Raw genomic sequence first — 228950 nt, 5'->3', positions numbered from 1 at the left:
GTCGCGAGCATCACCGAGGTCATGCCGCCGCCGGCGGACAGGCCGGTGATGAAGATGCGCCTGGGATCGATGCGATGCGTCTCCGCCATGTGCGCGATCATCTCGCGGATCGAGCGCGCCTCACCGCTGTCACGCGCGGTGTCTTCGGGATTGAACCAGTTGAAGCAGGTGTTGCCGTTGTTGATGCGCTGCTGCTCGGGCATCACCAGCGCGAAACCGTAATGCCGCGCGAGCGTCGACCAGCCTGCGCCGAGATCGTAGCCAGCTGCCGTTTGCCCGCAGCCGTGCAGCACGACGACGAGCGCGCGCGGCTTCTGGAGTTGCTCGGGCACGAACGAGAACATGCGCAGAGCGCCGGGATTGTCGCCGAAATCAGTGACTTCCTGCAACGGGCTCAACGCATCCGCGCCCCGGCCGAAGTCAGGCAGGCGCAGACCATCCACTTTTGGCAGATGTCTTAGGAGATCGAGATTGCGGGCGAGCGACACGGCAAATTCCTGGTGGGCAGCTTTCAACGTTTACCCTGACCAGATAGTTGCTGCAGTGCAAAATGAAAAGACCGTGTGCTGTCGATCAGGCCTGAATCATGCAAAAACCCGCGGGAATCCGCACGTATTAACCGCACTGCCTCAACTTCGTGCAGGTGCGCGGCGCATCCACGCCAGAAATGCGGCGCAGATCATGATTAATGTCACAAACGATGCGAGCGAGACGAGGAATCCTGCGCGCGCTGATTGCAATGATTCGATTGCGAAGAACACCGCACCGATTGCGGCCACTCCGGCCGCATTTCCGATCTGCGCCGTCGTGCCGTACATGCCCGAGGCCGAGCCTGCCGCGACGGGTTTGACGGTCGAGAGCACCGCACCTGACAGCGGCGCCATCACGAGACCCTGGCCGTAACCGAAGATGATCATGGTGAATGCGAGCGTGATCGGTGTCGGCGCTTCGACATAGGCCGCAACAAGCGCGAGCGCTCCAAGTCCCGCGATCTGCAACGCGCAGCCCTCGATCAACACTTTTGTGCCGCGATGGCGCGCCCGCGCGCCGCTGTGGCGCGACGCCACCACGAAGGCCAGCGCGAGCGGAATGAAGGTCATGCCCGCGGCGAGCGGCGGAATCTTCAGACCGCGCTGCATGAACAGCGTCATCACCAGATAGAATGAGAGATTGGCGACGAAGAAAAAGAACGCCGCGCCCAAGCCGCGCAGGAACGCCGCATCCGCCAGCAGAGTCAGGTCGATCAGCGGCATGCCGCCGGCGCGCGCGACCGCATGTTCAAGCTTCAGGAATGAAGCGAGGATCACGCCGCCGGTCGCCATCACGGCCCAGAGCCACGGCGCCCAGCCGACATCGTGCCCGAACAGCAGCGGGCCGATCAGGCACAGCAGGCCTGCGAACAGCACCATGCTGCCCTTGATGTCGAGCTTCGTGCCGCCCCGGCGCGGCACCGACGGCATGATGCGCCAGGCGGCAGCCGCGATGACGATTCCGCAGGGCACGTTGACGAAGAACACCGAGCGCCAGCCGGCGCCGGCGAGATCAAGTGTGACCAGGAGACCGCCGAGCAGGAAGCCTGCCGCGCCCGCCAGCCCAAGCACGATGCCGTAGATGGCGAAGGCACGACTACGCGACTCATCCGCGAAGAGCAGATGCAGCGTCGCCAGCACCTGCGGCACCATCAGCGCGGCGGTCGCGCCCTGCGCCAGCCGTGCGATGATCAGCTCCGCACCCGACTGTGCGAGGCCGCACCACAGCGACGTCACGGTGAAGCCGAGCACGCCGGCCAGGAACACGTTCTTCGTGCCGTGGATATCGCCGAGCCGGCCACCGGTGACGACCAGCGTGGCATAGGCGATCAGATAGATCGCGATGACGGATTCGATCTGGGCCGGCGTCGCGTGCAGGTCCACCGCAATGGTGGGAATGGCGACGTTGACGATGAAGGCATCGACGCCGAACATGAACTGTGCGGCGACGACGATGGCGAGCACCCACCAGCGCCGCGTCGAATCGATAGGCTTTGTGACGGTTTGATGCATCGGCGCACGAACCCCAGGGCATTTATTTACGCGCGATGCTGGCAGATCGGCGTTATCCGCGCGATTACCTCCGAGGTAGGACTTGCTGCATTGGCCCGATTGCTGCATGTCGGTTCCCGCTGGTTTTGCAGGGGTTTGGAAGCACATCCGATGTACGACTACGACATGGTGGTGATCGGCTCGGGCCCGTCGGGTCGGCGGGCCGCGGTGCAATGTGCCAAGCTCGGCAAGGCCGTGCTGGTGGTCGAGAAAGGCCGGCGGGTCGGCGGCGTCTCCGTCCATACCGGCACGATCCCCTCGAAGACGCTACGCGAGACCGTGCTCAACCTCTCCGGTTGGCGCGAGCGCGGCTTCTACGGCCGCTCCTACCGGGTCAAGCAGGACATCGCGGCCAGCGATCTGATGATCCGGCTCCAGAAGACGCTCGATCACGAGGTCGAGGTTTTGGAGCATCAGTTCAGCCGCAATCAGGTGCGGACCGCCAATGGCGAGGCGCGCCTGGTCTCGCCGCACGAGGTTGAGATCACGAGCCCGATCGGCGAGGTGAAGGTGGTGTCGGCCGCCTTCATCCTGATCGCCTGCGGCACGCGGCCATTCCGGCCCGACTACGTGCCGTTCGACGGCACCACCGTGCTCGACAGCGACGAAATCATCGATCTGCCAAAACTGCCGCGGAGCCTGGCTGTCATCGGCGCCGGTGTGATCGGCGTTGAATATGCCACCATCTTCAGTGCGCTCGACGTGCCCGTGACCCTGATCGAGCCGCGGCCGACCTTTCTCGACTTCATCGACAAGGAATTGATCGACGAGTTCATGCACGAATTGCGTGATCGCAACGTCGCGCTGCGGCTCGGTGCCAAGGTCAACTCGATCGAGAAGACTGCGCAAGGCAGCATCGTCACGCACTTGTCCGACGGGCGGCACGTCACCACGGAAATGCTGCTGTTCGCGGCGGGCCGCGTCGGCGCCACCGATCGACTCAACTTGGAGGCCGCCGGCATCGTGGTCGATCATCGCGGCCGCATCTCGGTCGATCCCGTGACGTTGCAGACCAGCGTGCCGCACATCTATGCCGCCGGCGACGTGATCGGCTTTCCGAGCCTCGCCTCCACCTCGATGGAGCAGGGCCGCGTCGCCGCCTGTCACGCGCTCGGCATGGAGCCCTTGGCGCCGCCGGAATTCTTTCCCTACGGCATCTATTCGGTGCCGGAAATCTCGACCGCCGGCCTCACCGAAGAAGAGGTGCGCACGCGCGGCATCCCCTACGAGGTCGGCATCGCGCGCTTCCGCGAGACCTCGCGCGGCCACATCATGGGGCTGAACAGCGGCATGATGAAGATGATCTTCTCGACCAAGACCCGCCGCCTGCTTGGCGTGCATATTTTGGGCGAAGGCGCGACCGAACTGATCCATATCGGCCAGGCCGTGCTCAACCTCAAAGGCACCATCGACTATTTCATCCAGAACACGTTCAACTATCCGACGCTGGCCGAGGCGTACAAGATCGCCGGGCTGGATGCATGGAACAGGATGACGCGGTAGTTCTTACCTCGCCCCGCCCGCACCTCTCGTCATGACCGGGCTTGTCCCGGGCATCCACGCTCTTCGTACCGCGACAAAAGTACGTGGATGGCCGGGACAAGCCCGGGCATGACGGGTGTGGAAGCGTCTGCACGCAAGTCCGGCAGAGGGAGAAGAAAGACGCATGCCTGCATTCCGTCGCGCGGGACATCGCGCGATTGCGTTCGTGGCATCCGGCACGTAGCCTTGCGCTACCAACAAACAGAAAATAACAGCCGGAGAGAACGCCATGGCGCGCCTGAAGTTCGGGGCCTTTCTTGCCCCGCATCACCCGATCGGGGAGCATCCGATGCTCCAGTTCCGGCGCGATCTCGATCTGGTCGAGCAGCTCGACGCGCTCGGCTATGACGAGTTCTGGTGCGGCGAGCATCATTCCTCCGGCTGGGAGATGATTGCTTCGCCCGAGATGTTTCTGGCTGCGGCCGGTGAGCGCACCAAGCGGATCAGGCTCGGCACCGGCGTGGTGTCGCTGCCCTATCACCATCCCTTCAACGTCGCCCAACGCATGGTGCAGCTCGACCACATGACCGGCGGCCGCGCCATCTTCGGCTCCGGCCCCGGCGCGCTGGCGTCCGACGCGCATACGCTCGGCATCGATCCGATGACGCAGCGCGACCGCCAGGACGAGGCAATCGCCGTGATCCGCCGCCTGTTCAACGGCGAGCGCGTCACCGCGAAGACCGACTGGTTCACCATGAACGACGCCGCGCTGCAGATCCTGCCGTTGCAAGAGGAGATGCCGTTCGTGGTGGCCTCGCAGATCTCGCCTTCGGGCATGACGCTCGCCGGCAAATACGGCATCGGCATCATCTCGCTGGGCTCGATGACGACGCAGGGCCTGATGTCGCTGCAGCAGCAATGGCAGTTCGCCGAGGACGCCGCCAAGAAGCACGGCACCACAGTCAACCGCGCCGACTGGCGCGTGCTGCTCACCTTCCACATCGCCGAGAGCCGCGAGCAGGCGCGCCGCGAGGCCGGCGCCGGGCTGATGCGCTGGCACAACGAGTATAATGTCGGCACGCTGCAACGGCCGGGACTCACCGCATTCTCCTCAGCCGATGAAGCCGTGGACAAGACCGCCTTCGTCGAGGGCGCGGCCTCCACCATCGGCACGCCCGACGATCTCGTCAAAACCATCAAGAACGTGATGCAGGTGTCCGGCGGCATCGGCGCCGTCATCGGCTTCGTGCACGACTGGGCCAATCCGGAAGCGACGCGCCGGAGCTGGGACATGGTCGCCCGCTACGTGGTGCCGGAGATCAACGGCTACATCGATGGTTTGCGCAGGTCGCAAAAATTCGTGATCGAGAACCGCGAGATTTTTGAGCGTGCGGGGCAGGCCGTGATGGCCAAGATCATGCAGAACGAGAAGGCCGCCGAGGCGCTGAAGGTGACCGGCCCCGGCCGCGTCGCGATTCCCGCCGTCAATGCGCCGGATCTGCAGAAGGAAGCGGCGAAGCGATAGACGCGGCTACGCCTGTAGCCACGATCATGAGCAAGTGATAGCGGCCTGTGCTATGTTGATCCCGTCAGCATGGCGCAGGCCGCAATAATGCCGCGGTCAAGCGATGTCTGTTCGGTCAGCCAACCGGAGCAATCGTCATGTCGATGCAGAATGTGGCCGCCCCTGCGCTTCCGTTCACTGCTCCCAAACGCAATGAGCTGACGCACATCCCCGGCGACGAGGGCTGGCCGGTCATCGGCAAGACCTTTCAGGTGCTGGCCGACCCCAAGGGGCATATCGAGGCGAACGGCGCCAAATACGGTCCGGTCTACCGCACCCATATTTTCGGCGAGACCAATGTCGTGCTGCTCGGGCCCGAGGCCAACGAGCTCGTGCTGTTCGATCAGCAAAAACTGTTCTCATCGACACATGGCTGGAACAAGGTGCTCGGCCTGCTGTTTCCACGCGGGCTGATGCTGCTCGATTTCGACGAGCACCGACTGCACCGCAAGGCGTTGTCGGTTGCGTTCAAGTCCGGACCGATGAAGTCTTATCTGAGCGATCTCGACCGCGGCATCGCCGCGCGGGTCGCGCAGTGGAAGGCAAAGCCCGGCGAGATGCAGCTTTATCCGGCGATGAAGCAGCTCACGCTCGATCTTGCTGCGGCCTCGTTCCTCGGCGCCGACATCGGGCCGGAGGTCGACGACATCAACCGCGCCTTCGTCGACATGGTTGCGGCTGCGGTCGCCCCGATCCGCCGCCCCCTGCCCGGCACCCAGATGGCGCGTGGGGTCAACGGCCGCAAGCGCATCGTCGCCTATTTCCGCGAGCAGATTCCGCTCCGGCGCGGCAATCACGGCGGCGACGATCTGTTCTCGCATCTCTGCCGCGCCACCCATGAGGATGGTGCGCTGCTGTCCGAGCAGGACATCATCGACCACATGAGCTTCCTGATGATGGCGGCGCACGACACGCTGACCTCGTCGCTGACCTCCTTCATCGGCGAGCTCGCCGCCAATCCGGACTGGCAGGACAGGCTGCGCGCGGAGGTACTTGCGCTCGGGCTTGCGCCGGGGGCGCCAAGCAGTTTTGACGATCTCGAAAAGATGCCGCTGTCGGAGATGGCGTTCAAGGAGGCGTTGCGGATCAAGCCGCCGGTACCCTCGATGCCGCGCCGCGCGATGCGCGATTTCACCTTCAAGGGCTTTACGATTCCCGCCGGCACCGCGGTCGGCATCAATCCGCTCTACACCCACCACATGAAGGACATCTGGCCCGAGCCTGATCGGTTCGATCCCTTGCGCTTCACCGAGGAAGCCCAGCGCAACCGGCATCGCTTCGCTTGGGTGCCGTTCGGCGGCGGCGCGCATATGTGCCTTGGCCTGCACTTCGCCTACATGCAGGCAAAGTGTTTTGCGCGGCACTTCTTGCAGAACCTCGAGGTATCGCTGGAGCCGGGCTACAAGCCGGAGTGGCAGATGTGGCCGATCCCGAAGCCGCGGGACGGGTTGAAGGTGCGGGTGAAGGCGGTTTAGCCACCGCTCCCGTGTCCCGGACGCGCTGCAACGCGTAGCGTTGCTGCGCAGAGCCGGGACCCAGAATCTTGAAGCACGTTCAGCTCGGAGAGATGGGCCCCGGCTCTGCGGAGCGGCACTTCGCGCCGCACCGCGTCCGGGGCACGAGCCTTCCCGCGATCGCAGGTCTCGTAGGGTGGGCACGGCGCGCGAAGGGCGCGCCTTTGCCCACCCTACGGCACCTCGCCTCGCCGCTACGCCCCCTGCTCGAACGCATTGCGCAAGGCCGCCAACCCCTGCTGCTGCTGACTCCAGTTGCGGCCGCCGGTGATGGCGCCGTCGATGACGAGGTCGTGGCCGTTGATGAAGCTCGACTCGTCGCTCGCCAGGAACACCGCGGCATGCGCAATGTCGTCGGGGATGCCGGCGCGCGGGATCGGTTGCGCGGTCTTGTAGACATCCCGCATCACCGCCGGCGTCTTCTCGGCGGCTTCCGTCGACAGCCCCAATGCCTTGCCGAAAATGCCGGTCGCAATTGCGCCGGGTGAGATCGAGTTGACGCGCACGTTGGATTCGCCAAGCTCCATCGCCACGCATTTGGTGAGATGGATCACCGCCGCCTTGGCCGCGCCGTAGACCACGGACGACGAGAAGCCGGCGAGACGGCCGGCGATGCTGCCGTTATTGATGATGCTGCCGGCCCCCTGCTTCTTCATATGGGGTGCGGCATGCTTCATGCCGAGCATGACGCTGCGCACCAGGGTCGCCATCGCCGCGTCGAAGCGCTCGACCTCGAGGGCTTCGATGCCGCCGGTCTGCGCCGGGCCGCCGGCATTGTTGAACAGGCAGTCGATGCGGCCGAATTTTTCCACCGCGAGCGCGATCAGCGCCTGCATCTGCACTTCGACCGTCACATCGGTCTGGCGGAAGACGCAAGTCGCCCCGAGCCGCGATGCCAGCGCCTCGCCTTCCGGTATGCGCCGCCCTGCGATCACAATTTTGGCACCTTCGGCAACGAAGACTTCCGCTGTCCGCAATCCGATGCCGCTCGTCGCACCCGTGATCACCGCCACCTTGCCGTCCAGCCTGCCCATGGAATGTCCCTGTTTTTGAATGATTTGATGCCAAATGGCGGACACCGATCGATAACGGTGCCGCGGCGATCGACGCCGCAGCAGCCACTATTCCTGCCAGCCCCCGCCAAGGCAAGCTTTGCTTGCGCTGCTGACATGCGTAACATTCACCGCGAAGGCACATCGCGACCGGGCCGCGCATGGAGAAGCTGATCGACGACTTCCGCAAGGGCTGGCAGGGCGTGGCACCACCGTCGCTCGGCCTGAGCATTGCCTTTGCGGTCGCCTGCGTGCTGGTTGCGACGCTGGCGCGCTGGGGGCTCGCGCATGTGCGGCCGGACGTCTACTTCACCCCCTATTTTCCGGCCGTGTTCTTTGCCGCCGCTTTCGGAGGCTTCCGGATCGGCATCGTCACCGCGATCGCCGGCGGCGTGCTCGGCGTCGTCCTGAATTTCAGCGATGCTCTTGCCGACAACGCACGCTTTGCCCTGCTGGCGCTGTACTGGGCGGTCTGCGCGCTCACCATCTGGGGCGTCGAGCATTATCGCACACTGCTGGTCGAGCAGCGTCGGATCTCCAAACGCCTGATCGAGGAAGAAGACTATCGCAAGCTGCTGGTCGACGAGCTCCAGCACCGGCTGAAGAACAAGTTGTCGACGGTGCACGCCGTGATTCATCAGGTGCTGCACGACCAGCCGCAGATCTGGGCCCGGATCGATCCGCGGCTGCGCTCGCTTGCCACGACCGACGATCTGATCTCGCGGATCGACAAGGCCGGCTGCGACATTCGCGACCTCCTGATCTCGGAGCTCGGGCCTTACGGCCATGTCCGCTTCACCCTCAACGGTGACCGGCTGTTCCTGCCGCCGAAGCTCGCGGTGACGCTGTCACTGATGTTTCACGAACTCGCCACCAACGCCGGCAAATATGGTGCGTTCTCCGCGCCGCGCGGATTGTTGCAGGTGTCATGGACCGTCAGCGGCGACCGCCTGACCGTCACCTGGGACGAGACCGAGGGCCCGAGCATCGGCAAGGTGTCGGCGCCCGGCTTCGGCACCAAGCTGCTGAAGTCAGCGCTCTCCGCCTTCGACGGCAAGACCGAGGTCTCGTATCTGGCGACCGGCCTGCATTGCATCATGCAATGCCGTATCCCGAAAAGTGGTTAGACCACGGGAGGTGTGCTCCCTCCCCCGCTTGCGGGGGAGGGTTGGGGAGAGGGTACCTCCGCAATCGAGAAGGCCCAAGGGGAGAGAGCCCTCGCCCCAGCCCTCTCCCGCAAGCGGGAGAGGGAGCGCACCGGCATCGCGGCCAATCGATTCAACCCAAGGCGCTAGACTCGAAACAAGCGAAAGCGATCCCCGCGCCCCGCTCGCGCTTTCGCAGGTGTCGTTGACGCTCTGTTAATGACGATCGTCTGCGCGCGTCGCATCGCCGCAAGACACCCCCGTATTTCTCCGTACCCCTTAACCAAACCTAAGAGGGAACCGCGCGAGATTGCGTCCATTGCAAAGGCGCGCTGAAACAACAAGATTCATGACTTCTATGAACGACAACAGATATTCCGGCGCGAGCGAAGCCGAACTCGGATTTCTCAAGGAAATCGTTAGAATGCTGCCTGCCGGCCTGACCGTGCAGGACGCCCAAGGCGAGCTTCTGCTGGTTAACGATGTCGCGGCGTCCCAGCTCGGCATGGACGGCAGCCGTCCCTCGCCCGATCTCGCGCCGCGCCGCGAAGCCTGCCAGCAGGCATTGCGGTCCGGTCAGCCGGTCACCTCCGAGGAAGCCCTCCACGACGGCACGGCGCGGCAGGTGCTGCTGACGACCCATCGCCCTATCAGCCTCGCCGGACGCGAGCTGCTGATCTCGGCCTCCTCCGACATCACCGAGCAGAAGAATTTCGAGGACCAGCTGTTTCGCTCGGCATATTTCGACGAGTTGACCGGGTTGCCCTCGCGGCGCGTGATCGAGCACCGTGCCAACACCCTGCTCGGGCGTGATCGCGCCGGCGATCGTTTCGCGCTCGCCTTTCTCGACGTCGACAATTTCAAGCACATCAACGACTATTACGGCCACGCCGTCGGCGACGCGCTGCTGGTCGAACTGTCGAAGCGACTCGGGCGCGATTTGCGCGACTCCGACATGCTGTCGCGCATCTCCGGCGACGAATTCCTGCTGTTGCTGTCTCCGATCCAGAGCCAGGAGGAAGTCGCCGAATTCATCCAATCGACGCTGGAGCGGCTGACCGCGCCGTTCTTCATCGACAATTCGGAGCTGTTCGCCTCCACCTCCGTGGGCATCAGCCTCTATCCCGATCACGGACGCAGCTTCGAGACGTTGCGTCAGAACGCCGACATCGCGATGTATCGCATCAAGAACGACGGCAAAGGCATGGCGGCGTTCTTCGATTCCAGCATGGAGCGCGAGGCGCTGGCGCGGACCAAGATCGAGCAGTCGCTGCGGCTCGCCATTCTCGAGAAGCGCTTCTGCTGCGCCTTCCAGTCCAAGGTCGACATCCGCACCCAGGCCGTGAAGGGCATCGAGGCCCTGGTCCGCTTGCGCGACGACGAAGGCGTGATCCAGGCGCCGGGCTCGTTCATCAAGCTCGCCGGCGAGCTCGGACTGATCGACGAATTGACCCATCTCGTGCTCGCCGAGATCGTCAAGTCGATCGACCTGATCAACGAGACCTTTGGCGCGGAAGCGACCATCAGCATCAATGTCGCCGCCAAGCAGGCCGGCAAGCCCGAGTTCATGCGCAGCTTCGCGCAGGCGCTGGATGACACCGGCTTTCCGCAGCGCTTCATGATCGAGGTGACGGAAGACGCCGTCGTCGCCAAGAGCCATTTTCAGTCGGAAATCCTGCCGATGTTCCGCAAGCTCGGCGTCGGCATCTCGATCGACGATTTCGGCACCGGCTATTCCTCGCTGTCGGCGCTCGCCGACATCACCGCCGACGAGATCAAGATCGACCGCTCCTTCATCACCGACATCCATAAGCGCCCGCGCAGCCAGGGCATTTTGCGCGCGATCGAATCCTTGAGCGAAGCGCTCGGCATGACCGTGATCGCGGAAGGCATCGAATCCTACGAAGAGCTCGCCTATCTCCAGGCCGCGACCAAGATCCGCTACGCACAGGGCTATTATTTCGCCCGGCCGATCTTCCTGGAGGAGCTGAAGCTCGCAACCCCCGCCTCCAGCGAGTCCCGCGGCAGCGTCGCGAGCCGCCCGATGCAGCAGAACCGCCAGGGTTATTCGCGGGCGAGCGGGTATCGGCGGTAGCCGCTCCGCCTTCCACGTCAGCGCGCCGGCAGGTCCGGCGCTGCCGATTTCTTCGGCAGGGGCAAGCCGCCACGCACGCGTCAACACAGCGTCACACGCGCTCCCGCGCAAGGCCGCCGTAAGGTGTAATTGCAATGTTCGCACCATTATGCAAATCGCTATTGAAGAGAAACGTTGAATCAGGAGGGACCATCGTGCGTCGACCATTCATCATAACAACAACCATTCTCGCCCTCGCCGCGGTCACTTCCGCGCGCGCCGACGATCTCAAGGTCGCGCTGATCTACGGCAAGACCGGCCCGCTCGAGGCTTACGCCAAGCAGACCGAGACCGGCCTGCAAATGGGCTTCGAATACGCCACCAAGGGCACCATGACGCTCGACGGCCGCAAGATCGTCGTCATTACCAAGGACGACCAGGGCAAGCCCGACCTGTCCAAGGCCGCACTCGCGGAAGCCTATCAGGACGACAAGGCGGACATCGCGATCGGCACGACGTCGTCGGCCGCAGCGCTCGCCATTCTCCCCGTCGCCGAGGAGAACAAGAAGATTTTGATCGTCGAGCCCGCGGTCGCGGACCAGATTACCGGCGAGAAGTGGAATCGCTACATCTTCCGCACCGGGCGCAATTCGTCGCAGGACGCGATCTCGAACGCGGTCGCGATCGGCAAGCAGGGCGTCACCGTTGCGACGCTGGCGCAGGACTACGCTTTCGGCCGTGACGGCGTCGCCGCCTTCAAGGAAGCGCTGGCCAAGACCGGCGCGACGCTTGCCGCGGAAGAATACGCCCCGACCTCGACCACCGACTTCACCGCGGTCGGCCAGCGCCTGTTCGATGCGCTGAAGGACAAGCCGGGCCGCAAGATCATCTGGGTGATCTGGGCCGGCGCCGGCAATCCGCTGGCGAAACTCCAGGACATGGACCCGAAGCGCTACGGCATCGAGCTCTCCACCGGCGGCAACATCTTGCCGGCGCTCGCCGCCTATAAGGGCCTGCCGGGCATGGAAGGCGCGACCTATTACTACTACGACATCCCGAAGAACCCGGTGAATGACTGGTTCGTCGCCGAGCACCAGAAGCGCTTCAAGGCGCCGCCGGACTTCTTCACCGCGGGCGGCTTTGCGGCTGCGATGTCCGTCGTCGCCGCCGTCACCAAGGCGAAGTCGACCGACACCGAGAAGCTGATCACGGCGATGGAAGGCCTGGAGTTCGACACGCCGAAGGGAAAGATGGTGTTCCGGAAAGAGGACCATCAGGCGCTGCAGAGCATGTATCACTTCAAGGTCAAGGTCGATCCGAACGTCGCCTGGGCCGTGCTCGAGCCGGTGCGCGAGCTGAAGATCGAGGACATGGACGTTCCGGTCAAGAACAAGCGCTGATATCAAATCTCCTCTCCCCGCATTGGCGGGGAGAGGATCCCCCATCTTCCAGAGTTGTCCTGATGGCCCTGACGTTAGAAACCCGCGACCTCACCATCCGTTTCGGCGGGCATGTCGCGGTCAACAACGTCACCTGCAGCTTTCGCCCGGGCGAGCTCACCGCCATCGTCGGGCCGAACGGTGCCGGCAAGACCACCTATTTCAACTTGATCTCGGGCCAGCTGCGCGCCTCCGCTGGCCACATCCTGTTCGACGGCACCGATATCACCCAGCATTCCGCGCCGCTGCGGACCCGTGCGGGTCTCGGGCGCGCGTTCCAGCTCACAAACCTTTTCCCGAACCTCACCGTCGAAGAGAATGTCCGCCTCGCGGTGCAGGCGGCGAGCGGCACGCATTACGACATGCTGCGGCCCTGGATGGTCCGCCGCAATTTGATCGCGCGTGCAGATGCCATCCTCGACCAGGTCGCGCTCGGCAATCGCCGCGGCGTCGCCGCGACCGCGCTGTCGCATGGCGACCAGCGCAAGCTCGAGGTCGCCCTGATGATCGCACTGGAGCCAAAAGTCTTCATGTTCGACGAGCCGACCGCGGGCATGAGCATCGACGAGGTGCCTGTTGTCCTGAACCTGATCGCGCAACTCAAGCAGGACAAGAGCAAGATCATCCTGCTGGTCGAGCATAAGATGGACGTGGTCCGCTCGCTCGCCGACCGCATCATCGTGCTGCATAACGGACAGCTGGTTGCGGACGGTCCGCCGGCCGAAGTGATCGCCTCGCCGATCGTGCAGGAAGCCTATCTCGGCGTCGCACCCAAGAAAGCTGCAGAGGGCGCCGCATGACCGATCTCCTCAAGCTCTCCGGCGTGCACACCCATATCGGCCGCTACCACATCTTGCAGGGCATCGACCTCGCGGTCCCACTAGGACAGGTCACGATGCTGCTCGGCCGCAACGGCGCCGGCAAGACCACGACGCTGCGCACCATCATGGGCCTGTGGCAGGCTTCTTCCGGTGAAATCAGCCTCGCCGGCGAGCGCATCGAGAGCCGCGCCACGCCCGACATCGCGCGGCTCGGCGTCGGCTATGTGCCCGAGAGCATGGCCGTGTTTTCCGATCTCACGGTGAAAGAGAATCTCGTCCTCGCTGCCCGCGACGCGCCGATGGACGACAAGCAACTGGAATGGATTTTTGGCTTCTTCCCGGCGCTGCGCCGGTTCTGGCTGTCGCGCGCGGGAAGCCTCTCGGGCGGGCAGAAGCAAATGTTGTCGATCGCACGCGCCATCATCGAGCCGCGCAAGCTGCTGCTGATCGACGAGCCGACCAAGGGATTGGCGCCTGCGATCATCGTGGCGCTGATCGAGTGCCTGAAGGAGATCAAGCGCAAGGGCGCCACGATCCTGCTGGTCGAACAGAATTTCTTTGCCGCCCGCGAGCTCGGCGACAACGTGCTGGTCATGGACAACGGCACCATCGTCCACCGCGGCGAGATGGCGGCGCTCGCTGCCGACGTGCCGCTGCAGGAGCGGCTGCTCGGCCTGAGCCTGGAGGCGCATCAGTGACTGACATTGCCGCAACCGATCCGCTGCCGAAGCCGAAGCGCGATCTCGCGCCGATCCTGCTGCCGATCGCGCTCGCGCTCGTCACGATCCCCTTGATCGGCTCGCCCAGCACCTGGCTGACGCTGACCGCCGCGAGCCTCGCCATGGGCATGATGATTTTCATCATGGCCTCCGGCCTGACGCTGGTGTTCGGCCTGATGGACGTGCTCAATTTCGGCCACGGCGCCTTCATCGCGGTCGGCGCCTATGTCGCGACGCTGGTACTCGCGCCGTTCGCGGCGTCCGTTCAGGCCGACTCGCTCTGGGTGAACCTTGCGGTGCTGGCGCCGGCCGCGCTGCTGTCGATGGCCGTGTCGGGCGCGCTCGGCCTGGTCGTCGAGCGCGTGCTGATCCTTCCAGTCTACGGCCAACATCTGAAGCAGATCCTGATGACGACCGGCGGCCTGATCGTCGCCGAGCAGACGATGTACGCGCTGTGGGGGCCGCAGATCATCCCGATGCCGCTGCCGACATCGCTGCGCGGCTCGTTTATCTTCGGCGACGTCGCAATTGCAAAGTACCGCGTGCTGGCGATGCTGATCGGGCTGGCCGTCTTCATCGCGATCCAGCTCGTGCTCAACCGCACCAAGCTCGGCCTCTTGATCCGCGCCGGCGTCGAGAACCGGGAGATGGTCGAGGCGCTCGGCTATCGCATCCGCCGCCTGTTCCTCGGCGTGTTCATGACGGGATCGGCGCTCGCCGGCCTCGGCGGCGTGATGTGGGCGCTCTATCGCGAGCAGGTCCATGCCTCCATGAGCGACGAGCTCACCGTGTTGATCTTCGTCGTCGTCATCATCGGCGGGCTCGGCTCGATCGGCGGCTGCTTCATCGGCGCGATTTTGGTGGCGATGGTCGCCAATTACGGCGGCTTCCTGGTGCCGAAGCTCGCCCTCGTCTCCAACATCCTGCTGATGGTCGCCATTCTGATGTGGCGGCCGCGCGGCCTTTATGCGGTGACCAGCCGATGATGATTTTGTCAGGCGATCCGCCGCGCAGCCGCGTCCTTACTCTCCTCCTTGTCGTCATCATCCTCGCGCTGGCGGCGACGCCGTTCCTGTTCCCGGGCGCCAAGGCGCTGAACGTCGCGGCCAAGATCTGCGTCTTCGCCGCGTTGGTCGCCTCCTACGACCTGCTGCTCGGCTATACCGGCTCGGTGTCGTTCGCCCACACCATGTTCTACGGCATCGGCAGCTACGCCATCGCGATCGCGCTGTACGGGATGGGCCCGAACTGGGGCGCGGTGGCAACCGGCATCGTCGTCGGCCTGCCGCTCGCGGCGCTGCTCGCGCTTGCGATCGGCCTGTTCTCGCTGCGGGTCGCCGCGATCTTCTTTGCCATGATCACGCTCGCGGTCGCCTCTGCCTTCCAGGTGCTGGCCTCGCAGCTGTCGTGGCTGACTGGCGGCGAAGACGGGCGCAGCTTCCAGCTGCCCGAGCTGCTTCGCCCCGGCACCGTGCTGATCTCCAAAAACCTGTTCGGCTTCGAGATCAACGGCCGCATCCTCACCTTCTATCTGGTGTTCGCCGTCTCGGCCCTGATGATCCTCGCGCTGCTGCGCGTCGTGAACTCGCCGTTCGGGCGCGTGCTCCAGGCGATCCGCGAGAACCGCTTTCGCGCCGAGGCGCTCGGCTTCCGCACCGTGTTCCACCTGACTTACGCCAATTGCCTCGCGGCCCTCGTCGCCGCCAGCGCCGGCATCTTGAACGCGCTGTGGCTGCGCTATGCCGGACCCGACACCTCGCTCAGCTTCTCGATCATGCTGGACATCCTGCTGATGGTGGTGATCGGCGGCATGGGCACGATCTATGGTGCGATCATCGGCGCCACCATCTTCATCCTCGCCCAGAACTATCTGCAGTCGCTGATGGGCGTCGCCTCGAAGGCGGCGTCGGAAGCCGGCCTGCCGCTGCTGCCGGGACTGCTGCACCCCGACCGCTGGCTGCTGTGGCTCGGGCTGCTGTTCATCGCCAGCGTCTATTTCTTCCCCACCGGCGTGGTCGGACGTCTCCGCAATAGCGGCGGCGACAAGAGCACGGGCGCCTCGCATTAAGCCGCGATTAATGATGCAGCGCAGCGATTGTCGCGGGAACCCCGCAACCGCGAGGTGTTTCCCGCCCTGCTGCATGCCGGCCTGACCACGCAACCGGATTAATGCTTAGGTAACTGGCTTTCCTAAGCTTTACGCCATTTGTGCGGTGTATTCCTGTCCCTCCAGGGAGGGGGAATGCGCCAGGCCTTTACAGGGATCGCAGCCGGAATGTCCCTAGCCGCGAGACGCGGCTGGGAGGCAGCGATGCGGCGCGGCCCCGTGCTGTGGCTGACCCTGAGCGGCATGCTGCTGGTCGCGGGGATCTTCACCGTCACCGCCATGGCCATCGGCGAGTTTCGCGAGCGGACCCTCGCCAATCGCGAGCGCGAGCTCGAAAACACCGTGCAGCTGATCGCGCGGCACTTTGATCAGCAATTCCAGGATTCCGACGTCGTCGCCGCCGACCTGATCGGGCAGATGAAGCTGCCGGAGATCACCTCAGCCGCGATGTTCCGCGAGCGCATGTCAGGACCGGCGGCCAATGAGATGCTGCGGGGCAAGATCAGCGCCGTATCCTATCTCGGCGACATCGTGATCTACGATGCCGACGGCGAGATCATCAACTGGTCGCGATCCCAACCGCTGCCCAAGATCAACATCTCCACGCGCGCCTACTTTCAGGCGTTCAAATCGAATCCGATGGCCGAGTCGGTCGCACTGGAATCCGTCCGCAGCTTCCTCATCGGCAAATGGACCACGGTCGTCGCGCGCCGGCTGAACGGCACCGACGGCACCTTCTTCGGGGCGATGGTCCGCCGGATCGATCCGGACAGCTACCAGAATTATTTCGCGTCCGTGGCGCTCGCCGAGGGCACGGCGATCTCGCTGTTCGACCGCGACGGCAAGATGCTGGCGCGCTACCCGCATGTCGAAGCCATGATCGGGACGAGCTACAAGAACGCACCGCTGATGCAGAAGGTGCTGACCCACGGCGGCCAGCAAACGCTTCGCGTCACAAGCCCCTTCGACGGCGAAGAGCGGCTGGGCTCGGCGGCGTCGCTGAACCATTTTCCGCTGGTCATCGTCGCCACCAACACCATGAGCGCTGCGCTTGCGGATTGGCGGCAGCAGACCGGCTTCATGGTCACGACTGCCATGCTTTCAGCCGCCGTGATCGCGCTGATCCTCTATCTGATCATTCGCCAGATCGACCGGCAGAATCGCGAGGCCCAGCAGCGGATCGAGTCGGAACGGCAGCGGCTCGACACCGCCTTGAACAACATGTCGCAGGGGCTGATCCTGTACGACGCGAGCGGCACCATCGTCACTTGCAACCGCCGCTACGCCGACATGTTCGGCCTCTCCCACGACGTCATCAAGCCCGGCTGCCACATTCTCGAGGCCATGAGCCATCGCAAGGAGCGCGACGCGTTCAGCGGCGACGTCGAGGCGTTTTGCGCCGATGTGATGCGGGTGGTCGCCGAAGGCACGGTCTCCACCAGGATCCACGAGCTGCCCAACGGCCGCGCCTTCCAGGTCATCAACACTCCGCTCGCGCAGGGCGGCTGGGTCGCCACGATCGAGGAGATCACCGAGCGGCGCAATCTCGAGCAGGAGCGCGACCGCAACTACATGTTCCTGCGCGAGATCATCGATCACATTCCCTCCCAGATCACGGTGAAGGACGCGCAGACGCGGCAGTATCTGCTGATCAACCGGACCGCCGAGGAGCAATTCGGCCAGTCGAGCGAAGTCATCATCGGCAAAACGCCCTTCGATATGTATCCGGATGCCATCGCCCGGATCGTCACCGACGACGACGGCAAGGCGCTGGAGGCGCCCGGGGGATTGTTCAAGGACGAGCACGCCTGGCAGAGCCAGACCAAGGGCGAGCGCTACATCACTTCGACCCGGATCGGCATTCGCGACAAGTCCGGCGAGCCGCGCTACCTCATCAGCGTCATCGAGGACGTCACCGAGCGGCGGCGCGCCCACGAGAAGATCGCGCATATGGCGCATTACGATGCGTTGACCGACCTGCCGAACCGCACGCTGTTCCGCGAGCAGATCGAACGCGAGCTGGAAAAGGTCGCAGGCGGCCAGCAGTTCGCACTGCTCTATATCGACGTCGACGAATTCAAAGGCATCAACGATTCGCTCGGCCATCATGTCGGCGACGAGCTGCTGAAGGCGATCGCGACCCGCCTGCGCGGCTGCCTCAAGCGAGGCGACCTGATCGCACGGCTCGGCGGCGACGAATTCGCTGTGATCCAGACCGCAATCAAGTCCTCCGCCGACGTGCTGTCATTCGTGACACGGATCTACGAGGCGATCCGCCAGCCCTATCATTGCCTCGGCCATCAGCTCTCCACCGACGCCAGCATCGGCATCGCGCTGGCACCACAGGACGGCACCGATCTCGACCAGCTCATCAAGAACGCCGACCTCGCGATGTACGGCGCCAAGGCTTCGGGACGCCGCACCCATCGCTTCTTCGAGCCGGCGATGGACGCAAGCGCCAGGGCGCGCCTGACCCTGGAGCAGGATCTGCGCCAGGCCCTGGTGAATGGCGGCTTCGAGATCCACTACCAGCCGCTCGTCGATTTGCGCACCAACGAGGTCTCGGGCTGCGAGGCGCTGCTGCGCTGGCGCCACCCTGAGCGCGGCATGATCTCGCCGGCGGAATTCATCCCGATCGCCGAGGATACCGGCCTGATCACCGAGCTTGGCGACTGGGTGCTGCGCACGGCCTGCAACGAGGCCGCGACCTGGCCAGTGCATGTGCGCGTTGCGGTCAACGTCTCCCCGGTGCAGCTCAAATGCGACACGCTGGCGCTGCGGATCGCCGGCGCGCTCGCCGCCTCCGGGCTCGCCCCCTCCCGGCTCGAGCTCGAGATCACCGAGGCCGTGCTGATCCGCGACGACGAGGCGGCGCTCTCGATCCTGCACCAGCTCCGCTCGATCGGCGTGCGCATCGCGCTCGACGATTTCGGCACCGGCTATTCGTCGCTGAGCTATCTGAAACGCTTCCCGTTCGACAAGATCAAGATCGACCGCTGCTTCGTCGCCGACATCGCGGAGACCAGCGGCGCGCCCGTCATCGTGCAGGCCGTGGTGAATATCGCTGCCGCGAGCCACATGACCACGGTCGCCGAGGGCGTCGAGACCGAGGCCCAGCGCGAGATGCTGCGCGCGCTCGGCTGCACCGAGATGCAGGGCTATCTGTTCAGCAAGCCGAAGCCGGCGGCCGAAGTCCGCAAGCTGTTCAGCCCGGGAGACGCCGCGCCCGTCGCGGCGGTAGCCTGAGATGGCCAAGCCAACGAGGCCTTCAGCCAAATCCGTGGACGTCGCGGATTCCTATGCGGTGCGGCTGATGCAGCATCTGGTGGTGCCGACCTTCGTGATCGACCCGAAACGCCGCGTCGTGATCTGGAACAGGGCCTGCGAGCGGCTGACCGGCGTCGCCGCCTCCGAGGTGATCGGCACCACGAAACACTGGCAGGCCTTCTACGAGACCAGGCGCCCCTGTCTTGCCGACCTCGTCGCACTCGACCGGCCCGAGCAGCTGCCGGAATATTATTCGGAGTACGCCGCGCGCGGCCATAACGGGCTCGGCTTCTCCGCGGAGAACTGGTGCGTGATGCCGAAACTCGGCAGCCAGCTTTATCTCGCCATCGACGCCGGCCCGATCCATGACGAGGCCGGCAATTTGATCGCCGTGGTGGAGACGCTGCGCGACCTCACCGACCAGAAGCGCGCCGAGACCGCGCTGAAGGAGCTCGCCACCAAGGACGGACTGACCGGCCTGTCGAACCGCCGCGCCTTCGACCAGATGCTGATGACGGAATGGGCCCGTGCCCAGCGGACGCGGAAACCGATGGCGCTGCTGTTCGTCGACGTCGATCATTTCAAGCTGTTCAACGACCGCCACGGCCACCAGAGCGGCGACGAGTGCCTGCGCGCCGTCGCCGCTGTGGTCAGCCGCCATGCGGTGCGTCCGCTCGACCTCGCCAGCCGCTATGGCGGCGAGGAGTTCGCGCTGATCCTGCCGGACATGGATAGTGACAGTGCCTGCGCCATCGCCGACGAAATCCGCAGCGCCGTCATGGCGTTGCGGATCGCCCATGGCGCCAGCGGGGCCGGCGACCACGTCACCCTCAGCGTCGGCGTCGCCAGCCACATCCCAACAGAGGCCGATGGCAGTCCCGACCGCCTGCTGGGCGCCGCCGACGAGGCGCTCTATGCGGCCAAACGGCTCGGCCGCAACCGCGTCATCTGCGCCGAGCGCCTGCTCGCCGAATTCGCCGGTCTCGGCCGGGAGGCGGTTCCTGGCCGTATTGCCCGCAAATCAGCCTGACCGGAGACGGCGGAAGCGGTTGCCCGCCCCTCACCAATCGGCTAAATGAACCTCGACTGCACCCGTAGCTCAGCTGGATAGAGCGTTGCCCTCCGAAGGCAAAGGTCACACGTTCGAATCGTGTCGGGTGCGCCAGTAAAATCAATTAGTTATCTGAATTTCAAGGTTAGGCGCTGTCGGCCGGGTAAGCACAGGGTAAGCAGCGCATTCCGTTCGCGCCTCCGAGCATTCGAGAACCGAAGGCGCAGCGGCTTGGGAGCGACTTCATATCCCGCCAAGCGCGTAAATGGTGGGAAGAGCGCGTGATCAGCAAGAAAGCAGCGGCCGAACTGATTGCGGAGCTGAACGAGACCGACGAGACAGAAAGCCTCGAGGCAAAAAGTATTGCCGAAGCTTCCGTCGGCAAATCTCTCTTCGAAACAATTTGCTCTATGTCCAATGAGCCCGGCCTTGAAGGCGGGACCATTTTGCTCGGCGTCGAAAAGGAGGAGCTCTCCCTCTTCCCGATGTTCTCGGCCGTAGGGGTGAGGGACACCGACAAGGTCTGCTCTGATATTGCGTCGACGTGCGCGACCATATTCAACACCACTGTTCGAACAGACCTTCACGTAGAGCGGATCGGCAAGACTAACGTCATTCGGATCGACGTTCCGGAGCTGCCCGCCCATCAAAAACCGCTGTATCTCGTTTCGAGAGGCCTACCCAAGGGCGCCTATCGCCGTATCGGACCGACCGACCAGAGATGCTCCGAAGAAGACATGCTCTCGTTCTTTAGGGGCAAGGAAAATGCATCCTATGACCGAACTGTCATCGCCCACGCAACGTTCGACGATATCGACCCGCAAGCGATCGAGGCTTACCGGAAATCAAGACGTGAGGCCAATGAGACGGCCGACGAATTAGGCTGGAGTGATGAGGATCTGGTCCACGCGCTGGGCGGCCTACACCGGCTGGATGGAGAACTCAGAGTCACCGTTGCGGGCCTTGTTACATTTGGAAAGCCCGCGGCGCTTCGGCGTCTCTATCCATCTCACCGCGTGGATTATATCCGAGTACCTGGCAATACCTGGGTCAAGAACGTTAGTGCTCAGTTTGATGCTGTAGAGATGCGTGGCCCGCTGGTTACGCTCGCCAGCCGTGTCATCGCTACAATTCTCGACGACCTGCCCCGCGCATTCAGATTTGACGACCAAGCAAATGGTCAGCGCAGCGAGCTGCCACTGCTTCCAGTACGCGCCATACGGGAAGCCGTTGTAAATTGCCTCATCCACCGGAATTACCAATCAGCTCAACCGGTTCAGATCGTACGCTATGGAAATCGTATCGAGTTCAAAAATCCGGGTCACTCACTGAAGTCAGTCGAGCGCTTTGATGACCCCGCATCCATTATGCGAAACCCCCACATCGCCGAGGTAATGCACGAAACGCGGTTTGCTGAAACCAAGGGTAGTGGCATCCGTCGCATGCGGCAACTGATGGAGGAGTCTGGTCTCTCCTCCCCGACCTTCGAGTCTGACCGGGATGCAGATAGCTTCTCGGCAGTATTCCTATTTCACCATTTCCTCAGCCCAACAGACTGGGAGTGGCTTTCAACATTTCGAGAATTTGACCTAACGGACGATCAGAGGCGCGCGCTGATTTATGTCCGGGAGGTTGGCGCAATCGCGAACCAAACTTACCGAGAAATCAACCGCACTGACACTTTGGCAGCAAGCAAGAGCCTGAGGAAACTTCGCACGGCGAACCTGTTGGCGGACCGCGGCAGTGGATCTGGAAGATACTACGTTGCCGGATCCGAATTGATCAGCCGTTTGGCCCCGAACTCCCTAGCTAAGGACGAGGACTCCCTAGGTATCGAAGCGAACTCCCTAGGTTCCCGCGATCAAATCAAGATTGAGGATCTGCCCGAGAGCCTCAAAGTGCGGGTGAAGCTCATTGCATTGGGCAGAAGGGATGCACCCGAGCACATGGCCGCGACAATTGTGGAGTTGTGCAGGTGGAAACCGTTGTCTGCCTCCCAAATGGCGGGATTGCTCGATCGAAATCCAAGCTATCTTGCAACCAAGTATCTTTCCGGTTTGATCAACACCGGAAGCCTGGAATACCTTTATCCCGATCAGCCCAACCACCCCAATCAAAAATACCTTCTCAAGGAGTGACACTTAGGCGGGTGCCGACCGAAGGTTTAGAGGGACGCCCGATGGCAGCATCAACCCCTAGCGGCTTCACTATTAGCCGATTCGGCCTGATCATGCGCTGTGTCCCCACGCATCATCCAGATTCCGCTATCGGGCGGGCGACCGTAAGGCGCAGGCCAAGGGCATTCCGTCAAGCGCACGGGTTGCACGCGAGCTACTACGCCCAGTCCGTGCTAATCCGTTGTGCCGCCGAGGAGAAGCTCCGCGAGGCCGACCGGGGTGTCAGACGTGCGAAACAGTACGCGCGCGAGTTTTCACGAGACTGCGGTCTCCTACGAGCATGAGAGATGCAGTAATCTGCCCGAGCCTCCAGGCGGCGCCCGCTCGGGGGTATCCTCCTAAGCAGACTTCTTGGGATGCCGGCGCCTCGTCGCCTGAGGTTGATCGAGCAGAGATTCATCCAAAGACGGCTCTTCCTGTTTGGACTTCTTGCGCCCACTAATGGGATACTTGAATTGCGGAGAACGCCGCAGTTCGTCCCCGCCGACATCTCGGCTCTTTGCTTTGGATCCTCCATAAGTTTCTCGTGCCAGATTAAGACGAAGCAGATTCGATAGGGCTTCATCCTGTGTAATCGCTGCTTGCCAGCCATACGCAGCTGCGACCACGGCGTCGAGCTTTTCATGAGCGTCTACGAGCCATTGGGGTCTGCTGTTGTATAGAGATGTCAGCGTCCTGGTACGAAGTACGGCAGTCGCGGCCGCGTTCTTAGGAAGAATCTGATCCGGGTAACCTGCGACAACCTCTGGCTTGATCGCGACCTGATCAGCAGGGTTCAGCCAGGCCTCACGTAGATCGTCAAGTCGCCTCGCGGCCTCGGCAATGGCCTTGGCATGCTGATTGCCGGAATAGCGCGCGGCCTGGATGTTTGGTGCAAGGTCTGGCGGGAAAGGAAATGTTTCAAATGTCGTTGTCGGCGTGTATCGCGGGTCGTTGCCAACTCCGAGCCATGTCCCAAGCTGTAGAGACCACGCCTCGTGGAAACGCGAGTGAAGCACCCCGAACGTCGTATAGTCATCTCGAGCTATTGCGATCAGTTGGTGATCGGGACACACGCGGCTGTCCGCCCAAATGAATAGCCTGTGCTTCGCCACCGTTGGCGTAACGATATATCGCTTTGACTTTGCAAGAGCGGTCCACATGGCCGGCCGGGGCTCAACGTGGCGCCACCAACGTTCCCGATAAGTGGCACGCCGGTTCTTTGCTCGTTCGGGAAGGACTTGCTCCCTGATATACTGGAACGGAGCCTCGTATAACGAGGCCTCCTCTTCCGACATCCCCCAACCGAAATCAACGATCCACATGTCACGCGAGCGTCGGGTCATGTCCATTCCGTTACGCCACGGCCGCAGCACGTCAGAGTTCGGCTTGCCATTGGGGTTTTGAGGAAGACAAAGCCATTTGCGCGCAAGCTCTCCGGGGACGTCGAACGCGCCTCCTTTGGTGTCACCCATGAAAGCGACGCTTAAATTTTCGACCAGACGGCGCGCCTTAGTGAGATCGACCGCGCTACTAAGATCAGCATTGATCGTCGCGACAGGACGATTGTCGAGTTTCAGGGCGTCTTGGCCCTTTCCAAAGCAGACCAGGGATACGCGAACCGCGGCACCGTCGACGACCCAAGACTCGTCACTCCAAGCCTCAAAAATGCGGCTATCGACCGCGATATGTTCCAAAATTCTTCGGTTGGCCCCGCCACGAATTGAATTTGTTGCAACCAAGCCGACGCGGGACGCCTGATTGGCGTGCACTGCTTTGCGAGCTTTTTCGAACCAATAACAGACGAGATCAGCCTCGCGAGAAACACGACCATCGTAGACACGGAACAGACGCTCAACCGCCGCGTCCCCGAGCGCTTGGCGCATAAGGCGGACGCCGAGAAATGGAGGGTTTCCCACGATGAACTCTGCTTCGGGCCAATCCGCCTCAATACAGTGCTCGGTCGGTCGATCTTTGGTGCCTTCTTTGCCTGCTCGGCTGAACAGAGTTGGCCCGGCAGCGATGAGGGCGTCTCGGCATTCTATAGCATCGAGCTTTCGTAGGATTGGTTTGGGCTTCGCATGGATTCCATTGCGGAGGCGCCATTGAATATCGCCAATCCAAATAGTGGTTCGCGCCAGCTCTGCCGCTAACGGATTAACCTCGATGCCACGCAAGATTTCTGGCCCAACAGCCGGCAATCGGGGCTCCAGCCCAAGCATCTCACACTCGAGATTGGCCTTGTTTTCGAGATCCTTCACGCCTTGGAGTGCCAGGTAAAGAAAATTTCCAGACCCACAGGCCGGGTCCAATATACGCAGGTTGCGAAGACGCTCCAGGTATCGAGAGCGAGCCTCTTCGGCAGCCTCATACTTGGTCATCCGCCTTCTAGGCCTGTTGCGCATCGGCGGCTTCCGTTGGCCGCTGAGAAAAGCAGCTATTTCAAGCTTGGCCTGATCCCATTCGGCACGAAGGGGACGCAGGATGACCGGCTCGATGATTTTGCTTATTTTATCCGGATCGGTGTAGTGGGCCCCGATCTGAGCCCTCTTATCTGGATCGAGAAAACGCTCGAACAGGGTGCCGAAAATGGTCGGGTCAATCAGGCTCCAGTCCAAGCTACCGGCAGCCACCAGAAGACCTATGTCATTAGACTGAAGCGGTAGAGCCTTCCTTCCATCAAATAGCCCGCCATTGAACCAAGCGATATCGCTTAGATCAAATTCCCCACCTTTCTCCATCGCCTCGAAGAGCTTGTTTAAATAGCTGATGGCTTTGTCGGGATTCTGGGCGGAACGTTTGAGAATCCTGTCAAACAGTGCCTCGGGAAGAAGCTTCACGCTCTGAGCGAAAAAGCAGAAAACTAACTGATTGACGAAATGCCCCACTTCTTCGGGAGTACCTCGACTTCGCAGCCGATGCGCAATAGTAGAAAATTTATCTGCAGCTTCCGCCGTAACCGCTGCACGTGTTTTTGTTGGTCTCAGTTTTTCTGGGTTGAAGAAGACATTTCTCAAAATCTCGCGCTTTGCCGGCTCGACCAAATCATCGAGAGTGACCTCATACGTAACAGGGACCGTGTTGGTCCATGCAGTATGAATCCGGAAACGATCGACGTCGCACACAACCTGCAAAGGAGGGCTTTCCAGAGCCGGAGCGTACCGCATGAGCTGCAGCAGAGCAGATTCTAGGTTGCCATTTTTGCGCTTATACTCCCAGGCAAAATGATCCCGCTTCCAGACGTCGGCGAAACCACGACCTCCACCAACTTTCGTCGCCCCCTTTTCGAAGGCGAAGCGTTCGCCGGTTGGATCGTCTTCGCTAGGGGTTGGGTGGCTAAACAGGCCGCACAAATCAATGAAGTGTTCTTGGGCGCTCTGACGCTCGGTTAGCGATACGCGCTTCCATTTCTTGATAAAGCTCGTCGGCGTCATCTGTGGGAGACCATCAGCGCGTATGCTCATGGTTCGAACCCCGATCGATACGCGACAAGACGGCGGCTGTTCGCCGGCACTCCCTTGGACACGACGCAACCCCCTGGCGCTTCTTGCGCTCTGGGGTTGCATCCTAGCGAATCAGTTCCCGATAGCGAGCCGAAGCAAGCAGAGCGGCAGTTCGGAAGACCCAGAATCTTACTAAATGGTTAACGAGCGGAGCAGCGCCCTGCCGGCCTGGTCAGGGGAATGAGAGGGGGATTGGCTTGCCAATGCAAAGATGAAATCAGTCGCTACCTGCGATGCCCCGGCCGAGGCCGATATACAAATCTCTCGCGCCGCTCTTACCTCATCGCCGGCATCGAACCGATCAAGACAGTCGATGCCGCCGCACTTCGCCGGGACGCAAATTCAGAGCTACAGCATCTGCGGCGTCGAGTTCGCGCTGTATCAAGCTGGCGGTCCACCCTTCCGGTATGACATCGAGCACGCGGTCAACCGCTTCATCACGCCCGGTGGCTGCGAGCCAGATCTGCCGCTCGCCGCTTTCTGTTATCACCCGCACCAAATGAACCCGCTGCATCTTTGTACAAGCGGATATCGAGGCTTAAGTTTCAAGCCAGCGCCGGCGGGTTTCCGCTGCTCGAGGTGCGGTGCGAGCACTGCAAACATACCGAGATGATCGACCTTGCGCTGGTGGTGCAGCCGCGCGATCGGCAGGTCGCCCTGCGCAACTTCCTCCATTGCGGCCTGTGCCAGCGCTCCCTCGAAGAAGCGGAGCCCGTATCTGATGGGGTTGCGTCCGATTGGCAGCCCGCAAGCCAGTGTCGCCCTCCCCCGGCGAAACAAGAAGGCCTCCTGACGGTGTGCAACGATCGGCGACTCAATATTGGAGCAAAAGAAACCCAAGGACCAGGGCGACAATCACGGTCGCCGCGAGAATTGCCATCCATCCTTTGGCGTCGAAATCGAAGCCGGGACCTTTGAAGCGCAGTTGATGATTGGACATGATGTATCTCCCTAGGGAAAGGGATAAATTCCGCGCTAAAGGCAAAATAGCTACTATGTTCAATGACTTAGGGGATAAACAGACACGTAGATCGCGTGCGCTCCGCAGATAGACGCCGATTCTCTGCTCAACGATCGAGGCAGAGTGCTTCAACCGAAGGCTCGCTAAGGTCTGAACCGCAAGGGTGGACACACGCAGACGCACCGATCCGCGGAAGCAGAACCTCTATCCAAAAAGCTGCCATTTGCTCGAAGACCCTTCGCCCGGGACTCGATGGCGCACAGATGAAAGTCCCGCCAGCTCTAGCCGGCGGGCCCTCACCGCGACGATTCTAGTTTAAGTCCAAAGGCCCTCCGAAACGATCTCGACACGCGACAATGTGCCGTCCAGATAGGCAGGGGCGTCGAGAGGCAGCGGCGCGCGAATGTCGCCGTATGCCTTCATTGGATTTTCCTTGTTGAAGGCGGCAACCAAGCGTTTCGCGCACGCAGGAACCCCGTCTCGATCGACACGGCGCTCTGCCAGTTCGAGGAAGAGATCCCCGACAATTTCGTCGCGAGCGCTCCGTTGAAGATACCGCGGTGTTAGGCTGTAGAGCCATTCGTAATCACCCTCTTGCGGGACGTAAAGCGGGACGTCGCTCCGAACAAAGTCGACTGGGGTGGCGAGCATGAGGCCTGGCAAGCGAGCAATGGTGTTTCCGCTCGTGAAGCTTCGGATCGTCGCTGGATTCCGCAAGGCACGCATGAAGCGCTCGTTGATGTCAGGTCGAGTCCGACGCACCGTCCTCCATTGCGCGTACGTAATCGTCGGTCTTTTGCCGTCTCTTGGTGTCGTCAGATCGCCGACGCTCATCCCTGTCAGCAACCCACGCTCCACGTTGTCCAGCATCTGAGGCGTGACAGGTGCGCCTGCGAATGTGCGATTGCACGCGAGACAGAATCGAGAACCATTCGATGGCTTGATACCAGTATTCTCGATGGTAAGCTCATGACCGTATTTACAGTGGCTGATCCGTCGCTTTCGAGACCCGACGACGACGGCAATCTTGGCATTGCGTTCGATGATGGGCCTGAGCCTCGACTCCAAATCCGGATTGTTCTTCAAGGCAAGCCTGAAGCGGATCGCATCCCATGCACCGAGGAGCCTTCTCAGCGAAGCTCCCTTAATGAGCCAAGATTCGACTAGCGCAATGTCGTCGGCGGAGAGGACTCGCGACCCGCCTGACAGGGTCAACCGCTCAACATTCGCAGGCGGCGCAATGACGTCTGCTTCCTCAGCAAAATAGCGGCCAACCCCCTGCCACCTCCGAGCACAAGCTTCGCACCATCGGTGGTCGTACCTACGCTCCGCCTGCATACGAGCAATAACCTCGGGCGACAGCGGATGCCCTTGATTGCAAGCCGCGCGATCTGTGGTGCGTCTGACGATCCCATCCTGGATTCGGGACTTGCTGTTCGCTTTCGCAAGCGCGAGTGCGTTCGCGCCCCATTCCGGATTTAACTCGCAGTGCTTGCGGAACGCATCCACCGAGCAAATCGACGATTCGCCGGTGCCGCCCGTGAGCATCCGAAGCGAATTGCCGGCTTCTAGCTTCGCCATAAACGTGTCCGCTTCGGTCGGGTTCATGGTGAACACTTCACCGTTCACAACCGCCGAAAAGCAGGCGTGACAGAATCTGCGAAGGCGAGAGCGTCCCCCATAACCGAAGCTCGACAGCGGTAGGTTCTGTTCACATCGACGACATTGCTTCATCATGACCGTCTCCATTGCTGATCGTGCGCGGAATGCGCGGCGCGGAGCCGAATCCTGAATCGCGGCGGCGCGTAGACGCGCTTAGCCATCAGGATTTCTCATTCAGCGCGGACAGCATTTGAGTCGGCATGCCCTCATCGTCATCGGGGAAGCGATTTCGAGCGGCCGGCGTCACGTCTTCACGATGGCCGAGGTCGTACAAGTGCTCCCAGACCGCAAGCCACCAATCCTTGAGCGGGTGAACGTCTGTCGGTAACTGAACAGGCGCTCTCATCTGGATTGCGTGAAACTTCCGCCATGTCTCCACGGCGCAAATTCCTGGCTTTGGGCTTTCGTTGACGCCCATTCGGTGCACGCCGCCGTCCGGAAGCCAATGGAACATGGCGAGCGGTTGCCATCCGATAGCCTGCATGGCGACGAGATATTCGGCCGGGCTCTTGAAGTAGCCGGGAGATTCCTGCGGCTCGTTCGGTGGGGTGACGATTGCTGTTGCAGTCGCTGCCGCTGTGGACGCCCCGGCGATGCCGAGATAGGCGAGGAAGCCACGGCGAGATTGATTTGCCATGCCGACTACTCCACTCGCTTCATGCTGTGCTGGAATAGGCGCGGGCACTGCTCCATGCGACCTTCCTCATCGGCAATACCGCTGTCGCTGGTGTCGCCCTCGTCCTCGCACTGCTCCTCAAGTTCGAAACCCGCACCTTGGCACGGTCTCAACTGGCTACCGGACTGGTCGCGGCTCGCGAAGTGCAGCGAACCGTGCGTTGCGTGAGGGTGGTTCTCGAGGAAGCCCAGCGACGGCTCGGCGTCGGCATCGTCTTGTTCAGCGTCAATGTCGGGCACCGTCCACATACCGCCCTGACGATAGCTATTGAGCTGGTTGACCATGCGATCGAAGCTGCCGAGGCTTGGCTCCGCCTCTCCTATGTCCTCGCGCTCGTCTTCATCCTCCAGCTCGGTCATGACGTACTGGTCGCTTCGATCCAGGAACTGGATAAGGCGGTCAATTTCTCGACGGGCTTCGCTCCGCATTTGCCGCAAACTCTCAATGGAGTTCGCGCGGGCGGATTGCTGTGCGGCAAGCCCGGATGTGTGTTGTTGGGGCGCCATAGCTTAAAGCCCCCCATTCTTGGCGGGCACGCAGGACGCGCGTCCCCGTTGCCTCGCGATGGATACCGCGTTGCTCATGTCGTTTTCTCAATGTGAGTGTGGATCTAGGATTTTCGCTTGTGGCCCAGCGGTATGGTTCCGCCCTCGCTCGACCGGTCGCGTTATGAAGGCAAGCCGATTACTTCACCTCCTTTCGAGCTTGCCAGCCAAATAGCTGGGGCCAAAGGGGGTCGAAGTGCTCGCACAGTGCCTCAAAGGCCGCGCGTGCCGCGCTCTCGACCAGATCGATTTGCAGCCGCGGCCACACCGCTGTGGCTTGAACCTGGGGCGTCCAATGGCTGGAGGAGAAGCCCTCGCGGACGCCTTCAATGGTCTCGTGAAAGTAGCCCTCGCACTGGCCGACCGTACCGAACCTGAGTGCGAGCACGCCAATAGCGCGCTGCTCCTCATGTGAGAGCCGGTCCCAAGCTTTGGCGGCATCAAACGCCGCAAGCTCGTGAAATGTCGGCAGGCGATCCGAGAGGGGAATTTCCGCTGGCCCCGCGACTTCAACCGGAGGCGCGGCCCCGCGACGGACGCCGATGATTGTGCGCGCGTTCCAGATCGCCGATCGCTTGCGGTCGCCCTTCTCTAAGAGAACGTCAACCATGCCGCGCGGCGTCTTGGCGCCAACGCTGACACTGAGGACGATTTCGCCCGAGCCGGTCACGTCTCCGCGTAGAAGGTGGCGGGCGGGGACCTTGACGAACGTGCTTTGGTTGGATGGTGCCAGCATACGCGCGCTCCTATGCCCAACGTTGCGGGGGAAGTTCGAAAGCCGGCGCCATGCCGGTGCGGGCAACGCGGGCCTCAGCGAAGCCGCTGCGCATCTGGAGGCCGAGGTAATAGCTGTAGGGTCTGTCGACGTGATGGGCGCGGCCACGGCAGGTCAGCTCGTCAGAGTAATCGGCCTTCGCCCTGGCGTGGGCCTCTGTCATGAGCTTGGAACGGAGCGAGTTGGCCGCCAAGCGCAGCTTGACGTTGACGGCAGCCTCACAGCGGACCAAGGCTGGGTTGAACTGCCCGACCTGCTGATTGGTGAGGAAGGGTGCGGACATAGCTCCGCCGTTCACCGGGAGGGTGCTCTTGCTCATCTGTGTTGCCTTCAGGAGTCAGTCTTGATACAAAAGGATCATACACAATGATCTAAAAGGATCAAGAGCCTTTGGTAGATTTTTCGCAATTGAGAGCAGCGCGTGCGCTGACCGGCCTTTCACAGCCCGAGGTCGCTGAAGCTGCTGGCGTATCTGTACCGACGTTGAAACGTGCTGAGGCGGGAGGCCCAATCAAGGTCGCAGAAGAGACTATCGATGCAATCGCCAAAGCGCTTGAACGAGCAGGCGTCGAGTTCATCCCAGAGAATGGCGGCGGCGCCGGTGTGAGGATGAAGAAGCGGAAGCGCTGATTTCTTATTCAGAAATACCCCACCCCTTTTGGGGCCCCAGCCTTCCTACTTCCAAGCGACAAAAGGTCATTTACCGGGGCTGGTAAATCCGACGAACTTACACACCCCATAAAAGAGGCAATTATTTTGCCCCAAAATTCACGATTCCCCTATCTTTGAAGGGTAGAAAATCATCTTGAAAATCGAAATAAATCGAATTTTCGGGCTCGCCTTGGCAATTTCCGTTCTGCCCGCTCTCACAGCCCAAGCGGACGACATAGTCGGGCAGGCCAGCGTTATCGACGGCGATACGATCGAGATCCACGGTCAGCGCATCAGGCTCTGGGGGATCGACGCACCGGAGAGCACTCAGCTCTGCCGAAACGACGACAGCAACCTCTATCAGTGCGGACGCACTTCTGCGACGGCGCTCGCCGGTCTGCTATGGGCCATCAAGCGGCCCGTGAGTTGCTCTCCGGTTGACCGAGACCGGTACGGGCGCACGGTAGCAACGTGCTCACTTGGAACGCCAGGCCCCGATATCGGACACTGGCTTGTCGCGAACGGCCATGCGCTCGACTGGCCGAAGTACTCCAGGGGCAAGTACGAGGACGCCCAGCGCGGAGCAGAGAAGGCCGAGCGCGGAATATGGGCGGGCAGTTTTGTCGAGCCTTGGCAGTACCGGGCTTGCGTGAAGGCCGGCGGCAGCCCGGCCAAGTGTTCCGACGATAGCAAGGTCCGTCCATGAGACGATTGGCAACTCGCCAACCAACAACTAAAAGTCGTGATCTCCCTCCTGATGACCAGTAGGTAATGACCTTCACTTCTTGGCAATTTGGGGCGTTCGTTGGCGCGGTCTTTACCGTGTACTATGTGCCTTTCGTCAGGAGATTCCAGGTCTACGTGCTGATTACAGCGAGCCTGTTTTTCTATGGCTATGGACAGCCCGAACTCCTGGGACTGCTGGTAATCGCGGTCATCGGAACATGGATCTTCCTGGTCCTCTCATTTCGATGCCGGATTTGGCGATGGGCGGGGATCATCTTCAACCTCCTTTTGCTCGGATTTTTCAAATATAAATTCCTGTTCTTCATCCCTCCGGCCACATCCGGAGGTGTCCTTTGCGATTTCCTCCTGAATCTTCCGCTGCCGGTCGGCATATCGTTCTTCGCCTTCCACAACATCAGCCTGCTCGTCGACCTCCCAAAGCAAGGTCGAGAGGCGTCTGTTTGGGAGGTGTTGCTCTACGTGATCTTCTTTCCACAGCTAGTTTCAGGACCGATTACTCAGGCTCGAAACTTTTTCCCGCAGATTAAGCCTAAGGAAATGACTGCCGTCCCGTTCGTCGAGGCCACGCAATGGCTCGTACTCGGATATTTTTTCAAGCTGTTCGTTGCGAACAACCTCAACGAAATGACGGCCTACATGGCTTATCCCTACTTCGAGACGTTGCGGACGTCCGACAAATGGCTGCTGGTTTTCCTGTATAGCTTCCAAATCTACGCCGATTTTTTCGGCTACTCTTCGATAGCCGTCGGACTCGCTCTGCTATTCGGATACAGGCTCCCGGAGAACTTCGATCGCCCATATCTTTCTCGCTCTATCGCGGAGTTTTGGCGCCGATGGCACATCTCACTATCGAGCTGGCTGAGAACCTATCTGTACATTCCTCTCGGCGGCAGCCGGGGCGGATCCATTCGAACCTACATCAATCTCATCATTGTCATGGGACTTGGTGGGCTATGGCACGGAGCGGGCCTAAGCTATTTAACGTGGGGCCTGATGCACGGCATTCTGCTGGCCTTCGAGCGCCCCTTCCTGGGCAAGCTGGACACTTATGGGATGCTCGCCGGCTTCAGAACTGTGGTCGTTTTTGTCGTAGTGAGCCTACTTTGGATATTCTTCAAGCTTCCGGATTTTGCTCACGCAGCATCATACTTCGCGGGCCTCTTCTCAGAGGCTTCGATCCAGAATCCTCACAAAATCTATCGGTCGCTCGCCTTGGCGTACTCACTTCCTGTCATTTTGCAGCATCTTATGGTGCCACGGCCGTATGGCTCTCGCTGGAGAAGAGCGGTCGAACCATTCGCCTATGGCGCGCTTGTTGCGCTCATGTTCGCGGAAGCCGGTCCGGATTCAGCTTTCATCTATTTTCAGTTCTGAGGTTCAGATGTCCTGGCTGATCAAGTTCGCAATCGCTGCAGGCCTCGGCATCTTTGCGTTCAAAGCAATTGGGGGGACGACCGCTCAGTCGATCGTGACATCGACAGATACAATGAACCTCCTGACTGCGACCAACTACGTGCGCAGCAATTCGCATGGCGTCGTTATAGTGGGAAGCTCATTGTCGGCCAGGCTCTCGGAAGGCTATTTCAATTCACCGCAAGTGGAAAATCTATCGATTGCTGGTGGCGCTTCTGGAACCGGCCTTGAGATCATTCGTCGGACTGATCCGCTGCCAAAGCTTGTCGTTATCGAGTCCAACATTCTATCGCGAAGAACCGATCCGGGCCTCGTCGAGAGGTCGCTGCACCCGCGGTCAATTTTCGAGCCTGTGAAGTGGCTTGCTGGTTCGTATGAACGCTACCTTCATCCCCCTAAATCGAAGCAAGAGGGAGGAAAGGAGGTGGAGGCGATGCTGGCGAGGCCGGCTACCGACGTCGAGGACGGCGAGGCTGTCCGTGAAGCGGTTAAACAGGCAGCTGACGTGCCTGCGGAGGAGTTCATGAAGGGCACCCTCGATGAAATCAATCGCTCAAAAGCGGACCTGGAAGCGCGCGGGGTCAGGGTTCTATTGCTTCACGTTCCATGCTCAGATGATATTGAGAACGCTCCGTTCGCAACCGCTTCGAATGCATTGGCCAGAGAAGCTTTCCCTAAGCCAAGCGCGTGGCTTAAGCTAGAGCTGGATCGTTCTCAATTGCGATGGACCGATGGGGTGCACCTGGACGAGCGGTCCGCCGCATTGGTAGCGCGGGCGATAGACACCGTTACTCTCAATGAACCAAAATTGACTGAATAACGAATGCTATTGCGCATCCCTCGAAACCGCGTCCCTCATCTGGCGCACAAGAGCCGTAACCCGTCGCCTTTCGGCAATGTATCGAGCCGAGTAGCGCCCGTGTCTGAAGGCATTCTGGTTGCCCTTCGGAGCACCCGGCGACGGCCCTCCGTGCATCCAACAACGCCCGTTAGGCATTGCCGGCGACTGGCAGGGCTTCCCGTTTCTGCTCTTCGTCTTCGCACCGCACCGGGAAGCGTTCTGCATATCCAATAGCATGAGGTTGAGCCTCCAAATTCTTCGTAGACCCCCCTGGGGTGGTCACCTGCCCGACGATTGCCTGGCCGCCGGGATATACGTGTACGTGCTCGACAACGACCTTTTGCTGACCCTTACCTCGGTACTTTGAAAGAGCTGCGGCTTGCTCGGCATTGGCTCGCGTCAGCTTCGCCGCCAGCGTTAGGTTCATCTGCTTGCCCTCCACGCTTTGCTCGGGGAGCATTGCGCGGCGGTAACACTCCATGGCAGCGGCGTGAGAGGCGAACAGATGGGCAGCCATCATGCCCTCGATGGTGTCCTTCGGGTTCACTCCAGCCATGAAAGCAAGAATGGCCGCCCTCTTGTCGTCCAGATCCTCGCCCGGCTGCGTGTTGCGACCATACCAGGCGGTGCTGATTACCTGATTGCAGAGCATCAGATTCCATTGATCGGACTTTGACCCGCCAAGGTGCTTCAGCTCGGGCACGCTGTTGTCGAGTTCATCCGGCGGAGGGCAATACGCGACGTTACCCTTACTCTGCAGTGGCGACATCGCTGCGGGCTGCGCAGCAGGAGCGGCGTTCTTTTTGACCTTGTGTGTTGCCATATCAACCTCGTAAGCTGTCTAGGCGCCCGGCGAGTACCTCCACGCGAGGCAGCGCTCCGTCATCAGATTATCCTCAGAAGATAGTTCAGAACCAGAGCCGGGGGCACCGTGGCGTGTGCTGATCCGCTCGTATTGTTCGATGTAACGCCGATAGAGTTGCTGCCTGTGGAGACGACCGTTCCCGTGCCACCGGTTAACAATTGAAGCAAAACACCCCCTGTGTTCGGGGATGAGGTCAACGTGCCTTGGACGTTATTCGAATTGATTGATGTAACCGAAATCGAGTTGGTCCCGCTTGAAGCGATGCCTGTCGGGAGTTCTCCAAGAGTCAGCGTATGGTTTTGAGCGCCGCCAATTGCGCCAAGTGCAGCCGCCGAAGTCCCGAAATAGGTTGAGGTCAGACGAGACGCAGCACTGCCGCCCATATCATCCTTGCCGGCAATGAACCGCCCGCGAAGGTCGGGAACATTGAACGTTGTCGAGCCATCGCCGCTGCCGTAAGTCGTACCCACAAGGCTGAAATAGGTTGAATACGTGGTGCGCGAGATTGCCTGCCCATATGGCAGGATGAAGTTGGAGCTAGGGGGCGTCGGCGCCGTGTACGGAACCAAGCCACCCACAGGAACAACGAATGGAAGCTGGTAGAAGTTCTTGAGGCGCCATTGATCTGGGACAATGTAATAGGTCGCTGTGTAAACGCCGCCAGCAATCAGTGTGCCCGCCGGGGGCGCAGCGGCTGTCGCGTCAATGACGATGGCAGATGCACCTAACCCATCAACATTGAGCGTTGGGTTCCCCCCGTTCGTGGCATGGGCGAGGAACGATATTTCCTGCGCATTCATGAGCGCCTTGCTGGCGAACGCACTATTTGAAGTTATCGTGTACGCCGTCGAGGTGCCAGCAGTGGATAGATTCCCGCCGGTGTCATCCCGCCATTTCGCGAGGCTCGCCATCATGGCGCGGGCGGAATCGTTGACACTGGAGGGCGCCTGCCCCTCTGCCCAATTGATCGAGCTATCGGCGCTGGCATTTAGGGCCGCTATTTGAGACCATGAGGCAAACCCCGTCGGCATCAGGCATACTCCATGGTCTTCGGCACCACCGGATAGACGCGCACCACGCGCTCACCATCGAGACGAAGCGGGAGCGGCTTCAGGCGCCAATGCAGCACAGGGTCAAAGGGCTGGCTGTCCTCGTTCTCGATCGGAAACCACTCGCCCCGGTCGTCAGGCGTCGGGCGAAAAGTCGTCACCGGGTCGTCGCCGCGGGGAAGCATGACGGAGCCATTCGCCACCAGGGCGTACTGCTGCTCGGCCGCGGGAGAGGCGCCGTCTGTCTGAAGGCGGTCGATCAGCGTCTGTCTGATGTAGTCCGATTTTGACTGGCAACGTCGCCTAGCCGCCCTCTCGATCGCTTCTGAAAGGTTCGTAGGGGCACGAAATTGTACCAGTTGCTCGAATGCGGCGGGCTCGTCCATCGCTCGTCCTCATGCAGATTGCATGAGACCGTATGTACGAGGACAGCCCGGTTTCGGCTATGTCAACGCTGCTACTGTTGCGGTCTTTGCGGCTTCTGCGCTATCCCTGTGCGTACTGGCCGCTAAACCCCAGACGTCGATAGACTACGCAGACGACGTGCTAGAGCGCTTCGACTTCGTCGTCGCCAGCATCCACGACCGTTTCAAACTGGACCGCCAGGCGCAGACTCAGCGCCTGCTTCGGCCATCTCCGATCCTCACACGGAGACTTGCTAAACGGCGAACGTCGACTGACGGCATTCAGCGGGCCTCCCGCTCCGCACTTTGCGGCCCCGCCGGAGCAAGGCGACCGCCCGGACTATCAGTTGGCCGGTGATCGAGAGAGCTCTCGAGCCTCTGGGCTGTGCGAAAGTCCTCCAGGTGCTGAATGTTGGGGCGGTAGGCAGCCTCCTTCTTAAGGAGATTGTAGATCCGACCGGCCACCAGCTGCAGATGCTTCATCCTGCCCTGCGGCATAGATCTCGCTTTGCAGAGAGCTCGGACGGCGTAGGCCCGAAAGTAATCAAATGCGTCTGACATGCTAGCTAAACGCCCGCTGTGGGCCGGAGTTCGATGTGGGATTGGCTTTCGGCCCGCCGACCAGCCATTCTGAGCCCCTCCCGGCTGATGTCGGCGAAATTCATCCACTGGTTCTGTCGGAACTTGGGTGCGCCGTTCGTCTTGAATCCGTGCACAATCCTCTGGAGTTCCGCGTTCATGGCCCCCCGCGCCAATTGGAAAGGTTTTCTGCGTCTTTCCCTAGTCACCTGTCCCGTGGCGCTCTATCCGGCAACGTCCGAGAGCGAGAAGATTTCGTTCAACCAGCTGAACCGTCAGACCGGTCATCGCATCAAGTACTTGAAGGTCGATGCAGATACCGGCGACGAGGTGCCGAACGAGGACATCGTCAAAGGCTACGAGCTTGAGAAGGGCCAGTACATCGAGGTCTCGAAGGAGGAGCTCGAGGAAATCGCGCTGGAATCCACGCGGACCATCGAGATCGACGAGTTCGTCGACAGGTCCGACATCGATCCACGCTACCTGATCCGCCCCTATTACTTGCGTCCGGACGGGAAGGTCGGCCACGACGCCTTCGCGGTGATCCGCGAGACCATCCGCGAGCTGGACAAGGTGGCGATCGGCCGCGTGGTGCTGACCAACCGCGAGCACATCATCGCGCTGGAGCCGCTGGACAAGGGTCTGATGGGCACCCTGCTGCGTTATCCCTATGAAGTGCGCGATGCTCAGGAGTATTTCGACGAGATCGAGAACGTCAAAGTCACAAAGGACATGCTGGATCTGGCGCGGCACATCGTCGACCAGAAATCCGGCTCGTTCGAGCCCGACAAGTTTGAGGACCAGTACGAAACCGCCCTGGTCGATCTCATCAATCAGAAGCGCGCCGGCAAGCCGATTACGCCGAAGGAGCGCCCGCGCGGCGAGAACGTCGTCGACCTGATGGACGCGTTGCGCAAGAGTGTCGGCGGCGCAGCGGCCGAGACAAAGGCTCCTAAGAAGGGGGCCAAGAAGCCGCGCAAGGCGGGGGCCGGCCAGAAGGAGATGCTGATGCCAATCGCCGGTAAGAAACCGGCGAAGGAGGCCGCTGCGAAGAAGCCGACCGCTGGAGCGCGGCGGAAGTCTGCATGAACTATTCGGTGACGCCCGACGGACGCTACTTAGCCGCGCGCAAACGGACGTGCTCCACGTAGGTTCATCAATCTCCGTCTCGGCACTCCGGACACGTGTCTCCGATCGAATCTAGGACGTCGCGCACCTCCACAGCCGCTTCGTCAGCAGAGACGCCGGCGGGCGGATCCTCACGGGCCAGGTCGATCGCGCGCTCACGGGCGTGAGGGTCGGCCCGCTCCTTGGCCCAGCCGTGCTCCTCACATTCCTGAATGGCACCAGCCTCCTGCAGCACATCGATTGCCCAGCCACGCAACGTGCGGATAGTTGGTCGTCGTTCCTTCGTTATCAGCATTGAGGCTGCTCCTGCCGGGACGAATCCCTCCGCCCTCCTGCTCGTTCCGCGCGGTTAGCATGGGTCAGGGATTCTCAAACGGCAGAGCTGGGGTTTGTCCCCGTGTTCCGCGGCCCGTGGAGAATGTTAGGTCGCCGGCGGAGGGTCTTCCTTCACGCCGCGGGCGACGATGCGCAGCCTCCCGTCCGGCAGCGGGCGCTGCAGCTTCAGGGCCTCCCCGGCCGGCGCGGTCAGCCAGGTCTCGACTTCGTTAGGTGTCGTCAGAATCACCGGCATCGCCTTCGGATGGATGGCGCCGACCTCGGCGTTGGGTTCCGTCGTTAGGAAGGCGTATAGGTCGTTCGTGGTTTCGCCCTCCTTGACCTTCCTCACCGACGTCCAGTTGGTCCAGATGCCGGCGAAGCAGAGGAGCGGGCGGGTCTCATCGATCGCGAACCAGATGTCACCACCCTCTGCCTTGTTGAACTCGCTGAAGCTATTGAACGGGACCACGCAGCGGTGCTCCGCGCCTAGCCACCTGATCCAGTGCTTGGACTTCAAGTTTCGGATGTTGGTTGTCCCGGAATCTGGTTCCAAGCGGAGCAGTTCTTTGAAGTCGACGAGCTTGCCCTTCGCTTGCAGCTTCTCCGCGCGCTTCTTCGTCGCATCCATGTGCGCCTTCGACGACGAGGGCATACCCCAGCGTGCGGTCGCGAGCTCTCGGCCGCCGGCACCGGTTCGCACGATCGGCGCCTTGTAGTCCGGAAACACGCTTGGCATCGGCGCCAGATTGCCGACGTAGCGATTGACGACGCGGAACAGCTCACTGATCGCCGCCTGGTTGGTGGTGATGCTATAGAGATTGCACATCTCAGGAGGCTTTCTTGGGACGCCGGGACGGCGCTTCTGGCTGTGGGGCGCCGGTCGGATGCAAGCCGATCAGGTCGGGTCGACGCTTTTTGCGGAGGGTTCGCTGGCACGGGCCGCAGTAGAGGTAGTCGCGCATTAGCGAAACCTGCCGGTCGCGCGGCTGTACGACCAGCGCAAGATCGATGATTTCGGTGTGCTTGCAATGCTCGCAGCGGACCTCAAGGAGCGGAAAGCCGCCGGCAATCGCGGCCGCGATCGTAGATGAAGCATGGTCGAGCTCACCGATAAACAGCGCGGTGTTCCAGGCCGCACAATCGAGCGCGTAAGCCTTGGCGCGGGCAGCATCCGCCACGGCATGGGCCTGGGCCGATTGTTCGACGAGGTTTGCGAAGGTCACCTCCGCCTTGTGAATCTCGCGGGCGAAGTGTTTGCGATCACCGCCCGACATCGGCGGCGGCTTAATGATGCGGGCGGCGGACATGGTTGGCAAGATACGAGCGTGGTGACCCGAGGACCAGCCGCAGGCAGTTGGGGGCCTACGACCCAAACACGCAACAGGTAGGTCAACGCCGACTAAGAATATTTCGATTTACCGAAATTTCGCTTGCCCCGTCGGGCAAAACAGTGGTTCATAGGATGCTGGCTCTACTCAAGTTGCAAGGACCAGCCCCATGCCTGATCAAATCGAAGCCGCGTCTGAACTGTCGAAAATCGCCAAGCTCAATGGTGATTTTCGCAGGAACTACGGCTTACTCCTTGGAGCCTTTCTGTATCTGCGTTCGATCAGCGCTGTGCGCGGCCGGGTTTGGCTGTGGTCTGCCTTGGCCTCAATCGTTGGTTCGCTCGCATTGAGTTGGATCGGAAAGCACGCTTCATCTTGGTTTTCAGGGTGGCTGGAGTAGGCCGCCGGGGACAACTGTAGGGGCGCTCCATGGGAACTGCACTCACTGTCCAGAATGTAAGATTGCCACGACGTCGGGAGATCGAACTCCGGGCCGCGCAGTACATCCGGATGTCGACGGATCGCCAGCAGTATTCGGTTCCGAACCAGATGGCTGCCATCGCCGTCTACGCGGCCGAGCACCACCTCACCATCGTGCGCACTTACCTCGACGAGGGTATCAGCGGGTTGAGGATCAAGAACCGGGCGGGGCTGATCGGCCTGCTTAACGACATTCAATCCGGATCTGCTGACTTCGCGAACGTCCTGGTGCGGGATGTCAGCCGCTGGGGCCGATTTCAGGATAGCGACGAAGCCGCATACTACGAGTTCATCTGTAAGCTCGCGGGTGTGAAGGTGCTCTATTGCTCTGAGGTCTTCGAGAACGACGGAAGTCCGATGTCCGGGCTCTGGAAGAACATGAAGCGGGTGATGGCGGCAGAGGACAGTCGGAATCAGTCGGCGAAGGTCTTCGCAGGGCAGAGCCGAATTGCCGGACTGGGCTATTGGGTGGGAGGTCAGCCTGGCTACGCGCTGCGCCGTGAGCTGTTTGACGCGATGGGCAACTCAAGGGGCTTGCTTCAGCCGGGCCAATGGAAGGCGTTGCAGAATGAAAGGGTGGCATTGCGCCCCGGTCCGCCAGACGAAATCGCGATCGTGCAATGGATCTTCGCAACATTCGTCGGAGGCGAAGAGGAGACCGCCATAGCACGGGAGCTGAACGCGATAGGCGTTGCCAATCATCGTGGTGTTCCATGGAATCTCCAGATGATCGGGCGCATCCTTCGGAACGAAAACTACATCGGCAACGTGGTTTACTGTCGGACATCGAATTACCTACGGGGACGCCGTGTCATCAACGGCAAGCACAAGTGGGTCCGGAGAGAAGGCGCGCTCGAGCAAATTGTGCCTGCGAAGGTCTTCGATGCCGCCCAGCAAATTATCGAGCGGCGACTACGACAGCGGCTGTCATCTGACGAAATGCTCAAGAAGCTCCGCGTTCTGCAACTCCGTCTGGGTACTCTGTCTGCCAATGCGATCAATCGGGCAAAGGGATTGCCTAGCGCGGACAATTATAGTCGGCGGTTCGGCAGCCTTCGCAAGGCTTATGCGCTGATCGGCTACGTTCCTGACGCTGACTATCGCTACCTTGAGACGCGTGGCGAACGGATGGACCTCGTCAAACGTATCGCTGTCGAGATCGGGACCGGCTTGCCGAGTGCAGACCCCAATCTCATTGTCGAGCGGGCCGGCGGATGCTTGGCTATAAAGGACGGGTCCTTCATATCGTTGCGCGTGGTCCGCAGCTGGCAGCACTCGCAAAAGCACTGTCTGGTCTGGTCGCTGCGGCGTGGCTCGAAGGCTCGTCCGGGCCTCGCTGTCGTGGCTAGACTGGATGAGCAGAACCGAGCGCCGATAGACTTCATCCTGGCTCCGATCAGCGCCGTTCCGGAACGACCGGTGATTATGACCGAGGCTGTCGTGAACAAGCGCTATCCAAGTAGGTTCAAGGATACTGCGGGGTTGATCCGAGCCTTGAAGCGGAGGCTACGCGCGGCTATGGCCTAGCAAGCTAAGAAGCCGTGCGGCTTATGGCCAACGATCTATTTGGCTTTGTTGCTGTGATTGACCGCGAAGACCTGAAAGAATTGGCCGGCCGTTGTCTGTGTGAATAGAATTTCCAGCGCGGTAATCTCCGCATAGCCCAGGCTATCACTGCCCACGTTAATCAGGTCGACGACGGTCAAACCATTGCCAGTGTCAAAGTTTGAAGCAGGTGCGCCGGGAATCCGGATCAGGCCCAGCATGCTAGGGCCCCTAGTGCGGATGGCAACTTTGATCTGCGCCGTGTTTCGCCGGGGAAGGTCCGGAGAGCGGAAATTGATCCTCTGCCACTGATCAAGGCCCGCCGAGGCGGGGCCCAGGTCCATCGAGTCGGCCATAGGGTCAATTGTTGCAGTGGCCGGCGTGAGGACCACAAACAGAGCAATGAGAACGAGTCGCGATGTCCGACGCATAGCAGCGATCCTCAGCCTGTCACCGAGTAGGGCGGCTGCAGCGCCTTCGCTCGATCCCACGGCACGGCCGGCCTCTACTGCTGCTTCATTCCGAGTTGCTCGGCGCAAACGCTACCAAGCTGAACGCCGGTAGGAATGGGCCCGTAGTAGAGGCTACTGTCCTTGTCTTCAGTATCGAGACTTTTGATCATTCCGTTCGACGATGCAACGACGTTGACCTTGCAAGCGTACCCCTTCGAGCTTCCCGATGCGCTCGATGGGCCGTCACGCGAGACGGAAATTGAACTCCCACTGGCTAGTTGCCAGCTATAAGCCGTTTCGCCGCTGTTCATCTTGAAACTACTTGCAGGCGGCCCCCACCGCATGACTAGGGCGTCAACATTTTTCCCGACGTAGTCTTGCCCTAACTTGGCGCGAACATCTGCGCCAGTCGCGTAACATCCTCCCAGCGCCAAACAGAGCACTGCAATTCCCAGCCAACGCATTTCTCACCCCCAGAGCGCTATATCCAAACGCAACTGGCGCGCGAGATCAAGAGAAAGTGCCAGGATTTCAGAATGGCTGCACCATCCGCTTCCGTAAGTCGATTTGCTGCTATGCCGCGACTGCTTCATCATTTCCGAGGACCAGATCTTCCAGGCCTTCGACAACATCCTCCGATCAGACATCAGGTATCTCCTGACTACTACGTTCCCGGACGGCAAAACCGGGCGATCAAAACCGGAGACTTCTTTCCGATCAACTTGGCCGCGCCTCCTTACAACTTCCCGCCACCGATCGACAGCTTGGACTTTGGGAAATCGATACCCTGCGGTGCCGGCGAAACGGTGTTGAGACTCGGGAGGCGGCGAGGGGCGTTGGCGCCAGCGGGACGGATCAGAGCGAGAACTTGGCCGTCGCGAGAGCCCCGACGGATGCTCTTCTTTCCTGGCTGTGCGGCCGCGCGGCCCTCGCGTCCAACGTTACTGCATCGCAAAATAGAAAGCGGTTGAGCTCGACAACCCTAGCGCGTAGCTTGACGTCGGGGGTTCGAACCAATGAATGTTGAGGACGCACATTTCCTGCTTCGGTGTCTGCGCTATCGCCTTCACACCGAAAAGCTGCCCTTGAAGACGCTGATGCTCCTTAATCTGGAGGGGGCGACCGTGGTCGACATCGGCGCGAACAAGGGCATCTATTCATTTTGGCTGGCGCGCGCCGTCGGTTCGTCCGGCCGGGTTCTGGCGTTCGAGCCTCAGCCGGAGATGACGCGCTACATCCAGCAGCGAAGGAAGAGCTTCGGCTTAGACAACGTGGAGACATTCCAGACCGCGCTTTCGGATCACAAGGGCGCCGCTCAGCTCACTCGACAACGTATTGGCGACGGAAGCGCCTCGTTGTGTCTTGATCGCGGCGCTGCGGGCGACGAGCTGATCTCGGTGCCGTTGGCAACGCTCGACGACTTCAAGATTCAAAATCTCAAATTTCTCAAATGCGACGTCGAAGGGCATGAGCTTAGTGCTCTGTCGGGTGCACGACGTCTGATCGAGACCTATTGGCCGGTGATACAGTTCGAAAGCCTTGCAGCCAACGCGCCTTGCATCTTCAAATTCCTTGAGGAGCTCGGCTATCGAGGCACGATGTATCTGGACGACCGGTATCTGCCTTGCCAGGCGGGCTGGCAGATCCCCCACCGGAAATTCGGTTTCGGCGGGCATCGCGACTTCCTGTTCTTCCCCGAGGCCGCGGTCGGATCAACCATTCCGTTCGATGTTTGCAAGCGGATCGAGGCTTCGATGGCTCGCCATTCGAAGATGATTGCGCAACGAGCGGACAATGGTTCGCTTTTTCCTGCTGGCGGCTCTTAATCTGACCCCGTTGATGCCAGCCCGCTTATGCCTACTCCGCTTCGGAGTGCAGAAGTCTTCGGTCTAGGCAGACCGAAACGTTCAAAGTACTGAGCAACTTCCGAGGCGGAATGGTTGCCGGAATGGTATGCGGCGAGAGCCGCCATATCACCATCCAGAAACATAGCCAGAGCGACTTGGCTGACGACCCAGACGCCTCCACCGACACGCCGCCCTAGACCATGCTGCGGGCACCAATTCCGGATCGTGGTTTCTGACTTGCCGGCCCTCTTGGCCGCAGTGGCCAGGCTGATGCCTTCTCGGGGATCGTACGGCGTGAGCACCCTCCATGTAGTCTCCTCAGCGGATTGCATGCTGACCTCCGCAAACGAGAACCGCACCCGCGGTAGGCTTCCGCCTAAAAGTGAGCGTCGATCCCGACCTCCGACGGAATGCCGCCGTCTGATCGGTCAGGGCGAACACGGTCCCGCCTCCCAGCAACATCGCCAGGCCCATGACATCGTATCGGCATCCTGGTGCGACGGCGTGAACGCCGAACAAATCGAGAGCGGTCCAGCCGAGATCGCAAGCGGCACGATCCCAGTTCGACAGGAAGGCATTGGCGTCCTCAATCATCTGAGACCATCGCTCTGCGCCCGCCCAATCGGGGACCTGCATCCGCTTCAGCTGCCGCAGAATTGCATGCCATCCGGCCGGGTCGTCCTCGAAGAATTGGGTCGTTCGCCCCTCTTCGAAATTAGTGGTGGCAGTGGGGACACTGGGGACAACTCGCGTAACCGATTCAATTTGCTGCGGTTTTCTGTCCCCACTCGCCGCCGGGGGCTGTCCCCACTCAAAAACGAGTGGGGACACGGTCCTATCTTGAGTGGGGACAGAAAAGCCCTTGTGTCGCAGGGACTTCTCGGAAGTGTCCCCACTGCCACCACTGTCCCCACTTGTTTTCATGAAGGCCACGATGTCCCGGGAGAAGGCTTGCAAGTCATGCTTCATTTGCATCCTCCAGGAAGGTCGATCGGATGTGGTAGAGGCGCATCTTTCCGTACTCGGGCACGCGAACTGACTTCGCCATGTGAGAGCCTTCGCCCTCGACGTAGCCCTTCTGCCTCAGCGTCGCTGCGACACGGCGCGGGTCGAGCCCGGCGCAGATTTCCTTCCAGGCCGTGGTGGTGACATAGAAGTCCCAGCCATCGCCCATCTGCTCCCTGAAGCCGGCGACGTCGCGAGCCTGCATCCCTTTGGGCGAGTTCTCCTCCCACGCGGGGATGAAGCGTGACATGCCGTCCTTCAGGAGGAAGGTTCTCACCTGCTCCATTCCGGCGGCCGTCTCGGCTGCTTCATGCCCACCGCGCGCTGCGAGCCACTGCTCGAAGCACAGGGCTGCAGCCTTCACGGCGTCCCCCCGCGACCAGGGCAGGATGCCGTACAGGGTCGCGATCTCTCCGCCGGCGGCGATGAGGCCGAACCGCTGGGCCACGCGACCAACCTGCCCGTCCGCTCCTGCCGGCACGTAGGTTTCACAGAAGCTCTTCACGACGTCCTTGACGATCTTCCGGATCTCATCGATCTCGGGGACGATCGCGGATAGGTATTCTCTGGCGGCGACACCATAATGCTGCTGGGTTGCAGTCTTGAAATGGACTGCGAGAGCCTCAGCTGAGGCGAACCCATGCAGCTTTTCGAACATCCCCATCCCGGCGCCGGCATCAGCCGACACGTCCACGATCCTGATCTGCTGACCGGCTGCCAGGCGCTTGCCGCGGCCGTCTTCGGCGACCTTGTCGGACAGCCCGATTTCACCCGAAGACAGGAAGAGGACGCGCCACTTCGCTGCCCGGCGAGCCGTGCCGTCGCGCATGCTCCGCGACTTGCCCGAGCCGTTGGCGAGCATGTATGCGGCCTCTCCCGCGTCCTTGGCGGCGAGCTGGGAGAGTTCGTCCAGACACAGCAACGTGTCGCAATGCGCCAGTGAGACGCCTTCGAGACCGTTTGCCGTGGACCGCCACGAACGCACGTAGCCATTGGTATCGCCGCCACCCCAGACGCTGCCGGCGACATGCAGGGCCGTGCTCTTGCCGGTGGACGAAGCTCCCTTGAAGTGAACTCCTCCGCCCTCGGCAGCACAGGGGCCAACCAGCGGACCCGCGAAGGCCGCGGACAGCGCCAGCACCAGCCGGCTATTGCCGACGGCGTACCGAGCTACATTCTGTTGCCAGCTTCCAAGGCTACCTGACTGACGAAAGGGATGCTCGTGAGCGGACGCACTCTGCAGCAGCAAGAGATCTCGATCGTCAACGGCGAAGCACTCGTCCGGCATAACGAATGAGTTGCCGTGCCAACCGACGCGCTGGGTCGCACTGGCGCGCTTCGGCGACCTCACCTGAAGCAGGAACGAGTTGAAGAGGTTCCGAGCGGTGTTGCTGGGCGAGATGAAGAACCCGCCGTCCATCAGGATCCGGCGAGCCTCTGAGCCGTCCCCGGCCAAGGTCGCCCGCGGCAGGGCGAACTGGTGGTCGCGGCCATCATGGTCCTTCCAGTGCAGCAAAACGCCCCAGCTTGCCCCTTCGGCGTCGCGGGTCTCCGCCACGATATCAAAGTGGCCGGCGACCAAGATCGCGGGCTTGTCGAGATCGTCCGGATTGCTCCACATCAGGCCGCGATCAGAGAAGCTGTAGCCTACAGGCAGAGCCGACTTCCTCTCGGCCCGCGCGTTGATACGCTCCTCGTCCTGGCTCGGCTCTTCCGTGGAGGGTTTGCACTCCTCGATCGTCCGCGCCTTTTCCTCGAGATCCTGGAGTGAGTGCCCGGCTTCGAACCAGTCGGACACGTCCTGCTTCTTCTCAAGTTCTGCGAACCGTACTACCCGTACGCTCTCAGCGACGCCGAATGCGAGCGCCGCCTTTGCATCGGCGTGGTCCGATCCCTCCTCATCGTTGTCTGCCAGGATGACGAGATGCTTTCTCGCGAAGTGCTGCTCGCAGCCCGCTGGCAATCCGTCGCCGACGCCGCCGAACGTGAGGGCGCAGCCGCCGCGCTTGCCGACCGAATCGACGTCCTTCTCGCCCTCGGGCCAGAAGACCGTGCTCGAGCCGTCGAGATCACCCGCCACATAGGGGACGGACTTATAGCCATCGGGCTTGCGATACTGCCAACCCGTGCGGCCATCTACGTCCGCAACGCGATATGCGTTGAAGGCCCGCTGCTCGCCGTTCGTCATGATCTTGATACGAACAGGCACGCCGCCGCACTTATAGACGTGGCGCCGCTTCTCGTTGTCGCGCTGGCGCGGGCCCTCGTCCCCGGCCGCCATGAATCGGGGCTTGCCATCCTCGTCAGGCTTCGTCCGTGGCGGGAAGACAGGCACGTTCCTAGCTTCCGCTGGTGTGGCCGCAACATTTGCTGTCACCCTCGGCTGGTGATCGCGTACGTTTCCGGTCAGGTTGGTGCCAGCAGATTGGACGTTCAACATCGATGCGAGGTCTCGCGCCGCATCCAGCTTCGATTTGCCGTCGAGGTACGCCTTGAGATCGATGACGTCGCCGCCCTTGTCGCCGGTGGCGAAATCACACCAGACACCGTTCCTCAGGTTCACTTTGAAGCTGCCCGGCTTCGCATCGTTGCGCGTGGGGTTCCGCGCAACCCACTCGCCGGACTCGCGGCGTCCACCTGGTAGCAACTGCGGGATGACGACGTCCAATGCATTGAGCGCCGCCGAGCTGACGGCCTTGAAGTCGATGCGCTGGGCGCCATTGAAGCTTTCCATGATCTTTCCCATCAACGGGCTCCTCCCGCTGAAATCTTCGCCGCTCGCCAGCACTGGGCCGACATGCCGGACGTATTCTTGCCTCGCGTGCCGTCTGGCTCGATCTCTCCCTGCAAGTGCAGTTCGGAGATCCGCGGCCTGACAGTCAGGAAGTTGATGTTGAGGCGGTCGGCGATTTGGTCCGGCGTGAAACTCGCCGGATGGTGCGATCGGAGAAACTGAAGCACTCGCTCGCGAACGGTGGAGGCCCGTTGCGCCACCTTGAGTGCGGCTTCGCTGCCGGGACCGATGGCTTTGAAGCCGGGGCTATCGGGATAGCTCATTGACGCACCTCGCTTCCGAGGCCTGCCAGGTTGGCGATCAGATCAGCGAAGGCCGGATGAACGCGATAGCGGCGGGCGACGAACAGGCCGGCGCGGCTGTTCGGCTGCAGGAGGGTGACGCGCCACGAGAAGAGTGGCAGGTCAGAAACGGATTGTGATGTTCGGATTCGTTTGGTATTCGTCTTCACGTTATAAATCCTTGGAAGCCCGGTACGCATGATCTGATCCGCCAAGATGTGGATCGTGCAGCCGGGTTTTCATTTGAGAGGGGTTGGGTCAGGCGACGCGACGAACTTCGGAGGTCGATCTGACCAAGGGTCCGATCTTCCTCTGTGCCCAGGCGTCGAGGCCGGAGATGGGGTAAAGTGGAAAACGCCCCGCGAGCCGAAAGGGCGGGCCTTCCGAACTGATGCAGGCGAGCTTCGCCAACGTTTTGGGGGAGCAGGGGACGTTGTACGTGTCTGTCACGTACTTCGCGGCCTCCTTCCTACGAAGGTGCCGCTCATTCATGTTTGCGTCGTCAGTATCCATTGTCGTCTCGCATAATCACGGATCAATCTCCGTGGGTGCGAGGTAAATGGAGCGCCGAGAAATCCGCGGTAAAGATGCGCGGCTGTAATCGCTGCGGATTTGGACCGCGGATTAGCCCGCGTATATGGCTGCGCGTTAGCCGGACTTTTTCTCACCTCGCCCGCGGGTGGGGAATCCCTTGCGGAGTTGGCGCACCTTGTCTCGGCCGACCCCCAGCTGCTTCATGTGAGCAATATCTTCGTCCTCGGTCGGGATATAGCCTTCGGGCTGCTGCTCCCTCCAGCGCCGGAACGCGGGCTCGATCTTTGCCTCGGCGAGACGGCGGGGAGCCTTTGCTGACTCCTCCACAGGCAGAGCGGCGGCCAATGTCGTTGCGGCAGGTTTGACAGCTTGCTCGCCCTCGGCAAGGCCACCAGGAGCGCAGCTCATCAGGCTTTCGCGGGTGACGAAAATCCATTGGAAGGGGTCGCTACCGATTCCCAAGTTGTATGGATCATCAGGCCTCAACTGGCAGAGATCGAATCGATCGCGAATGCGCTCCGAGTTCCACCAGCCTCGCGGAACGGGTGTCGGATCGCCGCCGGCTTTCTCACGGATGGCGGTAATAAGAAAGCCGGCTTCTGCAAGATGCTTTATCCGATCTTGCACTTCAAGGAGGCGACGAAGTTCAGGCGTTCTCTCGTCCTTGAGCTTTTTAACGATCATCACGGCATCCATCCACTCTTTGCCGGAAAACTCGAAAGAGTGCTGATACGGTTTGCGCGGCTGTCGGTTATGTTCCGGATGGTGCTTGACTAGCAGATCATGGACGAGGCGAGCCCGCCAGCCAGACCTCTCCGGGAAAACCGAGAGGTTCGGCACGGGGTCGCGACAGGGCTCATCACCCGTCCAGTCGACTCCAAACATCGACTTGCCCATCGCGTGGACCGCTCGGCCAAGGAATACGTACGAGGCGTTATCGTCTGGCCAACCAAGTGACTTCTTCCAGAACTCAGCGCGCAGGCTAAGTTGTTTATGTATTATCTCGACGCTCATTGCACTTCCGCTTGTGCTCCGCATTTTGACGACGCGGCAGGCTGGTGCGGACCAGCTTTTCGGGAGCTACCCTAGCCGCGCCGATTAATCAGGCCTTCCGAAACTGGACGACCTTGCTCTGTTTCCTTCCATGCATGGCATCATCGATGTGCCGGGCGATGCGGTCGGCAGCTGCCAGCAGCGCCGAATCAATCTTGTGAATGTAGCCCATGGTCACATTCCCCTTCTTGGAATGGCCAATGAGGGCCTTGATCGTTGGTATGGTGTAGCCGAGATCCTCAGCTGTGGAGCTGAAGGAATGCCGGAGGCCGTGGTTGGTAATGCCAGGCACTTCCTTCGCTGACACTTTCTGAAGCCATCGAGTCAGGCCGGTGTGATGCTTGGCTTCGGTCGTGATAGCGGGGAATACGTATTTTGACTTTGATTTGGCCATTGCGGCCTTCAGGACGGCAATGACAGTCGGCCCAACAGGGCGGATACTCTTGCCTGTCTTGCTGTCACCGAGACGGAGGGCCATCCCGACCGGATCCACCTCGGTCTTTAAGAGGCTTTCCAGCTCATCCAGGCGGCAGCCCGTCATTGCCGACGTGCGGCTTGCGAGAACACGCTGCCAATGTTCGCCGTTTGCCTCGGCCGTCCCGAGGCACCTTCCGAGACGACGATAGCCGGCGTCATCCAAGCGCCATTCCCGGGTCTGATCCTTCGGCCGCCTGATCCCCTTTATAGGGTTGTCGGGCCGATAGCCCTCATCGACTGCGTAGCTGAATATGCCGCCTAGCAGGCCCATCGTCCGGGCGGCGGTTCCCTTGCCACCTGTTACAATCGCTCGCCCTCGGGTTTTGGTCTTGACGTCGACCGCGGACTTTCCGGCGATGATGTCCCGCTGAAGGCCCTTGGCATCGGTGGGGGTGAAGCCCTTTACGGTCTTCTTTCCGACGAGCTTGATTATGTGGCGTTCGATGCGTCCCTTGTCGCTATACAGGGTGGTCTCGCTCTTCGTCTCGCCGCGGCGGGTGAGGATCAGGCCGCGTTTGGCCTTATCCAGGTATTCTCTGCAAAGCTCCTCCATCGTCATGGCGCCGCGGGCGAGCTTCTTGCTCTCAACGGGATCTGAGCCCCTGACGACGTCTACAAGGGCCAGCTTGGCGTCTCTGCGGGCTTCTTCTGGGGTCAGGACACCATAACGGCCCAAGGTGAGCCGCCGGCTACGCCCATTGGCATTCCGGTACTGGACAACAAAGGACTTTGCGCCGCTTTTCTTGACGCGCAGGCCGAACCCACGAAGTTCGTCATCCCAGAGGAAGACATCCTTCCCGGTGGTTTCCGCAGCATCAACGATGCGTTTAGTCAGCTTGGGCAACTTTCCCTCGGGTAAGCACCAGGTAAGCAGGCGCCAGAAAACGGGGGAAATTCGAAGCAACGACCGTAGCCCCCAAATCAGGCCGATTTCAGCCTATATCTGAGGGCGATCAATTCCAAGGGATTTCAGGTAAGCAGGGGCAATCTGCCCACCTTTGCCCTCCGAAGGCAAAGGTCACACGTTCGAATCGTGTCGGGTGCGCCACTCCATGGCACCGCCTTCCCAACCACCCCGATTGTGACTTGAGAGCAGCGTGCGCCATCCAAGCGCGCGCTCACGTCAACATCGAAATAATCGACTGGATCTGGTCGGAGGCGGACTGCACCAGTCCGTCGTATGACGTCTGGCCGTGTGCGGCCGCGTTGAGGATGCATTCGGCCACGGCTGCTTTCAGACCGAACACCGATTGATGGGCCGGTACGCTCGCCATCACGGTCTCGAGTGCCTGGCGCATGGTCTGAATGAGCTCGGAGCTGTATTGCATGGTCTGTCCTCTGCACGCTGATGTAGGATCGCATGCCTAGGCTTGCCACTCACAAGCCTGAGATTGCTTTTTGAACCGGTCGAGACTGAATTTCTCAATTCAAACGCCAGATTGCCGCATTGGGCACGCCGGCAAACGCGACCCAGGCTGCGTAAGGTGCGAACAGTGCCGCGGCGAGCCTTGTCTCGTGATGTCTCGAGAGCGATTTAGGTCACGGTCGCGCCGATCAGCCAGCCGATGCCGACCACGCCGACGACGAAGACCGACAATCGAAACATCCATGACCTCGCGCTTCCACCTCGCGCTTCTCTTGGCGCAATAGTATCATCTTTCCATGCGCGAATCCGACACGGCGACTGGCGACGCCCCGCCCGTCCGCAAGATCATCCATATCGACATGGATGCCTTCTATGCGTCGGTGGAACAGCGCGACAATCCGGAGCTGCGCGGACAACCGGTCGCCGTCGGAGGCTCAGCGGAACGCGGCGTCGTCGCCGCCGCCAGCTACGAGGCCCGCAAGTTCGGTGTTCGCTCGGCGATGCCGTCGGTGACGGCGAAGCGGCAATGTCCCGACCTGATCTTCGTCAAGCCGCGCTTCGAGGTCTACAAGGCGATCTCCAGACAGATCCGCGACATCTTTGCCCAGCATACGCCTGTTATCGAGCCGCTGTCGCTCGACGAGGCCTATCTCGATGTGACGGAGAATCTACAAGGCATCCCGCTGGCACGCGACGTCGCGCTGCGGATCCGCGAGACAATCAAAGCCGAGACCGGCCTCAACGCTTCCGCAGGCATCTCCTACAACAAGTTTCTGGCAAAACTCGCCTCCGATCATCGCAAGCCGAACGGCCAGTTCGTGATCTCGCCGGAGATGGGACCTGCGTTCGTCGAAACCCTGCCCGTCGGAAAATTCCATGGGATAGGCCCGGCGACGAGTGCGAAGATGAACGCGCTCGGCCTGTTCACCGGCCTCGACATCCGCAACCAGACGCTGGAGTTCATGAACGCGAATTTCGGCAAGTCCGGCGCGTACTATTATTGGATCTCACGCGGTGTCGACGAGCGGCCGGTCCGGGCCAACCGGATCCGCAAGTCGATCGGCGCGGAGACCACGTTCTCGACCGACCTCGACGAATTCGACACGCTGGTCGCCGAGCTCAAGCCGCTCGTCGACAAGGTCTGGCGTCATTGCGAGACGACCGGCAACCGCGGCCGCACCGTCACCCTGAAGATCAAATTCGCCGACTTCGAGATCATCACGCGCAGCAGGTCCGTCCCGGCGGCGGTTGCAGGCCGGGACGAGTTGGAGCGGCTGGCCTGCGGCCTGCTCGAAGTCGAGACGCCGCCGCCCAAGCCCGTCAGGCTGCTGGGGGTCTCGCTGTCTTCCCTTCAGGACGGGGATGATACGGAGCCGCAGCTGACTTTCGGCATCTGAACCGGACTGGCAATGACAGTGGCAGGATTTTTCGAACCCGCCACCGATGCAAGTCGATCCCTGCACGATCACTTTTGTCCACCACTGACGACCAACACCGGCACGCTTCCGTCCGCCAGGACCTCCGATGTTTGGCTCCCCAAAAAAAACTTCCTGAAGCCGCGACGCCCATGAGAGGCCATGACGATCAAGCCGCAGCCTCTGGACTTTGCCGTTTCGATAATCGCCGTGGCCGGGTGCGCATTCGGAACATGCAAGAGTTCCGCAGATACACCGATCTGCTCCGCCGTTGCGCGAGCTTCATTGAGCACTTTGCCCGCGCGTTCCTTGCAGGCTGCGTCGAATCTATCAATCTCCTGCTGCGAGGGAATCCATCCTGAGTCGTGTCCGCCGCCATAGTCGATCGGCAGCGCTTCCGTTACGGTGATGACTGTCACCTTGGCGTTCAGGGCCTTTGCCAAAGCAATCCCGTGCTCAACGCCCTTTCTCGCGACATCCGATCCATCCGTGCTCAAGAGAATATTGGCGTACATTTGGGGCCTCCCCTGACTTGGCTACGTTGCTTCGGTTCTGACAATCTATCTAGAATTTGAGAGCTATCGGCTCGACGGCGTTTGGTCGTTCGCTTCAAACCACGACTCGACACTTGGCACGAGACGCGATTTGTTAGGCGACCTGCAAGCAGGAGAGAATGATGATGCTCGCGAAGCCCATCGGCACCGTCGCAGCTCTTATGATCACCTATGCGATGATGTGCACTGGAAGCGCACATGCGGAAATACTGATCACGACGGCCACCATATCGCAGGGCGAGTTGGTCATCGTCGGACGCGTCAGGCGGCCCCGCGAGCCCGGCGTGGAGATCAAGATCAGCCCGAGTAAGACCGTCAAGGTCGAGAGCACTTCGACTGGAGGGTTTCGGTGGATCGGACCGGAATTTCCCTCCACCTGCATCGTGAAGATCACGTCCGGACCTGATACGAGAGATGTGGTCATACAAAATTGCGGCCTCCCCGGTCCTCCTGGACCGGCGGGTCCTCCAGGACCGCCCGGACCGGCGGGCCCGATCGGACCGAAGGGAAGTTAGAGGGCAACTACCGCCCCGGAACCTATGGCTATCGACGATCGAAGCCGGTTCGATGCGGATGCCCGGTTCTGCGCGGACACAGCGTATCCAATTCCAAAACCCGACAGCAGCCATCGCGGCCGGTCCAGCGCATCCTTCATCTCCCAGGCCCTAAGAGACCAGCTTGGTGCGAAGCCGCCCGTACTCGGCATCGGTTATGGATCCCGATTTTTTCAGCTGATCGAGCTTGGTGATTTCGTCTGCGACACTAAAGCCGACTATGTGTCGCAATTCGTCGCGCGCCCGTTGCGCCTGCTCGGCGTTACGTTCGGCCATGCCTCTCCCCTGGGTGATCAGGTAGGCGAAGATGCCCAGGTAGGAGGTCAGGACCAGTGCGAGCACCCATAGCGCCTTGCCCCATCCGGAGATGTCGTGGCGCCTGAACAGGTCGCCATAGATGACGATCAGCAGCCAGAACCAGACAACGAATGCGAATATCGCAATCATGTCCATCAGGAAATTTCGATAGGTGAATCCTTCTTGGGCGAAGAACATTGCGATCCCCTCGTTGAATGACTGCTCTCGATCCCGTGGTTGCACTTAACGGCAGTACCGATGCGACACGCGGTGCGACCTTCCGCTGCTCGAGCGGTACCAGCAGCCGCCGTTCCGCCAATAATATCTGTGCCAATGCTGGTGTCGCCGGTGGGCGCCGGCGATCGCTCCGGCCGTAGCTCCTATGGCGGCGCCGCGACGACCGCCGATGGCACCACCGATGACCGCACCCCGAAGCGCACTCTGAGCGTACGATTCGCTCGAAGGAAACATTCCCGCGAACGAGAGCAGAATGACGAACAGCGCAAGCTTTCGCATCCGCGGATGCCTTTCTCGGTTGGTCGCTTCCGCCGTGCGGTAGCGCCGAATGGCTTATCTTCGAGCGGTGATTAGCGCCGCCGCGAAGCGGCATAGCGCGGATTGAGGCCGCAAGCGGCGGACGTGCCCGAAGCAGCGGCCAGGCATTGTTGACGGGTGGCGAACTGGCAATTGCCCGGAAAGCCCCAGCTGCGACCTTGCAGGCAGTATCGATCCGTCTGGGCCGACTGGGCCTGCCCAGAGAATACGACGGATAAAAATGTGGCAAGCAACGCCAGCATCGGAACGGCACGATGCATATCGACCTCCACGGATGGATGGAGGCGAATTATACCGGCGACGCGAGGCGGTACCGCCAGTAAAAGCCCTTGAAAGACGCTAGGGCGTTTATTGATGCGACCTGGAACGAAAGTGCTCAGGCTTTAGCGAAAATCTCAAGCTCGGGGCTACCTGAAGTCAATCGTATCAATTGACGGCGCGTTCACACACCTCACTGCCTTCACGGCGGGGTTTCCCCCCGCCGATCTGATCTTCCTTCACGACCAGCAATGGTCAATGCCTCACATGCTCGAACACCACGATCACGCCGGTCGGCTCCGGCTCGTGCGCCATCAGGCGCGTCAGATCCGCATCGCTCCAGTCGGCAAGGCTGACGACTTCGCCGGTCTGGCGTTCGGCGGCGAGAGACGGCGTGGGTTCGAGCACCTTCAGGCCCGTCTCGTCGACGAAGAAGGTGTGCTCGCCGAACATGCTGTTGAGCTGCGGCATGGCGGGATGTTCGTCGGGCAGCACCTGGGCGCCGAGCTGGTTGACGGTCTGCTTCACTTGTTCCGAAGTGAGCTTCATGGGCTGCTCCGTTTCTGTCGTGTTGGATTTCATTGAGTTGAACCAGAGCGGGCGTTCCCTGCGCCGCTGTGTATCGCCTGGCTCAGACTCCCGAACGGGTGCTGCGCACAAATGTTCCGGAAAAATGTATTTCGTGATCGCGAGTTTCATCCGCCGCGTTCGCGGCACGAGATCGCCACACGATGCACACGATCCGCCGCTGCTAGTCGGCGGCTTCGACGATCCGGATGTCACGATCCGCGCCATCGCCGAGCAAGTCGTGAGCGGCCTTGTAGGCGGGGCTTTCATACGCCGCCAAAGCGCTCACGACGCTGTCGAACTCGATGAGGACGACGCGTTCCATCTGGCCATGTTCGAAGGCAGCAGCCGGCATCCCGCGCGCAAGCACGCGGCCGCCGGCGGCTTCGATCGCCGGACGTGACAGTTTTGCGTAAGCCGCCATGGCGTCGGGATTCTTGATCGCGCGGTAGGTCGCAACCCAATAGGCTTTGGCCATTTTGTATCTCCTGGTTTTTCTTGACCTAGTGCTCGCTGCGGTTCTCGCCGACCGAGAGCGCGCAGATGCGTGACAGATATGTGTAGGACAGGCCGGTCTCCTCGGCCCAGGCGTTGAACTGCGCCTGCACTTTTGCGAGATCGCCCTTGGACTTGACCTCGTCGGCGATATCGAGGCCGGCGTCGCGCAGGCAAATCGCCACGTCCCTGGAGGTCACAAAACCATCCCAGCCGACGAAGCGCAGCAGCATCTGGCCGCTGTTGCCCCCGAGCCGGCTGCCGCGCTTGGTGAGGAGGTCGAGCAGACCGATCTCGTTAGACGGCGGCCACTTCGCCAGAAACTTGCCGAAGCTGCCGTGTTCTTTGGCGATCTCCTGCACGAAGATGGCATTGTCGCGCACCGACATGATCTTGGCGCCGTTGCGCACGATGCGCGCATCGCGCAACAGGCTCTCCCAATACTCTTCTGGCTGGAAGGTGAGTTCGGCCGGCTTGAAACGCAGGAAGGCCTCTTCAAAGCCGTCCCATTTCGAATCGATCACGCTCCAGGCAAAGCCCGCGCAAAACACCCGCTTCGTCATCTCGGCGAGGATGCGGTCGTCGCCGAGTTTTGCGAGACCCTTCAGGTCGGGCTTGTCAGGCATCAGCTTGTCGAGCGCCTTGGGGCCGCCCTTGCGCTTCTCGGCGCGGGCACGAATCGTCTTGAAGGAGGTCATGCGGTCACCGCGTTGAGACGGCCACGACATCAGAATTCGACGATCCGGTCCAGCCCTGCGATATCCGCCCCCGCATCTCATTGCATTGACGAGTGAAAGCGGCCATGCTGGTCTGCTTCTTGCTTCATAAGCTTTTGGAATTTCCCCGACATTTTCGAACGCAAACGGATTTTCAATGCGCTGCCTGGTCGTGGCCGACCTGCATTACTCGCTGCCGCAGCTCGACTGGCTTGTCAGCGCGGCGCCGCAGTTCGACCTCGTGATCTTCGCCGGCGATGCGCTCGACATCGGCTCGATGGTGGATTTTCGCGCGCAGATCGTGGTGGTGAAGAAATATCTTGCGCTGCTCACGGCGCAGACCCGCGTGATCCTCTGCTCCGGCAATCACGACCTCGACGAGCGCAATGCGGAGGGCGAAAAAATCTCGCGCTGGATCGCGGAGGCGCGGGAGCTTGGCATCGCCTGCGACGGGGACAATCTCACGCTCGGCGACACGCTGTTCACGGTGTGCCCGTGGTGGGATGGTCCGCTGGCCAAGCAGCGCATCGTCGAGCAGCTGCGCGACGCCGCGGTCAATCGTCCACAGCGCTGGATCTGGGCGCATCACGCGCCGCCGGCGAATTCGCCGACGAGCTGGGGCGGCAAGCGCTTCTTCGGCGATGTCGAGCTGGTGCAGTGGATCATGCAGTATCAGCCGGCGATGGTGATCTCGGGCCATGTGCACCAGTCACCCTTCATCACCGACGGTTCGTGGTTCGACCGGCTGGGCGAGAGCTGGGTCTTCAACGCCGGCCTGCAACCGGGACGGCCGCCGACGCACATCGTGCTCGATCTCGATGCCAACAAGGCGTTCTGGCTCGCGGCTGGCGAGGCACAGTGGATCGACCTCGACGCGCCACTGAGGCGGCCGGCGTCGTATATCGAAGAGCCGCCGGACTGGCTCACATCCTTGGGTCGGATTGCCGATCCGAGCCTGGCGAGACCTCGAGCGGCGGCAGGTTGATCATGCTCTGGAGCACCTCGCCGACCATGGCCAGATGCGTGCCGTGGCCGGCATATTGCCGCTTGAGATCGGCCAGATAGGTGTTGGCGACGTTGAGCCGCTGCGCCAGCGTGCGCGCCAGCAGCAGCGCGACCTCCGGCCGCTGGATGAGGAACGACGCCGCGTCCTCGAACTCATAGATGACCGAATTCTCGCTGGCCCGTACCGTTGCGGTATGCGGCAGACCGAGCAGCACGGACATCTCGCCGAACACGGCGCCGGGCTCGGCGATCGTCGCGACCACCATGTCGCTCTTGAGCACTTCGAGCTTGCCTTCCACGAGCACGTAGAGGTGGCCGCTGCTGGTGCCGCCCTCGCTGACGACGACCGTGCCGGCCGCAACCTGCCGCTCCGTGCCGCCGGTGCAATGATCCAGAACTGCGCGCATCGCCAAAAGCTCCCATCGCTGGGGACATCCAGGCGATACTAGAGCACGATCCGTGCCATGCGGCAACGCGCGGAGGGCTACCGAGACAGGCGCTTTGCGAAATTAACGGACTGCCAGTCTCCCAGGCCGGTATCCTCGAAACCGGCCTTCTTCGCAAGGCCGCGCATTTCAGCGTTCACCCGCGTGGTCTCGGCCGCAATCATCTCGTGGCCGAGATTGCTCGCGTGCCTCTCCATCGACGTCATCATCCGGAGGCCCACGCCTTTGCGCTGGAAGACATCGGCAACGGAGATGGCGAAATCACCATGCCGCGCGGCCGGATCATAGGCGTAGCGCGTCTCACCGATGATCGTGCGCTGCCCCTCCTGCCTGAGCTCGGCGAGCAGGGTGAAATGATCGGGATGACCGGCCTTTGCTACGCATTCGGCCGCGACCGCCGCGAGGTCGGCGCGCGCGCCCATGAAACGCTTGTTGCGCGTCGTCGCGGAAAGGCCGGTGAAATAGATCGAGAGGCATTCCACATCGGATGCATCGGCCACCCTGATGCAGACAATGCCTTTCGTCCCGTTCGGCTCGACAAGGGCATCCAGAGATAGCGGTGACATGCGCAGGGCTCGCGGCAGGTGGCGTGGACCGCACACCTAACCGGGGCCGCACGCCGGCGGCTTGGACATCGCTGCCAATCATGCGGCTGGAAACGAACAGCGCGTTTTCCTGCGCGTTGCGTCACACACGGGAGAGTGAGGGTACTTCCTCGGGCATGATGGCCTGAAGACCGCCGAAGCGGCGCTCGCGGCCATGGAAGGAGGCGAGAGCCGCAGCGAGATCGCTCGCCTCGAATTCCGGCCACATCCGCTCGGTGAAGTGCAACTCGGCATAGGCGCCTTCCCAGAGCAGGAAGTCCGACAGCCGCTTCTCGCCGGAGGTGCGGATGATGAGATCGACGTCGCGCAAGCCCGCCTCGCCGGTGACGAGCTGCGAGAAGGCTTCGCGGGTGAGGCTCGTCAGCGCCGCCGCCTTCGCCGCGGCGTTGAGGATGGCATCGCGCGCGGAATAGTCGACGGCGATACGTAGGTGAAGCGTGCTGCCCGGTGCGGTCGCCTGTTCGGCACGCGTGATCGCGCTCGCGATGCCATCGGGCAGCCGATCGCGGCGGCCGATCACGGTGAGGCGCACGCCGTTCTTGACCAGGCTCTGCACTTCGTTGGCGAGATAGAAGCGCAAGAGCGTCATCAGCGCAGCGACCTCGGCCTTGGGGCGGCGCCAATTGTCGGTGGAGAACGCATAGAGCGTCAGCGTGCCGATGCCCTGCTTGGGCGCAGCCTCGACGATGCGGCGGATCGTCTCGACGCCGGCCTCGTGGCCGCGCAGGCGCGACAGACCGCGCCGTGTCGCCCATCTGCCGTTGCCGTCCATGATGATGCCGACATGAAGCTTCTCGTTCTGGGACGTGACGTTACTTTGCATTGCAAAGTCTCCGGTCAAAAAAGGGGAAGATCAGGTCGAGATGATGCCGAGGCGTCCGAGCGATGGCGCCTCGCGGCCGGCGGCTTTGGCAGCGTCGCGCACCAGACGCTCGAGCACGGCGAGATAGTCGAGGAAGCGGCGGCGGCCGGCCTTGGTCAAACGGCAGGTGGTGTGCGGGCGATTGCCCTCATAGCCCTTGGTCACCTCGACGAGCCCGGCTTCCTGGAGCACGGCGAGATGTCGGCTGAGATTGCCGTCGGTGAGGCCGCAGAGCTGCTTGAGATCGGCGAACGCAAGACCCTTGGGATGCGCCATCAGCGAAGTCAGAAGCCCGAGCCTCGCCTTCTCGTGGATGACGCGGTCGAGCCCTTCATATGAGAACGGCGCGCTGTCAGTCTTCGACATCATTGTCTCCGGACGCGAAATACAGGATGCCCGCCATCACCGACTGCCCGATCACGAAAGGCAGTCCCATGGTCCATGGCGATAGCGTGTGGGTTTGGCTCGCGAGCACCACGACCGCGAAGCCGGAAACGAAATACCAGGCGCCCGCGAGCGCGACCGTGCGCGGCAGCGAACGGACGGAGGCGAAGATGCCGAGCGACACCAGGATCTGCCACAGGCCCGGCAGCAGCCACAGCGCCTCGCTCGCGAACTTCCACAGCACCACGGCAAGCAGCACACCAGCAACGCCGGCGGGCAGGAACTGCTCGACCGCCTGGTGGATCATGGCATCGGCCAGACCCGAATGATGACGGCGCGAGCGCGCGCGCATCTCGATGCCGATGATCAGGCCGGAAAGCGCGGCAGCGATGAGCCAGCCGAAGAAGAAGCCGAGCGGCGCGCTTGTGGGATCGCCGAGCAGCCAGAATTGCAGGACCGCAGTGAGAAGCGCGACGGCGCCGGTCGCAGCCATCGCCGCCGGGCCGTAGCCGCGGAACGCCGTGCCGGCCGCAATCTGGCTGCGGATCGCCACGATGTCGGCCAGTGCCTTGTCGAGATCGCGCATCGGCAACGCCAAAACCCCGCTCCGCCCAGTTGTCCGGGATTGTCCATCCGCTACTTTGTATTGCAAAGTATATAGCATCGCAAAGTAAAGGCAAGGCCGATTGTCGCTGCTGCAAGGTCGCTCCGCAGGAACAACTGCCGGTTGCGCCGCGCCTTCTCCCGCGGATAAGATGGACGCAGATACGTTCGGGGGGAAGTATGTGGTTTAAGTCATTTGTCGTTGCGTCTCTGTTGCAGGTCGGTATCGCCGGAATCGCGCATGCGAAGGGGCCGTTCGGCTCCATCAACGTCGGCAACTGGATCGGCGGTGCCTTCAGCAATGACGAGACGGGCGCCTTCTCGCATTGCGCGGCAACCGCACCCTACGCCAATGGCGTCATTCTGGTCATTGGCCAGAACACGGCCGGCTCATGGATCCTGAGCTTTGCGAGCCCCAGCTACCAGTTCAAGCAGGGCGAGAACGCCGCGATCGACGTCATCTTCGACGGGCGGGAGCAGGCGAGATTGTTCGCCACGGCCAACCAGCCGAACATGCTCACATCCGTCATGCCGGCAAATGTCGTGCGCACGTTTCAGAAGGCAAGCCTCATGGTCGCGACGAGCGGCCGCACCGTCCTGAACTTCGACCTGACCTCGACCGGGCCCGTGATCGCGGCATTGGCCAATTGCGTGACCAAAGTGAAGGCCGACGGCCTGAGCAAGGCCGGCGACTTCACCAAGATCGCTGCCAAGCCGCAAGCGGCGCCGGACAAACAGGCGCCACCGGCCCGCGGCAAAGCGACCCTGACCAAGAGCGGCACAGGCTTTGTGGTCAGCGGCAACGGACACATCGTCACCAACAACCATGTGATCGATGGCTGCGTCGGCGACATCAAGGGCAATCTCACCGGCGAGGCCGCGATGGTGCTGCGTGTCGTATCGAGCGATGCCAACAACGATCTCGCTCTGTTGCAGGCACCGTCGACCACGACATTCAAGGACTTTGCACGGATCCGCGACCGCGCGATCCGCTCTGGCGATTCCGTCATCGCCATCGGTTTTCCTTTCCATGGCTTGCTCACGTCGGATTTCACCGTGACGACCGGTATCGCGAGTTCGCTCAGCGGCATGCGCAACGACACGCGTTTCCTGCAAATCAGCGCGCCGGTGCAGCCCGGCAATAGCGGCGGCCCGCTGTTCGACACCACCGGGCAGATCGTGGGCGTGGTAACCGCGAAGATCCCCGCACTGCGCATCGCCGCTGCGACCGGCGACATCCCTGAAAACATCAACTTCGCGATCAAGACCGGCGCGCTGCGCGACTTCCTCGACAATTCCGTGGTGCCTTACCAGACCGCGGAGCCGAAGGCCGAGCTCAAGACCACCGACATCGCCGGCAACGCGCGGCCCTACACGATGCTGATCTCGTGCAACGCGACGGAGCAGGCCGACGCGAAGAGGTAGCTGTTGCGACCGCGAATCCGGCGGGACGGGCAGAATTGCGCCTTGTCCGCCGCCATCCTCCTCGATCATTTCGAACGTCGTCGTCTATGTCATCCGGTGACCCGGCTCAACGAGGGGGAAGTTGCAGATCCGCATCGACCTGCTGCCCGACGAGATAGACATCAGGATCTCCCCAGATATTCAACGTCGGCGTCTGTTTCCCCGCGGTCGCATTCTCGACCCTGGTCCAGGTATATTCGTAGAGGTCTTTAAGCGATATTTTGCCATTTGCCTTGATGTCGGCGCCGCCCTGCATTCCCTGCAGAAAATAGAAAGTGAACACACCATGCTGCAGGGCTGGCAGCTCAGTCGATAGCTGATCCGGCTCTCCCGCCGTGAGCACCACAACAGTCTTTCCATCCAGCGCGGGGAAAATGGCGGGAGGCGGAATGCTCTTCTTTGTGATGAGGCCGCGAGAACCACCAAGAGGACCAACGAGCTTTTGCGCAATGAGACCGGATACGCAAGTGTCGAGAATTAGGACGACGGTTCTCGATTTCAGCAACGAGAGCCACTCACCAATTTCTCCCATGCTGATGCACGTTGCTACCACCTTCTCGGAATTCGATTCCACCGGACAGATGTATCCCGCCTTTTGCCCTGAGTGAGTCGGCACCGAGACACCGTGACCAGCAAAGTAGAACACAAAAACATCTTCCTCTCTCAGCCGATTCCGAAGTGTCTCGGCGAAGACATCCGATATCTTCGCTTTCGTCGCGGCTTCGTCCAGAAGCGAGATCGTCTCAAGGCCGCTTGATTTCAGTGCAAACTCCATCGCCTCAGCGTCACTGCGGGCAAACGCCAAGCGAGCATTATTCTGATAGGCATTGATGCCTACGATGAGGCCTTTGCCTCGCACGCCAGATCGCACCAGAGTCTGGGGTGCCAGATTGGCCGTGACGTTTTTGTTCTTCAAAGCCGAGAGCTGCGATTGAACGTCAAGAATGGCTTGGCTCTGAGCCTCCATCTGCTTTCGCAGCCCTGCCAGTTCGTTCTGTAGCCAGAGGTCCTGCGTGTTTCGATAGCTAGGGAGGCTCGATTTTATGACGTCGACGAACTCCGCTGGACGACGTAGGTCGATGAAATTCCGAATGGCTTGCCAGTCTGACTCTCCCTGCTTGATGAACTTGGGAAGTAACTTGTCCGATTGGTCCAGCACGCCCTCAATAATGACGGCCGCCTTGGTCGCCTCGAAAATCGAGGCGGCATCCTCGTCGGGAAATTTCTTCGTCGAACTACGTACTGAGACGGTGCGCGTGTTCGGCGCCTCGGATCTCAGCGAAGATTCTAGGATCGCAGCAAACAGGCGCGTGGCCGTGCCGTCCTTATCGTTATCGAATTGGACGACGTAGACGCCGAACTCCTTGTCGGTGAACCGAACACCAAGCGAGCGCTCATCGACGATCTTGTAGGCAAACCACGATACTTCGGCAATCAACACGACACCAAGAACGATCCAGAAGGATCGCTCTCTAATCGAATGACCCGAGCTAGGCAGTGATTTCAGCTGGCTGACCAGCCAACCCCAGCTCAAGACAATGATTAGACCCACGATCAACGGCAGCGGTATCGAGTCGAGGGTCTTCAGTAAAATCGATTGGATCATGACACGCCCCGGTCTCATCAACCGCCAAGGCAGGTCCAACAAACGTCTAAATTGACGGTCGCAACTTCAGCAACTTAGCGGAAAACATCGCCCGCGATAAGCTATTTTTCCGTGTTACCGCTGCCGAGACGGACCGAACCGCCGCTGTCGCAGTGATTTCACCCGTGGCAGCACGCCCCCTTCGCCGCCTCCGGCTCGTACTGGTCGCGCAGGCGGACCCAGTCCATCGGATAGGGCAGGCCCTGCTCGTGACGGCCGAGCGGCGTGAGGTCGAGATACTGATAGGCCGCGTTCATCATGTCGAGACCGCGGGCGAAGCAGGAATAGGTGTGAAAAATCTCGCCCGCCTCGTTGCGGAAGAACACGCTGATGCCGGGCAGCTCCGGGCCGTAGAACGGCGTCGTGCCGAAATTGTACTTTGGCACACCCTTGTCGATCTCTTCGCGGGTGAACGAGACTTCGTAGTCGTGGTTGAAGTCGTTGCCGCCCGAGGAGACCCAGTCGAAGCTCCAGCCCATCCGCGTCTTGAAGGCCTCGAGCTTTGCGACTGGCGCCAGCGAGATCGCAACCATCGCAGTATCGCGCGCGGCGAGGTGCGGCGCCATGCGATCAAGACCGTCGGCCCAGAACGAGCAGCTCTTGCAGGCGGCCTCCCAGTCGGGTGCGAACATCACGTGCTGAACCACGAGCTGCGGTCGGCCCTTGAAGAGATCACCAAGCGTCACCTTCCCGTTTGATCCCTCGAACATATAGGCCTTCTTAACCTTGACCCAGGGCAACGCGCGACGCTCCTCGGCAAGGCGCTCGCGGGCCTGCGAAAACTCCTTCTCATGCGCCAGATGGACTTTGCGGGCCGCGATCCATTGCTCGCGCGAAACGATTTGATGTTGCTGCATGGTGTCCTCCATGAGGTCAGGCAACGAAGGCATCGAGCTTGTCGAAGAACGAACCCCAGCCGCGCTGGTGGTTGTCGCGCGCGGTCTCGTCGAAGAACTGGGCGTGATGGAACACCATCAGCGTGCCGTCGCTGTCCGGCTTCAGCGAGATTGTCACCAGCGATTCGCGCTCCGGCGTCGAGTGCCAGGCCCAGGTGAACACCAGGCGCTCGTTCGGCACGACCTCGCGATAGGTGCCGGCGGCCTCGAAATATTCACCGTCATCGCGGGTGAAGCTGATGCGATAGCGGCCGCCGGCGCGGACGTCGAGCTCGGCATTCAGCGTCGCCGGCGTCATGTTCGGCGGCCCGAACCATTGCATCAGTTGCGCGGCTTGCGTCCAGGCGGCGTAGACATTTTCCGGCCGCGCGCGGAGCCGGCGCGTGAGCGTGAGGCTTGGTGGTTCGGCTGTGCGGGGATCGGTGTTGACGGCTGCGTTGGCCATGTCTCTTCCTCCACGAAGGTGGCAAGGCGGTCGAATTTCTCGGACCAGAACTGCGCATAGCGATTGAGCCAGCTCATCGCCTGCTCCATCGGCTGTGCCGTGAGCCGGCAGGAGACCGTGCGCCCGGTCTTCTCCCGCACGATCAGGCCTGCATCCGTGAGCACATCGAGATGCTTCATGATCGCCGGCAGCGAGACCGGAAACGGCGACGCCAGCTCGCTCACCGACAGGCTGTCCTGCTCGCCGAGACGGGCGAGAAGTGCACGCCGCGTCGGATCGGAGAGCGCCGCAAAGGTTCGGTCGAGGGCCGCGTCCTGATACTTAACCATATGGTTTAGTATAGACACGAACGACGAAGCGTCAAGCAGGAACCCGCGTTCCCGGGCCTGCACGACGATTTTGATCGGGACTAGGCCCGACCGTCAGAGCGGCAATGGCGCGGCTAGTACGGCGCGACGGGCCGCGTGCGCCGGCGTGGTTGCGGCTGAGGCTGCGGCGCCTGCCCGTAGGCGACGCGCGGATTGGGTCCGCAGTAGAGCAGCCGGCCGGAGACGCTCGCCTGGCATTGCTCATAGGTGCTGTAGGCGCATTCGCCGGGATAGTCATATTCGCCGCCCTGCGCGCACCAGGGATAGTCGCGGGCCGCGGCGGGCGTGACGGTGGCGATACCGGCAAGGACCGTCGCGCCGAGCGTCAGCAGCGCCAATTGCGTCTTGCGCATGATCCCAACTCCTCTCTTGGTGGCGCGAGATACGGCGCCATCTATCATCAGGTTTCGCCCCGCCGTTTTATTCCAGACCGACGGGACAGACCACGCAAGAAAAAAGCCCTGCCTGATGGCAGGGCTCCATTTCTCGCCATCACAAGATCGCTACTCGACCTTCAGGCCGGCGAACTCGACGACCTTCTTCCACTTCGCGGTCTCGGCTTCGATCTCCGCGCCGAACGCCTCCGGCGTCTGCACCCGCGGGTCGCCGCCGAGCTCGACCAGGCGCTTGGTCATGTCGGGCTCCTTCATGAGCGCGTTGATCTCACTGTTGAGCTTGGCGATGATCTCCTTCGGCGTGTTCTTCGGCGCACCCATGCCGAACAGCGCGCTCGCTTCGTAGTCCTTCACGGTCTCCCCGATCGCGGGCACGTCGGGCAGTTGCACCGAACGCTCCGCCGTGGTGACACCGATCGCGCGCAGCGAGCCCGAACGGATGTGCTGGATGATCGAGGGCATGTTGTCGAAGATCACCTGCACCTGGCCGCCGATCATGTCGGTGATCGCGAGCGCCGCGCCGCGATAGGGCACGTGCTGCATCTTGCAGCCGGTCATCGCCATGAACATCTCGCCGGACAGATGCACCGAGGTGCCGTTGCCCGACGAGGCCATGTTGACCTTGCCGGGATTGGCCTTCACGTATTCGATGAACTCGGCGACGGTCTTGGCCGGCACGTCCTTGTTGACGGTCAACACGTTCGGCACGCGCTGGAACGAGGCGACCGGCGCGATGTCGCGCACGAAGTTGAACTTCAGGTTGGTGTAGAGCGAGGCGTTGATGAAGTTGGCCGGATTGACCAACTGCAGCGTGTAGCCGTCGGGCTCGGCGTTGATGACCGATTCGGTGCCGATATTGTTGCCGGCGCCGGGCTTGTTCTCGATGATGAATTGCTGTCCGAATTTTTCCGACAGCCGCTGGCCGATCAGCCGCGCCAGGATGTCGGTGGCCCCGCCCGGCGGATAGCCGACCACCCATTTCACGGGCCGGGACGGATAGTCGGCGGCAAGGGCCTTCGACAGCGGGCTGGCTGCAAGAGGCGTGGCGGCAAGCAGGCCCAGCGCGGTACGGCGAGTGATCATCTCAAGGCTTCTCCCAATTGTTGTTCTTCAAAGAGCGTTGTTCTTGAAGGGCCGGATATCTTCAAAGTGGCGTCATTGCGGTTGTAACAAAGCTTGCCGCAGGCGGATAGTGTGCGGCGCACATCACGACGAAAGGATAAGGCATGCCGGTCAAGGTCGAAGCTCTCGATCATCTCGTGATCAACGTCGCCGACGTCGCTGTGACCACCGAGTGGTACCGCAAGATTCTCGGCATGGAAGTCAAGGTGTTCGACCCCGGCGGCGGCAAAGCGCCGCGGACTTCTCTTCAATTCGGTAACCAGAAGATCAACGTCCGGCCGCGCGATGCCGACAAGGTCGAGTGGTTCACCGCCGATCACCAGACCGCCGGCAGCGAGGATCTGTGCTTCCTGACCTCCGCCGCGCCCGACGAGGTGGTGGCGCATTTGAAGGCACATGGTGTCGCGATCGAGGAAGGCCCGGTTCCCAAGCAGGGCGCCCGTGGCACGCTGCGCTCGGTCTATTGCCGGGATCCGGACGGGAGCCTGATCGAGATTTCGTCGTACGCGGACGGCGGGCGGTAGGGCCACGCGGCCCACCCCAAACACCGTCATTGCGACCGTAGCGAAGCAATCCAGACGGCCGCCGCGGTGACAGTCTGGATTGCTTCGTCGCAATGACGGCGGAGAGACCGCGCCCCCGATTTGCGCCCCGCGCCGTCCGATGGCAGGAAGACGCAATCATTAAAAAGCAGCCGCCATCAAGATGCAGGCTGCACGGGAGGAGCCATGCCACTTCAACAGACTACAGCCGGAATCGTGGGTCCGTTCGACGGGCTCGACGTGCCCTGGCTCCTGAGGATGCGGGCCGAGGTGCGCAGCTCACATCCGTTCCTGATCTGGGCGCCGTTCGACGCGCCGGCGCGGCGCTGGAGCTATGGCGAATTTCACGAGCGGGTCGGCGCGCTCGCGGCGGGGCTGGTTAAGCGCGGCGTCAAGCCCGGCGAATATGTGCTCATCCATCTCGACAATTGCATCGAGGCGCTTCTGGCCTGGTTTGCCTGCGTCGAGCTGGGGGCCATCGCGGTCACCACCAACACCCGTTCGGCGCCGGCGGAGATCGCGTATTTTGCCGATCATTGCGGCGCCGTCGCTGCGATCACACAGCCGGCCTATGCGGAGATCGTCGCGCAGAACTGCCGCAACATTCGCTGGATGGCGGCGACGTCGCATGATGCCGGTGCGGCGCCCGCGCAGGCAGTCTCACGCGGCGACAGCTTTGAGGCGCTGTTCGCCAACAGTGCTGATCGTCCCAAGCGCGCGGCCGATCCGCTGGCGCCATGCAGCGTGCAGTATACGTCGGGCACGACGTCGCGGCCGAAGGCTGTGTTGTGGACCCACGCCAACGCATTGTGGGGCGCCAAGATCAACGCCGCGCATGAGAACCTGCATGCCAGCGACGTGCACCAAGCCTATCTGCCGCTGTTCCACACCAATGCGCTGGCCTATTCCATGCTGGCGACGCTGTGGGTCGGCGCGACGTGCGTGATCCAGCCGCGTTTCTCGGCAAGCAGGTTCTGGGGCGTCGCGCGCGAGCACGGCTCGACCTGGACCTCGACCATTCCGTTCTGCATGAAGGCGCTGCTCGAGCAGGAGATCCCCGGGGATCACAAATTCCGCCTGTGGGGTACCGCCATCAACGAGCCGCCGGCCTTCGCCGCCCTCGGCGTCAAGATGATCGGCTGGTGGGGCATGACCGAGACCATCACCCACGGCATCATCGGCGAGGTCGATCAGCCCAATATCCCGATGTCGATCGGCCGCGCCGCGCCGGAATATCAGATCCGCATCACCGACGATGATGGGCGGCCGACCGAAATCGGCGACACCGGCAATCTCGCGATCAAGGGCATCCCCGGCCTGTCGCTGTTCGCCGAATATCTGCACAACGAGACGGCGACGCGCGAAAGCTTTGACGCGCACGGCTTCTTTCTCACCGGCGACCGCGTCGAGCGCCTGACAAACGGCTTCATCAAGTTCGGCGATCGCGCCAAGGACATGCTGAAGGTCGGCGGCGAGAACGTCGCGGCGTCCGAGATCGAGCAGGTGATCGCGCTCGTCCCCGGTGTGCGCGAAGCGGCGGTGGTCGCCAAGAAGCATCCGATGCTGGACGAGGTGCCGGTCGTCTTCATCATCCCGCATGGCGGCGTCGCGGGCGCCGCGCCGGATCTGCAGGACAGCGTGATGGCCGCCTGCCGCAAGGGCCTCGCCGACTTCAAGGTGCCGCGCGAGATCCGGCTCGTCGACGACATGCCGCGCTCGACGCTGGAGAAGGTGGCGAAGGCTGAACTGCGGAAGTTGGTGGGGTAGCGGCGCCGGATCAGAATGATCCCAGCGCCACCGGGCGGAACGCCTGCAACAGCTGCTGATCGAGTTTGCTGCCCATCCCTTCCATCATCGTGAAGGCGCGCGCGTGGGTGAAGGGCATCCGGTAGGCGCGCTTCTCAACCAGAGCGGCGTAGATGTCGACGATGGTCGTAACCCGCACGATGTCGCTGATCTGGTTCGACGACAGGCCGTTGGGATAGCCGCTGCCGTCGAGGAATTCGTGATGATGCAGGACGACGTCGAGCATCTCCGGCGGGAAGCCGCCCTGGGCTGCGAGCGCATCATAACCGCGGCGCGGATGCTGGCGGACTTCGGCCATCTCCTCGTCGGTGAGCTTGCCGGGCTTGTCGAGCAGCACGGAGGGAACGAAGGCCTTGCCGACGTCGTGCAGCAGCGCAGCGCGAGTCAGGCGGCGCTGGTCGTCCTCGCGCATGCCCAGGTGCTGCGCGAAGGAGACGGCAAAGCCGGTGACGAACAGGCAGTGACGATAGCTGCCGACATGGTGGCAGCCGACCGTCGTCAGCCATTCGCGCAGCGAGGAGTGCTTGATCGCCTTCAAGATCTTGCTCTCGGCGGCGATGACGTCGTCGAAGGTCAAGGGCACGCCGAGCGGCAGCTTCTCGAACATCTTCTTCAGCACCGCATGCGCCGCCTCGACGCCGCGGTTGAGCGTCTTGCCGCGATCGGTCGCGTCATAGGTCGCGGTATCCGGGAAGGCAGCGCGGATGCGCTGCAGGATGTCCTCGGGCTGGAGCGGCCGCGAGATCGTGTCGGTGGCGCCCAGCGCCCAAGCCTGCATGGTGCCGTGGTGAAGCGCATCGGCCAGCACGAACAGCCGCGGCATCGTGCGATAGGCATCGCCGCGCAGCTTGTTGCGCACCCGCTGCACGCTCTCGGGCGAGCGCAGATTGATGTCGACGACGAGACCGGAGAGATCGCGCGAGGGCTGCTCGGGAATCTCCTGCGTCGTCACCGTCGCGACGTCGCCGACCGCCTTCAAGATGCTGGCGAGCTCGGTGCTCTCGTCGCTCCGGTCGGAGGCGAGCAGAAGCCGGCGTTTTGCGGCGGATTTGGCTGGCGCGTTCATGGCTTCCCCAAAAGCACGGGACGGGATTTGGCGTCAGCCTAAGCCGGATCAGGTTCTCCGGCCCTTAAGAGGCGTGCTCAATGGAAGCTTTGGGAAATGCATGCAATTTTACGGAATTCGGGTTCCGTGGGGGGGGAACCGCCAAACGTTGAAAACAACCCCATGCACAGTAGAGAGGGCATTGATAACAAAGGGAATTTTAGAGCCCCACCCACCCCTGTCGTCGCCCGGCTTGACCGGGCGACCCAGTACTCAGAGACGGCGCGGCTGGCGCCGAGCGGGCGCGGCGTACTGGATGCCCCGCTTTCGCGGGGCATGACACCGAATATGGAGATACGGATCGCTCCCAAAACAAATCCGCCGGAAGTTTCCCTCCGGCGGATTGTCTCAAACAGGCTTCAAAAGCCCTACGCCTTCATGCTCGCCTTCACGGCCTCTGCCGTGATCGGCAGCGCCCTCACACGCGCGCCACTGGCGTTGAAGATGGCGTTGCCGATGGCGGGGGCGATCACCGTCACCGCGGGCTCGCCGACGCCGGTGGCCTTTTCGCCATTGGCGATCACGGCGATTGCGACCTCGGGCACCTGGCTCATGCGCAAGGGCGTGTAGCTGTCGAAATTGGTCTGCTCGATGCCACCGTCCTTCAACGTCGCCTTTTCGTACATCGCCAGCGACAAGCCCCACAGCGCCGCGCCCTCGACCTGGGCGCGGATGTTGTCGGGATGCACCTGCGTGCCGACATCAGTTGCGACCGTGAGCTTCTTTACGGTCACCTCGCCCGAGGGCGCGACGGCAACGTGCGCGACGCACGCGGTCCAGCTTGCGGTCGCACGTTCCTGCGACGAGACGCAGGCGACGCCCATGCCCTCGCCTTTCGGCAGCTTCTTGGTGCCGTAGCCGGCAAGGCCCATCGCGGCGAGCAGCGTGTTGCGCAGCCGCTGCGCGCCGCCGTCGTTCTTGCCGGCGCCATCGAGCAGCGAGATGCGGTATTGCGCCGGATCCTTGCCGGTCGCAGCCGCGATCTCGTCGATCATGCTCTCGACCGCCCAGAACGTCCAACCCGGCGCCACTGAACGAAGCTGACCCGACGGGGTGGCGTTGTGCGCCATCTCGTTCTTGATCGCCCGCACATAATGGTTGGGCACGGTGTAGAAGAAGTCCGCCCCGTTCACCGTGAACGAATCCAGCGGACCCTTCTTGTCGACCGAGGGCGTGAGGAAGTCAGGAATTCCCCAGCGCTGGGTCGGCCAGGCCGAGACCACGTCGTGACTGAGCGCTGTGAGCTTGCCGTCGCCATCCACGCCGGCTTTCACTTTCTGGTAGGTGAGCGGACGCGAGAAATCCATCGTCATGTCGTTCTCGCGCGTATAGATCACCTTCACCGGCTTGCCGATCGCCTTCGCCGCCTGCACGGCGGGGATCATCATGTCGGCATCGAGCCTGCGGCCAAAGCCGCCGCCGAGCCACATCTGGTGCATCACCACGAATTTCGGATCGATCCCGGCAGCACCGGCCGCAATCGCGCCGGAGCGCGTCGCAAACTGGTTGCCGGAATAGATGTGCAGGATGTCGCCCTTGAACTCCGCAGTGGCGTTCATCGGCTCCATCGGCGCGTGGATGTTGATGCTGGTGGTGTACTCCGCCTCCAGCACCTTCGCCGCCGTGCCGAGGGCTGCCGCGGGATCGCCGTCCTTGACGAAGAACTGGCCGGAATCCTCGAGCTTCTGAAGCCGCCTGGCTTCGTCGAGCAGCGACTCGCTCGAGACCTTCGCGTTCGGACCGCCGTCATAGGCGATCTTCAATGCCGCTGCCGCCTTCTTGGCGTTCGCGTAGGTGCTGGCGACCGCGACGACCCAGCCGGACGTCGTCTGGGTCTTGTCGTCGAGGGTGACGGCCTTGATGAAGCCCGGCACCTTCTTCGCAGCGGAGTCGTCGACCGATTTCACCGTGGCGCCGAAGCGCACCGGCGGCGTCACCACCGCGCCATAGGCCATGCCGGGCAGCATCACGTCGATGCCGTATTTGGCTGTGCCGTTGGTCTTGGACGGAATGTCGAGCTGCGGCACTGACACACCGATCAGGGTGTATTGATCCGGCGTCTTCAGCTTGATTGCCTTGAGCTCATCAGGCGTGAAGGTTTTGGTTGCCTTGCCGCTCTTGACCACGTCGGCGAACGACATCTGCTTCTTCGACTTCGGATGCGAGATCATGGAATCGCGCACCACGAGTTCGCCGGCTGGAACGCCCATCGCGGCGGCCGCGCCTTCCGTCAACGCCATGCGACCCGCAGCACCCGCGCGGCTCATGGCATCAAAATTCATCATGGTCGACCAGCTTCCGCCGGTGATCTGCGCACCCAGCACGGGGTCGTTGAATTTTGGATCATTGGAGGCGAGCGCAACACGCATGTCGCTCCACTTTGCGCCCAGCTCCTCGGCCACGATCTGCGCCATGGTGGAGGCGATGTGCTGGCCCATGTCGGCCTTGCCGCAAGTCACGGTGACCAGACCATCGGGCGCGATCGCGTACCAGACGCTCGGCTCGAAATTCGAGGGCGCGGCGAGCGCCTCACCGATGCCGGGGACGCCGGCATAGCCGAGCACGAGGCCGGTCGCGGCAGTGCCGACGAGGAAGGAGCGGCGGCTGAGATCTGATGTCTCGGGGGTAATGGCCTTCACGTGCCGGTTCATGTGGGCCTCCGTTCGCTGGAGGTGGCGGACGCGGTGCGCATCTCGGTGGCGGCACGCATGATCGCCTTCTGGATCCGCGAATAGGTCATGCAGCGGCAGAGATTGCCGTCCATATGCGCCACGACCTCGTCCTTGGTCGGGTTGGGATTCTTCACGAGCAGCGAGGCCGCCTGCATGATCTGCCCGGACTGGCAGTAGCCGCATTGCGGAACCTGCTCGGCGATCCACGCCTTCTGCAAGGGATGATCACCCTTGGGGGCGAGGCCTTCGATGGTGGTGATCTTCTTGCCGGCGACGTCGCCGACCATGGTCTGGCACGAGCGCACGGCTTCGCCGTTGACGTGCACGGTGCAGGCACCGCACAGGCCGGCGCCGCAGCCGAATTTTGTGCCGGTCATCTGCAATTGTTCGCGGATAGCCCAAAGGAGCGGCGTGTCGTTTGCCGCATCCACGGGCATGCTCCGCCCGTTGATGGTGAGCGTTGGCATAGGCGTCTTCCCCTGCCGGTGCATGAAACCGCTTACGGCGGCAACACTTGAATGGCGGACGCCCACCGGGCCGGCGCCCACCTTGCTCGCGAGAATGATCGTGTTCGCAAGCCATGGCAAATGCAATTTGGAATCGATCGAAACTATCGCGGCGGCTCAGTGTTGTGCGTTGCGACAACAGCGTTGATGCAGCGACTGAACGCAACAGACAGTGCGCCAAGCATGCATGCCATCGCGTTCGCGGCGGTTTCCTTCGAGTAACCCTGCGGGCTAGGATGGCTGTGGGAACAAGAACAACAGGGGTGGGAGACATGCCGAAGATCGATCGGGACGGCGTCGGGATCTACTACGAAGTTCACGGCAACGGTCCGGCGCTGCTGCTCACCCACGGCTACTCCTCGACGTCGGCGATGTGGCACGGCCAGGTCGATGCGCTCGCGAAGGACCACACGCTGATCCTGTGGGACATGCGCGGCCATGGTCAGTCCGATTACCCCGATGATCCCAAGGCCTATAGCGAAGCGCTGACGGTCGGCGACATCGCGGCGATCCTCGATGCGATCGGCACTGAGAGCGCGATCATCGGGGGGCTCTCGCTCGGCGGCTACATGTCGCTCGCGTTCTATCGCACCTATCCGCACCGCGCCCGCGCGTTGCTGATCATCGACACCGGCCCCGGTTTCAAGAAGGACGACGCGCGCGAGGCCTGGAACGCCCGGGCGCTCGGCACTGCCGATAAGCTGAATCAAGAAGGGCTGGCGATGCTGACGTCGGCGACGCGCGAGCGCGCCACGGCCAGCCATCGCAACGCCAAGGGGCTGGCGCTTGCGGCGCGCGGCATGCTGACCCAGCGCGATGCGCGCGTGATCGAGCTGCTGCCCGACATCAAGGTGCCCTGCCTCATCGTGGTCGGCGCCGACGACACGCCGTTCCTGGCGGCGTCCGACTACATGGCGGCAAAGATCCCCGGCGCACAAAAGGTCGTGATCCCCGCCGCCGGACACGCCGTCAACATCGATCAGCCCAAGGCTTTTGTTGACGCGGTCGAGCCTTTCCTGAAGAACTTGCCGGGATAAGACGGCCAAGCAGGAACACAGGCAATGAAGCGGGCGATGTTGGCTGCGGGCGCAGTGTTGCTCTCGATGTCTGCGCAAGCAGAACCGTTCGGCGGCACGCGGCAGCCTTTCGTCACGACCTTATCGAACAACACGCCGCTCGCCTTCGGCATGGATGCCGAACAGACCGCGCGCGCGCTGGGGCAGAAGCTGCAATATGTGCGGGGGCGCCCCGGCAACGAGATCTATCTCGCCTTGCGTAACCTCGGCGGCAGCGGGTTGATCCCCTACCGCCACCGCCTGTTCCTGCAATTCCGTCACGGCCGGCTGGCGGGATGGAAGGAAGACTACGGCGAGAACTGGATGTGGGAGTGACGGTCGACCCTCATCCCGAGGAGAAAGATTAAAATTCGTAGTCAAAAAGAAGGACAACCCGCGTGGGACAAGACATCAAACTGACGGCTTCCGACAATTTCCAGCTCGGCGCCTATCGCGCTGATCCCGCGGGCAGCCCGAAGGGCGCAGTGGTGGTGATCCAAGAGATCTTTGGGGTCAATCATCACATCCGTTCGGTCTGCGACCGCCTCGCGGGGGAAGGCTATGTCGCGATCGCGCCGTCGATCTTCGACCGGACGTCGCCGAACTTTCAGTCGGGCTACACACCCGACGACATCGCCGAAGCGCGAAAATTCGTCGCGAGCCCGGACTGGGAGGCGATGCTGCGCGACACGCAAGCGGCGATCGATGCGGTCAAGAGCATCGGCCCGGTCGGCATCATCGGCTTCTGTCTCGGCGGCAGCATCGCGTATGTCGCGGCGACGCGGCTGTCGGGTCTCAAGGCCGCGATCGGCTATTACGGCGGCGCCGTCGTGCGCTTTGCGGACGAGACACCGAAGGTGCCGACGCAACTGCATTTCGGCGAGAAGGATACCGGCATTCCCCTCACCGACGTCGAGACCGTCAAGGCGAAGCGGCCGGACGTCCAGGTCTTCATCTATCCGGGCGCGCAGCACGGTTTTCATTGCGACGAGCGGCCGAGCTACGACAAGGCGAGCTCCGACATCGCCTGGCCGCGCAGCCTGGCGTTTTTCGCGACGCATTTGAAGTAGGCGCGAGAGCAGAAATCGGGTGGCCGCATCCTGCCACCCGGCGATAGAGCTGGCTGAACTTGCCAACTCACGCCGGGAGATCGTCATGCAGCAGGCCAATACGAACATCGTCATCCGCAATCCGTTCGGCACCATGGACGTTCCCGGGCCTGATGACGCTGAGGTCATGGACTATGCCGCAGCCGCCGCGCTCGCCGGCGATGCGGCTGACGTCAATGCGGCGGCGTGGGCCTCCATTCCTGCCTCCTCGGATCCACTCGAAGGCGTCTGGGCGAGCCGCTGGAATGGCGGTGCCGATCCGACGATCGCCGGCGATACGGCGGAGGCATGGAAAGTGGGGTGCGCGGAGGTGCGGGTCGCAGGCGCGCGCATCTATCTGCGTTTCGACTGGGACCATGGCCGCCGCCACGGGCTGATCGATGCAGCGCGCGAGGGCGCACGCCTGGTCGGGAAGTATATCAACCTGACCAACCCGGCGATCATGCGGCCATGGGTCGGGCTCGTGGTCGATGCCAGCAGGATCGACGGATGTTTTCCGAACGGGCGGCTCGACTTCAGGCGGTGAGCTAGAACCAGCGTTCGCCGACGAACACGGTGTCGCCCGGCGCTAGCGGCGTGCCGAGCGGGACGATGGCGCGCATGGCGCCGCCGGCTTCGGTGTGCGTGACGGTGACGACGTCGCGCTTGGCACGGGGCGAGAAGCCGCCGGCAATCGCAACGGCGCTCTCGACCGTCATGTTCGGCACATAAGGATATTGGCCGGGCGCGGAGACTTCGCCGAGAATGAAGAACGGGCGATAGGAATCGATCTCGACCGCAACCGAGGGCTCGCGGATATAGCCGTTGCGCAGGCGCGCGGCGATTTCGCCGGCAAGGCCCGCCGTGGTGCGGCCGCGCGCGGGCACCGCGCCGATCAGCGGCATGGTGATGGAGCCGCCGGCGTCGATGGCGTAGCTGTTGGTGAGACCCTCCTGGCCGTAGACCACGACGCGCAGCTTGTCGCCGGCGTCGAGATGGTAGGAGGCGTCATAGCGCACCGGCCCCGCCATCGGCGCGGCATAGCCGACCGGCATGGGCGCGGGCGAGGAGGCAAAGGAATTGCTGAGCGCGGCGATGGCGCCACCGCCGCTGTTGGCAACGACGACCGGTTGCGGCGCGCCATAGGGCTGGCCATAGGCCATGGAGTCGAGATCGGGACGCGGCTGCACATACGCGACGGGGCCGGCGGTCTGCATGCAGCCGCCAAGGCTCAGCGCGGCGGACGCTGCCAGGGCCACTGCCGAGATCGACCATCGAAACGCGCGTGCAACCGGCACCGGACCTATCCCTCGAAACGAGACAGCTCCAGTGATGCACCGGTTATGGTTAATAAAGCGTTGAGGGGGACGCGGCGAGCGCAATAGCAAGCGTGCCCGCGCGGGCATCGCCACACCGTCATGCCCGGGCTTATCCCGGGCATCCACATTCTTGATGCCGCACGAAGATCGTGGATGGCCGGGACGTAGGCGAGCGAAGCGACGCCGTCCTACAGACGGCTACGCCCGGCCATGACGACGAGTTCGTCGTTAGATCAAGCGCTCACACCGACGCCGATCGGGCAGGACACGCCGGTGCCGCCGAGGCCGCAATAGCCGGCGGGGTTCTTCGCCAGATATTGCTGATGGTAGTCCTCGGCGAAATAGAATTCGCCGGCGGGCGCGATCTCGGTGGTGATGGCACCGAGGCCTTTTGCAGCAAGCGCCTTCTGATAGAGCGCCCTGGACGCGTCGGCGGCTTTCTTCTGCGCATCTGAATAGGTGTAGATCGCGCTTCGGTACTGCGTGCCGACGTCGTTGCCCTGACGCATGCCCTGCGTCGGGTTGTGGCTCTCCCAGAACGTCTTCAGGAGCTTCTCGTAAGAGATCTTCTTCGGGTCGAACACGACCAGCACCACTTCGGTGTGGCCGGTGCGACCCGAGCAGGTCTCTTCATAGGTCGGGTTCGGCGTGTGGCCGCCGGCATAGCCGACGGCTGTGGCATAGATGCCGTCGCCGAGCTCCCAGAATTTTCGCTCGGCGCCCCAGAAACAGCCCAAGCCGAACACGGCCTGCTCGAGGCCTGCCGGATAAGGCGGCTGCAATTTTGCGCCGTTGACGAAATGAGTGCTCGCGGTCGGGATGGCTTGCGCACGGCCGGGCAGCGCTTCAGCTGCGCTCGGCAATGCGGTGGTCTTGCGCATGAACAGCATGACGGATCTCCGGGACGAGCTGTCCGTCGCTCGAGCCAAAGCGCTCGGGCGGCGTGCTCGCGATCAGTGGGGAATATAGGCATATACGCAGGAAGCAGCAGCCCCGTTACACGGCCGCTGCTGCTGTGCCTAGTCCCGGTGGGAATTGAAGATCAATCCCGGCGGGAATTGAAGATCAATCCCGGGAATAGCCGATCAGCGGCTTGCGCGGCCGGAACAGGATCATCAGCAGGATGCCCAAAATGCCGAGGACGGCGAAAACCGGCTGGTCCAGCACGAGGCGGATCACCGAGGTCCAGAGCCAGGGCGCCTTGGCCTCGACCCAGGTCCGGAACGCCGTCTGGCTGGTCTGATTGATGTCGTTCCAGAACTGGCCGAACCGGGTGAACTTCAGGGTCTGGTCGGCCACCCAGCGGGCGCCGTCATAGACCATGAAGATGAACCCGCCGGCCAGCAGCAACAGCCCAATCAGTCGGAAAAAGCCGCGGATCATGCCTCACCTTATATGGATCATCCGATCGGACGACCATCGGAACACCGCCAGCCAATAGCCGGGAGGCGGCAGAAATTCAACCTCTTCAGGGCGTTACGGCACCTCTTGAAGCGTCCGAGGGCCTGTTTTCCAGCCCCGGAAAGCGTTGACGGTGCCGCAGACCCTCTCTATAAGGGCGCCAACTGGCGGTGGGCGCAATCCTGCCGCCGCTGTTCTTTGAGCGGTTGCAGGCTCCTTGGGCTTATTGGCTCGTCGATGCCTCGCGTTCCGGGAACAGCCTAGCAACCGAACACCCTAAATCCGAGCGTCGATTCAGCGGTCCAGCAGCCGGCGCTACCCGACCAAGACGCGACCGGTACCGCAAAGGATATTGAGACCATGGCCAATACCACCTCCGCCAAGAAAGCGACGCGCAAGATCGCCCGCCGCACTGCCGTCAACAAGTCGCGCCGCACCCAGATGCGCGGTGCCGTCCGCACCGTCGAGGAAGCCATCGCGACCGGCGACCGCGCCGCCGCGCTGAAGGCGATGGCATCTGCCGAGCCCGCTTTGATGCAGGCCGCGCAGCGCAACATCGTTCACAAGAACAACGCCAGCCGCAAAGTCTCGCGCCTCACCGCGCAGATCGCCAAGCTCGCCAAGTAAGCTCTCCGAGTAAGCTCGCGAAGCAAGTGCGCCGAGTCATCCGATCGGTTGATCCGATCGACGTCGCGCTCGTCAATCAGCCCGGCCCGCGCCGGGCTTTTTGCTGCCCGTCATAATCACGCAAGCATCACGCGTCGGCCAATCTTCGATTGGAAGATTTGCGTCGCCCGCACCATGATGCGTTCCGTAGTTCTCCTTGCGGATGATCTTGCAACAGCGGACACATTCACCGCGCTGCGAAAAACCCCTGCGGCACGGGCTCAAGTTGAATTTGTGCGCCTGCGAGTTTTACACACCGTAGTTCCCCGGAACACGTCTCGCGGTGGAGCTACCCTGTGAAACGGGACTCAAAAAACGATGTCTCGCTAACAACTTATCGACATAGCGTCGACAAGCATTTGGAAAAATCGCTCGCGCGTCGTGTGCGTGACGCTTTTGTAAAAAATTTTTGGCGGCGGCGGAGAATTGTCACATGACACGCCGCGTTTTCGAATCTGCGCACGAATCCAAACTCTTGCTCGCAAGCCTGTGCACAACTCCCGCGCGGCGTTAACGCTGGTCAAGTTTTTAGTCGCCTCAAGTGTGAATCAATTTCGTTGCGAGTCTTTCGGCATAGTGTATTCCTTAAGTCGTCAGCGGCGCCCACGATCTTGAGACCAGCGCGGTATCGGAAACGGGGTGAGCGTGCAAATCGGCGGCGGTGTGCACGTAGGCGACGCCTTACCAAGCGATTGGCGGTTCGAAACCCATAGCAATATGGGGACGGTAGCTCTTTGTCTGAATGTCTCCAAGCGGGATTTCCAGGTCTCGCTCGCGCCAACCAAGCGCATACGAGAGACATCTTGAGCTACTCCGACACGCAGGATGGCGAAGCCGAGCGGACGACTAGTACAGACGGGCAGACATCCGCGGCTGAAGCGTTTCAGAGGCGGTTGTTTTTCACGCAGGACCTTGTCGTGAGCGATCACGGCAGGACGGGGAGGGTATCATGTCCTACGGATTCAACGCGGTATTGATTCAAGTTCCATCGCTCAACGATGCCGTTTCCGATCCGTCCTGCGTTCAGCCTCCCATCTGTGAGGGCGCGTCGAGTACGCGCTGACCTCGCGAACTCTCCATCCCAGACATCGCTGATCTGACCAGCGGCGCATCCGCCGAACGGTCGAGCCATGTCTGAAGATGGACTCGCTTGAGGTCGCGCCATCCGGGGATTCCGGCAGGAACCCTGCATGGCGTTAACAACGCAACCTTACCTCTCAAGAAAAGTTTTCAAATGATGACGACATCGGAACAGGATCGCTGGTCACGCGTGAAGAGCCGGCTGCGCTCGAACGTTGGCGAAGACGTCTATACGAGCTGGTTTGCGCGCATGGATCTGGAAGGCGTGCAGGAGGAGAGCGTGCGGCTCTCGGTACCGACGCGCTTCCTGAAGAGCTGGATCCAGGCCCATTATGCCGAGCGCGTGCTGTCGTGCTGGCAGGCCGAGATGCCCGAAGTGCATCGTATCGATCTCACTGTTCGCTCCGCGGTGCGCCCCGTGGTGCAGCCGAAGGAAGCACCGGCACCGGTCGAGGCGCGTCGTGCGCCCGCACCCGAGTTGCGCTCGACGGCGACCGCGCCGGTCTCGGCCAATCACGATGCGCTCGGCGGCTCGCCGCTCGATCCGCGCCTGACCTTTGCAAGCTTCGTTGTCGGCCGCTCCAACACGCTGGCGCATGCCGCCGCGCGTCAGGTCGCCGAAGGGCGCCGCGGCGACCCCGTGATGTTCAACCCGCTCTACATTCATGCCGGCGTTGGCCTCGGCAAGACGCATCTCTTGCAGGCGGTGACCTGGGCCGGCAATTCCGGCAACGAACGCAAGGTGCTGTATCTCACGGCCGAAAAATTCATGTACGGCTTCGTCGCCGCGCTGAAAACGCAGACGGCCCTCGCCTTCAAGGAAGCGCTGCGCGGCATCGACGTGCTCGTCATCGACGATCTCCAGTTCCTGCAGGGCAAGTCGACGCAGGCCGAGTTCTGTCACACGCTGAACGCGCTGATCGATGCCGGCCGCCAGGTCGTGATCGCGGCCGACCGTCCGCCGTCCGATCTCGAAAGCCTCGATGATCGCGTCCGCTCGCGTCTGGCCGGCGGCCTCGTGGTCGAGATGGGCTCGCTCGGCGAAGAGCTGCGCCACGGCATTCTCAAGTCGCGCGTTGCGGCCGCCCGCGCCCATCATGCGACGTTCGAGGTGCCCGAGGAGGTGCTGACCTATCTGGCCCGCGCCATTACCCATAACGGCCGGGATCTCGAAGGCGCGATCAATCGTCTGCTCGCGCACTCGAAACTCAACAACCGGCCGGTGACGCTGGAAATGGCCGAGCACGAGGTGCGCGACCTGATCCGGCCGCAGGAGCCGAAGCGGATCAAGATCGAGGACATCCAGCGCGTGGTGGCACGGCAGTATAATGTCAGCCGCTCCGACCTGCTGTCCTCGCGCCGCACCGCCAACGTGGTCCGTCCGCGCCAGGTGGCGATGTACCTCGCCAAGACGCTGACCCTGCGCTCGCTGCCGGAAATCGGCCGCCGCTTCGGTGGCCGCGACCACACCACGGTGCTGCATGCCGTGCGCAAGATCGAGGCACTGGTGTCCAAGGACACGGCCTTGTCCGAGGAAGTGGAGTCGCTGAAGCGCCAGCTTCAGGAATAAACGCCTAAGCTGCTCCCGCCATTCTCCCGCCGCCCCGGCCACACCCGGGCGGCGGCTTTCGTTTGTCCGGGCGACGGCCTGCGTTTTGGGCTGTAAATCGTGGGGAACTGCCGCCAATCCCTTGAATCCGGGGGCCATCCGAGCCACCTTGCACGACCCTGACGGCTTTGGTCATATCGGCTGGATGATCCGGCTTTTCGGGGTCTTCGGTGCCGTGGCGCGCTTTTCGGCCGTCCGGCTTTTCCAACGTTATGTTTCCTTGGGATCGGGCGAGTAGTGCAATGAAGGTTACGGTCGAACGCGCGCAACTCCTGAAGTCGCTGGGCCATGTCCACCGCGTGGTCGAACGCCGCAACACGATTCCAATCCTCGGCAACGTGCTGGTCCGCGCCGAGAATGCGAAATTGTCGCTGAAGGCGACCGACCTCGACCTCGAGGTGACGGAAACGCTCCCGGCCGAAACCGCAACCGCGGGTTCCACCACCGTTCCCGCGCACATGTTCTACGACATCGTGCGCAAGCTGCCTGACGGCTCGCAGATCGTGCTGGAAGCCGACGGCGACCGCGCCGTGCTGGCGATCCGCGCCGGCCGCTCGCGCTTCACGCTGCAGACCCTGCCGGAGAACGACTTTCCGGATCTGGCCGCCGGCGACATGTCGCACTCGTTCAATCTCGCCGCCAAGGACGTCAAGCGGCTGATCGACCGCACCCAGTTCGCGATCTCGACCGAGGAGACGCGCTATTACCTCAACGGCATCTATCTGCACGCTGCCGGCACCGCCCAGGCCGCTACCTTACGCGGCGTCGCCACCGACGGCCATCGCCTCGCCCAGCTCGACCTGGTCCAGCCCAAGGGCGCCAACGGCATGCCCGGTGTGATCGTGCCGCGGAAAACGGTCGGCGAGGTGCAGCGCCTGATCGAGGACACTGAGGCCGAGATGACGATCGAGCTGTCGCAGGCCAAGATCCGCTTCACCATCGGCAATGTGGTGCTGACCTCCAAACTGATCGACGGCACCTTCCCCGACTACGGCCGCGTCATCCCGCAAGGCAACGACAAGGAGCTCGTCGTCGACAAGAAGGATTTTGAGAACGCGGTCGACCGCGTCTCGACGATTTCGAGCGAGCGCGGCCGCGCGGTGAAGCTCTCGCTGTCACCGGGCAAGCTGGTGCTGTCGGTGACCAATCCGGATTCAGGTAGCGCGACCGAAGAGCTTGAGGTCGAATACGCCTCCGACGCCCTCGATATCGGCTTCAACTCCCGCTATCTGCTCGACATCGCCGCCCAGATCGAAGGCGACGTCGCAACCCTGAGGCTCGCCGATCCGGGCTCGCCGACCCTGGTGCAGGACAAGGACGACAAGAGCGCGCTGTACGTGCTGATGCCGATGCGGGTGTGAGGGCTACCGGCCTCTCCACGTATTGACTACATGCGTCATGGCCGGGCGTAGCCGTCTGTAGGACGGCGTCGCTTCGCTCGCCTATGTCCCGGCCATCCACGTCTTCGGAGCCAAGAACGTGGATGCCCGGCACAAGGCCGGGCATGACGAAAACGGATTTCTATGACCCCCTCCCGCATTCATCGCCTGACGCTGACGCATTTCCGGAATTATCGGGCGGCGGGGCTCGAGACGGCGGCTGACATGGTGGCGCTGGTCGGGCCGAACGGGGCGGGCAAGACCAATTGCATCGAGGCGATCTCGTTCCTGTCGCCGGGGCGCGGCTTGCGGCGCGCCACGCTGGAAGACGTCGCCGACAACCAGGGCGACGGCTCCTGGGCGGTCTCGGCGCAGGTCGAGGGCGCATTGGGTTTGGCCACGCTCGGCACCGGGATCGATCCGCCACGCGCAGACGCCGCCGTGAGCCGGCGCTGCCGCATCGACCGCGAGCCGGTGACTTCGGCGACAGCCTTCGGCGATCACATCCGCATGGTGTGGCTGACGCCGGCGATGGACGGGCTGTTCATGGGCGGGGCGTCGGAGCGGCGGCGCTTCTTCGACCGCCTGGTGCTCGCCATCGACAGCGAGCATTCCAGCCGCATCTCCGCGCTCGACCGTTCGCTGCGCTCCCGCAACCGCCTGCTCGAGACGCGCAATTACGACGACCATTGGTGTGACGCGATCGAACGCGAGACCGCCGAGCTTGCGGTCGCGGTCGCGGCGACGCGCGGCCAGACCGCGGCGCGGCTGACCGGCATGTTGAACGCACGCGCGCAACAATCCGCCTTTCCGTCGGCGCAGATCGCGCTCGACGGCTGGATGGAGAACGCGCTGCTCAACGAGACCGCAACGTCGGTCGAGGACCGCTACCGCCAGATCCTGCGCGACAACCGTCCGCGCGATGCCATTGCCGGCCGCACCACCGACGGCCCGCATCTCACCGATCTCCAGGTCATCTATGCGCCGAAAAGCATGCCCGCGCGCGACGCGTCCACGGGCGAGCAGAAAGCGCTCCTGATCGGCCTCGTGCTGGCACATGCGAGCCTGGTCGCCGAGATGACCGGCATCGTGCCGCTGCTGCTGCTCGACGAGGTCGTCGCCCATCTCGATCCGAACCGCCGTGCGGCGCTGTTCGAGGAGCTGCGCAAGCTCGGCGCGCAAGTGTGGCTGACCGGCGCGGACCCGGCGGCCTTCGCCGAGATTGGCGCCGGCGGCGAGGTCTTTGACGTCGAGAGCGGGCAAGTGTCGGCCCGGCGCTAGACTTCGCATTGAACCCGGCCGTTTTCCGCCGCGACTAGTTGCCAGAGGCCGCGCCGACGGTGTCGTAGCCGTTACCGATCGCGCGATGACAACGATGCGCGACATTCCTGGAGAGTGAGATGCGGACGGCTAGGCCCGGGGCGCAAGCCTCGGCACGATGGTGGGCGTTTGCGTGCGGCCTCGTCTTTCTCGCAAGCTGCATGCTGGCGGCGAGCGCCAGTGCCTGGGTGCCGCATCTCTCAGTGCTGTTTTCGGCCGAGCTCACGCCCGACCCCGATTCCAAGCTGCCCGCGCCGACCCGTTACAGCTACCGGGGAATCCACACCACCGTCGTGCTCGGCGTTGAAACGCCGCTCCGCACCAGGTTAGAGGCCAACGTGCCCGCCGAAATCAGCGACGTCCTCGCATTCTACCGTACCGAGCTTGGAAAGCTCGGCTGGCAGGAACAGCACGACGGCGCAACGGTCTCCGCCGATTACGTCCAGCTTGCCTTCGTCTCCCCGCTCGGACCCGGCATGCTCGCGCTCGACCGCAAGGCGACCGGCACCGCAGTCAACCTTGTGCAGAAGAACGCATCTGTCGCGACCAACGCGAACGTCATGCCCGAGCCCGGCCAGGCGAAGCTGGTGTTCTCCAATATCAGCGAGACCGACGCCACGCTTGCGATCAACGACCGAACCATCAAGCGCGCCGGCGGCACCCGCGCGGTGTCACTGGATCTTAAGCCCGGCCAATATTCCTACGAGCTGAGCGTGCCGGGCCGTCCGGCCACCACGAATATCCTTAACCTCGCGGCCGGCGATACCTGGGAGCTCACGGTCGGGCGCGACGGCGAGGCATGGTCGCCGCTCCTGCTGTACTGAGCCCCGTTGCCCCCGCAAAATCCCCCGCCTTTCAAGACCCCAAACAGCCCTCGAATCGGGCTTTTCGCGAGCCTCCGAATCAGCCTCCAAAAGCCTTGAAAACTCGCTAAAAAATCCTATCTGATCAAAGGGTTGCCGGAAGATACTTTGCGCTAGGCGCAAGCCCTCTTTCGTGGCACAAATAGGCTCGCAATCAGCGCCTTTTGCGCGGCTGATTCGGGCGACATCTCGAAGGCCTCTCATGACAGAACCTGCTCGGCAGCCCGCTGCCGAAAACGAGCCCTCCAACCCGAGCGAATACGGCGCGGAATCGATCCGCGTGCTCAAGGGTCTCGATGCCGTTCGCAAGCGTCCGGGCATGTATATCGGCGACACCGATGACGGCTCGGGCCTGCATCACATGGTGTACGAAGTCGTCGACAACGCGATCGACGAGGCGCTGGCGGGCCATGCCTCGCGCGTCGACGTGATCCTCAATGCCGACAATTCCGTCACGGTGCGCGACGACGGTCGCGGCATTCCCGTCGACATCCACAAGGGCGAAGGCATCTCGGCGGCGGAGGTCATCATGACCCAGCTCCACGCCGGCGGAAAATTCGACCAGAATTCCTACAAGGTCTCCGGCGGTCTGCACGGCGTCGGCGTCTCCGTCGTCAACGCGCTGTCGAGCAAGCTCGGCTTGCGCATCTGGCGCGACAACAAGGAGCATTACATCGAGTTCGCCCATGGCGATGCGGTCGCACCGCTGGCGGTGGTCGGCGACGCGCCGGGCAAGCGCGGCACCGAGGTGACGTTCCAGGCCTCGACCGAGACCTTCAAGAACATCGAATATGATTTCGCGACGCTCGAGCACCGGCTGCGCGAGCTCGCCTTCCTCAATTCCGGCGTCAACATCGCGCTGTCCGACATGCGTCACGCGGTCGAGAAGCGCGAGGAGATGCACTATTCCGGCGGCGTCGAGGAATTCGTCAAATATCTCGACCGCAACAAGAAGGCGATCGTGCCGGCACCGATCATGGTGCGCGCGGAAGCCAACGGCATCGGCGTCGAGGCAGCATTGTGGTGGAACGACAGCTACCACGAGAACGTGCTGTGCTTCACCAACAACATCCCGCAACGTGACGGCGGCACGCATTTGGCCGGTTTCCGCGGCGCGCTGACGCGCCAGGTCAACGGCTATGCCGAAGCCAACGCGAAGAAGGAAAAGATCGCGCTGACCGGCGACGACTGCCGCGAAGGCCTCACCGCCGTGTTGTCGGTGAAAGTGCCCGATCCGAAGTTCTCGTCGCAGACCAAGGACAAGCTGGTGTCCTCGGAGGTGCGTCCCGTGGTCGAGAACGTCCTCAACGAGGCACTCCAGGCCTGGTTCGAGGAGCATCCCGGCGAAGCCAAGATGATCGTCGGCAAGGTGATCCAGGCGGCAGCTGCCCGCGAAGCCGCGCGAAAGGCGCGCGAGCTGACCCGCAAGAGCCCGCTCTCGGTCTCCTCGCTGCCCGGCAAGCTCGCCGATTGCCAGGAAAAGGATCCGGAAAAATCCGAACTGTTCATCGTCGAGGGCGACTCGGCAGGCGGCAGCGCCAAGCAGGGCCGCAACCGCGAATTCCAGGCCGTCTTGCCGCTGCGCGGCAAGATCTTGAACGTCGAACGCGTGCGTCCCGACAAGATGCTGGGTAGCGAGCAGATCGGCACGCTGATCACCGCGCTCGGCACCAGCATCGGCGACGAATTCTCGATCGAGAAGCTGCGTTACCACAAGATCATCGTGATGACGGACGCCGACGTCGACGGCGCCCATATCCGCACGCTGCTGCTCACCTTCTTCTACCGGCAAATGCCTGCCATCATCGACGGCGGCTATCTCTACATCGCCCAGCCGCCGCTGTATAAGGTCAACCGCGGCAAGGCCGAGCAGTATCTCAAGGACGAGCGGGCGCTGGAAGATTATCTGATCGACACCGGCCTCGACGACTGCGTTTACATTCCCGGCACCGGCGGCGATCGTAGCGGCCGCGACCTGCGTTCGCTGGTCGACGACGCCCGCGCCGTCCGCGGCATCCTGCGCAGCCTGCACACCCGCTACAATCGCAAGGTGATCGAGCAGGCCGCCATCACCGGCGTGCTCAACAAGGCGATCTACGGCGATCCGGAGAAGGCCGCCGCGGCCGCGCAATACATCGCCGCACGACTCGACACGCTCGCCGACGAGGTCGAACGCGGCTGGATCGGTCAATACGTGGAGGGCCAGGGCTTCCAATTCGAGCGCACGGTGCGCGGCGTCAAGGAAGCCGCAATCATCGACGACGCCTTCCTGGGCTCGGTCGAGGCCCGCAAGCTCGACGAATACACCGTGAAGCTCCAGGACGTTTATGCCCGCCCGGGCAAGTTGCGGCGCAAGGACGTCGAGCACATGGTTTACGGTCCGGTCGACCTGTTCGAAGCGGTCACCGACGCCGGCCGCAAGGGCGTCACGCTACAGCGCTACAAAGGGCTGGGCGAGATGAACCCGGAGCAGCTCTGGGAAACGACGCTGGATATCAATGCGCGCTCGCTCTTGCAGGTGAAGGTCAAGGAGGTCGACGAGGCCGACGACATCTTCACCAAGCTGATGGGCGACGTGGTCGAGCCGCGCCGCGATTTCATCCAGGAACATTCGCTCAGCGCGACGATCGATATCTGAGATCGATTGGTCTTGAACGGTCGTCATGCCCGGGCTTGTCCCGGGCATCCACGTTCTTCGTGCGACGCGGCAAGACGTGGATGGCCGGGGCAAGCCCGGCAATACGCTGCGGAAACACCACGGCTGAACCTCACCACCCGCCATCGCGACGAAGTGGCATGAACCCGCAAGGCCAATTCCGGCCGGGAAACGTCACGCCATGACCGCCTCTGCAACGACCCGTTCCGCCGTGCCGTCCCGCCGGCTCGGCATCATCGGCAGCATTGTCGGTGTGCTGGCGCTGATGGCGGCTGTGCTGCCGCATTGGGTGGTGCCGATGGTGTTCCCGCCGCCGCCGGCTGATCAGGTCATCGTCGACACCGGACATCGCATCAAGGACCGCGTGATCGCACGCGTGAAGGGCGTGGAGTATCAGGCTCCGAGGATTGAGAAATCGGCCGGACGAAGCTGGAGCGAAACCGCCTCCGTCACTGCGATCTCGCTCGGCCTGCTCGCCATCCTGCTTTCGGTCCTCTCGCTGATCTTCCGCGAGGAACGGCTTCTTGCCGGCGTCGCCGCTATCCTCGGCACCGGCGCCATCGCGATCGAAATCTCCTTCGTCATGATCGGCGCCCTGATCCTGATCGCGATCCTTTATGTCGTGGGGAATATCATCGGGCTGTTCTGATGCCCCGCCGAAGGCGGTCGACGCGGCCGAACTGCGCCCAACACAATTGCTACCGCGCTCAATTCTCTGTAGTTTCCGCCTCCGAAACAGGCCCGGTCCACCCAACAGCACAGCGAGAATCCACTTGGCGCCCATCCAGTACATCGTCGAGGGCGGTCACCGGCTCTCGGGCTCGATCGAGCCGTCCGGCAACAAGAATTCGGCGCTGCCGATCATCGCGGCCGCCCTGCTCACCGAGCATCCGGTGACGCTGGAAAACGTGCCTCGGATCCGCGACACCGAGACGCTGGTCGAGCTGATCCGCTCGGTCGGCGCGTCTGCGGAATGGACCGCCCGCAACACGCTTCATATCCACGCCAAGAGCATCCGCGCCGCCGACCTCGACCCCGAGCTGTGCGTGCGCATCCGCGCCTCGATCCTGCTCGCGGGGCCCCTGCTCGCGCGCTGCGGCGAAGTGATGCTGCCGCCGCCGGGCGGCGACGTCATCGGCCGCCGCCGGCTCGACACCCATGTGCTGGCGCTGGAACAGCTTGGCGCCAAAGTTATCGCGACCGACCGGCTGGAATTTCGCGCGGCCAGGCTCGCCGGTGCCGACGTGTTTTTGGACGAGCCGAGCGTCACCGCAACCGAGAACGCGCTGGTCGCGGCGGTCGCCGCCGACGGCGTCACTTACTTGCGCAACGCGGCCTCCGAGCCGCATGTGCAGGACCTCGCCAACTTTCTCGTGGCGCTCGGCGCGAAGATCGAGGGCATCGGCACCAACACCATGATCATTCATGGGCCGGCGACGCTCGGTGGCACGACCTACCGGATCCAGCCCGACCATATCGAGGTCGGCTCGCTGATCGGTCTGGCCGCAGTGACGCGCTCGCAGCTTCGCATCACGCGCGCCGGCGTCGAGCATCTGCGCTCGATCCGCATGGGGTTTGAGCGGCTCGGCATCGTCTGCCGCGTCGAGGGCGACGACCTCATCGTGCCCTCCAATCAAACATTGAAGATCCAGGACGATTTCGGCGGCCACGTGCCGAAGCTGGAAGACCAGCCTTGGCCAGCCTTCCCGGCCGATCTGATGTCGATCGCGATCGTCACCGCCACGCAATGCGAGGGCGTGATCCTGATGTTCGAGAAGATGTTCGAATCCAGGATGTTCTTCGTCGACAAGCTGATCGCGATGGGCGCGCGCATCGTTTTGTGCGACCCGCATCGCGCCATCATCGCAGGTCCCAGCCGGCTGCGCGGCGCATCGATGATCTCGCCCGACATCCGCGCCGGCATGGCGATGCTGCTTGCGGCGGTCTGCGCCGAGGGCACCTCCACCATCAACAACGCCGACCAGATCGAGCGCGGCTACGAACGCATCGACGAACGGCTGAACGCGCTCGGCGCGAAGATCAAGCGCGTGCCGGAACGGAAGGGCTGATCTTCTCTTCCCTTTCAGAAACGGTCTCGTGCCCCGGACGCAGCGCAGCACGCAAGTGATGCGCTGCTGAGCCGGGGCCCATACGTGCGGAACCGAGCTCGCGATTTCTGGGTCCCGGCTCGCGCTTCGCGCGTCCGGGACACGCAAGCCCGGTTGTGCTAATCAGCCGGCCATGCTCGACACCGTGCAACATCATTCGCAGCCGCAAGCCGGCATGCCGCAAAACCATCTCGCCGAGGAGTTCGTCGAGACCTTGCGGCTGGCCGTGCCGATGATGCTGACGCAGCTCGGGCAGATCGCAATGATCACGACCGACCTCGCACTGATCGGGCGGCTCGGCGAGGATGCGGTCGCAGCGGCAGCGCTGGCGCATACGGTCTATTTCGTCAGCTTCACTTTCGGGCTGGGATTGATGGCTGCGGTGTCGCCGCTGGCCGCGCAGGCCTTCGGCGCCGGCGATGTCAGGCGCATCCGCCATTCCCTGCGCGTCGGCCTGTGGGTCGCGCTGCTGATCTCGCTGCCGATGATGGCTTCGCCGCTCTATGGCGAGCACATCCTGATCGCACTCGGCCAGGCACCGCAATCGGCCGCACTCGCCCAGCGCTATCTCTACGGGTTGGCCTGGGGCATCGCGCCGGCACTCGGCTTCATCGCGCTGCGCAGCATGATGAGCGCGGTGAACCGGCCGCAGGCGCCGCTGTGGATCACGCTTGCCGCGATCCCGGTCAATGCGGTGTTGGTCTACGCCCTCATCCACGGCCTGTTCGGCTTGCCGGAGCTCGGCCTGTTCGGCGCGGGGCTTGCAACCACGCTGGTCAATCTCGGCACCTTCCTCGCCGCGCTCGCCATCGCCGCATGGCGAAAGCCGTTCGCGGACTATCACCCGCTGGCTCATCTGTGGCGGATCGACTGGCCCTTGATGCGCGAGCTTCTCGCGATCGGTGCACCGATCTCGTTTTCCCTGCTGCTGGAATATGGTCTGTTCTCGTCCGCCGCGCTGCTGATGGGGCTGATCTCGACCGCTGCGATCGCCGCGCATCAGATCGCGCTCCAGATCACCGCCGTGCTGTTCATGGTGCCGCTCGGCATCGGCATGGCCGCCACCGTGCGGGTCGGCCACGCCTTCGGCCGCAACGACCCCGCCGCGGTGAAGCGCGCAGGGCTGGCCGCGGCGGTGCTTGGGGTCGTCCTGGTCTCGGCGCTGACGGTCGCCATCATCCTCAGTCGCTACCAGCTGGGACGGTTGTTCTTCGGCTCTGGCGAGGCCAGCTCGGCAACCATCGAGCTGACGGCGACATTGCTGGTGGTGGGCGCGACCTTCTTCATCGCCGACGGCCTCCAGACCATCATGGGCGGCGCGCTGCGCGGCATCAATGACACCAGGATGACACTGGTGTTCGCGGCAATCGGCTATTGGTGCGTCGCATTTCCCGTCGGCTGGGTGCTGGCGTTCAACGCGCACCTTGGCGCGGTCGGCGTCTGGATCGGATTCTCGGTCGGGACGTTCGTCTATGCCGGGTTGTTGATCTTGCGCTTCCGGATGCTGACGCGCAGACTGGCGGAATGACAGGACCCGTTCGCGAAGTCACCCCCGATGTCGATACCGGTACGGTGCTATCGGGCGCGCAGTTCATCGACGCGTTTCGTGTGGAGGTCGGCACGACGCAATTGAGCGCCCGAGAGGCCTGCACCCGAATGGTGCTGCACGGGCCGCGCTGGATCGATGCGCTGACGCGCTTGCGCAACATTCTGGTGAAACCCTTCGGACTGAAGACATCGGGCGAAGGTGCTCCGGCTCCGCACGGGATGATCGGCCTGTTTCCAGTGCTGAGCGAAACACCGGAGCGGCTGATCGCAGGCTTTGACGATTACCATCTCGATTTCCGCGTCGTGGTTGACGTCGCCGGCGATGCGGCCGACCGGCGGGTCACATTGACCACGTTGGTGCGGACCAATAACCTGCTCGGGCGCGCCTATCTCACGCTGATCGTGCCGTTCCACAAGCTCGTGGCCCGCAGCATGATGGGAGACATCGTGGAGCCGGCGCGGTGACGCTGTCCGTCGACCTGTTCTTTTCCTTCCGCAGCCCGTTCAGCTATCTGGCGCTGCCGAAGACGCTCAAGCTCGTCGAAGAATATGATCTCGCGGTGAATTTGCGGCCGGTCTATCCGCTCGCGGTCCGCGTGCCCGGCTTCTTCAAGAAGGCCAGCCCGAACTTCATTCGCTATGTGGTGCTCGACAGCACGCGCGTGGCGCAGCACGCGGGCATTCCGTTCCGCTTTCCACGGCCCGATCCGATCGTCCAGGACAAGACGACGTTCGATGTCGCGGCCGAGCAGCCCTACATCCACCGCCTGACCCGGCTGGGGGCGATGGCACAGCTCGAGGGACGCGCACTCGCATTCACCGACGCGATCGCGCGCGTGCTGTGGGACGGATCGGTGGCGGGATGGAACGAGGGTGATCATCTCGCGCGCGCCGCCGAGAAAGCCGGCTTCGATCTTGCCGCGATGGATGCCGCGATCAGCGCCGATCCGGATCGCTACGAGCAGGTGATCGCGGAGAACGAAAAGGACCACGCCGCATCAGGCCATTGGGGCGTGCCGACCTTCGTGTTCGAGAACGAGCCGTTCTTCGGCCAGGACCGCATCGATTTGCTGGTCTGGCGCATGCAGGCGAAGGGGCTCGCGCGGCGCTAGCTCACTCGGCGACCTTCACCGACCCATCCGCCGCCGCTTCCGACCATTCGCCGACGACCCGATCGAGATCGCAGAGATTCTGGTGCATCTGCTCCAGCGAAAAGCCGAGCGCGAAGAAACGTTCCGCAGTATCGCCGGGATGGCCGCGGAGCAGGCCGTCATGGCGGACGGCGGCGACCGCCTCGGCATAATGCTGGAGCGCGACGTGGACGGGATGGATCGGCGGCGCGCCGGCGCCTTCGCGCATGGCTTCGGCCGCGGACTTCAAGAAGCGCACGATCGCGGCGCTGACCTCTGCGAGGGGTGCCGCAAGCCTGACCTGCACCTCGACCGGCAACGGCACCACGGTGGCGCGGCCGATCATCACGACGTCGTGGCGCAGCCGCAAAATCGTTCGCAGCAACGGGCCCGTATCCGGCCCGCTCGACAATCGCGCAGAGCGCTCGCGCTCGGCTTCGGCGCCGATCGTATTCATGCCGACCATCGCGGTGCCGATGCCGTCCTGAATCCGATGCAACGCATCGTTGTCGCGGCCGCGCGTGAGGCCCGCGAGCAGCTCGGTGAAGGCCTCCGCGATCAGCTCGAGCAGCCTGGCCGCGCTGGCGCGGATCTGCCGCACCGCGCGCGACGGCAGCACCAGGAACGAGACCAGCAGTCCCGTCACCGCGCCGACCGAGACCTCGCTGACCCGATCGATCGCCGAGGCCATGGGATCGGCATGATGCATGGTCGGAAGCACCAGCACGATCACCGCCGTCACCGTTGCAGAACTTAAGTTCGGATAGATCGCCGCAACAAAGGCAAGCGGGGCCACGGCCAGCACCAGCAGAGCCAGCAGGCCCAGCTCGCCGGAATAGGGGATCAGGATTGCGATCGCGCCGCCATAGATCGCGCCGCCGATCGTGCCGAGCATGTAGTCGCGCGTCGCCTTCAGCGAGCGCCCAACGCTCATCTGGGTCACGATGATGGAGGTCAGCACGGCCCAGAGCGGCAACAGCAGGTGGAGCGCGGTAGCAAGCGCATAGGCACCGGTGGCCGCCACCGTGACCCGGACCGCCAGCCCCAATTGCGTCCTGCGCGACCAGACCCGGTCGAATAGCTCGCTTGCGCGTATCATCGTCAAAAGCCCCGGTCCCATCCTCGTCAACCAGCCAAAAGCATGGCTGATGCCCGCGGCCCCAAGGCCGCTTGAAAGGCCAAATCAGCCCGCCTAACTTGCCCGCCAAAACGAGGAAACACGATGGCCCACGAAACCGCAACGCTCGCCGCCTATGTCTTTAATCTGAAGTTCGAAGATATTCCGGCCGAGGTGCTGGATCGCGCCAAGGTGCTGACGCTGGATTTCCTCGGCAGCGCCATCCGGGCGAGGCGTGAGGCGGAATCCACGCCGTCGATCCTGAAGATGCTGGAGGCACTGGCGCTCGACACCAGGGGCGAATCCACCGTGTTCGGCGACAGCAAGACCTGGACGCCGGCGGTTGCGGCCCTGCTCAACGGCGCGCTCGGCCATTCCCTCGATTTCGACGATACTCATGCGGATTCCTCGCTGCATCCGAGCGCGCCGGTGGTTCCGGCCGCGTTTGCCGTCGGCGAGATGGTCGGCGCGTCCGGCCGCGACGTGCTGACCGCGATCGTGGCGGGCTATGAGGTCTGCTGCCGGCTCGGCAATGCGCTCGACCCGACCTCGCATTACGCGCGCGGTTTTCATCCGACCGCAACCGCAGGCACCTATGGCGCGGCGGCTACAGCCGGCAAACTGTTCGGTCTCACGGAGCAGCAGATCATCTCAGCTTTCGGCGTCTCCGGCAGCCAGGCCGCGGGCTCGCTCCAATTCCTGATCAACGGCGCCTGGAACAAGCGCTACCAGGTCGGCGCCGCCGCGATGAACGGCGTGATTGCTGCAACATTGGCACGTAACGATTTCGTGGGATCGTCGGAATCGATCGAGGGCAAGCACGGCCTGCTCGCCGGCTACACTGATGACGCGCATCCGGACAAGGCGGTGGTCGGGCTCGGCAAGACCTACGAGACCATGAAGATCGGCGTCAAACCCTATCCGAGCTGCCGCTACACCCATGCCGCGATCGACGCGCTGATCGCGATGCGGCGCGAGCACAATCTGACGCCCGGCCAGGTCAAGCGCGTCGAGATCGGCCTGCATCGCAACGGCATCACCCTGACCGGCGATGCCGCGACCAAGCGGCATCCGACCTCGATCGTCGGCGGCCAGTTCTCGATGTTCTTCACCGGCGCGCTGGCGCTCGACCAGGGCTCTTTCGGCTGGGACGACTACGGCCGCCTGGGCGATGCCGCCATCGACGCGCTAGCCGACAAGTTCGACGTGGTGCAGGACGACCGCCTCGAAGTCGGCCGCACCCATCCGTTCGGCGCCCGTGTCAGCATCACCACGGACGATGGCGTGCACGAGCGGCTCTATGCCGATCCGTCGGGCGAGCCGACGTCCTTCCCGGACGCGCAGGCGATGCAGCAGAAGTTTTTGACGCTGGCGCGCCCGGTGCTGAATGCGCGCGCGGAGAAATTTGCGGATGCGATCATGACGCTGGAGCGATTTGACCGCGTGGCGAAGGCCACGGAATTGGGGCGGCATTAGGAGCCTAATTCACCCCTGCCAGCTTCCCCTTCTCGCGCGTTGTCGCAACCACATCGCGGACGAGATCGAACACGCCATCCGCTTCCGGCGGGAAGTTCGGCGAGCGGCCGAGGCGCACGATCACCAGTTGCTCCGAGGGGATCACGATCGTGTACTGCCCGATCGTGCCCTTGGCGAAGAAGGCATCGCGCGGCCAGCCATGCTCCGCGCGAAATTTTGCACCAAAGCTGTTTCCCTGGTTGGTCCAGAAGCCGGCGCCGATGCCGACCCAGGCATTTGGCGTGGCCGTGGCGGAGTAGTTCACCCAGCCCTCCGGCAAAATGCGCCTGCCGCCGGCGACGCCGTCATTGAGATAGAGCTGGCCGAAGCGCGCCCAGTCGCGCGCGGACGCCAGCATTTCGCTGGAACCCTCGATGGTGCCGGCGCCGTCGAGCTGGAGCGTGACATGGTGCATGCCGAGCGGCGCGAACAATTCGCGGCGCGCGAAGGCAAGCGCATCCGCGGGCTTGCCGCCGGCGGCGTTGCGGATCAGATGCGCGAGAATGAGGAAGTTGCCGTCGTGATAATTCCACGCCATGCCCGGCGCGGTCGCAAGCGGCGCGCGCTCGGCAAAGCTCGCCATATCGCCCTCTGCAAATTTCATGGCGTTGATCGGCTCGAGTGCGGAGCCGAGCGAGGCCTGCAATGAACTGCCGAGCGCGATGCCCGCGGTATGACGCAGCAACTGATCGACGGTGATGGCATTGCGCGGATCCTCAGGGTTTTGCCAGGCGGCGACCGGCGCGGGCCCGTCGAGCTTGAGCTTGGCCTGACGCACGAGGATGCCCGACAGCGCCGAGATCACCGACTTCGTCATGGAGAAGCCGAGCAGCGGCGTCTCCGGGCCGATGCCGTCGGCGTAGCGCTCGGCAATGATGCGGCCGGCCTTCATGACGACGATCGCGCGCGTGCGGCGGTAGGGCGGCTGCGCGGGCTCGGTGAAGGCGCGGTCGAGGGCGGCCGACAGCTCTGCGCTCTGCGGCGGTACGACCGCCGGGCCGGCAATCTCGGGCAGGAGCGCCGGCTGCCTGTCGTCCGGTGGCAGCGCGACATCGACGAGCGGCGCGCCGTGCTCGAGCGTGCAGCCGAGCCCCTCGCGATAGACGGCATGGCTGCGGCCGATGCCGAACAGCGTCACCGTGACGTCCTTGCGCGCGCGATCGACCTGATAGTCCATGGCCCAGGTCAACAAGCCCACGCCCGGCATCGCATCGGTGGTCTCGTCGAGGTCGCGCCTGGGATCGAGGCCGGAGACGAACGTCTCCGAGCACAGGATGTCGGCGATGAAGCCGGTGGCGACCTTGGGCACGTCACGGGCCCGCGCCGCGCCGAGCGCGAGGCCGGCACAGGCAATGGCGGTGGTAGCGAGGATGATCTTGCGGCGGCGGGTCACGGGCTTTCTCCGGCTTCGGGGCCAATGCCGGAGAGCAAGCCGGATGCGGGCGGGACGCGCTCGCCGGATTTGAAAATCGGCCTCGTCGAAACTGGCCGGGGCTAATCGATTTTGGAATTCCCCTGTGATTTCAACGGGCTAAAAACCTAGGCCGTCGCGGCCTTGAGCCGCCGGTATTCCGTCGGGGTCACGCCCGTGACCGCCTTGAAAGCGCGGTTGAACGGGCCGAGCGACTGGAAGCCGGCATCCATCGCGATGGTGATGACGGGGACCTCGGCCTGGGCGGGATCGGCAAGCGCAACCTTGGCTTCCTCGATCCGGTGGTTGTTCAGGAACACATTGAAGTTGCGGTAGCCGAGCCGCTGGTTGATCAGCCGGCGCAGCCGGTATTCGGGGATTTTCAACCGGCCCGCCAGCACACCGATGGTGATATTCTCCTGGCGATAGACCCGCTCGTCCGCCATCAAGCGCATCAGGGCATCGATCAGCTTCTGGTCGGCTGCGTCCTCGGCCGCAGGTTGACTGAAAACGATCGCCGGCGCGGCTTCAGCGGCAGGAAACAGATCGGCGCCATCGACGCGCATCATCGCCCACGCGATGGCCGCGACGATGCAGGCGAGCACGCCGGCATTGATCGTGTCGGCGACATCGCCGACATGCTGGCCTGCAACTGCAATCTGAAGCAACGCATTCACCCCGCCATAGAGCGCGCCGGCACAGACAATGAAGACCCGAATGCGGCGGCGGCGCTCGACCAGGTCGGCCGGCCATGAGGCAATCGTTGGCCCAATCGCAAGCGCGATGAAACCGAGCACGATCAAATTGACCACCGTCACGGAAAACCGCACGTGACCGCTAGGCGCAATCCAGACGCAGCCTGCGAAGCTGAACGCCGTCACCAGCGCCCATATCCATCCGTGCCACCAGCTTAAGCGAAACTCATCGTCGAACAGCGCGCGCGTGAACAGCCAGAACACCACGATGTTGCCGGTCGACAGCGCAACCAGAGGCGCATGCGATGCCGGGATCCGCGACGTGACACCAATCGAATAGCTCGCCGCATGCGCGGCCAGGCCCAGTGCGAGAGCAGCACCCAGCCGCCCCGCCAGCACGTTGCGAAAATCGGCGACCAATGACGCTGCCAGCACCAGCAGCAGCGCGACGCTGGCGGCGCGAAAGGCAAGCTCGGTTGCGGCAAGTGTCATCGGGTGATGCGATCGGGCGCGGTTGAAGTCGGCCGACCATCGTCCGTCACGCCGTTTTTTTCAAGGACCATCCTTCATCACAGCTGTCATCGCCCGGCTTGACCGGGCGATCCAGTACTCCGAGACGGTTGTAAATGAATCGATGGGCCGCGGCGTACTGGGATTCCCCGCCTTCGCGGGGAATGACAGCGGAGGGTGCAGCGCTGTTGCGACCTGCGACAGCGGGCTTTGTTGCGACGACGACGCGAAATCCTGCTACGATCAAGCTCGAGAAAGCGAAAAGGAGTTCACCATGAGCTGGCAACCCTCGAACGATCCCGTGCTCGGCGATCCCATGTCCTGCGATGCGCTCGATCTCGTCATCGTGCCGCGCACGCGCGACCTTGGTGACGGATTTGCGGTGCGGCGCGCGCTGCCGCATGGCAAGCGGCAGATGGTCGGGCCCTTCATCTTCTTCGATCATTTCGGACCGGTGCAGTTCGTCTCGGGCAAGGGCATGGACGTGCGGCCGCATCCGCATATCGGGCTTGCCACCGTCACCTATCTGTTCGACGGCGCGATCATGCATCGCGACAGCGAGGGCAACGTTCAGGAGATCCAGCCCGGCGCAATGAATCTGATGACGGCCGGGCGCGGCATCGCGCATTCCGAGCGTACGCCGGATGTGCAGCGTGCCTCGGGCCAGAAAATGCTGGGGCTACAAAGCTGGATCGCGTTGCCGGCCGGATCGGAAGAGATCGCGCCGTCGTTCCAGCATTACGGGGCCGGTGATCTGCCGGCGATTTCCGAGCGCGACTTCACCGCGAAGGTGATTGCGGGCTCGGCGTTCGGCATCACCTCGCCTGTGTCGATGGTGTCGCCCTGGTTCTATACCGAGGTCACGGCCGTAGCGGGTGCGAGCGTACCCCTCGACCCCGACCACGAGGAGCGCGCGATCTATGTCGTCGACGGCGAGGTCGAGATCGCCAACGAGCGCTATGAGGGGCCGCGGCTGCTGATCTTCCGGCCCGGCGACCGCATCACCGTCAAGGCGCTCAAGGCCACGCGGATGATGTTTCTCGGCGGCGATGCATTGGAAGGCCCGCGCCACATCTGGTGGAATTTCGTCTCCTCCAGCAAGGAGCGGATCGAGCAGGCCAAGCAGGACTGGAAAACCGGCCGCTTCGCCGCGGTTCCGCAGGAACATGAGTTCATTCCGCTGCCGGAATAGGCTAATCCGGTGTCCGGCCGTGCCATCGGGCACGGCCGGATTCTTTGCGCGAAAGTTATGCGATGACCACCATGCTCTCCAGCGACCTGCCCCTTCCCAAGATCGGCCGCGGCAAGGTGCGCGATATCTACGCGGTCGATGACGACCGCCTGCTGCTGCTCACCACCGACCGCATCAGCGCCTTCGACGTCGTGATGGGCGAGACCATCCCGATGAAGGGCGCGGTGCTGACGCAGATCAGCGCGTTCTGGTTCAACGAGCTCGAAGGCGTGGTGCCGCATCACATGATCAGCGCCGACACCGACGAGATCATCGCGGCCGTGCCGGCCCTGAAGCCGCATCGCGCCGAGATTCTCGGCCGCGCCATGCTGTGCCGCCGCACCACCGTGTTTCCGATCGAATGCGTGATCCGCGGCTATCTCTCGGGCTCGGCCTGGAAGGAATATGCCGCCAGCGGGACGCTTGCGGGCGAGAAGCTGAAGGCCGGCCTGGTCGAGAGCGAGAAGCTGGAGCCCTCGATCTTCAGCCCGGCGACCAAGGCCGAGACCGGCCATGACGAGAACATCACGATTGCGCGGATGCGCGAGGTCGTCGGCGACGAGACAGCCTACACGCTCGAGAGCATGACGCGCGCGATCTATACGCTCGGCGAGGAACTCGCGCGCGAGCAGGGCATCATTATCGCCGATACAAAATTCGAGTTCGGCCGCGACAGAGACGGCCGCATCATCCTGATCGACGAAGTGATGACGCCGGATTCGTCACGCTTCTGGGCCGTCGATGCCTACAAGCCCGGCCAGCCGCAGGCGAGCTTTGATAAGCAGCCGCTCCGCGACTATCTCGACGTCGAGCGGCGCGCCGGCCGCTGGAACGGCGACGCCCCGCCGCCGCCGCTGCCGGCGAGCGTGGTGGATGCGACCAGCAAGCGGTATCTGGAAGCCTATCGGCGGGTGACGGGGAAAGAACTGAGGATTTAGGCGCGGCTGGCTGCGCAAACTCAGTCATTGCGAGCGTAGCGAAGCAATCCAGACTGTCTCCGCGGAGGGACTCTGGATTGCTTCGCTGCGCTCGCAATGACACGCGGATAGAGGCCGGCTGCCAGGGCCAGCTGCGTTCGCGTCGAGGATTTCGGCTTTTCATCTCAACCGTATGGTTGACCGTTCACACACCGCATCGCCCCGAACTGTCGGATACTTCATACTTGCAAGAATCCTGTTGCGCTAAGCCTGCGGTCGGCTACGTCTCTGAAAGGAATTTTCATGAGCGAGTGTCACGGCGTGACAGATCCAGCAATTGGCTTCGATCCGGTCACGGGGATCAATCCGTCCGTCAAGCGTGCGCTGAATGATATATTGGGTGGAACCGCCGCCAGCGTCCTGACTGTCACCTTCGGGCTGTCCTATTCGCTGCTGATATTCGCCGGTCCGCTGTCGCCCTATCTGTCCTACGGGATCACGGCGACTTTCGTCAGCTCCGCCGTGCTGGCGGCCGTCATCGCGCTCGGCAGCTCGCTGCCCTTCGCGATTGCCGCGCCCGACAGTTCGACCGCCGCGGTGACCGGAATCCTGGCGGCCTCGCTGGTCGAGCGTGTCGTGGCGGCCGATCCGTCGGCCTCGCTGCTCTCGCCCATCCTGATCACGCTGGGCCTCTCGACGGTGTTGACCGGTGTCGCGCTGTGCGGCCTGGGGTTGACGCGGATGGGCCGTGCCATCCGCTACGTACCCTACCCCGTAGTCGGCGGCTTCCTCGGCGCCACCGGGCTTTTGATCGTCATGGGCGCGATCCGGGTGATCACCGATCATCCAGTGCAGTTGGCGACGCTGACGCACCTCGCCAACGGCACCGCGCTGTCGGAACTGGGCGCCGCCTGCGCCATGGCGCTGGTGCTGTATTTGACCTGGCATCGTTCGCGCAGCCCGTTCGGACTGCCGATCATCCTGATCGGCGGGATGCTGACGGCGCATTTTGCGTTCTGGGCCACGGGCGTCTCGCTCGACGAGGCGCGCGCGCTGGGCTGGACCTTCCAGCCGCCCCCGCCCGCGACTTTCATGCTGCCCTGGCATGCCGACGGTCTCATCCACTATCCCTGGCTTGCCGTGCCGGACCTGCTTGGCAACCTCGTTGCCGTGGTCTTCGTCACCGCGTCGAGCACGCTGTTCAACACCACGGGCATCGAGGTGGCCGTGCATCGCGAAGCAAATCTGGAGCGCGAGCTGAACGTCACCGGCACCGCCAACATCGTGACAGGCGCGCTCGGTGGCTACGCCGGCTGCATCTCGACCAGCCGCTCCGTCCTCAATTTCAGCAGCGGCGGGCGTGGACGCCTGTCGGGCCTCACGGTGGCAGCACTGTCGCTCTTGATGCTCGCAATTGCGCCCGAGCTGCTCGGCCTCATCCCGAAATTCGTGCTCGGCGGCCTTCTGCTGTATCTCGGCGCCGACCAGCTGCACAAATGGATCATCGAGTCGCGCAAGCGGTTGTCGAAACTCGAATATCTCTCCCTGATCGCAATCATCGCGATCATCGTGGTCTGGGGCTTCGTTCCGGGCATCCTGATCGGCGTGATCATCGGTTGCGCGACGTTTGCGTTCAGCGCCGCACGGGTCGAGTCGATCAAGTACAGTTTCGACGGCTCGGAATATCGCTCCTCGCTCGACCGTTCGCGCGACGACCAGGACGTGCTGCTGGCCCATGGCGGCAAGATCCAGGGCCTCAACCTGCAAAGCTATCTGTTCTTCGGCTCCGCCAACCGGCTCTATCAGCACGTCAAGCAGCTGCTCCAGGAGCGCCCGGAGTGCCGCTATCTGCTGTTCGACTTCAAGCTCGTCACCGGCGTCGATTCCTCGGCCGCGTATAGTTTCGCCCAGATCAAGCGTAGCGCGCATGACCTCGGCGTCGAGCTGATCCTGGTGCATCTGTCGGCCGCAGCCGAGAAGGTGCTGCGCTCCAGCGACTTCGTCGGCGAGGGCGTCACCATCATCCCCGAGCTCGATCGCGCGCTGGAATGGTGCGAGAATGAGCTCATCTCGCAGCATCAGGAGCTGGCCCAGGAAGAAGCCAGCCTGCGCGACTGGTTCACAGGGATCCTCGGCAGCGAGGACGACGCCGACGCGCTGATCCAGCGCTGCCAGCGCATCGAGGTGGGGGCCGACGAGGTCATCGTTCGCGCCGGCGATCCCGCCGATTCCATGCTTTTCATTCTCGACGGCCGCGTCGGCATCATGATCCCCGCCGACGACGACCACACCACACGCGTGCGCAGCCTGGGGCGCTACACCACGATCGGCGAGATGGGCCTGGTGTCGAACACGCCGCGCAGCGCGACGATCCAGGCCGAAGTCGACAGCGTGCTCTACGTGCTGAACACGCACCAGTTCGACGCGATCAAGCAAGAGGATCCCGCGCTCAGCCACAAGCTGCTGACGTATTTCGTGTCGGTCATGGCCGAGCGACTGACGTTTGCGAACCGGACGATTGCGGTGCTGCGGCGATAGACCACGAAATGTCCGATATCTGCTCACCCGTCCACGAGCCGTCTCTGTGAATTGTGGATTTCGAGACGATGAATGCGAGAGGGCCCTTATGGCGTTGCGCCGGGCGATCGTCGTGCGCGAGACCGTTGAGGCTCCGTAGCCGCTGGTGCCACTGGCCATGCCAACATCGCAAGTTCGACAAGTCGGCGAAGCTCTCCGGACGTAGCGTCAGCCTGCGGCAAGTTCATCGTGGCCTGCAATACGCCGAGGAAGTGCCATGACAAACCGTCGATGTCGGACGCCGGTGCCAATTCTCCGCTTGCAATCGCCTCGCGCAGGATTCCGCTAAGGATGGCGCGCTGGCCCGCGAGTCCCTCCCGCGCAACCGTTTGGCTCCCCACCGGCAGATCGGCCATCTCAGTGCAGGATCGAGCAAGCATGCAGCCGGCGGGACGCGCCGTCTTGACGTCTCTGGGCAGAAATTCGTGAAGCAGAGCTTCGAGTTGCTCGCGCTTCGTGCCGGCTTGAACCGCGCTCATCCGCTTCAAGACGCGCTGCGCATAAGTCGAAAGAACCTCCTGGAACAAGCCGTCCTTGTCCCGAAACCGCTTGTACACGCTGGAGCGTGACAGACCCATCGCCGTCGTCAGTTGATCGATCGACGATGCTGCGTAGCCATGGCGCCAGAAGACCTCCATCGCGGAGCTGATCACGGCACTGTCATCAAATTGGGGCTTTCCGCTCATCGCATTCTCGCTTGACATCATGGAACGATCGTTCCAAACATCTTGGACTGATCGTTCCAACATACACAGGGTTCCTCGATGTTCAAGCCCTCCCGGCCCAACGACAGCCGCCCCCGGATCGCCGTCGCCGGCGCCACGGGTCGCGTGGGATCAGCCCTCATCGCAAGTTTGGTCTCCGAGACTCTCGATTTGGTGGCGCTCACCCGGAATCCGGACGCCCAACCCGTGCCCGCCGGTGTTTCTCTCGCGGTCCTAGACTTCGATGTGCCGTCTAGTCTGGAGGACGCCCTGCGCGGCGCCGATCGGCTTTTCCTCTCCCATGGCACGTCATCTCGGCAGGTCGCCAACGAGATTGCACTGATCGACGCAGCCGTCGCCGCAGGCGTCGGTCAAATCGTGAAGTTGTCCGCGATGGGTCCGCCCTCACGGTTGCATCCGATGGACTGGCACATGCAAATCGAGGCGCATCTCGCGACCCTCGACATCGGCTACACGGTTTTGCGACCATCGGCCTTCGTCGATATCCTGGCGCGGGCCGGCGCTCAGGTTGCCGGTGACTCATGGGGAGGCGCAGCCGGCAATGGCATGGTCAACCTGATCGACACCCGCGATGTCGCCGATGCCGCGCGCGTCGCTCTTCTGGACGACGCGCACCCGACGGCTCAGCGCGCCTATCATTTGACCGGGCCACGGGCGGTCAGCATGCCCGAGGTCGCCGAAGAAATCTCGAGATTACTTGGTCGGACCGTCACATATCAGCAGCGCAGCCCCAAGGAGCAGCGCGAGAAGCTGCTCGGCTCGGGACTGAATGAATTTGTTGCCGACCTACTGCTCGGATTGGATCAGCTCTTTTACCACTCGGCGCTCGCTGAAACGACGTCAACGGTCAAGGAATTGACAGGCCACGCCCCGCGATCTGTCGTGGACTGGCTGAGTGAAAATATTCCGAAGTTTCGGAAGTAGACCAAAGTTCGGAGGGCGCCAGTTTGGGGCGAGAGCCCCAAACTAGACTAGCCTACACCCCCGCCATCATCACGTATTTGATCTCGACATATTCTTCCATGCCGTGGCGCGAGCCTTCGCGGCCCAAGCCGCTTTCCTTGACGCCGCCGAAGGGCGCGACTTCCGTCGTGATCAGGCCGGTGTTGACGCCGACCATGCCTGATTCCAGCGCCTCGGCGACGCGCCAGACGCGGCCGAGATCGCGGGAGTAGAAGTACGACGCCAGGCCAAACGGCGAGGCGTTGCACATCGCGATCACATCGGCCTCGTCCTTGAAGCGGATCACTGGCGCGAGCGGGCCGAAGGTTTCTTCCTGCGCCACCAGCGAATCCGGCTTGACGTCGGCAAGCACGGTCGGCTCGAAGAACGAGCGGCCGAGCTCGCTGCGCTTGCCGCCGGTGACGACCTTGGCGCCGCGCTTCACGGCATCCGCGATGTGGCGCTCGACCTTGTCGACGGCCTTCAAATTGATCAGCGGCCCCTGCGTGATGCCGCTCTCGGTGCCGTCGCCGACCTTCATCGCCGAAACCTTCGCCGACAGCTTCTTCACGAACTCGTCGTAGATCTTGTCCTGGGCGTAGAGGCGGTTGGCGCAGACGCAGGTCTGGCCCATGTTGCGATACTTCGAGACGATCGCGCCTTCGACCGCTGCGTCGATGTCGGCATCGTCGAACACCACGAACGGCGCATTGCCGCCGAGCTCGAGGCCAAGCCGTTTCACGCCCACCGAGGCCTGCTGATAGAGGATCTTGCCGACCGCGGTCGAGCCGGTGAAGCCGACGAAGCGCACCGCCGGATGCTCGCACAGCACCTTGCCGATCGGCGGCGCGTCACCGGTGATGATGTTGAGCACGCCCTTGGGGATGCCGGCCTTCTCGGCGAGCACGGCCAGCGCGAGCGCCGACAGCGGCGTCTCGTTGGCGGGCTTCAGCACCACGGTGCAGCCCGCGGCCAGCGCCGGCGAGACCTTTCGGGTGATCATGGAGTTCGGGAAATTCCACGGCGTGATGGCACCGCAGACGCCGATCGGCTGCTTGATCGCGAGCAGGCGCGCATCGGGGCGCTGGGTCGGAATGGTCTCGCCATAGACGCGCCGGGCTTCTTCCGCGAAAAACTCGATATAGGCGGCGCCGATGTCGACCTCGCCGAGCGCCTCGGAGAGCGGCTTGCCCTGCTCGGAGGTGAGGATCAGCGCGAGGTCCTCGCGGTTGGCGATGATCAGCTCGAACCATTTGCGGAGGATGTTGGAGCGCTGCTTGGCAGTGTGCTTGGCCCAGGCCGGGAACGCGCGCTCAGCGGCTTCGACCGCCTTGGTCGTCTCGTCCGCACCGAGCTGCGGGACTTTTGCGATCTCGACGCCGGTCGCGGGATTGTTGACGGCGAACACCGGCGTGCCGACCCAGGCGCCGTCGATGTAGCAGGCCTCCTTGAGCAGCGAAGGGTCCTTCAACCGGTCGCGCAAGGTGGCGGAGGTGCGCTGGGCGCGTGCGGCGGCGGTCGGGGTCATGGCGTTACTCCCTGGGGGACGAAGCGGATCGGCCCGGAATATAGGGACAGACGGTGCGCAATGCACCGTCCCGCAACGCACATCTGCTGGGGGCTAAACTCGGAGCGGAAGGCTTACGCCGCGCCGCTCAGATAAGTCTCGCGCCGGCCGATCATCCGCTCGGCAGCCGCCTTGGCGTCGGCCTTCGAGGAGGTCGCGCAGGTCCGGTATTCGAGATCAGGAGCGTCGGAGGCGTCGCGACGGCCGAACCAGGATTTTGAGCCGACCGGCAGCAGCGCCAGCGCCTGCGCCAGATTGTCGACCGCACCGAAGGAATAGAGCGCGCCGGTGCCGGCGATGCGGACCTCGTAAATGCCGGGCGAGATCGGCGCTTCGAGATTTTCGCCCCGTCCGGGACGGGGATAGCGCTTCCATTCGCTCCAGGTCGAAATCATCTGAGGTCCCCCTCGCGGCCGATGGGAGGCCGCCAAATTTGCTTCAAGTCTTAACGTCAGCCGCCCATTAGGCCGAAGGCCAAACGCCGCAACGCACAAAATGTTTCAAGTGCTTTCAAACGCTCGAAACATATCGCTTCGGCCCATCCGAGGTCACGGCGAACTGCGGCCATCCACCGCAGATTGTGATGGAGTGTTGCAGATCAGTCGTCCCGCGCGGGGCGGAGACCGTCAAGTCACGACATCGCGACCGAAGCGTGCATATGACCACGCTTGCCGCGCGGCGGATGCGGGAGGACAATCGATCGCTTCCAACAATAATCAAACCGGAGGAAACGCGCATGCAAAGCCAGGCCCAGATCGACGAGATCCTGCGCAAGACAAGCGAGGCCAAGGAGATTCCCGGCGTGGTCGCGATCGCTGCGAGCGGTAACGACGTGCTGTATCAGGGCGCGTTCGGCAAGCGCGATCTGTCGAAGCCCGACGCGATGACTGCCGACAGCGTGTTCTGGATCGCCTCGATGACGAAGGCGGTGACGTCAGCGGGCGCGATGCAGCTGGTCGAACAGGGCAAGCTCTCGCTGGACGCGCCGATCGGATCGCTGCTCCCCGATCTCGCCAAGCCGCAAGTGCTCGAAGGCTTCGATGCCAAGGGCGAGCCAATGCTGCGGCCGGCGAAGGGACCGATCACGCTGCGCCAGCTCATGACCCACACCGCCGGCTTCTGCTACGACATGTGGAACGGCGAATTCGCGCGCTACATGGAGAAGACCGGCACGCCCGGAATCATCACCTGCCAGAACGCCGCGCTGAAGGCGCCTGTTATGACCGATCCCGGCACGCGCTGGGAATACGGCACCAATATCGATTTCGTCGGCAAGGCCGTGGAAGCCGCCAGCGGCAAGCGGCTCGACGCTTATCTGCGCGACAATCTTTTCACTCCACTCGGAATGACTGACACCGGCTTCAAGATCACCGACGACATGCGCAAGCGGCTGGTCGGCATGCATGCGCGCGGCGAGGATGGCCAGCTTGCCGCGATCCCGTTCGAGCTCGAGCAGAACCCGGAATTCTGCATGGGTGGCGGCGGCCTGTATTCGACCGCGGCCGACTACATCAAGTTCACCCGGATGATTTTGAACAAGGGCCGCGGCAACGGCAACCAGGTGCTGAAGGCCGAGACGGTCGCCATGATGGGACAAAACCAGATGGGCGATCTCAACATGACCAAGCTGGCGACGGCGGCGCCGATGTACACCAACGACGTCGATCTCTATCCGGACCAGGTGAAGAAGTGGGGCCTGAGCTTCATGATCAACACCGCCAAGACGGCGGAAGGCCGCAGCGCGGGCAGCCTCGCCTGGGCCGGCCTCGCCAACACCTATTACTGGATCGACCCGGCGCGCGACGTCACCGGCGTGATCCTGATGCAGCTGCTGCCGTTCGCGGACGGCAAGTGCCTGGAGGCTTTTGCCGGGTTCGAGCGCGGGGTCTATGCCGGGCTCGATGCGGGGAGCGGGCAGAAGGCGGCGTGAGGGGCGCGCTGCTCTCACCACACGTCATGGCCGGGCTTGTCCCGGCCATCCACGCCTCACCTCGCGGCACGAAGAACGTGGATGCCCGGGACAAGCCCGGGCATGACGACTGAGTGTTTGGCGCGCAGCTGCCTCCCCATCGTCATTGCGAGCGTAGCGAAGCAATCCAGAATCCCTTTGCGGATTGCTTCGTCGCAAGGGCTCCTCGCAATGAGGGGGAGAGAGCGGGGCCTAAACGGTCAGCCCGCGCTGCTGGGCCAGCTCTTTCAGCGATACTTGCGGGCGCGCGCCGATGTGCTGGATCACTTCGGCCGCCGCGAGTGCGCCGAGCTCGCCGCATTGCTTATGCGCGAGGTTACGCGAAAGGCCGTACAAGAAGCCTGCCGCGAAGAGATCGCCGGCGCCGGTGGTGTCCACCAGCTTCGCGATTGGCGAGGCTGGCGCGGCGACGGCGTCGGTCGGCGTCACCACGACGCAGCCCTTCTCGCTACGGGTGACGACGCCGAGATTGACGTCGTTGCGCAGCTGCTTCAGCGCGGTATCGAAGTCCGAGGTCATGTAGAGCGAGTGCAGCTCGGACTCGTTGGCGAACACGATGTCGACGGTGCCGTTGCGCATCAGCCCCAGAAATTCGTCGCGATAGCGGTCGACGCAGAAGGAATCCGACAGCGTCAGCGCCACCTTGCGCTTGGCATCATGCGCGATCTCGGCCGCCTTGATGAAGGCGTCCTTGGCGTTCTTGGGATCCCAGAGATAACCCTCGAGATAGACGATGCCGGCGCTGGCGATCTCGGCCGGGTCGATGTCGGCGGGCGACAGATCCTGCGCGGCGCCGAGATAGGTGTTCATGGTGCGCTCGCCGTCACCGGTGACCAGGATGTAAGAGCAGCCGGTGGCCGCACCATCCTTCGCAGGCGGTGTGTTGAAGGCGACGCCGGCTGAGCGGATGTCGTGGACATAGAGTTTGCCGATCTGGTCGTCCTTGACCTTGCCGACATAGGCCGCGCGAGCGCCCAGGCTGCCGATGCCGACGATTGTGTTGGCGGCAGATCCCCCCGAGACTTCCGTCGCCGGACCCATGTCCTTGTAGATGGCGGCGGCCCGCGCCTCGTCGATCAGGGACATGCTGCCCTTGGTCATGCCGTGCTTGGCCAGAAAAGCCTCGTCGGTCCGGACCAGCACGTCGAACAGCGCGTTGCCGATGCCGAGAACGTCATATTTCACGTCAGCCATTCACCTTGATCCTGTTTGCCGGATTGCGATTACCGGAGAAATCCGCTTCCTGTCGGCCTGAAATCTGGCTCGCGGCCTATCACGACCGGGCCTTTGCGGGCAAGCAACGGTATTATTACAGGCAATGATCCGCTCCTTCCTGACCGTCTCGACGGGAACACTGGCCTCGCGCCTTTTGGGCTTTGCCCGCGATTCCCTGATCGCGGCGCTGCTCGGCACCGGCGCCGTGGCGGACGCGTTCCTGGCGGCATTCCAGCTCGTCAATGTGGTGCGGCGGCTGCTCAGCGAGGGGGCCCTGAATGCGGCGCTGATCCCGGCCTGGCTGCGTGTCCGGGACCGCGACGGCGACGCGGTGGCTGCGGCATTCGCGGGACGCGTGCTCGGTACGGTCAGCGTGGCTCTGATCGCGATCTCGATCGTCATTGCGCTCGCGATGCCACTGATCATCACGGTGATCGCACCCGGATTCCTCGGCAGCGCGACGCTCGATCTCACAGTCGCGAACGCGCGGTTGATGCTGCCCTATCTCGCCTTCGCCGGGCCCGTCACCGTGCTGATGGGACTGCTCAATGCGCAGGGGCGATTTGCACTCACGGCATTCTCGCCGCTGCTGTTCAACATTGCCCTGATCGCAGCGATTACGTCGCTGCTGTTGTGGCACGCTGACGCAACTTTCGCTGCGTGGATGCTGGCCGCGACCGTCGGTGTGGCCGGGCTGCTGCAATTGCTGATGCTGCTGTCGCAGCGAAGTGCGCGCCTCGCGACACCGCTGCGTGTGAGCTTCGACAAGGAGATACGCGGCTTCTTCGCCAAGGCCATCCCCGGCATGATCGCAAGCTCGGGCTCGCAATGGCTGATGGTGGCCGGCGCGATCATTGCCTCCGCTACGCCCTCCGCCGTGTCCTGGCTCTATTTCGCCAACCGCCTGATCGAATTGCCGCTCGGCATTGTCGGCGTCGCCATGGGCACCGTGCTGGTGCCGGAGCTGACACGCGCAGTGAGTAGCGGCGACCGCGACGCCGTGGCGCGTGCGGAATCGCGCGCGCTGGAACTTGCGACCGGGCTCGCGCTGCCCGCCACGCTCGGCCTGGTCGTGCTGGCCGAGCCGATCGTGCGGCTGCTGTTCGAGCATGGTGCGTTCGGCGCCGATGACAGCGCGGCCACCGCGCATGCGCTGATGTGGCTGGCGCTGGGCCTGCCGGCGCATGTGCTGATCAAGGCGTTGTCGCCAGCCTACTTCGCCCGCAGCGACACGATGACGCCGCTGCTCGCCACGGCCAAAGGCTTTGTGGTCGCGATCGCGCTTGCCGTCGTACTCGGCCATTTCTTTGGCGCGAGCGGGATCGCCGCCAGCATCGCCGCCGGCGCCTGGAGCAGTGCGCTCTCGCTGCTCCGGAAAGGCACCAGCGAGTTCGGCTTCTCGGTCGACGTCGGCGCCCGCAAGCGACTACCGCGGATCGTGCTGGCCGCCGCCGCCATGGGTGCCCTGCTCTGGCTGACCACGGGTCTTTTGCCTGTCGAGGCGCACGGACTCATCCGCTTCATCGTGCTGGGCCTGCAGATCGGGGCCGGGATCGCCGTCTATGGCCTGCTGCTGCAAATCCTCGGCGCGGCGTCCTGGCGCGAGGCGGCTAACGCCTTGAAGCGGCCCGCCTGACCCGCCTCGCCGCATGGGGTTATCGAATTACCCTTGACGGGGCAGCGCCGCTGTTGGAAACGACGCCCCGTATCTTGCGGGAAAGCTGCCATGCCATTCGTTGAACGGGTTTTTTCGGGCGTCCAGCCGACGGGCAATCTGCACCTCGGCAATTACCTCGGCGCGATCGTCAACTTCGTGAAGATGCAGGACACCCACAATTGCATCTATTGCGTCGTCGACATGCATGCGATCACGCAAGGCGTGGACGTCTGGGGCGGCCCCGCCGAGCTCGCGCGCAACACCCGCGAGGTGACCGCGGCGTTCATCGCCAGCGGCATCGATCCGAAGAAGCACATCGTGTTCAACCAGAGCCAGGTCTCCGGCCACGCCGAGCTCGCCTGGATCTTCAATTGCGTCGCGCGCATGGGCTGGCTCGGCCGCATGACCCAGTTCAAGGAGAAGGCCGGCAAGGACCGCGAGAACGCCTCGGTCGGTCTGTTCGACTATCCCGTGCTGATGGCTGCCGACATCCTGCTGTACCGCGCCACCCACGTTCCGGTCGGTGAGGACCAGAAGCAGCATCTCGAGCTCTCGCGCGACATCGCGCAGAAGTTCAACAACGATTTTGGCGACTCGATCCGCGCGCAAGGCGCCAATGACGGCCTGTTCTTCCCGCTGCCGGAACCCCTGATCACGGGCCCGGCGACGCGCGTGATGAGCTTGCGCGACGGCACCAAGAAGATGTCGAAGTCGGACGCGTCCGACAATTCGCGCATCAATCTGACCGACGACGCCGACACCATCGCGCAGAAGGTCCGCAAGGCGAAGACCGATCCGGAGCCGCTGCCGTCGGAGGAGAAGGGCCTGGAAGCGCGCCCCGAGGCCGACAATCTCGTCGGCATCTTCGCAGCCCTCTCCGGCCGCACCAAGGCCGACGTGCTGCGCGAATTCGGTGGCGGCCAGTTCTCCAGCTTCAAGAATGCGCTGGTGGATCTGTGCGTCACAAAACTCGCGCCGATCGCCGGCGAGATGAAGCGCCTCGTCGCCGACCCCGGCCATATCGACGCGATCCTGAACGACGGCGCCGACCGCGCCCGCGCCATCGCCGAAGAGACCATGAACCTCTCGAAGGACATCGTCGGCTTCATCCGCCGGCGCTGATTCTTGCGTTAGCGAAACCGGCCTGCGCCACGGCGCCGGCCGCTTCTCCTCTCCCCAAGCGAGAGGGAGTGTGGCAGCATGCCGTCCGTGCACATTCCGGGACATGCATGACCAGCAAGCGACTTTGCTTCGAGCCGGGTCACAAGCCCAAATGCCTCGTCATCGTCGACGACACCGCCGAATGGGATCGCGCGGTCTATTACGCCAGCCGCTGGGCGATCCGCGCCGGCGGCGGCGTGGTGATGCTGCGCATCATCGAGCCCGAGCAACAGAGCCAGGAATGGCTGGGGGTGGCCGACATCATGCGCGCCGAAGCGCAGGAGGCGGCGGAAGCAGCCCTCGACCGTGCCGCCGGCCGCGCCAACGGCATCGCCGCGATCACGCCGGAACGGGTGATCCGTGAGGGTGCTGCGATGGAACAGCTGCTCGCGGTCATCGACGAGGACGCTGATATCGCCATGCTGGTGCTCGCCGCCAATCCCGGCGCCGAGGGGCCGGGGCCGCTGGTCAACCTGCTCGCGCAAGCGCTGGGCACGTTCCCGGTGCCGGTGACGATCATCTCGGGGGCTCTGAGCGACGAAAGCGTGGATTCGCTGTCGTAGCGCCCGCTCTAACCCGCTGATATAACAACGAAACGCTCCTCCCGCCCCTTGACCGTGCGTTCGCCGTCGCCATCTGCTAGGGAATAGAGCACGCGCCGGCCTTGAACCGGCGACGTCTGGAGAAAACCATGTTCATTCAAACCGAAGCCACCCCCAATCCCGCCACGCTGAAGTTCATTCCCGGCCGCGTCGTGGTCGATAGCCCGGTGGAATTTGCCAGCCGCGAATCCGCAGGCCGTTCGCCGCTCGCCGAAAAGCTGTTCGACGTGCCCGGCATCACCGGCGTGTTCTACGGATCGGATTTCATCACCGTGACCAAGGCGGACGGTGAATGGCAGCAGCTCAAGCCCGCGATCCTCGGCGCCATCATGGAGCACTACATGTCCGGCGCGCCGCTGCTCGCCGATGGCGTGGCCACCAGCGATGCCGATCTCGACGACGAGGACGAGTTCTTCGACGAGTCCGATGCCGAGACCGTCGACATGATCAAGGATCTGATCGAGACCCGCGTGCGGCCCGCTGTCGCCAATGACGGCGGCGACATCACCTTCCGCGGCTTCAAGGACGGGATCGTCTATCTCAACATGAAGGGCGCCTGCTCCGGCTGCCCGTCATCGACCGCGACGCTCCAGCACGGCATTCAGAATTTGCTGAAGCATTTCGTGCCGGACGTGGTCGAAGTCCGGCCGATGTGATCGGTCAGCGAATGGCGAGTAGCGAATGGCGAACGGCATTCCGATCGGCTAGAGTGTTCGCTATTCGCCACTCGCCATTCGCTTTTCCATGCTGATCCTTGCCATCGATACTGCGCTCGACGCCTGCTCCGCGGCCGTGCTCGACACCGAAACGGCCGAGCTCCTTGCGCAGGAGCAGGTCCTGATGAAGCGCGGCCACGCCGAATCGCTGATGCCGATGATTGCGCGCGTGATGCAATCCGCCGATCTCGCCTTCACCTCGCTGGACCGCATCGCCGTCACCGTCGGCCCCGGAAGTTTCACAGGCCTGCGAGTCGGCATCTCGGCAGCACGCGGCCTTGCGCTAGCGGCGAAGCGGCCCGCGGTCGGCCTGACGACGCTATCGGCCTATGCCGCCACCGTGGTCGGTCAGAGTGGCACAGTGCCGGTGATCTCCGCGATCGATGCGCGGCACGATCACGTCTATTTCCAGATCGTCGCCGGCGACGGCAGCCAGCTGGTGCGGCCCGGCGTCGCCCTCATCGACGAGGTGATCGCGGCATCGCAATTCGGCGCGCCGCATCTGGTCGGCAACGCCGCAAAAATCCTTGCCGATCGCTGGCCGAAGGATGGGCCGCAGCCGGTTGCGGTCGAGGACCAACCCGCGCCCGACATCAGCTGGGTCGCCTGGCTCGGCGCCGCGGCCAATCCCGAGACCACGCCGGCACGGCCATTCTATCTGAAGGCGCCCGACGCAAAGCCGGCGCGACTTCCGCCGCTCGCGCAAGCCGCAAGCTCATGATGAGATGGTTTTCGGAATGGTGGCGCGGCGGCACCGCCACCGTCGAGCCCGCCTCCGCGCGCGACGCCGCGCGGCTCGCACAGCTTCACGGCGCCTCCTTCGCGCATGGCTGGGGCGAAGGCGAGTTCGAGAGCATGACGAGCGAACGCAACACGCTGGTACAGCGGTTGCGCCTCGGCCGCAAAACGATCGGTTTTGCGGTGTCGCGGATCGGCGCGGACGAAGCCGAAATCCTCTCGATCGCGGTCGACCGGGCCCATCGCGGCCGCGGCCTGTCCCGCACGCTGCTGATGACCCATCTCGGCCATCTCGCAGGGCGCGGTGTGCGCACAATATTTCTCGAAGTCGAGGAAAATAACCAGCCGGCGCGGCGGCTCTACGACCGGGCCGGATTCATGGTGGTCGGGCGCCGCGAACGCTACTATAAGCAGCCGAACGGGGAACAATTGAACGCCCTTCTGATGCGACGTGACTTGTCGTAACATTGATGGCAGAAAGCGCCCCCTCAGGCAGACACCACATGACTGGACTTAAACCCTCCCCCGCATCCAAGGCGTCCGGCATCGAAAGCCGCTGTGCTGCCACCGGCATGCGCATGACCGAGCAGCGCCGTGTCATCGCCCGTGTGCTCGCGGAGGCGGTCGACCATCCCGATGTCGAGGAATTGTACCGGCGCTGCGTCGCCGTCGACGACAAGATCTCGATCTCGACCGTGTATCGCACCGTCAAACTGTTCGAGGATGCCGGCATCATCGAGCGCCATGATTTCCGCGAGGGCCGCGCGCGCTATGAGACGATGCGCGACAGCCATCACGACCACCTCATCAATCTGCGCGACGGCAAGGTGATCGAATTCACCTCCGAAGAGATCGAGAAGTTGCAAGCGGAGATCGCCCGCAAGCTCGGCTACAAGCTGGTCGACCACCGGCTCGAGCTCTATTGCGTCCCGCTCGACGACGACAAGCCGACGTCTTGATTAGTGGCAGTTGACCTCATCATCTTCGATTGCGACGGCGTGCTCGTGGACAGCGAGGTCATTTCCTGTCGCGCACATGCCGATGTGCTGACGCGGCACGGCTATCCGATCACCTCCGAGCAAGTGCTGGTTCGCTTCCTCGGCGTATCGGAGAAGGACGCGCGGCGGATGGTCGAGCAGGAAATCGGCCGCGGTCTCCCCGCCGATCTGGAGAGCCAGGTGAATGCGGCCACGCTGCAATTTTATGCCAGCGATCTGCAGCCGATCACCTATGTGGCCGCAGCGATCGGCGCGATCGATCTACCCAAATGCGTTGCGTCGAGCGGTACGCCGGAGAAGATCCTTCACGGCCTGACTTGTGCCGGCCTGTACGACCTGCTCGCCCCGAACATCTTTTCCGCAAGCCAGGTCGCACGCGGCAAGCCCGCGCCCGATCTGTTTCTGTTTGCCGCCGAACAGATGAAAGCCGCGCCGGAACGGTGCGTCGTGATCGAAGACAGCGTCCCCGGCGTGACCGGCGCGCATGCCGCCGGGATGACCGTGCTGGGCTTTCACGGTGGCAGCCACTGCCCACCCGGCCACGCCGAAAGGCTGCGCGCCGCAGGTGCCGGATTGACGTTCGACGATATGCGGCAACTGCCGGAGCTGGTCCGGCGGGTCGCGACGGACGCCCTGACGGGCTGATTTGGGGCCAAAACCTCCGGATTCCGCACTTCACGCTGGCGCGTGTCTGGGAATGACCGCTTAAAAGCGTCCCTTCGCTGGATTTTCGGCTCTCCAGCCTATATTTGAGTGCCGTCCTCCACCTCAATTCCGGGTTCCATGACGCCGCCGCGCAAGCTGCACATCAAATCATATGGCTGCCAGATGAACGTCTACGATGCCCAGCGCATGGTGGACACGCTGGCTCCGGAAGGATTCGTGGAGACGGCCAGCGCCGAGGACGCCGACCTTGTCATCCTCAACACCTGCCATATCCGCGAGAAGGCCTCGGAAAAGGTCTATTCCGAGCTCGGCCGCCTGCGCGTCGCCAAGGACGAGGCCGCGCGCAACGGCCGCGCGATGCAGATCGCGGTCGCCGGCTGCGTGGCGCAGGCCGAAGGTGGGGAGATCACACGCCGCGCGCCTGCCGTCGACGTCGTGGTCGGCCCGCAGAGCTATCATCACCTTCCAGAGCTTTTGAAGCGAGCGCGCGACGAAGGCCGCGCGATCGAGACCGAGTTTCCCGCCGCGGACAAGTTCGGCTTCCTGGCCCAGCCAAAACCCGACGCGATCCGCGCGCGCGGCATTTCCGCTTTCGTCACGGTGCAGGAAGGCTGCGACAAATTCTGCACCTTCTGCGTCGTGCCCTACACGCGGGGCTCGGAAGTCTCGCGTCCCGTGGCCAAGATCGTCGACGACGTGAAGCGGCTGGCCGACAACGGCGTGCGCGAGCTCACGCTGATCGGGCAGAACGTCAACGCCTATCATGGCGAGGGACCGGACGGAAAAGCCTGGCCGCTCGGCAGGCTGCTCGAGCATCTGGCGAAAATTCCCGGCATCGCACGGCTGCGCTATTCGACCAGCCATCCCCGCGACGTCGATGACAGTTTGATTGCAGCCCATCGCGATCTCGACGAGCTGATGCCCTTCGTGCATCTGCCGGTGCAGTCGGGTTCGGACCGGATTCTGGCCGCCATGAACCGGAAACATACCGCCGATGATTATCGAGGAGTCATCGACCGTTTCCGGTCCGCACGCCAAGACATTGCTTTTTCATCAGATTTTATCGTGGGCTTCCCGGGCGAAAGCGAGCAAGATTTTCTCGCCACTCTCGCGCTTGTCACGCAAATCGGCTACGCTGCTGCGTATTCGTTCAAATACTCCGCCCGGCCGGGAACGCCGGCCGCGGACATGCAGGAGACGGTGTCCCCCGCCGAGATGGACCAGCGATTGGAGCGGCTCCAGGAATTGATCGACAGCCAGCAATCGGCCTTCAACAAGGCTGCGATTGGCTCAACGGTCGACGTGCTGTTCGAACGTCCGGCGCGCAAGGACGGCCAGATCGTCGGCCGCACCGCGTTCCTCCAGCCCGCCCATGTGATGGCCTCGCCCGACATCATCGGACAAATCCTGCCCGTGCGCATCGACAGCCTCGAGCGCTACAGCTTCCTCGGCGAGCTCGTGACGCCGCGCAACGCGCACGAACCCGCTTTATCGCAAGCCAGTGGAGCCTGAACCCTTGCCCAAAAGCGCATCGGATTCGTCTTCTATCGCTCCCAGCCGCAAATTTGACCGCGACATGCAAGTTCCGCCCGAGACCCAGGTCGTCATCGACTTCGACGACAACCGCGCCGCATCCGCATTGGTCGGCCCCTACGGCCAGCATCTGGCGCAGATCGAGCGGCGGCTCGGCGTCGTGGTCGATTCCAAGGGCAACCACATCACCATCGGCGGCTCGCGCGACGGCTGCGACGCCGCCCGCCGCGTGCTGGAGACGCTCTACGCGCAAGCCGTGAAGGGGCAGGATCTCGACCAGGGCGAGGTCGAAGGTGCGATCCGCGCCGTGATCGCGCAGGGCTCGCTGTTCGAATTCGACGCGAAGTCGGGCAAGTCAAACTTCGACAGCATCAATTTGCGCAAGCGCCCAGTGCGTGCGCGGACCGCCGCGCAGGACTCCTACATCCGTGCACTGAAGCGCCACGAGCTGGTGTTCGGCGTCGGCCCGGCCGGCACCGGCAAGACCTGGCTCGCGGTCGCGCATGCCGCGCAACTGTTCGAGCGCAAGGAGGTCGACAAGATCATCCTGTCGCGTCCGGCGGTGGAAGCCGGCGAGCGGCTCGGCTTCCTGCCCGGCGATCTCCGCGAGAAGGTCGATCCGTATCTGCGCCCGATCTACGACGCGCTCTATGATCTCATGGATGCGCGCATCGTTGAGCGCGCGCTGCAGACCGGCGAGATCGAGATCGCGCCGCTCGCTTTCATGCGCGGCCGCACGCTGACCAACGCCGCCATCATCCTGGACGAGGCGCAGAACACCACGTCGATGCAGATGAAGATGTTCCTGACACGTTTGGGCGAGAACAGCCGCATGATCGTGACCGGCGATCCCTCGCAGATCGACCTGCCGAACGGCCAGACTTCGGGCCTGGCTGAAGCGACGCGCCTGCTCAGCGGCGTCGAAGGCATTGCGCAAGTTCATTTCAAAGCCGAGGACGTGATCCGCCACGAACTGGTGGCACGAATCGTCTCTGCCTATGAAGGGCAGCCGCAACGGCCGGCCGCCGGTAAATCCTGACGAGACAACAGCCGGACCATGGGGGGCGCGGACATGTCGCCCCCTCGTTCCGAACAAAGACAATGTCACATCCCAACCTTCCCATGACCGAGGTCCTCATCGTTGCCGATTGCTGGCAGCGCGAACCTGATTCCGAAGCCGTAATCCAGCGCGCGGTCGCGGCCGCCGCCGAGAGTGTCGACGAGGACGTCGCGGACGCCGAAGTGGCGGTGATGCTGACTGATGATGCGGGTATCCGCACGCTCAACAGCAACTGGCGCGGCATCGACAAGCCGACCAACGTGCTGTCGTTTCCCGCGCTCCAGCCGGAGGGCGAGTGGAAGCCGGGCGATGCGCCGCGCATGCTCGGCGATATCGCGATCGCCTACGAGACCATGCGGCGCGAGGCGGACGAGGAACACAAGCCGTTCGAACATCATTTGAGCCATCTCGCCGTGCACGGTTTCCTGCATCTGGTCGGCTACGACCACGAGAACGACGGCGACGCCGAGGAGATGGAAGCACTGGAAACGCAGATTCTGGCTCATCTCGGCATCCCCGACCCCTATGCTGATCGCGCAGGGACGCACTGAGATGCCGGATTCCGAACCGATCCACGACAATCCACGCAACACCCCGAATCTGCCAGCCGTGGTGACGCCGAGCGAAGTCGTGCGACCGACTGCGGATGGCTGGCTGCTGCGCGCCATCCGCACGCTGTTCGGCTGGAAGGCAGGCTCGGTGCGCGACGACCTCCAGGTCGTGCTCGACGCCACGACGCCGGATGACACCGGCTTCTCGACCGTCGAGCGCACCATGCTGCGCAACATCCTCGGCCTGCACGAGCGCCGCATCGCCGACGTCATGGTGCATCGCGCCGACATCATCGCGGTGAGGCGCGACATCCCGCTCGGCGAATTGATGGACCGTTTCGAGAGCGCCGGCCATTCGCGGCTGGTGGTCTACAACGAGACGCTCGACGACCCCGTCGGCATCGTCCACATCCGCGATCTGCTCGCCTTCATGACCGCGCGTGCGCGCGTGTCGGACGCAACCAAGACCAAGCGCAAGAAGCCGCTCCCGGCCGGGCTTGATCTGCGCACCGTCGATCTCGCGCTGCCGCTCGGGGATGCGCGCATCATCCGCAAGCTGCTCTACGTGCCGCCGTCGATGCGGGCGATCGACCTTTTGGCGCAGATGCAGGCCACACGCATTCATCTCGCGCTCGTTGTCGACGAATATGGCGGCAGCGACGGGCTGGTTTCGCTGGAGGACATCGTCGAGCAGATCGTCGGCGAGATCGACGACGAGCATGACAGCGACGAGCCGCCCTCGATCGTCCGCCTGCCCGACAACGCCTTCATCGCCGATGCTCGCGCCAGCCTCGATGACGTCCGCACAGTGATCGGTACGGATTTCGTCACCGGTGAAGCCGGCGAGGAAGTGGAGACGCTGGGCGGTTATCTCGTCAGCTTCGTCGGACGCCTGCCGGTGCGCGGCGAGGTGATCTCGGGCCCCGGCCATTACGAGGTCGAGGTGCTCGATGCCGATCCGCGCCGCGTCAAGCGGCTGCGGATCTCGACGCGGAAGGAACGCCCCGCACCACGCACCCAGCGCGAGAGCCGCCGCCGCGAGACCACGCCGGAAAGCGGTCAGCCGCCGTCCAGCGACACGCCAACGCCGCCGCCAAGCGACGGGACCGGCCCGCGGTGAGCGCATTCCAGCGATTTCGGCTGATTGCGCTTGCCATCATCCTGACCTGGGGATGGAAGCGCGCGCTCCTTGCGATGGGGTGCGGCGCGCTGTCGGTGCTGGCGCTGGCGCCGTTCAATGTCTTCCCGGTGCTGTTCCTCACCCTGCCCGTGATGGTCTGGCTGATCGACGGCGCTGGCGCTGGACGCTATGGCGGCGTCCCCGCCGCGGCGCTGACGGGCTACTGGTTCGGGCTCGGCTATTTCGTGCCGGGCCTCTACTGGATCGGCAAGGCCTTCTTCGTCGACGCCGACATCTTCGCCTGGCTGACGCCGTTCGCCGTGCTGGGCCTGCCGGCCTATCTCTCGATCTTCACCGCGATCGGCTTTGCGCTGGCCCGCCTGCTCTGGACCAAGGATGCCACGCGCATCCTCGCGCTTGCCGCAAGCCTCACTATCGCCGAATGGCTGCGCGGTCACGTGCTGACCGGCTTTCCCTGGAACGCGTTCGGCTATGCGCTGTCCGAGCCGCTGCCACTGGCGCAGACCGCGTCGCTGATCGGCCTGTGGGGCATGACGTTCCTCAGCATCGCGATCTTTGCGAGCCCGGCGTCGCTGATCGACCGCACGCCTGATCGCCGCCCGGCGTGGCGCGCGCCGGCCGCGGCAGTCGCGCTTCTGATTGTCATGAGCATCTTCGGCGCGATCCGCCTGTCGCTGCATCCGACCACGATGGTCGCGGGCACCAAGCTGCGCCTGATGCAACCGGATCTCCAGCAGGACGCGAAATTCAACTACGCCGCCAAGGCGGAGGTGATGAAGAAATATCTGGCGCTGTCGGATCGCGCCTCCGGGCCGCAATCGACCGGCGTGCGCGATGCCACCATCTTGATCTGGCCGGAATCCGCCTTTCCGTTCTTCCTGACCCGCGAAGCCGATGCGATGGCACAAATCGCCGAGCTGCTGCCGAAAGGCACGGTGCTGATCACGGGTTCGGTCCGCGCGCCCGATCTGCCGCGGGGTACGCCGGTCACGCGTGCCTATAATTCGATCTATGTGATCGATCACGACGCCAGCGTGCTCGCTGTGTACGACAAGCTGCACTTGGTGCCGTTCGGCGAATTCCTGCCCTACCAGGACCTGATGGAGAAGCTCGGCTTCGAACAGCTGACGCGCATGCGCGGCGGCTTCATTCCCGGAACTGTGCGGCACGCACTTGCGGTGCCCGGCGCACCAAGCGCACTCCCACTGATCTGCTACGAAGCAATCTTTCCCGGCGAGGTTGCCGGACGCAACGAGCGTCCCGGCTGGATCGTGAACCTCACCAATGACGGCTGGTTCGGCATCTCGACCGGCCCCTATCAGCATCTGGAGCAGTCGCGGATGCGCGCGATCGAGCTGGGATTGCCGCTGGTCCGCTCCGCCAATACCGGCATCTCCGCTGTGATCGATCCGGTGGGACGAACAATCGCCAGCCTCGGTCTCGGGACCGAAGGCATTTTGGATGCAAATCTGCCTGCCGCGATCCCGCCGACCATCTATGCGAGGGTCGGCGACGTGCCGGCAGCCATGCTGGTCGCGCTGGCCGTGATTCTCGCGGTCCGCCGACGTGTTGCCAAACGGCACCCCTGATCACGCCGTCGCCACGGACGCGGCCGGAATCCTTTGACAACCGTAGTCCCACGGTTGACAGACTGCACGCGGGTTCCTCATTCTGCACCCGCTGCGAAAGACAGTGGGCGTTGCTAAATTTCTCCGCAATGTTTCCCAATAACATGGTTTGATTTTTTATGTTGCTGGCACCTGAGGCATTCCGGTCGATTGCGCTGGAGGTGGTGTTTGGAGGCTGAGGAAATGTCGAAAGCGCCCAACCCTGTTGACAAATATGTCGGCAGCCGCGTGCGCATGCGCCGCATCATGTTGGGCATGAGTCAGGAGAAGCTCGGTGAAGCTTTGGGCCTGACTTTCCAGCAGGTTCAGAAGTACGAGAAGGGCACCAACCGCGTCGGTGCGAGCCGCATCCAGCAGATCGCCGAGATCCTGCAGGTGCCGGTGTCGTTCCTGTTCGAGGGCGGCCCCAGCGGCGTGGCCGGACCGGACGGCTTTGCAGAAGGCGCTTCGCCCTCCTACGTCTCGGACTTCCTCGCGACCTCCGAAGGTCTCGCTTTGACCAAGGCGTTCACGCGTATCACTGATTCGAAGATGCGCCGCTCGATCGTCGATCTCGTCGAGCAGATTGCGGCCCGCGAAGGTCCCGACAAGCGCTGACGCGCCACCTCAATCCGATTTGAGAGTGCGTGAAATCTGGCCTATGTCGTCATTTGCGGCCGCGCCTTGATGCGCGTCCACTCAGATGATGCGATTCAAAGGCACAGATGCGCTCATGACCAAAGCCAATTGGTTCGATACCAAAACTATTCTCGATGGCATCCGGCGCTGGGTGGAGATCGAGACGCCGACAGAGGCGCCTGAACAGGTCAACAGGCTGGTGTCGCTGGTCGCGGATCAGCATCGCGATCTGCCTGTTACGCTCGAGCGCATCGCCGGCGTCGACGGCTGCGGCGATCATCTCCTGGCACGCTCGACCTGGGGCCAGGAGCAGCCGGGCATCCTGGTGCTGAGCCACCTCGATACCGTTCACCCCCTGGGCTTCATCGAGCGCCTGCCGTTCAAGGTCGAAGGCGACAGCGCGTTCGGTCCCGGCATCTACGACATGAAGGGCGGCGCCTATATCGCCCATCACGCGTTTCGCGCGCTCTGCGCCGACGGCAATCGTTCGCCGCTCGGCATCACCCACATGTTCACCTCCGACGAGGAGATCGGCAGTCCGACCTCGCGTGCGCTGATCGAGAAGGAAGGGCGCAAGGCCAAATACGTGCTGGTGACGGAGCCCGCGCGCGACGGCGGCAAGATCGTCACCGGACGCAAGGGTGTCGGACGCTTCGAGGTGTTCATCAAGGGCGTGCCGGCGCATGCCGGCTCGCGGCCCGAAGATGGCCGCAGCGCCGTTCGCGAGCTCGCCAACGTCATCATGGCACTGGAAGCGATGAACGATCTGGCGCGCGGCGTCACCGTCAATGTCGGTGTGGTGCGCGGCGGCACACGCCCCAACGTGACGCCGGAAGAAGCCTATGGCGAAATCGACCTGCGCGTCCCGAGCTTCGCGGATGCGGACGAATTCGTCGGCAAGATCCTCGCCCTGAGATCAAAGACCGAGGGCGTCACCGTCAGGGTCACGGGCGGGCTCAATCGCCCGCCTTACGAGAAGGGCAATGCAGGCGCCTCGCTGTACGAGCACGCCAAGACTCTCGCTGGCGAGATCGGCTTCGAGCTGATCGACACCTATACCGGCGGCGGCTCGGACGGTAATTTCACCGCTCCCTACACCGGCACTCTCGACGGGCTCGGCGTCGACGGCAAGGGCGCGCACACCCATTATGAGCAGCTCTATGTCTCGTCGCTCGAACCGCGCGCGCGGCTGCTCTATCGCCTGTATCAGACGCTGCGATGAGCGAGCGCAAGTCTAACCCCGATCGCGATGACAGCGAGCGCGCCTTCTTCGGGCGCCGCAAGGGCCACAAGCTCAGGCAGCACCAGGCCGAGCTGGTCGATCATCTGCTGCCGCATCTTTCGCTCGACATCGAGGGTGAAGCACCCGCGAGCGCCAACGAGATCTTCGATCCCGCGGCAGACGACGTGCGGCTCGAGATCGGTTTTGGCGGCGGCGAGCATCTCGCGGCCGAAGCGCAGAACTTCACGACGACCGGCTTCATCGGCTGCGAGCCCTATGTCAACGGCATGGCAAAAATCCTCGCGCAGATCGAGGCCGCCAACATCGCCAACATCCGCCTGTTCGCCGGCGATGCCGCCGAATTGCTGGCCTGGCTGCCGAAGGCCTCGCTGTCGCGGATCGACTTGATCCATCCGGATCCCTGGCCGAAGCGGCGGCACTGGAAGCGGCGTTTCGTCCAAGACCGGACGATCGCGGCGATGGCGCGCGTGCTCAAGCCCGGCGGCGAATTCCGTTTCGTCTGCGACATCGACGATTACTGCGCCTGGACGCTGATGCATCTGGCGCGCTCGGTAGATTTTGTCTGGCTTGCAGAGCGCGCCGATGATTTTCGGCTCCCTTGGGACGGCTACACCATGACGCGCTACGGCCGAAAAGCCACGCGCGAAGGCCGCAAGGCGGCGTATCTGCGGTTTCGACGGCTTTAGATCGTCTGCCGGTTGCGCCAGAATTTCACGACGCGCTCGGCGGTCGACGGCATCAGGCGCGTGAAGTTTACGCGCGCTTGCTCGAGATCGGCATCGGCCGGCGTGCGATGCGAACCGTACCACATCAGGATCAGCGCGCGCACCGTGGGCCAGCCGAGATTCAGCATCCGCCCCAGAATCAAAATCGGATCGTAGCGGTCGCCCGCGACCAAGCGATCGAGGATCGAGAGACGAACGCCGGCCATCGCCGCGAGCGAGGCGATCGATTCCTCGTATTTGTGCGCTTTGGCAAAGCCGAGCAGCGCGCTTTCGCCGAGATGGCCCTCACGATGCAGCGTCAGCACCGTGCGCTGTGCCGCTGAGAAATCGCGCCGTGGTCCCGGCGGCAGCGAGGCCTCCTCGATCGAGGCCATCGCGCGCGCGATCTCGACCTGGCGCACGGGATTGACCACGCTGGAGAGACGGCGGCGAATGACGTCGAGCGTGCCGTTGAGAAGCTCTTTCAGGTGATCGCCGGAGAGATCGTTGCGCTGGCCGATCTTGACCGTCAGCACGCCGTCCTGCGACGCACGCTTGATCAGCTCGGAATAACTGCCCGGCGAGAACACCGCGCCCGCATTGCCCGCAGCGCGGCGCACCACATCGCGATCGCCGCGCTCGACCAGCACGTCGGTGATGACGGACGACAAAACGGGACGCTCCGTCATCGCCAGCAGATGACCCTGGCCCTTCAGCCGCGCGATCTCCACCAGCGCTGCTTCATCGAGCACCGGCGAGCGGCGCAGCACGGGACCTGCCACCGCGATCTCGTTTTCGCGCGCGAGTTGAGTGACCAGATGCGGCGGCGCGTTGTTCAGGTACGAGAAGCGTTCGGCGAGGTCGACGCGCGAGGCAAGCTCGGCATGCGGGACGAGATCGATCAGCAGATTGTCGAAGAGATCGACGAGGTCGGGACGGAGCTTCTCGGCGTCCTGGAAGAATAATTGGGAGATGGCGCGCGCGATCTCGCCGCGACGCCGGGGGTCGCCGCGTTTGACGATATCGTCCAGTCCGGGAATGAGCGACGTGGCAACGGTCATGAAAACGCAAACTCGTATAGGGCACGCCGCGGGTGCGCCCTTGGTCCAAGTCGCCCCACAATCAGGGAATTTAGGCCTCCTAGATGAAGGAAGCGTTGCGCGGGGGGCCTGCCGGACGGGCGCAAAAAGCCTCGTCTGGCTCCCGATGGGCCTTGTCCGGAAGCCCGGAAAGGGCTATATCAGCGTCAATTCATCTTCTCATACGATCCGCGTAGTGAGAGTGGGCCCGAAAGGACCCGCTCTTTTTTATTACCTGAACGCGGCTTGGCGGAAGATGTGGCCCGACGCGCTGTCGGGAAAGTTCCGAAGCTGGCTTTGACGTCTTAACCAAGCCTTAACCAAACAAGCGCCTTGACCCCTGATATGACCGAACCGAATGCTGGTTCCACCGACGCCGAGTTGCTGGCCGAGCCGAGACTCGTGGTCGAGCCGGGCGCGGCTGCACGGGTGTCCGCGGTTGCGGGTCCGGTACTCGAAGGCATGGGCTACCGCCTGGTGCGGATCCGCATCTCTGGCGAAGCCGGCTGCACCGTGCAGATCATGGCCGAGCGGCCGGACGGATCGATGCAGCTCGAGGATTGCGAGGCGATCTCGCGGGCGCTGTCACCCGTGCTCGACGTCGCCGACCCCATCGATCGCGCCTACCGGCTGGAAATCTCCTCGCCGGGAATCGACCGTCCGCTGGTGCGCCGCTCCGATTTCGAGCGCTATTGCGGCCATCTGGTGAAGATCGACATGGCGGTCGCCCATGAAGGGCGCAAGCGGTTCCGTGGCATGCTGGGTGTGGTCGAAGGCGATCGCGTGCATCTGCGCCGTGATGACTTCAAGGCCGGCGACGATGCCGACGTTCTCCTGACGATGGAGGATATCGGCGAGGCGCGGCTGGTGCTGACCGACGAGCTGATCGCGCAATCCATGCGCCGCGGCAAGGCCGAGGCGCGCGAAATGCGCAGGGATCTCGGCCTCGAGCCGCCGAAGGCGCCACACGCCGAGATCAGCGAAAAAACCACCAAGAACACCAAGCCGAAAAAGAAACCGGCCCCGACCAATACCAAGAAACATCGCCTTGCCGCCGAACGCGCGCAGCGGGGCGAGATCGATCCTGACGAAGGAGACTAGCCATGGCAGTCAGCGCCAATCGACTCGAATTGCTTCAGATCGCCGACGCCGTTGCACGCGAGAAATCGATCGACCGCGGCATCGTCATCGCGGCGATGGAGGACGCCATCGCCAAGGCGGCGCGGGCCCGGTACGGCAGCGAGACTGACGTTCATGCCGAGATCGACCCCAAGAAGGGCGAGCTGCGGCTGTCGCGCCACATGCTAGTGGTCGAGACGGTCGAAAATCACTCCAACCAGATCTCGCTGGTGGATGCGCAGCGTGCCAATCCCGGTGCCCAGGTCGGCGACACCATCGCCGACACCCTGCCGCCGCTGGAATACGGCCGCATCGCCGCGCAGTCGGCCAAGCAGGTGATCGTGCAGAAGGTGCGCGAGGCCGAGCGCGACCGGCAATATCAGGAATTCAAGGACCGCATCGGCGACATCGTCAACGGCGTCGTCAAGCGCGTCGAATATGGCAGCGTGATCGTCGATCTCGGCCGTGGTGAAGCCATCATCCGCCGCGACGAAATGCTGCCGCGCGAAGTATTCCGCAACGGCGACCGCGTCCGCGCCTACATCTTCGACGTCCGCCGCGAGACCCGCGGGCCCCAGATCTTCCTCTCCCGCACCCATCCGCAGTTCATGGCAAAGCTGTTCGCGCAGGAAGTGCCCGAGATCTATGACGGCATCGTCGAGATCAAGGCGGTGGCCCGCGATCCCGGCTCGCGTGCGAAAATCGGCGTGATTTCCCGCGATTCCTCGGTCGATCCGGTCGGCGCCTGCGTCGGTATGCGGGGCTCGCGCGTGCAGGCCGTGGTGAACGAGCTGCAGGGCGAGAAAATCGACATCATTCCCTGGTCGCCCGACATCGCGACCTTCGTGGTCAACGCGCTGGCGCCGGCCGAGGTCTCCAAGGTCGTCATCGACGAAGACCGCGAGCGCATCGAGGTCGTGGTGCCCGATACCAACAACCAGCTCTCGCTGGCGATCGGCCGCCGCGGCCAGAACGTGCGTCTGGCCTCGCAGCTTACCGGCTGGGACATCGACATCCTGACCGAGCAGGAGGAATCGGAGCGCCGCCAGGCCGACTTCGAGAACTCCACCCGCGTCTTCATGGAATCGCTCAACGTCGACGAAGTGGTCGGCCAGCTGCTGGCGTCGGAAGGCTTCACCTCGGTCGAGGAACTCGCGATGGTGGACCTCAAGGAACTCGCCGGCATCGAGGGTTTTGACGAGGAGACCGCGGAAGAGCTCCAGAACCGTGCCCGCGAGTATCTCGAGCAGCAGGAGGCCGAGATCGAGGCCAAGCGCAAGGAGCTCGGTGTCGAGGACGCCGTCAAGGACGTGCCCGGCGTCACCTCCAAGATGCTGGTGAAGTTCGGCGAAAACGACATCAAGACGGTCGACGACCTCGCCGGCTGCGCCACTGACGATCTGGTCGGCTGGACCGAGCGCAAGGAAGGCGGCGAGCAGACCAAGTTCGCCGGCGCGCTCGATGGTCTCGACATCTCCCGCGACGATGCCGAAGCCATGATCATGCAGGCCCGCGTCAAGGCCGGCTGGATCACCGAGGCTGACTTGGCCAAGCCGGCCGAAGAGGCTGAGGCGGCTGAAGATCAGCCGGCTTAAGGGCAAAGGAGAATGTCGCCCGGATGCTCGCAGATACTGACCACGATCTCGACAATGGCCCGCGGACCGAAAGGTCCGCGACCATGCGGATGTGCGCGGTCAGTCGCGAGGTCCGGCCGATCGACGAGCTGATCCGCTTCGTCATTTCGCCGCAAGGCGACGTAGTTCCCGATCTCAAGCGCAAGCTGCCCGGACGCGGCATGTGGGTCACCGCCTCACGCGAGGTGGTTGCAGAAGCCGTGCGGCGTCACCATTTTGGCAAGGCCTTCAAGCGCGAGCTGCGCATTCCCCAGACGTTTCCCGCCGACATCGAGGCGCTCCTGGTTCGGAGCGTGACCGAGGTCCTTGGGATCGCGGCCAAGGCGCGCCAGATCGTCGCCGGTTTCGGCAAGGTCGAAAGCGCCCTGCAGGAAGGTACGGTCGAGGTCCTGATCCATGCCAGCGACGGGGCCGCGGACGGAATCCGCAAATTGGACATGCTGGCGCGGCAAAATGACGGAAATCGCGGTGCCAAGCCGCCGATTCCCGTCGTCACCGCACTGAAATCGTTAGAATTGGATTTGGCACTTACCCGGTCAAATGTGATACATGCTGCCCTGCTCGCGGGCCCGGCGAGCAAGTCATTCCTGTCACGTAGCCAGATGCTGGTCCGATACCGGATGGCGGACGCTGACAAGACTGCCGAAAAGCCCGGCCAGGATTTCTGAGAGACAACGACCACCCAATAGGACGGTGCGGCAACGCACAACACTGATAAATCAGGATTAGGACTGCTGAATGGTTGATACCAAGACCCCTGACGACAAGAAGCTGAGCGTTCCGAGCAAGACGCTATCGCTCAAGCCGCGCGTCGAAACGGGCACTGTGCGCCAGAGCTTCAGCCATGGCCGCAGCAAGCAGGTCGTGGTCGAGAAGCGCGGCAAGCGCCGTATCGACGGCAGCCCCGAGCCGCAGGCGCCCGTGGTTGTTGCAAAGCCGGCGCCGGCCGCACCTGCACCCGCTCCCGCGCGCCCGGCTCCGCCGCGCAACGCCGGCTCCGGCGTGGTGCTGCGCACGCTGACCGAGGACGAACGTTCCGCCCGCGCCAGCGCGCTGGCCGATGCCAAGGTGCGCGAAGTCGAAGAGCGCCGCGTGGCCGAGGAAGAGGCCCAGCGCCGCGCTGTTCGCGAAGCCGCCGAACGCGCCGACCGCGAGGCCGCCGAATCCCGCCGCAAGGCCGAGGAAGAGCGCCACCGTCACGAGGACGAAGCCAAGCGCAAGGCCGAGACCGAAGCCAAGAAGCGTTTTGGCGAAGGCGAGCAGCCGGCATCCGCTCCGCGCCCCGCAGCTGCCGCCCCGGCCGCTCCTGCGCCGCGCCCCGGCGCGCCCGCAGCACGCCCCGGCACCACCACCACGGCACGCCCGGGAACCACGACCGCACGGCCCGGAACGACCACGGCAAGGCCGGCGGGCGGCCCGTTGGGTCGTGCTCCCGCGGTCGCAGCCGGACCGGACGAGGACGATGGTCCGCGCCAGATCCGTCGCGGTCCCGGCGGCGCAGCGCGCCCCGTGATCCCCCCCAAGCCGACCCACAAGCCCGGCCCGCAGAAGGAGCGCGGCCGCCTGACGGTCGTGACCGCTCTCAATGCCGACGAGGTCCGCGAGCGTTCGATCGCCTCGTTCCGCCGCCGCACCCAGCGCCTGAAGGGCCATGCCGCGAACGAGCCGAAGGAAAAGCTCATCCGCGAGGTGGTCATTCCGGAAGCGATCACGATCCAGGAACTCGCCAACCGCATGGCCGAGCGCGCAGTCGACGTCATCCGCATGCTGATGAAGCAGGGCGCGATGCACAAGATCACCGACGTGATCGATGCCGACACCGCGCAGCTGATCGCCGAAGAACTGGGTCACACCGTCAAGCGCGTTGCCGCGTCCGACGTTGAAGAAGGCCTGTTCGATGCCATCGACGATTCCACCGACACCGAGACGCGCTCGCCGGTGGTGACCGTGATGGGCCACGTCGACCATGGCAAAACCTCGCTGCTCGATGCGCTCCGTCATGCCAACGTTGTCTCCGGCGAAGCCGGCGGCATCACCCAGCATATCGGCGCCTATCAGGTGCTGTCGCCCGAGAGCGGCAAGAAGATCACCTTCATCGACACGCCGGGCCACGCCGCGTTCACCGCGATGCGCGCCCGTGGCGCCAAGGTCACCGACATCGTCGTGCTGGTGGTTGCGGCCGATGACGGCGTCATGCCGCAGACGATCGAAGCCATCAACCACGCCAAGGCGGCGCGGGTGCCGATCATCGTTGCCATCAACAAGATCGACAAGCCCGACGCCAAGCCCGAGCGCGTGCGCACCGAGCTGCTGCAGCACGAGGTGCAGGTCGAGTCGTTCGGCGGCGAAGTCGTCGACGTCGAAGTGTCCGCCAAGAACAAGACCAATCTCGACAAGCTGCTCGAGATGATCGCGCTCCAGGCCGACATTCTCGACCTCAAGACCAATTCGGAGCGTCCGGCCGAAGGCACCGTGATCGAAGCCAAGCTCGATCGCGGCCGCGGTCCGGTCGCGACCGTGCTGGTTCAGCGCGGTACGCTGCGTGTCGGCGACATCATCGTCGCCGGCGCCGAGATGGGCCGCGTCCGCGCGCTGATCTCGGATCAGGGCGAGACGGTGCAGGAAGCCGGTCCGTCGGTTCCGGTCGAGGTGCTCGGCTTCAACGGTCCGCCGGAAGCCGGCGATCGTCTCGCCGTGGTCGAGAACGAAGCCCGCGCCCGCCAGGTCACGAGCTACCGCGCGCACCAGAAGCGCGAGAACGCGGCTGCCTCGATCTCCGGCATGCGCGGCTCGCTCGAGCAGATGATGTCGCAATTGAAGACGGCGGGCCGCAAGGAATTCCCGCTGATCATCAAGGCCGACGTGCAGGGCTCGCTGGAAGCGATCCTCGGCTCGCTGGAGAAGCTCGGCACCGACGAAGTCGCAGCCCGCATCCTGCATGCAGGTGTCGGCGGCATCTCGGAATCCGACGTGACGCTTGCGGAAGGTTTTAACGCCGCGATCATCGGCTTCTCGGTTCGCGCCAACAAGGAGGCCGCTGCCGCCGCCAAGCGCAACGGCATCGAGATCCGCTACTACAACATCATCTACGACCTCGTGGACGACGTGAAGAAGGCCATGAGCGGCCTGCTCGCGCCGACCTTGCGCGAAACCATGCTGGGCAATGCCTCGATCCTGGAGATCTTCAACATCTCCAAGGTCGGCAAGGTTGCCGGCTGCCGCGTCACCGACGGCACCGTGGAACGCGGCGCCAATGTGCGCCTGATCCGCGACAACGTCGTCGTGCACGAAGGCAAGCTGTCGACGCTGAAGCGCTTCAAGGACGAAGTGAAGGAAGTCCAGTCCGGTCAGGAATGCGGCATGGCCTTCGAGAACTACCACGACATGCGCGCAGGCGATGTCATCGAGTGTTATCGCGTGGAGACGATCCAGCGCTCCCTGTAAGTCCAAATCTTACCGAAGCGCCCGGATCTTTTTGAGCTGAAATTGCGGGAGTGCGATGGCCGGATTTATTTCCGGCCATCGCACCGCATTCGTTTCAACAGGACAAATGACAATGCTCGTGTCCCATACACGCGCATGACGAGGTGATTTCCAGACTATGCCCCGCCACCATCAGAAGAAAAGTTCCGCACCGGGCGGCTCGCAACGCCAGTTGCGTGTCGGTGAGCAGGTTCGCCACGCGATGGCCGAGATTCTGGCGCAAGGCAATGTGCATGATGATGACCTCGAAGGTCATATCATCACCGTGCCGGAGGTGCGGATGTCGCCCGATTTGAAGCTCGCGACAGTTTACGTGATGCCGCTCGGTGGCCGCGACACCGAGATCATCATCGCTGCGCTCGAGCGCAACAAGAAATTCCTGCGCGGCGAAGTCGCGCGGCGCGTTAACCTCAAATTTGCACCTGACCTTCGCTTCCGCGTCGATGAACGATTCGACGAAGCGGAACGGATCGAGAAGCTTTTGCGAACACCTGCGGTGCAGAAGGACCTCGAACAGGGCTTGGAACAGGATCCGGATTCGGATCGGGAAGAAGAACAATGACGATGGACCCGGCTCACGGCACGATCGGCGGCGAAGAAGCCGATCAGCGCGACGTGCAGAAAAATAATTTTGCGGATCTCGGCGGCGATTCTCAGCCGCATCAGGAGCTGCGCCGCGTCAACAACGATCCGCGCGCCAACAAGCAGAAGGGTCAGCAGCAGCGCCGCGACCGCCGCGACGTCCACGGCTGGGTGGTGCTCGACAAGCCGATCGGCATGACGTCGACGCAGGCGGTTGCCGTGCTCAAGCGCTTGTTCAACGCCAAGCGCGCCGGCCACGCCGGCACACTCGATCCGCTGGCCTCCGGCGGCCTGCCCATTGCACTTGGCGAGGCCACCAAGACGGTTCCCTTCGTTATGGACGGCCGCAAGCGCTACCAGTTCACCGTATGCTGGGGTGAGGAGCGCGACACCGACGACATCGAGGGCCGAGCAACCGCGACCTCCGAGCAGCGCCCGACCCGGGAGGCCATCGAGGCCCTGTTGCCCCGCTTTACCGGGGTGATCCAGCAAACCCCGCCGCGCTATTCCGCGATCAAGGTCCAGGGCGAACGCGCCTATGACCTCGCCCGCGACGGCGAGGTCGTGGAACTGGCCCCCCGCCCGGTCGAAATTCACCAATTAACCCTTGTGGATCAACCGGATAACGACCGGGCTGTATTCGAAGCCGAGTGCGGCAAGGGTACCTATGTCCGGGCGCTGGCCCGCGATATGGGCCGGATTCTCGGCACTTACGGCCATATCTGCGCGCTGCGGCGGACCCTGGTCGGCCCATTTGGCGAGAACGACATGATTCCGCTGGATCAGCTGGAGGCTTTATGCGATAGAGCCGCGTCCGGCGAGGGCAGCCTCGCCGACGCGCTTATGCCCGTTGAGACCGCGCTGGACGACATCCCGGCACTGGCCGTCACTCGGGCTGACGCGGCAAGGCTCCATCGGGGCCAAGCCGTTTTATTGCGCGGACGGGATGCGCCCACTAGTAGCGGCACAGTCTATGTCACGGTGGCAGGCCGTCTTTTGGCGCTTGCTGAAGTCGGCAACGGCGAAATCATCCCCAAGCGTGTGTTCAACCTGACCGGCCTGACTGCCAGCGCCGTTCGCAACGAGAGAAATTGACGATGTCGATTGCCGCAGAACGCAAAGCGGAAGTCATCAAGACGAATGCCAACAAAGCCGGCGACACCGGCTCGCCCGAGGTTCAGGTCGCGATCCTGTCGGAACGCATCGCCAACCTCACGAGCCATTTCAAGACCCACGTGAAGGACAACCATTCGCGTCGCGGCCTCTTGAAGCTGGTGTCGACCCGCCGCTCGCTCCTCGACTATGTGAAGAAGAAGGACGAGGCGCGCTACAAGGCGCTGCTCGAGAAGCACAACATTCGTCGTTAAGAGTTCTTGCGCGCGCCCAACGGCGCGCGTTTTCGCGCGTGGTTTCGAACGAAAGCGTTTGTTTAAAGGTTTTTGATCGAGGCTGCGTGCGCGTCGGGTGCGGGCCAATGATGATTCGCATCCGGGGCATGATGGGCGAAGGCCGAAGATTCGGTGTTCGCGTTCGTGCCGACTGACAGTCCAGCAGCAATCCGGCGGCTGGGCACAACGGGCAAGGCGCCCGTATGACCCGAAAGGATGGACGCCATCCGAAATCCGAAAACCATGGCAGGATCGCAGGACGCTGATCGCCCGCTTCGATCAACGTCCCGCAATCTTGCGCATGGTTTTTGTTTTTCGAGCCGTCCCTTCTTTCGAGAACCCATGAAAGAAGACCTCTATGTTCAATAAGCATTCCGTCGAGATCGACTGGGGTGGACGCCCCCTCAAGCTCGAAACCGGCAAGATCGCCCGCCAGGCCGACGGCGCCGTCGTCGCGACCTATGGCGAGACCGTGGTGCTCGCCACCGTCGTCGCGGCGAAGTCGCCGCGTGAAGGCGTCGACTTCCTGCCGCTGACCGTCGACTACCAGGAGAAGACCTACGCAGCCGGCCGCATTCCCGGCGGCTATTTCAAGCGCGAGGGTCGCCCGACCGAGAAGGAGACGCTGGTCTCCCGCCTGATCGACCGTCCGATCCGTCCGCTGTTCGTCGACGGCTGGCGCAACGAGACCCAGGTGATCGTCACCGTGCTGTCGCACGACATGGAGAACGATCCCGATATCGTGGCGCTGGTGGCCTCGTCGGCTGCGCTGACCCTGTCCGGCGCGCCCTTCAAGGGCCCGATTGGAGCTGCCCGCGTCGGCTTCGCCAATGACGAGTTCATCCTCAATCCGACCCTCGACGAAATGGTCGACACCCAGCTCGACCTGGTCGTCGCCGGTACCGCCGACGCCGTGCTGATGGTGGAATCGGAAGCCAAGGAGCTGAACGAAGAGATCATGCTCGGCGCGGTGATGTTCGGTCACCGTCACTTCCAGCCGGTGATCAAGGCGATCATCGAGCTCGCCGAGAAAGCCGCCAAGGAGCCGCGCGAAGTCACCGTCATCGACAATGCCGCGCTCGAAAAGGAAATGCTCGGCCTCGTCGAGCAGGAACTGCGCGCCGCCTACGCCATTCCGGTCAAGCAGGATCGCTACGCCGCGGTCGGCAAGGTCAAGGAAAAGGTGATTGCCCACTACTTCCCGGAAGGGCAGGAGCCGAAATTCGACAAGCTGCGCGTCTCCGGCGTGTTCAAGGAGCTCGAAGCCAAGATCGTTCGCTGGAACATCCTCGACACCGGCAAGCGCATCGACGGCCGCGACAGCAAGACCGTGCGCAACATCATCGCCGAAGTCGGCGTGCTGCCCCGCGCCCACGGCTCGGCGCTGTTCACCCGCGGTGAGACCCAGGCGCTGGTCGTGACCACGCTCGGCACCGGCGAGGACGAGCAGTACATCGACGCGCTGTCGGGAACGTACAAAGAGACGTTCCTGCTGCACTACAACTTCCCTCCCTATTCGGTCGGTGAGACCGGTCGCCTCGGCGGCACCAAGCGCCGCGAGATCGGCCACGGCAAGCTCGCCTGGCGCGCGATCCACCCGGTGCTGCCGCCGCATCACGAGTTCCCCTACACCACGCGCGTGGTGTCGGAGATCACCGAATCCAACGGCTCCTCGTCGATGGCTTCGGTCTGCGGCGCCTCGCTCGCGCTGATGGACGCCGGTGTGCCGTTGAAGCGGCCGACCGCGGGCATCGCGATGGGCCTGATCCTCGAAGACAAGCGCTTCGCGGTTCTCTCGGACATCCTCGGCGACGAGGATCATCTCGGCGACATGGACTTCAAGGTCGCCGGCACCGACCAGGGCATCACCTCGCTCCAGATGGACATCAAGATCGAGGGCATCACCGAGGAGATCATGAAGGTCGCGCTCGGTCAGGCCAAGGATGGTCGTATCCATATCCTCGGCGAGATGGCCAAGGCGCTCACCAACGCCCGCGCCGAGCTCGGCGAATACGCGCCGCGCATCGAGACCTTCAAGATCGCCACCGACAAGATCCGCGAAGTGATCGGCACCGGCGGCAAGGTGATCCGCGAGATCGTCGAGAAGACCGGCGCCAAGGTCAACATCGAGGACGACGGCACCGTGAAGGTCGCCTCCTCGGACGGCGAAGCGATGAAGGCTGCGATCAAGTGGATCAAGTCGATCGCCTCCGATCCGGAAGTCGGCCAGATCTATGAGGGCACCGTCGTCAAGGTGATGGAGTTCGGCGCCTTCGTGAACTTCTTCGGCTCCAAGGACGGCCTCGTCCACATCAGCCAGCTCGCTTCGGCGCGCGTGCAGAAGACCTCCGACGTCGTCAAGGAAGGCGACAAGGTCAAGGTCAAGCTGCTCGGCTTCGACGACCGCGGCAAGACCCGTCTCTCGATGAAGGTGGTCGACCAGACCACCGGCGAAGACCTCGAGGGCAAGGGCGGCGACGGCGAGAAGGCTCCGCGCGAAGCGGCCGGCGAGTAAGTCTCGCGACCTCAGAAACACGAAGGGCGGCCGAGAGGCCGCCCTTTTTGTTTGTGTTCTTTGTTTGCGTTCGCGCCAGGCAATATGTGCACCTCTCCCGCAAGCGGGAGAGGTGCAACACCTCACGCCGCGATGTCGTACCGGTCGAGGTTCATCACCTTGGTCCAGGCCTTGGCGAAGTCCTGCACGAACTTCTCCTTGGCGTCCGAGGTCGCATACACCTCGGCGAAGGCGCGGAGCTGCGAGTGTGCGCCGAAGATGAGATCGGCGCGCGTGCCGGTCCACTTCACCGCATTGGTCTTGCGGTCGCGGGCCTCGTAGCTGCCGTCAGCCACCGGGGTCCACTGCGCGCTCATGTCGAGCAGGTTGACGAAGAAGTCGTTGCTCAGCGTGCCGACCTTCGAGGTGAGGACGCCGTGCTTCGATCCGTTCGCATTGGCGCCGAGGACACGCAGGCCACCGAGCAAAACCGTCATCTCGGGGCCGGTGAGCCGGAGCAGTTGCGCGCGATCGACGAGGGCTTCCTCCTGCTGCATGAACTGATGCCGCTTGCCGATGAAGTTGCGGAAACCGTCGGCGCGCGGCTCCAGCGGAGCAAAGGAAGCAGCGTCGGTCTGCTCCTGCGAGGCATCCATGCGGCCCGGGGTGAAGCCGACCTTGACGTCGACGCCGGCATCCTTCGCGGCCTTCTCGACCGCGGCGGTGCCGCCGAGGACGATGAGGTCAGCCAGCGAGACCTTCTTCGCGCCTGATGACGCGTTGAAGTCCTTCTGGATAGCTTCGAGCTTGCCGAGCACCTTGGCGAGCTGAGCCGGCTGGTTCACCTCCCAATCCTTCTGCGGAGCGAGACGAATACGTGCGCCATTGGCGCCGCCGCGCTTGTCCGAGCCACGGAACGTCGAGGCCGACGCCCAGGCGGTCGAGACCAGCTCGGAGACCGAGAGGCCCGACGCCAGGATCTTGGTCTTCAACGCAGCAATATCCTGATCGCTAGCCAGCTCGTGATTCACGGCCGGAATCGGATCCTGCCAGATCAGCGTCTCCTTCGGCACCAGCGGGCCGAGATAGCGCTGGATCGGGCCCATGTCGCGATGGGTGAGCTTGAACCAGGCGCGGGCGAAGGCGTCCGCGAACTGAGCCGGGTTCTCCAGGAAGCGACGCGAGATCTTCTCGTAGGCCGGATCGAGGCGCAGCGAGAGGTCGGTCGTCAGCATGGTCGGCCGATGCTTCTTCGATTTGTCGAAGGCATCGGGAATGATGGCGTCGGCGCCCTTGGCCGTCCACTGGTTCGCACCGCCCGGGCTCTTCGTCAGCTCCCATTCGTACTTGAACAGATTCTCGAAGAAGTTGTTGCTCCACTTGGTCGGCGTCGTCGTCCACGTCACTTCGAGGCCGCTGGTGATGGAATCGCCCGCGAGGCCCGACGCGTGCTTGCTCTTCCAGCCGAGGCCCTGATCTTCCAGTGCACCCGCTTCCGGCTCCGGTCCGACCAGCGAGGGATCACCCGCGCCATGGGTCTTGCCGAAGGTGTGGCCGCCGGCGATCAGCGCGACGGTCTCTTCGTCGTTCATCGCCATGCGGGCGAAGGTCTCGCGGATGTCCTTTGCCGCGGCAACGGGATCCGGCTTGCCGTTCGGGCCTTCCGGATTGACGTAGATGAGGCCCATCTGCACCGCGCCGAGCGGCTCGGCGAGCTGGCGTTCGCCGCTGTAGCGCTCATCGCCCAGCCACGTGCCTTCGGGACCCCAATAGAGTTCTTCCGGCTCCCACACGTCGGCACGGCCACCGGCGAAGCCGAAGGTCTTGAAGCCCATCGATTCCAGCGCGACGTTGCCGGCGAGCACCATCAGATCGGCCCAGGAAATCTTGCGGCCGTATTTCTGCTTGATCGGCCAGAGCAGACGGCGCGCCTTGTCGAGGTTGGCGTTGTCAGGCCAGCTGTTGAGTGGCGCGAAACGCTGCTGCCCGGCGCCGGCGCCACCGCGGCCGTCCGTGGTGCGATAGGTGCCCGCGCTGTGCCAGGCCATGCGGATCATGAGGCCGCCATAGTGACCGAAATCGGCGGGCCACCATTCCTGCGACTCCGTCATCAGCGCGGTCAGGTCCTTGACGACCGCGTTGAGGTCGAGCGTCTTGAATTCCTTGGCGTAGTCGAAGTCCTTGCCCATCGGGTCGGACAGGGCGGAATTCTTGTGCAGCATCTCGATGCTGAGCTGGGTCGGCCACCAATCGCGGTTCGCCGGCACGCGTTTTCCACCCGAAAACGGGCACTTTGAAGAGTCGTCCATGAATACCTCCTCTGGTGGCGTCGAACTCGCGCCTTTGACCAGGTAGAAGCACTCTAAGCTTCTCATCCCATCAGGGGAAGTTGACTTTAATGATCGCTGCGATAGGATTTTCTGATGGCCAATGTGACAATGCGCCAGCTCAGGTATTTTGACGCGCTGGCGCGTCACGGCCATTTCGGCCGTGCGGCGGAAGCAAGCTCCATTTCGCAGCCGGCCCTGTCGATGCAGATCAAGGAACTGGAGGAGGCGCTCGGCGGCCTGCTGCTGGAGCGCAGCGCCCGCCAGGTCGCACTGACCCGGTTCGGCGAAGAACTCGCGCCTCGCGTCCGCGACATCCTGCGCTCGGTCGATGAGCTCGGCGATTTCGCGCGCGCCTCGCAGGATCGTTTCTCAGGTCGCCTGCGGATCGGCATGATCCCGACGATCGCACCCTATCTGCTGCCCACCATCACCAAAAACCTCACGCGCATGCATCCGGAGCTCGACATCCGCGTACGCGAGACGATGACGCCGCGACTGATCCAGGAGCTGGTCGAAGGCCGGCTCGACACCGCCATCGTTGCCCTGCCGGTGTCAGAGCCCTCGCTCACCGAGGTCGCGCTGTTCGACGAGAAATTTTTGCTGGTGCGGCCGGGCTCCGATGAGGGCACACCGGCACCGTCGCGCGAGATGATGCGCGAGATGCGCCTGCTGCTGCTTGAGGAGGGGCATTGCTTTCGCGATCAGGCGCTCTCCTTCTGCAACATGCAATCGGCGCCGCCGCGCGAGATGCTGGACGCAAATTCTCTGTCGACACTGGTCCAGATGGTCAGCGCCGGCATCGGCGTCACGCTGATCCCGGAAATGGCGGTGCCGGTGGAGACGCGATCGGCCTCGGTCTCGCTCACGCGCTTCCGCGACCCCGAGCCGTCGCGCACCATCGGCATGGTCTGGCGCAAGACCAGCCCGCTCGCGCGGCAGTTGCTCCAGATCTCCGAGGTGGTGTGCCTGTCGGCCGGCAAGGTGCGCGCGCGGCAGTCCGTCCGCGGCCAGCGGGCATAGGGCTGCGATGTCGCATCCCGTTATCCGCCCCGCCCGTGCAGACGAATATGACGAGGTCGCCCGCGTCTGGATGGAAAGCTGGGTCTCGACCGGGCTTGCCGAGGCGAGCAACTTCCTGCTGGCGAACCTGCGTGCACGTGTCAGGCGCGAGATCGAGGACGGCTGGACCCTGTTCGTCGCCGACGACAACGGCAGCATTGCCGCCATGCTGGCGCTGCATCTGCCAAAGCTCTATCTCGACATGCTGTTCGTGGCGCCCGCCTATCAAGGCCAGTCACTCGGCCGGCAATTGCTCACCTTCACGCGCACGCAGATGCCCGACGAGATGTATCTGCGTTGCGTCCGCGAGAACGAAAAAGCCTGGCGCTGGTACGAGCGTGAAGGTTTCGTGTTCGAGAAGGAAGAGATCGAACCGTCGAACGGGTTCGTGATGAAGCATTATCGGTGGAAGCGGCCGCGGCTCGTCGGATAGACGGCGGCCTACAGGTGCATCTTGCGGTTGTCGCGCTGCCAACCTAGTGTGAGGCGTCCGACACCTCCTGCTTCTGATCTCCCGGAATCCATGGTTCGAATTGCTGTCTCGCTGATCGCGCTCCTGTCCCTTGCGACTCCGGCAGCCGCGCAACCCCCTCCCGCAACTACCGCGCCTCCCGGTCAAACTGCGGCACCGGCCAAGCCGGCGGCCAAGAAGGCGGCCCCAAAGGCCAAACCGGTTGCCAAGCAGCCGGTCGCGGTCGAGAGCGGCCCGTGCCGCCTCGGCGTAATCTCGGTGATCGGAGACCGCTACTCCGTCCAGAAATTTGGCCTCACGATCTTCGAGAATGAGGCAAGCGAGGTCCCGGTCGACTGGGGACTCGATGATCTCGTCTTTGCGCGTGTGCGCGCGGCAACGAGCAACGATCCCGCGGTGCGCAGGATCGCCTATCCCAAGGGCGTCTTCGAACCCTTCTATAATCCGAAAACGATCCTCATCCGCGATCCCGGAGAGCGCCTGCCGGTGATCGTGCGGAGCTTCACCGCGAATGCGAATTGCGAACGCTATCTTGTCGCGACCACGTTCAAGGCGGAGTTGCCGAACACGCATATGACCCTGAACGGCATCGGTACCTACAATCAGGGTCTCGGCGGCCTCCTCCGTCACTCACACCTTTTCGCCAATGTTGCGATCACGTTGATTGATGGCCAGAGCTATGAGGAGATCAAGCGTCCTTTCGTGAATTTCGGCGCGAACTTCGCCGCAAGCATGCGACTGACCGAAGACCCGCTAACCAAGCTCGACAATTCGCTATTCCCTGACCCACCCGCGGCAGCTTCGGCCAATGCGGCGCTGCGTGAAAGAACGCGGGCACTGGTCGCAGACAGGCTCGACCGGGGTCTGCCCGGTTATCTCAAAGAGGACTGAGCCGAGGCACGGACAATCCATACCGGAGAGCATTGCGGATTCGATGCAGGCGCGTCATGAATCTGCCCTTGCTCGCTCCGTGCCAATGAAAGGTCCGCGCCATGATCAAGCTCTATTGGTCGCCCCGCTCGCGCTCGTTCACGACGCTCTGGCTGATGGAAGAGAGCGGCTTGCCCTATGAGCGCGTGCTGACCGACATCTCGACCGGCGCGCAGAAGGCGCCGGATTATTTGAAGGTCAATCCGATGGGCAAGGTGCCGGCGCTCAGCGACGGCGATGCCGCGCTCGGCGAAGCCGCGGCGATCTGCGCCTATATCGCCGACCGCTATCCCGAGACGAAGCTTGCACCTGCCGTGACCGACCCGCGCCGCGCGCGCTATCTGCAATGGCTGTTCTTTTCGCCGAGTTGCATCGAGCCCGCCATCATCCAGATCTTCACCAAGATCGAGATTCCGACCTCGACTGCCGCCTGGGGCAGCGCGACACAGGTGTTCGACGTGCTGGAAGCTGAGCTCGATAAAGGGCCCTGGATTCTCGGCGAAGAGTTTTCCGCCGCCGACGTCACGATCGGGTCGGGCCTGAATTTCGCGGTACGCCGGTTCAAGATGGTGCCGTCGCGCCCGGCCTTCGACGCCTATCTCGCGCGCTGCATGGCGCGGCCGGCATTCCAGCGCGCGGAGACAATCGCGGCGGGTTAGTCCGAAGTCTTCAGATCGTCCGGCCGCGGCATCAGGACGATGTTGTAGCCGGAATCGACATAGTGGATTTCGCCGGTCACGCCGCCGGAGAGATCCGACAGCAGATACAGCGCGGAGCCGCCGAGCTCGTCGAGCGTGACGCCGCGGCGGAGCGGCGAATGCTTCTGCATGTAGGCAAACATCGCGCGCGCCTCGCCGATGCCGGAGCCGGCCAGCGTGCGGATGGGACCTGCGGAGATCGCGTTGACGCGGATACCGCGCGGTCCGAAGTCGGAAGCGAGATAGCGCACCGAGGCTTCCAGCGCCGCCTTGGCCACGCCCATCACGTTGTAGTTCGGCATCGCGCGCTCCGAGGCGCCGAAGGTCAGCGTGATCATGCTGCCGCCTTCCGTCATCAGCTCGGCAGCACGCTTTGCGACCTCGGTGAAGGAGAAGCAGGAGATCACCATGGTGCGCGAAAAGTTTTCGCGGCTGGTGTCGGCGTAGCGGCCCTTCAGCTCGTTCTTGTCGGCAAAGCCGATCGCATGGATGACGAAGTCGAGCTTGCCCCATTTTTCGCGGAGCACGTCGAACGTTGCATCGACGCTGGCGATGTCCTCGACATCGCAAGGCAGCACCAACTCCACGCCAAGCTGCTCCGCCAGCGGCTTGACGCGCTTGCCGAGGGCCTCGCCCTGGAAGGTGAAGGCGAGCTCGGCACCGTGGGCATGCAGCGCCTTGGCCATGCCCCAGGCGATCGAATGATCATTGGCGATGCCCATGATCAGACCGCGCTTGCCTTTCATCAAACCTTCCATTGCCTGATGGCTCCCATTATTCCGGCGTCATCGCCCGCGCAGGCGGGCGATCCAGTATTCCGAGGCGATTGTTGTAAGTCGAGAAGCCGCGGCGTACTGGATGCCCCGCCTCCGCGGGGCATGACGGTATGCCAAAAATCACACATCCAACCGGCTGAACACCAGCGTGGCGTTGGTGCCGCCGAAGCCGAAGGAGTTCGACAGCACGGTGCCGATCTTGACGTTGTCGATGCGCTTGCGCACGATCGGCATGTCGGCGAACGCGGGATCGAGCTCCTGGATGTGTGCGCTCTCGCAGATGAAGCCGTTGTTCATCATCAGCAGCGAATAAATCGCCTCCTGCACGCCGGTGGCGCCGAGCGAGTGGCCGGTCAGCGCCTTGGTCGCCGAGATCGGCGGGCACTTTTCACCGGCGCCGAACACGCGGCGGAGCGCGTCGATCTCCGGCGGATCACCGGCCGGCGTCGAGGTCGCGTGCGGGTTGATGTAGTCGACCTTGGTCTTCACCGTCGACATCGCCATGCGCATGCAGCGCTCGGCGCCTTCGCCTGACGGTGCGACCATGTCGTAACCGTCCGAGGTCGCGCCGTAGCCGACGATCTCGCCGTAAATACGCGCGCCGCGCGCCTTGGCGTGCTCGAGCTCTTCCAGCACCAGGACTCCCGCGCCGCCGGCGATGACAAAACCGTCGCGGTTGACGTCGTAGGGGCGCGAGGCGGTGGCGGGCGTGTCGTTGTACTTCGAGGACATCGCGCCCATGGCGTCGAACAGCACCGAGAGCGACCAGTCCAGTTCCTCGCAGCCGCCGGCGAAGATGACGTCCTGCTTGCCGATCTGGATCGTCTCATAGGCATTGCCGACACAGTGGTTCGACGTCGCGCAGGCCGAGGAGATCGAGTAGTTCACACCCTTGATCTTGAACCAGGTCGCGAGCGTCGCCGAGGCCGTGGACGACATCGCCTTCGGCACCGCAAACGGTCCGACGCGTTTCGGTCCCTTGGTGCGGGTGATGTCGGCGGATTCGACGATGGTGCGCGCCGACGGTCCGCCGGAGCCCATGATGATACCGGTGCGGATGTTCGAGACGTCTTCGGGCGACAGACCGGAGTCCTGGATTGCCTGCTCCATCGCGATGTGATTCCAGCCGGCACCCTGGCCGAGGAAGCGCATCGCGCGGCGGTCGACAACCGTCGCAGGATCGATCGTCGGCGCACCCTGCACCTGCGACCGGAAGCCGAGCTCGGCATATTTCTCAGCCCGCGAAATGCCCGACTTCGCCTCGTGAAGGCTCGCAAGCACTTCCTGGGTGTTGTTTCCGATGGACGAGACGATTCCCATCCCGGTGACCACAACCCGCCTCATGACAGCCTCGCCTAAATCGTTGTCTTTCTTGGTGATGCGCGTTAGCTCAGGCTCGTGCCCTGTTTGAACAGGCCGACCTTCAGATCCTTTGCGCGATAGATAATCTGGTCATCGACCGAAAGCCATCCGTCGGCGATGCCGAGCACCAGCTTTGAACGCATCACGCGCTTGATATCGACGTTGTACACAACCTTGCGGGCCTCGGGCAGGACCTGGCCGCTGAACTTCAATTCGTTCAGGCCAAGCGCCCGGCCACGACCTTCGCCGCCGGTCCAGCCCAGAAAAAAGCCGACCATTTGCCAGAGCGCATCGAGGCCGAGGCAGCCGGGCATGACGGGATCGTTCTTGAAGTGGCAGCCGAAGAACCAGAGGTCGGGCTTCACGTCGAGTTCGGCGCGCACCACGCCCTTGCCATACTCACCGCCATTCTCGGTAATTTCCGCGATGCGGTCGAACATGAGCATCGGCGGCAGCGGCAATTGGGCATTGCCCGGGCCGAACATCTCGCCGCGGGCACATGCCAGCAGATCTTCGTATTCGTAACCGTTGCGCCTGTTCAGCATGCGGAAGCCTCTGTTCTAACCCCGATTGAGCGGCGTTTTTGGCAAAAATGGGCCCCATTCCGGTCGGAAAGCAATGCCAATTGCCATCGTCAGGCGCGAATGCCGGGAGCCCGGATGGACTTGCGAACCGGGCCTCAATGCCCGGCCGCGCCAAAATCGGCTAAGCGGAACCGCGCGCTCTCTAACACAGGCCTTTTCGGGTGGCAAAGCGATCTCATGAAGGTAAAATGACAGGGCGCTCGCGCGGTTCCAAAGCCGATTAGAACCTCTCTAGTTGCGAGAAACTTGCATCTGCATCTATCTGTCCATATATTGCAGATAGATAGTGTTCACGCGTGCCCGAATTCTGGAAATGAGCGAAAATAACGCTACCCATCATGACGAAGACGCCCATGCGGCGGCCCTTCTGTCCGGCCGCCAGCCGGCTCTGACAGGCTGCCCCTGGCACGACGTCAACGAAATGCTGCAGTCCGCAGGCCTCCGCCCGACGCGCCAGCGTATGGCTCTCGGCTGGCTGCTGTTCGGCAAGGGTGCGCGCCACCTCACGGCTGAAATGCTGTATGAGGAAGCGACGCTCGCCAAGGTGCCGGTGTCGCTGGCGACCGTCTACAACACGCTGAACCAGCTCACCGACGCCGGCCTGCTGCGCCAGGTCAGTGTCGACGGCACCAAGACCTATTTCGACACCAACGTCACCACCCACCACCACTACTACCTCGAGAACAGCCATGAGCTGGTCGACATCGAGGATCCGCATCTGGCGCTGTCCAAGATGCCGGAGGTGCCGGAGGGTTACGAGATCGCCCGCATCGACATGGTCGTGCGCCTGCGCAAGAAGCGCTGAGATCGTCTTATATCGCTGATTTGATCGTCATGGCCGGGATTTCCCGGCCATTGTCGTTTCAGGCGGACATTCGACACCTCGCGTCAGTTGACCTGCTCGTCCGAGTAGACGCCCCAGAGGCGTTCCTGCTGGATCCAGCCGTCAAAACCGTTGCCGGTGACCCGGCACCAGTTTGCACTGCACTTCTTGACCTGCGTAACGACGCCGGCCTGGAGTTTTGCCGCGACCGCGCTGTCGGGATCGGCACGGTCGTAGATCGGCGCGAGCTCGTCCTTGTGCTTCATGGTGACGACCGCGGTGCGGCGGCCCGACAGCAGCGAGTGATAGACCCAACCCTCGGCGCCTTCGGAATCGCGCACCCGGCGCCAGTTCTCGAATTCGGCGGTGATTTCGACCGGCAGGCCCGAGCGGGTGTAGACCCAGGCCACGTCGTTGTCCTTGGTCGGGCCGGCGCGGACGTTCACGTGATCCGATTTGAGGCTGACATAGCGCGGCACCGGCAGGCCGCTGGCGGTCTGGGGGGTATTATCCTTCGCCGAATGCGAGGGGCCGACCGAGGCGCTCAACCAAGTGCAAACGAGCGCCATCACCGAACAAAACCGCCCCAACGCCATCAACCCGTCTCCTGTCGAGGACCCAGCCCTGCCAGGTCCTCACTCCGAATTCCAAAATCTGCCGCGCAAACCCCTGACCCGCCCCACGCGGGTGTTCCGCCAAACCCGTGGTTCTTGTCTTGGCCCGGCCTTCTGCTAGAGAGGACGGACATCTGAACAACCAGTTTGCCCCGATTTTCCGGGTGGAAATGTCGGGAGAGCTTGAAGGAAACGCCGGGGACGACACGGCAAAAGGCAGTGTCGAACAACCGGGTTAATGAGGCCTCAACGGCCGGCCTTTGGCGACAGAGGCAGCCTGCAACGCCTCATGAGGCAGGACATGTCGGTGAAGAAAAAGCCCCTCGTCGTGGTGACGCGCAAGCTGCCGGACTCGATCGAGACACGGATGCGCGAGCTGTTCGACGCGCGGATCAATCTCGATGACACGCCGCTGTCCGCCGAGCAGATCGCGGAAGCCGCGCGCACCGCGGACGTGCTGGTTCCAACCGTGACCGACCACATCACCGCCGACATCGTCAACCAGCCCGACTGCAAGCTGAAGCTGATCGCGAATTTCGGCAACGGCGTCGACAATATCGACGTCGAGGCCGCGCATGCCCGCGGCATCACCGTCACCAACACGCCGAAAGTCCTGACCGAAGACACCGCCGACATGACCATGGCGCTGATCCTGGCCGTGCCGCGCCGCATGATCGAAGGCGCCTCCATTCTCACGGAAGGAAAGCCCTGGCCGGGCTGGTCGCCGACCTGGATGCTCGGCCACCGCATCGGCGGAAAACGCCTCGGCATCATCGGCATGGGCCGCATCGGCCAGGCGGTGGCGCGGCGCGCCCGCGCCTTCGGCCTGCAGATCCACTATCACAACCGCCGCCCCGTGGCGCCGAAGATCGCCGAAGAGCTTGGCGCCACCTATTGGGAAAGCCTCGACCAGATGCTGGCGCGGATGGACATCCTCTCGGTCAATTGTCCGCACACGCCGGCGACCTATCATCTGCTCTCGGCGCGGCGGCTGAAGCTGATCCGGAAAGACGCCTACATCGTCAACACCGCGCGCGGCGAGGTCACCGACGAGGATACGCTGATCAAGCTGATCGAGGGCGGCGAGATCGGCGGCGCCGGCCTCGACGTCTACGAGCACGAGCCCGCGGTCAACCCGAAGCTGGTGCGGCTCGCCAAAGCCGGCAAGGTGACGCTGCTGCCGCATATGGGCTCGGCGACGATCGAAGGCCGCGTCGAGATGGGCGAGAAGGTGATCATCAACATCCGCACCTTCCTCGACGCGCACAAGCCGCCGGATCGCGTGCTGCCGAGCATGCTCTGAGGCTTATTTGCTGCGTGCCTCGCGCTTGCGCCAATCCGCGACAAAATCGATGAACGCCCGCAGCGCGGGCGGCGTCTGGCGCCGGCTCGGATAGTACAGGAACGGCCCGGGAAACGGCTCGCACCAATCTTCCATCAGGCTGACCAGCGCGCCGGATTTCACGGCTTCGCCGACATAGCCATCGAGACTTGCCCAGATGCCCGCGCCGGCGAGCGCGGCGTGCATGGCAAGGTTCATATTGGTCGAGATCAGTTTTGCGGGCGGGTCGACCTTCATGATCTGGCCGGCCTTCTCGAATTCCCAATCGTGCATGACACCGCTCGAGTAGCGGGCACGGATGCAATCATGGTCGAGCAGATCCTTCGGGTGCTTCGGCCTGCCACGGCGCGCGATGTAATCGGGCGATGCGACGACGACGTAGTGCTGCGGGCCGCTGAGTGGGATTGCGACCATGTCCTGCGCGAGATGCTCGCCATAGCGCACGCCGGCATCGTAGCCCGCGCTGACGATGTCGACGAACCCGCTTTCGGAGACGATGTCGAGGTCGACCTGCGGATATGCCGCGAGGAACGGCCCGACCATCGGCGCCAGCACGAGATCGACCGCCGGCGGCGGCGCATTGATGCGCAACCGGCCTGAAGCCACCTCGCGCAGGCCCCGGACCTGATCCAGGGCATCGCCGACATCGCGCAGCGCAGGGGCTATCCGCGACAGCAGCAGCTCGCCGGCCTCGGTCAGTGCGACGCTACGGGTGGTGCGGTTCATCAGGCGGACGCCGAGGCGCTCCTCCAGATCCCGCAGCCGCTGGCTAAGGCTCGACACCGACACGCGAATTTCCACCGCCGCACGCCGGAAATTGCGGGTGCGGGCAACCGCCACGAAGACATCAAGATCGCGCAGATCGGGCTCGGCCATTGTTCGCCAGTGTGAACAAGCCATTCTGGATTGTCCAGCTTATCGATGTAATCGATCGGGCGCATATCTGGCCTCGTCACGCGGCGCAATCAGCCGCCTTTTTGAGGAGAGCCATCATGGAACAGCGCAAACTCGGTTCAACCGGCCCTACCGTCTCCGCTCTCGGCCTCGGCTGCATGGGCATGTCCGAGGTCTATGGCCCGGCCGATCGCGGCGAGGCCATCGCCACGGTGCGTGCCGCGCTCGATGCCGGCATCACGCTGCTCGACACCGGCGACTTCTACGCCATGGGCCACAATGAAATGCTGGTCCGCGAAGCGCTGAAGGAAGTGCCGCGCGAAAAAGTGCAGATCAGCGTCAAGTACGGTGCGCTGCGCGGTCCCGCCGGCGAATTCGGCGGCATGGACACGAGGCCAGCTGCGACCAAGAATTTTCTCGCCTACTCACTTCAACGTCTCGGCACCGATTACATCGACGTCTACCGCCCGGCGCGGCTCGATCCCAACGTTCCCATCGAGGAGACCGTCGGCGGCATCGCCGATCTCGTGAAGGCCGGTTACATCAGGCATATCGGCCTGTCCGAGGTCGGCTCCGACACCATCCGCCGCGCGCATGCGGTGCATCCGATCGCCGATCTCCAGATCGAGTACTCGCTGATCGAGCGCGGCATCGAACGCGACATTCTGAAGACCTGCCGCGAGCTCGGCATCGGCATCACCGCTTATGGCGTGCTGGCGCGCGGCCTGATCAGCGGCCACTGGTCCAAGGATAGCGGCAAGGCCGGCAAGGACTATCGGCTGATGACGCCGCGCTTTCAGGGCTCAAATCTCGACACCAATCTCGCGCTGGTGGAGCAGTTGCGCGCGATCGCTACCGAGGTCGGCGCGACGCCGGCGCAAGTCGCGATTGCCTGGGTGGCAGCGCAAGGCAAGGAGATCGTGCCGCTGGTCGGCGCGCGCACCCGCACCCGTCTCATCGAAGCGCACGGCGCGACGAAGGTTACGCTGACGCAAGCTCATCTTGCGGCACTGGCAAAAGCTTTCCCGCCTGATGTCGCCGCCGGCACGCGCTACGCGGCCGAGCAGATGGCGCATCTCGACAGCGAGAAGCCGGCGACGAGGTAACCGTCACAATCAGGTGCGATGGGCGCTGAGATCGGTGATCACGGGACCATCGCCATTGAGCGGATTGGCGGGATCGCGCGCATAGCGCAGCGTCTCGAAGCGCATCGCGCGCGCATCGATCATCAGGAGACGGCCGACCAGGCCGTCGCCGAAACCGACGATCTCGCGGATTGCCTCCAGCGCCATCATCGAGCCCATCACGCCCGCAAGCGCGCCCATGACGCCGGCCTCGGCGCAGGCGGGCACTGTGCCGGGCGGCGGCGCCTCCGGAAACAGGCAGCGATAGGTCGGGTTGAACACGCCCTGCTCATTCTTTTCATGCGCGCGGATGGTGGTGAGCGAGCCGTCAAACGTGCCGAGCGCCGCCGTGATCAGCGGGCGCTTTGCGAAGAAGCAGGCATCCGAGGCCAGATAACGCGTCGAGAAATTGTCGGAACCATCGAGCACGAGGTCGTAGTCGCCGATCAGGCTCAGCGCATTGTCGGCGTTGAGCCAGGTGGCGTGGCCGACGAAGCGGACATGCGGATTGAGCGCGGAGATCCGCTCGGCCGCGCTCTCGACCTTGTGCCGGCCGATGTCCGGCGTGGTGTGGATCACCTGGCGCTGGAGGTTAGAGAGCGAGACCACGTCGTCATCGACCACGCCGAGCGTGCCGATGCCGGCTGCGGCCAGATACATCAGAGCGGGCGCGCCGAGCCCACCGGCGCCGATCACCAGCACGGAGGCCCGTTTCAGCGCAGCCTGGCCGGGACCACCGACATCGCGCAGCACGATATGGCGGGCATAGCGTTCGAGTTCGTTCGGGCTCAGCACCTTCTCTTACTCCTGAACCACCCCAACATTGTTCGCGACCAACGAGATGTGCTTCAATGGCATTGCGTTCAATGGGCTGGCTGGATTTGTCATGAGATCGATGCTTGCGGCAACACTGATGTTGGCGACCGCCACAGGCGCGAACGCGCAGATGACGACGCCGCAGGTCCCCGGCGCCAAGCCGAAGGTGGTCCAGACCGTTCCGATCAAGCCGCCCGCCCTGCAAACGCCCTCGGAGACGGCGGACGGCATGACGCAAGGAGAGCGGCTGTCGCTGCAGTCCGACCTCGCCTGGGTCGGCCAATACAACGGCGCCATCACCGGCGACGTCAGCACGCGCATGGTCGAGGCCATCAAGGAATACCAGAAGCTCAAGGGCGGCAAGCCGACCGGCGTGCTCAATCCGCAGGAGCGCGCCGCACTCGCCGAGACCGCGCGGCGCAAGCAGGACAGCGTCGGCTGGAAGATCGTGACGGAGATCACCAGCGGCGCGCGGCTCGGCATCCCCGGTAAACTGGTGCCGCAGCAGGCGACCGACGCCAACGGCTCGAAATGGACCTCGCCGACCGGCACCGTGCAGGTGCTGCTCAGCCGCCGCAAGGAGGCCGGCCCCACCACGGCGAAGCTCGCGGACGCCGAGAAGAAGGAGCCCGGTCGCAAGGTCGACTACACCGTGGTGAAGCCCGACTTCTTCGTGCTGTCGGGATTGCAGGGCCTCAAAAAATTCTACGTGCGCGGCACCTTCAAGGGCGACGAAGTCCGCATCATGACGATCCTCTACGACCAGGCCACCGAGAACACGGTCGAGCCGGTCGTGATCGCGATGTCGAGCGCCTTCAATGCGTTTCCGGCGGGGCCGCAGGCCGGGCCGGCGCCGCGGAAAACCGTGGAATACGGCACCGGCATCGTGGTCAGCGATGATGGCGCGATCATCACCGACCGGCTCGTCACCGATGGCTGCATCGCGATCACAATCGGCGGCTACGGCAGCGCCGACCGCCTCGCCGAAGACAAGGAGCACGATCTCGCGCTGCTGCACATCTACGGTGCGCGCGGCCTGAAGCCGATGAGCCTCACAGGCGGCACGGCGAAGACAAGCGTCGATGTCGTCGGCATTGCGGATCCGCAGAGCCAGGGTGGCGCGGCCAGTGTGTCGAGTCTCAAGGGCGCACTGGCATCTGTCGGTGGCGGCGATTCCGCGCTGTCACCGCCGCCGTCGGTCGGGTTTTCCGGCGGTCCCGTGATCGACGGCGAAGGCAAGTTCGCCGGCATTGCGCTGCTGAAGCCCGCAATCGTCGCAGGGCCTGCGACAGCGGTGCCGGCGTCGCAGGCGGTGATGGTCTCAGCGGAGACGGTGCGCGATTTCCTGAAGGCGAACGGTGTCGCGGTTAACGGCACATCTCCGGACGCGAAAGCAGCGGTCGTGCGCGTGATCTGCGTACGGAAGTAATTCAAGCGCACCCGCGCTTCCTCTCCTGTCTCGATGCGTCCGCCAAGACATGTCGCGACGCGGACCATGCTGCTTCCGCGCGGTGTTTCACGAGGCATTCAGGGACGTTGCCAGATTTTCGAGAGGGGCGGTCAGGCGGCAGACGAGACCGGTCGCGTGATAGGAAACCTCGACGGAACCTCCGAAATCGTCTTCGAGCACCCGCGAGATGAGGCGTGAACCAAAGCCCACGCGGGTGGGCTTCGATGCCGGTGGACCACCAAATTCCTGCCAGACAAAACCGAACTTCGGCTCTCCGTTCTGATCGGCCGCCGTCCAGGTCAGAGACACGCGGCCGCTTGCCACGGTCAGGGCACCATACTTCAAGGCGTTGGTCGCGAGTTCATGAATCGCCAGGGACAGCCCGAGCGCCTGTCGAGACTTGACGACGAGCGGCGGCCCTGAAACCGTGAAGCGGCCTTCGCCCGTCCGATAAGGGGAGAGAGCAGTTTCGATCACATCCCGAAGGGGAGCGGCAGCCCAGTTTGCTGCGGTCAACAGGTCATGCGCGCGTCCGAACGCGCCGAGGCGTGCTTGATACTTTTCGAGATCGGCTCTGCTCGACGGCTCGCGAAATGTCTGGGCGGCCACCGCGCTCAGGACGGCAAGCGTGTTCTTGACGCGGTGCTTGAGCTCTTCGTTGATGAGGCCCAGCGCTTCTCTTGCCGTATGCTCGGGCGTGACATCCTTGCAGACCACAAGCACGCCGCCCACCTTGCCTTCGAAATCGATCGGGCCAAAGCTATACGTCCACCAAACGTCCTCGCGACGACCGTGACGCGTCACCGGTACCAGCTGGTCCTCATTCCATGTCGCGCCCTTGCCGGCCATGACGTGGTCGATCTGAGGCCCAATGATGTCCCAGATTTCAGCCCAGCACTCGCGGCCGCGCGCTCCGAGGGCGCTTGGATGCCGTTCGGGCCCCATCGTCTCACGGTATGCGTCATTGTAGAACTGGATGAGGTCTGGCCCCCACCAGATGAACATCGGGTGGCGCGAGGTCAGAACGAGCCGCACCGTGACACGAAGACTTTGAGGCCAGGTTTCCGGAGGACCCACCGGCGTGTTCGACCAGTCGAACGCGCGCGTCAAAGCGCCCATCTCGCCGCCCTCGGCCAGGAAGTCGCTGCCGTCTCCACCCATACGCAAAACCTTACCCGGACACCGACTGCCAACCTCGGCGTCGAAGTCGCGCTAGCATACAATGCACGATTTTTGTCGTCACCCGCCTCGGCCGGCCATGCGGCATCTGGCAGACAGCCGCGCGAATTTCTCTGTCCAGAAATTGCGGGCGGGGGAATGACGTCTGCGGTGTCCGAAACCGGCCCCCGTTCCGGGACTACACGACTAGTTCAACCGGAACCGCACACCGCTACGGGCGAGGCCACCCGAAATGCCAACCGGCGTGCCGTCTGCGCGCCAGCAGGCGGCGCCGGTCATGGTGCCGTCGTCGTGGAAGGCGATGCCGTTCATGCCGCCGGCGACGGTCGCAACGGGCTGGACCTTGTGGCCGAGCGCCGCGAGCTTCACACGCACGCTCTCCGGCACTTTCTGCTCGACCTCGAGCGCATTGCCTTCGGTCCAGACCCGCGGCGCCTCGACCGCTTCCTGCAAGCTCATGCCGTGGTCGATCAGATTGACCAGCGCCTGCATCGCGCTGGGGAAGATGCGTTTTCCCCCGGGCAGGCCGAGCGCATAGCGCAGCTTGCCGCCGTTGAGCGCCATCATCGGCGACATCGAGGTGGTCACGCGCTTGCCCGGCGCCAGCGACAGCGCATGGCCGGGACGCGGATCGAACAGGTTCATGTAATTGTTGGCGATCGCGCCCAGGCCCGGGATCATGATCTTGGCGCCAAAGAGATTGTTGATGGTCTGCGTGGTCGCGACCACGTTGCCGAAGGCGTCCGCCGCCGTCATGTGCGTGGTGTGCGCGCCTTCGAGCTGCGTCACGCCGGCGCCAAAAGCCTGCGCCCGCAACGGGTCGATGGCGCGGCGGCGCTCCTCGGCATAGGCTTTTGAGGTCAGCTTCTCCACGGGCACGCCGACATAGTCAGGATCGCCACTGGCGGCGGCGCGATCGGCGAACGCGATCTTCAGGACTTCGGCGAGATAGTGGATGGTCTCCGGCGTGCCGAAGCCGAGAGCGCCGATGTCGTAGCCCTCAAGGATGTTCAGCATCTGCGCGATGTGCACGCCGGAGGCCGCGGGCGGCGGCGGGCCCAAAATGGTCCAGCCGCGATAGTCGGCGCGGATCGGCTGCCGTTCGACGGTCTTGTAATTGGCGAGATCATTGCGGCGGATGAAGCCGCCGGTCTTCTCCATGTAGTCGGCGAGGATGTCGCCGAGCGGTCCCTCGTAGAGCGCGGCCTCGCCGTGATCGGCAATGTAGCGGAGCGTCTCGGCATATTCTGATTGCACCACGCGCTCGCCGACCTTCAGCGGCTCGCCGCCAGGCAGATAGATCGCCGCGATCGGCTTGTCCTTGCGCATCTCGGCGGCGCACTCGCTGATGCATTCGTGCAAGTACGGCGTCACCGCATAGCCGCGCGCGGCATGCTTGATCGCGGGCTGCATGACATCGGCAAGCGACATGGTGCCGAACCGGCGCAAGGTCTCGCACCAGGCTTTCAGCGAGCCCGGCGTGGCGACCGCTTTCGCCCCGTTGAGGTTCTCGTTGCCGACGGTGTCGAACACGTCATGGGCCGAGCCCGGCTTGGAGGTGTAGGTGGTGTCGCGCACCGAAGCGGGCGCGGTGCTCTGGCCGTCGATGAAGCGGTGGCTGCCGTCGGCGAGTCTTATGTGCGCCATGCCCCCGCCGATGATGCCGACCATCATCGGTTCGACCACGGTCAACGTGAACAGGGTCGCGATTGCGGCATCGATGGCGTTGCCGCCGGCCGCCAGCATCTCGGCGCCGGCGCTGGACGCCAGCGGGTGGTTGCTGACGACCATGCCGCGGCTCGAGACCGCCGGCATCTTCTGGCATTCAAAACTCGTCGCCGTCCGGTCGCGCCAGTTTCCGCTCATGCCGCCTGCCCTTCCTATGTGCGGCAGCGAGCACATCACGCGCGCGACAACCGGTCCAGTGTTGGTACGGATTGGCTGGCATTCCCGTTTCTGCCATCATCGTACCTGTTGATTCGGACATCCGCGGTCCCCTTTGGATCGGGCAGGGCAGGTCCTGAGCGAGAAGAGCTCAGCATCGAGAAGCGATGCACGTTCGCATGGCGTTATCCCGAGACCCAAGCACTCCAAAGGATTCATCTTCCAATGCATACGATCGTACTGGCCACCCAAAAGGGCGGCAGTGGCAAGAGCACGCTCGCCATCGGCCTCGCGCTGGCTGCCAAGCAGGCCGGCTTCACCGTCCGCCTGATCGAGACCGACCCGCAGGGCACCCTGTCCAACTGGCAGCGCCGCCGCAACAATGACGACCTCGTCGTCGAGCCGATCTATCACGCCGCTGACATCGCGCCGCGCCTGAAGATGCTGGCCGACAGCGGCCTCCAGCTCGCGATCGTCGACACCGCGGCCGGCCTGTCCGCCGCCACCACCGCCGCGATCCGCCATTCCGACCTCTGCCTGATCCCGGCCCGCCCGAGCGTCGCCGACATCGAGGCCACCGTCTCCACCCTCAGCGTCGCGCGCGCCTGGAAGCGGCCCTACAGCTTCGTGCTGAACCAGACGCCGATCCGCGGCCAGCGCATCGACAACGCCGCCAACACGCTCGCCGAGGAAGCCACGCTCGATCTCGCCGAAGTGCTCGCACGCCCGCTGATCGTGATGCGCAACGACCACCAGGATTCTCTCGCCAGTGGCCTCGCCGTCAGCGAATTCGCGCCGAACGGCAAGTCGGCGGATGAGATCCGCGGCCTCTGGCGCTGGATCGAGACCCGGCTCGAGCTCGAAGCCACGACCAATGTCCTGATCGACCAGGTCATCTCGGCCGCAGACGGCATGCTGCACGTCGCCACCGAGCTGGCGGCGGACGAAACCCTGGCGTCCTGAGCGGGGCAATCGCTCAGACGGCAGCCGGGCTCTTCACTTATCCGGTAGGAGCCCCAGCGACGAAGCAATCCGGCCACCAGCCCGGCCGGATTGCTTCGCTTCGCGTCTTTGTGCGACGGCGGGCGCACTCGCACGAAAATGTCGAAACAACCCCATGCACAGTAGAACGCCTCCCGGTTAAGTCGCCTCGGCGGCGGCGCGTAGATATTTGACTCATCAGTCAAAACGTCTGTGCAGCGGAGAACGGACGCGGCTGGGTCAAATCTCGCGAGGTTTGCCCCCTGGCGTCCCGGACCTACCACGCAGCCAGGCGTCCCGGCGCACGATCCATTTCTCGGATTTTGACTGCCCGCCATGGTGCAGCAGCTCGATGAACCCCACGAACTCGGCACCCGTCTTCTGCTTGACGCGGCGTGAAGCTTCGTTCGTGGCGGCGTTGCAGACGAAGAAATGATCGAGGCCGAGCGTGAAGAAGGCAAAGTCGTTCACGGCGGCGATCGCCTCCGTCATCAAGCCACGCCGCCAGTAAGGCTCGGCCAGCCAGAAGCCACGATTGCCTTTGGCGCCGTCGGCATAGGGGCGGAAATGAATGTTGCCGATGGCCTCGCCATCGCCGCCCTTCAGCACCAGCACCCAATGATGGATCTCCTCGCCGGCTGAGATCTTGTCGAGCTGCGAGCGGACGAAGGTTGCCGCGCCATCCGCGGGATACGGCCAGGGCACGACGGCAGCGAGATGCCGGATGATGTTCCAATTGTCGAAATGGCGCTAGATCGCCGGCACGTCGGACGGCGCGAGCGGACGCAGGATCAGCCGTTCGGTTTCAAGCTGCGGCGTCTGCATGGCCTGCTACTTCTGACATTTCGGACACCAGAAGGTCGAGCGGCCGTTCTGAGTGAAACGCTTGATCGTGCCGCCGCAGCCCGGCGTCGTACATTTCTCGCCCTCGCGGTCATAGACCTTGAAGGAATGCTGGAAATAGCCGAGCTCGCCGGAGGTCTGGCGATGGTCGCGCAGTGACGAGCCGCCGGCCTTGATGGCGTCGTTGAGCACGGTGTGAATCGCGCCGACGAGCCTTTTCGCATGATCCGTCGGCTCGCCCTTCTTGGTGGACAAAGTCGCGGCGATCCGGCGCGGCGACAGATGTGAGCGGTGCAGCACTTCGCAAACATAGATGTTGCCAAGGCCTGCCACCACGCGCTGGTCGAGCAGCGCCGCCTTCAGGCTGGTGGTCTTGCCGGCACAGGAGCTTGCCAGCATCGCGGCATCGAATTCATTGCCGAGCGGCTCGGGACCGAGATCGCGCAGCAGCGGCTCATCCTCGAGCGCGTTGCGTGCGATCACTTTCATGTAACCGAAGCGGCGCGGATCGTTGAAGACGATGTCGGCGCCGGAGGACATCCGAAACAGCACGTGGTCGTGCGTGGAGTCCTTGCCCTTCGGATAGTGAAACTCACCAGGCTGGGCGTCGTTGTCCGGCTTGATGACGCGGAACGAACCCGACATGCCCAGATGCATCAGCAGCACGTCGCCGGAGGCGAGATCGGCCATCAGATATTTTGCACGGCGTCCCAGGCCGGTGACGACCTGCCCCTGGAGCCGGGCCACGAAGTCCGGCTGGAACGGAAAGCGCAGATCCGGCCTCCGGGCCTCGGCCACAAGGATTTTCGCACCCTCCATGACCGGCTGAAGGCCGCGGCGGACGGTCTCGACTTCGGGCAATTCAGGCATGGTCAGGCATTCACCTTATGAGGGCGGTGTGATAGCGCCATTGCGGCGGGCGCGCTATGGTTCGCCCAGTGGAGTAGAGTAATGGATCGGCCGGGCGAAACCACGCATTTTGGCTTCAAAGACGTTCCCCTGGGGGACAAGCAGACGCTGGTGAACGATGTGTTTCACAGCGTGGCTTCGCGCTATGATTTGATGAACGATTTGATGTCCGGCGGCCTGCACCGGGTCTGGAAGGACATCATGATCAACGCGCTCAACCCGCCCAGGGGCGACCGTCCCTTCGCGTTGCTCGACGTTGCCGGCGGCACCGGCGACATCTCGTTCCGCGCCGCCAAGGCCGCAGGCCCCGGCTTCCATGCCACGGTCTGCGACATCAATTCCGGGATGCTCGACGTCGGCCGCGAGCGCGCCGCCAAGCGCCATCTCGAGACCCAGGTCGATTTCGTCGAAGGCAACGCCGAAGCGCTCGCCTTCGCCGACCGCAGCTTTGACGCATATACGATCGCTTTCGGCATTCGCAACGTGCCGCAGATCAATCTGGCGCTGGCTGAGGCCTATCGCGTGCTGAAGCCCGGCAGCCGCTTCCTGTGCCTGGAATTCTCCACCGTCGAGATGCCCGGCCTCGACCGGATCTATGATTTGTTCTCGTTCAAGGTGATCCCGCCGCTCGGCCGCATGGTCACTGGAGACGCCGAATCCTACCAGTATCTCGTCGAGTCGATCCGCAAGTTTCCAAAACCTGCCGCCTTCGCCGACATGATCCGCGACGCCGGCTTTTCCCGCGTGAGCTGGCAGACATTGTCCGGCGGCATCGTCGCATTGCATTCGGGCTGGCGTTTGTGATTTCTGCCTTCACCCACATTTCGCGCCTGATCCGCGCCGCGTTCGTCTTTGCGCGCGAAGGCGTGTTCGGCTCCGTTGATCCGAGCCTGGTGCCGCCGCCCGGACAGCTTGCCCTGAAACTTGCACGCATTGTCGAACGCCGCGGCGTCAAGCAAGGACCACGGATCTCGCGCGCACTGACGCGAATGGGCCCGGCCTATCTCAAGCTCGGTCAGTTCCTGGCGACGCGTCCGGACGTGGTCGGCTTCATCATGGCGCGCGACCTCGAAAGCCTGCAGGACCGGCTGCCGCCGTTTCCGCAAGCCGAAGCCGAGGCGACGATCGCGACCTCGCTGGAACGACCGCTGAAGGATGTCTTCGTCAGCTTCGGCCCGCCGGTCGCAGCCGCCTCGATCGCGCAGGTGCATCGCGGCGAGGTCGAGCACGACGGCGTCCGCAAGGCGGTCGCGGTCAAGGTGCTCAGGCCGAACGTCGCCTCGCGCTTCCGCCGCGACCTGTCCGATTTCTTTTTCGTCGCGCACAAGGCCGAGGCCTATTCGTCGGAGGCGCGCCGCCTGCGCCTCGTCGAAGTCATCAACACCATGTCGCGCTCGGTCGCGATGGAGATGGATCTGCGGCTCGAGGCGGCGGCGCTGTCGGAGATGGCCGAGAACACGCGCGACGATCCTGATTTCCGCGTGCCGACCGTCGATTGGGATCGCACCACGCACAACGTGCTGACGATGGAGTGGATCGACGGCATCGCGCTGAACGACCACAAGCGCCTCGCAGAGTCGCAGGTCGATTTGCCCGATCTCGGCCGCAAGGTGATCCAGAGCTTTCTGCGCCACGCGCTGCGCGACGGCTTCTTCCACGCCGACATGCACCCGGGCAATCTGTTCCTCGATGACGCCGGCCGCCTCGTCGCGGTCGATTTCGGCATCATGGGCCGGCTCGGGATGAAGGAGCGGCGCTTCCTCGCCGAAATCCTGCTCGGCTTCATCACCCGCGATTATCGCCGCGTCGCCGAGGTGCATTTCGAGGCGGGCTATGTGCCCGCGCATCACTCGGTCGAGAACTTTGCGCAAGCCATCCGCGCCATCGGCGAACCGATCCACAACCGCACCGCCGAGGAGATCTCGATGGCGCGGCTGCTGACATTGCTGCTCGAGGTCACCGGCCTGTTCGACATGACGACGCGGCCCGAACTAATTCTGCTGCAGAAGACCATGGTGGTGGTCGAGGGCGTGGCGCGCGCTTTCGATCCCAGGCTCGACATCTGGAAGGTCGCCGACCCCGTGGTGCGTGAATGGATCGAGCGCAATCTCGGACCGATCGGCCGGGTGGAGGGCGCACTGGCCGGCGGCGGCGACCTCGCCCGCGTGCTGATGCGCCTGCCTGATATCGCGCAGCGCTCGGTCGCGGTGCTCGAGCAACTCGAAACCATGACGCGGGAGGGCATCAGGCTGTCGCCGGAGAGCATCGCCGCAATGGGCCGCAGCGAGGGCCGCAAGAACCGCTGGCGAACCGTGGCGCTCTGGATCATCGCGGCGACCTTCATCGGAATCCTGATCGCCGTCCGGAATCTGTGATTGCCAAAATCCTTGATTGCATTGCAATCACAGGATTGATAGCATCGCCATCATTCCGTGCTGGAGGGCGTCGTGGCAAGCCTGACCATCCGCAAGCTCGACGAGGGCATCAAGACCTATTTGCGCCTGCGCTCGGCCAGGAACCGCAGATCGGTCGAGGAAGAAGTCCGGGTCATCCTGGGCGAGCTGATCGAGGGCCGCGAGGAGCCGCTGACGCCGTTTTCGGCGCCCCCTGCGGCATCCACCGCCCCCACACCCCAGCGCACCGGCGCCCTTCCCGAGGCCAGCGTCACCCTGATCATCGGCGGCGGGATCGCGGCGTACAAATCGCTCGACCTGATCCGAAGGCTGAAAGAGCGCCGCATCGAGGTTCGCTGCGTGCTGACCAAGGCCGCGCAGCAGTTCGTTACGCCGCTGGCGGTGAGCGCGCTGTCGCATGAGCGCGTCTACACCGATCTGTTCGATCCCCAGAGCGAGTTCGATGCCGGCCATATCAGGCTCGCGCGCGACTGCGACATGATCGTGGTGGCGCCGGCGACCGCCGACCTGATGGCCAAGATGGCCAATGGCCATGCCGACGATCTCGCCAGCGCCATCCTGCTCGCCACCAACCGAAAAATCCTGGTGGCGCCGGCGATGAACCCGCTGATGTGGAACAACGCGGCAACGCGCCGCAATGTCGCACAGCTCCAGCGCGACGGCGTGGTGCTGATCGGACCGAATTCCGGCGAAATGGCCGAGGCGGGCGAAGCCGGCGTCGGCCGCATGTCAGAAGCGATCGAGATCGCCACCGCCGCCGAACGCTTGCTGCGGCCGCCGGTGCCGCGCCCGCTCGCCGGCAAGCGCGTGCTGATCACTGCAGGCCCGACGCACGAGCCGATCGACCCGGTGCGCTACATCGCCAACCGCTCGTCCGGCAAGCAGGGTTTTGCGATTGCCGCCGCAGCGCAGGCCGCCGGCGCCGAGGTGATTCTTGTGAGTGGCCCGGTCGATCTCGGCGATCCCGCCGGTGTGACGGTGAAGCACGTCGAATCCGCGCGGCAGATGCTGGAGCAGGTGCAGGCTTCACTTCCGGCCGACATCGCGATCTTCGCCGCCGCCGTTGCCGACTGGCGCGTCGCCAATGAGGGCGAGCAGAAGCTGAAGAAGAGTTCGGCCGGCATGCCGCCGCTTCAGTTGGTGGAAAACCCCGACATCCTCGCCACGATCTCGAAGCTGACGGACAAGCGCCCGCCGCTGGTGATCGGCTTTGCCGCCGAGACCGAGCACCTCATCGACAACGCCAAATCAAAGCTGGCGCGCAAGGGCTGCGACTGGATCGTCGCCAACGACGTCTCGCCAGCGACCGGCGTGATGGGCGGCGACCGCAACACCGTGCATTTGATAACCCGCAGGGACGGTGAGATTGCAGTTGATTCCTGGCCGGTGATGACCAAGGAACAGGTCGCCATCGAACTGGTCGCGCATGTCGCAAAAAGCGTGACCGGCAAATTCTTGGACGACAAAGCCCTGGAGCCGGCATCTTGAGCACGAAAGTCACGGTCGAACTGCAAGAGCTCGCCCACGCCCAGGGCCTGCCGCAGCCCGCCTATCAGACCGCGGAGGCCGCCGGCCTCGATTTGATGGCCGCGGTGCCGGAGAGCGAGCCGATGACGCTCGCGCCTGGCCAATACGCGCTGATACCGACGGGCCTCGCGATCGCGCTGCCGCCCGGCCACGAGGCGCAGATCCGGCCGCGTTCGGGGCTCGCCGCCAAGCATGGTGTCACCGTGCTGAACTCACCCGGCACGATCGACGCGGACTATCGCGGCGAGATCAAGGTGATCCTGATCAACCACGGCGCGGTGTCGTTCGTGATCAAGCGCGGCGAGCGCATCGCGCAAATGGTGATCGCGCCCGTGGTGCAGGCCGCGCTGGTTCCCGTCGCGACATTGTCAGCGACCGATCGCGGCGCCGGCGGCTTCGGCTCGACCGGCCGCTAACACACGACAGCTTCAGCCGAATCATCCCGAAGAACTACGTGGGTTGGAACCCGGCACCGGGCATTTTTGGGGGGCTGCCTTTGCGTTCACGATCTGGACTCTTACCGGTGGAGTCGCGGTGAGGGTATTGTCCTTTGATTCGCGCGCGACGGGGGTCGTCGCGCGTAAATCTGTGCGGTCTTGGGGCAACTATGTCAGGCGTGATCGTGTCGATGCGTCGGACGCTGTTGTCGTGCACTTCGTTGGCGCGCAACGGCCTGCTGGGAGGCGCTCTCGCAGCGCTGCTGCCGGCTGCGCCGGCTGAGGCCGCCGAGCTCATCGATACACTTTCAACATTGCTGGACTTCAACCGGCAGGAACTCGCGGTGCTCGCCACCGCGCTCGCGCTGCTCGGCTTCTCGGTCGTGGCCGCCATCCTGCTGATGCGCACGCGCGTCGGCAAGGCGAAGAGCGAGGCGCGGTTGCGCGCGCGAATCGGAGAGCTGCAGCTCCAGGCCGACCGCTACGGCGCGCTGCTGTTCGCCGAGCCGCAGATCCTGATCTCCTGGCCGGCCGGCGACGACCGCGCGCAGATTTCCGGCGACATCGCAATGGTGCTGCCGCGCGACCCCACGCCGCAGCGTGTACTCGCATTCGGAACCTGGCTGCCGCCGGAACCCGCGCTGCAGATGGACCACGCCGTCGACGCGTTGCGCGACCGCGGCGACGGGTTCCAGCTGACGCTGACCACCGCCAACGGTCGCACGCTGGAAGCGCTCGGCCGCGCCATCGGCGGTCAAGCCATTGTCAGGATTCGAGAACTCTCGGGACTTCGACGCGACCTCGCCGAAACCAATCTTCGCTATAAGGCGCTCTCCGACGAAACCGAGATGCTGCGCGGCTTTGCTGCTGCCGCACCCTGGCCGATCTGGGCCAAGGCCGAGAACGGCGCACTCACTTTCGCCAATCCGGCCTATGTGCGCGCGACCGAAGCGGCCAGCGTCACTGACGCCCAGGAACGCAAGCTCGAGCTGCTCGACAGCGCCGACCGCACCGCGATGGAGCGGGGGCTGAAGGATGCCGCCAATTTCACCTCACGGCTGCCGATCGTGATCGGCGGCGAGCGGCGCATCTATGACGTGCGCGCCGTCAATGTCGGCAGCGGCAGTGTCGGCGTCGCCATCGACGCGGGCGAAGCCGACGGGCTGAGCTCGGCGCTGGTGCGGATGGCGGAAGCCCATCGCCGCACGCTCGACCAGCTCTCCTCGGGCGTTGCCGTGTTCGACGGCCATCGCCGGCTCGCCTTCTACAACGATTCCTACCGGCGGCTGTGGGACCTCGACCGCACCTTCCTCGACGCCAATCCCGACGATTCCAGCGTGCTCGACCAGCTCCGCGCGGCGCGCAAGCTGCCGGAGCAGCCGGATTTCCGCGCCTGGAAAGTAAAACTGCATGAGGCCTATCGCGCGGTCGAGGCCGCCAAGGACACCTGGTATCTGCCCGACGGCCGCGCGCTCTCCGTCGTCACCACGCCGAACCCGGAAGGCGGCGTCACCTATCTGTTCGACGACGTCACCGAGAGCCTCGAGCTGGCCCGCCGCTTCGACCGCATGATCCGCGTCCAGCGCGAGACGCTGGACAGCCTCGCCGAGGGCGTCGCGGTGTTCGGCAGCAACGGCAAGGCGCAGCTGTTCAACCCGGCCTTCGTCCGGATGTGGAAGCTGTCGAGCGACGCCATGCGCGACGAGCCGCATATCCAGACCGTCGAAGGCTGGTGCCATCAGCTGTTCGACGAACCCGCGGTCTGGCGGCAGATCCGCGAAGCCATCACCTCGATCGAGAACCGCGCCGACGTGCCGCTGAAGCTGGAGCGCAAGGACGGCAGCGTGCTCGACGGCATGATCCGGCCGCTGCCCGACGGCGCCACCATGCTGACGTTCCAGGACATCACCGACACCGAGAACGTCGAGCGTGCGCTGCGCGAGCGCAACGAGGCGCTGGAGACCGCCGACCAGATGAAGGTGGATTTCGTCCACCACGTCTCCTACGAGCTGCGCTCGCCGCTGACCACCATCATCGGCTTCGCGCATTTCCTCAGCGATCCCTCGACCGGGCCGCTGACGCCGAAACAGGCCGAATATCTCGACTACGTCACCAAATCGACCAACGCGCTGCTCGCGCTCACCAACAACATCCTCGATCTCGCCACCATCGACGCCGGCGCGATGAAGCTGGAACTCGGCCCGGTCGACGTCAGCAAGACCATCGAGCTCGCCGCCGAAGGCATCCAGGATCGCCTCGCCACCGACCGCATCCGCCTCAAGGTCGAGATTGCGCCCGATATCGGCAGCTTCGTCGGCGACGAGAAGCGCGTGGTACAGGTGCTGTATAATCTACTCGCCAACGCCGTCGGGTTTTCTCCACAGGATTCCACCGTCGGCATCAGCGCGCGGCGCACCGAACGCAGTGTGGTCTTCACCGTGACAGATTCCGGACCTGGAATACCTGCCGACATGAAGGACAAGGTATTCAACTGGTTCGAAAGCCGCTCGCAGGGCTCGCGTCACCGCGGCGCCGGGCTCGGCCTGTCGCTGGTGCGCTCCTTCGTCGAGCTGCATGGCGGCAAGGTGCGGGTGGATTCGATCGTGGGCAGGGGCACGGTCGTGATCTGTGACTTCCCGACCGACCAGGCGGCGCATCGCGACGCCGCCGAATGAGCGCGCCCACCACATTCCCCGTCGCGCTTCACAACGAGACGGCGACTGCGCAATTGATGGCCGACCTCGCGCTGCTGGTCGGGCCCGGCGACGTCATCACCCTGACCGGCGATCTCGGTGCCGGCAAGACCGCGGCCGCGCGCGCGCTGATCCGCTACCTCGCCGGCGACGACGAACTCGAAGTGCCGAGCCCGACCTTCACCTTGGTGCAAGGCTACGACCTGCCGCCGTTTCCGGTCATGCATGCCGATCTCTACCGCGTCGAGGACGAGGGTGAGCTCGAGGAGATCGGGCTGTCGCCGCTGCCCGATGCAACGCTCGTCCTGATCGAATGGCCGGAGCGGGCGCCGTCGGCGATGCCGCAGGATCGCATCGACATCATTCTGACGCACCGGCCGGCGCTGGGCTCGAATGCGCGCGCCGCCGACATCACCGGTTACGGCAAGGCCGCCGCCACTGTTGCGCGGCTGAAGGCGCTGCGCGAATTCCTCGACGCATCCGGTTATATCGACGCCACGCGCAAGCGCATGGCCGGCGATGCCTCGACCCGCTCCTATGCGCGGCTGCTGCGCGACGGCGAGATCGTCATCCTCATGAACTCTCCGCAGCGCCCCGACGGCGCTGCGATGTACAACGGAAAATCCTACAGCGCCGCGGTGCATCTCGCCGAGAACGTCAAGCCGTTCGTCGCCATCGATGAAGGTCTGCGCGCGCAAGGCATCTCCGCGCCCGTAATCCACCATATCGATCTCGACCACGGTTTTCTGATCAGCGAAGATTTCGGCAGTGAAGGCGTGATCGAGGGCGATCCGCCGCGTCCGATTTCCGAGCGCTACGAAGCTGCGACCGACGTGCTCGCTGTACTGCACGGCAAGACGCTGCCGGAGACGCTGCCGCTGGACGGGCAGAGCTACGCCATTCCCATCTTCGACACAGAGGCGATGCTGATCGAAATCGGACTGATGCCGGAATGGTATCTACCCGATCGCAACGCACCGCTGAGCGACGAGAAGCGCGCCGAATTTTTCGCGATGTGGCGCGAGCTTCTGAAGAAACCGCTGGCCGCACCGAAGACGTGGATCATCCGCGACTACCACTCGCCCAATCTGATCTGGCTTGCTGACCGTGCAGGCATCGCGCGCGTCGGCGTGATCGATTTCCAGGACACCGTGCTCGGACCGAAATCCTACGACGTGGTGTCGCTGCTCCAGGACGCCCGCATCGACGTGCCCGAAAACATCGAGCTGACATTGCTGTCGCGCTACATCAAGGCGCGGCGCGCCGATGACGCGGGCTTCGATCCGGCCGGCTTCGCCGAGCTCTACGCCATCATGTCGGCGCAGCGGAACACCCGCCTGCTCGGCACCTTCGCCCGGCTCAACCGCCGCGACGGTAAGCCGCATTATCTGCGCCACCAGCCGCGGATCTGGACCTATCTCCAGCGCTCGCTGGCGCATCCCACGCTTGAGCATTTGCGCGACTGGTACCTGGCCAACGTCCCGCCGCCCCAATCCGGAACCTGATTTACCGGCTGTTAGCCATCGCATCGGTATCATCGCCCGCAGGCCGCCGGATGAATACGGGGCTGGAGCAAGGGCAGATGGCGGCCAAGACGGACCAGCGTGGCAACAGCCGGGTTGTTTTCGAGCGCGGGATACCGGCCCAGATGATGGGTATCGACGGCACCTGGCGGCGCGAATGCACCATGGAGGACGTCTCCGAGAGCGGCGCCAAGCTGACCATCGACGGTTCGGTCGAAGGCCTGCATCTGAAGGAATTCTTTCTCCTGCTGTCGTCCACGGGATTAGCGTACCGGCGCTGCGAGCTGGCCTGGGTCAATGGCGACCAGATCGGAGTCAATTTCCTGAAGATCGGCGACAAGAAGAAAAAGGCGCGTTCCACAGCCGTTGGGGCGTGACAGCAACACCCGTCGCACAACCGTCACCGCAGGTGATTAAGGCGGTTAAGACGCGGTGCGGCTGATTGAGTCCCGTGCTAGGATTGCTGCAAACGCGAAATCAATTGGTTCGAGACAGAAGAATCTGAGAAAGCAAAGGATGTCCGTCAAGCCGACCAAAGCCATGGTGCTCGCCGCAGGGTTCGGCCTGCGCATGCGTCCGCTGACGGACAAGATGCCGAAGCCGATGGTACCGGTGGCGGGACAGCCGCTGCTCGACCATGTGCTCGACAAGCTCGGCCATGCCGGCGTGACTGAGGCCGTGGTCAATGTGCACTATTTGCCGGACCAGATCATCGATCACACCGCCTCGCGCCAGCTTCCGCGCGTGACCATCTCCGACGAGCGCGACCAGGTGCTCGGCACCGGCGGCGGCGTGGTCAAGGCGCTGCCGCTGCTCGGCAATGAGCCGTTCTTCCACGTCAATTCCGACACGCTCTGGATCGACGGCGTGCGCTCCAATCTGGCGCGGCTTGCGGAAAATTTCGACCCCGAGCGCATGGACATCCTGCTGCTGATGGCGCCGACCGCGACCAGCATCGGCTATAGCGGCCGCGGCGATTACGGCATGCTGCCCGACGGTGCGCTGCGCAAGCGCAAGGAAAAAGAGATCGTTCCGTTCGTCTATGCAGGCGCGGCGATCCTGTCGCCTGCGATCTTCGCCGATGCGCCGCAGGGCGAGTTCTCGCTGACCAAGATGTTCGACCGTGCCAACGAGCAGGAGCGGCTGTTCGGCCTGCGCCTCGACGGCGTCTGGATGCATGTCGGCACGCCTGATGCGGTGCATGCGGCGGAAGAGGCGTTTCTGGAGAGCGTGGCGTAGGGGCCACTCTCTTGTCCCGGACGCGGTGCGGCGCGAAGTGCCGCCGCAGAGCCGGGACCCACTTCATCCTCGCGTGCGGACCGAAGTGACTGGGCCCCGGCTCAGCAGCGCATCACTACGTGCTGCACTGCGTCCGGGGCACGAGACTATCGGCCCCGCGAACAGCGGGGATGACCCCGCCTCGCCCCATGACCATTTGACGTCGCCTCCCTATATTGGCGCCTGATTCCCGAATCAGGCAGCCCATGCGCGTCTTCAGCGTTCCCCTCTCAGTTCCGTTCCTGCGCACCATCGTATCAGGCCTGCTGGACGGCCGGCTGGTCGACGGATTCGAGGCGCGCAAGGAGCCGGCGCGGCTGGCGGACGTCACGCTGTACCTGCCGACCCGGCGCGCCATGCGCGTGGTCCGCGAGATCTTCCTCGATGAAATGAAGGCGGACGCCGTGGTGCTGCCGCGCATCGTCGCGCTCGGCGATATCGACGAAGACGAGCTCGCCTTCGCTGAGGAAGGCGAACAATTTTCCGGCGCAACGCCGCTCGAGATTCCACCGAGGCTCGGCGAGCTCGAACGGCGGCTGACGCTGGCGCAGCTCGTCGCCGCCTGGGCCAAGGGCCCGGTGCTGTCGCCGCTGGTGGTCGGCGGCCCCGCCTCGACGCTGGCGCTTGCCGGCGATCTCGCCCGCCTGATCGACGACATGGTCACGCGCGGCGTCGACTGGAGCGCGCTCGATGGCCTCGTGCCGGATATGCTCGACCGTTACTGGCAGCACTCGCTCGAATTCTTGCGCATCGCCCGCATCGCCTGGCCCGGTCATCTCGCCGAGATCAACCGGATCGAGCCGGCGGCACGGCGCGACCTCCTGATTGCGGCGGAAGCAAAACGTCTGACCGCACATCCCCATGGCCCCGTGATCGCGGCCGGCTCGACCGGCTCGATGCCGGCCACCGCAAAATTCCTCCATGCGGTCGCCTCGCTGCCGCATGGCGCCGTGGTGCTGCCGGGTCTCGACACCGATCTCGACGACGACGCCTGGCGCAGCATCGGGGGGTTGCGCGATTCACTCGGCAAGTTCGCGGAGCATCCGGCGTCGAACCATCCGCAATACGCGATGCATGCGCTGCTCGATCGCTTCGGAATCAAGCGCAGCGACGTCGAGATCCTCCAGCCGCCGGCCGACGGCGGCCGCGATCTGCTCGCCTCCGAATCGATGCGGCCGTCCGCCAAGACCGAAGTCTGGCACGACCGGCTGAAGCAGCCGGATGTCGCCGCGAAGATCTCCGGCGGCATGACGAACCTTGCCGTCGTCGAAGCGCCCAACCCTGAAATGGAAGCGCTTGCGATCGCCATTGCCATGCGCGAGGCGCGGCATCTCGACAAATCGGCAGCGCTGGTGACGCCGGACCGCGCGCTGGCGCGCCGGGTGATGGCCGCGCTGACCCGATGGGATCTCGCGTTTGACGATTCCGGCGGCGACGTCCTGATGGAAACCTCCGCCGGCGTCTTTGCGCGGCTCACCGCGGAAGCGGCGACCAAGGGATTGGAGCCGCCGACGCTGCTGGCGATGCTGAAGCATCCGCTGTGCCGGCTCGGCCGCGCGCCGGGTGCATGGAAGGCGGCGATCGAAGGTCTGGAGCTCGCGCTCCTGCGCGGTACGCGCCCGCCCGCGGGCACGGCCGGCCTGCTGCGCGAATTCAAGCGCTTTCGCGACGAGCTAGCCAAGCTAGAGCGCAAGGAAGTTTCCGCGCTCCACCACGCCGAGCCCCGCGCGCGGCTGAAGGCAGAAGACCTCGATCGCATCCAGACGCTGATCGATGGCTTGCAAAAGGCACTGGCGCCGATCGAGAGCCTCGCATCGTCAAAGCCATTCGACTTCGCCGAGCTCGCGCACCGGCATCGCGAGATCATGATCGAGCTGTCGCGCGACGAGCAGGGCATTCCGCTCGCCTTCGAGGAGCGCGAGGGCCTCGCGCTCGCCGGTGCCTTCGACGACCTCCTGCGCGGCGGCACCACCAGCGGCTTGATGGTGACGCTGCCCGACTACGCCGACGTGTTCCAGACCGCATTCAGCGACCGCGCGGTGCGGCGGCGCGACAAGCCGGGCGCGCAGCTCCAGATCTACGGCCCACTGGAATCGCGCCTGATGCAGGCCGACCGCATCATCGTCGGTGGCCTGATCGAGGGCGTCTGGCCGCCGGCGCCGCGGATCGATCCCTGGCTGAGCCGGCCGATGCGGCACGAGCTTGGCCTCGATCTGCCGGAACGACGCATCGGCCTCTCCGCGCACGATTTTGCGCAGCTGCTCGGCGGCGGCGAGGTGATCCTCACCCATTCCGCCAAGGCCGGCGGCGCGCCGGCGGTGGCCTCGCGCTTCCTGCACCGGCTGGAGGCCGTTGCTGGTGACGATCTCTGGAAGGCGGCCATTCGCGCCGGCGAAAAATATGTGCAGTTCGCGGACGCGCTGGACCAGCCCGACGAGGTCAAGCCGGTCAAGCAGCCCGAGCCGCGGCCGCCGCGCGCGACGCGACCGCTCAGCATGTCGGTGACCGCAATCGAGGACTGGTTGCGCGATCCCTACACGATCTACGCCAAGCTCATTTTGCGGCTCGATGCGCTCGATCCTGTCGACATGCCGCTGTCAGCCGCAGACCGTGGCTCCGCGATCCACGATGCGCTCGGCGAATTCACCGAGACTTACGCCGCGCGTCTGCCCGACGATCCCTCCCGCGTGCTGCGTGCGATCGGCGAAAAATACTTTGCGCCGCTGATGGAGCGGCCCGAGGCACGCGCGCTGTGGTGGCCGCGCTTCCAGCGCATCGCGCGCTGGTTCGGCGAATGGGAGACGGCGCGTCGCGACGTGATCGAAGCGATTACGGCGGAGACCCGCGGCGAGATTTCGATCCCGCTCGACAGTACCCGCAGCTTCAAGCTGTCCGCCCGCGCCGACCGCATCGAGCGGCGCCAGGGCGGCGGCTACGCCATCCTCGACTACAAGACCGGCCAGCCGCCGACCGGCAAGCAGGTCCGCATGGGTCTGTCGCCGCAGCTCACGCTGGAAGCCGCCATCCTGCGCGAGGGCGGCTTTCCCGACATCGACGCCGGCGCCTCCGTGAGTCAGCTGGTCTATGTCCGGCTGAGCGGCAACAATCCACCCGGCGAGGAACGCATCCTCGAGCTCAAGTTCAAGCAGGGCGACGAGCCGCAACCGCCCGACACGGCCGCGGCGGAAGCGCGCGCCAAGCTGGAGGCGCTGATCCGCGCCTTCGACGACGAGAACCAGCCCTACACCTCGCTGAACCTGCCGATGTGGACCAACCGCTACGGCACCTATGACGATCTCGCCCGGATCAAGGAATGGTCCGCGGCCGGCGGCCTGGGGATCGAGGAATGGTGAAGCTGCCGCGTCCGATCCCCGACGAGGTCCGCGCGCGGCAGGCGCGTGCGTCCGATCCGACCGCGTCGGCCTTCGTGTCGGCGAATGCCGGCTCGGGCAAGACGCATGTGCTGGTGCAGCGGGTGATCCGCCTGCTGATGTCGGGCGTGCCGCCGGAAAAGATCCTCTGCATCACCTTCACCAAGGCGGCTGCGGCCAACATGGCCGAGCGCGTGTTCACCACGCTTGGCCATTGGGTGACGCTGGATGATACCGGGCTCGATGCCGCGATCCGCGCCGTCGGCATCCCGCATCCTGATCGAAAATTGCGGCGCGACGCGCGAAAGCTGTTCGCCTGCGCGCTGGAGACGCCGGGCGGATTGAAGGTGCAGACCATCCACGCACTGTGCACGCGCCTGCTCCAGCAGTTTCCGTTCGAGGCCAATGTGCCGGCGCGCTTTTCTGTGATCGACGAGCGCGACCAGACCGACATGATGGAGCGGGCCAATCTGAAGGTGCTGCTCGAGGCTGCGCGCGATCCGCAGAGCGTCACCGGCCGCGCGCTGCTGACCGCGATGGAAAGCGCTGCCGACGTCACCTTCAAGGAGGTCGTGCGCGAGGCTTGTCTCAGCCGCGACCATTTCATGGCCTGGACTGACGAGGCCGGGAACGCCGGCGCCGCGGCTGAACAGATGGCGGCCGTGCTCGGCGTAAACGCGAGCGACCGCATCGAGGACGTCGAGACGGAGATTCTCGACGGCCCGTACCTGCCGCGAGCGCGCTGGGATGACATCGCATTCGCGCTGGAGGATGGCAGCAAGTCCGACAACGACCAGGCCGGCCGGCTCCGCGAGGCAAAGGCGTTTTCCGGCGCTGCGCAGGTCGATGCCTATCTCGGCGTTTTTCTCACCGACGATAAGCTGCCGCGCAAGGCGGTGCTGACCAGGAAGTTCGGTGAGAACAATCCGTCCGTCGCGCGCCTGTTCGAGAATGAGGCGTCCCGCCTCGGCGGTTTGATCGAGAAGCGCCGGGCGGTCACCATGCGCGACCGCACCGCGGCTCTCTTGCACATCGCGACCGCCGCTGCCGCGAACTACCGCCGAGAAAAGCAGGAGCGCGGGCTGCTCGACTACGACGATCTCATCGACAAGACGCTGGCGATGCTCAACCGCGTCTCCTCGGGCTGGGTGCATTACAAGCTCGACCGCGGCGTCGACCACGTGCTGATCGACGAAGCGCAGGACACGAGCCCCCGGCAATGGGACATCGTCGCGCATATCATCTCCGAATTCACCGCGGGCGAAGGCGCACGCGAGGGGTTGAACCGCACCGTCTTCGCGGTCGGCGACGAGAAACAGTCGATCTTCTCGTTCCAGGGCGCCGACCCCCATGAATTCGACGCCCGCAAGCGCGAGCTGCATCGCAAGTTCACCGCCGCCGGTCTGAAGTTCGATCCGGTCGCCTTCACCTATTCGTTCCGCTCGGGCGCCGCGATCCTGCATTCGGTGGACCACGTCTTCCGCGAGCAGGAGATCTACAAGAGCATCCATTCGGTCGAGATCGGCCATCCCCTGCACAACGCGCTCGCCGATGCCGGCCCGAGCGTGATCGAGCTCTGGGACCTGGCAGTCGCCGACGACCGGCAGGAGATCGAGGGCTGGCGCGCGCCGTTCGACGGCGTTGCCGCCACCAGCCCCGAAGTCAAACTTGCCCGCCGCATCCAGACCGAGATCAAGCGGCTGGTCGAGAGCGGCACGCTGACGGGGCACGAAGGCGAGCGCCGTCCGCTGCGCTATGGCGATATGCTGATCCTGGTGCGCCGGCGCGGCAATGCGTTCGACGCCGTGATCCAGGCGCTGAAGCACGCCAACGTTCCGGTCGCGGGCGCCGACCGGCTCAAGCTGACCGAGCACATCGGCATCATCGATTTGATGAACCTTGCGGACGCGCTGCTGCTACCGCAGGACGATCTCGCGCTCGCGGTGGCGCTGAAAAGCCCGCTGTTCGGGCTCGATGACGACGATCTGTTTCAGCTCGCCCATGGTCGCAAGGGATCGCTGCGCCGCGCGCTCGGTGAGCATGCTGCCGAAAGCGAGAAGTTCGCCGCCGTGCTGCGGCGGCTTGATGCCTGCGAGGTGCGGGCGCGCGAGGAAACACCGTTCGCGTTCTACGCCTGGCTGCTCGGCGGCGACGGTGGGCGCGCGCGCATCCTGCGCCGGCTCGGCCATGAGGCCAATGACGCGCTCGACGAATTTCTGGAGCTGGCGCTGAACTACGAGCGCAAGGCACCAGCCTCTCTGCAGGGCTTCATGGCCTGGCTGCGCTCGGCCGACACCGAGGTGAAGCGCGACATGGAGATCTCGCGCGACGAGGTGCGGGTGATGACCGTGCACGGCGCCAAGGGCCTCGAAGCCTCGGTCGTATTCATGGTCGACACCACGTCGTCGCCCGCGGATTCGCAGCGAGTCCGGCTGATCCACGTGCCGCGCGGCAATGGCGGCGAGGTGGTGGTCTGGGCCGGGCGCAAGGCCGACGATCCCAAGCCCGTCGCCGAGGCGCGCAAGGCGATGATCGACGAGACCGAGGACGAATATCGCCGCCTGCTCTATGTCGCGATGACGCGCGCGGCCGACCGGCTGATCGTCGGCGGCTGCATGCCCGGCAACATGAAGACGGTCCGCAAGCTGAGCTGGTACGATCTGGTCGACACCGGCCTCACCGGCTCGGGCCTGGCCAAAGAGACGATCGAGACGCCGCTCGGCAAAGTGACCCGATTCGCTCGTCCCGAGGATGTCCCAGCACTGGGCACACCTGCGACGTCCGTGGACCAGTCGGTCGCACTGCCTGACTGGCTGCGGACGCCGGCGCCGCGCGAGACCATCGACGACGATATGGTGCGCCCCTCCGGCCAGTCCGCCGAGGAAGGCCGCAGCGTACGATCAGGCGAATCGGTCCAGTCCCGCGCACTGGCGCTGCAACGCGGCACGCTGGTGCACCGGCTGCTGCAATCGCTGCCTGACATCGCCGCCGAGCGCCGGCGCGAGGCCGCGCTCGGGTTCATGGCGCGCAATGCCGCGGGCTGGACCGAGGCTGACCGCGCTGCGCTGGCCGACAAGGTGCTCGCTTTGATCGCCGAGCCGCGCTTTGCGCCGGTGTTTGCCGCCGGCAGCCGGGCGGAAGTCGCCATCGTCGGCAAGCTCGACCGGGCGGGGCGGCCGCCGGCGCTGGTGTCGGGGCAGATCGACCGGCTGGTCGTTCGTCCGGATGAGGTTTTGATCGTCGATTTCAAGACCAACCAGGCGGCGCCCAAGAGCGCGGCCGCCGCGCCTGCCGTCTATGTCCGGCAACTCGCGCTGTACCGGGCGGTGCTGGTGCGGCTTTATCCCCAAAAGCCCATCCGGGCCGTCCTGCTCTGGACCGAGGCCCTTGAATATATGGAGATTTCAGCCCCCGCGCTGGACGCGGCGCTGGCATCCCTTCATCTCAGTGTGAGCGTCCTTGACCCGGCAAGGGGCCGTTCATAGGTTGACGGCATGATCCCGGGCGCGATTCCACGTCGCGCCGATTCTTTCAACCGAGTGAGGTACTCCCATGGCCGTTGGCAAGGTTTCTGATACCGATTTCGAAGCCGAAGTGCTCAAGGCGAACGGTCCCGTCGTCGTCGATTTCTGGGCGGAGTGGTGCGGCCCCTGCCGCATGATCGCACCCGCCCTCGACGAGATCGCCGGCGCGATGGGCGACAAGGTCAAGATCGTGAAGCTCAACGTCGACGAGAGCCCGAAGACCGCGTCGAAGTATGGCGTGATGTCGATCCCGACCCTGATGATCTTCAAGGGCGGCGAGATGGCCTCCCGCCAAGTCGGCGCGGCGCCGAAGGCGAAGCTCCAGCAGTGGATCACGTCGGCGGTCTGATCCGCGTCTTTTGAGTTTGTGCAACGGCCGGCGTCACGCCGGCCGTTTTGTTTTGCGTAGCCCGACGAGCGCTTTATTTCTCGGCGAGCTTGGCCAGGCTCGCGAGAACCTCGGGAAAATCCGACGCAACGGCCGGTCCGATCTCGGACGCTTGCGGCCCTCGGGCATCGACGGCGTAAACGATGCGCGTGCGCGCCGGTCCAAGCGACTCGATGCGATGGGCGACCAGGATGGCGAGATCGCCGACCCGGGTTTCGTCGACGAAGCACGCATTCTCGCGAACCTCGACCAGTTGCGAGCGTAGCGCCTCCTCACCGGGCGGCTTCATGGTGAACCAGGTGCCGGCCGCAAAACGGCCCGTCGATGTCGATCTGCTCGATGCCGGCATTCCAGTTTTTCCAGCCGGGTACGTCGCGAAAGATGCGCCAGATCGTCTCGGCGGTTGCCGACGTCTCGATGGCGTATTCGTGCTGCCAGACGTGTTCGTCGTCCATGGTGTGCTCCCCCTTTTTATATGGTTATACGGCTACTTCACCCACCCCGTCGCCAGCGCGTTCGCCAGCTCCGGCTGATCGTTGCGGCGTGCGAGCGCGGCCATCGTCTCGTGGTCGTACCCGACGTGGCGGAACGTGACCTGCCAGGCACCGTCCGTCAGCTCGAGGATCGCGTAGCGCGCGTGCGGCGTGCCGGCTTCGACGAGATGCGGGAACGGATCCACATCGCGATAGCCGGGGCTGCCGACACTGCCGGGATTGACCACCAGCCTGCCGTCGCGCAAGCGCACGGCACGGGCGAGATGGGTGTGGGCGCAGAGGATCAGAGATTGCGTGATGCCTTCCGCGAACTGCTCGATGCGGTCGAGCGGCGATAGCGCCACCGTGCCGTCGGGATGTACGGTGTCGAGCCAATAGACTTCGTCGTTGCCAGGCGTCGCGTGGCAGAGGAAAACCTGGTCGCGAAACACGCGCGTCATCGGCTGCGCGCCCAGCCAGTCGAGGTGCTCGGCGTTGAGCTGCGCATGGGCGGGACGGTCCCACGAGCCCATCTTCTCCGGCGGACGGTCGAGCAGATAGCGGTCGTGATTGCCGAGCACATGCACGGCATCGAGCTTCATCAGGATCTCGATGGTCCGGCGCGCATCGAGCGGACCGCTCAGCATGTCGCCGAGATTGACGATGTCGGTGATCCCAAGGGTGCGGATGTCGGCGAGCACCGCCTCCAGCGCGAGATAGTTTCCGTGAACATCGGCAATCGTGGCAAAACGCATTGGCACTCACTCTCTATCGTGCCCCGGACGCAGCGCAGCGCTTCCCTGGGCGATGCGAAGCATCGTCCAGGAGCGGTGCCGCTGCATAGCCGGGGGTCCATCTGGCTTCTGGGTCCCGGCTCTGCGGAGCAGCGTTGCACGCTGCACCGCGTCCGGGACACGAGAACTCATGCAGGAGGCGTGCCGTTCAGCCCCAGCACGTGGCCGGCCAGATAGAGCGAGCCGGTGATCAAAATGCGCGGCGGCACCTCATAGGCAAGCTTCGACAGAGCCCGCAGCGCAACCTCGATCCCGGGCACGGTTTCGACGCGCATGCCGAGGCTGCGCGCGGCGTCCGCAAGGCGATCGACCGGCATCGCGGCCTCGGTGCCGGGGATCGGCACCGCGATGATGTGACGGGTGAGGCCGGCGAAATTGGCGAGAAACGCCTGCGGGTCCTTGTTGGCCATCATGCCAGCGATCACCACCAGCGGCCGCGACACCCGCTCTTCGAGATCGCCGAGCGCAGCCGCCACAACGCGGCCGCCTTCGGCATTGTGACCGCCGTCGAGCCAGATCTCGCTGCCCTGCGGCCCCCAGCCGAGCAACTCTCCCGAGGTGAGGCGCTGCATCCGCGCCGGCCATTCGGCGCCGACGATGCCGGCCTCGAAGGCCGCCTGGTTGACCTTGAACGCCGGAATCGCCCGCAGCGTCGCGATCGCCAAGCCGGCATTGTCGAACTGATGGCGGCCGAACAGGCGCGGGGCGGTGAGATCCATCAACCCGCGATCGTCCGAATAGACCAGACGCCCGTGCTCGACATTGATGTGCCAGCTCTCGTTCGCGGCAAACAGCGGCGCGCGCATGCGCTTGGCCTGCGTCTCGATCACGGCCATCGCTTCGCCTGTCTGCTCGGCGCAAATCACGGGCACGCCGCGCTTGATGATCGCGGCCTTCTCGCCGGCGATCGACGTCAACGTATCGCCGAGGAAGTCCATGTGGTCCATGCTGACAGGCGTGATCACGCAGGCCGCCGGCGTGTCGACCACATTGGTCGAATCGAGCCTGCCGCCGAGGCCGACTTCGAGCAGCACCGCATCGGCCGGGTTCTGCGCGAAGAGATGAAAGGCAGCGGCAGTCTTCAGCTCGAAGACGGTCGCGGCCTCGCCCGCATTGACGCGCTCGACCTCTTCCAGCGCAGCGTACAACTCGTCGTCGCCAACGAGCACGCCACCGCCGACGCGGCCGAGCCGGAAACATTCGTTGATGCGGACGAGATACGGCGAGGTGTAGGCATGCACGCGCAGGCCGGCGGCCTCCAGCGTTGCGCGCAGATAGGCAACGGTCGAACCCTTGCCGTTGGTGCCGGCGACGTGGATCACCGGCGGCAGCTTGCGTTCGGGGTGGCCGAGCCGCTCGAGCAGGCGCTGCATCCGCTCCAGCCCGAGATCGATGCGCTTCTGATGCAGGGCCGACAGCCGCCCGATCAATTCACCGAGCGACGGCTTCGCGCTGTCAGAGGGGGCGTTCACGCGTGGGGCGCAGCCGGCGCCGTCTCAGCGGCCGATACGATCTGCGTCGGGCTGACGACCGGCTGCACCGATTTCGACGCCCCCTCCTGCGCCGGCGCCTTGGTCAGCAGGCGGCAGAGCCGCGCCAGGGTCGGACGCAGTTCGTGGCGATGCACGACCATGTCGACCATGCCGTGGTCCTTCAGATATTCGGCGCGCTGGAAACCTTCCGGCAATTTCTCGCGGATGGTCTGCTCGATCACGCGCGCACCGGCAAAGCCAATGAGCGCACCGGGCTCGGCGATCTGCACGTCGCCGAGCATCGCGTAGGACGCGGTGACGCCGCCGGTCGTCGGGTTGGTCAGCACGACGATGTAGGGCTGTTTTGCCTCGCGCAGCATCTGCACAGCAACGGTGGTGCGCGGCATCTGCATCAGCGACAAGATGCCTTCCTGCATGCGCGCGCCGCCCGATGCCGCGAACACGATGAACGGCGACTTCTTCTCGACCGCGAGCTCCAGCCCGCGCACAATGGCTTCGCCCGCGGCCATGCCGAGCGAGCCGCCCATGAAATCGAAATCCTGCACGGCGACGACGACGGCGGCGCCTTCGAGCTTGCCGTAGCCGACCTTGATCGCGTCATTGAGGTTGGTGCGCGCACGCGCGTCCTTGATGCGGTCGACGTATTTTTTCTCGTCGCGAAACTTGAGCGGATCGGGCGTGACATCAGGCAGTGCCACATCGAACCAGGTCTCGTTGTCGAAGATCGACTTCAGACGCGCCACCGCACCCATGCGCATGTGGTAGTTCGAGCCGGGGATAACGAACTGGTTGGCCTCGACGTCCTTGTAGAACACGAGCTGTCCGGAATCCGGGCACTTGATCCACAGATTCTCCGGCGTCTCCCGCCGCAGCATGTTGCGGATCTTCGGCCGGACCACATTGGTAAGCCAGTTCATGGTTTGCTCCGATGTGCGAACCCCCAAGGGACCGCCTGAAGGAATATATGGCGGCCGGGCCCCTGCCCGGCAAGCCGCCGTGTCGCCCGCCCGAGCAGCGGAATTGTGGCCTATCCGGCCGCCTGTTGCGCGCCCTTGACGCCCTGGGCCAGGGCCGCCGTCAGCTCGGCGACGGCGTTAACGGTTTTGGCGGTCACGCGGCCCTCGGCATCGAGGCTGTTCTTGAGCGCATCGACCAGCGCGGTGCCGACCACCGAACCATCGGCCTTCTCGGCAATGGCGCGCGCCGCCTCCGGCGTGCGGATGCCAAAACCAACGCAGATCGGCAGCTTGGTATGCCGCTTGATGCGCGCGACGGCTTCACCGACGGCATTCGCGTCCGCCGCGGCTGCACCGGTGATGCCGGCGATAGAGACGTAATAGACAAAGCCCGATGTGTTCGCGAGCACCGCCGGCAGGCGCTTGTCGTCGGTGGTCGGGGTCGCGAGGCGAATGAAGTTCAGGCCCGCCTTCAGCGCAGGAATGCAGAGCTCGTCGTCTTCCTCCGGCGGCAAATCGACGATGATCAGGCCGTCGACGCCGGCCGTCTTCGCATCAGCCAAAAACTTGTCGACGCCGTAAATGTAGATCGGATTGTAATAGCCCATCAGCACCAGCGGCGTGAAATTGTCGTCCTTGCGGAAGCCGCGCACGAGGTCCAGCGTCTTCTTCAAGGTCATGCCGTTCTTGAGCGCGCGCAGACCTGCCGCCTGAATCGAGGGACCATCAGCCATCGGATCGGTGAAGGGAATGCCGAGTTCGATGACGTCGGAGCCTGCCTTGGGCAGCGCCTTGACGATCTCGAGCGACGTCGAGAGATCGGGATCGCCGGCCATCACATAGGTGACGAAGGCCGCGCGGCCCTCTTTCTTCAATTCAGCGAAACGGGTGTCGATACGCGTGGTCACTTGCTCTTGCCCTTCAGAATATCGCCGACCTGCGGAACGTCCTTGTCGCCGCGGCCGGAAAGATTGACGACCATCAGGTGGTCTTTGGGTCGCTTCGGTGCGAGCTCCATCACCTTGGCGATGGCATGCGCGGGCTCGAGCGCGGGGATGATGCCTTCGAGCTTCGACAGCAGCTGGAACGCGGCGAGCGCCTCGTCGTCGGTCGCGGAGAGATAATTGACGCGGCCGATCTCGTGCAGCCAGGAATGCTCGGGGCCGATGCCGGGATAGTCGAGGCCGGCCGAGATCGAATGCGCGTCCTGGATCTGGCCGTCGGCATCCATCAGGAGATAGGTGCGGTTGCCGTGGAGCACGCCGGGGCGGCCGCCTGCGATCGAGGCCGCATGCAGCTGCGTGAGCCCGTGGCCCGCGGCTTCGACGCCAAAAATCTCGATGGTGGAATCGTCGAGGAAGGGATGGAACAGACCCATCGCGTTCGAGCCGCCACCGATGCAGGCGACGAGCGAGTCCGGCAGGCGGCCTTCGATCTCCTGCATCTGCGTCTTGGTCTCGTTGCCGATGATCGACTGGAAGTCGCGCACCAGCGTCGGATAGGGATGCGGGCCCGCCACCGTGCCGATGCAGTAGAAGGTGTTGTGCACGTTGGTGACCCAATCGCGCAGCGCCTCGTTCATCGCGTCCTTCAGCGTGCGCGTGCCGGACTGCACCGGGACCACCGTTGCGCCCAGCATCTCCATGCGGATGACGTTGGGCTGCTGCCGATCGACATCGACCGCGCCCATATAGACCACGCATTCCAGGCCGAAGCGCGCGCACAGCGTCGCGGTGGCGACGCCGTGCTGGCCGGCGCCGGTCTCGGCGATGATGCGCTTCTTGCCCATCCGCCGCGCCAGCATGATCTGGCCGAGCACGTTGTTCACCTTGTGCGAACCGGTGTGGTTGAGCTCTTCGCGCTTCAGGTAAATCTTGGCGCCGCCGAGATGCTCGGTGAGGCGCTCGGCGAAATAGAGCGGCGAGGGCCGGCCGACGTAGTTCTTGAGATAGCCGTTCATCTCGGCCTGAAAGGCCGGATCGGCCTTGGCCGCGGTGTAGGCCTTCTCCAGATCGAGGATCAGCGGCATCAGGGTTTCGGCGACGAAGCGTCCGCCAAAGATGCCGAAATGGCCGCGCTCGTCCGGGCCGCTGCGGTAGGAATTGGGTTTCACAATATTCATCGGACGCTCAACTCTTGACTTGCATCTTGGGTGGCGCGCGCGGCGCGAATGAAGGCCTTGATCATCTCCGGATCTTTCACGCCGGGGGCGCTTTCGACACCGGAGGACACGTCGACGCCACCGGCGCGGGTGACGCGGAGGGCCTCGGCAACGTTATCGGCGTGAAGCCCGCCCGAGACCATGTAGGGTAATTTCAGATCGAGATTTTCGAGCAGGTGCCAGTCGAACGGCGCACCCAAGCCGCCGGGCCGGGTCGCGTCCTTCGGTGCGCGCGCATCGAACAGGATGCGGTCGGCGACCGCGGCGTAGCCTGATAGCACGGCGAGATCGGCCGATGTTGCGACCGGCACCGCCTTCATCACCGGGCGGCCGAACTTCTGCTTGATGTCGCGCAGCCGCGCCACGCTCTCACTGCCGTGGAGCTGGAAGATGTCCGGCGACAGCGCGTCCATGATGTTGTCGAGCGTCGCATCGTCGGCATCGACGGTAAGCGCCACTTTCAGCGCGCGCCGCTTCACCTGCCGGCCGAGGTCGCGCCCAGCCTCCAGCGAGATGTGCCGCGGCGAGGGCGGGAAGAACACGAACCCCACCATGTCTGCGCCAGCGTCGAGCGCGACGTCGAGCGTCTCGCGCGTGGACAGGCCGCAGATTTTGACGAGCAGGGACATGGTCTCAAAGCAGGTGAAGGCCGCAAGCTGCGGCCGGGAAACGGGTTTTCGGTTGGGGCCGCTTCTACAACGTCGCGCGCTGCTTGTCTCGCCCGGCGGGCCCGTAAAGACCCATCCCGGAGGGGACGGGGAGGCGCTGGGACTCGGGCTTGGCTGCAGCCGCCCGGGCCTGGAGGCCGGCCAGTTCGACCCGCGCGGCCCGGGCATCAGCCTCATGCCGGCGCGCGGCGCGGCGCCAGCGCCGCTGGCCGAACCAGGCAGCACAGCCGCCGGCGATGACGCCCAGCGCGGCCACCAGGATCAGCAACAGAAACAACGGCATTGTGCGCGACAGCGCCGGATCGTTCGCCAAGAAGGGATCGAAGGAGACCGTGACGTCATGCCGGTTGGCGACAGCGAAGGTCACCAGGATCAGGCCCAGCGGAATCACGATCAGCGCGGTCAGGAACTTTCGCATCGCGATCGCTCGTCTTGAATCAAGCTTGCTGCCGCATCATGCGGCCGTTCGGTTAAATTCGGACGACAGCGTTTAATCGGGGGCGCCGGGATCCGGATGGTCGCGATTCAGGCGCTCACGCATTTCCTTGCCGGTCTTGAAGAACGGAACGCTCTTCTGGTCGACGGGCACATGGGCGCCCGTGCGCGGATTGCGCCCTGCGCGTGCAGGGCGATGCTTGACCGAGAAGGCACCGAAGCCGCGCAACTCGACGCGGTCACCGCGTGCGAGAGCCGCTACGATCTCTTCGAGAATCGCATTCACAATGTTCTCGACATCCCGCTGGTACAGATGCGGGTTGTGCTCGGCGATACGCTGAACAAGTTCGGATTTGATCATCGAGAGATAGGACCCGGAAGCGTGCGGATGACCATTTCCGTGAAAATACCGTGATCTGTCAAGACGCTAAATGAAGGTTGAGCGTCGTGAAAACACGTGACAAATGCCAAAAAAGCGGGCTGACCCTCCACCCGCCAGACGGGAAAAAGGTCTTGGGCTCGCCCGCTCCCGTCAATTCGACGCAGCGGGCTGCCACAGGGCCAGCATTCCATCCATTCCGAACCGATCGACAGCCTGAACGACACCGGTTTGCCCGATTTGATGCGCAATCGAGCCTAAACCAAGCGCTTCCAGCGTCACGGCAGCCGCCGTCTTGAGGAACGGCAGGTCGCTGAAACGAGGCTGGAGCTTGTAATCGCGGACGGGGAGCCCCTTCTTGACGCTCTTCTGCTCCTCGAGCCAGGTGACCGCCGCCTTCTCGTCGCCGATCTGATCGATCAGCTTGAGATCAATCGCCTGGCGTCCGGTGAAGACGCGGCCATCGGCAACTTTTTCCAGCTGCGTGTCATCCATGCCACGGCGCTGCTTCACCAGATCCTTGAACCAGGCATAGGAATCCTTCACCAGCGCATCGAGCGCCGCGCGTGCCTCGGGGCTGGTCGGCTCAAATCCGTTGGGCGCGGCCTTCAGCGGCGAGGACTTCACCTCCTCGACCTTGACGCCGACGGTCTTCAGGAGCTCGGAGACGTTGGGAAACTGGAACAGCACGCCGATCGATCCGACCAGCGAGCTCTGCTGCGCGATAATGTGGTCGCTCGCGATCGCCGTGATGTAGCCGCCGGAGGCGGCGAGGCCCTCGACCACGACGACGAGCGGCTTCTTCGCTTTCAGGCGCGTGAGCGAATCGTAGAGCTGCTCGGAGCCGGCGGTGGTGCCGCCCGGCGAGTTGATGTGGACGATGACGGCGGCGGCCTGCGAATTCTCCAGCCGCTCCAGCGCCTGCGTGCGCTCGGAATCGCTGCGGATCAGGCCCTCGATCTGGACCCGCGCGATCGAGCCGGCGGATGCGAAGGTGCCGCGCGCACCGGGTGTCGCGACCAGCGCAAAGCCCGCAATCGCCGCGATCGCGATCAGCGCGGCCAACACGCGCCAGAACGTCAGCTTGCGGCGGATCCTGCGGCGATCGACGATGATGTCCGAATCGAGCGACATCGGAATGTCTCCAAATGAAAGGCTGGGCGCGTTGTGCCGTCACAGCGTGACCAATGGCTTATCTGGATACATCAATTGCGGCGCAATTAGAAGAAAACAAGGCCTGCGGCTGCGTAGGCAGAGATGCTGCCACATCCCCCGCTGTCGTCCCCGCGAACGCGGGGACCCATAACCCCAGGGAGAAGTTGTTGCGCAAGGCTCGTAACTCCGAGTCTTCGCCAAACCACTCCCTGTGTTTATGGGTCCCGGATCGGCGCTCCGCTTCGCTACGCTTGTCCGGGACGACAGCGGAGTATGCCGCCGCAACAAAAAAGCCCCGGCTTGCGCCGGGGCTTTGATGACAGCGAAACGAACGTTTCGCTTACTTGCTGTCGCGGTTCTTGAGCGCGGTGCCGAGAATGTCGCCCAGCGTCGCTCCCGAATCGGAGGAGCCGTACTGCGCGATGGCTTCCTTCTCTTCGGCGACTTCGAGCGCCTTGATCGACACCTGGACCTTGCGGGCCTTCTTGTCGAACTGGATCACGCGGGCATCGACCTTCTCGCCGACGGCGAAGCGTTCGGCGCGCTGGTCGTTGCGGTCACGCGCGAGCTCCGAGCGCTTGATGAAGGTCGAGAAGTCGGTCCCGATGATCTTCACCTCGATGCCGCTTTCCTTCACTTCGAGCACTTCGCAGGTCACGACGGCGCCCTTCTTGACATCGCCCGGCTCGGCGAAGGGGTCGCCTTCGAGCTGCTTGATGCCGAGCGAGATACGCTCCTTCTCGACGTCCACATCGAGCACCACGGCTTTCACCACGTCGCCCTTCTTGTAGTTGTCGATCACCTGCTCGCCCGGCTGCTTCCAGTCGAGGTCGGAGAGATGGACCATGCCGTCGACGTCGCCTTCGAGACCCAGGAACAGACCGAACTCGGTCTTGTTCTTGACTTCGCCCTCGACGGTCGAACCGGTCGGGTGACCTTCGACGAAGACCTCCCAGGGGTTGCGCATGGTCTGCTTGAGGCCGAGCGAGATGCGGCGCTTGACGGAATCGACTTCCAGCACCTGCACGTCGACTTCCTGCGAAGTCGACACGATCTTGCCGGGGTGCATGTTCTTCTTGGTCCACGACATCTCGGAGACGTGGATCAGGCCTTCGATGCCCGGCTCGAGCTCGACGAACGCACCGTAGTCGGTGATGTTGGTGACGCGGCCCGTGAAGCGCGAACCCAGCGGGTACTTGGCTTCGATGCCCTGCCACGGATCGTCCAGCAGCTGCTTCATGCCCAGCGAGATGCGGTGCGTCTCGTGGTTGATCTTGATGATCTTGACCTTCACGGTCTGACCGATCGAGAGCACCTCGGTCGGGTGGTTGACGCGGCGCCACGCGATGTCGGTGACGTGCAGCAGGCCGTCGATGCCGCCGAGATCAACGAACGCACCGTAATCGGTGATGTTCTTGACCACACCGTCGATGACCTGACCCTCTTCGAGGTTTTGCACCAGCTCCTGGCGCTGCTCGGCGCGGGTCTCTTCGAGAACCGTGCGGCGCGACACCACGATGTTGCCGCGGCGACGGTCCATCTTGAGGATCTGGAACGGCTGCGAGTTGTTCATCAGCGGCGCAACGTCGCGGATCGGACGGATGTCGACCTGCGAGCGCGGCAGGAAGGCCACGGCACCGTCGAGGTCGACGGTGAAGCCGCCCTTGACCTGGTTGAAGATGACGCCGTTGACCTTCTCGTTGTTCTGGAAGGCCTTCTCGAGCTTGCCCCAGCTCTCTTCGCGGCGCGCCTTGTCGCGCGACAGCACGGCTTCGCCGAGGGCGTTCTCGATCCGATCGAGGAACACTTCCACCTCGTCGCCGACCTTGATCTCGCTGTCACGGCCGGGGCCGGAAAATTCGCGCAGGGCAACGCGGCCCTCGGTCTTCAGGCCGACGTCGATGACGGCCATGTCCTTTTCAATTGCAACAACCTTGCCCTTGACGACGGAGCTCTCCTGCAGGTTGCCACCTGCGAAGGACTCGTCGAGCATCGCGGCGAAATCGTCGCGCGACGGGCTGTAGGTATCAGCAGAAATCGAAGCCATTTGTTCTCCAGTTGCGGAAGTATGCCGGCCGTTGGGTTCTTGGGCGCATCGCACGCGCAGTGTCGGAAGGTCCGCATGACCTTCGAGCGACCGCTCGCTGCTCCGGCCTGGAGGCGAAACAGCGGAAGCGGGCCGGCTGAGGCCCGCACGTTCGATACGTGGAATCTGTGTCCGGAGCCTGGATCGCGCCGGTCCCAAGCGGGGGATCGGGGTATCGACCTCAAAGAGCGGGAGCGGGCGCTTCCTCCAATGACGGCAGCGGCTTAACCCCGCGACCGGCCCGCTCGGACGGCCTCGATAATGTCGATGGCGGCCCGGACGCCGCCTTCTATATCGAGTTGGGAGTTATCTAGCAAGTAAGCATCCGGGGCGGGTTTCAAAGGCGCAATCGGCCGGTTCTTGTCGCGTTCGTCGCGCCGGATGATGTCGGCAAGCACGGCTGCCTCGTCCGCCTCCTCGCCCCTCGCGCGCGCCTCCATGGTGCGGCGGTGGGCGCGGACCCTGGGGTCGGCGACGACGAAAATCTTCACATCAGCATGGGGGCAGATCACGGTTCCAATGTCTCGCCCGTCCAGAACGGCCCCCGGCGGATCGGCGGCGAATTGCCGCTGGAAATTGAGCAGCGCTTCACGGACTTTGGGGATCGCCGAAACGATGGAGGCGCCCTCGCCGGCCTCCTGGGTCTTTAGGGCGGGGTTGCCGAACTTCTCGGGATCGAGTTCCTGCGCCGCCGCGACCGCCGCCGCCTCGTCCCGGAGATCATGACCGGACTGCATCAGGGCGTAGGCCACCGCGCGATAGATCACGCCGGTATCGAGATGACGATAGCCGTAATGATGGGCGAGCCGCTTGCCGAGCGTGCCCTTGCCCGAGGCCGCAGGCCCGTCGATGGCGATGATCATGAAAACTCGGCCCCCAGCGAACGCATCATCGGGATGAAGTCCGGAAAGCTGGTGGCGATGAAGGCGGTGTCGTCGACGGTCACGGGCTGGTCGGAGGCGCAGCCCATCACCAGTGCGGACATCGCGATGCGATGGTCCATGTGGGTGGCGACAGTACCACCGCCGGGGACGTGGCCGCGGCCTTCGACGATCAGATCATCGCCGGAGACCGTGACCTTGACGCCATTGACGCGGAGCATGTCGGCGGTGGCTTCGAGACGGTCGGATTCCTTGACGCGCAGCTCCTGGAGGCCGCGCATGATGGTCGTGCCTTCGGCGAAAGAAGCCGCCACCGCCAGCACCAGATATTCGTCGATCATCGAGGGCGCGCGCTCCGGCGGCACCTCGACGCCGCGCAGTTTTGACGCGCGCACGCGCAGCTGCGCCATCGGCTCGCCGGCATCGCCGCGGACTTCGCTCTCCTCGATGGAAGCGCCCATTTCGCGCAGTGTCGTGAACAGGCCTGTGCGCAGCGGATTGGTCATGACATCGGACAGGACGACATCCGAGCCCTCGACGATCAGCGCGGCAACGATCGGGAACGCCGCCGAAGAGGGATCGGCGGGCACGACGACATTGGCGCCGTGCAGCTCGGGCTGGCCGACGAGCGTGATGCGACGGCCGTGCCGGCCCTCCTGCACGGACGTGATGTCCGCGCCAAAATGCTTCAGCATCAGCTCGGTGTGGTCGCGACTGGCCTCGCTCTCGATCACGGTCGTGGTGCCCGGCGCGGCAAGGCCCGCCAGCAGCACGGCCGACTTGATCTGAGCCGAGGCAACCGGCGTCTTGTAGGTGATCGGCAGCGGGTCGCGTGCGCCCTGGACAGTCAGCGGCAGACGGCCGCCCTCGCCGCCGGAGACGACCTTCGCGCCCATCTTTTCCAACGGATCGAGGATCCTGCGCATCGGGCGGCTGCGCAGCGAGGCATCGCCGTCGAAAACCGCCGAGATCGGGCAACCGGCGACGGCACCCATCACCAGCCGGCAGCCGGTGCCGGAATTGCCGAAATCCAGCGCCGCCTTGGGCTCGGCAAAGCCGCCGACGCCCACGCCGTTCACCTTCCAGGCGAAATCGCCGGTGCGCTCGACCGTCGCGCCCAGCGCCTGCATGGATTTGGCGGTGTTGAGGACGTCCTCGCCCTCAAGCAGGCCCGTAATCCGGGTCTCGCCGACCGCAAGCGCGCCCAGGATGAGGGCGCGGTGGGAAATCGACTTGTCCCCGGGCACCCGTACTTTCCCGGTCAGGGGACCGCTTGCGCGCGACCGAAGCGGCGTCGGCTTGTCGGAATGGGTCAAGATTGTGTCCTTGGATAGGCCCAAAAGGCTTGGGGCAGGTACCACATGGGCTCCCCGCCGTCACGGGCATGTCGTTCTCCCGTAATGCGCTATTGACAGCGGGCCGCCAACTAGCCAAGTGAAACACCGCTTTTCAGACATTCCCAGGATTCCTCTGCCGTGGCCAAGTCCGAACTCGGAACCAAACGTATTTGCCCGACCACGGGCAAGAAGTTCTATGACCTCAACAAGTCGCCGGTGATCTCGCCCTATACTGGCGAAGTCGTGCCGATCGCGCCCGTGGCGCCGGCCCGCGTGCCTCGTGGCGCCGAAGCCCGCCATGCGGCGGCCGCCGCCGACACCACGCCGGAGCCGGCCGAGGTCGAGGAGGTCTCCCTCGAGGAGGCCGATGCCGAGGAGAACAGCGGCAAGGTCAAGGCCGTCGTGCCCGAATCGGAAGACGATATCGAGGTCGACGAGACCCTCGATGACGACGACGATGATGATTCGACCTTCATTGCCGACGAAGAAGAGGGCGATGAGGACGTGACCGACATCATTGGTGATGTCGGAGGCGATGAAGAGACTTGAGATAATCTCAGAACTGTGGTTCTGGGTCTTTCCCGACGCGCTGCCCACGGTGCGTCGGTCGGTTAAGGGGCCATAGCTCAGCTGGGAGAGCGCTTGCATGGCATGCAAGAGGTCGGCGGTTCGATCCCGCCTGGCTCCACCAGCCTTCGCGAAGCGAAGGCTGCCGCGCCGAAGCCCGATAGGGCGAAGGCGGGCTCTAGAGACCCTCCTTACTCCCCGATCACTGCATTGAGCCGATCCCTTAGCGCGACGATCTCGTCCTTCATCGCCACCAGCTCCGAGACCGAACAGTCCGTCGCGGCCAGGATCGACGGCGGCACGCCGCGCGCTTTCTCCTTCAGCGCGTGGCCCTGCGGCGTCAGCGCGATCAGGACCTGGCGTTCGTCTTCGCTCGAACGCGTACGCTTCACGAGGTGAGCCGCCTCGAGCCGCTTCAGCAGCGGGGTCAGCGTGCCCGAGTCCAAAAACAGCTTTTCGCCGATGTCCTTCACCGGGACGTCGTCGCGCTCCCACAGCACCAGCATCACCAGATATTGCGGATAGGTGAGGCCGAGCCGGTCCAACAGCGGCTTGTAGACGCGGTTGAAGGCGTGCGCGGCCGAATAGACCGCGAAGCAGATCTGGCTGTCGAGGCGTTGCGGATCCAGGGTCGATAATTTCCGGGGCATAGAGAATCTCACGAGGCTTTCCTCATTCTGGGGCCGGCTGGCGCCACATTCAATTGCGAACAATTAAATGTGAGGCATGCAAAATTCAATTGCGCACAATCTAATTGTTTGCGATATGGAGCTCACCCCAACCGAAGACCCCGAGGAGACGAAAATGTCCGTGAACGTCCTCTACAAGACCAGCGCAAAGGCCACCGGCGGCCGTGACGGCCATGCTGCGACCCTCGACGGCGCGCTCGACGTCAAGCTCACCACGCCGAAGGAGCTCGGTGGCGGCGGCGGCGCCGGCAACAATCCCGAGCAGCTGTTTGCGGCCGGCTATGCCGCCTGCTTCATCGGCGCGATGAAGTTCGTGGCCTCGCAGGGCGGCCCGAAGGTCCCCGCTGACGCCTCCGTCACCTCGACCGTCGGTATCGGCCCGCGCTCCGAGGGCGGCTTCGGCCTCGATATCGACCTCGCCGTCTCGCTGCCGGGCCTTGCCCGCGCCGAGGCCGAGGCGCTGGTCGAGAAGGCCCACCAGGTGTGCCCCTATTCCAATGCCACGCGCGGCAATGTCGACGTTCGCCTGACGGTCGTCTGACCTGACGTGCGGATTGGCTGGCCCGGGATCCCCCTCGGGCCGGCCGCTTCCGCAGTGCATGCGGCCCTGCCCGGTAGACCATTGCTGGCGCAAAAAAACCTCGCTAGGCCTGTGATCAAATGATCGACACAGGGGAAGCGAAGGCATGACTGAAGCCGCGAGTTCTGGAGCAGCATTAGGCGCAATGAGCGGACTGCGCGTCATCGATCTCACGCGCGTGCTCGGCGGTCCCTACTGCACCCAGATCCTCGCCGACCATGGCGCCGACGTGATCAAGGTCGAGCCGCCCGCGGGCGACGAGGTGCGCGACTGGGGCCCTCCCTTCCACGACGAAGACGCCGCCTATTTCATCGGCATCAACCGCAACAAGCGTTCGATCGGCCTCGACCTCGCCTCCGAGGGCGGCCGCGTCGTGCTGCTCAAGATGCTGGAGACCGCCGACGTCCTGATCGAGAATTTCAAGCCGGGCACGCTGGAGAAATGGGGCATCGGCAACGACGTGCTGCGCGAGAAATTCCCGCGCCTCGTGCATTGCCGGATCTGCGGCTTCGGCGCCGACGGACCGCGCGGCGGCAATCCCGGCTATGACGCCATCATCCAGGCCATGACCGGCATGATCGCGGCGACCGGCTCGCCCGAGAGCGGGCCGATGCGGATCGGCGTGCCCTTGGTCGATATCGGCACCGGTCTTTATGCGGCGATCGGAATCCTGATGGCGCTGTCGGAGCGGCAGCGCTCAGGGCTTGGCCAGTTCCTGGAGACGACGCTGTACGAGACCGGCCTCGCCATCATGCATCCGCACACCGCGAATTATTTCATGCACGGCAAGCCGCCGTCGCTCACCGGCAACGAGCATCCCAACCTCGTGCCCTACGCGATCTTCCCGACCAAGACCGACAACATCTTCATCGGCGTCGGCAATGACGGCACCTTCCGCAAGCTTGCCAAGGAGATCGGCAAGCCCGAGCTCGGCACCGATCCGCGCTTTGCCCGCAACAAGGACCGCATCGCCAATCGGGAGGCGCTGCGCGCCGAGCTTGCCGCCGTGTTCAGCCAGCACGAGGCCGAGCCGCTGTGCAATCGCCTGCTTGCCGCAGGCCTGCCCGCGGGCCCCGTGCAGAAGATCGACCAGGCGTTGACGAACCCGCACACGATCGCGCGCGGCGATATTATCGAGAAGGATTGGTACAAGGGCGTGGCCTCTCCGATCCGGCTCGATCGCAGCAAGCCGAGCCTGCGCCGCCTGCCGCCGAAATTCAGCCAGCACTCGGCCGAGGTGCTGGGCGAGTTCGGGTATTCCAAAGCCGAGATCGACGCGATGGTCGAGCAGGGCACGGTCTGCGGTCCCGAGCGCAAGCGCTAGGGGCCTTCACCTCCTCACACAAGCAATGCCGCACTGCGGCGTGGGCATGCATGTGCACTGCGAACGGAGGAGGCTGTCCGCTCCGTCTTCGCCTATTTGACGACTTCCCTTTTGCCGCGCTTGCCGCTTTCGTTTCGGCCGCTTACACAGTCATGTGAACGTCATATGGCGCTGCTAGCGCAAGCGATCTTTTTGACGGCCAAGGGAGGTTTACTTGATGGCTCTTCGACATTTTGGGGCGGCTGCCGCTGTTGCAATCGCAGTTGGCATGACGACTTCACCGGCCATGGCCGTGACCGAAATCCAGTGGTGGCACGCGATGACCGGCGCCAACAACGACGTCATCGTCAAGCTCGCCACCGACTTCAACGCGTCGCAGACCGACTACAAGGTGATCCCGACCTACAAGGGCAACTACCCCGACACGATGAATGCCGGCATCGCCGCGTTCCGCGCCGGCAACGCCCCGCACATCATGCAGGTGTTCGAGGTCGGCACCGCGACCATGATGGCCGCGACCGGCGCCGTGAAGCCCGTCTACAAGCTGATGGCCGACGCGGGCGAGAAGTTCGACCCCAAGATCTACCTGCCCGCCATCACCGGCTACTACTCGACCTCGAAGGGCGAGATGCTGTCGTTCCCCTTCAACTCGTCGTCGACCGTGATGTGGGTCAACCTCGATGAGCTGAAGAAGGCGAACGTCGAGATTCCGAAGACCTGGCCCGAAACATTCGAAGCCGCCAAGAAGCTGAAGGCTGCGGGTCATGACACCTGCGGCTTCTCCGGCTCCTGGGTCACCTGGGTCAATCTCGAGCAGCTCTCCGCCTGGCACAACGTGCCGCTCGCCAGCAAGGCCAACGGCCTCGACGGCTTCGACACAGTGCTGGAATTCAACGGCCCGCTCCAGGTCAAGCATCTTGAAACCCTGGTCGAGCTGCAGAAGACCAAGACCTACGACTATGCCGGCCGGACCAACACCGGCGAAGGCCGCTTCACGTCCGGCGAATGCCCGATCTACCTGACCTCGTCGGCGTTCTTCGGCAACGTCAAGGCGCAGGCCAAGTTCAACTTCACCGCCGTGCCGATGCCCTACTATCCGGACGCCAAGGGCGCGCCGCAGAACTCGATCATCGGCGGCGCTTCGCTCTGGGTCATGGGCGGCAAGTCGGCCGAGGAATACAAGGGCGTTGCAAAATTCCTGACCTTCCTCTCGGACACCGATCGTCAGGTCTATATCCACAAGGCTTCGGGCTATCTGCCGATCACCAAGGCTGCTTACGCCAAGGCGAAGGAAGAAGGCTTCTACAAGGACCAGCCTTATCTGGAGACCCCGCTGCTCGAGCTCACCAACAAGGAGCCGACCGAGAATTCGCGCGGCTTGCGCCTCGGCAACATGGTTCAGTTGCGTGACGTCTGGTCGGAGGAGATCGAGCAGGCGCTGGCCGGCAAGAAGACCGCCAAGCAGGCGCTCGATGCCGCCGTCGAGCGCGGCAACACGATGCTGCGTCAGTTCGAAAAGACCGCCGTAAAATAAGGCGAAGGCGCCGGCAGGCCGCACGGCCTGCCGGCGTCGCCCATCATGCAAAAGCAAGCCATTTTCCAGTCAAAGCTATTGCCGTACGCGTTGGTAGCGCCGCAGCTGGCGATCGTCCTGATTTTCTTCTACTGGCCTGCGCTGCAGGCGGTGATCCAGTCCTTTCTGCTCCAGGACGCCTTTGGTCTGTCGTCGACTTTCGTCTGGTTCGAGAACTACATCGAGCTGTTCAAGGACGCCGCATATTTCGAAGCGATCGTCCGCACCTTCTTCTTCTCGTTCGCCATCGCCGTGTCGTCGCTGTCTTTCGCGTTGCTGCTCGCCGTGATGGCCGACAAGCCGCTGCGCGGCTCGATGCTCTATCGCACGCTGCTGATCTGGCCCTATGCAGTGGCGCCGCCGGTCGTCGGCGTGCTCTGGATCTTCATGCTGCATCCCTCGCTCGGCGTGCTCTCGCGTTATCTTCGCAACATGGGCATCGACTGGAATCCGCTGCTGAATGGCGACCAGGCCGCAGCGCTGATCATCCTTGCCGCCGCGTGGAAGCAGATCTCCTATAATTTCCTGTTCTTCCTCGCCGGCCTGCAAGCCATCCCGAAAAGCGTGTTCGAGGCCGCAGCGATCGACGGTGCCCGTCCGATGCGGCGGTTCTGGACCGTGACCTTCCCGCTGCTGTCGCCGACCATCTTCTTCCTGCTGGTCGTCAACATCGTCTACGCCTTCTTCGACACCTTCGGCATCATCGACACCATGACCCGCGGCGGGCCCGGAACATCGACGGTCACGCTGGTCTACAAGGTCTATTCCGACGGCCTGCTCGGCGGCAATCTCGGCAGCTCCGCAGCGCAGTCGGTGATCCTGATGGTCATGGTCATCGTGCTGACCGGAATCCAGTTCCGCTTCGTCGAACGCAAGGTGACCTACTGATGGTCGAGGAAGAGGGCTTTCGGCGCTACGTCGCCCACGCCATCCTGTGGATCGGGATCGCGATCGTTGCGTTCCCAGTCTACATCGCCATCGTCGCCTCCACCCAGGACAACGCGCTGATCGCCAACGGGCAGATGTCGCTGCTGCCGGGCGGGCACTTCTTCGAGGTCTACTACCAGACCATCTTTGTCGGCACGAGCGGCTCGACCCGTGAGCCGGTCGGCAACATGATGCTGAACTCGCTGGTGATGGCGCTGGCGATTGCGATCGGCAAGATCGCGATCTCGATCATCTCGGCCTATGCGATCGTGTATTTCCGCTTTCCGTTCCGGATGCCGATCTTCTGGATCATCTTCATCACGCTGATGCTGCCGGTCGAGGTGCGAATCTATCCGACCTACAAGATCGTCGCCGATCTGCACATGCTCGACAGCTATGCGGGCCTGGCGCTGCCGCTGATCGCGTCGGCCACCGCGACGCTGCTGTTCCGGCAGTTCTTCATGACCGTGCCGGACGAGCTGCTGGAGGCCTCGCGCATTGATGGCGCCGGTCCCTTGCGCTTCTTCTGGGACACGCTGCTGCCGCTGTCGCGCACCAACATGGCCGCGCTGTTCGTGATCCTGTTCATCCTCGGCTGGAATCAATATCTCTGGCCGCTGCTCATCACCACGCGCGACGACATGCAGACCATCCAGGTCGGCATCCGCAAGATGATCACCACCACCGACGCGCTGACCGAATGGCCGATCGTGATGGCCACGGCCGTGCTGGCGATGCTGCCGCCCGTGTTCGTCGTCGTCGCCATGCAGAAATTGTTCGTGCGCGGCCTGGTCGAGACAGAGAAGTAGAGAGTTATGGCTAACGTCACCCTGCGCAACGTCCGCAAGACCTACACCGGCGGCTTCGAAGCGATCAAAGGCGTCAACGTCGATGTCGCCGACGGCCAGTTCTGCGTGCTGGTCGGTCCCTCCGGCTGCGGCAAGTCCACACTGCTGCGCATGGTCGCGGGACTGGAAACCGTCACCGGTGGTGAGATCGACATCGGCGGCCGTGTCGTCAATCAGGTCGAGCCCGCCGATCGCGACATCGCGATGGTGTTCCAGAATTACGCGCTCTATCCGCATATGAGCGTCTTCAACAACATGGCCTACGGCCTGCGTAACCGCGGCATGAAGGAGGCCGAGGTCAAGACCCGCGTCGATGAAGCCGCGCGCGTGCTCGAGCTCACGCCGATGCTGGAGCGCAAGCCGCGCCAGCTCTCCGGCGGCCAGCGCCAGCGCGTCGCCATGGGCCGCGCCATCGTGCGCCAGCCAAAGGTGTTCCTGTTCGACGAGCCACTGTCGAACCTCGATGCAAAACTGCGCATCGCGATGCGCGTCGAGATCCGCAAATTGCAGCGCCGGCTCAACACGACGTCGATCTACGTCACCCACGACCAGCTCGAGGCGATGACGCTGGCCGACATTCTCGTCGTGATGAACGGCGGGCAGGTCGAGCAGGTCGGCAATCCGCTGGCGATCTACGAGAAGCCGGCGACGACCTTCGTCGCCTCCTTCATCGGCGCACCGCCGATGAATCTGATGTCGACGCGCATCGATGAAATCAAATCGCAACTCGGCGCGGGTGAGGCCGGCATCCTCGGCATCCGCCCGGAAGATTTCGTCATCACGGAACAGACTCCCGCCGGGGGCGTCGCACTGCCGCTGACCGTGGAAGCGATCGAGCGTGTCGGCGCCGAGACGTTTGTCTATGGCTCGCGCGCCCAGGACGAGCAGCGCGTCGCGGCCACGCCCGGTGAGCTGCCGCCCGGTGAGGTCATCGTCCGCATCCCCGGCTCCGAGGCGCCCCCGATCGGCCAAAAAATCCGCGTCGCAGCGGTGCGCAACAAGCTGCATCTGTTCAGCGGCGACGGGCGGACGCGCATCGAGGCCTGATCGGTTCGGCGGGGCCGCCGATTCAAAACGCGAAAACAACCCCATGCACAGTAGCGGGGGGCCTGTTTTCGTTAGGGAAATTCGTCACGCACAACCGTCATGCCCGGGCTTGTCCCGGGCATCCACGTTCTTGGTACTGCGAGTAAGGTCGTGGATGGCCGGGACAAGCCCGGCCATGACGATGTGGAAACGCCTGCGGGAAAGCAAACCCCGTCAAAAAAAAATGCGGGAATGACGGCTGTGCAGAGCTCCCGCTACGTCCTTGAACCCACACGGGGATGTGCCCATATTGATGACCAAGGGGTGCCTCTACGGGCCCTGATGCACCAAAGTCGCTTCGAGAGGACTTTGTAAACTATGTCTCGTGTTCCCACGCTTTCCAGCCCGTTCCTTCTGGGCTTCGACGAGATCGAGCGCGTGCTCGACCGCGTCGTCAAAGGCGCCGACGGTTACCCTCCCTACAATATCGAGCGGTGCGACCGGTCGGACGGCCAGCCCGAGCGCTTGCGGATCACGCTGGCGGTCGCCGGATTCACCCGCGACCAACTCGATGTAACCATTGAGGAAAACCAGCTCGTCATCCGCGGGCGGCAGCAGGACGACAAGACCCGGCAATACATCCATCGCGGCATCGCCGCGCGCCACTTCCAGCGCACCTTCGTGCTGGCGGAGGGGATGCTGGTGCTGGGTGCGGATCTGAAGAACGGGCTGTTGTCGGTCGATCTTGCCCGGCCTGAACCGGAGAGGATCGTTAAGACAATCGCTATCAATGAGCACGAATAATGGAACGAGTAGCGGACTCGACCGCTTAGTTTCTGTGAAGGAGTCGAGACCATGAGTGAAGGTCACGTTGTGTTCGAATACGAAGCCAGGAACGCCTCGCCCGAGACGCTGGCAAACCTCGGCGAAGGTCACATCGCCTATGTGAAGCAGATCCGCTCCGAGGACGTACCGGGCCTGTTTCCCGAAGCGCCGAAGATCGCGCCGGGCCTCAAGCTCTTCGCACTCCACGCCGCCGACGGCACGCCGATCATGCTGACCGACAGCCGCGAAGCCGCGGTCGCCAACGCCTGGAGCAACGAGCTGCAGGCGGTGAGCGTGCACTGAGCACGCGCGTCGCACGAATAGAGTTTCAAACGGGCATGCCTTCGAAGGAAGGCGTGCCCGTTTTGCTCTGTTGCCGGTCTCACCACCCGTAGCGCACGACGCCCTTGCCGGCGTAGCTGCGGGTGACCTCTGAGAATTCGCCCTCGAACGTTGCGGCGAGTGAGATGCCGCTTGCGAACGTCACCTCCGCCGACGCGGTGGTCATTGCTGCGTCATGCGCTTGCGCTGCGCCGTTGACGACGAAGCTTGCGCCTGGCAGCGCCTGGAACGTCGCGGCGATGTTGCGATCCGGGTTGAAGTCGTGGGCCCATGCGGCGCGTCCCCGCAGCGTCACGATCGCGTCGCTGAGGGCAAACGATTTGTCGGTGCGCAGGCCGAGCTCGCTGCGGGTGGCGGTGGTGCTCTTCGATGCGTAGCTCAGCGCAAACGCGCCGCTGCCGGAGATGGCGCTTTCCGCATAGGCCGGCAGATCGAACGTCGTGAACTGGGCCGCGGCGTAAGGCGTGAAGCCGACGCCGCTGATCCACGGCGCGACGAAACGATAACCGCCTTCGAGCCGCCCGGAATACGCGTTGGCATTGAAGCGCGCCTGAAGATGATCGGCGCCGGCAATGGTGACGGTGCGATCGGTGGTGATGTCCTGCCAGCCATAGGCCAGCGCGGCGGTGACATAGGCCGGCCCAGCATTGTGCCGCACGAAGGCGCCGGCCTGGAACAGGTCGGAGCGGCCGGTGCCGCCATTCGCCACGCTGAAGTTGGTGCCACCGCCGCCGAGCGCGAAGCCGGCCACGGTGGAGGGCGAGAACCAGTAATCGGCGCCGGCCGCAGCACCGGCGGTCCGGCTGGTGGCGGTGTTGGAGCCGAGCGTCGCATTGCCGTCAGTGGTCTGCGAACCGCCGAAGCCTGCGGCCCATACGCTCCAGCGCTGCTCGAAGGCATGCGGCGGCGCCTTGCGAGACACGGCAGCATAGGCCTCGCGCTCGGCGCCGGTGCGCTTGCGGTCACCGGCGTACCCGAGCGCATCGCTGTTGTCGGCCGCATAGCCCGTCAGCCCACCGAACGAACCAGGTTCGCCGCGCCCGGTCACGAACGGATCGGTCAAGAGCCCCATGAACAAGCTCATCGCATTGAAGGTCGTCTGCTGCGTGCCGGTCGCCGTCTCGCCCGAGGCCTGCGTCAGGCCGGCCGGCGTCAGCGACCCATAGACTGCCGCGATGCCGCCGGTCGAGTTGAAGAAGTTGGTCAGCGCGTTCGCGACGTTCTGCTGGTTGGTGTTGAGCCCGCCAGGCGGGCTGAAGCCGAGCGCGAGATCGAGATAGACGTTGTTGGTGTCCTGGCGGAGGCTGGACTTGAAGCCGGACGACTGGTGTTGACGGGGCCAGCGAAAGTGCCGATGAGGCTGCCCGCATGAAGAATGGTGTACTGCTTCGCAACATAGCTGCCCGGCGCAAACACGGCACGGACCGTGGCGCCGCCGAGCGTCGCGCTTCCCGTGACGTCGACGCGGTCGGCGCTCGCCGGCGAGACCTCGACCAAATAAGTCGACGCTGCGGTCATGGTCAGGCTCGCCATCGTCAGCGTCCCGATCGAATTGCCGGGCGCCAGCGTGCCGCCGTTGATGGCGACGCTTCCGAGAATGCCGTTGCCACCGAGCGTGCCGCCGGCATTCACCGTGAGGCTCGACGCCGAAGAGAGATCGCCGTTCACGGCAAGCGTGCCGCCATTGACCGTGACCGGCCCTGCGTAGGTCGACGTGCCCGTGAGCGACCAGATCGACGATCCGGTCTTGTCGAGCAGCGTCCAGCCCGCGGCGATCTGGCTGACATCGAAACTGTTGCTGCCGGTGCCGGCGAAGCGGAATGTGTCCGTGCCGCTGCCGACTGCCGCGCCGGTCATCGTCGCGTTCGGTCCGTTCATGACAAAGACGTTGTCGGCGCCGGTCAGGTTCACCGCCACGCTGGAGCCGGTGATATTGCCGGAATTGGTGATGGTGGTGGTGCCACCAAACGTTGCAACGCCGTAAGCGCCAGCGATCGTGCCGTCGTTCGCAACCGTGTTCACGCCGAATCCGTCGAGGGTCAGGCCCGCGCCGCCGGTCCCCGTCACGGTGACGCCGGAGCCGACCGAGACATGCACATTGCCGGTCCCCGCCGTCCGGCCAACGACACCGATCGAGCTGGCGGAGACGTTGCCGTTCACCGCGATGTTGACATCGCTGGCATTGGCAGCGTTGGCGATGTACGCATCGACGCCGTACACGGCGCCGCTGATCGTACCCGCAGTCGTGATGTTGGCTGCACCGGTGCCGGTGCTGAGGGCCCAGACAGCAGTGCTGGTGGCGCCGGACATCGTGATCGAGCTGCCCGCGCTGGTGTTGATCGAGGTGGCGCCGCTTCCATTGCTCGATGAAAACACTCCGTAGTTGACCGCGAAGATCGCGCCGCCGGTCTGGGAGACACTGGTACCTCCGGGGCCACCTGCCTGCACCTGGATTCCGGCCACGAACGGGGCCCCGGCGCTGCCGATATTGGCATTCGAGGTGATGGTGACGGCGCCGCCGGTGGACAGCGCGTAGATGCCGGCCGTGATGCCGCCCCCGCCGCTGGCATTCGTGATGGTGGTGCTGCCGGTCAGGCTCGCAGAAACGCTGCCGGAAGCCACCATGTACATGCCGACGCCGTTGGGGTCCGATTCCGAAAGGCTGCCGCCGTTCAAAAAGATGTTGATCGGACCGGAAGCCTGGGCCGCCAAGCCGAACCCGCCGGAGAAGTTCGGCACGATGGCTGTGCCGCTCGTGCCGACCGTGATGGCTCCAGAGCCTGAAAAAACGCCAAGCAAGAGGCCGGCACTTCCGGCGCCGCCGGTGGCGCTGCCATTGCCCGAATAGGTGATGTCTCCGCCGGTTGACCTGATCTGGAGGCCGTTCGTCGCTCCGGTCGCCGCACCGTTGTTGGTGAAATTGATCGCAGCACCGGACTCTGTCGATTCGACCCAGAGCCCCTGTCCGCTGACGGTCTGGCCGGCGTTGATCGCGCCGGTCACGGTCCCGCCGGAGTTGAAGCGCTGGTGATAGTCGGTCGAACTCGTCGATGTCGCGTCATCGTTCATCGTGGGAAGCGTCACCGTCGTGTTACAGGAGACGGCATTCGGACCGCCCGAGAGCGACCCAGATACGGTACACGCGGCAAAAGCTTGGCCGGAGTGGCCGGCGATGCCGGCCATCAGGACGCCGGCAAACGGAAGGCCGGCGAGAAGGACGCGCCTGAGCGCTGCCCACGACTGTCGAAACTGCTGCATCTATGCCGCCTGGCTTGTGGCCCTCTTCGCGGGGCACGCTCTAGAATTGAAAGGTGTCGAACCCGGATTGCCGGGCGACGCGTCAGGCCGACGGCTGCTTGGCCTTGCGCAGATAGGGCAGGACGGTGTCGAAGCTGCCGAAGCGCTTGACGGCATCCTCGTTCGAGACCGATCCGGCAATCACGACGTCTTCACCGGGCATCCAATCGGCGGGCGTCGCGACCGGGAACTTGGCCGTGAGCTGGAGCGAATCGATGACGCGCAGGATTTCCTGGAAATTGCGGCCGGTCGTCATCGGATAGGTGAGGGTCAGCTTGATCTTCTTGTCGGGCCCGATGACGAACACTGACCGCACGGTCTGGTTGTCGGCTGGCGTGCGCCCTTCCGATGTCGTCCCGGCATCTGCGGGCAGCATGCCAAACAGCTTGGCGACCACGAGCTCCCGGTCGCCGATCATGGGATAATCGACCTCGTGGCCTGTCGCCTTGTGGATGTCGCCCTTCCACTTGTTGTGATTCTCCACCGGATCGACGGAGATTCCGATGACCTTGACGTTGCGCTTGTGGAACTCACTCTTGAGGCCGGCCATGGTACCGAGCTCGGTGGTGCAGACCGGCGTGAAATCCTTCGGATGAGAGAACAGCACCGCCCAGGAATCGCCGATCCAATCGTGGAAGCGGATATCGCCTTCGGTCGTTTGCGCTTCGAAATCCGGCGCCGTGTCATTGAGTGCAAGTGCCATCGTGCATTTCCTTCCGTCGTCATTCGGCGCGTCGCCATAGCGCGCCTCAGGGCCGCAAAGGCGAGCTGGCCGGCCTCCAGTCGAGGCTGTGACCGCGCGTCGCGCCCTGCTTGATCTTTGAGGCCGGAAACCGGCCAATGTGGATAGCCCCACCATCGGGACGTTGATATCTGCGCCCGGCTCTACCGAAAGTCATGGTGTCGTTCTGAAAAAGTTCTTAAGCATCGCGCCATGGCAACGAGTTTCATCATCGGTCCGTTTCGCCTCGACGGGAGCACTGCGCTCCTGTTTCGCGGTGGCGTTCCCGTGCAGCTTGGGCAGCGCGCCATCGCAGTGCTGCGCGCGCTCCTCGAGCAGGCGGGAAATCCGGTCTCCAAGGACGCGCTGATCAAGTCTGCGTGGGACGGACTCATCGTCGAGGAGAGCAATCTGCCGGTCCAGATCGGGGCGCTGCGCCGGGTGTTCGGCCAAGAGCCGGGCGGCGAACGCTGGATCGAGACGTTGCCCAAATACGGCTACCGGTTTGCCGGCCCGCTGAAGCTTGACCCGCATGATCGCGCTGCTGCGCCGCCTGCGGCTGCGGCGTCTCAAGCGGCGACCGAAATGCTTCCGCTGCCAGCCCAGCCAGCCGTCGCAGTCATGCCGTTTCAGAACATGAGCGGCGATCCGCAACAGGAGTATTTTGCGGACGGCGTCGTCGAGGAAATCATCACGACGCTTTCGCGCTTTCGTTCGCTGTTCGTGATCGCCCGCAATTCCAGCTTCACCTACAAAGGCCGTTCCGTCGACGTGAAGCAGATTGGCCGCGAATTGGGGGTGAGTTTCGTCCTCGAAGGCAGCGTACGCAAATCGGCCGATCGCGTGCGCATCACCGCCCAGCTGATCGATGCCTCGACCCGCGCGCATCTGTGGGCTGACAGGTTCGACGGAGCGCTCGATGATATCTTCGACCTGCAGGACCAGATCGCGCGGCAGGTGGTGGGGCTGCTGGTGCCGAAGCTCGAGCATTCCGCGATCGAACGCGCCAAGCGCAAGCCGACCGAAAGCCTCGGTGCCTACGAATATTACCTGCGCGGCACGGCGGCGATCTACCGCTTCACGATCCGCGAAGCCAATGTCGAGGCCTTGCAGCTGTTCAAGCGTGCGATCGAACTCGATCCAGAGTTTGCGTCCGCCTACGGCATGGCCGCTTACTGCTACGTCAAGGACAGAACCAACCGGTGGCCGACCGACGATCTCGCGCGCGACATTGCCGAAACCGATCGCCTGGCCCGTCACGCGATTCGTCTGGGCAGCGACGACGCGCTCGCGCTGGCGACGAGCGCCGGTGCGCTGGCCTATGTCGTTCGCGATCTCGACACCGGCGCCGCGTGCATCGATCAGGCGCTTGCCGTCAATCCCAATCTGATGTGGGCGTCTTATTTCGCCGGCTTCATCAAGAGCTGGGTGGGCGAGCCGGAAGCGGCCGTGGTGCATCTGATGTATGCTATGCGTATCAGCCCGGTCGATCCGCTGATGCCTCTGATGCAGGCGGCGACCGCACATGCGCACTTCTTCGCCGGCCGCTACGGCGAGGCCTCATCCTGGGCGAATGCGGCCCTGCGCGGCACACCAAAGCTGCTGCCGGCCTTGCGCATCGGCGCATCGGCAGACGCATTTGCCGGGCAGATGGAGTCCGCGCAAAAGGCCGTGGCCCGGCTGCTCCAGATCAATCCAAACGAGCGCGTGTCCAATCTCGAAGCGATCTATGGACCCTATCGCCGTGCGGACGATGCCTGGCGGTACGGGGAAGGCCTGCGGAGGGCCGGGCTGCCGCTGTGAGCGACGTCAGCTTGGCGCCGCGCCAATCCCGATCTGGCTTTTACCGGGCGACGCGGAAAAGCGATGTCAGGCCGCGGTCGCCGGCGGTAGCGCCAGCACCGAAAAGATCGCCTGGGCATCGCGCGAGGCGCGGAGCTTCTTGGCGATGTCCTGGTCGCGGAGCAGGCGGGCGATGCGGGCGAGGGCCTTGAGGTGATCGGCGCCGGCGCCTTCGGGGGCGAGCAGCAGGAAGACGAGATCGACCGGCTGGCCGTCCATCGACTCGAAATCGATCGGACGCTCGAGCCGCGCGAACAGGCCAAAAATCTTTTCGAGCTTGGGCAGCTTGCCGTGGGGAATGGCGACGCCGTAGCCGACGGCGGTGGTGCCGAGCTTCTCACGCTGGAGCAGCACCTCGAACACCGCGCGCTCGTTCTGCCCGGTCAGCTCGGCAGCCTTGGCCGCGAGCTCCTGAAGCGCCTGCTTCTTGCTGTTGACCTTCAATGCCGGGAGAATCGCCTCGGGCGCGACCAGATCGGTAATCGGCATGGAAGGTTTCCGAGGTGAATTAAACCGTCAGGTTCCGAATTGGCCGGCTCGATCAGATCGAGCCCGGCCGGCGTCAAGAAGGTGAAGCAGGAGGCGGACTTAGCCCCGATCCTGATGTGGGGCGCTTCTACTCCAACGCAATCCCGGTGCCAACTCCTGCGTGCGGCTTTGCCACGGTCATTGTTAAGGGCTGCGGTTGGTACGGGCCCTGCTTCCGGCCCTAGCCCCCCGATTTGGCGCCCGGCGGGTCGATCCAGCCGACATTGCCGTCGGCCCGGCGGTAGATGATGTTCACCCGGCCCGAGGAACCATGCTGGAATACCAGGCAGGGTGCCCCGCTGAGGTCGAGTTCCATGACGGCCTCGCTGACTGAGAGCTGCCTCAGGGAGGTCGTGGCCTCGGCGATGATCACGGGGCTGTAGCCGGTGACCTCGTCCTCGTCGTCCCCCTCGCCCGGCGCCTCCAGCACGTAAGCCGTGGCGTCCAGGGCGGCGAGCGCGGCGGAGGCGACATGGGCCTTGCGCGCCGAGCGGTCCTTGAGCCGGCTCTTGTAGCGCTTGAGCCGTTTCTCGATCATCAGGAGCGCCTGGTCGGCGCTGGCATAGGCGTCGGGTGCGTTCGAATCGGCCTCCAGCGTAATGCCGGAATCAAGATGCAGCGCGCAATCGGTGCGGAAGCCGAAGCCATCCTTGCTCAGCGTGATGTGGCCGGAATAATTGCCGTCGAAATATTTGCGCAGGACCTCTTCAGTCCGGTCGGTCACGCGGCCGCGCAGGGCCTCGCCGACGCTGACGCTCTTGCCCGAAATCCGAAGAGTCATGTGATACCTCGCTTGGTTTGCGCCCGGCAGCGATGACGCCTCATCGCAGCCGAGGTTTCCCTGCGCATGATCTTCCCGGAAAACCGCGGTGCACTTTTCCGGATCATGCGCGTGCTTGGATCGGTCGCGAATGGGAGATGAGAGTAGCGCGATTTCGCGCCAGCGCAATCAGGCCGGCTCGGTGTTGCGGGAGCGATCGGACATCGCAGTCGAGAGGACGTTACCAAGAGCGCTCTGCTTGTCGCGGCGGCGTTGCACCGAGGACGGAATGCGCATGGCTTCGCGGTACTTCGCGACCGTGCGGCGGGCAATATCAATGCCCGAAGCGCGCAAGCGTTCCACGATGGTATCATCCGACAGGATCGCGGACGGTGCTTCCGAATCGATCAGCTGCTTGATGTGGTGGCGCACTGCTTCGGCCGAATGCGCCTCGCCGCCGTCGGCCGAAGCGATCGAGGCCGTGAAGAAATATTTCAACTCGAATGTGCCGCGATTTGTCGCCATGTATTTGTTGGCGGTGACGCGCGACACCGTGGATTCGTGCATCTGGATGGCGTCGGCGACCGCCTTCAGATTCAGCGGCCGCAGATGCGCCACGCCATGGGTGAAGAAGCCGTCCTGCTGGCGCACGATCTCGGTTGCAACCTTCAGGATGGTGCGGGCGCGCTGATCGAGCGCACGCACGAGCCAGGTCGCGTTCTGGAGCGCGTCGGTGAAATAGGACTTGTCGCCGTCCTTGCCGACCTTCTTCGACAGTTGCGAATAGTAGGTCTGGTTGACCAGCACGCGCGGCAAGGTGTCGCTGTTGAGCTCGACATGCCAGCCGCCATCGGGACCCGGACGGACGTAGACGTCGGGCACCATGGTCTGGAGCCGCGCCGAGCCGAACTTCATGCCGGGCTTGGGATTGAGGCGGCGGATCTCGCCGATCATGTCGGCGATGTCCTCGTCGTCGACGCCGCAGAGTTTTCGCAAGGACGCGATGTCGCGCTTGGCGAGGAGATCGAGATGCTCGACCAGGGCCTGCATCGCGGGATCGTAGCGGTCGAGCTCGCGCAGCTGGATCGCCAGGCATTCGCTCAAGTTGCGCGCGCAGACGCCGGGCGGATCGAATTTTTGCAGCACGGCAAGGACGCCCTCGACGTCGGCTTGCGATGCGCCGAGACGCTCGGCGGCCTGGCCGAGATCGGGCGGCAGATAGCCCGCCTCGTCGACGAGGTCGATCAAATACTGGCCGATCATGCGCTGCGCAGGGCCGGTGAAAGCGACCGAGAGCTGTTCGGCGAGATGGTCGCCGAGCGTGGTTTCCGCAGCGACAAAAGCCTCGAGATTGTAGTCTTCGTCACCGGAGGCGCCGCCGCCCCATTCGGTGTAGGTGGTCGGCGCGGCATCCTGGGCGTTGCGCGCCGCAGCCTCGGCCGGCTCCTCGGAGAAGACGTTGTCCAGACCCGTGTCCAGGGTCTGCTCGATCTCGGCGCGGGTGCCGAGATCCTTGCTCATCCATTCTTCCTGGCCCGGCTCAAAGGCTTCGCCCGGACCGCCGCCCGGCTCGTCGTTGTGGCCGCCGTCGCTATCGTTGAACTGGCCGGCCTCGGCCGGGGACTCGCCCGCGGGGGCCTCGTCGTTGGCCCGTTCCAGCAGGGGGTTCCGCTCGAGTTCCTCTTCGACGAACGTCGTGAGATCGAGATTGGACAATTGCAGCAGCTTGATCGCCTGCATCAGCTGCGGCGTCATGACCAGCGACTGCGATTGCCGGAACTCTAATCTCTGCGTTAGCGCCATGAAGCAAGAACCGATCCCAAAAGTTGGTCCGATTTTTGCTTATCCTAGTCTTGGCACGATGTACACGGCTTGACGAACTGGAAAAAAGGGCTAGAGGCGGAATTCCTCGCCAAGGTAAAGGCGCCTGACGTCCGGATCAGCAACGATCTCATCCGGGCTGCCCTCGGTCAAGATTTCACCGGCATAGACGATATAGGCGCGATCGGTGAGGCCGAGCGTCTCGCGGACATTGTGGTCGGTGATCAGCACGCCGATGCCGCGGTTGGTGAGATGGCGGACGAGGTCCTGAATGTCGCCGACCGCGATCGGATCGATGCCCGCAAAGGGCTCGTCGAGCAGCATGTAGTTCGGACGCGTCGCCAGCGCGCGCGCGATTTCGACGCGGCGGCGCTCACCGCCGGATAGCGCGATCGACGGCGATTTACGCAGGCGCGTGATGTTGAATTCGTCGAGCAGCGAGTCGAGCTGCTGCTCGCGCTTCTTGCGCGAGGGCTCGACCACTTCGAGCACGGCGCGGATATTTTGCTCGACGGTGAGGCCGCGGAAGATCGAGGCTTCCTGCGGCAGATAGCCGATGCCGAGTCGCGCGCGCTGATACATCGGCAGCTTCGTGACGTCGTGACCGTCGAGCTCGATCGCGCCGCGATCGGGCTTGATCAGGCCGGTGATCATGTAGAACACGGTGGTCTTGCCGGCGCCGTTCGGGCCGAGCAGGCCGACCGCTTCGCCGCGGCGCACATAGATGCTGACGCCTCGCACCACCTGGCGGCTGCCAAAGCTCTTTTCCACGCTATGCACAGCCAGGAAGCCCGGCCGCTTCAGAAGCTGCGGCCCGCCGGCGCCGTTCGGCCTGGCGGCAGCCCTGACCGGGTGCACCGCCTGGGCGCGCGGCGGCTCGACTTGGTAGTCGGCCTGATAGTCGCTTTCGTAGTCACCCTGGAATTGGTCGGGCGCGTGCATCGGCTGGTCACGGGCGATCGGAGGAGCATCCCTGACAGGGCTGGGCACGAGACCGCCGACGCTGTCCCCGAGCGTGGTGATGTCCTGACGCGCAAAGCCTGGCCGGCCGCGCTTGGCGGGGCGCCGACGGAACATGCTGAAGAGATCGACCATCCCCGCCTTCTAGCCTTCCAAGCTGATCCTGCGCGATATTCGCGCGATCGGCCGCACCGGCCTTTCGATTCGCCGACGCAGCATGAGTGAAGGGATGTCTCATGCCCAGTGAAACACGCCCGAAAAGCGGCAGACCCCGCTTCGAAAGCCCTGCGCGTTAGATACAGTCTCGCCGGGCAAGCTTCAACCTCGGATCGGGAGCATCTGACCCAAGCCGTTGAAATAGCGTCCCGAATTTACTTTTGCTTACTCGGACCGGGCAATTGCAGAGGCGGGGCAGCGCCGGGAGCCACCGGCGTCCCGCATTTTCCGTTCTGTCCGCCTTGGGACTGGATGAACAGGCCTTGCACCCTGCCGCTGTCGGACTCCACCCGCGAGACGCCGGTGGTCATGTCGACCAGAAGGCGGTCACCGCGCAGCACGTTCTGGCACTGGGTCAGCACCACCTGGCTCCCAGCACCGCCGAGCATGGTGATGAGATTGGTCTTGGTATCGAACACCGCGGTCTCGCCAGTTACGACCTGATCCTTCTGGGTGACCACGACATTGCCGCGTGCCTCCAGCCGCTTGATCGAGGAGCTGCCGCCCGGACCTGGTGTCGCCGACTGCATCGGTGCCGCCTTCGCGCCTTTTGCAGATGCGGCCTGGGCTGGCGCAGGCTGTGGTGTCGCCGGCTTGTCGCCGCCCGACTCGTAGAACACCACCAGCGTCTTCGAGGTCATGGTGGTATCGCCCTGCACGACCTTCACATTGCCGGAGAAGGTCGCCTCCTTCTTCTTGTCGCGCATCTCGAGCGTTGCAGCGTCGATCTGGATCGGCTGATCGCGGTTCTGCGAGAAGCCTTGCATGGCGTTGGGCACGCCCTGCGTCACGGCTTGCGCGTGAGCCTCACCGGATGCGATCAAGACACTGATGATTAGCGCGGACGCGCTAACGATGGCGCTGCGCTTGTCTCCGTTGCGCGAAAAAAAACTCATCATGAAAATCACTTTGAATTGGCAGATTTGTTCTTGGACTTCGGCGGCGGCGGTGCGGGCTCGACCGGCGCGGGCTGAGCGGCGGGATCATCCAGCTTGTCCAGATGCATCACCACATTGCCTTCGAAGCGAATGACGTCGCCGCCTTCCGTGATCCGCAGCCGATCGGCCGTCAGCGTGCCGTTGGTCAGCTTGACATCGACATGCTCGTCCGACGAGACCGTGCCCTTGTTCATGTCGACGAAGGCGGAGTTCAGCCGCGCCTCATAGCCGGTCGAGGTGCGCAGGAAGATATCCTTGTGCAAATCGAGCTGCTGCTGCTTGTTGTCGAAGCGGCCGGTGCGGGCGTCGAGGAACATGGTCGATTGATCCTCCATCAGCACTTTCGCGCGCAGGTCGGAGAGATCGACATGATCGGGATCGGTGATGTCCTGCGTCGCGGTCTTGGCCCAGAGCTCGTAGGGCCGCTGGTCCGGGGTGAAGCCGGACATATGCGGCGATTCCATCGTGATCTTGGTGCCCGTCACCACGAGATTTCCGGAGTCGAGTTTGATCGGGATCTGGAACGGGTTCAGAAAGGTCGAGACGGCGACGATCGCGGCCATGGACGCAGCCACCGTCACCGGCACCGCGATGCGCAGAATCCGCACCAGGCGGCTGTGGCGCGCCGCGCTGGCAAACTTCGCCGCAAGCGCGGCGTCGTAGGTGGGATTGTGGGCCGAATTCACCTGATCTCCCGAGGTGCCGCTCGCCTGTCCGGTTAACGGGCGTGCCATTGTACCCGGCGCCGCTCAAATATGCAGCCCGCGACAGGCCGCAGGAAAGTGTCCGAAACGGGGCGGCAGACCTAACCTAACGGCGCCCAAACGCCTCAGGAATGCGCGAAAATGTCCTCTTCTTCCCAGCCCTGGAGATCGAGCAGGCAGCGGGTCGGCAGGAAGTCGAAACAGGCCTTTGCCAGCGCGGTGCGGCCTTCCCGGACCAGCATGGCGTCGAGCCGCTCACGCAGGCCGTGCAGATGCAGCACGTCGGAGGCCGCGTAGGCGAGTTGCGGCTCGGTCAGGCTGTCGGAACCCCAGTCGCTGGATTGCTGCTGCTTGGAGAGGTCGACATTGAGCACCTCGCGGACGAGGTCCTTGAGGCCATGGCGGTCGGTGTAGGTGCGGACCAGGCGGGAGGCAATCTTGGTGCAATAAATCGGGCCGGTCATGACGCCAAAGGTCTGGTACAGCACCGCAACGTCGAACCGCGCAAAATGGAAGATTTTTGTGATCGCGGGATTGGCCAGCAGGGCCTTCAGGTTCGGCGCATCGGTATGGCCCTGGGGAATCTGCACCACGTCAGCGCTGCCGTCGCCGGGCGACAGCTGCACCACGCAGAGCCGGTCACGGTGCGGGTTGAGCCCCATGGTCTCGGTGTCGATCGCCACCGCTCCGGTGTAGCGGGACAGATCGGGCAAATCGCCGCGGTGCAGGCGTACGGTCATGGCGTGTCAAAACCTTGGGTCGAATCGGTCTGTCGGCATCATAAGCTAGTCGGATGGCCTGCGATGTAGCCACTGCCGGCTGGCGGCGCAAGCGCCAGCGCCGTCAGATCGCGGCCAGCATGATGCAGATCATCGCGGCGACCGTGATGCGGCTGGGGCCGTCGCGGAAGGCGTATAGAATCGGATCGTCGGGCATCTCGCGGCGCTGCGCCATCATCAGAGCGCGGCCGAACCAGTACAGCAGCAGCGGGTTGAGCAGCCACAGCATCCAGGGGCGGCTGTAGAGCGGCGTCACAGCCGATGAGGACACATAGAGCGAGAACACGGTCACCGCGTTCATCGCGCTCGCCGCCGCCATGGCGCCGATGATGTGCAGATCGGTGACGCGATAGTCGCGGTTGGAGGGATCGGCGAGGCCCGCGGTCTCGCGCATGCTGAGCTCGCTGAAGCGCTTGATCAGCGCCAGCGAGGTGAACACGAACAGCGAGAAGATCAGCAGCCATTCCGACAGCACCACGCCGACACCGACGGCGCCGGCAATGATGCGCAGCGTGTAGAGGCCGGCGAGCGTGACGACGTCGACCAGCATCTTGCGCTTGAGCACGAGCGAGTAAGCGATCGTGGTGGCGAGATAGCCGCCGAGCACGCCGAGGAACAGCGGCGAGATGCAGAGCGAGGCTGCGACTGCGAACAACCACAGCGCGGGGATCGCTGATAGCGCGGATGAGATCGGCAAATCACCTGCCGCAAGCGCGCGATGGCGCTTGGTCGGATGCTGCCGATCGGCTGCGAGATCGAGCAGATCGTTCATCAGGTAGGCGCCCGACGCACAGGCCGAGAACGCCATGAACGCCAGCAGCGCGTAGCCGAGCGTGGCAAAATTCAACTGATGCGCGGTGATGACAGGCACGAACACCAGCGTGTTCTTGGCGTATTGATAGACCCGCAGCGCCTTCGCCCAGGTCTTCAGGCTGACACGGCTGCGGCTTCGATTGTCGATGCGGTCGATCGAGCCGCGATCGAACGGCAGCTTGTCGCTCGTGGAAAGATCGGCCGGCGTCACGACGCCGTCAAAGCCAAGATGCGCGGCGATGCCGGCGGCATGACCGGCAAAGCGCCCCGCGACGAGATAGATTTTTGCGCCCCGCGCCCGTGCCGCCAGCGCCTGGTTCAGCACGTCGGACTCATAGGGCAGATGGGCATAGTCGATCTCGGCCCGCGCCAGGATCGCCGTGAGCGCCGCCATGCCCGAGCGTCCGCCCGCGCCGAAGCGGGCGAGCATGAGGGCGGGCCTGGAGAACAGCGCCTCCATCAGCAGCTCGGACCGCAGCAGGGCGCCTTCGAGATCGATCACAAGCGCCCGCGCAACCGCCGGGGTTGCCGACGGTGTGGGGACGCCAGAATCGTACTGACGGGCAGGCTGCTCCATCCGAAAACGCTCTATTGACCGTGACATGACCGGCCCCAAGAGGCTGAGAGGACCGGGGAGCAGGGAAATGGACGGACGCGAGCCTAGGGGGCATTCGCTAAGGCCGGCTTAATTCGGCGGGACGAGGGGCGGGCGGCCGGGCCGCGAGCTGTTGCCCGGATCCCACAACCCGGCGGGAGCTTCGCGTTCCGGCAGGGCTTTTAGCGTGTGCCCCGTGGACATCGTCCCCGCCCACCCTATCTGCCAGTTTCGCGCGCCCGCTCGGCGCGCTCAGCAAAAATCAGGTGGTCATGACCGAACAGACGCTCGCTGCGCCTCTCGACGATCAACAGCAAACCCAGCGTGGCTTTACGCGCTACCAGGCGCTCCTCATCGCGCTGCTCGCGTTCACGCAATTCACGATCATCCTCGACTTCATCATCATGTCGCCGCTCGGCGCCATCCTGATGCCGGCGCTCGACATCACGGCCACCCAGTTCGGCGTCGCTGTGTCCGCCTACGCGTTCAGCGCGGGACTGTCGGGCATCCTCGCGGCCGGCTTTGCCGACCGCTTCGATCGCAAGCGCCTGCTGTTGTTCTTCTATGTCGGCTTCACGCTCGGAACGCTGCTCTGCGCCGTCGCGCAGACTTACCACGTGCTGCTGATCGGCCGGATCGTGACCGGATTGTTCGGCGGCGTGATCGGCTCTGTCGTGCTCGCCATCACCACCGATTTGTTCCCGCTGCACCTGCGCGGGCGCGTGATGGGCTTCGTGCAAACGGCGTTTGCCGCCAGCCAGGTGCTGGGCGTTCCGGCCGGGCTGTTTCTCGCCAATCACTGGAGCTGGCATGTCTGCTTCATCGCGATCGTCGGCCTATCGATCGTCACGATCGCAATCATCGCCTTCGCCATGGCGCCGGTCGACGCGCATCTGAAACTGAAGCAGGACAGAAATCCGTTCCACCATCTGATCGCGACGATCGGAGAGCCGCGCTACACGCTGGCCTTCGCCGTCACGACGTTGCTGGCAACGGGCGGCTACATGCTGATGCCGTTCTCCAGCGCCTTCACCGTGAACAATATCGGCATCGACATGGTGCATCTGCCGACGATCTATCTCGTCTCCGGCCTGTTCAGCATCGTCACGGGGCCGCTGGTCGGAAGGGCGAGCGACGCGTTCGGCAAATACCCGACCTTCGTGTTCGGCAGCGTGGTCTCGGTGATCATGGTGCTGATCTACACCCATCTCGGCCACGTCTCGCTTGCAACCGCGATCCTCGTCAATGTGCTGATGTTCGTCGGCATCTTCTCGCGCATGATCCCGTCGCAGGCGCTGATGTCGGCAATCCCCGATCAGAGCCAGCGCGGCTCGTTCAGCGCGATCAGCGCATCGCTCCAGCAGCTCTCCGGCGGCCTTGGCTCGATGCTCGCCGGCGCGATCATCGCGCAGGCGCCCGATGGCTCGCTGCTCCATTTCGACCGGATCGGCTACGTCGTCGTCGCCTCGGCGCTCGTCTCGCTCGTCGCGATGTATTTTGTGCAGAAGGCAGTGGCGGAGAAGGCGGGGAAGAGGGTGGTGTGAGGCCGCCAGCAACGGATCAGCGCCGCAGCGATGCGAGGATCGCCGCCCTGCCATCTCTACCGATCGGAGGTAGCTCTATTTCGGGTCCAAACCCCGCAAAATTGGTGCCTAGGAAAGGACCGGATCGCCACCGCCCAAAAGCACTCGATTTGCTGGGTTTCGAACCGCGCCGGTCTGTCGTTGGGTGCCGGTGCTGTGTACCGTTTTTCAATTCCCGAGCGCGAGGGAGCCTCAAGCGCGGATCGTGATTTCGATGGCATCAGGCGAGATCCCAAAGAGGCGGCAATCCCCCGCTTAGCCTGCGGGATGGTGGCAGGCTGAACTGATTCATCGACCAGGGGTGATACGCGCTCACTGAGCGAACCTGTCTGCTTCCAGTCCGCTCTGTCGTCGAACCCTGAACCAACGAATCGGTCACTTCGCTTCCCGCTCTGGGCTCAACGCCGGCAGGTTCGTGATGCTGCTCGCGACGTCGAGGCAACTTGGCGAAAGGTTGGCGAACTCCTCGATCTCTTCTCCAGGATGTTTCCGTATAAAAGCAGCGTGGTGCAGCCCGCCGGAATCGGCCGGCGGGCTGCACCACCTGCATCGAGAGCAAAAGGTACTCGGCTATTTCAACGGAATGATTGTCATTGTCCCGTTGGTGGTGTTTCCGTCGACACTGTTGTTCCCGTAGGAACTGACCACGCCGCCTGACACGCCGGCGACGCCTGTCGCATTGGCCGTGATGGTGGCCTGATTGAGGCGGATGTTCGCCCCGGCACCGATGGCACGAACGCCATAGCCCGTGTTGCCCATCATCAGCGCATTGTTGTCCAGCGTCACGCCGATCGGCGCACCGCTAACGATGACGACGCCATCCTGCCTGTTGAACTGCATCACGCCGCCGTGAATCACGGCCGAGACGCCCGCCGAGCTGCCGCTGGTGTCGATCGCGAGACCGAAGGCATTATTGTAGGCGGTGATGTTGGTGAGATCGACCTGGGCGCCGCCGCCCGATCCCGGATTGACCTGGACAGCCGAACCGGTCGTGGCCGTGCCGTTACCGCTAATGTTCGACCCGAAAATGGCCAATCGACTGAACGCCGATGGCGCGAACTTGACGCCGTGCCCGTAGGGCGAGGCCGCTCCAAAACCATAGATGGAACTGCCGTAGATTTGGAGCAACCCCCCGGTGTTGAACAGAACGCCGTTGTCGCCGGTGCCCGACCCTCTCAATTCCAGATTCACCAGAGTCACCCCCTTGTTGGCCGGTGCGTTGATGGTGATGGCGCTGCCGGAGGTCACGGTGATGTACGCCCGCTGACCGGGGTTGTTATCGCCCATGCCGGAAATGCGGATGCCCTTGGTGATCGTCACGGGGCCAAAGTCGGCGACCGCATCGAGGGCCTGGACAATGCCGCTGTCGTTGGTCTGATCGTGCGCGCGCTGGAACGTTCTGCATTGCGACGCGAACGTACAGCTGTTGGCGTCATTGCCCGCCGACGAGACATAACTGAAGTTGTTCTGGGCCGAGGCGCCTGTCAGGCCCGCAAACACCGAGATTAGAACGACCGCAACGAACCCAACGATCCTGCTATGCATTATGAGCTCTCCCGAAATGATTTGTTTGTGCAACGCACATCGCTAGAAAAATGCACGTCGCGGTGACGTGTGGTCTTACGCGAAAACAATGTCAGGCTAACTGCGTGTCGATCATCACGTCAAGCACTGTTGCGCTAGGTATCCACCAACCGATCTCAGAGTCCCGGAAGTCGACCCGTCACGCTTGGCACAGCTCCCGGCAAGAAGTCAGGGGCAAGCTGAATTGCGGGAGGAGGAGGCGCTGGACCTCGCACGGTTGGATCGACATGAGCCAGACCCGGCAGACCACCGGGGACTGGCGCCCATCCAGCCGCTTCGACCGGCACGCTGATTGTGGGCTCTCCCGGGAGCGGCAGTTTGAGCGTAACCGTACGTCGATCCTTTTCCAGCGCAGTCTCTCGCCCCTGAATGCGACGCAGGACCCAACCGGAATGCGCCTGCCCCACCTTGAGCCGAACGACGGCACGGTTTGCCGAATCGAAAAAGACCGCAATCCCTTGTTCGTCGTTCACCACGGTGCCAACCAAAGTGAGACTGGGAGCCTCGGCGACCGGAGCCGGCGGTTGGATCATCGGCACCGGTGGCGGCGGCGGCGCCATCATTGGCGCGGGCGGCCGGCGCGACGATGAGAAAACCGGTCGCTCGCGCGTCACTGCGAGGGCGGCGAACGGAATCCCCCACAGCGGATTGCCGCGTTGCTCAAGGTCGGCGCGTTCGGGGGCTGGGGAGCTCTCGCGGGAAGCGGGCCTTGTCGGCGTGAGGGAGACAGCAACGCTCGGGCCGCCTCGCGCGGCATCGAGTTCATCCGGAAGGTCACCGCGCGTGTTCGCGTGTGCAGCGATGCCCCCAAGCACCGCGGCGCCAACAAGCAGCCCAATGGGAAAAACGCCCGGTCTGGTCACCAATTCACTCGTGAGGACTGCAGAAAAGCAAATAGGGAATGGTCTAAGAAGTATATCTGTCGGGTACGCCTATCACAATTTTGCCGGGAGCGGCATCCGGCATGCCTTGAAGCTGGGCTTTTTGTCCCTGGAAAGCGGAGCCTGCTGTTTTTATACGGAAACATATCCTGAATTTTTTAGAAATTGCAGCCGCGTCCTTGTCGCGTAGTCCACCCTTAGGCACTGCTGGGTAAGCACCCAATGCAAAGCAGACCGTATCTGCGCTCCAGCCCATCTTCGCCGTCCGTCAATATTGGACGTGCGTCGATGCCGGCGAGCCCCATCATCTGCATGAAGCCGAGCCGCCTCGGCTCAGACCTCTTGGCGGCCCACACCTTCGCCAACTGTGCGAGGGCTTGGCTTTTTCGAATCTCGGCCACCGCGAGGTTAGGGGTCCGCAGCGAGAATTTTACCACGGCTCCAATGCGGGCCTGAAGGTCAAAACCGGCCTCGCCTAAGCACCTATCGGAAAAGCCAGCATCGAGCGATCGTCGTCCAAGATGCGGAGGACGTCGGACGGTGTCCGCATCCTGAAATTCCAGTGCGAGGAATCCGTGTCGAGGTAGATGTAAGACATTCGATAATTCATAGCGCTGTGTCCCGGTCAGCGACTCAATTCCCCTGCAAATCAGCGATTTCAACCACTTGGGTTGGGGGTGGTGCCCAGGAAAGGACTCGAACCTTCACGGCCGTTAAGCCACTGGCACCTGAAGCCAGCGCGTCTACCAATTCCACCACCTGGGCATGCCGTTTGGGGCACGGAGGCGGTTACTACGGTTCGGTGACGCGGTTGTCAAATGATGCTTGGAGGGTGCGTGGGGATGCGGATTGCGCATCGCACACCGGCCCGATACAAGCCTGATAACACGCACTCTTCCCGCAGGAACGGACCATGGCATCGAATCTGGAAACGCTCGTCACGGTTTTCGGCGGATCGGGGTTTTTGGGCCGGAATGTCGTCCGCGCGCTATGCCGGCGGGATTACCGGGTCCGGGTCGCGGTGCGGCGGCCGGAATTAGCCGGGTACCTCCAGCCGTCCGGCAAGGTCGGGCAGGTCCATATCGTCCAGGCCAATTTACGCTACCCGACCTCGGTCGAGGCGGCGCTGCGTGATTCGGACGTCGTGATCAATCTGGTCGGCATTTTGACCGAGGGCGGCGCGCAGAGCTTTGACGCCGTCCAAGCCAAGGGTGCAGAGACCGTTGCCAAGGCAGCTGCCGCGGCGGGCGCGCGCCTGATCCATGTCTCCGCGATCGGCGCCGATGCCGAATCGCCCTCGCGCTATGCCAAGGCCAAGGCGGCCGGCGAAGCGGCGGTATTGGCCGCGGTGCCGTCGGCCACGATCTTCCGCCCCTCCGTGATGTTCGGTCCCGAAGACCAGTTCACCAACCGCTTCGCGGCGCTGGCGCGGATGTCGCCGGTGCTGCCGCTGATCGGCGCCGAGACCAAGATGCAGCCGGTCTATGTCGGCGACGTCGCCACCGCGATCGCGGATGCCGTCGACGGCAAGGCCAAGGCGGGCGCGACCTACGAGCTCGGCGGGCCGGAAGTGCTGACCATGCGCGAGATCATCGAGGCCATCGTCGCCATCGCCGATCGCAAGCCGACGCTGGTGCCGCTGCCGTTTGGGCTGGCCCGCTTCCAGGCCAACTTCCTGCAATTCGCCCCGGGCGCGTTGAAGCTGACGCCGGACCAGGTCACGCTGCTCGCGCGCGACAATGTGGTGTCGGATGCGGCGAAGGCGGCGGGCCTGACGCTGGAAGGGCTCGGCATCGCGGCGGATTCGCTGGAAGCGATCGCCCCGCAATATCTCTGGCGTTTCCGCCCGCAGGGCCAGTTCCAACGCAAGAGCGCGTGAGCGCTTTTCTTAACCTCGCCCCGCTTGCGGGGAGAGGTCGGATCGCTCTTGCGATCCGGGTGAGGGGGTACAGGTCTTACGGACATCTCCCGTGTGGAGAGAGGCCCCTCACCCCAACCCTCTCCCCGTAAGAACGGGGCGAGGGAGCGCACCGTCAGCGCCGCAACATCTCAAAACTTCAGCTTCTTGAACACCGCTTCCGGCAGCGTCTTGATGATCAACATCACGAGACGCCATTTGCCGCTGACATAGACGACGTCGGTCTTCTTCTCGACGGCGTTGAGGATCGCATCGCCGACGACTGGCGCGTCGACGGTGAGCGGACCGATCAGCTTCATGCCTTCCGTCATCTTGGTACGAACGAAGCCGGGTTTGACGGTGACCACATGCACACCGCCGCGGCCGGCGCGGGCGCGCAGGCCCGACAGGAAGGCGGAGAAGCCGGCTTTCGCCGAGCCGTAGACATAGTTCGAGGCACGGCCCCGATCGCCGGCGACGGACGACACGCCGACGATGGTGCCATTGCCGCGCGCCAAAAACTTTTCCGCGAACAGGCCCAGGATCAGCGACGGGCCTTCGTAGTTGGAGCGCATGATCGTGGTGGCATGCGCGAGATCGCTCTCGGCATTCACCTGCACACCCAGCAAGCCGACGATCGAGATGACGACGTCGGGCAATGCCGGAAGACTGCTGACAAACCCTTCGAACGAGGCGGTGTCGAGCACGTCGAACTTGGCGAGACTGACTTCGACATTGTAGCGCGCGCGCAAATCGGCAGCGTCAGGTTCCAGCGCGGCGACGTCGCGGCCTGCGAGGCCGACATCGTATCCGGCCTTGGCAAAGGCGCGCGCAGTGGCGCGGCCGATATCGGAGGAGCCACCGAGTACCAACACAGTCTTGCGTGACGTCACGGCTTAAACCTCATCGAGCAGACGTTGTGAAAGTTTTGAGCGGATGTTCCCGGCGGGATCGAGCGATTTGCGAATCGCGTTGAAGCGCGACAGCGCGGGATAGCCGGCCTCGAATATCGCGCGCGACTGACGCGCGTCCTTGGCGAGATAAAGCCGCCCGCCGGCGGCAACAACCAGACGATCGATCTCGTCGAGGAAATTCAGGATGTCGCCCTTCACCGGGAAATCCAGCGCCAGCGTGTAGCCGGGCAGCGGGAACGACAAAATCCCGTCGCCCTGACCGAGTTTTTTCAGCACCGCGAGGAAGGAGGCATCGCCGCGCCGTGCGACGCGGTCGAGGATCTCGCCGAGCACGGCGCGCGCACCTGGCTCCGGAATCACGCATTGATGCTGGAGGAAGCCGCGCCGGCCATAGATGCGATTCCAGTCCGCGATGCTGTCGAGCGGAAAGAAATAGGGATAGAGCGAGACCACATGATCGCCGCCGGCGCGCCGCGCGCCCATGCGGTAATAGAGCCCGTTGAAGGCGCGGATACTGGTGCGGTTCAGCGTCATCGCCGGCAGGTCGATGGGCACCGCGAGCCCGCGATTTTTTCCAGCGGGGAACGCAACGGCGCCTTCGGCAAGCTCGTCTTTGCCGGCGTGCTCGCCGAGATAGATCAGCGAGCGTCCGAGATCGCGCCCGCGCGCGGCACAATCGATCCACGCCACCGAATAGGTCGCGGCATCGCCGGCGTCGAGCGCGCGCATCGCGGCGTCGAGATCGGACGCGGAGATCACCCGTTCGCGGATCCACCCCGTCTCCGCCGGCCGCAGCCGCATCGTCGCTTCGAGGATGATGCCGGTGAGGCCCATGCCGCCGACGGTCGCGAAGAAGGCATCGGAATTTTGTTCGCGCGAGGCCTCGATGGTCTCGCCCTGCCCGGTGCGCAGCAAGATGCTGTCGACATAGCGGCCAAATCCGCCTTCGCAATGATGGTTCTTGCCATGCACGTCGGCGGCAATAGCGCCGCCAATTGAGACGAAGCGGGTGCCGGGCACGACGAAGGGCAGGAAGCCGCGCGGACCAAAGGTGTCGATCAGGTCCGACAACAAGACGCCGGCTTCGAGACGGATGCGGCCCGTCGCCGGATCGAACGATCTGACCCGGTCGAACCCGGTCATCCCGATCGTTCTGACAGCGCCGATCGCGGCATCGCCATAGGCGCGGCCGTTGCCACGCGCCACGGAGCCGGTCACCACGGCTACACCCACGGCCTCGAATGACCGCAGACGCAGCACGTCGCTATCGACGACCGGGAAACGCCCCCAGCCGCTGACGAGGGTCATGGCTCAGCTCCTGTGCGGGGCGCACGCCGCCCGGCGTTGGAAACTGCCTACCGATCAAAAGCTTATATTGCGTTGAGGCGCGTCGTAAGTTTTCGAGAGGTTAACGCCCCAGCGCCAGCGCGATCAGGCCGAGCGTGCCGACGATGACGCGCCACCAGGCGAACACCACAAAACCGTGGCGGGTGACATAGGTCAAAAACGTCTTCACCACGATGATCGCGGTGATGAACGACACCACGAAGCCGATCGCGACGATGCCCATGTGGTCCATCGTCATCTCGGAGCGGTTCTTGTAAAAATCGTAGGCGAAGGCGCCGATCATGGTGGGGATGGCGAGGAAGAACGAGAACTCCGCCGCCGCGCGCTTGTCGGCACCCAGGAACATCGCGGCAACGATGCTTGCGCCGGAGCGCGACACGCCCGGGATCATCGCGATGCACTGCGCGATGCCGATATAGAGATACATCAGCAGCGGAAAGCGGGTGGCGTCGTGCTCGCGCGCCTTGAGATCGAGCCGGTCGACCCACAACAGGATGGCGCCGCCGACGATCAGCGAGAAGCACACCACCCACGGATTGAACAGCATGCTCTTGATGTATTTGCCAGCGACGAGACCGACCACGACCGCGGGCAGGAACGCCACCAGCACGCCGATCACGAAGCGGCGCGCATAGGCATCGCCGGTGAACATGCCGATCGCGACGTCCCACAATTTCTTGAAGTACAGCACGACGATCGCGAGGATCGCGCCGAGCTGGATCAGAACCGTAAACGAATCCCAGAACGCGCCTTCACCAAGATGGAAGAAACGCTCCGCGAGCAGCAAATGGCCGGTCGAGGACACGGGAAGGAACTCGGTCACACCCTCGATGATGCCGAGGATCACTGCCCGTATTGCGTCTGACATATTTACGGTCCATTTCCGCTGGAAAAGCGGGGCTCTTCTCGCCTATTCCCCCAAATGCTGCAATCGCAAAATGCGGCATCACGCCCTTGCTTCGCGGTTTTGAAAGACTAGTGTGGCGCCGCACAAACATTGATGGATTCTTAAGCACCATCAAATAGTCAAAGGCTTCATGTTTACGCTGTTTCATCATCCGTTCTGCCCGCATTCGCGCTTCATCCGTCTGATCGTGGGCGAATACGGGCTCGACCTGAAGCTGGTCGAAGAGCGCAGCTGGGAACGGCGCGAGGCATTTCTGCTGCTCAATGCAGCCGGCACGACGCCGGTCCTGGTCGACGACGAGCAGCCGCCGATCCCGGGCGCGGCCATCGTCGCCGAATATGTCGACGAGGCCTATGGCGCCGGGATGGGACCGAAGCGCCTGATGCCGGAGACGGTCACCGAGCGTGTCGAAGTGCGCCGGCTGATGGCCTGGTTCAACGAAAAATTCTTCGAGGAGGTCTCGCACCCTCTCGTCACCGAGCGCATCTACAAGCGCTTCATGAGCGAAGAGAATGGCGGCGGCGCGCCATCGGCCGACGTGATGCGCGCGGCCAAGGCAAACGTGCGCTATCATCTGGCCTATATCGGCTGGCTGGCGCAGACACGTAACTTCCTCGCCGGCGACCGGCTCACCTACGCGGATCTCGCCGCCGCGGCGCATCTCTCGGCGATCGACTATCTGGGCGACGTGCCATGGAGCGAGGACGACGCGGCAAAGGCGTGGTACGCGCGGGTGAAATCCCGCCCGTCGTTCCGCCCGCTGCTGAGCGAATGGCTGGCCGGCGTGCCGGCATCGCGGACCTACGTGGACCTGGATTTCTGAACTCCGATCCGACTGAACTGAAGGCGGCGCTTGAACGCGAGGCGCGCGCGCTCGGCTTCGACTGCATCGGCGTGACCGAGCCCGGCACGATCGACAACGCCGGAAAGTACTTCCTCGACTTCATCGCATCGGGCGGCCATGGCGACATGGACTGGCTTGCCGCACAGCCGGAGCGCCGGGTCGATCCGCGCGGGCTGTGGCAGGATGTGCGGAGCGTGATCATGCTCGGCGTCAATTACGGCCCCGACCAGGATCCGCTGGCGATCTTGCAGCAGCGCACGCGCGCGGCAATCTCGGTCTATGCGCAGGGCGACGATTATCACGACCTCATCAAGAAGCGCCTGAAGGCGCTGGCGCGCTGGCTGGTTGCAACCGCGCCGTCGGAAGTGAAAGTGTTCGTCGATACCGCAGCCGTGATGGAGAAGCCGCTGGCGCAGACCGCGGGTCTCGGCTGGCAGGGCAAGCACACCAATCTCGTCTCGCGCGAATTCGGCTCGTGGCTGTTCCTCGGCGCGATCTACACGACGCTGGAGCTGCCGCGCGACGATGCCGAGATCGATCATTGCGGCTCGTGCCGGGCGTGTCTCGATATCTGCCCGACGTCAGCGTTTCCCGCGCCTTACAAGCTCGATGCGCGGCGCTGCATCTCGTATCTCACCATCGAGAACAAGGGACCGATCCCGCGCGAGTTTCGCAAGGCCATCGGCAACCGCATCTATGGCTGCGATGACTGCCTCGCGGCCTGTCCGTGGAACAAGTTCGCGCAAGAGGGGCGCGAGGCAAAGCTCGCCGCGCGTGACGAATTGCGTGCGCCATCGCTGGCCGAGCTGGCACGACTCGACGATACGGCGTTTCGTGCGCTGTTCACGAAGTCGCCGGTGAAGCGCATCGGCCGTGACCGGTTTTTGCGGAATGTGCTGATTGCTATCGGAAACTCCGGAGAGGCGGAGTTGGTGGAGGAGGCGCGGCGATTGCTCGATGATGAGAGCGCGCTGGTTCGGGGTGCGGCGGTGTGGGCGCTGGGGCAGTTAATGTCGCGCGAAGAGTTTGACGCGGCGAAGTCTGCTGCGATGGACAGCGAGCACGACGAGAGCGTGCGCGAGGAGTGGGAGCTCGCCTCCTAACCCTCGGTGTCATTCCCCGCGAAGGCGGGGAATCCAGTACGCCGCGGCTTCTCAGCCCGATCATTGCCGCCTCGGCGTACTGGATCGCCCGATCAAGTCGGGCGATGACACCGCCGTTGTGTCCACGGCGCGCGCCTCACCACTCTTGATTTCCCCACCCATTCCCGCAAAGTCGCGCGCCATGACAAACATGCCTTTCTTCACCCGCGACGGCGATACATTCCATCCGACGGAAGTCGCCAATGGTCCGTGGGATCCGAAATCGCTGCACGGACGCGTCATCATCGGCCTGCTCGGCTTCGCCATCGAGGAACGACATTCCGGCCCTGAATTCGTGCCGGCGCGGCTCACCGTCGACATGTTTCGGCTGCCGACGATCGACAAGCCGATTCAAGTGACAACGCGCCTGGTGCGCGACGGACTACGCATCCGCGTGGTCGAGGCGGAGTTCGTCTCCGGCGGCGTCAGCATGGCGCGCGCCTCCTGCCAACTGTTGCGGCGGACGCAGAATCCGGACGGCAATGTCTGGTCGCCGCCGAACTGGGACGTGCCAAAGCCATCAGACATTCCCAAGCCGACCGATCCGAGGCTCGGCATGCACGGAAAATGGACGACGCGGCCGATCGTCGGGCACATGGGCTCGCTCGGCCCGCGCCGATTGTGGATGAGCGAGGTGCGCGAACTCGTTGCAGGCGTGCCGATGACGCCGTTCGTCCATGTCGCCGTTGGTGCCGACTTCGCAAGCCCGTTTGCGAATGCCGGCGACAAGGGACTTGGCTATATCAACAGCGACGTCACGATCTATCTGCACCGTCTGCCGGTGACGAACTGGATCGGGTTCGACGTGGTGAACCACCAGGCCACCGATGGCGTCGCGATCGGCGAATGCTGGCTCTATGACGAGCAGGGCCCGATCGGCACCGCCACGGTCGCGGCGCTTGCGCAGCGCAAGCCGATGGCGAAGCCAGCGCCGCCGTAGTTCGCTCTGCCGTCAGGCCAAATGTCGCTTCATCTCCGGTCGCGCCTTCAGTTCGGCGCCCTGTTTACCGGCAATCTTCGCAATCCGCTCCGGCGCGAACTTCAAATCAACGAACGCCGGTGCGGTGTTGGCGACCTCGTGATAGTTCACGATCCTGCCGTCGCGCAGCGTCATGATCGCGACGCCCTCGAACATCGCCCGCGCGCCGTTCGCTTCCGGCAAGGTCGAGCGATAGCTGAAGGTGTAACGCGTATAGAGCGTGGTGCCGTCGGTGATGGGATCGTGCATGTCCCAGCGGAAATCGGTTGCCGTGCGATAGAACCAGTCGTCGATCATCGCGGCGATCTTGTCGCGGCCAGCGAAGGCGCCGTAGAAGACGTCGTGATAGACGCCGTCTTCGGTGAAGAGGTCCGCGAAGGCTCTGCCGTTGCGCTGTTCGACTGCGTCGCAGAAGGCACGCAGCATGGCGGTGGTGGTGCTCATCGGCGTTTCTCCCCGTTTCTTGGCGAGCACTTTCACCCGATCTCGGCCACCGCGGCAAGGATGCGGGCGATGTCTTGCGGGCGCGACAGGCGGTGATCGCCGTCCTGGATCATGGTCAGCACGACGTCGTCGGCCGGCAGGCGATGCGTCAATGCGAACGCGTGCTGCCAGGGCACATCAGGATCCTGCGCGCCTTGCAGGATGCGGACGGGGCAACCGAGATCGATGGCGCTGCCGAGCACGAGATGGTTGCGGCCCTCCTCGATCAGGTTCCTCGTGATCGGATAGGGTGAGCCGTCGCCGTAGTCCGACGGACGCAGCCAGAAGCCTTTGGTCTCGATCTCCTTCTTCACCTCTGCTGAGAAATTCTTCCACATCAGCTCCTCGGTGAAGTCGGGCGCCGGCGCGATCAGCACGAGGCCTGCCAGCGACGCTTTGCCAGAACGCTTTTTGATCTCGCGCGCGAGCAGCAGCGCCATCCAGCCGCCCATGGAGGAGCCGATCAGAATTTGCGGGCCGTCGCAGAACCGTTCGAACACGGCCACGCTATCCTCGAGCCAGCTTCCAATGGTTCCATTGGCGAAATCGCCACCGGATTCGCCATGGCCGGAATAGTCGAACCGGACCACCGCACGGCCCTGGTCTTTGGCCCAGCCATCCAGCGCCACGGCCTTGCCGCCCTGCATGTCCGATTTGAACCCGCCAAGCCAGACCAAGCCCGGTCCCCGGCCAGCGCGGCTGCGCACCGCGATTTTCCGCGCGGACGGGCCCTCGCCCACCTCGATGAAGCCGAGCACGGCATCGGGACTTGCACCGGGACTTGCATTGGTCATGGAACGTTTACCCTGGCTGTGCGGTTTGAGCTGTCGGGGGCCTTCGGCGGCGCAACCGGACGTCGGCATTGTCCTTTGGGGCGCTTGCGGAACAGAAGCAAGGTGTCTATGTCGTGCAGCGTGCCCCCAGGCGTGACCAAAATGCCTCGCATTTGAGGGTTTTTCGCTCTTCGCACGAGCGAATTGCTTGCCGGCAAACCCATCTTCCTGCAAAATAGCCGCCTCTTTCACAACTTTGGAGAACCACCCATTCGCCGTCCCAATAAAGCCCCGCCCGTTGCCGCCAAAGACGGGCCGCGCATCAATGATGATATTCGCAATGCGCAGATCCAACTGATCGATCAGGCCGGTGACAACCAAGGCACGATCGAGACTGTTGCGGCCATCCGCATGGCACAGGAAGCCGGCATGGATCTGGTCGAGATCTCGCCGAACGTCAGCCCTCCCGTCTGCAAGATCATGGACTACGGGAAGTATAAGTATTCCGCCCAGAAAAAAGCCGCCGAAGCCCGCAAGCGGCAGAAGATCGTCGAGATCAAGGAGATCAAGCTCCGCCCGATGATCGACGACCATGATTACGAAGTGAAGATGCGCGCGATGCAGCGGTTCTTCGAAGAGGGCGACAAGGTCAAGATCACGCTGCGCTATCGCGGCCGCGAAATGGCGCACCAGGAGATCGGCACCAAGCTGCTCGACAAGATCAAGACCGATGTGGCCGAGCTCGCCAAGGTCGAGCAGGACGCCAGGTTTGAGGGCCGTCAGGTCGTCATGGTGCTGGCGCCGCGCTGAGCGCAGCGCGTCAGGACTTGAGAGTTCAACGGCCCGTCCGGATCTCCGGCGGGCCGTTTTTGTTTCCCCCTCTCCCGCTTGCGGGGGGGGGAGGAGCGCACCGTCCTCGCGGCGATGTTTTGCTACTCAGGACCGCGTCGCCTGCCAGGTGCCGCTGCATTGGTCGCCAGAGATGATGCCTCTCCACCAGCCCGCACCGGCCACGCCGGCGAGACGGCCACCGCCGGTGGCATGGGACGCGCCAACCGAGACCTGGACCGCGACGGCGCCGCCGCGATTGACCCTGCCGGAAACCCGGCCTCCGCCGGCGGATGAGACGCGGTTGCCGGTGACGGTGAAGGGAACGCTGTAGCCCGAGCTGCAATTGCCGCGGGTGGTGGCGAAGGTGACGTTCCAGATGCCGTCATAACCACCGATGCGGGCATCGGCGGGCGAGGGCAGCGCGGCCGTGGCGAGTACGGCCAAGGGCACCAACAAGCGCGCCAGATGGCGCGGACGGACGAATTCAGTCAGAACGGAAAGCGATTGGGAAAAATGGGCCATTTTGGTCCTGCTCCAGGCGACACGGCTTGGACATATGGGGTGGCAATTCGGGATAGTCGCTGGCCAAATTCCGGCGGTTCATCGTTGCCAATTCGCCCGTGCTCTGTCATAAGCCCAGCCTTCATCGCCCGGCTGATTAAGGGCTGCCGCGGCGATGTTTCGTGCGGGTTTTGCGCTAGTTCGTAAAAACCTGAGCACAATCAACGCTCTAACGAGCATTTTAGACGGCCAGCCGCCTTCACGGGCGGCATTCTGTTATGGCCATAGGAGAGCAAAATGCCCAAGCTGAAGACCAAATCGGGCGCTAAAAAGCGCTTCAAGGTGACTGCCACCGGCAAAGTGTTGTTCGCTCATCGCAGCAAACGTCACGGCATGATCAAGCGGACGAAGAAGCAGATCCGTCAGCTTCGCGGCACTGCGGTGCTGTTCAAGACCGACGGCGACAACGTCAAGAAGTACTTCTTGCCGAACGCCTGATCGCGTCCACGATCATTGCCATCTTCGCCGCACCTCGCGCGGCGATCCGAAAACCAAGTCATCTCTGAAGGAAATTTGTCATGGCTCGCGTCAAACGCGGTGTGACCGCCCACGCCAAGCACAAGAAAGTCTACAAGGCCGCCAAGGGTTTCCGCGGCCGCCGCAAGAACACGATCCGCACCGCCAAGCCGGCCGTCGAGAAGGCGCAGCAGTACGCTTTCCGTGATCGCAAGCGCAAGAAGCGGACGTTCCGCGCGCTCTGGATCCAGCGTATCAACGCTGCCGTTCGTCCGTTCGGCCTGACCTACAGCCGATTTATCGACGGCATGGCCAAGTCCGGGATCACCGTGGACCGCAAGGTGCTGTCGGATCTCGCGATCAACGAGCCCGCGTCGTTCCAGCTGATCGCCGAGAAGGCCAAAGCCGCTCTGGCCGCTTGAGGCTTGCGCTAGCGGGCCTTCGGGCCCGCGGCCTTCAGCGCGCGTTGCGAGTAACGCTGGGCGACCTCCGCCCGGCAAAATGCCGTGAACGAGAGATACATGGTGCCGGACTTGTTCCGGTACTTGCCGTCGCACACGCGCATCTCGCGTTGGTAGGCCCGTTTCCGCGCAGCATTGAGACCAGGCATGAAGTCCGCCTCGCATTTCTTTTCGACGGCGGCGCCGAGCTGGACGTCGCCGCTCGCGGTCAATGCGCAATCCCTGAACATTTTCATCGCGCTTTCGCAGCTCTTCTGAGCGCTGATGGTGTCGACGACCTCGTCCAGCGTCATGGATTTGTCCATGCAGACCATGGCGCGCGCCGGGTGGCCTGCGACCGACAGGATGATGGCGAGAGCGGCAAGAAAAACGGCAAGACCAAATCTCGAAAGCATCGCAAGAGTCTCCTCGTATCCCCCTTGGTGCCGGGCCCCCGCGTGAGGTTCAACCCAGCTGGTCGGAGGCCCGAAATGACCGGCTTTTCGCTTGACGTTACGGCCTTCCGGCGGCGACAACCCAGCCGAATTTAGAGCCAAGGATTTCACTGTGTCCGACCTCGCAACGCTCGAAACATCCATCCTCGACCAGATCGCCGCCGCCGGCGACGAAGCCGCCCTTGAAGCCGTGCGCGTCGCGGCGCTCGGCAAGAAGGGCTCGATCTCGGCACTGCTTGCCACGCTCGGCAAGATGTCGCCCGACGAGCGCAAGACGCAAGGTGCGGCGATCAACCAGGCCAAGGACAAGGTCACCGAGGCGCTCGGCGCTCGCCGCGACCTGCTGAAATCGGCCGCGCTCGATGCGCGGCTCGCATCTGAGACCGTTGACGTCACCCTGCCGCTGCGCGATGCGCCGGCTGAGGCCGGCCGCATCCATCCGCTGAGCCAGGTCTGGGACGAGCTCACGACGATCTTCGCCGACATGGGCTTCTCGGTCGCCGAAGGTCCAGACATCGAGACCGACGATTACAACTTCACCAAGCTCAACTTCCCGGAAGGCCATCCGGCGCGCGAGATGCACGACACGTTCTTCTTCCATCCGAAGGAGGACGGCTCGCGCATGCTGCTGCGAACCCACACCTCGCCGGTGCAGGTGCGCACCATGCTGAGCCAGAAGCCGCCGATCCGCGTGATCTGCCCGGGCCGCACCTACCGCATCGATTCGGACGCGACCCACACGCCGCAATTCCACCAGGTCGAAGGCCTCGTCATCGACAAGCACTCGCATCTCGGCCACCTCAAATGGATCCTGCACGAGTTCTGCAAGGCGTTCTTCGAGGTCGACCACATCAACATGCGTTTCCGCCCGTCGTTCTTCCCGTTCACCGAGCCGTCGCTGGAAGTCGACATCCAGTGCCGCCGCGGCAAGGACGAGATCCGCTTCGGCGAAGGCGAGGACTGGCTCGAGATCTTGGGCTGCGGCATGGTGCATCCGAACGTGCTGCGCGCCTGCGGCATCGATCCCGACGAGTACCAGGGCTTTGCCTGGGGCATGGGCATCGACCGCATCGCCATGCTGAAATACGGCATCGCCGACCTGCGCCAGCTGTTCGACAGCGACGTCCGCTGGCTGTCCCATTACGGCTTCAAGCCGCTGGAGGTGCCGACGCTGGCGGGGGGATTGAGCTCGTGAGGCTCGCTTTCAGGCATGAGTCCGCGAAGACTCTCTCCGTTCCCTCCCCCCTTGTGGGGGAGGGTCAGGGAGGGGGGTAGCCACGGATGCCGCACGCAGTTGTGAGCGACCGTCAGCGCAGCAGGGCGAAGGAGCTTCGCCGGACAATGACGCGTGCTGAGACACTGCTGTGGCGCTACCTCAAGGCCAATCGAATGGATGGTGTGGGCATCCGCCGCCAGACGCCGATCGGAAATTACGTCGCCGATTTCGTGTGCTTCTCATCGAAGATCATCATCGAGGTCGATGGAGAGTCGCATGATTTCGAGGAACGCCTGAAGAAGGATGAACGTCGCGACGCCTTCTTCGCAGCCGAAGGCTTTCAGGTTCTGCGTTTCACCAATGAGCAGGTGATGTCAAATCTCGAGGGGGTTGTTGAAGCGATCCGCCAGGCCGCTTCTGCCGGAGCCCGCGGCTCACCCCCCTCCCTGACCCTCCCCCACAAGGGGGGAGGGAACACTAACACCGACCAAAGCAATTCAACCGAAAAGAGCCGAGGCAAGCAGCCATGAAATTCACCCTCTCCTGGCTGAAGGATCATCTCGACACCGACGAGCCGCTCGAAAAACTCGCCGAGAAGCTCACCATGATCGGGCTCGAGGTCGAGAACATCGAGGACAAGGCGAAGGCACTCAAGCCGTTCACCATCGCGAAGGTGATCTCGGCCGAGCAGCATCCGAACGCGGATCGGCTGCGCGTCTGCATGGTCGACACCGGTGACGGTGGCGCGCCGGTGCAGGTGGTCTGCGGCGCCCCGAACGCGCGCCCAGGTCTGGTCAGCGTGTTCTCACCGCCCGGCACCTACATTCCCGGCAAGGACATCACGCTCGGTGTCGGCACCATTCGCGGCGTCGAGAGCCGCGGCATGCTGTGCTCGGCCGCCGAGCTGCAGATCTCCAACGACCATGACGGCATCATGGAATTGCCGGCGGACGCGCCGATCGGCGCCGGTTACGCTGAATGGGCCGGCCTCGGCGATCCCGTGGTCGAGATCAATCTGACGCCGAACCGGCAGGACTGCACCGGCGTGCACGGCATCGCGCGCGACCTCGCCGCCGCCGACATGGGCAAGTTCAAGGACCCGACGATCAAGCCGATCAAGGGCGAATTCCCGTGTCCCGTTAAGGTCACGGTCGAGGACGCCACGCTGTGTCCGGGCTTTGCGTTGCGCCTCGTGCGCGGCGTCAAGAACGGCCCGTCGCCGGAATGGCTGCAGAAGCGGCTGACCGCGATTGGCTTGCGTCCGATCAACGCGCTGGTCGACATCACTAACTTCATGACCTACGACCGCGCGCGCCCGCTGCACGTGTTCGACGCCAAGAAGGTGGCGGGCAATCTCGTGGTGCGCCGCGCCCGCAACGGCGAGGCGCTGCTCGCGCTCGACGGCCGCGCCTACAATCTCGATCCCTCGATCTGCGTGATCGCCGATGAGCACGGCGTCGAATCGCTCGCCGGAATCATGGGCGGCGAAGCTTCCGGC

General features: G+C 63.6%; 211 protein-coding genes, 4 tRNA genes and 1 pseudogene (2 of these 216 only partly in view). 115 read left to right on the top strand and 101 right to left on the bottom strand.

Annotated features, from left to right (window positions below):
* Together B5V03_RS12890 and B5V03_RS12885 are read right to left on the bottom strand one after the other, a co-directional pair.
* Window positions 1-488, bottom strand: the 5' portion of a protein-coding gene (locus B5V03_RS12890; protein WP_129270678.1) for an extracellular catalytic domain type 1 short-chain-length polyhydroxyalkanoate depolymerase. 667 nt of this gene lie to the left of the window's left edge; only the first 488 of its 1155 coding nucleotides appear in the window; its start codon is at window positions 486-488; its stop codon lies beyond the left edge, outside the window.
* Window positions 489-629: 141 nt separating this feature from the next.
* Complete coding sequence (locus tag B5V03_RS12885) at window positions 630-2042, bottom strand: MFS transporter (protein ID WP_129270676.1); 1413 nt, start codon at window positions 2040-2042, stop codon at window positions 630-632.
* 150 nt (window positions 2043-2192) lie between these two features.
* Between B5V03_RS12885 and sthA the strand changes: the two genes are divergently transcribed.
* From sthA to B5V03_RS12865, 3 genes are all read left to right on the top strand, one after another.
* Window positions 2193-3584 (top strand): Si-specific NAD(P)(+) transhydrogenase, encoded by a 1392-nt coding sequence (gene sthA, locus B5V03_RS12880; protein WP_129270674.1) that lies wholly within the window; start codon window positions 2193-2195, stop codon window positions 3582-3584.
* Between the two features lie 268 nt (window positions 3585-3852).
* Complete coding sequence (locus tag B5V03_RS12870) at window positions 3853-5088, top strand: LLM class flavin-dependent oxidoreductase (RefSeq protein WP_129270670.1); 1236 nt, start codon at window positions 3853-3855, stop codon at window positions 5086-5088.
* Between the two features lie 137 nt (window positions 5089-5225).
* Window positions 5226-6602, top strand: coding sequence for a cytochrome P450 (locus B5V03_RS12865; protein ID WP_164987961.1), 1377 nt, complete (start codon window positions 5226-5228; stop codon window positions 6600-6602).
* Window positions 6603-6835: 233 nt separating this feature from the next.
* Here the strand turns inward: B5V03_RS12865 and B5V03_RS12860 are convergent, their stop codons facing one another.
* On the bottom strand, window positions 6836-7675 hold the full coding sequence (locus B5V03_RS12860; RefSeq protein WP_129270666.1) for an SDR family NAD(P)-dependent oxidoreductase: 840 nt from the start codon (window positions 7673-7675) through the stop codon (window positions 6836-6838).
* A 179-nt stretch (window positions 7676-7854) separates the two neighbouring features.
* Between B5V03_RS12860 and B5V03_RS12855 the strand changes: the two genes are divergently transcribed.
* The 11 genes from B5V03_RS12855 (at window position 7855) to B5V03_RS12800 (ending at window position 22454) form a co-directional block, all read left to right on the top strand.
* Complete coding sequence (locus tag B5V03_RS12855) at window positions 7855-8820, top strand: sensor histidine kinase (RefSeq protein ID WP_129270664.1); 966 nt, start codon at window positions 7855-7857, stop codon at window positions 8818-8820.
* A 376-nt stretch (window positions 8821-9196) separates the two neighbouring features.
* A complete protein-coding gene (locus B5V03_RS12845; RefSeq protein WP_164987960.1) occupies window positions 9197-10933 on the top strand; it encodes a putative bifunctional diguanylate cyclase/phosphodiesterase in 1737 nt (578 codons plus the stop codon).
* Between the two features lie 134 nt (window positions 10934-11067).
* On the top strand, window positions 11068-12312 hold the full coding sequence (locus B5V03_RS12840) for a substrate-binding domain-containing protein (protein WP_129270660.1): 1245 nt from the start codon (window positions 11068-11070) through the stop codon (window positions 12310-12312).
* A 62-nt stretch (window positions 12313-12374) separates the two neighbouring features.
* Window positions 12375-13151 carry an ABC transporter ATP-binding protein gene (locus B5V03_RS12835; protein WP_129270658.1) on the top strand — a complete coding sequence of 259 codons (777 nt, stop codon included), beginning with the start codon at window positions 12375-12377 and terminating at the stop codon, window positions 13149-13151.
* A complete protein-coding gene (locus B5V03_RS12830; RefSeq protein ID WP_129270656.1) occupies window positions 13148-13870 on the top strand; it encodes an ABC transporter ATP-binding protein in 723 nt (240 codons plus the stop codon). Before B5V03_RS12835 ends, B5V03_RS12830 begins: the two co-directional genes overlap by 4 nt.
* Entirely contained in the window at window positions 13867-14877 is a 1011-nt protein-coding gene (locus B5V03_RS12825; RefSeq protein ID WP_129270654.1) for a branched-chain amino acid ABC transporter permease, read from the top strand. Before B5V03_RS12830 ends, B5V03_RS12825 begins: the two co-directional genes overlap by 4 nt.
* Entirely contained in the window at window positions 14874-15959 is a 1086-nt protein-coding gene (locus B5V03_RS12820; protein ID WP_206736143.1) for a branched-chain amino acid ABC transporter permease, read from the top strand. Before B5V03_RS12825 ends, B5V03_RS12820 begins: the two co-directional genes overlap by 4 nt.
* 207 nt (window positions 15960-16166) lie before the next feature.
* Entirely contained in the window at window positions 16167-19244 is a 3078-nt protein-coding gene (locus B5V03_RS12815) for an EAL domain-containing protein (RefSeq protein ID WP_433995332.1), read from the top strand.
* 1 nt (window position 19245) lies between these two features.
* On the top strand, window positions 19246-20295 hold the full coding sequence (locus B5V03_RS12810) for a sensor domain-containing diguanylate cyclase (RefSeq protein ID WP_129270650.1): 1050 nt from the start codon (window positions 19246-19248) through the stop codon (window positions 20293-20295).
* Window positions 20296-20353: 58 nt separating this feature from the next.
* A tRNA-Arg gene (locus B5V03_RS12805) sits at window positions 20354-20430 on the top strand.
* Window positions 20431-20597: 167 nt separating this feature from the next.
* Window positions 20598-22454, top strand: coding sequence for an ATP-binding protein (locus tag B5V03_RS12800; protein WP_129270648.1), 1857 nt, complete (start codon window positions 20598-20600; stop codon window positions 22452-22454).
* A gap of 377 nt (window positions 22455-22831) precedes the next feature.
* On the opposite strand, the gene B5V03_RS12795 is transcribed toward B5V03_RS12800, so the two are convergent.
* The 7 genes from B5V03_RS12795 to B5V03_RS12765 form a co-directional block, all read right to left on the bottom strand.
* Window positions 22832-25936: a class I SAM-dependent DNA methyltransferase gene (locus tag B5V03_RS12795; protein ID WP_206736142.1), complete on the bottom strand. Its 3105-nt coding sequence runs from the start codon at window positions 25934-25936 to the stop codon at window positions 22832-22834.
* An 853-nt stretch (window positions 25937-26789) separates the two neighbouring features.
* On the bottom strand, window positions 26790-26915 hold the full coding sequence (locus B5V03_RS42285) for a polyhydroxyalkanoic acid system family protein (protein ID WP_245502206.1): 126 nt from the start codon (window positions 26913-26915) through the stop codon (window positions 26790-26792).
* Window positions 26916-27251: 336 nt separating this feature from the next.
* Window positions 27252-28673 (bottom strand): hypothetical protein, encoded by a 1422-nt coding sequence (locus B5V03_RS12785; protein WP_129270644.1) that lies wholly within the window; start codon window positions 28671-28673, stop codon window positions 27252-27254.
* Between the two features lie 85 nt (window positions 28674-28758).
* Window positions 28759-29235, bottom strand: coding sequence for a hypothetical protein (locus B5V03_RS12780; protein WP_129270642.1), 477 nt, complete (start codon window positions 29233-29235; stop codon window positions 28759-28761).
* Window positions 29236-29240: 5 nt separating this feature from the next.
* Entirely contained in the window at window positions 29241-29702 is a 462-nt protein-coding gene (locus B5V03_RS12775) for a hypothetical protein (RefSeq protein WP_129270640.1), read from the bottom strand.
* A gap of 256 nt (window positions 29703-29958) precedes the next feature.
* Window positions 29959-30555 (bottom strand): hypothetical protein, encoded by a 597-nt coding sequence (locus tag B5V03_RS12770; protein WP_129270638.1) that lies wholly within the window; start codon window positions 30553-30555, stop codon window positions 29959-29961.
* A 10-nt stretch (window positions 30556-30565) separates the two neighbouring features.
* Window positions 30566-30913: a hypothetical protein gene (locus tag B5V03_RS12765; protein WP_129270636.1), complete on the bottom strand. Its 348-nt coding sequence runs from the start codon at window positions 30911-30913 to the stop codon at window positions 30566-30568.
* Between the two features lie 71 nt (window positions 30914-30984).
* Here B5V03_RS12765 and B5V03_RS12760 point away from each other — a divergent pair, with 71 nt between their 5' ends.
* The 4 genes from B5V03_RS12760 (at window position 30985) to B5V03_RS12745 (ending at window position 34225) form a co-directional block, all read left to right on the top strand.
* On the top strand, window positions 30985-31224 hold the full coding sequence (locus B5V03_RS12760; protein WP_129270634.1) for a helix-turn-helix domain-containing protein: 240 nt from the start codon (window positions 30985-30987) through the stop codon (window positions 31222-31224).
* A gap of 172 nt (window positions 31225-31396) precedes the next feature.
* Window positions 31397-31951 (top strand): thermonuclease family protein, encoded by a 555-nt coding sequence (locus B5V03_RS12755; RefSeq protein WP_433995337.1) that lies wholly within the window; start codon window positions 31397-31399, stop codon window positions 31949-31951.
* Window positions 31952-32016: 65 nt separating this feature from the next.
* Window positions 32017-33366 (top strand): MBOAT family O-acyltransferase, encoded by a 1350-nt coding sequence (locus B5V03_RS12750; protein WP_129270632.1) that lies wholly within the window; start codon window positions 32017-32019, stop codon window positions 33364-33366.
* A gap of 7 nt (window positions 33367-33373) precedes the next feature.
* Window positions 33374-34225, top strand: a complete 852-nt coding sequence (locus tag B5V03_RS12745; RefSeq protein WP_129270630.1) for a hypothetical protein — start codon at window positions 33374-33376, stop codon at window positions 34223-34225.
* 6 nt (window positions 34226-34231) lie between these two features.
* Here B5V03_RS12745 and B5V03_RS42720 read toward each other — a convergent pair whose 3' ends face one another.
* From B5V03_RS42720 to B5V03_RS12725, 4 genes are all read right to left on the bottom strand, one after another.
* Window positions 34232-34471, bottom strand: coding sequence for an HGGxSTG domain-containing protein (locus B5V03_RS42720; protein ID WP_283811535.1), 240 nt, complete (start codon window positions 34469-34471; stop codon window positions 34232-34234).
* A complete protein-coding gene (locus tag B5V03_RS12735) occupies window positions 34395-35069 on the bottom strand; it encodes a hypothetical protein (RefSeq protein ID WP_245502205.1) in 675 nt (224 codons plus the stop codon). The genes B5V03_RS42720 and B5V03_RS12735 overlap by 77 nt, the downstream gene beginning before the upstream one ends.
* Window positions 35070-35131: 62 nt before the next feature.
* Window positions 35132-36142 carry a tail fiber protein gene (locus tag B5V03_RS12730; RefSeq protein ID WP_129270626.1) on the bottom strand — a complete coding sequence of 337 codons (1011 nt, stop codon included), beginning with the start codon at window positions 36140-36142 and terminating at the stop codon, window positions 35132-35134.
* Window positions 36142-36546 (bottom strand): hypothetical protein, encoded by a 405-nt coding sequence (locus B5V03_RS12725; RefSeq protein WP_129270624.1) that lies wholly within the window; start codon window positions 36544-36546, stop codon window positions 36142-36144. The genes B5V03_RS12730 and B5V03_RS12725 overlap by 1 nt, the downstream gene beginning before the upstream one ends.
* A 756-nt stretch (window positions 36547-37302) precedes the next feature.
* On the opposite strand from B5V03_RS12725, the gene B5V03_RS12715 reads away from it, so the two are divergent.
* A complete protein-coding gene (locus B5V03_RS12715; RefSeq protein WP_129270620.1) occupies window positions 37303-38232 on the top strand; it encodes a Ku protein in 930 nt (309 codons plus the stop codon).
* Window positions 38233-38299: 67 nt separating this feature from the next.
* On the opposite strand, the gene B5V03_RS12710 is transcribed toward B5V03_RS12715, so the two are convergent.
* From B5V03_RS12710 to B5V03_RS12700, 3 genes are all read right to left on the bottom strand, one after another.
* Window positions 38300-38566 carry a hypothetical protein gene (locus B5V03_RS12710; protein WP_129270619.1) on the bottom strand — a complete coding sequence of 89 codons (267 nt, stop codon included), beginning with the start codon at window positions 38564-38566 and terminating at the stop codon, window positions 38300-38302.
* 126 nt (window positions 38567-38692) lie between these two features.
* Window positions 38693-39415, bottom strand: coding sequence for an SOS response-associated peptidase (locus tag B5V03_RS12705; protein WP_129270617.1), 723 nt, complete (start codon window positions 39413-39415; stop codon window positions 38693-38695).
* 1 nt (window position 39416) lies between these two features.
* Window positions 39417-39896 (bottom strand): hypothetical protein, encoded by a 480-nt coding sequence (locus B5V03_RS12700; RefSeq protein ID WP_129270615.1) that lies wholly within the window; start codon window positions 39894-39896, stop codon window positions 39417-39419.
* Between the two features lie 190 nt (window positions 39897-40086).
* Here B5V03_RS12700 and B5V03_RS12695 point away from each other — a divergent pair, with 190 nt between their 5' ends.
* Window positions 40087-40317, top strand: coding sequence for a hypothetical protein (locus B5V03_RS12695; RefSeq protein ID WP_129270613.1), 231 nt, complete (start codon window positions 40087-40089; stop codon window positions 40315-40317).
* A 29-nt stretch (window positions 40318-40346) separates the two neighbouring features.
* Window positions 40347-41924: a recombinase family protein gene (locus B5V03_RS12690; protein ID WP_129270612.1), complete on the top strand. Its 1578-nt coding sequence runs from the start codon at window positions 40347-40349 to the stop codon at window positions 41922-41924.
* Window positions 41925-41959: 35 nt separating this feature from the next.
* Here the strand turns inward: B5V03_RS12690 and B5V03_RS12685 are convergent, their stop codons facing one another.
* Entirely contained in the window at window positions 41960-42163 is a 204-nt protein-coding gene (locus B5V03_RS12685) for a hypothetical protein (RefSeq protein WP_129270609.1), read from the bottom strand.
* Window positions 42164-43410: 1247 nt separating this feature from the next.
* Between B5V03_RS12685 and B5V03_RS12675 the strand changes: the two genes are divergently transcribed.
* A complete protein-coding gene (locus B5V03_RS12675) occupies window positions 43411-44220 on the top strand; it encodes an FkbM family methyltransferase (protein WP_245502204.1) in 810 nt (269 codons plus the stop codon).
* Window positions 44221-45199: 979 nt separating this feature from the next.
* On the opposite strand, the gene B5V03_RS12665 is transcribed toward B5V03_RS12675, so the two are convergent.
* The 5 genes from B5V03_RS12665 to B5V03_RS12640 all read right to left on the bottom strand — a co-directional run bounded on the left by B5V03_RS12665 (window position 45200) and on the right by B5V03_RS12640 (window position 51229).
* Window positions 45200-47992, bottom strand: a complete 2793-nt coding sequence (locus B5V03_RS12665) for a DUF927 domain-containing protein (protein ID WP_129270605.1) — start codon at window positions 47990-47992, stop codon at window positions 45200-45202.
* A complete protein-coding gene (locus tag B5V03_RS12660; RefSeq protein WP_129270603.1) occupies window positions 47992-48303 on the bottom strand; it encodes an HTH domain-containing protein in 312 nt (103 codons plus the stop codon). Before B5V03_RS12660 ends, B5V03_RS12665 begins: the two co-directional genes overlap by 1 nt.
* Window positions 48300-48491 (bottom strand): hypothetical protein, encoded by a 192-nt coding sequence (locus tag B5V03_RS12655; RefSeq protein WP_129270601.1) that lies wholly within the window; start codon window positions 48489-48491, stop codon window positions 48300-48302. Before B5V03_RS12655 ends, B5V03_RS12660 begins: the two co-directional genes overlap by 4 nt.
* 478 nt (window positions 48492-48969) lie before the next feature.
* Entirely contained in the window at window positions 48970-49869 is a 900-nt protein-coding gene (locus B5V03_RS12645) for a hypothetical protein (RefSeq protein WP_129270599.1), read from the bottom strand.
* Window positions 49870-49957: 88 nt separating this feature from the next.
* Complete coding sequence (locus tag B5V03_RS12640) at window positions 49958-51229, bottom strand: tyrosine-type recombinase/integrase (protein WP_129270597.1); 1272 nt, start codon at window positions 51227-51229, stop codon at window positions 49958-49960.
* 133 nt (window positions 51230-51362) lie between these two features.
* Between B5V03_RS12640 and B5V03_RS41430 the strand changes: the two genes are divergently transcribed.
* Window positions 51363-51433 (top strand) — tRNA-Arg (locus tag B5V03_RS41430).
* 70 nt (window positions 51434-51503) lie between these two features.
* On the opposite strand, the gene B5V03_RS12635 is transcribed toward B5V03_RS41430, so the two are convergent.
* Both B5V03_RS12635 and B5V03_RS42280 read right to left on the bottom strand, forming a co-directional pair.
* Window positions 51504-51713 (bottom strand): hypothetical protein, encoded by a 210-nt coding sequence (locus B5V03_RS12635; protein WP_129270595.1) that lies wholly within the window; start codon window positions 51711-51713, stop codon window positions 51504-51506.
* A 94-nt stretch (window positions 51714-51807) separates the two neighbouring features.
* Window positions 51808-51879 (bottom strand): hypothetical protein, encoded by a 72-nt coding sequence (locus B5V03_RS42280; protein ID WP_245502231.1) that lies wholly within the window; start codon window positions 51877-51879, stop codon window positions 51808-51810.
* Between the two features lie 168 nt (window positions 51880-52047).
* Between B5V03_RS42280 and dinB the strand changes: the two genes are divergently transcribed.
* Window positions 52048-53148 carry a DNA polymerase IV gene (gene dinB, locus B5V03_RS12625; RefSeq protein ID WP_129270593.1) on the top strand — a complete coding sequence of 367 codons (1101 nt, stop codon included), beginning with the start codon at window positions 52048-52050 and terminating at the stop codon, window positions 53146-53148.
* Window positions 53149-53216: 68 nt separating this feature from the next.
* Here the strand turns inward: dinB and B5V03_RS12620 are convergent, their stop codons facing one another.
* The 6 genes from B5V03_RS12620 to B5V03_RS12590 all read right to left on the bottom strand — a co-directional run bounded on the left by B5V03_RS12620 (window position 53217) and on the right by B5V03_RS12590 (window position 57144).
* Window positions 53217-53681 carry a universal stress protein gene (locus B5V03_RS12620; RefSeq protein WP_129270591.1) on the bottom strand — a complete coding sequence of 155 codons (465 nt, stop codon included), beginning with the start codon at window positions 53679-53681 and terminating at the stop codon, window positions 53217-53219.
* 704 nt (window positions 53682-54385) lie between these two features.
* The gene (locus B5V03_RS12615; protein ID WP_129270590.1) at window positions 54386-54769 is read right to left on the bottom strand and encodes an SHOCT domain-containing protein; all 384 of its coding nucleotides are present in this window, start codon (window positions 54767-54769) and stop codon (window positions 54386-54388) included.
* A gap of 389 nt (window positions 54770-55158) precedes the next feature.
* Complete coding sequence (locus B5V03_RS12605; RefSeq protein WP_164987957.1) at window positions 55159-55386, bottom strand: DUF3551 domain-containing protein; 228 nt, start codon at window positions 55384-55386, stop codon at window positions 55159-55161.
* A 253-nt stretch (window positions 55387-55639) separates the two neighbouring features.
* On the bottom strand, window positions 55640-55933 hold the full coding sequence (locus tag B5V03_RS12600) for a hypothetical protein (RefSeq protein ID WP_129270584.1): 294 nt from the start codon (window positions 55931-55933) through the stop codon (window positions 55640-55642).
* 202 nt (window positions 55934-56135) lie between these two features.
* Complete coding sequence (locus B5V03_RS12595; RefSeq protein ID WP_129270582.1) at window positions 56136-56429, bottom strand: DUF1330 domain-containing protein; 294 nt, start codon at window positions 56427-56429, stop codon at window positions 56136-56138.
* Between the two features lie 25 nt (window positions 56430-56454).
* Window positions 56455-57144 carry a DNA-3-methyladenine glycosylase I gene (locus B5V03_RS12590; protein WP_129270580.1) on the bottom strand — a complete coding sequence of 230 codons (690 nt, stop codon included), beginning with the start codon at window positions 57142-57144 and terminating at the stop codon, window positions 56455-56457.
* A 175-nt stretch (window positions 57145-57319) separates the two neighbouring features.
* Between B5V03_RS12590 and B5V03_RS12585 the strand changes: the two genes are divergently transcribed.
* Complete coding sequence (locus tag B5V03_RS12585; protein ID WP_129270578.1) at window positions 57320-58147, top strand: metallophosphoesterase family protein; 828 nt, start codon at window positions 57320-57322, stop codon at window positions 58145-58147.
* On the opposite strand, the gene B5V03_RS12580 is transcribed toward B5V03_RS12585, so the two are convergent.
* The 5 genes from B5V03_RS12580 to B5V03_RS12560 all read right to left on the bottom strand — a co-directional run bounded on the left by B5V03_RS12580 (window position 58086) and on the right by B5V03_RS12560 (window position 61050).
* Window positions 58086-58574, bottom strand: a complete 489-nt coding sequence (locus tag B5V03_RS12580; RefSeq protein ID WP_129270576.1) for a Crp/Fnr family transcriptional regulator — start codon at window positions 58572-58574, stop codon at window positions 58086-58088. The genes B5V03_RS12585 and B5V03_RS12580 overlap by 62 nt on opposite strands.
* Before the next feature lie 77 nt (window positions 58575-58651).
* Window positions 58652-59179 carry a GNAT family N-acetyltransferase gene (locus B5V03_RS12575; protein ID WP_164987956.1) on the bottom strand — a complete coding sequence of 176 codons (528 nt, stop codon included), beginning with the start codon at window positions 59177-59179 and terminating at the stop codon, window positions 58652-58654.
* Between the two features lie 121 nt (window positions 59180-59300).
* Window positions 59301-60041: a di-trans,poly-cis-decaprenylcistransferase gene (locus B5V03_RS12570; protein WP_129270572.1), complete on the bottom strand. Its 741-nt coding sequence runs from the start codon at window positions 60039-60041 to the stop codon at window positions 59301-59303.
* A gap of 30 nt (window positions 60042-60071) precedes the next feature.
* On the bottom strand, window positions 60072-60446 hold the full coding sequence (locus B5V03_RS12565) for a transcriptional regulator (RefSeq protein WP_164987955.1): 375 nt from the start codon (window positions 60444-60446) through the stop codon (window positions 60072-60074).
* On the bottom strand, window positions 60433-61050 hold the full coding sequence (locus B5V03_RS12560) for a hypothetical protein (protein ID WP_129270568.1): 618 nt from the start codon (window positions 61048-61050) through the stop codon (window positions 60433-60435). The genes B5V03_RS12565 and B5V03_RS12560 overlap by 14 nt, the downstream gene beginning before the upstream one ends.
* A 197-nt stretch (window positions 61051-61247) precedes the next feature.
* On the opposite strand from B5V03_RS12560, the gene B5V03_RS12555 reads away from it, so the two are divergent.
* Window positions 61248-62492: a S1C family serine protease gene (locus B5V03_RS12555; protein WP_129270566.1), complete on the top strand. Its 1245-nt coding sequence runs from the start codon at window positions 61248-61250 to the stop codon at window positions 62490-62492.
* A 106-nt stretch (window positions 62493-62598) separates the two neighbouring features.
* Here B5V03_RS12555 and B5V03_RS12550 read toward each other — a convergent pair whose 3' ends face one another.
* From B5V03_RS12550 to B5V03_RS12525, 6 genes are all read right to left on the bottom strand, one after another.
* Window positions 62599-64137 (bottom strand): caspase family protein, encoded by a 1539-nt coding sequence (locus B5V03_RS12550; RefSeq protein ID WP_164987954.1) that lies wholly within the window; start codon window positions 64135-64137, stop codon window positions 62599-62601.
* A gap of 158 nt (window positions 64138-64295) precedes the next feature.
* A complete protein-coding gene (locus tag B5V03_RS12545) occupies window positions 64296-65033 on the bottom strand; it encodes a DUF899 domain-containing protein (protein ID WP_129270562.1) in 738 nt (245 codons plus the stop codon).
* Between the two features lie 16 nt (window positions 65034-65049).
* Complete coding sequence (locus B5V03_RS12540; protein WP_245502229.1) at window positions 65050-65394, bottom strand: SRPBCC family protein; 345 nt, start codon at window positions 65392-65394, stop codon at window positions 65050-65052.
* Entirely contained in the window at window positions 65394-65846 is a 453-nt protein-coding gene (locus tag B5V03_RS12535; protein ID WP_164987953.1) for an ArsR/SmtB family transcription factor, read from the bottom strand. Before B5V03_RS12535 ends, B5V03_RS12540 begins: the two co-directional genes overlap by 1 nt.
* 113 nt (window positions 65847-65959) lie before the next feature.
* Window positions 65960-66238 (bottom strand): DUF3551 domain-containing protein, encoded by a 279-nt coding sequence (locus B5V03_RS12530; protein WP_129270558.1) that lies wholly within the window; start codon window positions 66236-66238, stop codon window positions 65960-65962.
* 150 nt (window positions 66239-66388) lie between these two features.
* Window positions 66389-67363, bottom strand: coding sequence for a Bug family tripartite tricarboxylate transporter substrate binding protein (locus tag B5V03_RS12525; RefSeq protein ID WP_129270556.1), 975 nt, complete (start codon window positions 67361-67363; stop codon window positions 66389-66391).
* Window positions 67364-67506: 143 nt separating this feature from the next.
* Here B5V03_RS12525 and B5V03_RS12520 point away from each other — a divergent pair, with 143 nt between their 5' ends.
* Both B5V03_RS12520 and B5V03_RS12515 read left to right on the top strand, forming a co-directional pair.
* Window positions 67507-67926, top strand: a complete 420-nt coding sequence (locus B5V03_RS12520; RefSeq protein WP_129270554.1) for a VOC family protein — start codon at window positions 67507-67509, stop codon at window positions 67924-67926.
* Between the two features lie 204 nt (window positions 67927-68130).
* Entirely contained in the window at window positions 68131-69711 is a 1581-nt protein-coding gene (locus B5V03_RS12515; RefSeq protein ID WP_129270551.1) for an AMP-binding protein, read from the top strand.
* A gap of 10 nt (window positions 69712-69721) precedes the next feature.
* Here the strand turns inward: B5V03_RS12515 and B5V03_RS12510 are convergent, their stop codons facing one another.
* From B5V03_RS12510 to B5V03_RS12495, 3 genes are all read right to left on the bottom strand, one after another.
* On the bottom strand, window positions 69722-70816 hold the full coding sequence (locus B5V03_RS12510) for an HD-GYP domain-containing protein (protein ID WP_129270549.1): 1095 nt from the start codon (window positions 70814-70816) through the stop codon (window positions 69722-69724).
* Between the two features lie 407 nt (window positions 70817-71223).
* Window positions 71224-73506, bottom strand: coding sequence for a xanthine dehydrogenase family protein molybdopterin-binding subunit (locus tag B5V03_RS12500; RefSeq protein WP_129270547.1), 2283 nt, complete (start codon window positions 73504-73506; stop codon window positions 71224-71226).
* The gene (locus tag B5V03_RS12495; protein ID WP_129270545.1) at window positions 73503-73994 is read right to left on the bottom strand and encodes a (2Fe-2S)-binding protein; all 492 of its coding nucleotides are present in this window, start codon (window positions 73992-73994) and stop codon (window positions 73503-73505) included. The genes B5V03_RS12500 and B5V03_RS12495 overlap by 4 nt, the downstream gene beginning before the upstream one ends.
* Window positions 73995-74305: 311 nt before the next feature.
* On the opposite strand from B5V03_RS12495, the gene B5V03_RS12490 reads away from it, so the two are divergent.
* The 4 genes from B5V03_RS12490 (at window position 74306) to B5V03_RS12475 (ending at window position 76723) form a co-directional block, all read left to right on the top strand.
* Complete coding sequence (locus B5V03_RS12490) at window positions 74306-75070, top strand: alpha/beta fold hydrolase (protein WP_129270543.1); 765 nt, start codon at window positions 74306-74308, stop codon at window positions 75068-75070.
* 24 nt (window positions 75071-75094) lie between these two features.
* The gene (locus B5V03_RS12485) at window positions 75095-75424 is read left to right on the top strand and encodes a hypothetical protein (RefSeq protein WP_129270541.1); all 330 of its coding nucleotides are present in this window, start codon (window positions 75095-75097) and stop codon (window positions 75422-75424) included.
* Between the two features lie 62 nt (window positions 75425-75486).
* Window positions 75487-76158 (top strand): dienelactone hydrolase family protein, encoded by a 672-nt coding sequence (locus B5V03_RS12480; protein WP_129270539.1) that lies wholly within the window; start codon window positions 75487-75489, stop codon window positions 76156-76158.
* An 85-nt stretch (window positions 76159-76243) separates the two neighbouring features.
* Window positions 76244-76723, top strand: coding sequence for a hypothetical protein (locus B5V03_RS12475; RefSeq protein WP_129270537.1), 480 nt, complete (start codon window positions 76244-76246; stop codon window positions 76721-76723).
* A 1-nt stretch (window position 76724) separates the two neighbouring features.
* Here the strand turns inward: B5V03_RS12475 and B5V03_RS12470 are convergent, their stop codons facing one another.
* The 3 genes from B5V03_RS12470 to B5V03_RS12460 all read right to left on the bottom strand — a co-directional run bounded on the left by B5V03_RS12470 (window position 76725) and on the right by B5V03_RS12460 (window position 78878).
* Entirely contained in the window at window positions 76725-77474 is a 750-nt protein-coding gene (locus tag B5V03_RS12470; protein WP_129270535.1) for a polysaccharide biosynthesis/export family protein, read from the bottom strand.
* 254 nt (window positions 77475-77728) lie between these two features.
* Complete coding sequence (msrA, locus tag B5V03_RS12465) at window positions 77729-78385, bottom strand: peptide-methionine (S)-S-oxide reductase MsrA (RefSeq protein ID WP_129270533.1); 657 nt, start codon at window positions 78383-78385, stop codon at window positions 77729-77731.
* Between the two features lie 175 nt (window positions 78386-78560).
* Window positions 78561-78878 (bottom strand): hypothetical protein, encoded by a 318-nt coding sequence (locus B5V03_RS12460; RefSeq protein ID WP_129270531.1) that lies wholly within the window; start codon window positions 78876-78878, stop codon window positions 78561-78563.
* Window positions 78879-79256: 378 nt separating this feature from the next.
* Between B5V03_RS12460 and rpsT the strand changes: the two genes are divergently transcribed.
* The 11 genes from rpsT to B5V03_RS12400 all read left to right on the top strand — a co-directional run bounded on the left by rpsT (window position 79257) and on the right by B5V03_RS12400 (window position 93237).
* Window positions 79257-79523: a 30S ribosomal protein S20 gene (gene rpsT, locus B5V03_RS12455; protein ID WP_028151115.1), complete on the top strand. Its 267-nt coding sequence runs from the start codon at window positions 79257-79259 to the stop codon at window positions 79521-79523.
* Window positions 79524-80799: 1276 nt separating this feature from the next.
* Window positions 80800-82212, top strand: a complete 1413-nt coding sequence (gene dnaA, locus B5V03_RS12445) for a chromosomal replication initiator protein DnaA (protein WP_129271193.1) — start codon at window positions 80800-80802, stop codon at window positions 82210-82212.
* A gap of 281 nt (window positions 82213-82493) precedes the next feature.
* On the top strand, window positions 82494-83612 hold the full coding sequence (gene dnaN, locus B5V03_RS12440; protein ID WP_129270529.1) for a DNA polymerase III subunit beta: 1119 nt from the start codon (window positions 82494-82496) through the stop codon (window positions 83610-83612).
* Between the two features lie 162 nt (window positions 83613-83774).
* On the top strand, window positions 83775-84911 hold the full coding sequence (gene recF / locus B5V03_RS12435) for a DNA replication/repair protein RecF (protein WP_129270527.1): 1137 nt from the start codon (window positions 83775-83777) through the stop codon (window positions 84909-84911).
* A gap of 119 nt (window positions 84912-85030) precedes the next feature.
* Entirely contained in the window at window positions 85031-85774 is a 744-nt protein-coding gene (locus tag B5V03_RS12430) for a hypothetical protein (protein WP_129270525.1), read from the top strand.
* A 241-nt stretch (window positions 85775-86015) separates the two neighbouring features.
* Entirely contained in the window at window positions 86016-88451 is a 2436-nt protein-coding gene (gene gyrB, locus B5V03_RS12425; RefSeq protein WP_129270523.1) for a DNA topoisomerase (ATP-hydrolyzing) subunit B, read from the top strand.
* A gap of 199 nt (window positions 88452-88650) precedes the next feature.
* A complete protein-coding gene (locus B5V03_RS12420) occupies window positions 88651-89118 on the top strand; it encodes a hypothetical protein (RefSeq protein WP_129270521.1) in 468 nt (155 codons plus the stop codon).
* Window positions 89119-89242: 124 nt separating this feature from the next.
* Window positions 89243-90538 (top strand): UDP-N-acetylglucosamine 1-carboxyvinyltransferase, encoded by a 1296-nt coding sequence (gene murA, locus B5V03_RS12415; protein ID WP_129270519.1) that lies wholly within the window; start codon window positions 89243-89245, stop codon window positions 90536-90538.
* 172 nt (window positions 90539-90710) lie between these two features.
* On the top strand, window positions 90711-92105 hold the full coding sequence (locus B5V03_RS12410; RefSeq protein WP_129270517.1) for an MATE family efflux transporter: 1395 nt from the start codon (window positions 90711-90713) through the stop codon (window positions 92103-92105).
* Window positions 92102-92590: a DUF2867 domain-containing protein gene (locus B5V03_RS12405; RefSeq protein WP_129270515.1), complete on the top strand. Its 489-nt coding sequence runs from the start codon at window positions 92102-92104 to the stop codon at window positions 92588-92590. The genes B5V03_RS12410 and B5V03_RS12405 overlap by 4 nt, the downstream gene beginning before the upstream one ends.
* The gene (locus B5V03_RS12400) at window positions 92587-93237 is read left to right on the top strand and encodes a 2-hydroxychromene-2-carboxylate isomerase (protein WP_129270513.1); all 651 of its coding nucleotides are present in this window, start codon (window positions 92587-92589) and stop codon (window positions 93235-93237) included. The genes B5V03_RS12405 and B5V03_RS12400 overlap by 4 nt, the downstream gene beginning before the upstream one ends.
* A gap of 1 nt (window position 93238) precedes the next feature.
* Here B5V03_RS12400 and B5V03_RS12395 read toward each other — a convergent pair whose 3' ends face one another.
* Window positions 93239-94354 (bottom strand): FUSC family protein, encoded by a 1116-nt coding sequence (locus B5V03_RS12395; protein ID WP_129270511.1) that lies wholly within the window; start codon window positions 94352-94354, stop codon window positions 93239-93241.
* A gap of 123 nt (window positions 94355-94477) precedes the next feature.
* Here B5V03_RS12395 and B5V03_RS12390 point away from each other — a divergent pair, with 123 nt between their 5' ends.
* The gene (locus B5V03_RS12390) at window positions 94478-95848 is read left to right on the top strand and encodes an MmgE/PrpD family protein (RefSeq protein WP_129270509.1); all 1371 of its coding nucleotides are present in this window, start codon (window positions 94478-94480) and stop codon (window positions 95846-95848) included.
* Window positions 95849-95852: 4 nt separating this feature from the next.
* On the opposite strand, the gene B5V03_RS12385 is transcribed toward B5V03_RS12390, so the two are convergent.
* The gene (locus B5V03_RS12385; RefSeq protein WP_129270507.1) at window positions 95853-97280 is read right to left on the bottom strand and encodes a serine hydrolase domain-containing protein; all 1428 of its coding nucleotides are present in this window, start codon (window positions 97278-97280) and stop codon (window positions 95853-95855) included.
* A 146-nt stretch (window positions 97281-97426) separates the two neighbouring features.
* Window positions 97427-98485 carry an AraC family transcriptional regulator gene (locus B5V03_RS12380; protein WP_129270505.1) on the bottom strand — a complete coding sequence of 353 codons (1059 nt, stop codon included), beginning with the start codon at window positions 98483-98485 and terminating at the stop codon, window positions 97427-97429.
* A gap of 292 nt (window positions 98486-98777) precedes the next feature.
* Between B5V03_RS12380 and B5V03_RS12370 the strand changes: the two genes are divergently transcribed.
* The 3 genes from B5V03_RS12370 (at window position 98778) to B5V03_RS12360 (ending at window position 103189) form a co-directional block, all read left to right on the top strand.
* Window positions 98778-99695: a pirin family protein gene (locus tag B5V03_RS12370; RefSeq protein WP_129270501.1), complete on the top strand. Its 918-nt coding sequence runs from the start codon at window positions 98778-98780 to the stop codon at window positions 99693-99695.
* A gap of 62 nt (window positions 99696-99757) precedes the next feature.
* Window positions 99758-100672, top strand: a complete 915-nt coding sequence (locus B5V03_RS12365) for a phosphoribosylaminoimidazolesuccinocarboxamide synthase (RefSeq protein WP_129270499.1) — start codon at window positions 99758-99760, stop codon at window positions 100670-100672.
* A 300-nt stretch (window positions 100673-100972) separates the two neighbouring features.
* On the top strand, window positions 100973-103189 hold the full coding sequence (locus B5V03_RS12360; RefSeq protein WP_129271192.1) for an SLC26A/SulP transporter family protein: 2217 nt from the start codon (window positions 100973-100975) through the stop codon (window positions 103187-103189).
* Between the two features lie 86 nt (window positions 103190-103275).
* Here B5V03_RS12360 and B5V03_RS12355 read toward each other — a convergent pair whose 3' ends face one another.
* Window positions 103276-103935 carry a TetR/AcrR family transcriptional regulator gene (locus B5V03_RS12355; RefSeq protein WP_245502203.1) on the bottom strand — a complete coding sequence of 220 codons (660 nt, stop codon included), beginning with the start codon at window positions 103933-103935 and terminating at the stop codon, window positions 103276-103278.
* A gap of 57 nt (window positions 103936-103992) precedes the next feature.
* On the opposite strand from B5V03_RS12355, the gene B5V03_RS12350 reads away from it, so the two are divergent.
* Complete coding sequence (locus tag B5V03_RS12350; protein ID WP_129270497.1) at window positions 103993-104877, top strand: SDR family oxidoreductase; 885 nt, start codon at window positions 103993-103995, stop codon at window positions 104875-104877.
* A 52-nt stretch (window positions 104878-104929) separates the two neighbouring features.
* Here B5V03_RS12350 and B5V03_RS12345 read toward each other — a convergent pair whose 3' ends face one another.
* Complete coding sequence (locus B5V03_RS12345) at window positions 104930-106423, bottom strand: NAD-dependent succinate-semialdehyde dehydrogenase (protein WP_129270495.1); 1494 nt, start codon at window positions 106421-106423, stop codon at window positions 104930-104932.
* Between the two features lie 113 nt (window positions 106424-106536).
* Window positions 106537-106857, bottom strand: a complete 321-nt coding sequence (locus B5V03_RS12340; protein ID WP_129270493.1) for a hypothetical protein — start codon at window positions 106855-106857, stop codon at window positions 106537-106539.
* Window positions 106858-107198: 341 nt separating this feature from the next.
* Between B5V03_RS12340 and B5V03_RS12335 the strand changes: the two genes are divergently transcribed.
* The gene (locus tag B5V03_RS12335) at window positions 107199-108392 is read left to right on the top strand and encodes a serine hydrolase domain-containing protein (protein ID WP_164987952.1); all 1194 of its coding nucleotides are present in this window, start codon (window positions 107199-107201) and stop codon (window positions 108390-108392) included.
* A gap of 231 nt (window positions 108393-108623) precedes the next feature.
* On the opposite strand, the gene B5V03_RS12330 is transcribed toward B5V03_RS12335, so the two are convergent.
* On the bottom strand, window positions 108624-109625 hold the full coding sequence (locus tag B5V03_RS12330) for an adenosine kinase (protein ID WP_129270489.1): 1002 nt from the start codon (window positions 109623-109625) through the stop codon (window positions 108624-108626).
* A gap of 124 nt (window positions 109626-109749) precedes the next feature.
* Here B5V03_RS12330 and murJ point away from each other — a divergent pair, with 124 nt between their 5' ends.
* From murJ to trmB, 16 genes are all read left to right on the top strand, one after another.
* Window positions 109750-111282, top strand: coding sequence for a murein biosynthesis integral membrane protein MurJ (gene murJ, locus B5V03_RS12325; RefSeq protein WP_129270487.1), 1533 nt, complete (start codon window positions 109750-109752; stop codon window positions 111280-111282).
* A 90-nt stretch (window positions 111283-111372) separates the two neighbouring features.
* The gene (trpS, locus tag B5V03_RS12320) at window positions 111373-112425 is read left to right on the top strand and encodes a tryptophan--tRNA ligase (protein WP_129270485.1); all 1053 of its coding nucleotides are present in this window, start codon (window positions 111373-111375) and stop codon (window positions 112423-112425) included.
* Between the two features lie 107 nt (window positions 112426-112532).
* Window positions 112533-113027, top strand: a complete 495-nt coding sequence (locus B5V03_RS12315; RefSeq protein ID WP_164987951.1) for a universal stress protein — start codon at window positions 112533-112535, stop codon at window positions 113025-113027.
* 128 nt (window positions 113028-113155) lie between these two features.
* Entirely contained in the window at window positions 113156-113722 is a 567-nt protein-coding gene (locus B5V03_RS12310; RefSeq protein ID WP_129270481.1) for a NifU family protein, read from the top strand.
* Window positions 113723-113810: 88 nt separating this feature from the next.
* Window positions 113811-114503: a tRNA (adenosine(37)-N6)-threonylcarbamoyltransferase complex dimerization subunit type 1 TsaB gene (gene tsaB, locus B5V03_RS12305; RefSeq protein WP_129270479.1), complete on the top strand. Its 693-nt coding sequence runs from the start codon at window positions 113811-113813 to the stop codon at window positions 114501-114503.
* On the top strand, window positions 114500-114985 hold the full coding sequence (gene rimI / locus B5V03_RS12300) for a ribosomal protein S18-alanine N-acetyltransferase (RefSeq protein ID WP_129270477.1): 486 nt from the start codon (window positions 114500-114502) through the stop codon (window positions 114983-114985). Before tsaB ends, rimI begins: the two co-directional genes overlap by 4 nt.
* Window positions 114986-115023: 38 nt before the next feature.
* A complete protein-coding gene (locus B5V03_RS12295) occupies window positions 115024-115479 on the top strand; it encodes a Fur family transcriptional regulator (protein ID WP_129270475.1) in 456 nt (151 codons plus the stop codon).
* A 3-nt stretch (window positions 115480-115482) separates the two neighbouring features.
* Window positions 115483-116163: an HAD family hydrolase gene (locus tag B5V03_RS12290; protein WP_129270473.1), complete on the top strand. Its 681-nt coding sequence runs from the start codon at window positions 115483-115485 to the stop codon at window positions 116161-116163.
* A 138-nt stretch (window positions 116164-116301) separates the two neighbouring features.
* Window positions 116302-117696, top strand: coding sequence for a tRNA (N6-isopentenyl adenosine(37)-C2)-methylthiotransferase MiaB (gene miaB / locus B5V03_RS12285; RefSeq protein WP_129270471.1), 1395 nt, complete (start codon window positions 116302-116304; stop codon window positions 117694-117696).
* Between the two features lie 64 nt (window positions 117697-117760).
* Complete coding sequence (locus B5V03_RS12280) at window positions 117761-118756, top strand: PhoH family protein (RefSeq protein WP_129270469.1); 996 nt, start codon at window positions 117761-117763, stop codon at window positions 118754-118756.
* Window positions 118757-118839: 83 nt separating this feature from the next.
* A complete protein-coding gene (gene ybeY, locus B5V03_RS12275; RefSeq protein WP_245502202.1) occupies window positions 118840-119328 on the top strand; it encodes an rRNA maturation RNase YbeY in 489 nt (162 codons plus the stop codon).
* Between the two features lies 1 nt (window position 119329).
* Complete coding sequence (locus B5V03_RS12270) at window positions 119330-120448, top strand: hemolysin family protein (RefSeq protein WP_164987949.1); 1119 nt, start codon at window positions 119330-119332, stop codon at window positions 120446-120448.
* On the top strand, window positions 120445-122058 hold the full coding sequence (gene lnt / locus B5V03_RS12265; protein WP_129270463.1) for an apolipoprotein N-acyltransferase: 1614 nt from the start codon (window positions 120445-120447) through the stop codon (window positions 122056-122058). The genes B5V03_RS12270 and lnt overlap by 4 nt, the downstream gene beginning before the upstream one ends.
* A gap of 222 nt (window positions 122059-122280) precedes the next feature.
* Window positions 122281-122694, top strand: a complete 414-nt coding sequence (locus B5V03_RS12260; protein WP_007598327.1) for a helix-turn-helix domain-containing protein — start codon at window positions 122281-122283, stop codon at window positions 122692-122694.
* Between the two features lie 85 nt (window positions 122695-122779).
* On the top strand, window positions 122780-123937 hold the full coding sequence (locus B5V03_RS12255; protein ID WP_129270461.1) for a M20 family metallopeptidase: 1158 nt from the start codon (window positions 122780-122782) through the stop codon (window positions 123935-123937).
* Window positions 123934-124644: a tRNA (guanosine(46)-N7)-methyltransferase TrmB gene (gene trmB, locus B5V03_RS12250; protein ID WP_129270459.1), complete on the top strand. Its 711-nt coding sequence runs from the start codon at window positions 123934-123936 to the stop codon at window positions 124642-124644. Before B5V03_RS12255 ends, trmB begins: the two co-directional genes overlap by 4 nt.
* Here the strand turns inward: trmB and B5V03_RS12245 are convergent.
* Entirely contained in the window at window positions 124641-125723 is a 1083-nt protein-coding gene (locus B5V03_RS12245; protein ID WP_129270457.1) for a DUF2336 domain-containing protein, read from the bottom strand. The genes trmB and B5V03_RS12245 overlap by 4 nt on opposite strands.
* 363 nt (window positions 125724-126086) lie before the next feature.
* Between B5V03_RS12245 and rimP the strand changes: the two genes are divergently transcribed.
* The 8 genes from rimP (at window position 126087) to pnp (ending at window position 136462) form a co-directional block, all read left to right on the top strand.
* Complete coding sequence (gene rimP, locus B5V03_RS12240) at window positions 126087-126842, top strand: ribosome maturation factor RimP (protein ID WP_129270455.1); 756 nt, start codon at window positions 126087-126089, stop codon at window positions 126840-126842.
* A 2-nt stretch (window positions 126843-126844) separates the two neighbouring features.
* On the top strand, window positions 126845-128455 hold the full coding sequence (gene nusA / locus B5V03_RS12235) for a transcription termination factor NusA (RefSeq protein ID WP_129270453.1): 1611 nt from the start codon (window positions 126845-126847) through the stop codon (window positions 128453-128455).
* Between the two features lie 23 nt (window positions 128456-128478).
* Window positions 128479-129162 (top strand): RNA-binding protein, encoded by a 684-nt coding sequence (locus B5V03_RS12230; protein WP_129270451.1) that lies wholly within the window; start codon window positions 128479-128481, stop codon window positions 129160-129162.
* 70 nt (window positions 129163-129232) lie between these two features.
* Window positions 129233-131938 carry a translation initiation factor IF-2 gene (gene infB / locus B5V03_RS12225; protein WP_129270448.1) on the top strand — a complete coding sequence of 902 codons (2706 nt, stop codon included), beginning with the start codon at window positions 129233-129235 and terminating at the stop codon, window positions 131936-131938.
* Between the two features lie 157 nt (window positions 131939-132095).
* Window positions 132096-132539, top strand: coding sequence for a 30S ribosome-binding factor RbfA (gene rbfA, locus B5V03_RS12220; RefSeq protein ID WP_129270446.1), 444 nt, complete (start codon window positions 132096-132098; stop codon window positions 132537-132539).
* Window positions 132536-133654 (top strand): tRNA pseudouridine(55) synthase TruB, encoded by a 1119-nt coding sequence (truB, locus tag B5V03_RS12215; protein ID WP_164987948.1) that lies wholly within the window; start codon window positions 132536-132538, stop codon window positions 133652-133654. Before rbfA ends, truB begins: the two co-directional genes overlap by 4 nt.
* A 2-nt stretch (window positions 133655-133656) precedes the next feature.
* On the top strand, window positions 133657-133926 hold the full coding sequence (gene rpsO / locus B5V03_RS12210; RefSeq protein ID WP_092027405.1) for a 30S ribosomal protein S15: 270 nt from the start codon (window positions 133657-133659) through the stop codon (window positions 133924-133926).
* A gap of 379 nt (window positions 133927-134305) precedes the next feature.
* Complete coding sequence (gene pnp / locus B5V03_RS12205; RefSeq protein WP_129270445.1) at window positions 134306-136462, top strand: polyribonucleotide nucleotidyltransferase; 2157 nt, start codon at window positions 134306-134308, stop codon at window positions 136460-136462.
* A gap of 122 nt (window positions 136463-136584) precedes the next feature.
* On the opposite strand, the gene katG is transcribed toward pnp, so the two are convergent.
* Window positions 136585-138750 (bottom strand): catalase/peroxidase HPI, encoded by a 2166-nt coding sequence (gene katG, locus B5V03_RS12200; RefSeq protein ID WP_164987947.1) that lies wholly within the window; start codon window positions 138748-138750, stop codon window positions 136585-136587.
* A 114-nt stretch (window positions 138751-138864) separates the two neighbouring features.
* Between katG and B5V03_RS12195 the strand changes: the two genes are divergently transcribed.
* From B5V03_RS12195 to B5V03_RS12180, 4 genes are all read left to right on the top strand, one after another.
* Window positions 138865-139791, top strand: a complete 927-nt coding sequence (locus B5V03_RS12195) for a hydrogen peroxide-inducible genes activator (RefSeq protein ID WP_129270441.1) — start codon at window positions 138865-138867, stop codon at window positions 139789-139791.
* Between the two features lie 7 nt (window positions 139792-139798).
* Window positions 139799-140263: a GNAT family N-acetyltransferase gene (locus B5V03_RS12190; RefSeq protein ID WP_129270439.1), complete on the top strand. Its 465-nt coding sequence runs from the start codon at window positions 139799-139801 to the stop codon at window positions 140261-140263.
* Between the two features lie 90 nt (window positions 140264-140353).
* Window positions 140354-141193: a hypothetical protein gene (locus B5V03_RS12185; protein ID WP_129271189.1), complete on the top strand. Its 840-nt coding sequence runs from the start codon at window positions 140354-140356 to the stop codon at window positions 141191-141193.
* Between the two features lie 101 nt (window positions 141194-141294).
* Window positions 141295-141891, top strand: a complete 597-nt coding sequence (locus tag B5V03_RS12180; protein ID WP_129270436.1) for a glutathione S-transferase family protein — start codon at window positions 141295-141297, stop codon at window positions 141889-141891.
* On the opposite strand, the gene fabI is transcribed toward B5V03_RS12180, so the two are convergent.
* The 3 genes from fabI to fabA all read right to left on the bottom strand — a co-directional run bounded on the left by fabI (window position 141888) and on the right by fabA (window position 144613).
* Window positions 141888-142688, bottom strand: coding sequence for an enoyl-ACP reductase FabI (fabI, locus tag B5V03_RS12175; RefSeq protein WP_129270434.1), 801 nt, complete (start codon window positions 142686-142688; stop codon window positions 141888-141890). The genes B5V03_RS12180 and fabI overlap by 4 nt on opposite strands.
* Window positions 142689-142826: 138 nt before the next feature.
* Complete coding sequence (gene fabB, locus B5V03_RS12170; protein ID WP_129270432.1) at window positions 142827-144050, bottom strand: beta-ketoacyl-ACP synthase I; 1224 nt, start codon at window positions 144048-144050, stop codon at window positions 142827-142829.
* Between the two features lie 41 nt (window positions 144051-144091).
* A complete protein-coding gene (fabA, locus tag B5V03_RS12165; protein ID WP_129270430.1) occupies window positions 144092-144613 on the bottom strand; it encodes a bifunctional 3-hydroxydecanoyl-ACP dehydratase/trans-2-decenoyl-ACP isomerase in 522 nt (173 codons plus the stop codon).
* Window positions 144614-144965: 352 nt separating this feature from the next.
* Between fabA and irrA the strand changes: the two genes are divergently transcribed.
* Entirely contained in the window at window positions 144966-145457 is a 492-nt protein-coding gene (gene irrA, locus B5V03_RS12160; RefSeq protein ID WP_027531564.1) for an iron response transcriptional regulator IrrA, read from the top strand.
* An 83-nt stretch (window positions 145458-145540) separates the two neighbouring features.
* On the opposite strand, the gene B5V03_RS12155 is transcribed toward irrA, so the two are convergent.
* Entirely contained in the window at window positions 145541-146071 is a 531-nt protein-coding gene (locus B5V03_RS12155; protein ID WP_129270428.1) for an SH3 domain-containing protein, read from the bottom strand.
* A 319-nt stretch (window positions 146072-146390) separates the two neighbouring features.
* On the opposite strand from B5V03_RS12155, the gene B5V03_RS12150 reads away from it, so the two are divergent.
* Window positions 146391-147392 (top strand): 2-hydroxyacid dehydrogenase, encoded by a 1002-nt coding sequence (locus B5V03_RS12150; RefSeq protein ID WP_129270426.1) that lies wholly within the window; start codon window positions 146391-146393, stop codon window positions 147390-147392.
* Between the two features lie 3 nt (window positions 147393-147395).
* On the opposite strand, the gene B5V03_RS12145 is transcribed toward B5V03_RS12150, so the two are convergent.
* A complete protein-coding gene (locus B5V03_RS12145; RefSeq protein ID WP_129270424.1) occupies window positions 147396-148307 on the bottom strand; it encodes a LysR family transcriptional regulator in 912 nt (303 codons plus the stop codon).
* A 116-nt stretch (window positions 148308-148423) separates the two neighbouring features.
* Between B5V03_RS12145 and B5V03_RS12140 the strand changes: the two genes are divergently transcribed.
* Window positions 148424-149431 carry an aldo/keto reductase gene (locus B5V03_RS12140; protein ID WP_129270422.1) on the top strand — a complete coding sequence of 336 codons (1008 nt, stop codon included), beginning with the start codon at window positions 148424-148426 and terminating at the stop codon, window positions 149429-149431.
* A gap of 9 nt (window positions 149432-149440) precedes the next feature.
* Here the strand turns inward: B5V03_RS12140 and B5V03_RS12135 are convergent, their stop codons facing one another.
* Window positions 149441-150244 carry a HesA/MoeB/ThiF family protein gene (locus B5V03_RS12135; RefSeq protein ID WP_129270420.1) on the bottom strand — a complete coding sequence of 268 codons (804 nt, stop codon included), beginning with the start codon at window positions 150242-150244 and terminating at the stop codon, window positions 149441-149443.
* Window positions 150245-150335: 91 nt separating this feature from the next.
* On the opposite strand from B5V03_RS12135, the gene B5V03_RS12130 reads away from it, so the two are divergent.
* Window positions 150336-151694 carry a serine protease gene (locus tag B5V03_RS12130; RefSeq protein WP_164987946.1) on the top strand — a complete coding sequence of 453 codons (1359 nt, stop codon included), beginning with the start codon at window positions 150336-150338 and terminating at the stop codon, window positions 151692-151694.
* An 87-nt stretch (window positions 151695-151781) separates the two neighbouring features.
* Here the strand turns inward: B5V03_RS12130 and B5V03_RS12125 are convergent, their stop codons facing one another.
* Together B5V03_RS12125 and ggt are read right to left on the bottom strand one after the other, a co-directional pair.
* Entirely contained in the window at window positions 151782-152876 is a 1095-nt protein-coding gene (locus tag B5V03_RS12125; protein ID WP_129270416.1) for a sensor histidine kinase, read from the bottom strand.
* Between the two features lie 204 nt (window positions 152877-153080).
* Window positions 153081-154760 (bottom strand): gamma-glutamyltransferase, encoded by a 1680-nt coding sequence (gene ggt / locus B5V03_RS12120; protein WP_129270414.1) that lies wholly within the window; start codon window positions 154758-154760, stop codon window positions 153081-153083.
* Between the two features lie 243 nt (window positions 154761-155003).
* Between ggt and B5V03_RS12115 the strand changes: the two genes are divergently transcribed.
* Complete coding sequence (locus B5V03_RS12115; RefSeq protein ID WP_129270412.1) at window positions 155004-155741, top strand: ParA family protein; 738 nt, start codon at window positions 155004-155006, stop codon at window positions 155739-155741.
* Window positions 155742-155999: 258 nt separating this feature from the next.
* Here B5V03_RS12115 and B5V03_RS12110 read toward each other — a convergent pair whose 3' ends face one another.
* Together B5V03_RS12110 and mutM are read right to left on the bottom strand one after the other, a co-directional pair.
* Window positions 156000-156485, bottom strand: coding sequence for a GNAT family N-acetyltransferase (locus tag B5V03_RS12110; protein WP_349643394.1), 486 nt, complete (start codon window positions 156483-156485; stop codon window positions 156000-156002).
* Between the two features lie 105 nt (window positions 156486-156590).
* On the bottom strand, window positions 156591-157472 hold the full coding sequence (mutM, locus tag B5V03_RS12105; RefSeq protein WP_129270410.1) for a bifunctional DNA-formamidopyrimidine glycosylase/DNA-(apurinic or apyrimidinic site) lyase: 882 nt from the start codon (window positions 157470-157472) through the stop codon (window positions 156591-156593).
* An 81-nt stretch (window positions 157473-157553) separates the two neighbouring features.
* On the opposite strand from mutM, the gene ubiE reads away from it, so the two are divergent.
* The 11 genes from ubiE to trxA all read left to right on the top strand — a co-directional run bounded on the left by ubiE (window position 157554) and on the right by trxA (window position 174627).
* On the top strand, window positions 157554-158315 hold the full coding sequence (gene ubiE / locus B5V03_RS12100; protein ID WP_129270408.1) for a bifunctional demethylmenaquinone methyltransferase/2-methoxy-6-polyprenyl-1,4-benzoquinol methylase UbiE: 762 nt from the start codon (window positions 157554-157556) through the stop codon (window positions 158313-158315).
* Window positions 158312-159886 (top strand): 2-polyprenylphenol 6-hydroxylase, encoded by a 1575-nt coding sequence (gene ubiB, locus B5V03_RS12095; RefSeq protein WP_129270406.1) that lies wholly within the window; start codon window positions 158312-158314, stop codon window positions 159884-159886. The genes ubiE and ubiB overlap by 4 nt, the downstream gene beginning before the upstream one ends.
* A gap of 72 nt (window positions 159887-159958) precedes the next feature.
* Window positions 159959-161413, top strand: a complete 1455-nt coding sequence (gene coaBC / locus B5V03_RS12090) for a bifunctional phosphopantothenoylcysteine decarboxylase/phosphopantothenate--cysteine ligase CoaBC (protein WP_129270404.1) — start codon at window positions 159959-159961, stop codon at window positions 161411-161413.
* The gene (gene dut, locus B5V03_RS12085) at window positions 161410-161868 is read left to right on the top strand and encodes a dUTP diphosphatase (RefSeq protein ID WP_129270401.1); all 459 of its coding nucleotides are present in this window, start codon (window positions 161410-161412) and stop codon (window positions 161866-161868) included. Before coaBC ends, dut begins: the two co-directional genes overlap by 4 nt.
* Window positions 161869-162059: 191 nt before the next feature.
* Complete coding sequence (locus tag B5V03_RS12080; protein WP_129270399.1) at window positions 162060-164564, top strand: sensor histidine kinase; 2505 nt, start codon at window positions 162060-162062, stop codon at window positions 164562-164564.
* Complete coding sequence (gene tsaE, locus B5V03_RS12075) at window positions 164561-166087, top strand: tRNA (adenosine(37)-N6)-threonylcarbamoyltransferase complex ATPase subunit type 1 TsaE (protein WP_129270397.1); 1527 nt, start codon at window positions 164561-164563, stop codon at window positions 166085-166087. Before B5V03_RS12080 ends, tsaE begins: the two co-directional genes overlap by 4 nt.
* 77 nt (window positions 166088-166164) lie before the next feature.
* A complete protein-coding gene (locus tag B5V03_RS12070) occupies window positions 166165-166482 on the top strand; it encodes a PilZ domain-containing protein (protein WP_129270395.1) in 318 nt (105 codons plus the stop codon).
* Window positions 166483-166621: 139 nt separating this feature from the next.
* Complete coding sequence (locus B5V03_RS12065; RefSeq protein ID WP_129270393.1) at window positions 166622-167344, top strand: nucleotidyltransferase family protein; 723 nt, start codon at window positions 166622-166624, stop codon at window positions 167342-167344.
* A 245-nt stretch (window positions 167345-167589) separates the two neighbouring features.
* The gene (gene addB / locus B5V03_RS12060) at window positions 167590-170736 is read left to right on the top strand and encodes a double-strand break repair protein AddB (protein ID WP_129270391.1); all 3147 of its coding nucleotides are present in this window, start codon (window positions 167590-167592) and stop codon (window positions 170734-170736) included.
* Window positions 170730-174239 (top strand): double-strand break repair helicase AddA, encoded by a 3510-nt coding sequence (addA, locus tag B5V03_RS12055; RefSeq protein ID WP_164987945.1) that lies wholly within the window; start codon window positions 170730-170732, stop codon window positions 174237-174239. Before addB ends, addA begins: the two co-directional genes overlap by 7 nt.
* A 67-nt stretch (window positions 174240-174306) precedes the next feature.
* Entirely contained in the window at window positions 174307-174627 is a 321-nt protein-coding gene (gene trxA, locus B5V03_RS12050; protein WP_007598398.1) for a thioredoxin, read from the top strand.
* Between the two features lie 73 nt (window positions 174628-174700).
* Here trxA and B5V03_RS41425 read toward each other — a convergent pair whose 3' ends face one another.
* From B5V03_RS41425 to aroA, 14 genes are all read right to left on the bottom strand, one after another.
* On the bottom strand, window positions 174701-174955 hold the full coding sequence (locus B5V03_RS41425; protein ID WP_164987944.1) for a hypothetical protein: 255 nt from the start codon (window positions 174953-174955) through the stop codon (window positions 174701-174703).
* Window positions 174939-175121, bottom strand: a complete 183-nt coding sequence (locus B5V03_RS41420; RefSeq protein WP_164987943.1) for a hypothetical protein — start codon at window positions 175119-175121, stop codon at window positions 174939-174941. Before B5V03_RS41420 ends, B5V03_RS41425 begins: the two co-directional genes overlap by 17 nt.
* Window positions 175122-175153: 32 nt before the next feature.
* Window positions 175154-175894 carry a metallophosphoesterase family protein gene (locus B5V03_RS12040; protein ID WP_164987942.1) on the bottom strand — a complete coding sequence of 247 codons (741 nt, stop codon included), beginning with the start codon at window positions 175892-175894 and terminating at the stop codon, window positions 175154-175156.
* Between the two features lie 167 nt (window positions 175895-176061).
* Window positions 176062-177405: a bifunctional folylpolyglutamate synthase/dihydrofolate synthase gene (locus B5V03_RS12035; RefSeq protein WP_129270385.1), complete on the bottom strand. Its 1344-nt coding sequence runs from the start codon at window positions 177403-177405 to the stop codon at window positions 176062-176064.
* Complete coding sequence (accD, locus tag B5V03_RS12030) at window positions 177402-178343, bottom strand: acetyl-CoA carboxylase, carboxyltransferase subunit beta (RefSeq protein ID WP_129270383.1); 942 nt, start codon at window positions 178341-178343, stop codon at window positions 177402-177404. Before accD ends, B5V03_RS12035 begins: the two co-directional genes overlap by 4 nt.
* A gap of 110 nt (window positions 178344-178453) precedes the next feature.
* Window positions 178454-179290, bottom strand: a complete 837-nt coding sequence (gene trpA, locus B5V03_RS12025; protein WP_129270381.1) for a tryptophan synthase subunit alpha — start codon at window positions 179288-179290, stop codon at window positions 178454-178456.
* On the bottom strand, window positions 179287-180504 hold the full coding sequence (gene trpB / locus B5V03_RS12020; protein WP_129270379.1) for a tryptophan synthase subunit beta: 1218 nt from the start codon (window positions 180502-180504) through the stop codon (window positions 179287-179289). The genes trpA and trpB overlap by 4 nt, the downstream gene beginning before the upstream one ends.
* Window positions 180501-181172, bottom strand: coding sequence for a phosphoribosylanthranilate isomerase (locus B5V03_RS12015; RefSeq protein ID WP_129270377.1), 672 nt, complete (start codon window positions 181170-181172; stop codon window positions 180501-180503). Before B5V03_RS12015 ends, trpB begins: the two co-directional genes overlap by 4 nt.
* A 64-nt stretch (window positions 181173-181236) precedes the next feature.
* Window positions 181237-181629, bottom strand: a complete 393-nt coding sequence (locus B5V03_RS12010) for a lipopolysaccharide assembly protein LapA domain-containing protein (protein ID WP_129270375.1) — start codon at window positions 181627-181629, stop codon at window positions 181237-181239.
* A gap of 72 nt (window positions 181630-181701) precedes the next feature.
* Window positions 181702-182007 (bottom strand): integration host factor subunit beta, encoded by a 306-nt coding sequence (locus tag B5V03_RS12005; protein ID WP_007598410.1) that lies wholly within the window; start codon window positions 182005-182007, stop codon window positions 181702-181704.
* A 171-nt stretch (window positions 182008-182178) separates the two neighbouring features.
* Window positions 182179-183159 carry a signal peptide peptidase SppA gene (gene sppA / locus B5V03_RS12000; protein ID WP_129270373.1) on the bottom strand — a complete coding sequence of 327 codons (981 nt, stop codon included), beginning with the start codon at window positions 183157-183159 and terminating at the stop codon, window positions 182179-182181.
* Window positions 183160-183520: 361 nt separating this feature from the next.
* Complete coding sequence (gene rpsA, locus B5V03_RS11995; RefSeq protein ID WP_129270371.1) at window positions 183521-185227, bottom strand: 30S ribosomal protein S1; 1707 nt, start codon at window positions 185225-185227, stop codon at window positions 183521-183523.
* A gap of 263 nt (window positions 185228-185490) precedes the next feature.
* Window positions 185491-186129 carry a (d)CMP kinase gene (gene cmk, locus B5V03_RS11990; protein WP_129270368.1) on the bottom strand — a complete coding sequence of 213 codons (639 nt, stop codon included), beginning with the start codon at window positions 186127-186129 and terminating at the stop codon, window positions 185491-185493.
* Window positions 186126-187463 carry a 3-phosphoshikimate 1-carboxyvinyltransferase gene (gene aroA, locus B5V03_RS11985; protein WP_129270366.1) on the bottom strand — a complete coding sequence of 446 codons (1338 nt, stop codon included), beginning with the start codon at window positions 187461-187463 and terminating at the stop codon, window positions 186126-186128. The genes cmk and aroA overlap by 4 nt, the downstream gene beginning before the upstream one ends.
* Window positions 187464-187622: 159 nt before the next feature.
* Here aroA and B5V03_RS11980 point away from each other — a divergent pair, with 159 nt between their 5' ends.
* Both B5V03_RS11980 and B5V03_RS11975 read left to right on the top strand, forming a co-directional pair.
* Entirely contained in the window at window positions 187623-188033 is a 411-nt protein-coding gene (locus tag B5V03_RS11980; RefSeq protein WP_129270364.1) for a TIGR02300 family protein, read from the top strand.
* Window positions 188034-188099: 66 nt separating this feature from the next.
* Window positions 188100-188175, top strand: a tRNA-Ala gene (locus tag B5V03_RS11975).
* A 67-nt stretch (window positions 188176-188242) separates the two neighbouring features.
* On the opposite strand, the gene B5V03_RS11970 is transcribed toward B5V03_RS11975, so the two are convergent.
* The gene (locus B5V03_RS11970; RefSeq protein ID WP_129270362.1) at window positions 188243-188701 is read right to left on the bottom strand and encodes a MarR family winged helix-turn-helix transcriptional regulator; all 459 of its coding nucleotides are present in this window, start codon (window positions 188699-188701) and stop codon (window positions 188243-188245) included.
* A gap of 154 nt (window positions 188702-188855) precedes the next feature.
* Between B5V03_RS11970 and B5V03_RS11965 the strand changes: the two genes are divergently transcribed.
* The 8 genes from B5V03_RS11965 to B5V03_RS11930 all read left to right on the top strand — a co-directional run bounded on the left by B5V03_RS11965 (window position 188856) and on the right by B5V03_RS11930 (window position 196146).
* The gene (locus tag B5V03_RS11965; protein ID WP_061023501.1) at window positions 188856-189281 is read left to right on the top strand and encodes an organic hydroperoxide resistance protein; all 426 of its coding nucleotides are present in this window, start codon (window positions 188856-188858) and stop codon (window positions 189279-189281) included.
* A 184-nt stretch (window positions 189282-189465) separates the two neighbouring features.
* Window positions 189466-190644 (top strand): CaiB/BaiF CoA transferase family protein, encoded by a 1179-nt coding sequence (locus tag B5V03_RS11960; RefSeq protein ID WP_433995331.1) that lies wholly within the window; start codon window positions 189466-189468, stop codon window positions 190642-190644.
* A gap of 217 nt (window positions 190645-190861) precedes the next feature.
* Window positions 190862-192178, top strand: a complete 1317-nt coding sequence (gene ugpB, locus B5V03_RS11955; protein WP_129270358.1) for a sn-glycerol-3-phosphate ABC transporter substrate-binding protein UgpB — start codon at window positions 190862-190864, stop codon at window positions 192176-192178.
* Window positions 192179-192223: 45 nt separating this feature from the next.
* Entirely contained in the window at window positions 192224-193105 is an 882-nt protein-coding gene (gene ugpA, locus B5V03_RS11950) for a sn-glycerol-3-phosphate ABC transporter permease UgpA (protein WP_129270356.1), read from the top strand.
* The gene (gene ugpE / locus B5V03_RS11945) at window positions 193105-193953 is read left to right on the top strand and encodes a sn-glycerol-3-phosphate ABC transporter permease UgpE (RefSeq protein ID WP_129270354.1); all 849 of its coding nucleotides are present in this window, start codon (window positions 193105-193107) and stop codon (window positions 193951-193953) included. Before ugpA ends, ugpE begins: the two co-directional genes overlap by 1 nt.
* A 6-nt stretch (window positions 193954-193959) precedes the next feature.
* The gene (locus B5V03_RS11940) at window positions 193960-195039 is read left to right on the top strand and encodes a sn-glycerol-3-phosphate import ATP-binding protein UgpC (RefSeq protein ID WP_129270352.1); all 1080 of its coding nucleotides are present in this window, start codon (window positions 193960-193962) and stop codon (window positions 195037-195039) included.
* Between the two features lie 357 nt (window positions 195040-195396).
* Complete coding sequence (locus B5V03_RS11935; protein ID WP_014438749.1) at window positions 195397-195822, top strand: Hsp20 family protein; 426 nt, start codon at window positions 195397-195399, stop codon at window positions 195820-195822.
* A 51-nt stretch (window positions 195823-195873) separates the two neighbouring features.
* Window positions 195874-196146 carry a DUF1150 family protein gene (locus B5V03_RS11930; RefSeq protein ID WP_129270350.1) on the top strand — a complete coding sequence of 91 codons (273 nt, stop codon included), beginning with the start codon at window positions 195874-195876 and terminating at the stop codon, window positions 196144-196146.
* Between the two features lie 79 nt (window positions 196147-196225).
* Here the strand turns inward: B5V03_RS11930 and B5V03_RS43015 are convergent.
* Both B5V03_RS43015 and B5V03_RS11920 read right to left on the bottom strand, forming a co-directional pair.
* Window positions 196226-198495 (bottom strand): annotated as a pseudogene (locus tag B5V03_RS43015) (autotransporter outer membrane beta-barrel domain-containing protein).
* Window positions 198496-199525: 1030 nt separating this feature from the next.
* The gene (locus tag B5V03_RS11920; protein ID WP_129270348.1) at window positions 199526-200185 is read right to left on the bottom strand and encodes a peroxiredoxin; all 660 of its coding nucleotides are present in this window, start codon (window positions 200183-200185) and stop codon (window positions 199526-199528) included.
* A 231-nt stretch (window positions 200186-200416) separates the two neighbouring features.
* Here B5V03_RS11920 and B5V03_RS11915 point away from each other — a divergent pair, with 231 nt between their 5' ends.
* Entirely contained in the window at window positions 200417-202006 is a 1590-nt protein-coding gene (locus tag B5V03_RS11915) for a winged helix-turn-helix domain-containing tetratricopeptide repeat protein (protein ID WP_129270346.1), read from the top strand.
* Between the two features lie 66 nt (window positions 202007-202072).
* On the opposite strand, the gene ptsN is transcribed toward B5V03_RS11915, so the two are convergent.
* The 8 genes from ptsN to B5V03_RS11875 all read right to left on the bottom strand — a co-directional run bounded on the left by ptsN (window position 202073) and on the right by B5V03_RS11875 (window position 210141).
* Window positions 202073-202534, bottom strand: coding sequence for a PTS IIA-like nitrogen regulatory protein PtsN (gene ptsN / locus B5V03_RS11910; protein ID WP_129270344.1), 462 nt, complete (start codon window positions 202532-202534; stop codon window positions 202073-202075).
* Between the two features lie 220 nt (window positions 202535-202754).
* On the bottom strand, window positions 202755-203354 hold the full coding sequence (hpf, locus tag B5V03_RS11905) for a ribosome hibernation-promoting factor, HPF/YfiA family (protein WP_129270342.1): 600 nt from the start codon (window positions 203352-203354) through the stop codon (window positions 202755-202757).
* Window positions 203355-203522: 168 nt separating this feature from the next.
* Window positions 203523-205136, bottom strand: a complete 1614-nt coding sequence (rpoN, locus tag B5V03_RS11900) for an RNA polymerase factor sigma-54 (protein ID WP_129270340.1) — start codon at window positions 205134-205136, stop codon at window positions 203523-203525.
* Between the two features lie 90 nt (window positions 205137-205226).
* Window positions 205227-206249, bottom strand: a complete 1023-nt coding sequence (gene lptB, locus B5V03_RS11895; RefSeq protein ID WP_129270338.1) for an LPS export ABC transporter ATP-binding protein — start codon at window positions 206247-206249, stop codon at window positions 205227-205229.
* A 236-nt stretch (window positions 206250-206485) separates the two neighbouring features.
* Window positions 206486-207229, bottom strand: coding sequence for an LptA/OstA family protein (locus B5V03_RS11890; RefSeq protein ID WP_164987941.1), 744 nt, complete (start codon window positions 207227-207229; stop codon window positions 206486-206488).
* Between the two features lie 5 nt (window positions 207230-207234).
* Complete coding sequence (gene lptC, locus B5V03_RS11885) at window positions 207235-207954, bottom strand: LPS export ABC transporter periplasmic protein LptC (protein ID WP_129271188.1); 720 nt, start codon at window positions 207952-207954, stop codon at window positions 207235-207237.
* A gap of 143 nt (window positions 207955-208097) precedes the next feature.
* Window positions 208098-208712: a ribonuclease D gene (locus B5V03_RS11880; protein WP_129270334.1), complete on the bottom strand. Its 615-nt coding sequence runs from the start codon at window positions 208710-208712 to the stop codon at window positions 208098-208100.
* 103 nt (window positions 208713-208815) lie between these two features.
* Window positions 208816-210141: a UbiA family prenyltransferase gene (locus B5V03_RS11875; protein ID WP_129270332.1), complete on the bottom strand. Its 1326-nt coding sequence runs from the start codon at window positions 210139-210141 to the stop codon at window positions 208816-208818.
* 290 nt (window positions 210142-210431) lie between these two features.
* Here B5V03_RS11875 and B5V03_RS11870 point away from each other — a divergent pair, with 290 nt between their 5' ends.
* Complete coding sequence (locus B5V03_RS11870; protein WP_129270330.1) at window positions 210432-211703, top strand: MFS transporter; 1272 nt, start codon at window positions 210432-210434, stop codon at window positions 211701-211703.
* A gap of 609 nt (window positions 211704-212312) precedes the next feature.
* Here the strand turns inward: B5V03_RS11870 and B5V03_RS11865 are convergent.
* Both B5V03_RS11865 and B5V03_RS11860 read right to left on the bottom strand, forming a co-directional pair.
* Window positions 212313-213320 (bottom strand): hypothetical protein, encoded by a 1008-nt coding sequence (locus tag B5V03_RS11865; RefSeq protein ID WP_129270327.1) that lies wholly within the window; start codon window positions 213318-213320, stop codon window positions 212313-212315.
* A 1565-nt stretch (window positions 213321-214885) separates the two neighbouring features.
* Window positions 214886-214972, bottom strand: a tRNA-Leu gene (locus tag B5V03_RS11860).
* A 148-nt stretch (window positions 214973-215120) separates the two neighbouring features.
* Here B5V03_RS11860 and B5V03_RS11855 point away from each other — a divergent pair.
* Window positions 215121-216086 carry a complex I NDUFA9 subunit family protein gene (locus tag B5V03_RS11855; protein WP_129270325.1) on the top strand — a complete coding sequence of 322 codons (966 nt, stop codon included), beginning with the start codon at window positions 215121-215123 and terminating at the stop codon, window positions 216084-216086.
* A 170-nt stretch (window positions 216087-216256) separates the two neighbouring features.
* Here B5V03_RS11855 and B5V03_RS11850 read toward each other — a convergent pair whose 3' ends face one another.
* The 3 genes from B5V03_RS11850 to B5V03_RS11840 form a co-directional block, all read right to left on the bottom strand.
* On the bottom strand, window positions 216257-216997 hold the full coding sequence (locus B5V03_RS11850) for an SDR family oxidoreductase (protein ID WP_129270323.1): 741 nt from the start codon (window positions 216995-216997) through the stop codon (window positions 216257-216259).
* 3 nt (window positions 216998-217000) lie between these two features.
* Window positions 217001-218326 carry an FAD-binding protein gene (locus tag B5V03_RS11845; protein WP_129270321.1) on the bottom strand — a complete coding sequence of 442 codons (1326 nt, stop codon included), beginning with the start codon at window positions 218324-218326 and terminating at the stop codon, window positions 217001-217003.
* A gap of 100 nt (window positions 218327-218426) precedes the next feature.
* Complete coding sequence (locus tag B5V03_RS11840) at window positions 218427-219233, bottom strand: undecaprenyl-diphosphate phosphatase (protein ID WP_129270319.1); 807 nt, start codon at window positions 219231-219233, stop codon at window positions 218427-218429.
* 169 nt (window positions 219234-219402) lie between these two features.
* Between B5V03_RS11840 and B5V03_RS11835 the strand changes: the two genes are divergently transcribed.
* The 3 genes from B5V03_RS11835 (at window position 219403) to B5V03_RS11825 (ending at window position 222198) form a co-directional block, all read left to right on the top strand.
* Window positions 219403-220095, top strand: coding sequence for a glutathione S-transferase family protein (locus tag B5V03_RS11835; protein ID WP_129270317.1), 693 nt, complete (start codon window positions 219403-219405; stop codon window positions 220093-220095).
* A complete protein-coding gene (queG, locus tag B5V03_RS11830) occupies window positions 220044-221219 on the top strand; it encodes a tRNA epoxyqueuosine(34) reductase QueG (protein ID WP_129270315.1) in 1176 nt (391 codons plus the stop codon). The genes B5V03_RS11835 and queG overlap by 52 nt, the downstream gene beginning before the upstream one ends.
* A 181-nt stretch (window positions 221220-221400) precedes the next feature.
* Window positions 221401-222198, top strand: coding sequence for an acyl-CoA thioesterase domain-containing protein (locus B5V03_RS11825; protein ID WP_129270313.1), 798 nt, complete (start codon window positions 221401-221403; stop codon window positions 222196-222198).
* Window positions 222199-222210: 12 nt separating this feature from the next.
* On the opposite strand, the gene B5V03_RS11820 is transcribed toward B5V03_RS11825, so the two are convergent.
* Together B5V03_RS11820 and B5V03_RS11815 are read right to left on the bottom strand one after the other, a co-directional pair.
* Window positions 222211-222681 carry a nuclear transport factor 2 family protein gene (locus tag B5V03_RS11820; RefSeq protein WP_129270311.1) on the bottom strand — a complete coding sequence of 157 codons (471 nt, stop codon included), beginning with the start codon at window positions 222679-222681 and terminating at the stop codon, window positions 222211-222213.
* A gap of 32 nt (window positions 222682-222713) precedes the next feature.
* Window positions 222714-223514: an alpha/beta hydrolase gene (locus B5V03_RS11815; protein WP_129270309.1), complete on the bottom strand. Its 801-nt coding sequence runs from the start codon at window positions 223512-223514 to the stop codon at window positions 222714-222716.
* 249 nt (window positions 223515-223763) lie between these two features.
* Here B5V03_RS11815 and infC point away from each other — a divergent pair, with 249 nt between their 5' ends.
* On the top strand, window positions 223764-224303 hold the full coding sequence (infC, locus tag B5V03_RS11810; protein WP_129271187.1) for a translation initiation factor IF-3: 540 nt from the start codon (window positions 223764-223766) through the stop codon (window positions 224301-224303).
* 126 nt (window positions 224304-224429) lie between these two features.
* On the opposite strand, the gene B5V03_RS11805 is transcribed toward infC, so the two are convergent.
* Window positions 224430-224846: a hypothetical protein gene (locus B5V03_RS11805; protein ID WP_129270307.1), complete on the bottom strand. Its 417-nt coding sequence runs from the start codon at window positions 224844-224846 to the stop codon at window positions 224430-224432.
* Window positions 224847-225122: 276 nt separating this feature from the next.
* On the opposite strand from B5V03_RS11805, the gene rpmI reads away from it, so the two are divergent.
* Together rpmI and rplT are read left to right on the top strand one after the other, a co-directional pair.
* On the top strand, window positions 225123-225323 hold the full coding sequence (rpmI, locus tag B5V03_RS11800; protein ID WP_129270305.1) for a 50S ribosomal protein L35: 201 nt from the start codon (window positions 225123-225125) through the stop codon (window positions 225321-225323).
* An 80-nt stretch (window positions 225324-225403) separates the two neighbouring features.
* Window positions 225404-225763, top strand: a complete 360-nt coding sequence (gene rplT, locus B5V03_RS11795) for a 50S ribosomal protein L20 (protein WP_129270303.1) — start codon at window positions 225404-225406, stop codon at window positions 225761-225763.
* 8 nt (window positions 225764-225771) lie between these two features.
* On the opposite strand, the gene B5V03_RS11790 is transcribed toward rplT, so the two are convergent.
* Window positions 225772-226197: a hypothetical protein gene (locus B5V03_RS11790; protein ID WP_129270301.1), complete on the bottom strand. Its 426-nt coding sequence runs from the start codon at window positions 226195-226197 to the stop codon at window positions 225772-225774.
* Between the two features lie 151 nt (window positions 226198-226348).
* Between B5V03_RS11790 and pheS the strand changes: the two genes are divergently transcribed.
* The 3 genes from pheS to pheT form a co-directional block, all read left to right on the top strand.
* Complete coding sequence (pheS, locus tag B5V03_RS11785; RefSeq protein ID WP_129270299.1) at window positions 226349-227431, top strand: phenylalanine--tRNA ligase subunit alpha; 1083 nt, start codon at window positions 226349-226351, stop codon at window positions 227429-227431.
* Window positions 227432-227577: 146 nt separating this feature from the next.
* Window positions 227578-227982: an endonuclease domain-containing protein gene (locus B5V03_RS11780; protein WP_245502199.1), complete on the top strand. Its 405-nt coding sequence runs from the start codon at window positions 227578-227580 to the stop codon at window positions 227980-227982.
* Window positions 227979-228950, top strand: partial view of a phenylalanine--tRNA ligase subunit beta gene (gene pheT, locus B5V03_RS11775; protein WP_129270295.1) — the 5' portion only. The gene runs 1437 nt beyond the window's last position; only the first 972 of its 2409 coding nucleotides appear in the window; its start codon is at window positions 227979-227981; the stop codon falls past the right edge of the window. The genes B5V03_RS11780 and pheT overlap by 4 nt, the downstream gene beginning before the upstream one ends.

Source organism: Bradyrhizobium betae, assembly GCF_004123905.1.
GTDB lineage: Bacteria > Pseudomonadota > Alphaproteobacteria > Rhizobiales > Xanthobacteraceae > Bradyrhizobium > Bradyrhizobium betae_A.
This window is presented reverse-complemented; position numbering and strand designations above follow the sequence as displayed.

Bases quoted from the DNA above. Each gene is read 5' to 3' on its own strand.
- B5V03_RS11920 (WP_129270348.1), bottom strand. From the start codon at position 200,185: ATGGCACTTGCACTCAATGACACGGCGCCGGATTTCGAAGCGCAAACG.
- murJ (WP_129270487.1), top strand. From the start codon at position 109,750: ATGATCCGCTCCTTCCTGACCGTCTCGACGGGAACACTGGCCTCGCGC.
- ggt (WP_129270414.1), bottom strand. From the start codon at position 154,760: ATGAGCGGAAACTGGCGCGACCGGACGGCGACGAGTTTTGAATGCCAG.
- B5V03_RS12155 (WP_129270428.1), bottom strand. From the start codon at position 146,071: ATGGCGTTGGGGCGGTTTTGTTCGGTGATGGCGCTCGTTTGCACTTGG.
- B5V03_RS12725 (WP_129270624.1), bottom strand. From the start codon at position 36,546: ATGGACGAGCCCGCCGCATTCGAGCAACTGGTACAATTTCGTGCCCCT.
- addA (WP_164987945.1), top strand. From the start codon at position 170,730: ATGGTGAAGCTGCCGCGTCCGATCCCCGACGAGGTCCGCGCGCGGCAG.
- B5V03_RS12370 (WP_129270501.1), top strand. From the start codon at position 98,778: ATGAGCTGGCAACCCTCGAACGATCCCGTGCTCGGCGATCCCATGTCC.
- pnp (WP_129270445.1), top strand. From the start codon at position 134,306: ATGTTCAATAAGCATTCCGTCGAGATCGACTGGGGTGGACGCCCCCTC.
- dnaA (WP_129271193.1), top strand. From the start codon at position 80,800: ATGACGACATCGGAACAGGATCGCTGGTCACGCGTGAAGAGCCGGCTG.
- B5V03_RS12180 (WP_129270436.1), top strand. From the start codon at position 141,295: ATGATCAAGCTCTATTGGTCGCCCCGCTCGCGCTCGTTCACGACGCTC.
- B5V03_RS11880 (WP_129270334.1), bottom strand. From the start codon at position 208,712: ATGACCGTACGCCTGCACCGCGGCGATTTGCCCGATCTGTCCCGCTAC.
- B5V03_RS12695 (WP_129270613.1), top strand. From the start codon at position 40,087: ATGCCTGATCAAATCGAAGCCGCGTCTGAACTGTCGAAAATCGCCAAG.
- lptB (WP_129270338.1), bottom strand. From the start codon at position 206,249: ATGGTCGATCTCTTCAGCATGTTCCGTCGGCGCCCCGCCAAGCGCGGC.
- B5V03_RS12330 (WP_129270489.1), bottom strand. From the start codon at position 109,625: ATGGCTGACGTGAAATATGACGTTCTCGGCATCGGCAACGCGCTGTTC.
- B5V03_RS11845 (WP_129270321.1), bottom strand. From the start codon at position 218,326: ATGACCCTCGTCAGCGGCTGGGGGCGTTTCCCGGTCGTCGATAGCGAC.
- B5V03_RS12485 (WP_129270541.1), top strand. From the start codon at position 75,095: ATGAAGCGGGCGATGTTGGCTGCGGGCGCAGTGTTGCTCTCGATGTCT.
- B5V03_RS12810 (WP_129270650.1), top strand. From the start codon at position 19,246: ATGGCCAAGCCAACGAGGCCTTCAGCCAAATCCGTGGACGTCGCGGAT.
- ptsN (WP_129270344.1), bottom strand. From the start codon at position 202,534: ATGCCGATTACCGATCTGGTCGCGCCCGAGGCGATTCTCCCGGCATTG.
- B5V03_RS12770 (WP_129270638.1), bottom strand. From the start codon at position 30,555: ATGCTGGCACCATCCAACCAAAGCACGTTCGTCAAGGTCCCCGCCCGC.
- B5V03_RS12315 (WP_164987951.1), top strand. From the start codon at position 112,533: ATGACCAGCAAGCGACTTTGCTTCGAGCCGGGTCACAAGCCCAAATGC.
- B5V03_RS12140 (WP_129270422.1), top strand. From the start codon at position 148,424: ATGGAACAGCGCAAACTCGGTTCAACCGGCCCTACCGTCTCCGCTCTC.
- B5V03_RS12675 (WP_245502204.1), top strand. From the start codon at position 43,411: ATGAATGTTGAGGACGCACATTTCCTGCTTCGGTGTCTGCGCTATCGC.
- B5V03_RS12350 (WP_129270497.1), top strand. From the start codon at position 103,993: ATGTTCAAGCCCTCCCGGCCCAACGACAGCCGCCCCCGGATCGCCGTC.
- B5V03_RS11935 (WP_014438749.1), top strand. From the start codon at position 195,397: ATGTCTCGTGTTCCCACGCTTTCCAGCCCGTTCCTTCTGGGCTTCGAC.
- B5V03_RS12070 (WP_129270395.1), top strand. From the start codon at position 166,165: ATGGCGGCCAAGACGGACCAGCGTGGCAACAGCCGGGTTGTTTTCGAG.
- B5V03_RS12585 (WP_129270578.1), top strand. From the start codon at position 57,320: ATGCGCTGCCTGGTCGTGGCCGACCTGCATTACTCGCTGCCGCAGCTC.
- B5V03_RS12010 (WP_129270375.1), bottom strand. From the start codon at position 181,629: ATGCGAAAGTTCCTGACCGCGCTGATCGTGATTCCGCTGGGCCTGATC.
- B5V03_RS12015 (WP_129270377.1), bottom strand. From the start codon at position 181,172: ATGTCCCTGCTCGTCAAAATCTGCGGCCTGTCCACGCGCGAGACGCTC.
- B5V03_RS12280 (WP_129270469.1), top strand. From the start codon at position 117,761: ATGCAAGTTCCGCCCGAGACCCAGGTCGTCATCGACTTCGACGACAAC.
- B5V03_RS12125 (WP_129270416.1), bottom strand. From the start codon at position 152,876: ATGGGTGGAGACGGCAGCGACTTCCTGGCCGAGGGCGGCGAGATGGGC.
- B5V03_RS12115 (WP_129270412.1), top strand. From the start codon at position 155,004: ATGCATACGATCGTACTGGCCACCCAAAAGGGCGGCAGTGGCAAGAGC.
- B5V03_RS12310 (WP_129270481.1), top strand. From the start codon at position 113,156: ATGTTCATTCAAACCGAAGCCACCCCCAATCCCGCCACGCTGAAGTTC.
- B5V03_RS12700 (WP_129270615.1), bottom strand. From the start codon at position 39,896: ATGTCCGCCGCCCGCATCATTAAGCCGCCGCCGATGTCGGGCGGTGAT.
- B5V03_RS12820 (WP_206736143.1), top strand. From the start codon at position 14,874: ATGATGATTTTGTCAGGCGATCCGCCGCGCAGCCGCGTCCTTACTCTC.
- B5V03_RS11965 (WP_061023501.1), top strand. From the start codon at position 188,856: ATGTCCGTGAACGTCCTCTACAAGACCAGCGCAAAGGCCACCGGCGGC.
- B5V03_RS12535 (WP_164987953.1), bottom strand. From the start codon at position 65,846: ATGGTTAAGTATCAGGACGCGGCCCTCGACCGAACCTTTGCGGCGCTC.
- B5V03_RS12590 (WP_129270580.1), bottom strand. From the start codon at position 57,144: ATGACCTCCTTCAAGACGATTCGTGCCCGCGCCGAGAAGCGCAAGGGC.
- B5V03_RS12040 (WP_164987942.1), bottom strand. From the start codon at position 175,894: ATGCGTTTTGCCACGATTGCCGATGTTCACGGAAACTATCTCGCGCTG.
- B5V03_RS12520 (WP_129270554.1), top strand. From the start codon at position 67,507: ATGCCGGTCAAGGTCGAAGCTCTCGATCATCTCGTGATCAACGTCGCC.
- infB (WP_129270448.1), top strand. From the start codon at position 129,233: ATGGTTGATACCAAGACCCCTGACGACAAGAAGCTGAGCGTTCCGAGC.
- B5V03_RS12525 (WP_129270556.1), bottom strand. From the start codon at position 67,363: ATGATCACTCGCCGTACCGCGCTGGGCCTGCTTGCCGCCACGCCTCTT.
- addB (WP_129270391.1), top strand. From the start codon at position 167,590: ATGCGCGTCTTCAGCGTTCCCCTCTCAGTTCCGTTCCTGCGCACCATC.
- B5V03_RS12405 (WP_129270515.1), top strand. From the start codon at position 92,102: ATGACAGGACCCGTTCGCGAAGTCACCCCCGATGTCGATACCGGTACG.
- B5V03_RS12150 (WP_129270426.1), top strand. From the start codon at position 146,391: ATGTCGGTGAAGAAAAAGCCCCTCGTCGTGGTGACGCGCAAGCTGCCG.
- B5V03_RS12715 (WP_129270620.1), top strand. From the start codon at position 37,303: ATGGCCCCCCGCGCCAATTGGAAAGGTTTTCTGCGTCTTTCCCTAGTC.
- B5V03_RS12510 (WP_129270549.1), bottom strand. From the start codon at position 70,816: ATGAACGCGCCAGCCAAATCCGCCGCAAAACGCCGGCTTCTGCTCGCC.
- B5V03_RS12710 (WP_129270619.1), bottom strand. From the start codon at position 38,566: ATGCTGATAACGAAGGAACGACGACCAACTATCCGCACGTTGCGTGGC.
- gyrB (WP_129270523.1), top strand. From the start codon at position 86,016: ATGACAGAACCTGCTCGGCAGCCCGCTGCCGAAAACGAGCCCTCCAAC.
- B5V03_RS12395 (WP_129270511.1), bottom strand. From the start codon at position 94,354: ATGATACGCGCAAGCGAGCTATTCGACCGGGTCTGGTCGCGCAGGACG.
- B5V03_RS12600 (WP_129270584.1), bottom strand. From the start codon at position 55,933: ATGAAGCTCACTTCGGAACAAGTGAAGCAGACCGTCAACCAGCTCGGC.
- recF (WP_129270527.1), top strand. From the start codon at position 83,775: ATGACCCCCTCCCGCATTCATCGCCTGACGCTGACGCATTTCCGGAAT.
- B5V03_RS11915 (WP_129270346.1), top strand. From the start codon at position 200,417: ATGGCAACGAGTTTCATCATCGGTCCGTTTCGCCTCGACGGGAGCACT.
- B5V03_RS12885 (WP_129270676.1), bottom strand. From the start codon at position 2,042: ATGCATCAAACCGTCACAAAGCCTATCGATTCGACGCGGCGCTGGTGG.
- nusA (WP_129270453.1), top strand. From the start codon at position 126,845: ATGGCAGTCAGCGCCAATCGACTCGAATTGCTTCAGATCGCCGACGCC.
- katG (WP_164987947.1), bottom strand. From the start codon at position 138,750: ATGGACGACTCTTCAAAGTGCCCGTTTTCGGGTGGAAAACGCGTGCCG.
- rplT (WP_129270303.1), top strand. From the start codon at position 225,404: ATGGCTCGCGTCAAACGCGGTGTGACCGCCCACGCCAAGCACAAGAAA.
- B5V03_RS12685 (WP_129270609.1), bottom strand. From the start codon at position 42,163: ATGCTGGGCCTGATCCGGATTCCCGGCGCACCTGCTTCAAACTTTGAC.
- B5V03_RS12515 (WP_129270551.1), top strand. From the start codon at position 68,131: ATGCCACTTCAACAGACTACAGCCGGAATCGTGGGTCCGTTCGACGGG.
- tsaE (WP_129270397.1), top strand. From the start codon at position 164,561: ATGAGCGCGCCCACCACATTCCCCGTCGCGCTTCACAACGAGACGGCG.
- B5V03_RS12540 (WP_245502229.1), bottom strand. From the start codon at position 65,394: ATGCAATGGTTCGGGCCGCCGAACATGACGCCGGCGACGCTGAATGCC.
- B5V03_RS12615 (WP_129270590.1), bottom strand. From the start codon at position 54,769: ATGTTCTTCGCCCAAGAAGGATTCACCTATCGAAATTTCCTGATGGAC.
- B5V03_RS12080 (WP_129270399.1), top strand. From the start codon at position 162,060: ATGTCAGGCGTGATCGTGTCGATGCGTCGGACGCTGTTGTCGTGCACT.
- B5V03_RS12705 (WP_129270617.1), bottom strand. From the start codon at position 39,415: ATGTGCAATCTCTATAGCATCACCACCAACCAGGCGGCGATCAGTGAG.
- B5V03_RS11805 (WP_129270307.1), bottom strand. From the start codon at position 224,846: ATGGCCCATTTTTCCCAATCGCTTTCCGTTCTGACTGAATTCGTCCGT.
- truB (WP_164987948.1), top strand. From the start codon at position 132,536: ATGACGATGGACCCGGCTCACGGCACGATCGGCGGCGAAGAAGCCGAT.
- B5V03_RS12245 (WP_129270457.1), bottom strand. From the start codon at position 125,723: ATGACCGTTGCCACGTCGCTCATTCCCGGACTGGACGATATCGTCAAA.
- sppA (WP_129270373.1), bottom strand. From the start codon at position 183,159: ATGTCGCTCGATTCGGACATCATCGTCGATCGCCGCAGGATCCGCCGC.
- cmk (WP_129270368.1), bottom strand. From the start codon at position 186,129: ATGATCATCGCCATCGACGGGCCTGCGGCCTCGGGCAAGGGCACGCTC.
- B5V03_RS12460 (WP_129270531.1), bottom strand. From the start codon at position 78,878: ATGATCCGCGGCTTTTTCCGACTGATTGGGCTGTTGCTGCTGGCCGGC.
- B5V03_RS12260 (WP_007598327.1), top strand. From the start codon at position 122,281: ATGTCGAAAGCGCCCAACCCTGTTGACAAATATGTCGGCAGCCGCGTG.
- B5V03_RS11870 (WP_129270330.1), top strand. From the start codon at position 210,432: ATGACCGAACAGACGCTCGCTGCGCCTCTCGACGATCAACAGCAAACC.
- B5V03_RS12730 (WP_129270626.1), bottom strand. From the start codon at position 36,142: ATGCCGACGGGGTTTGCCTCATGGTCTCAAATAGCGGCCCTAAATGCC.
- trmB (WP_129270459.1), top strand. From the start codon at position 123,934: ATGAGCGAGCGCAAGTCTAACCCCGATCGCGATGACAGCGAGCGCGCC.
- B5V03_RS12410 (WP_129270517.1), top strand. From the start codon at position 90,711: ATGCTCGACACCGTGCAACATCATTCGCAGCCGCAAGCCGGCATGCCG.
- B5V03_RS11835 (WP_129270317.1), top strand. From the start codon at position 219,403: ATGTTTACGCTGTTTCATCATCCGTTCTGCCCGCATTCGCGCTTCATC.
- B5V03_RS12780 (WP_129270642.1), bottom strand. From the start codon at position 29,235: ATGGCAAATCAATCTCGCCGTGGCTTCCTCGCCTATCTCGGCATCGCC.
- B5V03_RS12750 (WP_129270632.1), top strand. From the start codon at position 32,017: ATGACCTTCACTTCTTGGCAATTTGGGGCGTTCGTTGGCGCGGTCTTT.
- B5V03_RS12145 (WP_129270424.1), bottom strand. From the start codon at position 148,307: ATGGCCGAGCCCGATCTGCGCGATCTTGATGTCTTCGTGGCGGTTGCC.
- sthA (WP_129270674.1), top strand. From the start codon at position 2,193: ATGTACGACTACGACATGGTGGTGATCGGCTCGGGCCCGTCGGGTCGG.
- B5V03_RS12870 (WP_129270670.1), top strand. From the start codon at position 3,853: ATGGCGCGCCTGAAGTTCGGGGCCTTTCTTGCCCCGCATCACCCGATC.
- B5V03_RS12195 (WP_129270441.1), top strand. From the start codon at position 138,865: ATGGCCAATGTGACAATGCGCCAGCTCAGGTATTTTGACGCGCTGGCG.
- accD (WP_129270383.1), bottom strand. From the start codon at position 178,343: ATGAACTGGCTTACCAATGTGGTCCGGCCGAAGATCCGCAACATGCTG.
- B5V03_RS11825 (WP_129270313.1), top strand. From the start codon at position 221,401: ATGACAAACATGCCTTTCTTCACCCGCGACGGCGATACATTCCATCCG.
- B5V03_RS11930 (WP_129270350.1), top strand. From the start codon at position 195,874: ATGAGTGAAGGTCACGTTGTGTTCGAATACGAAGCCAGGAACGCCTCG.
- B5V03_RS11780 (WP_245502199.1), top strand. From the start codon at position 227,578: ATGACGCGTGCTGAGACACTGCTGTGGCGCTACCTCAAGGCCAATCGA.
- B5V03_RS12690 (WP_129270612.1), top strand. From the start codon at position 40,347: ATGGGAACTGCACTCACTGTCCAGAATGTAAGATTGCCACGACGTCGG.
- B5V03_RS12270 (WP_164987949.1), top strand. From the start codon at position 119,330: ATGCCGGATTCCGAACCGATCCACGACAATCCACGCAACACCCCGAAT.
- B5V03_RS42720 (WP_283811535.1), bottom strand. From the start codon at position 34,471: ATGCAGAACGCTTCCCGGTGCGGTGCGAAGACGAAGAGCAGAAACGGG.
- queG (WP_129270315.1), top strand. From the start codon at position 220,044: ATGGCTGGCCGGCGTGCCGGCATCGCGGACCTACGTGGACCTGGATTT.
- B5V03_RS12565 (WP_164987955.1), bottom strand. From the start codon at position 60,446: ATGTCGAAGACTGACAGCGCGCCGTTCTCATATGAAGGGCTCGACCGC.
- B5V03_RS12570 (WP_129270572.1), bottom strand. From the start codon at position 60,041: ATGCAAAGTAACGTCACGTCCCAGAACGAGAAGCTTCATGTCGGCATC.
- B5V03_RS12495 (WP_129270545.1), bottom strand. From the start codon at position 73,994: ATGCCAACGCTCACCATCAACGGGCGGAGCATGCCCGTGGATGCGGCA.
- B5V03_RS12420 (WP_129270521.1), top strand. From the start codon at position 88,651: ATGACCGCCTCTGCAACGACCCGTTCCGCCGTGCCGTCCCGCCGGCTC.
- B5V03_RS11855 (WP_129270325.1), top strand. From the start codon at position 215,121: ATGGCATCGAATCTGGAAACGCTCGTCACGGTTTTCGGCGGATCGGGG.
- trxA (WP_007598398.1), top strand. From the start codon at position 174,307: ATGGCCGTTGGCAAGGTTTCTGATACCGATTTCGAAGCCGAAGTGCTC.
- B5V03_RS12645 (WP_129270599.1), bottom strand. From the start codon at position 49,869: ATGAGCGTCGAGATAATACATAAACAACTTAGCCTGCGCGCTGAGTTC.
- B5V03_RS11815 (WP_129270309.1), bottom strand. From the start codon at position 223,514: ATGACCAATGCAAGTCCCGGTGCAAGTCCCGATGCCGTGCTCGGCTTC.
- ugpE (WP_129270354.1), top strand. From the start codon at position 193,105: ATGGTCGAGGAAGAGGGCTTTCGGCGCTACGTCGCCCACGCCATCCTG.
- B5V03_RS12005 (WP_007598410.1), bottom strand. From the start codon at position 182,007: ATGATCAAATCCGAACTTGTTCAGCGTATCGCCGAGCACAACCCGCAT.
- B5V03_RS41425 (WP_164987944.1), bottom strand. From the start codon at position 174,955: ATGAAGCCGCCCGGTGAGGAGGCGCTACGCTCGCAACTGGTCGAGGTT.
- B5V03_RS12620 (WP_129270591.1), bottom strand. From the start codon at position 53,681: ATGTACGCCAATATTCTCTTGAGCACGGATGGATCGGATGTCGCGAGA.
- hpf (WP_129270342.1), bottom strand. From the start codon at position 203,354: ATGACTCTTCGGATTTCGGGCAAGAGCGTCAGCGTCGGCGAGGCCCTG.
- B5V03_RS12190 (WP_129270439.1), top strand. From the start codon at position 139,799: ATGTCGCATCCCGTTATCCGCCCCGCCCGTGCAGACGAATATGACGAG.
- fabB (WP_129270432.1), bottom strand. From the start codon at position 144,050: ATGAGGCGGGTTGTGGTCACCGGGATGGGAATCGTCTCGTCCATCGGA.
- rpsO (WP_092027405.1), top strand. From the start codon at position 133,657: ATGTCGATTGCCGCAGAACGCAAAGCGGAAGTCATCAAGACGAATGCC.
- B5V03_RS12745 (WP_129270630.1), top strand. From the start codon at position 33,374: ATGTCCTGGCTGATCAAGTTCGCAATCGCTGCAGGCCTCGGCATCTTT.
- B5V03_RS12500 (WP_129270547.1), bottom strand. From the start codon at position 73,506: ATGAACCGGCACGTGAAGGCCATTACCCCCGAGACATCAGATCTCAGC.
- B5V03_RS12430 (WP_129270525.1), top strand. From the start codon at position 85,031: ATGCGGACGGCTAGGCCCGGGGCGCAAGCCTCGGCACGATGGTGGGCG.
- ubiE (WP_129270408.1), top strand. From the start codon at position 157,554: ATGGATCGGCCGGGCGAAACCACGCATTTTGGCTTCAAAGACGTTCCC.
- msrA (WP_129270533.1), bottom strand. From the start codon at position 78,385: ATGCTGTTCATGCGCAAGACCACCGCATTGCCGAGCGCAGCTGAAGCG.
- B5V03_RS41420 (WP_164987943.1), bottom strand. From the start codon at position 175,121: ATGGACGACGAACACGTCTGGCAGCACGAATACGCCATCGAGACGTCG.
- B5V03_RS12345 (WP_129270495.1), bottom strand. From the start codon at position 106,423: ATGACCCCGACCGCCGCCGCACGCGCCCAGCGCACCTCCGCCACCTTG.
- B5V03_RS12185 (WP_129271189.1), top strand. From the start codon at position 140,354: ATGGTTCGAATTGCTGTCTCGCTGATCGCGCTCCTGTCCCTTGCGACT.
- trpB (WP_129270379.1), bottom strand. From the start codon at position 180,504: ATGAATATTGTGAAACCCAATTCCTACCGCAGCGGCCCGGACGAGCGC.
- B5V03_RS12840 (WP_129270660.1), top strand. From the start codon at position 11,068: ATGTTCGCACCATTATGCAAATCGCTATTGAAGAGAAACGTTGAATCA.
- dnaN (WP_129270529.1), top strand. From the start codon at position 82,494: ATGAAGGTTACGGTCGAACGCGCGCAACTCCTGAAGTCGCTGGGCCAT.
- B5V03_RS42285 (WP_245502206.1), bottom strand. From the start codon at position 26,915: ATGTCCAATCATCAACTGCGCTTCAAAGGTCCCGGCTTCGATTTCGAC.
- B5V03_RS12865 (WP_164987961.1), top strand. From the start codon at position 5,226: ATGTCGATGCAGAATGTGGCCGCCCCTGCGCTTCCGTTCACTGCTCCC.
- B5V03_RS12390 (WP_129270509.1), top strand. From the start codon at position 94,478: ATGGCCCACGAAACCGCAACGCTCGCCGCCTATGTCTTTAATCTGAAG.
- B5V03_RS12835 (WP_129270658.1), top strand. From the start codon at position 12,375: ATGGCCCTGACGTTAGAAACCCGCGACCTCACCATCCGTTTCGGCGGG.
- B5V03_RS11940 (WP_129270352.1), top strand. From the start codon at position 193,960: ATGGCTAACGTCACCCTGCGCAACGTCCGCAAGACCTACACCGGCGGC.
- B5V03_RS12530 (WP_129270558.1), bottom strand. From the start codon at position 66,238: ATGCGCAAGACGCAATTGGCGCTGCTGACGCTCGGCGCGACGGTCCTT.
- B5V03_RS12830 (WP_129270656.1), top strand. From the start codon at position 13,148: ATGACCGATCTCCTCAAGCTCTCCGGCGTGCACACCCATATCGGCCGC.
- B5V03_RS11970 (WP_129270362.1), bottom strand. From the start codon at position 188,701: ATGCCCCGGAAATTATCGACCCTGGATCCGCAACGCCTCGACAGCCAG.
- rpmI (WP_129270305.1), top strand. From the start codon at position 225,123: ATGCCCAAGCTGAAGACCAAATCGGGCGCTAAAAAGCGCTTCAAGGTG.
- B5V03_RS12335 (WP_164987952.1), top strand. From the start codon at position 107,199: ATGCAAAGCCAGGCCCAGATCGACGAGATCCTGCGCAAGACAAGCGAG.
- B5V03_RS11820 (WP_129270311.1), bottom strand. From the start codon at position 222,681: ATGAGCACCACCACCGCCATGCTGCGTGCCTTCTGCGACGCAGTCGAA.
- B5V03_RS11890 (WP_164987941.1), bottom strand. From the start codon at position 207,229: ATGATGAGTTTTTTTTCGCGCAACGGAGACAAGCGCAGCGCCATCGTT.
- rimP (WP_129270455.1), top strand. From the start codon at position 126,087: ATGACCGAACCGAATGCTGGTTCCACCGACGCCGAGTTGCTGGCCGAG.
- B5V03_RS12475 (WP_129270537.1), top strand. From the start codon at position 76,244: ATGCAGCAGGCCAATACGAACATCGTCATCCGCAATCCGTTCGGCACC.
- miaB (WP_129270471.1), top strand. From the start codon at position 116,302: ATGACGCCGCCGCGCAAGCTGCACATCAAATCATATGGCTGCCAGATG.
- B5V03_RS12795 (WP_206736142.1), bottom strand. From the start codon at position 25,936: ATGAGCATACGCGCTGATGGTCTCCCACAGATGACGCCGACGAGCTTT.
- B5V03_RS12295 (WP_129270475.1), top strand. From the start codon at position 115,024: ATGACTGGACTTAAACCCTCCCCCGCATCCAAGGCGTCCGGCATCGAA.
- B5V03_RS12580 (WP_129270576.1), bottom strand. From the start codon at position 58,574: ATGCGCGCAGTTCTGGATCATTGCACCGGCGGCACGGAGCGGCAGGTT.
- dinB (WP_129270593.1), top strand. From the start codon at position 52,048: ATGCGCGAATCCGACACGGCGACTGGCGACGCCCCGCCCGTCCGCAAG.
- B5V03_RS12665 (WP_129270605.1), bottom strand. From the start codon at position 47,992: ATGGGAAAGATCATGGAAAGCTTCAATGGCGCCCAGCGCATCGACTTC.
- irrA (WP_027531564.1), top strand. From the start codon at position 144,966: ATGAGCGAAAATAACGCTACCCATCATGACGAAGACGCCCATGCGGCG.
- B5V03_RS12380 (WP_129270505.1), bottom strand. From the start codon at position 98,485: ATGACACTTGCCGCAACCGAGCTTGCCTTTCGCGCCGCCAGCGTCGCG.
- B5V03_RS12595 (WP_129270582.1), bottom strand. From the start codon at position 56,429: ATGGCCAAAGCCTATTGGGTTGCGACCTACCGCGCGATCAAGAATCCC.
- B5V03_RS12065 (WP_129270393.1), top strand. From the start codon at position 166,622: ATGTCCGTCAAGCCGACCAAAGCCATGGTGCTCGCCGCAGGGTTCGGC.
- B5V03_RS12635 (WP_129270595.1), bottom strand. From the start codon at position 51,713: ATGCAATACAGCTCCGAGCTCATTCAGACCATGCGCCAGGCACTCGAG.
- B5V03_RS12735 (WP_245502205.1), bottom strand. From the start codon at position 35,069: ATGGCAACACACAAGGTCAAAAAGAACGCCGCTCCTGCTGCGCAGCCC.
- ybeY (WP_245502202.1), top strand. From the start codon at position 118,840: ATGACCGAGGTCCTCATCGTTGCCGATTGCTGGCAGCGCGAACCTGAT.
- B5V03_RS11790 (WP_129270301.1), bottom strand. From the start codon at position 226,197: ATGCTTTCGAGATTTGGTCTTGCCGTTTTTCTTGCCGCTCTCGCCATC.
- rpoN (WP_129270340.1), bottom strand. From the start codon at position 205,136: ATGGCGCTAACGCAGAGATTAGAGTTCCGGCAATCGCAGTCGCTGGTC.
- rpsT (WP_028151115.1), top strand. From the start codon at position 79,257: ATGGCCAATACCACCTCCGCCAAGAAAGCGACGCGCAAGATCGCCCGC.
- B5V03_RS12765 (WP_129270636.1), bottom strand. From the start codon at position 30,913: ATGAGCAAGAGCACCCTCCCGGTGAACGGCGGAGCTATGTCCGCACCC.
- B5V03_RS12775 (WP_129270640.1), bottom strand. From the start codon at position 29,702: ATGCGGAGCGAAGCCCGTCGAGAAATTGACCGCCTTATCCAGTTCCTG.
- B5V03_RS12560 (WP_129270568.1), bottom strand. From the start codon at position 61,050: ATGCGCGATCTCGACAAGGCACTGGCCGACATCGTGGCGATCCGCAGC.
- rimI (WP_129270477.1), top strand. From the start codon at position 114,500: ATGATGAGATGGTTTTCGGAATGGTGGCGCGGCGGCACCGCCACCGTC.
- trpS (WP_129270485.1), top strand. From the start codon at position 111,373: ATGCCATTCGTTGAACGGGTTTTTTCGGGCGTCCAGCCGACGGGCAAT.
- B5V03_RS12660 (WP_129270603.1), bottom strand. From the start codon at position 48,303: ATGAGCTATCCCGATAGCCCCGGCTTCAAAGCCATCGGTCCCGGCAGC.
- B5V03_RS12605 (WP_164987957.1), bottom strand. From the start codon at position 55,386: ATGCATCGTGCCGTTCCGATGCTGGCGTTGCTTGCCACATTTTTATCC.
- mutM (WP_129270410.1), bottom strand. From the start codon at position 157,472: ATGCCTGAATTGCCCGAAGTCGAGACCGTCCGCCGCGGCCTTCAGCCG.
- rpsA (WP_129270371.1), bottom strand. From the start codon at position 185,227: ATGGCTTCGATTTCTGCTGATACCTACAGCCCGTCGCGCGACGATTTC.
- ugpB (WP_129270358.1), top strand. From the start codon at position 190,862: ATGGCTCTTCGACATTTTGGGGCGGCTGCCGCTGTTGCAATCGCAGTT.
- B5V03_RS12545 (WP_129270562.1), bottom strand. From the start codon at position 65,033: ATGCAGCAACATCAAATCGTTTCGCGCGAGCAATGGATCGCGGCCCGC.
- ugpA (WP_129270356.1), top strand. From the start codon at position 192,224: ATGCAAAAGCAAGCCATTTTCCAGTCAAAGCTATTGCCGTACGCGTTG.
- B5V03_RS12490 (WP_129270543.1), top strand. From the start codon at position 74,306: ATGCCGAAGATCGATCGGGACGGCGTCGGGATCTACTACGAAGTTCAC.
- B5V03_RS12355 (WP_245502203.1), bottom strand. From the start codon at position 103,935: ATGATGTCAAGCGAGAATGCGATGAGCGGAAAGCCCCAATTTGATGAC.
- B5V03_RS12845 (WP_164987960.1), top strand. From the start codon at position 9,197: ATGAACGACAACAGATATTCCGGCGCGAGCGAAGCCGAACTCGGATTT.
- B5V03_RS12815 (WP_433995332.1), top strand. From the start codon at position 16,167: ATGTCCCTAGCCGCGAGACGCGGCTGGGAGGCAGCGATGCGGCGCGGC.
- B5V03_RS12230 (WP_129270451.1), top strand. From the start codon at position 128,479: ATGCTCGCAGATACTGACCACGATCTCGACAATGGCCCGCGGACCGAA.
- B5V03_RS12575 (WP_164987956.1), bottom strand. From the start codon at position 59,179: ATGTCACCGCTATCTCTGGATGCCCTTGTCGAGCCGAACGGGACGAAA.
- B5V03_RS12555 (WP_129270566.1), top strand. From the start codon at position 61,248: ATGTGGTTTAAGTCATTTGTCGTTGCGTCTCTGTTGCAGGTCGGTATC.
- fabA (WP_129270430.1), bottom strand. From the start codon at position 144,613: ATGCTGAACAGGCGCAACGGTTACGAATACGAAGATCTGCTGGCATGT.
- B5V03_RS12785 (WP_129270644.1), bottom strand. From the start codon at position 28,673: ATGATGAAGCAATGTCGTCGATGTGAACAGAACCTACCGCTGTCGAGC.
- B5V03_RS12365 (WP_129270499.1), top strand. From the start codon at position 99,758: ATGACCACCATGCTCTCCAGCGACCTGCCCCTTCCCAAGATCGGCCGC.
- B5V03_RS12550 (WP_164987954.1), bottom strand. From the start codon at position 64,137: ATGATCCAATCGATTTTACTGAAGACCCTCGACTCGATACCGCTGCCG.
- tsaB (WP_129270479.1), top strand. From the start codon at position 113,811: ATGCTGATCCTTGCCATCGATACTGCGCTCGACGCCTGCTCCGCGGCC.
- fabI (WP_129270434.1), bottom strand. From the start codon at position 142,688: ATGGAAGGTTTGATGAAAGGCAAGCGCGGTCTGATCATGGGCATCGCC.
- B5V03_RS11875 (WP_129270332.1), bottom strand. From the start codon at position 210,141: ATGGAGCAGCCTGCCCGTCAGTACGATTCTGGCGTCCCCACACCGTCG.
- B5V03_RS12860 (WP_129270666.1), bottom strand. From the start codon at position 7,675: ATGGGCAGGCTGGACGGCAAGGTGGCGGTGATCACGGGTGCGACGAGC.
- B5V03_RS12340 (WP_129270493.1), bottom strand. From the start codon at position 106,857: ATGATTTCGACCTGGAGCGAATGGAAGCGCTATCCCCGTCCCGGACGG.
- B5V03_RS11840 (WP_129270319.1), bottom strand. From the start codon at position 219,233: ATGTCAGACGCAATACGGGCAGTGATCCTCGGCATCATCGAGGGTGTG.
- B5V03_RS11960 (WP_433995331.1), top strand. From the start codon at position 189,466: ATGAGCGGACTGCGCGTCATCGATCTCACGCGCGTGCTCGGCGGTCCC.
- rbfA (WP_129270446.1), top strand. From the start codon at position 132,096: ATGCCCCGCCACCATCAGAAGAAAAGTTCCGCACCGGGCGGCTCGCAA.
- B5V03_RS12855 (WP_129270664.1), top strand. From the start codon at position 7,855: ATGGAGAAGCTGATCGACGACTTCCGCAAGGGCTGGCAGGGCGTGGCA.
- B5V03_RS12130 (WP_164987946.1), top strand. From the start codon at position 150,336: ATGAGATCGATGCTTGCGGCAACACTGATGTTGGCGACCGCCACAGGC.
- B5V03_RS12255 (WP_129270461.1), top strand. From the start codon at position 122,780: ATGATGCGATTCAAAGGCACAGATGCGCTCATGACCAAAGCCAATTGG.